The organism is Pseudidiomarina xizangensis, assembly GCF_052541995.1.
Genome location: NZ_JBOBQA010000005.1, coordinates 1 through 182,617, shown reverse-complemented (window position 1 = coordinate 182,617; position 182,617 = coordinate 1). Strand labels below are relative to the sequence as shown.

The 182,617-nt window shown below is 50.0% G+C and carries 172 protein-coding genes, 2 pseudogenes and 1 riboswitch; of the genes and pseudogenes, 82 read left to right on the top strand and 92 right to left on the bottom strand.

Translation table 11 applies throughout. The annotated features are described in order from the left end of the window. Both ACQ5ES_RS11240 and ppiC read left to right on the top strand, forming a co-directional pair. A pseudogene (locus ACQ5ES_RS11240) lies at positions 1-430 on the top strand (hypothetical protein); the annotation flags it as partial. Positions 431-520: 90 nt separating this feature from the next. Then, positions 521-799, top strand: a complete 279-nt coding sequence (ppiC, locus tag ACQ5ES_RS11235; protein WP_445016879.1) for a peptidylprolyl isomerase PpiC — start codon at positions 521-523, stop codon at positions 797-799. Positions 800-832: 33 nt separating this feature from the next. Here ppiC and ACQ5ES_RS11230 read toward each other — a convergent pair whose 3' ends face one another. The 7 genes from ACQ5ES_RS11230 to ACQ5ES_RS11200 form a co-directional block, all read right to left on the bottom strand. Next, on the bottom strand, positions 833-2,932 hold the full coding sequence (locus ACQ5ES_RS11230) for an AIPR family protein (RefSeq protein ID WP_445016877.1): 2,100 nt from the start codon (positions 2,930-2,932) through the stop codon (positions 833-835). Further along, positions 2,925-3,911 (bottom strand): PD-(D/E)XK motif protein, encoded by a 987-nt coding sequence (locus tag ACQ5ES_RS11225; RefSeq protein WP_445016875.1) that lies wholly within the window; start codon positions 3,909-3,911, stop codon positions 2,925-2,927. Before ACQ5ES_RS11225 ends, ACQ5ES_RS11230 begins: the two co-directional genes overlap by 8 nt. Further along, a complete protein-coding gene (locus ACQ5ES_RS11220; protein WP_445016873.1) occupies positions 3,895-6,738 on the bottom strand; it encodes a Z1 domain-containing protein in 2,844 nt (947 codons plus the stop codon). The genes ACQ5ES_RS11225 and ACQ5ES_RS11220 overlap by 17 nt, the downstream gene beginning before the upstream one ends. After that, positions 6,731-8,092: an ATP-binding protein gene (locus tag ACQ5ES_RS11215; protein WP_445016871.1), complete on the bottom strand. Its 1,362-nt coding sequence runs from the start codon at positions 8,090-8,092 to the stop codon at positions 6,731-6,733. Before ACQ5ES_RS11215 ends, ACQ5ES_RS11220 begins: the two co-directional genes overlap by 8 nt. Next, positions 8,082-8,435 carry a hypothetical protein gene (locus tag ACQ5ES_RS11210; RefSeq protein WP_445016869.1) on the bottom strand — a complete coding sequence of 118 codons (354 nt, stop codon included), beginning with the start codon at positions 8,433-8,435 and terminating at the stop codon, positions 8,082-8,084. Before ACQ5ES_RS11210 ends, ACQ5ES_RS11215 begins: the two co-directional genes overlap by 11 nt. 53 nt (positions 8,436-8,488) lie before the next feature. Beyond that, positions 8,489-10,087, bottom strand: a complete 1,599-nt coding sequence (locus ACQ5ES_RS11205; RefSeq protein WP_445016867.1) for a DNA cytosine methyltransferase — start codon at positions 10,085-10,087, stop codon at positions 8,489-8,491. A 145-nt stretch (positions 10,088-10,232) separates the two neighbouring features. After that, on the bottom strand, positions 10,233-10,604 hold the full coding sequence (locus tag ACQ5ES_RS11200) for a VOC family protein (protein ID WP_445016865.1): 372 nt from the start codon (positions 10,602-10,604) through the stop codon (positions 10,233-10,235). 152 nt (positions 10,605-10,756) lie between these two features. Between ACQ5ES_RS11200 and ACQ5ES_RS11195 the strand changes: the two genes are divergently transcribed. After that, positions 10,757-11,902 (top strand): ImmA/IrrE family metallo-endopeptidase, encoded by a 1,146-nt coding sequence (locus tag ACQ5ES_RS11195; protein ID WP_445016863.1) that lies wholly within the window; start codon positions 10,757-10,759, stop codon positions 11,900-11,902. After that, positions 11,899-12,396, top strand: a complete 498-nt coding sequence (locus ACQ5ES_RS11190) for a DUF4411 family protein (protein ID WP_445016889.1) — start codon at positions 11,899-11,901, stop codon at positions 12,394-12,396. Before ACQ5ES_RS11195 ends, ACQ5ES_RS11190 begins: the two co-directional genes overlap by 4 nt. An 8-nt stretch (positions 12,397-12,404) precedes the next feature. Here the strand turns inward: ACQ5ES_RS11190 and ACQ5ES_RS11185 are convergent, their stop codons facing one another. The 6 genes from ACQ5ES_RS11185 to ACQ5ES_RS11160 form a co-directional block, all read right to left on the bottom strand. Then, on the bottom strand, positions 12,405-13,532 hold the full coding sequence (locus ACQ5ES_RS11185) for a PepSY-associated TM helix domain-containing protein (RefSeq protein ID WP_445016861.1): 1,128 nt from the start codon (positions 13,530-13,532) through the stop codon (positions 12,405-12,407). A 17-nt stretch (positions 13,533-13,549) separates the two neighbouring features. After that, entirely contained in the window at positions 13,550-15,697 is a 2,148-nt protein-coding gene (locus ACQ5ES_RS11180; protein WP_445016859.1) for a TonB-dependent siderophore receptor, read from the bottom strand. 78 nt (positions 15,698-15,775) lie between these two features. Then, positions 15,776-16,993, bottom strand: coding sequence for a type II toxin-antitoxin system HipA family toxin (locus ACQ5ES_RS11175; protein ID WP_445016857.1), 1,218 nt, complete (start codon positions 16,991-16,993; stop codon positions 15,776-15,778). After that, positions 16,983-17,273, bottom strand: coding sequence for a helix-turn-helix domain-containing protein (locus ACQ5ES_RS11170; RefSeq protein WP_445016855.1), 291 nt, complete (start codon positions 17,271-17,273; stop codon positions 16,983-16,985). Before ACQ5ES_RS11170 ends, ACQ5ES_RS11175 begins: the two co-directional genes overlap by 11 nt. A 169-nt stretch (positions 17,274-17,442) precedes the next feature. Beyond that, positions 17,443-19,311 carry a DUF885 domain-containing protein gene (locus ACQ5ES_RS11165; RefSeq protein ID WP_445016853.1) on the bottom strand — a complete coding sequence of 623 codons (1,869 nt, stop codon included), beginning with the start codon at positions 19,309-19,311 and terminating at the stop codon, positions 17,443-17,445. 133 nt (positions 19,312-19,444) lie between these two features. Continuing rightward, on the bottom strand, positions 19,445-20,098 hold the full coding sequence (locus ACQ5ES_RS11160; protein WP_445016851.1) for a Fic family protein: 654 nt from the start codon (positions 20,096-20,098) through the stop codon (positions 19,445-19,447). Here ACQ5ES_RS11160 and ACQ5ES_RS11155 point away from each other — a divergent pair. Beyond that, positions 20,083-20,928 carry a putative RNA methyltransferase gene (locus ACQ5ES_RS11155; protein WP_445016849.1) on the top strand — a complete coding sequence of 282 codons (846 nt, stop codon included), beginning with the start codon at positions 20,083-20,085 and terminating at the stop codon, positions 20,926-20,928. The two genes, ACQ5ES_RS11160 and ACQ5ES_RS11155, sit on opposite strands and share 16 nt — an antisense overlap. A gap of 103 nt (positions 20,929-21,031) precedes the next feature. On the opposite strand, the gene ACQ5ES_RS11150 is transcribed toward ACQ5ES_RS11155, so the two are convergent. The 4 genes from ACQ5ES_RS11150 to ACQ5ES_RS11135 form a co-directional block, all read right to left on the bottom strand. Next, positions 21,032-21,937: a hypothetical protein gene (locus ACQ5ES_RS11150; protein ID WP_445016847.1), complete on the bottom strand. Its 906-nt coding sequence runs from the start codon at positions 21,935-21,937 to the stop codon at positions 21,032-21,034. A gap of 136 nt (positions 21,938-22,073) precedes the next feature. Beyond that, complete coding sequence (locus ACQ5ES_RS11145; protein WP_445016845.1) at positions 22,074-22,652, bottom strand: SOS response-associated peptidase; 579 nt, start codon at positions 22,650-22,652, stop codon at positions 22,074-22,076. 88 nt (positions 22,653-22,740) lie between these two features. Then, positions 22,741-23,844, bottom strand: a complete 1,104-nt coding sequence (gene fic / locus ACQ5ES_RS11140; protein WP_445016843.1) for a protein adenylyltransferase Fic — start codon at positions 23,842-23,844, stop codon at positions 22,741-22,743. A gap of 236 nt (positions 23,845-24,080) precedes the next feature. Continuing rightward, a complete protein-coding gene (locus ACQ5ES_RS11135; protein ID WP_445016841.1) occupies positions 24,081-25,223 on the bottom strand; it encodes a cytochrome P450 in 1,143 nt (380 codons plus the stop codon). Between the two features lie 449 nt (positions 25,224-25,672). Here ACQ5ES_RS11135 and ACQ5ES_RS11130 point away from each other — a divergent pair, with 449 nt between their 5' ends. From ACQ5ES_RS11130 to ACQ5ES_RS11120, 3 genes are read left to right on the top strand one after another with little or no spacing between them, the layout of a single operon-like run. Next, entirely contained in the window at positions 25,673-25,978 is a 306-nt protein-coding gene (locus ACQ5ES_RS11130; RefSeq protein WP_445016839.1) for a transcriptional regulator, read from the top strand. Beyond that, positions 25,975-27,225 (top strand): type II toxin-antitoxin system HipA family toxin, encoded by a 1,251-nt coding sequence (locus ACQ5ES_RS11125; RefSeq protein WP_445016837.1) that lies wholly within the window; start codon positions 25,975-25,977, stop codon positions 27,223-27,225. Before ACQ5ES_RS11130 ends, ACQ5ES_RS11125 begins: the two co-directional genes overlap by 4 nt. Next, entirely contained in the window at positions 27,218-27,346 is a 129-nt protein-coding gene (locus tag ACQ5ES_RS11120) for a hypothetical protein (RefSeq protein WP_445016835.1), read from the top strand. Before ACQ5ES_RS11125 ends, ACQ5ES_RS11120 begins: the two co-directional genes overlap by 8 nt. Positions 27,347-27,349: 3 nt before the next feature. Here ACQ5ES_RS11120 and ACQ5ES_RS11115 read toward each other — a convergent pair whose 3' ends face one another. After that, the gene (locus ACQ5ES_RS11115; RefSeq protein ID WP_445016833.1) at positions 27,350-27,646 is read right to left on the bottom strand and encodes a hypothetical protein; all 297 of its coding nucleotides are present in this window, start codon (positions 27,644-27,646) and stop codon (positions 27,350-27,352) included. A 140-nt stretch (positions 27,647-27,786) separates the two neighbouring features. Beyond that, entirely contained in the window at positions 27,787-28,650 is an 864-nt protein-coding gene (locus ACQ5ES_RS11110; RefSeq protein WP_445016831.1) for a YicC/YloC family endoribonuclease, read from the bottom strand. A gap of 171 nt (positions 28,651-28,821) precedes the next feature. Between ACQ5ES_RS11110 and ACQ5ES_RS11105 the strand changes: the two genes are divergently transcribed. The 4 genes from ACQ5ES_RS11105 (at position 28,822) to pyrE (ending at position 31,064) form a co-directional block, all read left to right on the top strand. Further along, a complete protein-coding gene (locus tag ACQ5ES_RS11105; RefSeq protein WP_445016829.1) occupies positions 28,822-29,172 on the top strand; it encodes a toxin-antitoxin system TumE family protein in 351 nt (116 codons plus the stop codon). Continuing rightward, a complete protein-coding gene (locus ACQ5ES_RS11100; RefSeq protein ID WP_445016827.1) occupies positions 29,172-29,519 on the top strand; it encodes an HVO_A0114 family putative DNA-binding protein in 348 nt (115 codons plus the stop codon). Before ACQ5ES_RS11105 ends, ACQ5ES_RS11100 begins: the two co-directional genes overlap by 1 nt. 54 nt (positions 29,520-29,573) lie before the next feature. Then, positions 29,574-30,287 carry a ribonuclease PH gene (gene rph, locus ACQ5ES_RS11095; protein WP_445016825.1) on the top strand — a complete coding sequence of 238 codons (714 nt, stop codon included), beginning with the start codon at positions 29,574-29,576 and terminating at the stop codon, positions 30,285-30,287. A 132-nt stretch (positions 30,288-30,419) separates the two neighbouring features. Continuing rightward, the gene (pyrE, locus tag ACQ5ES_RS11090; RefSeq protein ID WP_445016823.1) at positions 30,420-31,064 is read left to right on the top strand and encodes an orotate phosphoribosyltransferase; all 645 of its coding nucleotides are present in this window, start codon (positions 30,420-30,422) and stop codon (positions 31,062-31,064) included. A gap of 22 nt (positions 31,065-31,086) precedes the next feature. Here pyrE and ACQ5ES_RS11085 read toward each other — a convergent pair whose 3' ends face one another. Beyond that, positions 31,087-32,784 (bottom strand): type 1 glutamine amidotransferase family protein, encoded by a 1,698-nt coding sequence (locus ACQ5ES_RS11085; RefSeq protein ID WP_445016821.1) that lies wholly within the window; start codon positions 32,782-32,784, stop codon positions 31,087-31,089. A gap of 104 nt (positions 32,785-32,888) precedes the next feature. Between ACQ5ES_RS11085 and ACQ5ES_RS11080 the strand changes: the two genes are divergently transcribed. The 3 genes from ACQ5ES_RS11080 to fieF are packed head-to-tail and all read left to right on the top strand — an operon-like array spanning position 32,889 to position 35,782. Beyond that, the gene (locus tag ACQ5ES_RS11080) at positions 32,889-34,361 is read left to right on the top strand and encodes a transporter substrate-binding domain-containing protein (protein ID WP_445016819.1); all 1,473 of its coding nucleotides are present in this window, start codon (positions 32,889-32,891) and stop codon (positions 34,359-34,361) included. Between the two features lie 29 nt (positions 34,362-34,390). Next, the gene (locus ACQ5ES_RS11075) at positions 34,391-34,855 is read left to right on the top strand and encodes a tRNA (cytidine(34)-2'-O)-methyltransferase (protein ID WP_445016817.1); all 465 of its coding nucleotides are present in this window, start codon (positions 34,391-34,393) and stop codon (positions 34,853-34,855) included. Further along, positions 34,856-35,782, top strand: a complete 927-nt coding sequence (fieF, locus tag ACQ5ES_RS11070) for a cation efflux pump FieF (protein WP_445016815.1) — start codon at positions 34,856-34,858, stop codon at positions 35,780-35,782. Here the strand turns inward: fieF and ACQ5ES_RS11065 are convergent. The 9 genes from ACQ5ES_RS11065 to ACQ5ES_RS11025 form a co-directional block, all read right to left on the bottom strand. Next, entirely contained in the window at positions 35,718-36,737 is a 1,020-nt protein-coding gene (locus ACQ5ES_RS11065; protein ID WP_445016813.1) for an alpha/beta fold hydrolase, read from the bottom strand. The two genes, fieF and ACQ5ES_RS11065, sit on opposite strands and share 65 nt — an antisense overlap. Before the next feature lie 2 nt (positions 36,738-36,739). Next, on the bottom strand, positions 36,740-38,089 hold the full coding sequence (locus tag ACQ5ES_RS11060) for a sensor histidine kinase (RefSeq protein WP_445016811.1): 1,350 nt from the start codon (positions 38,087-38,089) through the stop codon (positions 36,740-36,742). A gap of 17 nt (positions 38,090-38,106) precedes the next feature. Further along, positions 38,107-38,784 (bottom strand): response regulator transcription factor, encoded by a 678-nt coding sequence (locus ACQ5ES_RS11055; protein WP_445016809.1) that lies wholly within the window; start codon positions 38,782-38,784, stop codon positions 38,107-38,109. A gap of 75 nt (positions 38,785-38,859) precedes the next feature. Next, entirely contained in the window at positions 38,860-40,275 is a 1,416-nt protein-coding gene (ntrC, locus tag ACQ5ES_RS11050; RefSeq protein WP_445016807.1) for a nitrogen regulation protein NR(I), read from the bottom strand. Continuing rightward, entirely contained in the window at positions 40,265-41,377 is a 1,113-nt protein-coding gene (gene glnL, locus ACQ5ES_RS11045; RefSeq protein WP_445016805.1) for a nitrogen regulation protein NR(II), read from the bottom strand. Before glnL ends, ntrC begins: the two co-directional genes overlap by 11 nt. Further along, the gene (locus ACQ5ES_RS11040) at positions 41,364-41,945 is read right to left on the bottom strand and encodes a hypothetical protein (protein WP_445016803.1); all 582 of its coding nucleotides are present in this window, start codon (positions 41,943-41,945) and stop codon (positions 41,364-41,366) included. Before ACQ5ES_RS11040 ends, glnL begins: the two co-directional genes overlap by 14 nt. 46 nt (positions 41,946-41,991) lie before the next feature. Then, positions 41,992-43,404 carry a glutamate--ammonia ligase gene (gene glnA / locus ACQ5ES_RS11035; protein WP_445016801.1) on the bottom strand — a complete coding sequence of 471 codons (1,413 nt, stop codon included), beginning with the start codon at positions 43,402-43,404 and terminating at the stop codon, positions 41,992-41,994. Positions 43,405-43,712: 308 nt separating this feature from the next. After that, on the bottom strand, positions 43,713-46,838 hold the full coding sequence (locus tag ACQ5ES_RS11030) for an efflux RND transporter permease subunit (RefSeq protein WP_445016799.1): 3,126 nt from the start codon (positions 46,836-46,838) through the stop codon (positions 43,713-43,715). After that, a complete protein-coding gene (locus ACQ5ES_RS11025) occupies positions 46,828-47,799 on the bottom strand; it encodes an efflux RND transporter periplasmic adaptor subunit (protein ID WP_445016797.1) in 972 nt (323 codons plus the stop codon). Before ACQ5ES_RS11025 ends, ACQ5ES_RS11030 begins: the two co-directional genes overlap by 11 nt. Before the next feature lie 152 nt (positions 47,800-47,951). On the opposite strand from ACQ5ES_RS11025, the gene ACQ5ES_RS11020 reads away from it, so the two are divergent. Both ACQ5ES_RS11020 and typA read left to right on the top strand, forming a co-directional pair. Continuing rightward, on the top strand, positions 47,952-50,657 hold the full coding sequence (locus ACQ5ES_RS11020; RefSeq protein WP_445016795.1) for a putative bifunctional diguanylate cyclase/phosphodiesterase: 2,706 nt from the start codon (positions 47,952-47,954) through the stop codon (positions 50,655-50,657). Positions 50,658-50,761: 104 nt separating this feature from the next. After that, positions 50,762-52,606, top strand: a complete 1,845-nt coding sequence (gene typA, locus ACQ5ES_RS11015; RefSeq protein WP_445016793.1) for a translational GTPase TypA — start codon at positions 50,762-50,764, stop codon at positions 52,604-52,606. Here the strand turns inward: typA and ACQ5ES_RS11010 are convergent. Genes ACQ5ES_RS11010 through ACQ5ES_RS11000 form a run of 3 tightly spaced genes read right to left on the bottom strand, consistent with a single transcriptional unit; the run spans position 52,603 to position 55,135 of the window. Beyond that, entirely contained in the window at positions 52,603-54,168 is a 1,566-nt protein-coding gene (locus tag ACQ5ES_RS11010) for a sensor domain-containing diguanylate cyclase (RefSeq protein WP_445016791.1), read from the bottom strand. The genes typA and ACQ5ES_RS11010 overlap by 4 nt on opposite strands. Positions 54,169-54,170: 2 nt before the next feature. Further along, positions 54,171-54,842 (bottom strand): PAQR family membrane homeostasis protein TrhA, encoded by a 672-nt coding sequence (trhA, locus tag ACQ5ES_RS11005; protein WP_445016789.1) that lies wholly within the window; start codon positions 54,840-54,842, stop codon positions 54,171-54,173. Beyond that, positions 54,839-55,135, bottom strand: a complete 297-nt coding sequence (locus ACQ5ES_RS11000) for a DUF3081 family protein (RefSeq protein ID WP_445016787.1) — start codon at positions 55,133-55,135, stop codon at positions 54,839-54,841. Before ACQ5ES_RS11000 ends, trhA begins: the two co-directional genes overlap by 4 nt. 199 nt (positions 55,136-55,334) lie before the next feature. Between ACQ5ES_RS11000 and ACQ5ES_RS10995 the strand changes: the two genes are divergently transcribed. After that, positions 55,335-55,958: a TetR family transcriptional regulator gene (locus ACQ5ES_RS10995; protein WP_445016785.1), complete on the top strand. Its 624-nt coding sequence runs from the start codon at positions 55,335-55,337 to the stop codon at positions 55,956-55,958. Here ACQ5ES_RS10995 and ACQ5ES_RS10990 read toward each other — a convergent pair. The 4 genes and pseudogenes from ACQ5ES_RS10990 to ACQ5ES_RS10975 all read right to left on the bottom strand — a co-directional run bounded on the left by ACQ5ES_RS10990 (position 55,955) and on the right by ACQ5ES_RS10975 (position 58,343). After that, positions 55,955-56,453: pseudogene (locus ACQ5ES_RS10990) on the bottom strand (MgtC/SapB family protein). The gene ACQ5ES_RS10995 and the pseudogene ACQ5ES_RS10990 overlap by 4 nt on opposite strands. A gap of 8 nt (positions 56,454-56,461) precedes the next feature. Continuing rightward, positions 56,462-56,974: an NADPH-dependent FMN reductase gene (locus ACQ5ES_RS10985; RefSeq protein WP_445016783.1), complete on the bottom strand. Its 513-nt coding sequence runs from the start codon at positions 56,972-56,974 to the stop codon at positions 56,462-56,464. Further along, positions 56,971-57,615 carry a DUF2959 domain-containing protein gene (locus tag ACQ5ES_RS10980; protein ID WP_445016887.1) on the bottom strand — a complete coding sequence of 215 codons (645 nt, stop codon included), beginning with the start codon at positions 57,613-57,615 and terminating at the stop codon, positions 56,971-56,973. The genes ACQ5ES_RS10985 and ACQ5ES_RS10980 overlap by 4 nt, the downstream gene beginning before the upstream one ends. Before the next feature lie 11 nt (positions 57,616-57,626). Then, positions 57,627-58,343 carry an SDR family NAD(P)-dependent oxidoreductase gene (locus ACQ5ES_RS10975; protein ID WP_445016781.1) on the bottom strand — a complete coding sequence of 239 codons (717 nt, stop codon included), beginning with the start codon at positions 58,341-58,343 and terminating at the stop codon, positions 57,627-57,629. Between the two features lie 110 nt (positions 58,344-58,453). Here ACQ5ES_RS10975 and ACQ5ES_RS10970 point away from each other — a divergent pair, with 110 nt between their 5' ends. From ACQ5ES_RS10970 to ACQ5ES_RS10955, 4 genes are read left to right on the top strand one after another with little or no spacing between them, the layout of a single operon-like run. Continuing rightward, positions 58,454-59,347, top strand: coding sequence for a virulence factor BrkB family protein (locus ACQ5ES_RS10970; RefSeq protein WP_445016779.1), 894 nt, complete (start codon positions 58,454-58,456; stop codon positions 59,345-59,347). Then, the gene (gene dtd / locus ACQ5ES_RS10965; RefSeq protein ID WP_445016777.1) at positions 59,307-59,753 is read left to right on the top strand and encodes a D-aminoacyl-tRNA deacylase; all 447 of its coding nucleotides are present in this window, start codon (positions 59,307-59,309) and stop codon (positions 59,751-59,753) included. Before ACQ5ES_RS10970 ends, dtd begins: the two co-directional genes overlap by 41 nt. 3 nt (positions 59,754-59,756) lie before the next feature. Then, positions 59,757-60,659, top strand: coding sequence for a bifunctional GNAT family N-acetyltransferase/hotdog fold thioesterase (locus tag ACQ5ES_RS10960; protein WP_445016775.1), 903 nt, complete (start codon positions 59,757-59,759; stop codon positions 60,657-60,659). Between the two features lie 12 nt (positions 60,660-60,671). Further along, on the top strand, positions 60,672-60,917 hold the full coding sequence (locus tag ACQ5ES_RS10955; RefSeq protein WP_445016773.1) for a TraR/DksA family transcriptional regulator: 246 nt from the start codon (positions 60,672-60,674) through the stop codon (positions 60,915-60,917). On the opposite strand, the gene hutH is transcribed toward ACQ5ES_RS10955, so the two are convergent. The 3 genes from hutH to hutC are packed head-to-tail and all read right to left on the bottom strand — an operon-like array spanning position 60,914 to position 64,873. Then, entirely contained in the window at positions 60,914-62,449 is a 1,536-nt protein-coding gene (hutH, locus tag ACQ5ES_RS10950; protein ID WP_445016771.1) for a histidine ammonia-lyase, read from the bottom strand. The two genes, ACQ5ES_RS10955 and hutH, sit on opposite strands and share 4 nt — an antisense overlap. Then, entirely contained in the window at positions 62,449-64,125 is a 1,677-nt protein-coding gene (hutU, locus tag ACQ5ES_RS10945; RefSeq protein WP_445016769.1) for a urocanate hydratase, read from the bottom strand. Before hutU ends, hutH begins: the two co-directional genes overlap by 1 nt. A gap of 31 nt (positions 64,126-64,156) precedes the next feature. After that, positions 64,157-64,873 carry a histidine utilization transcriptional repressor HutC gene (gene hutC, locus ACQ5ES_RS10940; protein ID WP_445016767.1) on the bottom strand — a complete coding sequence of 239 codons (717 nt, stop codon included), beginning with the start codon at positions 64,871-64,873 and terminating at the stop codon, positions 64,157-64,159. Positions 64,874-64,966: 93 nt separating this feature from the next. Here hutC and hutI point away from each other — a divergent pair, with 93 nt between their 5' ends. Beyond that, positions 64,967-66,175: an imidazolonepropionase gene (hutI, locus tag ACQ5ES_RS10935; protein ID WP_445016765.1), complete on the top strand. Its 1,209-nt coding sequence runs from the start codon at positions 64,967-64,969 to the stop codon at positions 66,173-66,175. Here hutI and ACQ5ES_RS10930 read toward each other — a convergent pair. The 7 genes from ACQ5ES_RS10930 to priA form a co-directional block, all read right to left on the bottom strand. Further along, on the bottom strand, positions 66,157-67,203 hold the full coding sequence (locus ACQ5ES_RS10930; protein ID WP_445016763.1) for a formimidoylglutamase: 1,047 nt from the start codon (positions 67,201-67,203) through the stop codon (positions 66,157-66,159). The genes hutI and ACQ5ES_RS10930 overlap by 19 nt on opposite strands. Before the next feature lie 4 nt (positions 67,204-67,207). After that, positions 67,208-67,693 (bottom strand): ribonuclease E activity regulator RraA, encoded by a 486-nt coding sequence (gene rraA, locus ACQ5ES_RS10925; RefSeq protein ID WP_445016761.1) that lies wholly within the window; start codon positions 67,691-67,693, stop codon positions 67,208-67,210. A 111-nt stretch (positions 67,694-67,804) separates the two neighbouring features. Beyond that, positions 67,805-69,136 (bottom strand): ATP-dependent protease ATPase subunit HslU, encoded by a 1,332-nt coding sequence (gene hslU, locus ACQ5ES_RS10920; protein ID WP_445016759.1) that lies wholly within the window; start codon positions 69,134-69,136, stop codon positions 67,805-67,807. After that, a complete protein-coding gene (gene hslV, locus ACQ5ES_RS10915) occupies positions 69,129-69,665 on the bottom strand; it encodes an ATP-dependent protease subunit HslV (RefSeq protein ID WP_445016757.1) in 537 nt (178 codons plus the stop codon). Before hslV ends, hslU begins: the two co-directional genes overlap by 8 nt. 82 nt (positions 69,666-69,747) lie before the next feature. Beyond that, complete coding sequence (locus tag ACQ5ES_RS10910; RefSeq protein ID WP_445016755.1) at positions 69,748-70,311, bottom strand: SPOR domain-containing protein; 564 nt, start codon at positions 70,309-70,311, stop codon at positions 69,748-69,750. Positions 70,312-70,313: 2 nt separating this feature from the next. Further along, entirely contained in the window at positions 70,314-72,056 is a 1,743-nt protein-coding gene (gene argS / locus ACQ5ES_RS10905) for an arginine--tRNA ligase (protein WP_445016753.1), read from the bottom strand. A gap of 71 nt (positions 72,057-72,127) precedes the next feature. Continuing rightward, on the bottom strand, positions 72,128-74,335 hold the full coding sequence (priA, locus tag ACQ5ES_RS10900) for a primosomal protein N' (protein WP_445016751.1): 2,208 nt from the start codon (positions 74,333-74,335) through the stop codon (positions 72,128-72,130). A gap of 192 nt (positions 74,336-74,527) precedes the next feature. On the opposite strand from priA, the gene rpmE reads away from it, so the two are divergent. Beyond that, positions 74,528-74,749: a 50S ribosomal protein L31 gene (rpmE, locus tag ACQ5ES_RS10895; protein WP_126763996.1), complete on the top strand. Its 222-nt coding sequence runs from the start codon at positions 74,528-74,530 to the stop codon at positions 74,747-74,749. A 258-nt stretch (positions 74,750-75,007) separates the two neighbouring features. Then, complete coding sequence (locus ACQ5ES_RS10890; RefSeq protein ID WP_445016749.1) at positions 75,008-76,252, top strand: malic enzyme-like NAD(P)-binding protein; 1,245 nt, start codon at positions 75,008-75,010, stop codon at positions 76,250-76,252. On the opposite strand, the gene ACQ5ES_RS10885 is transcribed toward ACQ5ES_RS10890, so the two are convergent. Next, positions 76,237-76,602 (bottom strand): hypothetical protein, encoded by a 366-nt coding sequence (locus ACQ5ES_RS10885; protein WP_445016747.1) that lies wholly within the window; start codon positions 76,600-76,602, stop codon positions 76,237-76,239. The genes ACQ5ES_RS10890 and ACQ5ES_RS10885 overlap by 16 nt on opposite strands. A 200-nt stretch (positions 76,603-76,802) precedes the next feature. Here ACQ5ES_RS10885 and ACQ5ES_RS10880 point away from each other — a divergent pair, with 200 nt between their 5' ends. The 6 genes from ACQ5ES_RS10880 (at position 76,803) to argH (ending at position 83,421) form a co-directional block, all read left to right on the top strand. After that, a complete protein-coding gene (locus tag ACQ5ES_RS10880; protein ID WP_445016745.1) occupies positions 76,803-77,525 on the top strand; it encodes a helix-turn-helix domain-containing protein in 723 nt (240 codons plus the stop codon). A 70-nt stretch (positions 77,526-77,595) separates the two neighbouring features. Then, positions 77,596-78,618 (top strand): N-acetyl-gamma-glutamyl-phosphate reductase, encoded by a 1,023-nt coding sequence (argC, locus tag ACQ5ES_RS10875; RefSeq protein WP_445016743.1) that lies wholly within the window; start codon positions 77,596-77,598, stop codon positions 78,616-78,618. Beyond that, positions 78,615-79,382, top strand: coding sequence for an acetylglutamate kinase (argB, locus tag ACQ5ES_RS10870; protein ID WP_445016741.1), 768 nt, complete (start codon positions 78,615-78,617; stop codon positions 79,380-79,382). The genes argC and argB overlap by 4 nt, the downstream gene beginning before the upstream one ends. Before the next feature lie 51 nt (positions 79,383-79,433). Further along, a complete protein-coding gene (gene argF, locus ACQ5ES_RS10865; protein ID WP_445016739.1) occupies positions 79,434-80,348 on the top strand; it encodes an ornithine carbamoyltransferase in 915 nt (304 codons plus the stop codon). Beyond that, positions 80,345-81,583, top strand: coding sequence for an argininosuccinate synthase (locus ACQ5ES_RS10860; protein WP_445016737.1), 1,239 nt, complete (start codon positions 80,345-80,347; stop codon positions 81,581-81,583). The genes argF and ACQ5ES_RS10860 overlap by 4 nt, the downstream gene beginning before the upstream one ends. Continuing rightward, positions 81,580-83,421, top strand: coding sequence for an argininosuccinate lyase (argH, locus tag ACQ5ES_RS10855; RefSeq protein WP_445016735.1), 1,842 nt, complete (start codon positions 81,580-81,582; stop codon positions 83,419-83,421). The genes ACQ5ES_RS10860 and argH overlap by 4 nt, the downstream gene beginning before the upstream one ends. 19 nt (positions 83,422-83,440) lie before the next feature. On the opposite strand, the gene metJ is transcribed toward argH, so the two are convergent. Beyond that, entirely contained in the window at positions 83,441-83,776 is a 336-nt protein-coding gene (gene metJ / locus ACQ5ES_RS10850; RefSeq protein WP_445016733.1) for a met regulon transcriptional regulator MetJ, read from the bottom strand. 190 nt (positions 83,777-83,966) lie between these two features. Between metJ and metL the strand changes: the two genes are divergently transcribed. Next, entirely contained in the window at positions 83,967-86,420 is a 2,454-nt protein-coding gene (gene metL, locus ACQ5ES_RS10845) for a bifunctional aspartate kinase/homoserine dehydrogenase II (RefSeq protein WP_445016731.1), read from the top strand. 6 nt (positions 86,421-86,426) lie between these two features. Here metL and ACQ5ES_RS10840 read toward each other — a convergent pair whose 3' ends face one another. Then, complete coding sequence (locus ACQ5ES_RS10840; protein WP_445016729.1) at positions 86,427-88,898, bottom strand: penicillin-binding protein 1A; 2,472 nt, start codon at positions 88,896-88,898, stop codon at positions 86,427-86,429. A 222-nt stretch (positions 88,899-89,120) separates the two neighbouring features. Between ACQ5ES_RS10840 and pilM the strand changes: the two genes are divergently transcribed. The 16 genes from pilM to ACQ5ES_RS10760 all read left to right on the top strand — a co-directional run bounded on the left by pilM (position 89,121) and on the right by ACQ5ES_RS10760 (position 103,382). Next, complete coding sequence (pilM, locus tag ACQ5ES_RS10835; protein WP_445016727.1) at positions 89,121-90,191, top strand: type IV pilus biogenesis protein PilM; 1,071 nt, start codon at positions 89,121-89,123, stop codon at positions 90,189-90,191. Then, the gene (locus tag ACQ5ES_RS10830; RefSeq protein WP_445016725.1) at positions 90,179-90,766 is read left to right on the top strand and encodes a PilN domain-containing protein; all 588 of its coding nucleotides are present in this window, start codon (positions 90,179-90,181) and stop codon (positions 90,764-90,766) included. The genes pilM and ACQ5ES_RS10830 overlap by 13 nt, the downstream gene beginning before the upstream one ends. Next, complete coding sequence (locus tag ACQ5ES_RS10825; protein ID WP_445016723.1) at positions 90,763-91,344, top strand: type IV pilus inner membrane component PilO; 582 nt, start codon at positions 90,763-90,765, stop codon at positions 91,342-91,344. Before ACQ5ES_RS10830 ends, ACQ5ES_RS10825 begins: the two co-directional genes overlap by 4 nt. Continuing rightward, the gene (locus ACQ5ES_RS10820) at positions 91,341-91,883 is read left to right on the top strand and encodes a pilus assembly protein PilP (protein WP_445016721.1); all 543 of its coding nucleotides are present in this window, start codon (positions 91,341-91,343) and stop codon (positions 91,881-91,883) included. Before ACQ5ES_RS10825 ends, ACQ5ES_RS10820 begins: the two co-directional genes overlap by 4 nt. Further along, positions 91,880-93,970: a type IV pilus secretin PilQ gene (locus ACQ5ES_RS10815; RefSeq protein ID WP_445016719.1), complete on the top strand. Its 2,091-nt coding sequence runs from the start codon at positions 91,880-91,882 to the stop codon at positions 93,968-93,970. Before ACQ5ES_RS10820 ends, ACQ5ES_RS10815 begins: the two co-directional genes overlap by 4 nt. A gap of 124 nt (positions 93,971-94,094) precedes the next feature. Next, complete coding sequence (aroK, locus tag ACQ5ES_RS10810) at positions 94,095-94,613, top strand: shikimate kinase AroK (protein ID WP_126763983.1); 519 nt, start codon at positions 94,095-94,097, stop codon at positions 94,611-94,613. Positions 94,614-94,633: 20 nt separating this feature from the next. Continuing rightward, the gene (gene aroB / locus ACQ5ES_RS10805) at positions 94,634-95,740 is read left to right on the top strand and encodes a 3-dehydroquinate synthase (protein WP_445016717.1); all 1,107 of its coding nucleotides are present in this window, start codon (positions 94,634-94,636) and stop codon (positions 95,738-95,740) included. Continuing rightward, a complete protein-coding gene (locus ACQ5ES_RS10800) occupies positions 95,715-96,632 on the top strand; it encodes a Dam family site-specific DNA-(adenine-N6)-methyltransferase (RefSeq protein WP_445016715.1) in 918 nt (305 codons plus the stop codon). The genes aroB and ACQ5ES_RS10800 overlap by 26 nt, the downstream gene beginning before the upstream one ends. Further along, positions 96,629-97,087 (top strand): GNAT family N-acetyltransferase, encoded by a 459-nt coding sequence (locus tag ACQ5ES_RS10795; protein WP_445016713.1) that lies wholly within the window; start codon positions 96,629-96,631, stop codon positions 97,085-97,087. The genes ACQ5ES_RS10800 and ACQ5ES_RS10795 overlap by 4 nt, the downstream gene beginning before the upstream one ends. After that, the gene (locus tag ACQ5ES_RS10790) at positions 97,084-97,764 is read left to right on the top strand and encodes a class I SAM-dependent methyltransferase (protein WP_445016711.1); all 681 of its coding nucleotides are present in this window, start codon (positions 97,084-97,086) and stop codon (positions 97,762-97,764) included. Before ACQ5ES_RS10795 ends, ACQ5ES_RS10790 begins: the two co-directional genes overlap by 4 nt. Next, on the top strand, positions 97,761-98,957 hold the full coding sequence (locus ACQ5ES_RS10785; RefSeq protein ID WP_445016709.1) for a BaiN/RdsA family NAD(P)/FAD-dependent oxidoreductase: 1,197 nt from the start codon (positions 97,761-97,763) through the stop codon (positions 98,955-98,957). The genes ACQ5ES_RS10790 and ACQ5ES_RS10785 overlap by 4 nt, the downstream gene beginning before the upstream one ends. A 36-nt stretch (positions 98,958-98,993) precedes the next feature. Then, entirely contained in the window at positions 98,994-99,887 is an 894-nt protein-coding gene (locus tag ACQ5ES_RS10780; protein ID WP_445016707.1) for a cation diffusion facilitator family transporter, read from the top strand. Between the two features lie 189 nt (positions 99,888-100,076). Continuing rightward, positions 100,077-101,276, top strand: coding sequence for an EAL domain-containing response regulator (locus tag ACQ5ES_RS10775; protein WP_445016705.1), 1,200 nt, complete (start codon positions 100,077-100,079; stop codon positions 101,274-101,276). 156 nt (positions 101,277-101,432) lie between these two features. Next, positions 101,433-101,684, top strand: a complete 252-nt coding sequence (locus tag ACQ5ES_RS10770; RefSeq protein WP_445016703.1) for a PAS domain-containing protein — start codon at positions 101,433-101,435, stop codon at positions 101,682-101,684. Between the two features lie 64 nt (positions 101,685-101,748). Next, positions 101,749-102,726, top strand: a complete 978-nt coding sequence (locus tag ACQ5ES_RS10765; protein ID WP_445016701.1) for an amidoligase family protein — start codon at positions 101,749-101,751, stop codon at positions 102,724-102,726. After that, positions 102,696-103,382: a gamma-glutamyl-gamma-aminobutyrate hydrolase family protein gene (locus ACQ5ES_RS10760; protein ID WP_445016699.1), complete on the top strand. Its 687-nt coding sequence runs from the start codon at positions 102,696-102,698 to the stop codon at positions 103,380-103,382. Before ACQ5ES_RS10765 ends, ACQ5ES_RS10760 begins: the two co-directional genes overlap by 31 nt. Here ACQ5ES_RS10760 and yjjG read toward each other — a convergent pair. Together yjjG and ACQ5ES_RS10750 are read right to left on the bottom strand one after the other, a co-directional pair. Further along, a complete protein-coding gene (gene yjjG, locus ACQ5ES_RS10755) occupies positions 103,365-104,060 on the bottom strand; it encodes a pyrimidine 5'-nucleotidase (protein WP_445016697.1) in 696 nt (231 codons plus the stop codon). The genes ACQ5ES_RS10760 and yjjG overlap by 18 nt on opposite strands. 57 nt (positions 104,061-104,117) lie before the next feature. Continuing rightward, a complete protein-coding gene (locus tag ACQ5ES_RS10750) occupies positions 104,118-104,678 on the bottom strand; it encodes a TMEM165/GDT1 family protein (protein ID WP_445016695.1) in 561 nt (186 codons plus the stop codon). A gap of 191 nt (positions 104,679-104,869) precedes the next feature. Between ACQ5ES_RS10750 and ACQ5ES_RS10745 the strand changes: the two genes are divergently transcribed. Both ACQ5ES_RS10745 and ACQ5ES_RS10740 read left to right on the top strand, forming a co-directional pair. Next, positions 104,870-105,457, top strand: a complete 588-nt coding sequence (locus ACQ5ES_RS10745; protein ID WP_445016693.1) for a hypothetical protein — start codon at positions 104,870-104,872, stop codon at positions 105,455-105,457. Between the two features lie 73 nt (positions 105,458-105,530). Next, complete coding sequence (locus ACQ5ES_RS10740; RefSeq protein WP_445016691.1) at positions 105,531-106,439, top strand: hypothetical protein; 909 nt, start codon at positions 105,531-105,533, stop codon at positions 106,437-106,439. Here ACQ5ES_RS10740 and ACQ5ES_RS10735 read toward each other — a convergent pair. Continuing rightward, complete coding sequence (locus ACQ5ES_RS10735; protein WP_445016689.1) at positions 106,436-107,791, bottom strand: S8 family serine peptidase; 1,356 nt, start codon at positions 107,789-107,791, stop codon at positions 106,436-106,438. The genes ACQ5ES_RS10740 and ACQ5ES_RS10735 overlap by 4 nt on opposite strands. Before the next feature lie 126 nt (positions 107,792-107,917). On the opposite strand from ACQ5ES_RS10735, the gene ACQ5ES_RS10730 reads away from it, so the two are divergent. The 5 genes from ACQ5ES_RS10730 (at position 107,918) to fnr (ending at position 110,997) form a co-directional block, all read left to right on the top strand. After that, a complete protein-coding gene (locus tag ACQ5ES_RS10730) occupies positions 107,918-108,409 on the top strand; it encodes an RNA polymerase sigma factor (protein ID WP_445016687.1) in 492 nt (163 codons plus the stop codon). Next, complete coding sequence (locus tag ACQ5ES_RS10725) at positions 108,406-109,122, top strand: anti-sigma factor family protein (protein WP_445016685.1); 717 nt, start codon at positions 108,406-108,408, stop codon at positions 109,120-109,122. Before ACQ5ES_RS10730 ends, ACQ5ES_RS10725 begins: the two co-directional genes overlap by 4 nt. After that, positions 109,119-109,538: a CC0125/CC1285 family lipoprotein gene (locus tag ACQ5ES_RS10720; RefSeq protein ID WP_445016683.1), complete on the top strand. Its 420-nt coding sequence runs from the start codon at positions 109,119-109,121 to the stop codon at positions 109,536-109,538. The genes ACQ5ES_RS10725 and ACQ5ES_RS10720 overlap by 4 nt, the downstream gene beginning before the upstream one ends. Before the next feature lie 72 nt (positions 109,539-109,610). Next, positions 109,611-110,138 (top strand): CC0125/CC1285 family lipoprotein, encoded by a 528-nt coding sequence (locus tag ACQ5ES_RS10715; protein ID WP_445016681.1) that lies wholly within the window; start codon positions 109,611-109,613, stop codon positions 110,136-110,138. A 130-nt stretch (positions 110,139-110,268) separates the two neighbouring features. After that, positions 110,269-110,997 carry a fumarate/nitrate reduction transcriptional regulator Fnr gene (gene fnr, locus ACQ5ES_RS10710; protein WP_445016885.1) on the top strand — a complete coding sequence of 243 codons (729 nt, stop codon included), beginning with the start codon at positions 110,269-110,271 and terminating at the stop codon, positions 110,995-110,997. Between the two features lie 7 nt (positions 110,998-111,004). On the opposite strand, the gene ACQ5ES_RS10705 is transcribed toward fnr, so the two are convergent. Continuing rightward, positions 111,005-111,523 carry a hemerythrin domain-containing protein gene (locus ACQ5ES_RS10705; protein WP_445016679.1) on the bottom strand — a complete coding sequence of 173 codons (519 nt, stop codon included), beginning with the start codon at positions 111,521-111,523 and terminating at the stop codon, positions 111,005-111,007. Positions 111,524-111,683: 160 nt separating this feature from the next. Between ACQ5ES_RS10705 and norR the strand changes: the two genes are divergently transcribed. The 3 genes from norR to ACQ5ES_RS10690 are packed head-to-tail and all read left to right on the top strand — an operon-like array spanning position 111,684 to position 114,398. Beyond that, the gene (norR, locus tag ACQ5ES_RS10700; RefSeq protein WP_445016677.1) at positions 111,684-113,219 is read left to right on the top strand and encodes a nitric oxide reductase transcriptional regulator NorR; all 1,536 of its coding nucleotides are present in this window, start codon (positions 111,684-111,686) and stop codon (positions 113,217-113,219) included. A 17-nt stretch (positions 113,220-113,236) separates the two neighbouring features. Further along, on the top strand, positions 113,237-113,656 hold the full coding sequence (locus ACQ5ES_RS10695; RefSeq protein ID WP_445016676.1) for a YbaN family protein: 420 nt from the start codon (positions 113,237-113,239) through the stop codon (positions 113,654-113,656). Beyond that, the gene (locus tag ACQ5ES_RS10690; RefSeq protein ID WP_445016674.1) at positions 113,643-114,398 is read left to right on the top strand and encodes a HesA/MoeB/ThiF family protein; all 756 of its coding nucleotides are present in this window, start codon (positions 113,643-113,645) and stop codon (positions 114,396-114,398) included. The genes ACQ5ES_RS10695 and ACQ5ES_RS10690 overlap by 14 nt, the downstream gene beginning before the upstream one ends. On the opposite strand, the gene ACQ5ES_RS10685 is transcribed toward ACQ5ES_RS10690, so the two are convergent. Beyond that, on the bottom strand, positions 114,395-115,600 hold the full coding sequence (locus tag ACQ5ES_RS10685; RefSeq protein WP_445016672.1) for an NnrS family protein: 1,206 nt from the start codon (positions 115,598-115,600) through the stop codon (positions 114,395-114,397). The two genes, ACQ5ES_RS10690 and ACQ5ES_RS10685, sit on opposite strands and share 4 nt — an antisense overlap. A 303-nt stretch (positions 115,601-115,903) precedes the next feature. Here ACQ5ES_RS10685 and ACQ5ES_RS10680 point away from each other — a divergent pair, with 303 nt between their 5' ends. Continuing rightward, complete coding sequence (locus ACQ5ES_RS10680; protein ID WP_445016670.1) at positions 115,904-118,570, top strand: nitrate/nitrite transporter; 2,667 nt, start codon at positions 115,904-115,906, stop codon at positions 118,568-118,570. A 115-nt stretch (positions 118,571-118,685) separates the two neighbouring features. On the opposite strand, the gene mog is transcribed toward ACQ5ES_RS10680, so the two are convergent. Genes mog through ubiU form a run of 3 tightly spaced genes read right to left on the bottom strand, consistent with a single transcriptional unit; the run spans position 118,686 to position 121,109 of the window. Beyond that, positions 118,686-119,225, bottom strand: a complete 540-nt coding sequence (gene mog, locus ACQ5ES_RS10675; RefSeq protein ID WP_445016668.1) for a molybdopterin adenylyltransferase — start codon at positions 119,223-119,225, stop codon at positions 118,686-118,688. Then, on the bottom strand, positions 119,215-120,111 hold the full coding sequence (locus tag ACQ5ES_RS10670) for a U32 family peptidase (RefSeq protein ID WP_445016666.1): 897 nt from the start codon (positions 120,109-120,111) through the stop codon (positions 119,215-119,217). Before ACQ5ES_RS10670 ends, mog begins: the two co-directional genes overlap by 11 nt. 2 nt (positions 120,112-120,113) lie before the next feature. Further along, positions 120,114-121,109, bottom strand: coding sequence for a ubiquinone anaerobic biosynthesis protein UbiU (gene ubiU / locus ACQ5ES_RS10665; protein ID WP_445016664.1), 996 nt, complete (start codon positions 121,107-121,109; stop codon positions 120,114-120,116). Positions 121,110-121,195: 86 nt separating this feature from the next. Between ubiU and ubiT the strand changes: the two genes are divergently transcribed. Beyond that, positions 121,196-121,726 carry a ubiquinone anaerobic biosynthesis accessory factor UbiT gene (gene ubiT / locus ACQ5ES_RS10660; protein ID WP_445016662.1) on the top strand — a complete coding sequence of 177 codons (531 nt, stop codon included), beginning with the start codon at positions 121,196-121,198 and terminating at the stop codon, positions 121,724-121,726. An 83-nt stretch (positions 121,727-121,809) separates the two neighbouring features. Beyond that, positions 121,810-123,177 (top strand): oxygen-independent coproporphyrinogen III oxidase, encoded by a 1,368-nt coding sequence (gene hemN / locus ACQ5ES_RS10655; protein WP_445016660.1) that lies wholly within the window; start codon positions 121,810-121,812, stop codon positions 123,175-123,177. Positions 123,178-123,182: 5 nt separating this feature from the next. Here hemN and ACQ5ES_RS10650 read toward each other — a convergent pair whose 3' ends face one another. The 3 genes from ACQ5ES_RS10650 to nrdG form a co-directional block, all read right to left on the bottom strand. After that, positions 123,183-123,590 carry a ribonucleotide reductase subunit alpha gene (locus tag ACQ5ES_RS10650; RefSeq protein ID WP_445016658.1) on the bottom strand — a complete coding sequence of 136 codons (408 nt, stop codon included), beginning with the start codon at positions 123,588-123,590 and terminating at the stop codon, positions 123,183-123,185. Between the two features lie 108 nt (positions 123,591-123,698). Then, positions 123,699-125,525, bottom strand: a complete 1,827-nt coding sequence (nrdD, locus tag ACQ5ES_RS10645) for an anaerobic ribonucleoside-triphosphate reductase (RefSeq protein WP_445016656.1) — start codon at positions 125,523-125,525, stop codon at positions 123,699-123,701. Between the two features lie 18 nt (positions 125,526-125,543). After that, positions 125,544-126,047: an anaerobic ribonucleoside-triphosphate reductase activating protein gene (gene nrdG / locus ACQ5ES_RS10640; protein ID WP_445016654.1), complete on the bottom strand. Its 504-nt coding sequence runs from the start codon at positions 126,045-126,047 to the stop codon at positions 125,544-125,546. Positions 126,048-126,280: 233 nt separating this feature from the next. Here nrdG and ACQ5ES_RS10635 point away from each other — a divergent pair, with 233 nt between their 5' ends. After that, positions 126,281-128,551 carry a nitric-oxide reductase large subunit gene (locus ACQ5ES_RS10635; RefSeq protein ID WP_445016652.1) on the top strand — a complete coding sequence of 757 codons (2,271 nt, stop codon included), beginning with the start codon at positions 126,281-126,283 and terminating at the stop codon, positions 128,549-128,551. Positions 128,552-128,610: 59 nt separating this feature from the next. Next, positions 128,611-128,910 carry a hypothetical protein gene (locus ACQ5ES_RS10630; protein ID WP_445016650.1) on the top strand — a complete coding sequence of 100 codons (300 nt, stop codon included), beginning with the start codon at positions 128,611-128,613 and terminating at the stop codon, positions 128,908-128,910. Here ACQ5ES_RS10630 and ACQ5ES_RS10625 read toward each other — a convergent pair. Next, positions 128,907-129,644: a thiopurine S-methyltransferase gene (locus ACQ5ES_RS10625; protein WP_445016648.1), complete on the bottom strand. Its 738-nt coding sequence runs from the start codon at positions 129,642-129,644 to the stop codon at positions 128,907-128,909. The two genes, ACQ5ES_RS10630 and ACQ5ES_RS10625, sit on opposite strands and share 4 nt — an antisense overlap. Positions 129,645-129,693: 49 nt before the next feature. On the opposite strand from ACQ5ES_RS10625, the gene fic (ACQ5ES_RS10620) reads away from it, so the two are divergent. After that, positions 129,694-130,776, top strand: coding sequence for a protein adenylyltransferase Fic (gene fic / locus ACQ5ES_RS10620; protein WP_445016646.1), 1,083 nt, complete (start codon positions 129,694-129,696; stop codon positions 130,774-130,776). Positions 130,777-130,865: 89 nt separating this feature from the next. Here the strand turns inward: fic (ACQ5ES_RS10620) and ACQ5ES_RS10615 are convergent, their stop codons facing one another. From ACQ5ES_RS10615 to ACQ5ES_RS10595, 5 genes are read right to left on the bottom strand one after another with little or no spacing between them, the layout of a single operon-like run. After that, positions 130,866-131,633, bottom strand: a complete 768-nt coding sequence (locus tag ACQ5ES_RS10615; RefSeq protein WP_445016644.1) for a peptidylprolyl isomerase — start codon at positions 131,631-131,633, stop codon at positions 130,866-130,868. A gap of 10 nt (positions 131,634-131,643) precedes the next feature. Next, the gene (gene narI, locus ACQ5ES_RS10610; RefSeq protein ID WP_445016642.1) at positions 131,644-132,333 is read right to left on the bottom strand and encodes a respiratory nitrate reductase subunit gamma; all 690 of its coding nucleotides are present in this window, start codon (positions 132,331-132,333) and stop codon (positions 131,644-131,646) included. Positions 132,334-132,344: 11 nt separating this feature from the next. Continuing rightward, entirely contained in the window at positions 132,345-133,073 is a 729-nt protein-coding gene (narJ, locus tag ACQ5ES_RS10605) for a nitrate reductase molybdenum cofactor assembly chaperone (protein WP_445016640.1), read from the bottom strand. A 4-nt stretch (positions 133,074-133,077) separates the two neighbouring features. Then, positions 133,078-134,613 carry a nitrate reductase subunit beta gene (narH, locus tag ACQ5ES_RS10600; RefSeq protein WP_445016638.1) on the bottom strand — a complete coding sequence of 512 codons (1,536 nt, stop codon included), beginning with the start codon at positions 134,611-134,613 and terminating at the stop codon, positions 133,078-133,080. A 21-nt stretch (positions 134,614-134,634) separates the two neighbouring features. Beyond that, the gene (locus ACQ5ES_RS10595) at positions 134,635-138,354 is read right to left on the bottom strand and encodes a nitrate reductase subunit alpha (RefSeq protein WP_445016636.1); all 3,720 of its coding nucleotides are present in this window, start codon (positions 138,352-138,354) and stop codon (positions 134,635-134,637) included. A gap of 263 nt (positions 138,355-138,617) precedes the next feature. Between ACQ5ES_RS10595 and ACQ5ES_RS10590 the strand changes: the two genes are divergently transcribed. Beyond that, positions 138,618-140,432 carry an ATP-binding protein gene (locus ACQ5ES_RS10590; RefSeq protein WP_445016634.1) on the top strand — a complete coding sequence of 605 codons (1,815 nt, stop codon included), beginning with the start codon at positions 138,618-138,620 and terminating at the stop codon, positions 140,430-140,432. Here the strand turns inward: ACQ5ES_RS10590 and ACQ5ES_RS10585 are convergent. Next, positions 140,429-141,784, bottom strand: a complete 1,356-nt coding sequence (locus tag ACQ5ES_RS10585; RefSeq protein WP_445016632.1) for an MFS transporter — start codon at positions 141,782-141,784, stop codon at positions 140,429-140,431. The genes ACQ5ES_RS10590 and ACQ5ES_RS10585 overlap by 4 nt on opposite strands. Positions 141,785-142,055: 271 nt before the next feature. Between ACQ5ES_RS10585 and narL the strand changes: the two genes are divergently transcribed. From narL to ACQ5ES_RS10570, 3 genes are all read left to right on the top strand, one after another. After that, entirely contained in the window at positions 142,056-142,712 is a 657-nt protein-coding gene (gene narL / locus ACQ5ES_RS10580) for a two-component system response regulator NarL (RefSeq protein WP_445016630.1), read from the top strand. Continuing rightward, a complete protein-coding gene (moeA, locus tag ACQ5ES_RS10575) occupies positions 142,705-143,925 on the top strand; it encodes a molybdopterin molybdotransferase MoeA (RefSeq protein WP_445016628.1) in 1,221 nt (406 codons plus the stop codon). The genes narL and moeA overlap by 8 nt, the downstream gene beginning before the upstream one ends. A 67-nt stretch (positions 143,926-143,992) precedes the next feature. Then, the gene (locus tag ACQ5ES_RS10570) at positions 143,993-145,669 is read left to right on the top strand and encodes a thiamine pyrophosphate-binding protein (protein WP_445016626.1); all 1,677 of its coding nucleotides are present in this window, start codon (positions 143,993-143,995) and stop codon (positions 145,667-145,669) included. On the opposite strand, the gene modC is transcribed toward ACQ5ES_RS10570, so the two are convergent. The 9 genes from modC to moaA all read right to left on the bottom strand — a co-directional run bounded on the left by modC (position 145,589) and on the right by moaA (position 151,280). Further along, entirely contained in the window at positions 145,589-146,674 is a 1,086-nt protein-coding gene (gene modC / locus ACQ5ES_RS10565) for a molybdenum ABC transporter ATP-binding protein (protein WP_445016624.1), read from the bottom strand. The genes ACQ5ES_RS10570 and modC overlap by 81 nt on opposite strands. Continuing rightward, complete coding sequence (modB, locus tag ACQ5ES_RS10560) at positions 146,671-147,318, bottom strand: molybdate ABC transporter permease subunit (RefSeq protein ID WP_445016622.1); 648 nt, start codon at positions 147,316-147,318, stop codon at positions 146,671-146,673. Before modB ends, modC begins: the two co-directional genes overlap by 4 nt. After that, positions 147,302-148,042, bottom strand: a complete 741-nt coding sequence (gene modA / locus ACQ5ES_RS10555) for a molybdate ABC transporter substrate-binding protein (protein ID WP_445016620.1) — start codon at positions 148,040-148,042, stop codon at positions 147,302-147,304. The genes modB and modA overlap by 17 nt, the downstream gene beginning before the upstream one ends. Next, the gene (moaE, locus tag ACQ5ES_RS10550; RefSeq protein WP_445016618.1) at positions 148,039-148,497 is read right to left on the bottom strand and encodes a molybdopterin synthase catalytic subunit MoaE; all 459 of its coding nucleotides are present in this window, start codon (positions 148,495-148,497) and stop codon (positions 148,039-148,041) included. The genes modA and moaE overlap by 4 nt, the downstream gene beginning before the upstream one ends. A 1-nt stretch (position 148,498) precedes the next feature. Continuing rightward, the gene (locus ACQ5ES_RS10545; protein WP_445016616.1) at positions 148,499-148,747 is read right to left on the bottom strand and encodes a MoaD/ThiS family protein; all 249 of its coding nucleotides are present in this window, start codon (positions 148,745-148,747) and stop codon (positions 148,499-148,501) included. Then, complete coding sequence (moaC, locus tag ACQ5ES_RS10540) at positions 148,740-149,237, bottom strand: cyclic pyranopterin monophosphate synthase MoaC (RefSeq protein WP_445016614.1); 498 nt, start codon at positions 149,235-149,237, stop codon at positions 148,740-148,742. The genes ACQ5ES_RS10545 and moaC overlap by 8 nt, the downstream gene beginning before the upstream one ends. Positions 149,238-149,246: 9 nt before the next feature. Further along, complete coding sequence (locus ACQ5ES_RS10535; RefSeq protein ID WP_445016612.1) at positions 149,247-149,768, bottom strand: molybdopterin-binding protein; 522 nt, start codon at positions 149,766-149,768, stop codon at positions 149,247-149,249. Continuing rightward, positions 149,765-150,304, bottom strand: coding sequence for a molybdenum cofactor guanylyltransferase (gene mobA / locus ACQ5ES_RS10530; protein WP_445016610.1), 540 nt, complete (start codon positions 150,302-150,304; stop codon positions 149,765-149,767). The genes ACQ5ES_RS10535 and mobA overlap by 4 nt, the downstream gene beginning before the upstream one ends. A gap of 4 nt (positions 150,305-150,308) precedes the next feature. Continuing rightward, positions 150,309-151,280 carry a GTP 3',8-cyclase MoaA gene (gene moaA, locus ACQ5ES_RS10525; protein ID WP_445016608.1) on the bottom strand — a complete coding sequence of 324 codons (972 nt, stop codon included), beginning with the start codon at positions 151,278-151,280 and terminating at the stop codon, positions 150,309-150,311. Continuing rightward, positions 151,270-151,408, bottom strand: a riboswitch (molybdenum cofactor riboswitch). Its footprint overlaps the gene before it by 11 nt. A gap of 182 nt (positions 151,409-151,590) precedes the next feature. Here moaA and trhP point away from each other — a divergent pair. Together trhP and ACQ5ES_RS10515 are read left to right on the top strand one after the other, a co-directional pair. Next, positions 151,591-152,931, top strand: a complete 1,341-nt coding sequence (gene trhP, locus ACQ5ES_RS10520) for a prephenate-dependent tRNA uridine(34) hydroxylase TrhP (RefSeq protein ID WP_445016606.1) — start codon at positions 151,591-151,593, stop codon at positions 152,929-152,931. Then, positions 152,915-153,118: a 4Fe-4S binding protein gene (locus ACQ5ES_RS10515; protein WP_445016604.1), complete on the top strand. Its 204-nt coding sequence runs from the start codon at positions 152,915-152,917 to the stop codon at positions 153,116-153,118. The genes trhP and ACQ5ES_RS10515 overlap by 17 nt, the downstream gene beginning before the upstream one ends. Here ACQ5ES_RS10515 and ACQ5ES_RS10510 read toward each other — a convergent pair. Beyond that, positions 153,115-153,966, bottom strand: a complete 852-nt coding sequence (locus tag ACQ5ES_RS10510) for a LysR family transcriptional regulator (protein ID WP_445016602.1) — start codon at positions 153,964-153,966, stop codon at positions 153,115-153,117. The two genes, ACQ5ES_RS10515 and ACQ5ES_RS10510, sit on opposite strands and share 4 nt — an antisense overlap. Positions 153,967-154,144: 178 nt before the next feature. Here ACQ5ES_RS10510 and ACQ5ES_RS10505 point away from each other — a divergent pair, with 178 nt between their 5' ends. From ACQ5ES_RS10505 to ACQ5ES_RS10495, 3 genes are read left to right on the top strand one after another with little or no spacing between them, the layout of a single operon-like run. Then, positions 154,145-155,323: an acyl-CoA dehydrogenase gene (locus ACQ5ES_RS10505; RefSeq protein WP_445016600.1), complete on the top strand. Its 1,179-nt coding sequence runs from the start codon at positions 154,145-154,147 to the stop codon at positions 155,321-155,323. 33 nt (positions 155,324-155,356) lie between these two features. Continuing rightward, positions 155,357-157,561, top strand: coding sequence for a thiamine pyrophosphate-dependent enzyme (locus ACQ5ES_RS10500; RefSeq protein ID WP_445016598.1), 2,205 nt, complete (start codon positions 155,357-155,359; stop codon positions 157,559-157,561). Continuing rightward, positions 157,558-158,616, top strand: a complete 1,059-nt coding sequence (locus ACQ5ES_RS10495; protein WP_445016596.1) for a malonyl CoA-ACP transacylase — start codon at positions 157,558-157,560, stop codon at positions 158,614-158,616. The genes ACQ5ES_RS10500 and ACQ5ES_RS10495 overlap by 4 nt, the downstream gene beginning before the upstream one ends. On the opposite strand, the gene ACQ5ES_RS10490 is transcribed toward ACQ5ES_RS10495, so the two are convergent. Both ACQ5ES_RS10490 and ACQ5ES_RS10485 read right to left on the bottom strand, forming a co-directional pair. Continuing rightward, a complete protein-coding gene (locus tag ACQ5ES_RS10490; protein ID WP_445016594.1) occupies positions 158,564-159,382 on the bottom strand; it encodes a mechanosensitive ion channel family protein in 819 nt (272 codons plus the stop codon). The two genes, ACQ5ES_RS10495 and ACQ5ES_RS10490, sit on opposite strands and share 53 nt — an antisense overlap. 12 nt (positions 159,383-159,394) lie before the next feature. Continuing rightward, complete coding sequence (locus ACQ5ES_RS10485; protein WP_445016592.1) at positions 159,395-160,375, bottom strand: hypothetical protein; 981 nt, start codon at positions 160,373-160,375, stop codon at positions 159,395-159,397. Between the two features lie 72 nt (positions 160,376-160,447). On the opposite strand from ACQ5ES_RS10485, the gene ACQ5ES_RS10480 reads away from it, so the two are divergent. Then, positions 160,448-160,807: a diacylglycerol kinase gene (locus tag ACQ5ES_RS10480; RefSeq protein WP_445016590.1), complete on the top strand. Its 360-nt coding sequence runs from the start codon at positions 160,448-160,450 to the stop codon at positions 160,805-160,807. A gap of 31 nt (positions 160,808-160,838) precedes the next feature. Here the strand turns inward: ACQ5ES_RS10480 and ACQ5ES_RS10475 are convergent, their stop codons facing one another. After that, complete coding sequence (locus ACQ5ES_RS10475) at positions 160,839-161,927, bottom strand: transporter substrate-binding domain-containing protein (protein WP_445016588.1); 1,089 nt, start codon at positions 161,925-161,927, stop codon at positions 160,839-160,841. A gap of 77 nt (positions 161,928-162,004) precedes the next feature. Here ACQ5ES_RS10475 and ACQ5ES_RS10470 point away from each other — a divergent pair, with 77 nt between their 5' ends. Next, entirely contained in the window at positions 162,005-162,628 is a 624-nt protein-coding gene (locus ACQ5ES_RS10470) for a LysE family translocator (protein ID WP_445016586.1), read from the top strand. On the opposite strand, the gene recQ is transcribed toward ACQ5ES_RS10470, so the two are convergent. Further along, positions 162,625-164,442 (bottom strand): DNA helicase RecQ, encoded by a 1,818-nt coding sequence (recQ, locus tag ACQ5ES_RS10465; RefSeq protein ID WP_445016584.1) that lies wholly within the window; start codon positions 164,440-164,442, stop codon positions 162,625-162,627. The genes ACQ5ES_RS10470 and recQ overlap by 4 nt on opposite strands. 173 nt (positions 164,443-164,615) lie before the next feature. Between recQ and rarD the strand changes: the two genes are divergently transcribed. Further along, a complete protein-coding gene (gene rarD / locus ACQ5ES_RS10460; protein ID WP_445016582.1) occupies positions 164,616-165,515 on the top strand; it encodes an EamA family transporter RarD in 900 nt (299 codons plus the stop codon). On the opposite strand, the gene uvrD is transcribed toward rarD, so the two are convergent. The 7 genes from uvrD to lptM form a co-directional block, all read right to left on the bottom strand. Beyond that, a complete protein-coding gene (gene uvrD / locus ACQ5ES_RS10455) occupies positions 165,491-167,692 on the bottom strand; it encodes a DNA helicase II (protein WP_445016580.1) in 2,202 nt (733 codons plus the stop codon). The genes rarD and uvrD overlap by 25 nt on opposite strands. A 111-nt stretch (positions 167,693-167,803) precedes the next feature. Continuing rightward, positions 167,804-168,520 (bottom strand): HAD-IA family hydrolase, encoded by a 717-nt coding sequence (locus tag ACQ5ES_RS10450; protein WP_445016578.1) that lies wholly within the window; start codon positions 168,518-168,520, stop codon positions 167,804-167,806. 17 nt (positions 168,521-168,537) lie between these two features. Then, positions 168,538-169,437 (bottom strand): tyrosine recombinase XerC, encoded by a 900-nt coding sequence (locus ACQ5ES_RS10445; protein ID WP_445016576.1) that lies wholly within the window; start codon positions 169,435-169,437, stop codon positions 168,538-168,540. Continuing rightward, entirely contained in the window at positions 169,424-170,122 is a 699-nt protein-coding gene (locus ACQ5ES_RS10440) for a DUF484 family protein (RefSeq protein WP_445016574.1), read from the bottom strand. Before ACQ5ES_RS10440 ends, ACQ5ES_RS10445 begins: the two co-directional genes overlap by 14 nt. Then, positions 170,119-170,925, bottom strand: coding sequence for a diaminopimelate epimerase (dapF, locus tag ACQ5ES_RS10435; protein ID WP_445016883.1), 807 nt, complete (start codon positions 170,923-170,925; stop codon positions 170,119-170,121). The genes ACQ5ES_RS10440 and dapF overlap by 4 nt, the downstream gene beginning before the upstream one ends. An 11-nt stretch (positions 170,926-170,936) precedes the next feature. Beyond that, complete coding sequence (lysA, locus tag ACQ5ES_RS10430; protein WP_445016572.1) at positions 170,937-172,190, bottom strand: diaminopimelate decarboxylase; 1,254 nt, start codon at positions 172,188-172,190, stop codon at positions 170,937-170,939. 5 nt (positions 172,191-172,195) lie between these two features. Continuing rightward, a complete protein-coding gene (gene lptM / locus ACQ5ES_RS10425) occupies positions 172,196-172,333 on the bottom strand; it encodes an LPS translocon maturation chaperone LptM (RefSeq protein WP_445016570.1) in 138 nt (45 codons plus the stop codon). A 104-nt stretch (positions 172,334-172,437) separates the two neighbouring features. Here lptM and cyaY point away from each other — a divergent pair, with 104 nt between their 5' ends. From cyaY to ACQ5ES_RS10400, 5 genes are read left to right on the top strand one after another with little or no spacing between them, the layout of a single operon-like run. Continuing rightward, the gene (gene cyaY / locus ACQ5ES_RS10420) at positions 172,438-172,758 is read left to right on the top strand and encodes an iron donor protein CyaY (RefSeq protein ID WP_445016568.1); all 321 of its coding nucleotides are present in this window, start codon (positions 172,438-172,440) and stop codon (positions 172,756-172,758) included. Between the two features lie 2 nt (positions 172,759-172,760). Then, the gene (gene hemC / locus ACQ5ES_RS10415) at positions 172,761-173,702 is read left to right on the top strand and encodes a hydroxymethylbilane synthase (protein WP_445016566.1); all 942 of its coding nucleotides are present in this window, start codon (positions 172,761-172,763) and stop codon (positions 173,700-173,702) included. After that, positions 173,699-174,478 carry a uroporphyrinogen-III synthase gene (locus ACQ5ES_RS10410; RefSeq protein WP_445016564.1) on the top strand — a complete coding sequence of 260 codons (780 nt, stop codon included), beginning with the start codon at positions 173,699-173,701 and terminating at the stop codon, positions 174,476-174,478. The genes hemC and ACQ5ES_RS10410 overlap by 4 nt, the downstream gene beginning before the upstream one ends. Before the next feature lie 3 nt (positions 174,479-174,481). Then, a complete protein-coding gene (locus ACQ5ES_RS10405) occupies positions 174,482-175,618 on the top strand; it encodes a uroporphyrinogen-III C-methyltransferase (RefSeq protein WP_445016562.1) in 1,137 nt (378 codons plus the stop codon). Continuing rightward, positions 175,615-176,769 (top strand): heme biosynthesis HemY N-terminal domain-containing protein, encoded by a 1,155-nt coding sequence (locus ACQ5ES_RS10400; RefSeq protein WP_445016560.1) that lies wholly within the window; start codon positions 175,615-175,617, stop codon positions 176,767-176,769. Before ACQ5ES_RS10405 ends, ACQ5ES_RS10400 begins: the two co-directional genes overlap by 4 nt. 28 nt (positions 176,770-176,797) lie before the next feature. On the opposite strand, the gene ACQ5ES_RS10395 is transcribed toward ACQ5ES_RS10400, so the two are convergent. Together ACQ5ES_RS10395 and ACQ5ES_RS10390 are read right to left on the bottom strand one after the other, a co-directional pair. Next, positions 176,798-177,376, bottom strand: a complete 579-nt coding sequence (locus ACQ5ES_RS10395) for a YceI family protein (RefSeq protein ID WP_445016558.1) — start codon at positions 177,374-177,376, stop codon at positions 176,798-176,800. A gap of 18 nt (positions 177,377-177,394) precedes the next feature. Next, positions 177,395-177,937: a cytochrome b gene (locus ACQ5ES_RS10390; RefSeq protein WP_445016556.1), complete on the bottom strand. Its 543-nt coding sequence runs from the start codon at positions 177,935-177,937 to the stop codon at positions 177,395-177,397. Positions 177,938-178,287: 350 nt separating this feature from the next. Between ACQ5ES_RS10390 and ACQ5ES_RS10385 the strand changes: the two genes are divergently transcribed. After that, positions 178,288-178,956 (top strand): Crp/Fnr family transcriptional regulator, encoded by a 669-nt coding sequence (locus tag ACQ5ES_RS10385; RefSeq protein ID WP_445016881.1) that lies wholly within the window; start codon positions 178,288-178,290, stop codon positions 178,954-178,956. A gap of 50 nt (positions 178,957-179,006) precedes the next feature. On the opposite strand, the gene ACQ5ES_RS10380 is transcribed toward ACQ5ES_RS10385, so the two are convergent. After that, a complete protein-coding gene (locus ACQ5ES_RS10380) occupies positions 179,007-180,446 on the bottom strand; it encodes an OmpA family protein (RefSeq protein WP_445016554.1) in 1,440 nt (479 codons plus the stop codon). Positions 180,447-180,481: 35 nt separating this feature from the next. Next, on the bottom strand, positions 180,482-182,455 hold the full coding sequence (locus ACQ5ES_RS10375) for an ice-binding family protein (protein WP_445016552.1): 1,974 nt from the start codon (positions 182,453-182,455) through the stop codon (positions 180,482-180,484). Positions 182,456-182,617: the final 162 nt, after the last annotated feature.

The following is a 182,617-nucleotide window of genomic DNA, read 5'->3' as shown; positions in this document are numbered from 1 at the left end:
GGTGACGTTAATGTCTGAGTTAAAAGTGTTGCAAAATAACCTAATGACCTTTGCCTGGAATATTAACGGCACCGCCAAAACCGAGCAGTATGCTGATAAGCCGGCAGAACTGAATCAAAGTCATACAGCACCCACAGAGTCAGAAGTTCTAGATTACTTTCGTTTTGAAAAGCCAAAAGACAAACGGAGTCTTCCGAGAACCTGGCGGACTCGCAAAGACCCGTTTGAACACGCCTGGGATGATATAAAATTTAAACTTCAATTAGAGCCTCACTGCACAGCCCCTGAAATTATTGAATGGCTCTCAGTTCGTTATCCTGACCGCCACGATATGGGGCAAGTTAGGACCCTGCAAAGACGTATTTCAGCGTTGCGTTTACGTGACCAGACTTATCAGGCTAAACTAACCGAATTAATGCAAACAGAATGATTTTAGACCGACATAACCGAACGATTGGCAAAGTGTTATTTTTTAATGAGGCAATACGAACCGGCCAAGGTAATTGACGCTAGATAATTCATGGCACGCGCCCACGCCCTGCACATTCTGGTAAAGACCGAAGCCGAAGCCACTGACTTAAAAAAGCAGCTCGCGGCCGGCAAAAAGTTCGGCGACTTCGCACGTAAGCACTCACTCTGCCCGTCAGGCAAGAAAGGCGGCGATCTCGGTGAATTCCGTCGCGGACAAATGGTACCCGCCTTCGATAAAGTCGTCTTCAGCAAACCCACCTTGGAAGTTCACGGCCCAGTGAAGACCAAGTTCGGCTGGCATTTGATTAAGGTGTTGTCGCGCGGGTGAGTAACTCCGCAATTTTAACATATTTCTATGATTTTAATCTGCATAATCAAACCCTTGATCATATGCTCTTTTTCTTATCTGCAAAGCAGCTTTCATTTCATTGTCAGTTGGAACAGTCTTACCACTCCTAATTCCCAAGCACTTCTCGGATAAAGTTACATTCTTATGAAAAGGAGGGTACCCCTGAGAAATATAAAATTCTATTATTTTGCGCCACTCCCCTTCGGTAATTTTAGAAATAGCTTCAAAATCATCGATTTGATGACCTGCTGCTTTCAGCTCTTTTGTTTCTTCGGCTGCTTCTTTTTGCTGAGATGAGCTTAAAACATCAGCTGATGAAAGGTACCTAAGAGCGTACTCGAGTCTCTTTATTCGCTCCCAACCTTTTGCCGATTTACAAAACTCCGATGGGTTCGCCACACCATTTCGGAATTCAGGATCTAAAATGCGCTCTCTTATAAAGAGTCCTAAATTAACAATTTCGGCCCTTAACTCTTCACTTATTGACTGAGTTCTAAAAATACGATCTAAATTTAGATCTTCACCTTTTTTTAAAAGAAGATGCCGTAAAAAAGATAACGTATAAGTGACCGTTTCAGCTTTAAAGCCGCTTTGTTCTCTATACCAGTTAGAAGTAAATATCGCTGAATCAGCCTCTTTAAACAATATTGCTTTCGCTATTAACTCACGGTAGAAAATGTGTTTAAAATTGTCTTCATCTTGTTCAAACTCCTCCGCAATCCTTGCCCCCAAAAGCTTCAGGTTTGCTTGCGCTCCTTTTTTCACTTCGAACGGACGCATTCGCCAAGTATTCTCATATTTCGCCATATCCGTCTTGCTAAACTTTTGTGAAGTTGGAAATTCCGCTTTGAATTGCCGTTGCTTCGCTGCTGTTAAGGGCCTAAGCCTTGTATTGTATTGACCCCTAGAACGTTCATAGAACCACTTGGTAGATACTCCGTTAACTGCTGGCATGGATGTGCTTAACGCTAGCTTTTCGATGTTGCGATGGAACGGATGATTTGAGACTAGATCAGACTTTTGAATTGAGTTTTGAGTATTCGCATACTCTGAAATATTTGATTTCATTTCATCTAATATATCTGCGTTTGAAATCACCGTGAGTTTCATCTGTACAAAAACCTTTGTGAGATCAATATCACGATAACTATAATTGCCAATACCACCTTTTTCTCGTGGTGCAAAGTATATTGATGCTGTCGTTTGGCCTCCATTCACTATCTGTAAATTTTCTAGTGATTGGATCATAAACTGCCCATCTTGCTCGCTTAGTTTTATGTCTGTTGCGGTACAAGTAAGTCCATTGTTGTAAGCGAAAAAATTTTCAGGTTCGGTAAGCAAAGCTTTTCTTATTCCTTTATTTACACCCGATCTAAAATCAAGGAACGTTCTTACATTTGCTTCTAAAAGACGCTGCCCATACTCATCATACAACGTGCTTAACACATTCCCAGGGACAACGCATAGGAATGTTTTAGTGCCATGTTCAGACGTATTAGCGGGTAAGACTTCCAATCCTCCACAAATTCCCACGAAATCAACAGTAAAAGGTTCTCCCTCTCCATCCGCCTGAGACAAAGACTCAATCCTATCAATTGCCCAAACCTCGACTGTTGTTGGCTTGTCTAGAATTGGTTCGTTTTTTATTTTCTTTACACGATTACTCAGGAGATAGTCAGAATATATTACCAATCTAATCTTATGAGTATCGGGAAGGAATTTAAGTAGCTGATCTGCAACCTCACGATCCGATGACACTTCTAAACTTTCTAAAAAGCTATCGCTTCCTAAGTTCTCAATAAACCTACCTACACGACCAGCTAACTTTTCGAGTTCTGTTTGCGTTAGAGTTGGAACCGACTCATCACCACTGTATTTAGATACAATCACATTAAGGGTTTTCTCCAGTTCGTTCCAAGCGTAACCATCAACCCTCATTCCGCGTGTCGAGTTTCGGTAGGGTGAATACTCTATGTTATCTAGAATTCCAGCACCTTCTAACAACTCAGACACTTCGCTGAAGAACTCTTCTTCCTCAAAGTTGTGTCCATCTAAAGAAGCTAATCTTATCTTGTTGATAAATTCATCTCGAAAGTCCATCGGCTTATCCACCTTTTATCAAACCCTTTAGTTGGTTAAGATCTCCCCAAGGTATTAGGTGTGTTAAATCTATTTGATATTTAACCTTAGAGACTTCTTGGAAAAGCAGCATTTCTGGAGTGATTTTGGGAAATTTTTCGTCGACGCAGTAAACGTTTAATTCTTTAATAGAGAACCTTGTTTCCAGTTCCTTTGCGGATGCTGAACCATAATTGGTCGATATTTTCACCCAAAAATCACTTGTGGCTTGCGCTGACTCGGAAATTTCACTTTCGATTAACTGAACCAGCTCTTTAATGCACGTGCTACCACCTACATCCGATGGCGATAATACTGTGTGGATTAGGTATCCCTCACCATCCTTATTATCCAGTTGATACTCTGAAGATATCTTCACATATCTCCTTTCTCCCAGTAGCGATGATTTAACCTCCACTGTTATGCCGTTGAATAAAAAGTCTTGGTTTTTGCCCTCCGGTCCGCCCCAAGAATCAATCGCGTTCTCGGAGTTGAGATTGGCCAAAAATAATTGTTTTAACACATACAATTCTGACAAAAAGCCTATTAGTTTCTTATAACCGATCCCAGACCTTGCGGGTTTTAAGAAGCTCCCCCATGCTGCCACCCTTTTATAGAAACTCTCAAACAGCTTCTGACCCTTTGACTGAGAGCACCTATACGCTATATCTTTTACAACCAAACCAAACATATCATTTAAGCTTTCTTCCTCTAGGATACAGCAGACTCTGGTTTTTCCATTCGACAGTTGAAAGTGATGAAGTTCAACAAAAGCTACTTTGTCACCATAAGTTGAAGAATACGTCCCCTGTTCTTCGACAAAAACGAGGCGACGCCCTTGCTCATCTCGAGAAACCCAAAACCTGTCATCCTGTTGATAAAGGCGCCGCGCAGATCTCGGGTAAGATGCAATTTCAATACCTTCCCACGGATCGTCTCTAAACAAATCGTCGAAGTTACTCGTCATCGTCATATGCATCCTCGAGATCAGATTCATTGAAAACCTCTCGCCATATAACGTTGGTCTGATAGAGGACCTTTGTTTCTAATCTTAACCGTCTCAACTCAATGTCTGAATAGCCTTTTAGGTTACCTATTAAAGGAAAGGACAGAGAAAAGCCTACAGTTGGTTGCTGATGAGGAACTTTTACCTCCTTTATTTTATCAGCATCTTTTGCTTGGATGACCGTTGAAGGCTCTACAACTCCCACTGAAAAACTATAGATAATTAAGCCTGGGAATTCTCTTTCAGGAGCTCTTATATATGCTGTCGCTGAGCGTTGATCCCTTTTATTACTACCCATTAGAAGGTTTTCATCTTTAGGATCACCAAGCTCCGATTTATGAGAACGCATCACTCTCGAATTATCGTTAAAGCTCAATCTTCTTCTAGCTGCTGTAATGGGCTCCATTTCGTCATGAAACTTTATAGTGCTAGGTAAACGGGAGGCCGTATCCTCAAAGTTACTCCACCAAGTGGGCTTCGTGTTATTTTGGTTTCGCACACAGACTCTAAAACTTGGAACACCTGAGTTTTTAAGCTTCTTGATATAGTCCAGAACCAAGTGAAGAGAGTTATCACTATCGTAAACCTCAAAAGCTTGCACAAAATCTATAACATCCTCATAACCGACATCGTAAAAAAGATAAGACCCATCGTTTTCTATTTTTGCAGGAGTTTGCTCTTTATAAAGTTTTTCAATTAAAGTTTTTACTAATTTTATATTGTTATTGTTCGCTTCATCACTAGTTAAAAAGTCAAAGCGTCTATATCGTTCACCAGCGTAATCTAGCGACCTAGTGCACGACTCCGCAGTCTGCATTTTAGTCCTAGCAGTTACCAATAAAGCCCCTGGATGTTCTCGAACTTTCAGCCCAAAGTCACTCGGTGTTTTATTAAGGTATGACATATATTCCAGATCGTTGTATAACTCATCAATGGCCTCAGAGATAAACGTATACCAGCTTAAAGACTCCTCAGTAATATATAAGCGGCACAACTCTTTGTATCCTGGCCTGTAACCAAACCAGCGACACATTTGCATTAAGGTGTCATACATTTTTGAATTTCGTGTAAAGTATGAAACCAAGAGGCCCTCTAGAGTGAGCCCTCGAGATAGTTTATGCCCACCGACCGCTATCGCTACTAACCCGTTTTCGGTATATTCAGCATAATCTAAGCGCTCGGATGACCTAGCATTAACCGCAAATGTTTTAAGTTTGGAAATTACCTTCCTCAGCGCCGGATAAAGTTCCTCGAAAGAAAAATCGTTTTCGAATTCACGATCATAAAGTGACGACAAACCTAAAAAATATTTACTCTCTCGAAGTACAGACTCAACACTTTTCGCGCCTACCAGATCTGAAGCCTTTTTAAACTTATCGACGTATTGCTCAATTAGATGGGCGACTTGTTCTTGAATCACCGTAAGATGACTCATATTCACTAACATCGTCGTATGTTCTTTAAAAGATGAACTCTTCAAGCATTTAACGGCTGAAGCCAGCATAAAGACTTGAACAGCCTCTTGTAACGATTCACATAGTTCACCAACTCTAGTTGTCTTTTTTGCTTTAGGTGGAAGGGTCTTTTCAAAGTCATCGATAACCTTGATCGCTGGAGAAGCATCTTGACCCCCATCAGCACTTTTATAGGGGAAAAAATAATTGTGACCAATATAGTTGTCAGGCGCGGGCATCTTTATCATAAAGTCCTTTGGAAAAAGGTCATCTACTATGATTTCATCGCCACTTTTATCTGGATCAATAAAGATATTTGCAAACGGTGTTGCCGTATAGCCGACATAGGTAGTTCTAGAGGATGTTGAAAGTAATTTCCTAATCCCTTCATTAATTGCTGTTACATCGTTCTTAGAGTGCTTTGTGTTTATTGAGGCGTAGTCCGCTTCATCATCGATAAGTAGCATAGGCTGAGAGATAGTTCTACCACGCGTAATATCAAGCTGGTGCTTGTCTACAATCCAGTCAAATAACGTTTTCAATATCCTCGCATTCTTTTTGACTACAAATACAACTGGGCTTGTTACACTGTTAAACGAAACTCCTATCTGATCAGCTGTCGACTTTCTAAAATCACCGTCTTTAGAGGTGAACCAAATCACTTCTTTCGATTTGTCTCTGTAGTTTCCCACCCCCACTAATTTAGACTTATCTCGCCCTTGATTTTGCGCAAGTTGAATTGACTCTCTACCAATAACGCCCTCGTCCACACGTACTTGGGTTTGATTTCGGAGCTCATTCAGATGACCGCCAAGCAAAATTATCACTTTGTAACCAGAGTCTATAGCTTTATTAATAAGCCCAATATAATTTTGTGTTTTCCCTGACTGGACATTCCCCATGACTAATCCACTTCTGCGCCATGCGCCTTCCAATTGTGGATCTCCTGTTGAATCTAAGATTGTATCTACAACTTTTTCTAAACTATCGATGACTGGTTTGGCCCGTCCTTCGCTTTGGAGATGCGTTATGTAGGCTTCCCAATAACTCCAGTCAATCTCATCTCGGCGATGATCAAGCCAACGATGGACATCTTCACTTCTCAAAGCTATTACATCATCAGTAATTGAAACATCAATCTGAGTTTCAATTTGGTATTTTAATTGTTCTATTTCATCTTGCTTCAAGCGGTCTAATCCTGGCACCAAAACATCATTCGAGAGTACACGTTCAATTGCGTTTGAGATGAACTCTCTATCGACTAAACCTCCTTGTTCGATGTGATGCTCGCAATAACTCACAATTACGTGTCGAATTCTTTGGATGGCTTGCTTATTCATTAAATAAAATCTCCCTTAGCGCCCGATCTAATTCCTCAGTATCCTGGTCGATTCCCTTTTTATCATCCGCCATAACGTAATAGATATTATGAGTAGGTATGTTTATCGCTAACTCTTTCAAGTATGACATGAGCTTACTCCTCTGAGCATATGTCAGCTCAGATACCAAATCGGTTAGTTCAGTATTGTTAGATGAGATTTGATAAGAAGTTTGACCCGTAGCTTTATTTTCTACGATAGCCCAATAATCATTGGCCTTTTCCGCTGTCCCTCTATAGCTATGAGCTTTCTTCGATTGCTTCACGGGCACTTGAGTAGCGGATCTCAGCCTTGCTTTAACTTGATGAGGTATTTCAATTGATGATTTTTTTACGTCGGTAATCCAGTCCTCATCTAATGAGGAGGGAATGTTCACTTCAACTCGCGCCAGCCTTCCTAGCTGAGACTTCCTAGCTAATCCTAGCCACCCACCAGGAATGATTAATCTCTTGTTCCGATAAACATAAAAACCCTGACCATTCGTAAGCACATTTAATGTTTCTAGACGCTCTTTTGCTTGTTCTCTAAGCCGAGTCGTGTGAGGAATATTATGGACTTTAATTTCAACCTTACCAGATCGGTTTCGCATTTTAAAAGATTGACTTGGCCCTTCCCAGTAACCTTTCTCACTCTCCATAAACGGGCTAAGAGACTCAAGTTTCTCACCATTTACATAAATATTTAACCTTGACCGACCAACTAAGAACTTATGGAAATGTAAGGATATATATTTCTTAAGCCAAAATATCTCATCGGCCAATATATCTTCGAGATCTGCAGATTGATGATCACCTACGCTTATGTATTTATGCAGATTCTTCCAAATAACAATAGTTCCAGAAACTAGGTTGCGGTGCTCTGAAGTACTACCAGCTACTTCTTGCGGACCTAAAACCTCTAGCATCCAGCTATTCGACCTTTTAACTTCCTCTATGTCCCAAGATGCGCCAGTGAATTCACCTCCTTTAACTTTCGAAAAAACGCTCAAAACCTCTGCTTGAGAAAAACTTGCGGTTTTCATCCCGGACCCAAATCGACCTAGATCAGTTTCTGCTCTCTTAGTCGAGGGATCCTTGCAGCCAATCCGCATATTTTGAATCAATTCATCACTGCTCATCCCGAAACCGTCATCCGCGATAACAATTTTTACTACTGCGTTTACGTGAGTGGCTGTAATCCAAATGTTTTTACAGTTAGCCGCAATAGAATTATCTATAATATCTGACACGGCTGAATTAAATGTATAACCGATTCGCTTTAACGTACTTATATGAGAGCTAGGATCAGGAGACGCATCAATGAATTTACTCTCCATGATTCACCTCGTCTAAATCCATATTCCACAGATTCAAAACTCTTTTTAGAGCAATATTTTCGCGCACATCCAGCCCATCACTCGCCGCAGCCTCAAGTGAAATGTGAACTGCTACAGTTTTGTCGCATTTCGTTTTTATACGTTCTGCATAAAACTCCAGTTGCTTATTACTTGTATAAAACTCTTCGATTTCACGATCTAATTCGTCATTAGTTACACTGGGAAACTCTTTAACAAAGAGCTTTATAATCGTTTCCTCTTCGGTATCTGAGATAAGCCCATCTGTGGCGCACACAAAAAGAGCCAACTTTATTATGTTTCGTTGTGATTCTAATAAAGACATCTTAAATGTTTACCTAACGTTAACCTTAACGTTATAGAAACAAAGTAAAGGTTTTATTTCAACCTATTTAATTCATCAGTTTTAATTTTCAAAATCTGGGCTACAACATCAGCTATCTGTTTTGCTAAAAGTGGAGGAACGGCATTTCCAACCTGTTGATACTGTTGGGTTCGGGGGCCTTGAAAGAAGTAGTTATCGGGAAATGTCTGGATCCTAGCCGCCTCCCTAACAGTCAGGCTTCTGGCTTGCGTCGGGTCATAATGGATAAAATAGTGGCCATCTTTAGAAATATGGCTCGTGATGGTCGACGCAGGTTTATTCTTTTGCTGAACCCTGAAACGGTCAACAAATTTTCCAGACTCCCAATTCTTGTGACTGGGAGATAATTGGACCAAGTCATACTCTGAGTGACCTCGCGGGGAGCGATCGTTAACCTCTGCGAAACACGCAGCGTAACAATAACGGACTATATCTTTCAGAATATGTCCTCGTGTCTCATGGTTAAGCGTTAGCTTTAGGTTACTATCTCTATACCAGCTCGCCAAACCAATCGGGTTAATATCGACATCCGTTGAACCTTGGAATGGGTACCTCAGGGCTCCTATAGACAACTCTTCTTGCGGGAGGGCTTTGGCAACAGCTTTTAACTTTTTTACCAGCGGTTTTCCAGTCTCAGGCCGCTTCATCGCTAACCCTTTAGCTACTTTTTTTGTGCTTTCAGATATGAGTGCCGACCAAGTTCGAGACGAATCTTCTATTTTTGAAAATCGACTTCTAAGCCTACCGAGATCTTCAAGCACTTCACCAACGGTCACTTGCGTCGACAGTTTTAGTGTCGGCACTTTTCCAGGAAAGCAATCTTCTCTTATTCCGAGTAATATCACTCGATGCCTGCATTGGGGTATACCGTATTCCTCAGATTTCACTATAAAAGATCTAGAGTCAATTTGGCTTGGGTCATCTCCTGAGTGAAACTGTACGTCTTTGACTAATGAACAAATCACGTACCTCTTTCCTGTTTCATGTCCAAATAATGCTTTGCTAGGATCTGCAAGGTCAGACAATATCTGGTGAAAAATAAGCTTATTATCAATTTTCGACGAGAGAATGCCTTTTACATTTTCCATCACAAAAACTGCAGGCTGGTGCGCCTCAAGAACTTTCAGATACTCCTTATATAAAAAGTTACGCTGATCTTTAGTTGCATCATATCTCGAGTCTTTCATATTCTTAACACGGCCCGCTATTGAGTAGGCTTGGCAAGGCGGCCCACCTATAAGCACTAATGGTGCTGAAGATTTAAATTTCCTTAGTCTCGTTACGATTACGGAATTTAATTCTGTATTTCCTTTTTCACTGCCCAACTCCACCAACAGTGCTTCCGTTTTTGCTTTCTCCCAAATATGCAGAGTACGCTCCGTCCAAGGTTCTTCATTTCGTCCAGCGCAAAAATCATAATAGTCTGAGAGGTACTCTGGATAATCTTCTTGAAGACATCTGAAGTACGCACGTAACGTAAGCGTTTTATGTGCAAACACATCCTTTTCCGCGGACGCTATAATTTTAAACTTCCCGCGACCATCGCAAAACGAGCTAAATCCTTCGCCAAGACCACCTGGGCCCGCAAATAAATCGATTACTGGGAATTCCATTTTCTGACTCTTAATTGGGTTGTTTTATAGCGGACATTTTCCGTATATTATTAAAATAGCGTGATCAAGCATAGTCCTATCTTAACTAAGAGTGCATCACGTTTATACAATTTAGAGCCCAGCACCAAACCAACCTACATCTTCTTCACCGATGCTGGTCCAACAAAATCGCATTACCATCAGGATCGCGGATCATCAAACTGCCGCGACTGTCGGGGCCATCTAAGTTCGCGTTAAAAACTTCAATACCTGCGGCTTTCAGTTGCCGTTCGAGTTCACGGATATCGGTGAACTCGGAGGCGTTCTGTCCCGACTGATCCCAGCCCGGATTAAAGGTGAGAATAGTCTCGTCGATCATGCCCTGGAACAGGCCGATCACATGGTCGCCGTTTTTCACTATGGCCCAGCCCTGCTCAGTCAAATCAACGAGAGGTTCGAAACCAAGTTTTTTGTAAAACTCGAGCGACGCTTTTATGTCTTTAACTGCCAGACTTACTGAAAATGCACCTAAGTTCATGGTTAAGCTCCACCCGCCCGAATGGCGGAAATAGCAATTAGCTGACAATAAGATTAGCACGCGACTTACAAAGTATGCCTGTTTTCTCGTCATTTACGAGTTCGGGAATTGCGTTATACTTCTTTGTAATAACCCGATACCGGTGGCACAACATGGCTGAAGCATTCGTCAATCCGCAACTTTTGAGTTGGGCTCGTCAACGAGCAGGCTTTGCTGTGGCTGATATTGCCAGCAAGCTCAAGGTACCAGAAGACAAAGTCGAAGCCTGGGAACTAGGCTTGCAAAAACCCTCCTTCAGTGCCGCGCAGAAATTTGCGGCCAAAACCTATATTCCGTTTGGCTTTTTGTTTCTTGATGAACCCCCAGAAGAACGGCTGCCGTTACCCGATCTTCGCACAGTGGGCGACAATCCCATTGGTAACTATAGCCTTGAACTACGTGACACTATTCTCATCGCGTCCGAGCGGCAGGATTGGTATCGCGATTACTGCCTAAGCGAAGATCGCGACAAGCTCGATTGGGTGGGCTGTTGCAGTATCGAAAACTTTGCAAGTGCATTAGCGACTACCAAAGAGTTGCTCGGTGGCCATTTAAGCGAACGCCCTAAGCAATTTGACCAGTACTTACGCCAGCTGATTAGTCGCATAGAAGACATAGGCGCCTTGGTCATGCGCAATAGCGTCGTTGGCAACAGTACTACACGCCATCTAAGCACCGACGAATTTCGTGGGTTTGCCATTACCGATGACTATGCGCCTGTTATTTTCATCAATGCAACCGATACGCCGCAAGCACAACTATTCACGCTCATCCATGAACTCGCTCACCTGCTTGTTGGCGAATCCGGCGTGTCTGATTTAAACCCCAAAAACGGCAACCGCATTGAAATATTTTGCAATCGCATAGCGGCCGAATTTTTGGTGCCAACTGGTGAATTCCAACGCGCTTGGCAACACGAGATTACGGACTGGCGCCGTAATTTGCCTGACCTCTCCTTGCATTTTCACGTAAGCCAATGGGTCATTGCACGGCGTGCACTTGAACATGCTTACATTGATGACAAGACTTACTGGACCTTCTATCGAGAAGTCCTAACTGCATTCAACAAGAAAAAGAAAGACCAAGCAGGAGGACCTTCTTATTACCAACTCATCAATACCCGATACAGCCGTAAATTGGCGAGTGCGGTAGCCAGTGAAGCGCTAAGCGGACGCATGCTGTTTCGTGATGCTCAGCATCTCATAGGCGTAAAACCAGATAACCTGAAAAGCTTTGCTGAAAAGGTGCTCAATTGGTGATTTATCTTTTGGATGCGAACTCTTTCATTGAGGCCAAACTGAGGCATTATCGGATGAGGGTTGTTCCGGCTTATTGGGAGTGGCTTCTGAAGCCTCATAAAAGGTTCCAGCTGCAAAGTATCGATCAGGTCTACAATGAACTCACGCACTCCAGCAAGAAAGTTGACGATTTACACTTATGGTCGAAATCTCAAAGGCACTTCTTTCGTGATTCCAAAAGCCAAACTGATCAGGCTAACTTCGCTAAGATTGCTAACTATGTTTCTACTCACTCTCGGTATAAAGCATCTCATAAAACAAAATTTTTAGGTGGTGCAGATCCGTGGTTGATCGCGAAAGCGATGACGTTGGGTGCCACCATTGTGACACATGAAAAACCCGTTGATGAATCGAGCACAAGGGTCAAAATACCTAACGTCGCCAGCGAGTTTAATGTGTCATCCACTGATATTTTCGATGTTTTAGAAGCTTCAGGCGATCAATTTATTCTTTAAGTTTCCCCTCAACGCCGCCTTGCCCGCTTATTGCGGCGCTGCAACCAGATGTAAGTACCGGTGATGGCTAACAGTAAGGGTAGTACGCCGACGAAACTGTACCAAATTTTCACCGCCAGACCGCCCCAGGTGCCGAAGTGCAAACGGCGGAACGAGTCCAGTGTTTTCATCCCCACGCCCTGCTCGTTCAAGTTGTAGGTGCTGAGATAGTCACCGCTGAAAGCATCATAGTTCGAGACGCTACCGTAATTGCTCAACAACGGATTGTCCGTTGGCGCACGGCCAAATACAGTAAACGGCAGTTCCGGTTCGAATGGAAACAGCAAAAAGGTTGGCTTGAAGCCATCAATCCGCTCGCGACTATCGGCTACAATTTCGTCAATATTGACCTGGTCGCTGTACAACCGCTCGGTCATGATGTGGTGCGCCTGACCGCCGCCATGCTCGGTCCACTCTTCGTAGAAAATCAGTCCGTTGTAATACACGCCCGTGATACCTAACACCAGCAACACTGGCGAAGCAAAAGTGCCGGCCATTTTATGCAGATCGCTGAATACCACCAACATGCGCTGATCCCAGCGCAGGGTGAAAAAGCGCGCCCAGAAACGGCGGTAAATAATCAGACCCGATATGCCCATAAACAGCAGAAACAGACCTAGCGTAAAGCCTATGAGCAAGCCCAAATGCTCGGTGGCGAAACTAAAATCGAGCCATCCCAGGTCGTTCAACAATAAGGTGTAGTGCAGCTCGACCAGCCAGTCGGTCAGATAATGACTGGGTTCAGTGGGTTGGCTTTGCAACTGACCGGTATAAGGGTTCAAATGAACCTTATGCCAGATATCAGTGCCTTCTTTAATCATGAACACACGGTCCGCTTCGTCGTGACCGGCGGGGAAGATTTCCCAGCTACCAATTTCGAAATTAGGCAGCTGTTCGTTGATGCGATCTTTCAAGGTATCAAGGGGCAAGCGCGGCGCCGTAGTAGCTTCCAGGGTCGCGACTTCCGGCAGCAGTACGCTGTCGATTTCTTTTTTGAAAACCAGAATACTTCCGGTCAGGCAAATAACCAGAAAGGGGATCATAAAAATGATCCCCATCCAGCCATGCCACTTGTGCAGTGATTTACGCATGCTCATAGCGGTAGGATTCGTCCTTAAAATGCGTAGGTCAGGTTCGCCGAGTAGTTACGCTCAGCACCGTAATACCCTTGTGCCCACAACAAGCTGTTCAGGTATTTCTCGTCCGTGGCATTGTTAACGTTCACGCTCACTAACACCGCGTCATTCACCTGATAGCTCGCCATCAGGTTCAGGCGGCCGTATGCGTCCTGAGTGGTAACAATGGTTTCACCGGCGTTGGCATAAGACGGCCCCACGGTACCTTGTACGCGCGAGATTTTGTCCTGCCAGATGTAGGTCGCGCCCAGTTTCAACTTGTCCATCGCCGCCGGACGGTAGGTCAATGAGCTGCGGAATAAGTTTTCCGGGGTGTAATCCTCGACCAGTTGGTCGCCGTCAATTTGAAACGAGGTGATGGCTACGTTGCCTTGTAAACCAGGGAGGATTTCACCAGCGAGCTCCACCTCGAAACCTTTACTTTCGATACCATCAACAGCACGGTAAATCGGCTCAGGTACTCCTGTTTCAGGGTTCACCGATTCACCTGCGCCGACGCCTAAGTTTTCCTGCTGTACATTGAAGTACGCAGCAGACAACAATGCGGCACCCTCGAATAAATCTGTTTTGAAACCGACTTCGCTGCTTTTGCCGGTCAATGCTGGCAAGCGTTCGAAGTTTTCGTCACGTAAATTCTGCGCCATGAAGGTTTCAGTGTAAGAACCATAGGCCGTTACCGCGTCCGTCAGGGCGTAAGTTAAACCAAAATAAGGCACGAACTTACTTTCGTCGCGCGAGTTATCCACGCCGTAGCCAAAGCCTTGGGTTTCGAAAGTGTTGTAACGACCGCCGGCCAGAACTTTTAAATCATCGGTCAGCGAGAAGCGCGCCTGAGCGTAAACTGCCCGTTGTGTGTTTTCGATATCGCTGCCAGCTAAACCATCGGTGAATTCCGGAAATGGTGTGTTACCGGTCCAATCTTCTAACGCTGGCAGGGCCGGGAAGCCATTGCCCGTATGGAAGTCATACAAGCTGGTATCGATGTAGTCCAGACGCGCGTAGCTAGCACCTACAACCACCTGGTGCTCTTTACCAAAGGCGCTGAAATTACCGTTTACGTAGGCATCAATGGTATCTTGTTTGTCGTCCAGGTCATACTCACTGGCATAGCCGATAAGGCCCAGACCTGTTTCCGGATCTAAGCCGGTAGCAGGATCAGGCAAGTAGGTGTAGAACAAATGACTGTCTTCGTCGGTACGTACGCGATTGTACGCTACACGCAGGCTCCAATGGTTGTTCAGGGCAGTCTCAAAGTCGATGAAGCTGCGGCTTTCTTTGACGTTCCACTCAGACCAATCGGCTGCAATATTGGTGCTGCGGTCGAAATTCGTTGGTGTGCCATCGCCATAATACAGGGTCAAGGCGCCCCACAGGTTGCCGTCGGTTTCGCTGTTGGTTTCGCTGTGACCGAAGGTGATCAGGGTGTTGTTGGTTGGTGCATAGTCAGCCACCGCATAAAATACCTGGCTCTTGTTCGCATAGCGATCTAGGTAAGACTCGCGGTCATCGGCAACCACCACTGCGCGTACGCGGAAGGCATCGTTGACTACTGCTGAGTAGTCGCCTTCTAGACGGAAGCTGCTCCATGAACCTGCAGTTGCGCTTACGTAACCCTGAGTTTCGCTCTTCGGACGCTTGCGTACCAGGTTGACCGTCGCTGAAGGACTACCGATACCGGTCATCACGCCATTCGCGCCATGAACAATTTCAATGCGCTCATATAAAGCTGCATCGACGCGACCATGGGTGTTGTCATTGATCAGGGGCAGCCCCAGGCCGTCGACCTGGAAGTTATTGACGGCAAAACCGCGCGAGGTGAAGTAGGTGCGGTCGCTTTCGACTTGCTCAACGTTGATCGTGGCTGAGTTTTCCAGCGCACTATTGAGATCGTTAAGGGCGAAATCCTTCATTTTCTCCGCAGTGATCACCGTCACGGATTGCGGGGTTTCTTTGATGCTAAGTTCCAGCCTTGAAGCAGACTGTTGTTCCTTCGACAAATAGCCACTTTGCTGCTCGCCACGAATTTCCAGACGCTCCATGGCTTCGATGGTTTGCATTTCGACTGCGAACGCTTGGGGGGTGAGGGCAAGACTTACGGCTACGGCAACACGAGACAGAATTTTCACAACAAGATCCTCTTCGGCATTGTTCTAAATAAATAATGCCGGCGATCTTAATGCAAATGCGAATAGTTCGCAATACCGTTAATGCGCTTTTGGAATGATTCTTTTCAATTTTTCGATATCGCCCTCGGCAACGCCCTCACGCGCCATGTAAGTCGGCCATTCCATCACAAGCTCTTGCACCTGCGCGAGCAGCCGGCGACCTTTGAAATCTTGCAATCCGAAGCGACTTACTTGCGAAAGCAGGTTTGAAACGGAACCCTCGCGTCCCTGCTCGCCAATACCGAGCGCATGTTGTCGCGTTGCACTAGTGGGCAAGACATCGTAAGCGGGCGCAAGGTGCCATAATCCTTCCTCACGTTTAGTTCGCAGCGGATAAAGCCAGGCATGGTTGCGCGCATGATCATCCGTATTACCAATCAGTACGTTAAACACCATGCGTTGAAACAGCTCCGTCGCGTCGCTCGCTACGGCACTGTGCTGGCGTAACAGTTCAGCCAGCTGCCCGTAGCTGTACCATGTGGTTAGGCTACGCTGGTTGACCGCGCCCTCAGATAACAAGCTATTTGCGCTTACAAAATGATGGCTTACTTGCTGCTGTTCACGGTCGAAGCGTTTCACCATGAGTACGTCCTCACCGTTCTCACTAGTGATAACTGTTGTGTCTGCTACGCGAACGCCATCGAGCTCTGCCAGCATGCGCATAGTTGCGTGCTCAACACGGGCAACATTGTAGAGATCGTCAGGTTTGTTGAATTTTACGAGGTATTCTTGACCATCATGGGTTAATAGTGTTTTCGGTCGTGCACCGCCCATTGATGAACCAAAAATAAAGGCTTGTTTGACCTCCTCGGAAATGTTTTCATCCGCGATAATCGCGTTTTTACCTTGCAACAATAAGCCTAGGTCCGCCATAGAATTGGGTGAGCGCTTTGCTTTAGTTTTTTCTCTTGAAAGGCTGAAGCTTAAAGCGCCAACACCCATGGCAGCGCCCACGATCAAAAACTCCAGCTCATTTCGCGGCTGGCTCTTGTGTAACTGCAGAATCAACTTCCGACCCCAGGTATCGGCACCCGCATCACTAAGTACGCCGAAGATGCCACGTTGCAACGTACAGACATGCTCGACCTCGGTAAGTGGTAAGTGCAACGGATCAAGCGCAAATGCATCCGCCCGCGCTAAGTACGAGCGACCATAAACAAAACGTCCTGTATCGGTAAAGGGATCGAGCTCGAAACGGCCGCAAATGACGGGTTCCTCGTCCAGCCCCTCAATGAACACGTAGGCGCTAGAAATCATTGTCTAACCCTTGTTTTCCCACACTGCTCTTGCGTTCGGGTAAATGGCCAGCGGCCCTGACTTTTTCGTCGGCAAGTTTGACAAAGTCGTGCAACTGACCCAGTACAGCTAATGCGGTAAATATGGTTTCTGAATTGACGGGCTGACCTTGCTCAATACGAGTCAAGGTACGTTGACTACAGCCAATGCGCATCGCAAGTTCACGCTGGTCCATGCGCTGGGCGCGATGGCGTTTAATTAACTCACCCAGTAATTGATGAAGTTCATCGACAGCTTTCATGTTGCGTTACTCTGGTGGTATTTCATTTTATTATAGTAATTTATGGCGTATTAGCAATTAATTCGCCATATTTTGCATATCTGATAGGTGTCAGTTTCATCAAGCTACAAAAAAGCCGCACAGGTTGTGAAACGCTGTGCGGCTTCTATTTTCCGTTCAGTTCAGGCGATTAGCTTTGCTTTTCAGCGATGTAATCGTTAACGAACTGCTCAAGAATATTCAGCGGTACCGGACCATTGCGGAGTACGACATCGTGGAACTCACGAATATCGAACTTATCGCCGAGCTCGGATTTGGCTTTCTCACGCAGCTCAATGATCTTGTTCATACCAATTTTGTAGGCTGTTGCCTGGCTTGGCATGACAATGTGACGCTCAACCATTTTCACAGCATCGGATTTCGCGTTTGGCGTGTTCGTCACGTAGAAATCGATACCTTCTTCACGGGTCCATTTCTTGTCATGGATACCGGTGTCGACCACCAGACGTACTGCACGCCATAGCTCCATCGCTAAGCGACCGAAGTCTGAGTACGGGTCTTCATAAAAACCGTATTCTTTTGGCAGAAACTCGGTGTACAGGCCCCAACCTTCAGAGTAGGCGGTATAACGGCCGAATTTACGGAACGATGGGATACCTTCCAGCTCTTGCTGAATGGCGATCTGCATGTGGTGACCTGGAATACCTTCGTGGTAAGCCAGCGCTTCCATCTGGTAGGTCGGCATGGCCGCCATGTCATACAGGTTCGCGTAGTAAATCCCTGGACGGGTGCCATCCATTGACGGCTGCTGATAGAAGGCTTTACCGGCAGATTTCTCGCGGAAAGGTTCGACCGCTTTGACGATCATGTCGGCTTCAGGCTTGGTCAGGAACAGTTCGTCGAGACGACCGCGCATGCTGTCGATGAAAGCGGTCGCTTCATCCATGTAGCGCTTACGACCTTCTGGCGTTGACGGGTAGATGAAGTCTTCGTTGTTACGCATGTACACGAAGAACTCTTGCAGGGTACCTTCGTAGCCCACTTTTTCCATGATCACGCGCATTTCGTCGTGGATCCGCGCGACTTCGCTCAGGCCTATCTCGTGGATCTCATCAGCAGTTAAGTCAGTGGTGGTGGTGCGCTTCAGTGCGTTATTGTAGAAGGCTTCACCATCAGGCAGTTTCCAGGCACCGTCTTTGGTGGTTGCTTGCTCTTCAAGGTCTTCAACCACGGAGATCAGATTTTCAAAAGCTGGCTTGACTGATTGCAGCATAGCCTGCTCGGCTGCGCTCATCAGCTCGTTGTACTGGCTCTCATCGATATCAAGCTCAGCCACTTTTTTGGTGAAATCTGCCCACAATGCACTGGCTTCGCCGTCATCGAAAGGCGCACCGGTAATGATGTTCTTGCTGTCGCTGATCACATACGGATAAACAAATTTCGGTGCAATAATGCCTTTTTCAGCGCGCACCCGCAGATTTTCTGCTAACTGATCAAACAAACCTGTTAAACCGTTCAGACGGGCGATGTAGTCTTCTGCATCGTCCACTTCCTCGATGCCGTGCTGGTTGATAAGCAACGACGCAACGCTTGAGTGCATGCCAAACATCTGATTCACAGGGTAGTTATGATGGCGCCATTTGAAATCTTCGATGTCATGTTCAAGCTGCTGCTTCATCAGCATCCAGCTGATGCGGGTCTGTTCATTGAGTTTAGCTTCGTCAATGGCCATGACCTTGGCGAGATTCTCTTTTTGCAGGGCTAAATCTTCCTGCGCGCGTTCTTCAGAGATATCGTCCCACTTGTCCTGGTCTTCTTTAATGCCAAGATACGACTGAAACATCGGGCTGCGCATAACACTTTGCATGAAAATGTCTTCAAACAGCTGATTGGCTTTTTCCGATTCTGTCTGCTGTGTTTCTTGCTGAGTGCTTGTTTCAGCAGCTGCAGTTTGCGTGGTTTCAGCGGCAGTAGTGGCGTCGCCTTTCGGGGCTTCTGAGCATGCGCTCGTCATGAGTACTAGCGAGACCGCTAGCGCAATGCGTTTATATTCAAACATAGTTCTCTTTCCTGTCGTTATCTAGAGTTATCTAGCCTTGATAACCCTTGTGACGCAAGATGTCAACGCGCGGGAGACCGAAGGGCCAATCGGAGGGGCAAGTGACCGCATCTTAAGGCCGGTTGCGTTTAAGTTAGGGCCGAGTAAGTCGATAGCGCGTGCTACGCCCGCCGCCCGGCAATTTTTCGAGCATTTGCTGCTCCAGCAACTCCGTCAAATGCCGGGTCGCCGTAGCCTTACTCACTGATGTCACACGTTGATAGTGAGTTGCTTCTAATCTCTTATAGTACTCCGCACGGTGCGCGAGAATCGCCTCAGACATAGCGAATAACCGAATACCCTGCTGGTCTGCCTGCGTCAGTGCACGGTCGGTGAGCGCTCGCGTGATGCGTCCATTCCCATCTTCAAATGGATGAATTGTCACAAACCACACATGCGTCAATGCAGCCCGGAGCAGCGGGTCGAGTGCCTGATCTTGCTGTGACCGATTGAACCATGCGATAAATGTTTTGAGTTCTTTATCGATGCGTTTGCGCGGTGGAGCTTCAAAATGAACTTTGGGGCGTGTCAGCGGACCCGACACAAGTGGCTCAATGAGCCGAATACTGACAATATTCGGCTCATAATATGATTTGAATATTAGATGCTTTTGGCTCACAGCGCAATTTTTGCGTAGTGAGACTAAGGTAACTCGTGCTTCCCCAACTCCGCGCCGCTTAACCGCACGAGTTAGCGCCTGACCTTTCAGGCAAACTGCCATACAATAGGCGCATGATAACGAATTCATTGATACGCCCTTTCATGCACCTGTGCTGCCCACTCGATGGGGAGCCATTGACGCTTGCGGATAAAACCTGGCGCTGCACCAGCGGGCACAGCTTTGATGTCGCGAAGCAAGGTTACGTGAACCTGCTGCCGGTGCAGAACAAACGTTCGAAAGATCCGGGTGACAGTAAAGCTATGGTGCAGGCACGGGCGGATTTTCTCGCTGGCGGATTTTATCAGCCGTTGGCCGAGGAACTTGCGGCCACGGTGTTACGGGGTAACCCAAGCGCCGTGTTGGATGCCGGTTGTGGCGAAGGCTATTACTTACGGCATCTGCTGGATGCAGCTGAGGGCTCAGATTGTGATCTTGAAGTTGCCGCGCTCGATATCTCCAAGTGGGCGGTGCTTGCCGCAGCGAAACAAGACAAGCGCGCCACTTGGATGGTGGCCTCGAATAGCCAGATCCCTATCGCAGCTAAGAGCATTGGTGCGCTTTTATGCGTGTTTGGCTTTCCGGTCAGCGGCGAGTTTCAGCGCGTACTGAAGCCAGGCGGGCGATTGGTGATGGTGGACCCCGCGGCGGATCATCTAAGCGAACTCAAGCAGGTTATTTATTCCGAGGTGAAAGCCAAACCGTACCAGCTACCTGTGTCGACGGACGCCTGGGAGCTGGTGTCGGAACAGCGAATTACATTCTCCGTTCATCTGCCGACAAACGAGGCCATCCGCCAACTACTGACCATGACCCCGCATTTGTACCGCGCCAGCAGCGACGGTCGTGCCCGCGCTGAGGCATTAACTGAACTGACCGTGACAGTCGATGTCTGGTTGCGGGAGTTTACTGCTCGCTGACAAATCAGTCGCAGATGCCATTTGCCGGTGCGCAAGAAAAAGGGAGCTCTGTTGCCATAGCTCCCTTTCTTAACCTTTTTAAAGTGCCGCGAAACGGCCCCATTTATTGATGCGATAGATACAGCGCATTACGAAGCATGCGTGCTTCAGAGTAATCAATCACACCATCACTCACTAAGTTGTAGGCGACTTGCTTCTCGCAGTGCGAAGGTCCGCTGTACACCGGCTGGAACCAGCCCCATGGCGAAGTCGGCGCGGCGGCTTCTTCAGCCTCGCACTTAGCATAGTGGTCCATAATGGAGCAGCCGTTGGCATCGACATAATTCTGCACACCCGAATCAATAGCACCAAACATCGTATTCGGGTCTAGCAGTGAAGCAGGACAGGTGTCGAGCGTATCTGCAACGCCATCGCCGTCCGCATCCTGAATAAAGTAGCGCAGCGTGTGAACACCAACATACACCCACGACTCATTAAATCCGGCGCCATTGTCAATGATCAGAAGACTTTCATAAGCATCTGGTTCGTTGAGAATTTCCTGAAACCGAGGGAACGCAGTCAATTGAGAAAAGATCGTGGTACGCACGTTATCCTGAATATTAAAGTACGCAAGATAACTCTCATTGTTCAACGAGTAGCCTAACGTGTTGTAAGAATAGGTTTGATTATCCGTTTCAAATGATCCAGACAAATTGCCCGGTTGCGCTAGTGGAGTCAGTTCGTAGGGCGAAGGCAGTCCAAAGTTGACTGGATTTCCCTGTGCGTCACGAAACTCATAGGTCACGCGAATCAGATTTCCATTATAGGTAAAACCAGTTGCTGATGAGCCACTCAAGGGTATCGAGGTATCATAAGTAAAATTCACCGTAACCGACGTTGCCGACGAAGCACCTATAGTTCCATCAGCAGTGTAAATATCACCAATGAATTCGCCTGATAGTTCCTGTGCATTAAGGGATAAGCTGAATAGTCCTCCAGCAATTAGCAGTAATGTTTTTTTAGTATTCATTTTGAGCAACCTTTTATCTGGGGGGTAGGAGTAACTTATAGTCACTGTCTAAAAATTAGACAATATGCCGATGCTCATACTCCTCACCTCTAACCCGGGCTCTCGCTAAAATACTATTCTGGTAGGATCTGAGACCTCACGACGCCTTGTGGACCCTCAGCGGGATATCCTCCGGCGCCTGCAAAAGCGGGTCGAGCTCCTCGGCTTTGCTGGTAAGCCAGAACTTCACCTCATTCGGACGCACTAACAACGGCATGCGATGGTGATACTCAAGGCACTGCGGCGTTGGCGCTGTGGTTAAGGTCACCAGGCGGTTCTCGCCATCAGTCATCGGGAAATAAAGACCGGTCATGTAAAAGGGTTGCTCATCGGGATGAGTAAAGAGGTACTTGGTTTTCTTCGACTGTCCCGCTTCGGCTTTCCATTCGTACCAGCCACTGCAGGGAACGACGCAGCGATGTAGCTTAAAGGCCGCTTTGAAGGTCGGCTTGGAGGCAACGGTTTCCGTCTTCGCATTAATTAAGGGCCGCTTCGCCCACTGCGGCTGAATGCCCCAGGTTGAGCTGAGCTGTTGCAGCTCTTGCTCATACGCCACAATCTCTACCTGCTGCGTCGGCCGCAGATCACGGTTGGTTCTGGTATGGAAATCAAGCCCCAGCTGCTCGCTGACAAAGCGCGTCAGCTGGTGGTCGTTTATGTCTAGCCTTCCGCACATGGTTTACTCGACAGTCAGATCTTCTTATTGATTAAACTTCGGCATTTGGTCGCGAGATTCTTATAGAAAACAGATGGGTTCCCAGCTACTAGAAATCACGAACCGTATTACTATCCTGGGTCATCAACGCCATTAAGCGTGGATGTACAAAGAGCTTTTCCTTCCCTACAACCTCTTCTTGTAAAACACCAATATCAACCAACTGCTTTAAATAGATTGAAGCGGTTTGTCGTTTGGCAATATCGCGTTCAACCAGATTGCTTATCCGACAATAGGGCTGCTCGAAAATAACTTGAACAAGTTCATAGCTGTATATTTTGGGGAGTTGTTCCCGAATATACTCTGTTGTGGTTGCCATCAGCGCTTTTATGGCTGCAATTTTCTCGCAAGTCCATTTTGCAGTTTGTTCGACGCCTTCCAACATGAATACTAGCCACTCTTCCCACTGTTGCTCGCGGGTAACCTTATTCAGTAGACGATAGTAATCCTGCTTGTTATGAACGATAAATCGGCTCAAGTACAGTATTGGCAATGTTAACAAGTTTTGCTCAATAAGATACAAAACGTTCAGGATACGGCCGGTTCGCCCATTACCATCATAAAACGGATGGATTGCTTCAAACTGGTAGTGACTCACCGCCATTTTAATGAGCGGATCAAGCCCATCTGCGTCATGTAGAAAGCGTTCCCAGTTAGATAGAAGATTACGAATGACGTCCTCACCTGCTGGTGGGGTGTAAATAACCTCACCCGTCGTCTGATTACCGATAATGGTACCAGCAACCTTGCGGATATCCATTTCGGTGTTCTTAAGCGTACTGCAAATTTCAATCGCTGTAGCAGTGCAAAGCGGCTTTTTGTCTAGTTGCATAAAGCCTTGATATAGAGCAGTTCGATAACGCAATGCTTCCTTCGTCGCATGATCTGCACCGTTATCTTCCTGAGCATACTGAAAAAGCTGATCTGTCGTGGTGACTATGTTTTCAATCTCAGAACTATCTTTTGCTTCAAGTAAGGGTAGCAAGTTGATCAGCATGTCTTGGTTAGGTATCAGCTCACCGGCTGTTTTTAGCTCAGCCACCGCGGCCCTAGCCGAAATACAAGCTTTTAGTACAGACCTTGTCTCCAGAACACCGTGATCAGGTGGCAACAACGGTAATTGATTGAAGGGCTGTTCAGCTTTCCAGTTCATGTTTATATTTCCGTGAAGTATCGACATAAAGTCTGTATAGATGCAGTTTATGTCGTTCAAATCGACATGACAAGGTCACGTGTCGATATTTTATACTTTTATCGACATATAAATAGGAGATAGCGGCTCATTGTGTAATTGCACCGGATCCCGTAGCTGGGATCGGCGTTGGATGTGGGCTGGACCCGCACTAGAAGTGCGGGCTACGTGTGCGCGTTCTCAGCGTTCGGGGATACTTAACTGAACCGCAAATGAAGTGAAGTAAGGCCATTGCTCGGGTAAACGGCTCGGCACGGAACTTCATCGGCCAACGCAAAACCTTTTGTCTTCAACAGCATTTGCTCTACCGCCACCCGGATCTCAAGCCTGGCCAAAGGAGCTCCCTGACAGACATGAATACCTTGTCCCCAAACTAGAGATTCAGCATTATTTCGCTTAATGTTTAACTCATCTGCCTGAGCAAATGCAGCGGGGTCACGATCACCGGCAATCCACATCAGCGTTAAATGCTCACCCTTGGGTATAGACAGCCCTTGGAGCTTAACGTCCTTCGTCGTAACACGGGGATTAGCGACGAGCGGGCCGTCCACCCTGAGAATTTCTTCTATTGCGCAAGGGATTAGTGTCGGATCGCGTCGTAACTGATGTTGCAGTTCGGTGTCCTCAGCAAGGTGCATAAAAACAATGCCCAAACTGCCAGCAACGGTCCCGTGCCCAGCCGTCCAGTTGCGCAGTACACTCACTATTTGATCGTCATCAAGTTGTACGCCGTCCACTGCAGTCTTCAACAGAATGCTTGTAGCATCGCCTTGCTCGCAGCGTGATCCACGTCGCGCTTTCAGATTGGTCTTAACGTGGTCGGAAAATTCATCTGCCAGATTCTTGCCCGCAACCGGGTCTTGCTCAAAGGCTGCTTTCAAGCTGTCTTGTACCCAGCTATCAAGATACACCCACTGCTTTTCGGGCCAACCAAGTAACGCACACAGCGCCTTCAAGCTAAAAGGGTTAACGAAAGCGGAGATCATTTCAACCTTATCTCCGGTGCGCACCGATTCAAGCAGATCGACAGCAATTTTGCGCGCCTGCGGCTCTAACCTGCTCATCTGTTCATTTTTGAAGTTGCCATCTAGGGCTTCCCGGTATTGGCCGTGAACTGGAGGGTCCATTCCGTTCGGAATAGCCAGGAACTCCGATACGTTGCTATAGGTCTGCGGGTCTGCGAGGACCGCAACTATGTCCTCATGACGAAACAACGACCAACCCATAAGTTTGCTGTGAGCTACCGGACAGCGCTCCCGCATCTCATCGTATAATTGTCGTTGATCTCGTTGATTCACTTGTTCAAGTGGATCCCAATCATTCAGCGGTTCGTCTTTCATTAGATGGTTCTCACTGTAGCGAAGCTTGATTGAAGCAAACGGAATAAACCAGAACTCATTGGGGGCAGCTACGAATTCTGAAATCTTACCAACGCAACTAGCATTGGTAAGATTCATTCTAGTAACTGAAATGGCCTTGGTCTGTGCGCTGAGACTCATACGCTTGGTGATGAGGTTTTGAAATACTCAGGCAAGCACTCTATTCGCGCTTTTACACTCTTATGCGTATAAAAGCGTGTTCTAGCGGTTTCTGGCATTTTATGCCTAGTGTAAGAAACCTACCCCATCGTGCTTAAAATATCTGCATGTAGGATATTAATCCTATTTCTCCCATAAAAATGGGAATACAGCCCCACTTTATTCTTCATGTTAGTTGATTAATTAGACAGGTTGGACTATATTCCTATTAATTATTCAATAGTGGGAACATAGTCCCTATAGTTGGTGTTATGTCTAAGCGTGATTTACACAATGTACTGTTTCCGAAGCAGCGAAAAATCCTTGCCCATTTCGGTGAGGACTTATTGTTAGCTATGAAGCGACGTGGTTTTACTAAGAAACTAGTGTGTGAGCGAACGGGCTTTGATCATAAAACCGTGAACAAAGTTTTCGCAGGAGATCCGGGGGTTGCCATAGGCACTTACTTGAAGATCATGGCTGTGCTTGGAATGGAGAGAAACTTTGCAGAAATGGCCGCTCACGACGAAGTAGGTATCAAGCTGCAAAACATGAAATTGCTGGAAGGTTCGAAATGAGCCGTGAAATCGTCGAAGTCTATGCCGACTGGCATCCAATTGAAGAACCACTGCTAGTGGGGCAACTTGCTTACAGTGACTCAAGCCGAGGCGGCGTGTTTAGTTTTGCGTACAATAAAGCATTTCTAACCTCAGCGTATCGCTTGCAAATAGACCCAATGTTGACACTTCACTCAGGTGAGCTTTACAACGACGAAGCTGATAAAAACTTCCGTGCATTTTTAGATTCATCCCCCGATAGGTGGGGCCGTATTTTGATGCAACGCCGTGCGGCTATTGAAGCGCGAAAGGGCATTCGAGCAACGAGTCGATTAAGCGAATTGGATTATTTGCTAGGCGTACATGATTCGTACCGAATGGGAGGGATCCGATTTAAGCGAGCTGGATCGGATGCTTTTTTGGATGACAATGCTGAGTTTTCTGCACCGCCAATGGCTTCGTTACGTGAGTTAGAGTACGCCGCCATGCAGATTGAAAAAGACGATAACATTGGCAGTGATGAGTACTATCGCTGGTTAAAAATGCTTATTGCGCCTGGTTCATCATTAGGCGGGGCGCGGCCTAAGGCTTGTGTGACTGATGAACAAAATCATTTATGGATAGCTAAGTTTCCCAATTTAAACGACACCCACGATGTGGGTGCGTGGGAGATGGTCTGTTATGAGTTGGCTTTGCTGGCGGGTGTTGACATGTTTCCAAGTGAGATCAGGCAGTTTTCATCACAGCACCATACCTTTTTAACAAAACGCTTTGACCGCCAAGGAGAGCAGCGGCTACATTTCTCATCGGCCATGACCCAGCTGCACTACTATGATGGTGAACAATCTCAAGGTGCCAGCTACTTAGAGATTGCGGAGTTTCTTTCCATACAGGGCGCGCAAACAGAAGTTGACTTAGCACAATTATGGCGTCGTATTGTCTTTAATATTGCGGTGTCTAATACGGATGACCACCTGCGTAACCATGGTTTTTTACTGACTAAGAATGGCTGGAAATTATCACCTGCTTATGATTTAAACCCCATCGTTGGTAAGCATGGCCTACACCTGAATATTACGGATAATGATAACGCCTTAGACTACGACTTAGCCTTTGAAGTAAAGGACTTCTTTCGGCTTTCTCAAACCCATGCCACTCAAATTTACGACGAAGTGCTGAATGCGGTTATGCAATGGCAAGCCGTTGCTAAGCGATTAGGGATCAGCCGAGCAGAGCAAGCCATGAAAGAGTCTGCGTTTAATGTTTAATGAGCTTGAAGAAGCTCTGGGGCCAACCGCTGGCGAAGTCGTTGAAGAGCAAGCCATCACTTATACCCGCAAAAATCTTCTCCGCCCGCGCATTGATGGATCACTGCCAACACCAGACTAATTATTAATTGATGCTGTGTTCGCGGCGGGCCTCGATTTGCGCCGCGGGTAACTCGCCGCCGACGATCGGCTCAAGCGCAAACTGCACTTTAGGAATCAGCGCTTTGAATTCAGCCAGCATGGTTTTTCCGTTCACCGTTTCATTAAACACCAACGTCACCCGCAAACTTTCAGGGAACTTCGCATAGTCGACGGTGTGAGTGAGCCATTCAAAACCGCTGCAGGTAGGTTTCGCCGCTTCGCAGACAGCGGTCAGCTCGCGGACGATATCACGCTCTAGCTTTTTGTCGGTTTTGCGCATCGGTGTGGCTCCTAGGGTTAGTAATTCCGATTTTCGGGCGATTACAATTTGAGAACTGAGGCGAGAACGGCGGGCTGGACCCGTAGTAGAACTACGGGCTACGTGTGTACGTATTTGCCAGTGTGCGCGGGCGCCAAGTATTATTCGATGTTCTGGATCTGCTCCCGCATCTGCTCAATCAGCACCTTCAGTTCGACGGCGGCGGTGGTGATGTCGGTGTTGATGGACTTGGAGCCGAGGGTGTTCGCTTCGCGGTTGAATTCTTGCATCATGAAGTCGAGGCGGCGGCCGCAGGCTCCGCCTTTGCGCAGGATTTTGCGGGTTTCGACGACGTGGGTATCGAGGCGATCGAGTTCTTCGGCAACGTCGGTTTTTTGCGCCAGCATCACCATTTCGCTTTCCAGGCGCTGTGGGTCCAGTTCAACCTTGGCATCCTCCAGCCGGGTGAGTAAACGTTCACGTTGCCATTCGAGTACTTCTGGCATGCGCTTGCGTACGAACGCAGCTTGCTCGGCTACGCCTTCTAAACGCTCTTCGATCAGCTGCTCCAGCGCCTTACCTTCGCTTGCACGGTTATCGATAAATTCAGCAACAGCGGTATCAAACGCGCTTTTCACGTCCGCCTGAATCGCATCCATATCGTCTTCGCTTTGGGCGACCACGCCTGGCCAGCGCAACACGTCGAGCGGGTTCAGGTAAGACGACGAGCTTTGGTTGGAGATCCAATTGGCACTGGAGATCACGCTTTTCGCTAACTCTTCGTTCAGTTGCAAGCCGCCTTCAACTTTCTGTTCGATGTTGAGGCGCAGGTTGCACTCCACTTTGCCGCGCTGCAGTTGCTTGCGCAGTTTCTCGCGCAGCATGTTCTCCATCGAACGAAACTGCTCAGGCAAACGGAAATAGGTTTCTAAAAAACGTTGATTCACTGAACGCAGTTCCCACGTCGCTGTACCCCATTCGGCTTTCAGTTCGTGGCGCGCGTATCCGGTCATGCTTTGGATCATAATGATGCTCTCTTAACTTGAATTGACGCTAGTTTAGCATTGTTTGGCGCAAGGCAAAATTTAGCTCGCAACAACATTAGCAAAAGACCTATAAAGTTTGACGTTCGTTGTTTCTCAGCAAAAGTGATTGAATGGATCACTTATAAATAATTATCATCAGGTGATATTCGCATGGATGTGGATTATACTCTTGAAACGTTGTTGGACTTAGACGGTGAAGTTATCTATCAGGAACTTGGTTACTGGATTCTTATTGAAGCACGGGCTGTCAGTTCAAATGATCGCGTTCCTCATGGAATTAAGTACTCGCTTACGCTCCACGACATGCAGGGGAAGCGCGTACTCGGAATGGATAACGCGCACCCAATAAAGAAAGCAACTGCGTTCGGGAAAGCACCCGAGTACAGCGATCACATACATACGGCGAATGGAAATATCATTCCCTATAATTTTATCAACGCCGGCAAGCTACTCGAGGACTTCTTCGATTTAGCTGATGCGTTCATGAAGGAGATGCATTAATGTCAATTCTACATATTGGTGTTAAACCACAGCTTGAAATTCGTGCACGTCTCATTGCTATTGCAAAGGGTGAAATTAAGCCAACAAAAGATGAACCACGAGTGTGGTTTCCCTCAATTCGGTCGCTTGCCGAGGTTTTGTCTGATCAAAATCGCGAATTGCTAAAAATGATCGCTGAAAAAGAACCTCAATCATTGAAAGAGCTAGCTACACTCTCAGGCCGCGCACCCAGCAATCTCTCGCGCTCGTTAAAAACGATGTCGCATTACGGCTTGGTGAAAATGGAAAAGCATGAGAAGTCTGTAAGGCCAATAGCAGTAGCAACAGAATTTCAAATCCACATCTGATATAATCGCCGCCCAAATTACTTAAAGCTTATTTCCAGTTAAAGGAGCCAGCCCATGCGTCCAAGTGGTCGTACTGCCCAGCAAATTCGTCCGGTGACCATTACCCGCAACTACACCTGCCACGCCGAAGGCTCGGTGCTGATTGAGTTCGGCGACACCAAGGTGTTGTGCACCGCCAGCGTGGTGAAAGGTGTGCCGCGGTTCCTTAAAGGTAAAGGCCAGGGCTGGGTGACGGCGGAATACGGTATGTTGCCGCGCTCGACCCATACCCGTATGGATCGCGAAGCTGCGCGTGGTAAGCAGGGCGGTCGTACTGTTGAGATTCAACGCTTAATTGGCCGTTCGCTGCGCTCGTGTGTTGACCTGGCTGCGCTGGGTGAGAACAGCATCACCATCGACTGCGATGTGTTGCAGGCTGATGGCGGTACGCGCACCGCATCGATCACTGGTGCTTGTGTGGCGCTGGTCGATGCACTGAACTGGATGCGCAAACAAGGCATGGTCAAAACCAATCCGCTGAAAGGTTTGGTCGCGGCAATTTCCGTCGGTATTTACAACGGTCACGCCGTTGCTGATTTGGACTATCCGGAAGATTCCAAAGCCGAGACCGACATGAACGTGGTCATGACCGAAGCTGGTAAGCTGATCGAAGTGCAAGGCACCGCCGAAGGCGAACCTTTCTCGTTCGATGAGATGAACGAAATGCTCGAGCTCGCGCGCCATGCCATCCGCGAACTCATGGAACTACAAAAACAAGCTTTAGCTTAATTTGTAGCCCGTAGTTCTACTACGGGGTTAGTCAGCAGATGACGCGAAAATACGCAATAAAATGACATCGCCTTTGCGGATAGTCTGACCCGTACTAGAAGTACGGGCTACGGGTACGGGTACGAGGTAACCATGAAAAAATACCAAAAAGATTTCATTGCCTTCGCCATTGAACGTGGCGTTTTAAAATTCGGTGAATTCACGCTGAAGTCCGGGCGTACCAGCCCTTACTTCTTTAATGCCGGTTTATTCAACAAGGGCGCAGACTTGGCGCGCCTGGGGCGTTTCTACGCGGCAGCGTTGCAAGACAGCGATGTTGACTACGACGTGCTCTTCGGCCCGGCTTACAAAGGCATTCCCATTGCCACGGCCGCAGCCATTGCGTTGTACGACACCTATCAAAAAGACGTGCCTTACTGCTTCAATCGCAAAGAAAAGAAAGATCACGGCGAAGGCGGCAACTTAGTGGGCTCACCGCTTAAAGGCAAGATCATGTTGGTCGACGATGTGATCACCGCAGGCACGGCCATTCGCGAATCTATGGAAATCGTCAAGGCCAACAATGCCGAGTTAGCGGGAGTCTTGATTGCGCTCGACCGCCAGGAAAAAGGTCAGAGCGAGCTCAGTGCCATTCAGGAAGTTGAGCAGGACTTTAATACCAAAGTGGTCAGCATCGTCAAACTTAACGATGTTATCAGCTACTTAGAAAAAAGCCCCGAGCTGGCTGAGCACCTCGAGGCTGTTACAACGTATCGAGCACAGTACGGCGTCAGCTGACGCCGTACTTCGCCAACTCAATTTAAAACGCTTCCGACGGCACGTATTGCAAGCCAACCCGCGCATTCACAACCTGACATTCAGCACCGGCTTTTTTCGTGGTCACCCCGTCACCGCCAACCAGCGTTAACGCAAACTGCTCTTGCTTCACTTCGATGCTGTTGCGATCGTTACACAACAAGCGCAAGGCATCGTACATGCCACGGCCATCAAGGAAGTTCGTGGTCGGATTTTCTTGTACCACCTTGGCCGTGTCCGCCAGACTCACATTGGTGATCTCGTCACCGGCAAAAGTACCGCTTGAACCTGCCATCATGTAATGGAAGCTTGCCGCTACCGCACGTTCGTTTTGCTGCGCGCCGAGGGCAAAGAACACCCCACGTTCGCCAACAACTTTAAAGTCGCCCGACTTCAAATTGACCATCAGCGCTGTTGCCGCATCAATGCCAACTGCCAAAGGCACGCGATTGGTCGCCGCAACACGTAACAAACGGCCGTGACGCCCTTGTTCGCCCACTTGGGTATCAAGGGTTGCCCAACGGAATAAACCAGCGCCACCGAGCGGATGGTAGGTTGCACTATTTTCATTCAAGGCGCGCGGGCAGGTGTCGTCTTTATGACAGCCGTAACCTGGGGCCCGTGCTGAGTGTGCACCATCTTTTAACGCTTCGCGGCTGGTACCGCCCGACAACATGGCTTTACTCGTCAGTACGTTTACTGCCATACCAGCAGCCGCTACCACCAACTGTTCTTCCGCAACACGCTCGGCGATAGCAACGGCAAACGCATTAGGTTCGTTCAATTGGGTTACGAATAACGGCCGTAATAAATCCGCTGAGCCGTCAGCGATAAAAATCGCATCGGCGGTACGCAGCGGTGCTAAAGCATCGCCAGCTTCACAAAATGCCAGTTGCCGCACATGTAAATCGGCATGCACCTTGCCGCGCCGGTAGGCATCCATTTCGCTTTCACGAAACTTATCCAGCTCGGCGCAGGCATCTGCTTCACGCGCCGCCATTACCGCTACATCTAGCGGCAACCATGAGGCATCAGCGCCAGCAGCGGCGAAACTTTGCAGGTAATAATTCACTTTATCCAGGCTGTCGCGCTGACCGGCAGTCAGCACCAACACATGCGGGGTCTCGTCGTCGGCAACTTTAGCTGCCTGCGTTACGACGTGACGCAATAGTTCAGGCTGTACTTTATTTTTGGTCAGCTCCAGGTTCACACCATAGCTCACGTCATCGGGTACCCGCATTTCCAGATAATCGATCATCATATTCCACTCGCCTTCCGACAATTGGTCGTACATATAACGAGTGGCACGACGGGTAAACTCTGCTAAAAAGACCCGCTCGGAAATAACGTCCTGCTTCATGCGGTCATGCAGCAGATCCAGAGCTTCACGCAGATCATCGCGCACATTACGGCGCATCGCTGACCAGTTTTTATCCTCCAGTAGCGGCTCCACGTAGCTGTCGCTGAGGTTTACGTAGCGATCTGAACGCATCGCGTCGCGGTCGATCCAGTCGGTATCGCCGCAGCGCTGCCACGCCATACTGGAACAAACCTCAAGGGGCTGCCCTATGGCGATAAACGGGAAAAAATCACTTTTAGTTGACGCGCCATCCGCAGCAGCGGCCGACGCGGTTACTGAATTTAAACTTGCACTCACCCCTGCAACAATTGCCAGGCATGTGATTAAAATAGACTTACGCATGTACTTACTCCTAACTGACTTGCGTTTATTGTAACAGCTTTTCTTAAGCGACCGAGGTGCTATACTTCCGCGTAATTCAATAGACCCTCATAGAGGCCTTTAAGTTGCATTATTTTCGCACCATCACCGCCGTAGTTCTGGTTGTTACCTGCATGCTGTTCAGTACCTCTGGCTGGGCGCAAGACGAGGAACAACAGCTGCCAGAAGAGCTGGTGTTCCGCGCAGCAGAACCCTCGCCTATTGCTAATTTTGTGGTGCAACTTTTTACCGAAGCTTACGGTAAGTTAGGCATAAACTTACGCTTTGAAGATATGCCACGCAATCGCAGTTTAACCGAGGCCAACAAAGGTCGCATCGCCGGAGAAATGGGTCGTGTCGAGCGTTTACACGACGAATACACCAATTTAGTGCGGGTTGATTTTCCGCTATTTGACTCCGAAGTGGTCATGGTTGCCGACCGGCGCGAGTGCGGTTTGTGTGGTTTTTCTACTATTGAGAGTTTCGCTTATATTGGTGGTACGCAGTCCGTTGAAGAGGTACTCGAGGAAGGCGCAATTGATATGCCGAGAATTAAAGCTGTTAACTTTACCCAACTTGAATTGCTTTATACCAATGACCGCGTCGATGCTATTTTGGTAAATGATTTTGAGGCGGAGCAGTTACAAGCAGTCGATGAGTACACCATTTTCGTGCCCTACAAGCGCAATACCGGCTATCACTTTTTACACCGGAAATACGCCTTTCTGGTACCCAAACTTGAGACGATTCTCACCGATATGCTTAGCAGTGGGCGGGTGCTCGAAATCATCAACGAAAATAGTGCACATATTCGCACTACCCTTGGTTTTGAAAATCCTCCTAACTTCGGCAGCATTCGCTTGTCAGCAGGTTTATGGCCGGAGTACACCAACGCTGACGGTTCCGGCGCCTATTGGGATGTCATGGGGCGGATTTTTGCCCCCGTCGCCACAGATATCGACTTGCACGCCAACACCTTTAGTCGTGCCTACCGTGGACTAGATGACAATCGCTTTGACGCTTTGGTTGGCGCATTAGGTCAACAAACCCCAGATAACACAATCGTGTCACGCAACCACATCGACTTTGACAGTCCACTTTATCTGTTCGCAGCTTCCGAACAAGATATACAAGCAGTGCAAGCCGGTACCATGCAACGTCCGATTTGTCATGTCGCGGGCTACGAATACGAACAACTGCTCTCTGCTGACCTCACCTACTATTCCGCCGATAGTCATCTGGACTGCTTCGCCATGCTCGATATGGGCCGTGTGGGTGCGGTGGTGAGCTATCCGGAGAATGTCCCTGACTGGACCAACTCACCTTATACCATGATAAAATTACGTGACGCGTTGCCGATTCATGTGGCGTTTCAAAAGACGCCACACGGCTATCGTTTGCGCGACTGGTTCGACATTAAGTTTCGCGAAATGGTGGAAACTGGCATCATAAAAGACATCTACACTGATGAAATGATTCAGCGGGCCTACTTGCATTTGAGCTTTGCGCGTAGTGCCAACACCACCATACCGGCCGGGATTCGGGGCACTGCCTGGTGATCAGCGTAAGATAACAAGGACAACCTTTCATGTTCCATATTGCTTTGCATACTCCGGTCATGCCGGCCAATACCGGTAATATTATTCGGCTTACGGCCAACAACGGTTGCCAGTTACATCTAATTGAGCCACTAGGCTTTGATTTTGAAGAGAAAAAACTACGCCGGGCTGGGCTGGACTATCATGATCTCAGCAATATAAAGCGTTACCCGAATTTCGCCGCGTTTAAAGCGGCCATGGGCGAGCGGCCACTATTTGCCTGCACTACCAAGGGTAGTCGCAACTACACTGCAGCCACCTACCCAAACGAGTCGGTACTACTTTTTGGTTCAGAAACCAGTGGTTTACCCGATGCAGTTATGGCCCAGTTCGATAGTGAACATCGGATTCGTATTCCGATGATGCCCAATAACCGCTCGCTTAATCTGGCCAATGCCGTTGCCATCATCAGCTATGAGGCCTGGCGGCAACACGACTTTACCGGAGGCAGTTAAGTGACCGAAGAAAAACCTAAGCCTGTTCGCGACTATGCCTTCTGGGTAAAACTCGCCACCCGCGCTTCGGTAAGTGTCGCGCTGACGTTGATCGTGGTTAAACTGTGGGCTTGGATCAGCACCGATGCGTCGAGCATGTTGGCCTCAGCCACCGACTCCATGCTCGATACGCTGGCCTCGCTATTTACCTTTTTCTCGGTACGTTATGCGCTGCAACCTGCAGACTATGAACATCGCTTTGGTCACGGAAAAGCAGAATCTTTAGCGGCGCTGGTACAATCTGCACTGATAACGGGTTCCGCCATGTTGCTGCTGGTGCACAGCGCGCAGCAATGGTATCAGGGCGGCACCGTGGCCAAACCGGCGCTAGGTATCTACGTATCGATTTTTGCTATCGCGCTGACGCTGGCCTTGGTGTTGTTGCAGCGCTTAGCGATAAAGCACACGCAGTCCAAAGCCATTGCCGCCGATCACCTACATTTTCAGTCGGACTTACTGCTTAACAGCGCGGTTATTGTCGCGCTCGGGTTAAGTGCTTATGGCTGGTACTGGGCAGATAGCGTATTTGCGATTTTGATTGCGATCTACCTGGCATACGGTGCCATCAAAATTGGCTGGGAAGCGTTCCAGGGATTAATGGACCGCGAGCTGCCAGAGCCCGATAAAGAGAAGATCGTCGCAGTGCTTAAAGCCACAAAAGGCATTCATGGTTGGCATGATCTGCGTACCCGCGCTTCAGGGCAGATGCGCTTCATTCAGTGTCATGTTGAACTTGACGACCATCTATCGCTGCGCGCGGCGCACGATATTGCCGACGGCGCCGAGCAAAAACTGCGGGAATTATTTCCGGAAACCGATGTGATTATTCATATGGATCCGCTGTCTGCAGTGCCTGCTCACCCTGGAACCAAGTCAACAACCGAGTAACCACGGGTTCGCGGTAGGTATCACTCTCAATAAAAATCTCATGTTTGGCGCCTGCTACAACCATTACCTGGCTATGTGGGTGCGATAAGGCACAGACAAATTCTTGCTGCGCTCGCCCATCCACCACCGTATCGCCGCCGGCTTGCACCACCAGCACTGGAATATGAATGTCGCCAGCTTCGGCAATCGCCTGTCGGGCAGCACTTAAGGCTTCAGCTATCCAGCGGAAGGTTGGCCCACCCAACTGCGCTTCAGGGTGCTCCTGATAATGCTCGCGAAAGGTCTGGTAACGCGCCAGGCTATGTGACAGTTCATTGTCCTTGAAAGGTGTTTCGACATAGTCACCAGTGCCCGGAAAGTACCAAGCTGTTTGCGGGCTAAGGAGCTGATTTAGTGCCGCCCCGGCGCGCGTTACCGCTACCGCCAACCAGTGCGGGATCCAACCCGTTTGAATACCAAACATTGGCGATGACAACACCGCCGATTTGACGTTATGCGGGTAACGAGCCAAATAAAGCGCTGCGATAGCTCCGCCCATGGAATGGGCAACCAGGTGTACGGGCAGCTCGACGCCGTAATGTTCATTCATATGCTTTTCAGCTTCACGCACGAAGCCCGCGAAATCATCAACAAAATCGTCAAACTCATGCACATGACCATTATGAGGATTGGGCGTTAAACGATCAGAAAATCCCTGCCCCCGGTGATCGATAATTGCCACTGCATAGCCCTGTTGACCCAGTTCCCACACCAGTTCCGGATATTTGATGGCACCTTCAATACGGCCAGGGCTGATCAACACTAAAGCTTTCGCGTTTGGCGGACGTATCAGGTAATAGCACAGATTTATTTCGTGCGGCCGCTGCATATAAAAGCGCTCGGCGTATTCATGCCAATACGGCATCACCGTGTCTTGGTAGAACGCTTGCCATGCAGGTTTGTTATCGTCGTGCACTGCTATGCTCCTATCAAAGGCAGATTGACGGATACCTCCAGGCCGCCATCGGGATGATTCCGTGCCGTTACCGTACCACCTAATACCGCGGCAGCACGCAAACTTAGCGCCATACCCAGACCAACCCCAGCCTTATGATTGCGCGATGGATCAGCACGGTAGAACGGTGTGAACAACTGGCTCAACTGGTCTTCTGGTACGCCCGAGCCATGATCACGAATCACCATAGTGTAATCACTCGCAGTGACCTGGCAACTGATTTCAATACTGTCGTCGGTATACTGCAACGCATTGCGCACCAGGTTCTCGATAACTAATCGCAGCAGTTCTGGGTCGCTTTCGGTAACCGGCCACTCGCCCCCCGCTTCGATTTGTACGCGCTTACCCTGAGTGGCATCAACGTAACGCAGGTCTTTAGCCAACAGATCGACCAGTGCGCGGGTATCCACTTGTTCCGTCTGCAACTTAACCAGGCCATTCTCCAGCCGTGATAACGACAAAATTCTTTCGATGATAGTACTGAGTCGTTCTAAATCCCGACCCAACTGCGCCATGTGGTTTTCCTGCGCTGCTCGGGTGTCGTTATCCTGACTGAGCATTAAGGCCACCTGCATACGCGCCAGCGGCGAACGCAGCTCATGAGATACGTCTGAGAGTAAGCGCCGCTGAGCATCGCGGGATACTGCCAGATCATGCGCCGTGGTCTCCAGTGCTCGGGCCAATTCCCCCAGCTCGTCGTTGCGTTTCGGTAGCCGTCTTAAATCCAGGAATTCGCTTCCCTTGGCGATTTCGCGCATAGCCTGCGTTAACCGTCGTAACGGCATTACCAGCCAGGCACCCAGTAATATTGCTATCCCTAAACTACCCACCATCAAGGCTAAGGTTTGTGCGCGTTGGGTTTGTTTTTCGGTCAGTACTTGTTCTTCGCGTTCATTCGGCGTTATCGGTCGCGTCAGAAGAATACGGTAGCCTTCAAGCTGGAAAGGTCCCAGCAGTACGCGATTGCCAAGTGGAAACTGCTCAGGAACTTCAGCCTCAAGTTGCCGTATCAAACTATCGCGATGGTTCAGCGCTAGTGTCCGATCCAGCTGCAGGCGTTCCTGTCCGCTCGGGGCCAGGCTCGCCGCGACGCGATAATCGCCGGCCAATAAACGACCAGGAGTAAGTGAGCGAAAGGTTGCGACGTCAGAAAGCAGTGGCGCCAGGGAAGCTTGTACCTCTTCCGGCACTGGCTCGGCTTCAATAGGCTTGCTAAACCATAGCGCCAGCACATAACCACTGCTCGCTACCGCGAATAGCAACACCCAAAACAGTAACAGCAGTCGCAGTGAGAGCGAGTGGTACCAGCGCATGCAGAGCCTGCCCTAAGTTAAGCGAGACCGAGGATGCGATAACCGCGGCCGCGTACGGTTTGAATACGCTCTGGATTTCCCGGTAATTTTTTGCGGATATTACTGATGTGAACATCGAGGCTACGATCAAATGGCGCCAACGAGCGCCCTAAAGCTGCGATCGACAGTTGGTCTTTGCTGATCACTTCGCCTGCGCCACGCAACAGTGTGCGCAAAATATCAAATTCTGTTGGCGTGACCTCGAGCTCGATGCCATCACAAGTAGCTTTATTATTCACTGGATCCACTAAGAAGCCCGCAAATTCAGTGGCCTCTTGGCGTACACTGGTCGCCGGCGTACGGCGCAGCAGCGCTTTAATGCGAGCAATGAGCTCTTTCGGATAAAACGGTTTTGGTAAATAGTCATCGGCGCCTAACTCAAGACCCGCGACCCGATCATCGTCATTACCACGTGCGGTTAACATCAATACCGGCGTGTTTCGTGCTTGCTGGCGCAAGCGCTGCAACAACTGAAAACCATCAATTCCGGGCAACATAACATCGAGCAATATGAGATCGTAAGATCCACTTAAGGCGCGCTCCAAACCGGTTTCCCCGTCTGCCGCTAACGTTAATTGAAAACCTTCCTTGGTGAGGATCTGCTCTAACATACTGCTTAGTTCGGCGTCGTCATCAACAAGTAATAATTTGCTCATAAGTTTTCCTGCATTGTTCTAGTTAGCTTTACAGACTCAATATTATGTAAAGACGTACTTAAATAGATAGTGTATTTACGCTTCTTTTACCAACTCTTTCAACTTTCGGGTAAGGGTATTGCGGCCCCAGCCTAGCTTTTCTGCAGCCTGCTGTTTATGCCCATTGGTGCTCTCCAGTGCCAGTTCGATCGCAAGGCGTTCAATAGCCGTCATTAGCTCCGGTAATATGTCACTTTGGTGCTCGCTCAGTTGCTGTTTTAAATAGCTGCGAATACCTGCTTGCCAGTCATCCTGACGCGGCGTTGTCGCTTCTGACCTGGTAGAGTTTACTGCTGGCGGACTACTAATTGATTCTGGTAAATCTGCGACATCCACCCAACGTCCGGGCGCCATTACGGTGAGCCAGCGACAGGTGTTTTCCAACTGCCGCACATTACCCGGCCAACTGGCATCTTGTAGCTGGGCTTCAGCGGCTGCAGTCAGTTGCTTTGGTTCCGCATTCAATTCTTTCGCGGCTTTCTGTAAAAAGTGTTGTGCCAGTTGCGGAATATCACTGCGCCGCTCCGCCAGGGTAGGTAACTGCAAGCGGATAACATTCAGGCGATGGTACAAGTCTTCACGAAAGGTTCGCTCTTCAACACGCTGTTCCAATTGTTGATGGGTTGCAGCGATGATGCGGACGTTTACCCGTACTGGCTCGTAACTGCCCACCGGATAGAATTGGCCCTCGGCTAACACTCGTAACAAACGGGTTTGCACGGCCAGCGGCATATCACCGATTTCATCCAGAAACAGGGTGCCATCGTCGGCCTGTTCAAACCGTCCGCGCCGGCGTTGAGTCGCACCGGTAAACGCACCCTTTTCGTGACCGAACAGCTCAGATTCAATTAAATCACCCGGAATCGCTGCCATATTCAACGCGATGAAGGGCTTACCTTTGCGCGGGCTGTGCTCATGCAGCGCCCGGGCTACTAGCTCTTTACCTGTACCCGAGGCCCCGGTGAGAAGCACGGTTGCACTGGACTGCGATAACCGCCCAATCGCCCGAAATACATCCTGCATAGCAGGGGCAGCCCCTACTAATCCAGCAGGGGCTGCCCCTTCTGTGGATAACTTCTGCTGCGGGGTTTGCATGGCACGCCGCAAGGTGCGTAGTACTTCGTCGAGATCGAAAGGTTTGGCGAGGTATTCAAAAGCGCCACCTTGGAATGCGCTTACTGCGGAGTCGAGATCCGAGTGCGCGGTCATCACCACCACGCGTAAGTTGGGGTAATGGTTCTGAACATACTCCAGCACCGCCAGTCCATCATCGCCGGGCATGCGGATATCGGTCAGTAACACCTGCGGCTGACTCTGTTCTAGAGCCTCATACAAACTGGCCGCATCGGCAAAGCTACGACTGGCAATTTCGGCGCGCTGTAGTGCTCGCTCGAGCACCCAGCGAATCGAACTATCATCATCAAGTAGCCATACTGGCTCGTTACTTTGCATGGTCCGTTCCGTTCGCGTGACGCGTTTCGATATAAGGTAAATAGATTAAAAATCGGGTGCAGCGCGGCTCCGACAAGACTTCAATTTTACCGGCGTGCTGGTGCACCACATTTTGCGTGATCGCCAGACCGAGTCCGGTTCCCCCTGCGCGACCACTGACCATTGGGTAAAACAGGGTATCTTTCAGTTGCTCCGGCACACCCGGTCCGTTGTCCTGTACTTCAATCACGGCGCAGCGGCGGTAACGTTGCCCATACAGCGTCTGCTGGTGCAACACCCGGGTTCGCACCATGACTTCCCCCGCATCAGCCATACCGGTATCGGCGATGGCTTCGCTGGCATTCATCACCACATTCAATAGTGCCTGTTCGATGCCATCAGCGGCCATGGTCAGTTCTGGTAAGCTCGGATCATAGTCGCGCTGGAACTTAATTTTCGGCGCCGCGCTAAGCTGTGCCACCGCAATCACTCGTTCAATCACTTCATGCACGTTGGTTGCCGCACGCTCGGGCAACTCATGTGATCCCAGCATACGATCGACCAGATTGCGTAACCGATCGGCCTGGCTGATAATTAGATCGGTGTAGTCGTGCAGCTGTTGATCAGCGAGTTCTCCCGCCAGTAGCTGCGCTGCACCTCGTAATCCACCAAGTGGATTTTTGATTTCATGCGCCAGCCCACGAACGATACTGTGTGCGGCTTGCAGCTGTTGTTGCTGCGAATTTTCCTGATTGATGCGGCGGATTTGGTCGACTTGTCGAAGTTCAAGCAGCACCTGTGCTGCACCGGTTTTTGCTGTTAATGGCTGCGCCACGAACTCAATGGTGACGCGCTGCCCATCGTGAAAGATCCAGGTAACATCGCTATCCGACACACTTTGTTGGTCGTGTAAGGCTTGTCTGAGTACTTCGGGTTCTAACGAGCTGTAACTGAACAAGCTAAATAGCGGTGCGCCCAGCAGGCGTTTGCGACTGCCATCAAGTAGGGTTTCAGCGGCGGCATTCATGTAGCAAATATGCAGATGCTCATCGAGCTGCACAATGCCGGTAAGCAGCTGATCCCAATCCGGTTGCACCAAATTGGTGCAATCAGTTTTGGCCACTCGTCCCACCGCTGGTGTTATTCAGTGCCGGATTAAGAATCGAGGCCTGATGCATAAAAATTACTGTGGTATCCGACCGTGCCAGCTCTGCGCCTTGCTCGCTAAACATACGCACCTGTAAACGGTGTTCACCACGGTTGAGGCCATCCAGAGAAACACCGGTAGCTGCGCCCTGATAGGCAACCTGACTATCCACATACAGTTCGTAGCTTAAGCGGCCGCGGACATTCTGCACCTGTGCAGTCCAGGCGACATTAAGCCGGCCCTGGTTGTCGCGAATGGTTTCTTCATGGCTGGGACGAACGATTTCAACACTTGCGGTCACTTCATTATCTTGTTCGGCAGTGTCTTGCGCCGCGAGCTCAGATTCCGTGCGCGTGACGGGCGCAAAGTCACTGGTCACGGTATTGATATTAATGCGTTCAGCACCTTCTTGCTTTTGATCGGTGTAGATCACAGTGCCATCTTCTAATACTTTTCGATAAACCTGTGCTTCGCTAGTTGCCCCAACAACAAGGAGGCTCACGATGCTCACTACGAAAAGTACATTGCGTAATAACGGTTGCATCGCACTGCCTCCTTTTATGATGTTGTAGCGCTAAACCCGCAGTCGTTTAGACACTGTAGTACAGATCGAATTCAATTGGGTGCGTGGTCATTTTCAGCGTCATGACTTCTTTCTGTTTGAGTGCGATGTACGCATCAATCATATTATCGGTCATTACGCCGCCCTGCTTCAGGAAGTCACGGTCTTTATCGAGTGCTTCCAACGCCATCTCGAGTGAATGACATACCGTTGGAATTTCTTTCGCTTCTTCTGCTGGTAAGTCATACAGATCTTTGTCCATCGCATCGCCTGGATGGATTTTGTTTTTAATACCGTCAAGACCAGCCATTAACAAAGCACTAAAGCACAAGTATGGGTTGGCAGCAGGGTCTGGGAAGCGCACTTCGATACGACGACCTTTGGCATTAGATACCAATGGTATCCGAATCGATGCTGAACGGTTACGTGCTGAGTAAGCCAACATAACCGGCGCTTCGAAGCCTGGCACCAAGCGCTTATATGAGTTGGTTGCCGGGTTTGCGAAAGCATTGATTGCGCGGGCGTGTTTAATGATACCGCCGATGTAGTACAACGCAGTTTCGCTAAGACCACCATATTTGTCGCCGGCAAACAGGTTTTTACCGTCTTTCGCTAATGACATGTGTACGTGCATACCTGAACCGTTGTCACCAACAATTGGCTTCGGCATAAAGGTAGCGGTCATGCCGTATGAGTGCGCAACGTTGTGCACCACGTACTTGTAAATCTGGATTTCGTCAGCTTTTTTGGTCAGCGTATTAAAGCGGGTTGCCACTTCGTTTTGACCCGCTGTTGCCACTTCGTGGTGATGCGCTTCAACTACTAAGCCCATGTCTTCCATCACCGTGCTCATAGTGTTACGGATGTCGTGCGCCGAATCTACCGGTGGTACCGGAAAGTAACCGCCTTTGACGCTTGGACGGTGGGCTAAGTTACCGTCAGCGTATTTTTTACCTGAGTTCCACTTGGCTTCTTCTGCTTCAATTTTGTAGAACGAGCCGCTCATGTCAGTGTGAAAACGCACATCGTTAAACAGGAAGAACTCTGGCTCCGGGCCAAACAGTGCTGTGTCAGCGATGCCTGCGCTTTGCAGGTAGGCTTCCGCGCGACGGGCGATTGAACGCGGGTCGCGATCATAGCCTTGCATGGTATCTGGCTCAAGAATGTCACATACCACATTCATGGTCATTTCATCTGTAAACGGGTCCAGCACGACTGAACCACAGTCTGGCATTAGTACCATGTCGGATTCATTAATACCTTTCCAACCGCCAATCGAAGAACCATCGAACATTTTACCGTCCTGGAAAAAATCTTCGTCGATTTGCGACACCGGGATGGTGACGTGTTGCTCTTTACCCTTAGTGTCGGTAAAGCGCAGATCTACGAATTTTACTTCGTTTTCTTTAATAAACTTCATTACGTCTTGTGGTGTCGACATGTGTTCCTCCGGAATCGCGAATGTCTGTTGGTATTTATAGCAAAGAGCGTTCAACGAAGAGCGTTATTTGCTGTTTGCTGTTCGTTTAAAGATTGCAAGCACCGTGCCAAAATTAACTTACCCTTATTTTTCAGGATGTTATAACTTTATGTAGCGCAGCACACTCGCTTTTCTTTAGCGGAATCGCTTGTTTGCCCAACTTTTGCACCATTATAGTGCATATTTGCGCACCATGATAGTGCAATCAGGAGGGGCTGCCCCCTGTGGATAAGTCGAAGACTTACCACAGGGCGCGGTGGAATGGGGGGTTAGCTGCGGCGTTTCAGTAATGATGCGTACAGCAGTGGAATCACCACTAAGGTAAGCACCGTCGACACCGCTATACCGAATATCAGGCTCACCGCAAGACCATTGAAAATCGGGTCGTCGAGAATAAAGAAAGCACCCATCATCGCCGCTATAGCAGTTAACACAATCGGCTGACTGCGCACCGCAGCTGCTTGGATCACCGCGTCATTAAGCGGTTTTCCCGCAGCCACGGCTTCACGTACAAAGTCGACCAACAAGATCGAATTACGCACAATGATCCCCGCCAACGCAATCATGCCGATCATCGAGGTTGCCGTGAACTGAGCACCGAGCAACGCGTGGCCAGGCAAAATGCCAATCAGTGTGAGCGGAATCGGCGCCATGATCACCAATGGCGTACCATAACTGCCAAAATGCCCGACCACCAGCAAGTAAATCAGCAACAGCCCGACAGCGTAGGCCAGACCCATATCGCGAAAGGTCTCGTAGGTGATCTGCCACTCACCGTCCCATTTCACTGCGGCCTGATCCCACTCCGTTGGTTGGGTGATGTAGCTTTGTGGTAGGTCAATGTTGCCCGCAGCAGCAAACAACCCATATAAGGGCGAATCGAGCTCGCCAGCCATATCTGCTGTCACATACACCAGTGGACGTAAATCTTTGTGAAACCGCGGCTGTTGTAGCGGCACTTCAACCCGCTCCATAAAGGCACTCAGCGGCACGTTGGCACCCTGCTGGCTGGTGACCGTCAAAGCACTTAATTGCGCTAGCTGGCTCTGCCAGGCCCCCGGTAAATACAACTGTACCGGCACCGGCTGGAGCTGATCAGACAGCGCCACATAGGTCACCGGCATACCATGCAAGGCAGTTTGCAAGGCTTGTACGGCTTGTTCTGGGTTAACTCCAAGTTGAGTGGCGCGGGCATAGTTCACTTGCCAGATTTCTTCGCTACCAGCAGCTACTAAGGTGGTATCTACATCGACGACCCCTGCAGTTGCCGCGAGTTCGTTCTGCACCAACACGGCCGCAGCTTCACGTTCCGCAGCTGAAGGTCCATAAACCTCGGCGACGATCGGCGCCAGCACCGGTGGTCCGGGCGGCACTTCAACCACCTTTAAATGCCCACCCGCAGCCGCAACAATAGGCGTTAACAATGGCCGAATCGCCAGTGCCACTTGATGGCTAGCGCGGTCACGATCGTCCTTGCCGGCCAGCGTGATCTGAATGTCGCCCTGATGCGCCGCGTTGCGTAAATAGTACTGCCGCACCAAACCATTAAAGCCAATCGGCGAGGCGGTACCGGCATAAATTTGCGTCGCGGTAACTTCGGGCACCTCATCCAGCTGCTGTGCCAGCTGCAACAATACCGCGTTGGTTTGCTCCAGACTGGTATTCTCCGGCATGTCGAGCACCAGTTTGATTTCACTCTTGTCGTCGAACGGCAGCATTTTCATCACCACCGCCTGCACCACTGTTAGCCCCATTACTGCAATAATCAACGCAATCAGTCCAAAGCCCAAAAAGTAGCGCTTTTTGCGACTTTCCAGTAGCGGCTGCATGATTTTGGTAAAGAAACCCAGTAAGCGACGATCTTTTTTACTCTCGCCGTGACCCTCCTGGTCGTTGCTACTATCGCGCATCACATGCCGTGCCAGCCACGGTGTCACCGTTAGCGCAATGATCAGCGACAACAACATGCCCATCGACGCGTTAATCGGAATAGGGCTCATGTACGGCCCCATCAAGCCACTGACAAAGGCCATCGGTAACAACGCAGCAATAACCGTGAAGGTCGCTAAAATTGTCGGTCCCCCGACTTCATCTACGGCCGGCGGAATGGCATCTTTCAACGATTTACCCATGCCCAGATGACGGTGAATGTTTTCCACCACGACAATGGCATCATCAACTAAAATACCAATTGAAAAAATCAGCGCAAATAACGACACCCGGTTCAAAGTAAAGCCCCAGGCCCACGAAGCGAATAGTGTGGTAGCCAAGGTCAGTACTACGGCACTGCCAACCACCACAGCCTCGCGTTTACCTAGTGCGAATAACACCAATGCCACCACCGAAATAGTCGCAAAAATAAGTTTCTGAATAAGTTTTGAGGCTTTATTGTCAGCGGTTTGACCATAGTTGCGCGTTACCTCAACATTAAGCGCCGGTGGTAACCATTGCTGCTGCAGAGTGGCTACCCGATCGAGTACGCGCGCGGCTACATCGACGGCATTTTCGCCGGCTTTCTTGGTCACCGTTAGCGTCACCGCTGGTCCCGCTTCCGCATTTTTTGCGCGCGACCAAACATAACGGGAAGGCCGATTGGCACCGTCACTGACCTCAGCTACTTGCGCCAAACGTACCGGTCGGCCGTCAACTACAGCAACAATCAGCTCGCGTAATTCCTGGGCACTGGCAATAAACCCTCCGGCTTGCACCGCAATCTGCTCACCTTGTACTAACCGATAACCGGCCTGGGCGCTGACGTTTTGCCGCATGAGCGCCTGCGCGACCCGGCTAATATCTAAACCCACCTTGGCCAGCGCCGTGCTATCGAGCGTGACATTCAACTGTTCGGGTTCTGCCCCAATCACTTCGACGTCTCGCACCCCGTTCACATTTTGCAGTGGCGCTCGCAGCGTATCGGCTACCGACTTTAAATCAAGCTCAGCGGACGTTAAGGTCAGCCCCAGAATAGGAACATCATCGATGCCTCGGGCTTTCACCAGCGGTTGGCTGGTTTGCGGATGCTGCTGCTGCCATGACGCTAAGGTATCAAATAGCTCCACCAAGGCTTTATCACGCGGTACGCCTACCTCGAACTGCACGGTCACCAGCGCTTGTCCCGCTTGTGATACCGAATAGATATGCTCGATGCCCTGCATTCGCGCGAAGTGTTGCTCCAGTGGTGTCGCTAATTGTTGCTCCACTTGATCCGCCCGAGCTCCGGGAAATGCCACCATGACATCGGCCATGGTCACATCAATTTGCGGCTCTTCTTCTCGCGGCGTGATCATCGCCGCCATTAAACCTAGCAGCAGACCAAATAATGCTAATAGTGGAGTAATCTGCGAACGCTCACCCCAAGCCGCCAACCGCCCGGCAATGCCCATCTTAGTTGCCATATTGCACCACCTCGTCGGCAGCTAAACCGGCGACGATTTCCACCAACTCGCCGTAATGACCGCCAATGCGGACGGCGCGCCAACTGCCATCGGCCAGCTTAACCAAGTTCATTTCGCCTTGCCGATACAACGCTGCAGCGGGTACGACAATACCTTGATGCTCAGCAACTTTGAGTTGTACGGTTTGCCACTGGCCCGGCAAAAACCCGGTGTCTTCTGGCAAACTCAAGCGGATTCGTTGCGTGCCTGACTGTTGATGGGCGGTAGGGAACACCATAAAACTGGTTGGCTGAACCCCAGCAACCCGAGCCCATGCAAATTGCCCTGCAGCGCTTGCATAGCCAGCTGGAATATCTACATGTATGCGTAATTGCGCCGGATCGAATCCACTCATTAGTGGGGTACCCGGCTGCACCAGCTCGCCTGGCTCGACCAGGCGTTCACTGACAACACCGCCATAGGGTGCTTTCACTTCGGTGTACGACAACTGTTCCTGCGCCCGCGTCACTGCAGCAGCAGCGTTTTTCTGCTGCGCTTGTGCGTTATCCAGATTGGCCTTCACCCGATCTTGTTCGGCATTCGGTAGCAGCCGCTGTTCCACTAGCTTCACCACTCGGTCGTACTCTTGCTGTGCCGCCAGCAAACTTGCTTCAGCTGCTGCCAACTGTGATTGCGCCTGACTTAGGGCTTGGTACTGATCAACTGAGGTGATAGTCACTATGGTCGCGCCTGCCGCGACCTGATCACCTACTTCCACCAACACCCGCTCGACCCGACCGGAAACCTGAGCGGAAACGGTCGCCGCGTTGGTCGCTTCCACCACACCTTGCAGTTGCAGGTAATCGGCCAGCTGTTGTTGCGTTGCGGTAGCGTTTTGTAACGCATGCAACGGCGCTATACCACCGAGCAGCGTAACCATAGCGAACGACGTTAGTACCCAAGTGCGCAGTAGAGTCTTCATAGTCATGCCCTTAATCTATTCCGTTCAATGAACGTATTTTAGGACATTCTAAAATACAAATCCAGTTTGTCTCCGAAATTGTTGAACAATAGTCATTCCCAACTAGTATTTCCTATGCTAATTTTGCTATTCAATACCTATTTTAAAAGCTTATGTTTACTCGTTTTAGTCCTTCAGCAGCCCGTAAATTCGTTATCGCCGTCGCGAGCTTTTTCATCATTAACGGCCTCGTCGGCATTATCGAATTTAGCTTTTATCAAGACCAACTTTTAATGGCCTTGATACCTGCTACGCTGTCTGCCGCGACCTTGCTGATTGGTTTCGGCTCTATAGCCCTATGCCTGCGTAAAAAAAAGCTTTTGCGCGCTATCACCGCGGTACTAGTTCTGCTGTTGGCGGCCATTCTCTGGCTAATTAACTACACCGATATCAGCCATCTGGTTGCCTTACCTCTCGAAATTGTAATTCCGATTCTGACCGGTACCGCGTTACTGTTCTTGTTTCCACCAACCACTGCGGTGGGTCGCGTGATTTGGCCTTTAGGCATCGCTTTTGACTTTATTATTTTTGCGTTCCTGCAAGCCAATCTCTGGGGGCTACCAATACTCCCCAACTTCGAGCCGACTCAGACTAATTTCCCCGCCTTAACCTTGGTGGCGATTCTCACTTTGTTCGGCACGCTTGCCTTTGCAATTTTATACCAACTGGCAAAACAACCACCGACCGTCAATACCGTGCCCAAGCGAACCGTATTTACTCTGATGACCATTGCAACTATTGGCTTTGGGGTCTGGTATTCAATGAACTTGAACAACCTTGCGACCGTGAGTAATGACGCGCGTACCAAAACCACCATGATTGGTAGCATGATCGACGACACCTTAATCGAACAACGTAAGCTTGCGCAGCGCATTCAGCAACGTTTAACCAACATCGACGATAGCCAAAGCTATCAACGCCTATTGCGATTTGATTTGGAAACCTATCAACGGGACTACGACATCGTTCGTGGCTTTGTGATTTATGACGAACAACTAAAACCAGTCGATACCACTGGCTTTGGTAAAGCATTTTTGGAACAGGGTTTTCTTTCGTCTTCCCGTTTTCATGAATGGCTAAAATCGACAAATGTTAGCATTGAGATGATTATTAGTGGCACATCACTGGCCAGCGAAAACCCTATTTTTATGCTTTCGATACCCACACGGGCACCTCAGGGACAGCTATTTCGTGTAGTGATGCTACTTGATGTTAATCAAGTCATAAGTACCAAATATTTAGGTCCTTTTGAAAGTATACAAACCTATTTGCAGCTCACCCCAGAGTTGCTATTACCCATGGGTCGCGGCGACAACGAAATACTTACCCAAAATCAGTTAAAACAACGCTTCCCACATTACGTCTCAGCCGAAATTAAACTTGATAGCGCCGGCCAAGCAACCTTTTTCAGCGTGCTGCGCGATTATTCGCAGTTGCGCGGTGACGCCTTAGTAAACCAGCTGATGCTATGGTTAACCTTTGCCTTCATTTTCATTTATGTACTGGCCGAGGATAACGCCCAGCGTCTAACTGAAAAGCAAGACGAACTGCGTTATCTCGCGCGGCACGATGACGTCACTAACCTGCTGCGCCGCGATGTATTCAATAAGTTTCTGCAAGACTGTGATAAGACCGCCGGCGAGCACTTTCGTGCTATGTTGTTTTTGAACCTTGATGGCTTTAAACCTATCAATGACAGTCTGGGTCAGCGTCTGGGTGACAACGTGCTGGCTGAGACTGCGGCGCGCATTCGCGCGGTGGCACCGAGCAATGCTCAACTGGCGCGGTTTAGTGGCGATGAGTTTGTGGTTTATTTTGAGAGCTCTGATCTGATTGACTTGTCACCCCTTACCAATGAGCTGTTGCAAGTCATTCGTAAACCCTATCTGATCAACAATTTAGAAGTCCATCTTACCGCCAGTGTAGGTTCGGTAAGTAGCAATGGCAGCGACCGTTTCGCGACTAACATGCTGCAGCACGCAGAAGTCGCCATGAATCAGGCCAAGCAGCTTGGTGGCAATTTGGCGCGCCATTTCGTTCAACAAATGGCGCACGATTATCAGCGCCAGGTTCATCTGCGAAATGCACTACAGATTGCGCTAGATAAAAAAGAATTAAAGGTCTTTTATCAGCCCATTTATGACACCCAAACTCACGAAATCGTTGCCTTAGAAAGCCTGGTCAGATGGCGCGATCACGGTGAGTTTATCTCGCCAGCAGAGTTTATTCCGATTGCCGAAAATACTGGGCAGATCATCCCCTTGGGCGAGCAAGTACTGGAACAGGTATTAAGTGATATCAAGCAATATCCGGTATTACAACAACTACAGGTTGCGGTGAATGTATCGGCGCAACAATTACAACGCTACGATTTTGCCAAGCTGCTTCAAGCGCGTTTGCAACATCACCACATCAACGCCAGCAATTTAACCCTCGAGCTCACTGAAGGTATTTTTGTCGGTGAAGGCAAAGCAACCATTGCTTCGTTGCAAGCGTTACGCGATTTAGGTTGTTGTGTCGCGATCGATGATTTTGGCACCGGCTTTTCCAGTTTATCGTACTTAAATCGCTTACCTGCTGATGTCATCAAAATTGACCGTGCATTCACTGCCGGACTCACCGAAGACAGCGAATTACAGGCAGTGGTGCGTGGTATTATCGAACTTTGTGCCTACCTTGGCAAAGAAGTTGTGGTCGAGGGTGTGGAGAGCGCAGCACAGTGCGAGATCTTCAGCCAGCTTGGCGTACAGCGCTTACAAGGCTTCTATTTTGCACGACCAATGCCTCTCGCAGACGTACTTAAACTGCTAAATAATTAGGGCGAACAATATTTCGCCTGCTATTTGTACAAAAAAGCTGTATAATCCACGCCATTTTTCACCCCCCAATCAACAGGCTTGGGCCTGTCATTGAGATCTACTTCATGAGTAAGTTTGTAAATAGCACAGAAATTAGTAAGTTACGCAACATCGCGATCATCGCGCACGTTGACCATGGTAAAACTACTTTGGTCGATAAGTTGTTGCATCAATCAGGCACTTTAGAGAGCCGTGGCGACGTTCAAGAGCGCATCATGGACAGCAACGATCTTGAAAAAGAACGTGGCATTACCATTTTGGCGAAAAACACCGCTATCGATTACAACGACTACCGCATCAATATTCTTGATACTCCAGGACACGCCGACTTTGGTGGTGAGGTTGAGCGTGTACTGTCGATGGCCGACTCGGTCTTATTGTTGGTGGACGCCGTTGACGGCCCGATGCCACAAACGCGTTTTGTGACCCAAAAAGCGTTCTCGCACGGCTTGAAACCCATTGTTGTTATCAACAAAATTGACCGCCCGGGCGCACGTCCAGACTGGGCCGTTGACCAGGTTTTTGACTTGTTTGACAACCTCGGCGCAAGTGACGAGCAGTTGGACTTCCCAATTGTCTTTGCCTCAGCTTTAAATGGTTTTGCAACGCTTGATCCAGCTGATCCGAGCGAAGACATGACCCCATTGTTTGAAACCATTATCAACCGCGTTGCAGCACCAGACGCTGACCGCGATGGTCCATTGCAAATGCAGGTGTCTCAGCTCGACTATTCGAGCTATCTGGGCATTATCGGTATCGGCCGGATTAAGCGCGGTACTTTGAAAGTGAATCAGCAAGTTACCATCGTTGGTGCTGATGGTTCGAAGCGTAACGGTAAAGTTGGTAAGGTATTTGGTTACCTTGGTTTGGATCGCATTGAAACTGAAGGCGCCCACGCCGGCGATATCGTTGCCTTCACTGGTTTAGGTGAACTGAAGATTTCTGACACCATTTGTGCTGCTGGCAGCGCAGAAGCACTGCCGCCGTTGACCGTCGACGAGCCAACCGTGACCATGACCTTCCAGGTCAATACCTCACCCTTTGCTGGTAAAGAAGGTAAATTCGTCACCTCGCGTCAAATCCTTGAGCGCTTGCAACAAGAGCTTATGCACAACGTTGCGTTGCGTGTTGAGGAAACCGATAACCCAGACCGCTTCCGTGTGTCGGGTCGGGGTGAATTGCACTTGGGCGTATTGATTGAAAATATGCGTCGTGAAGGTTTCGAACTGGCCGTTTCACGCCCAGAAGTTATCATCAAAGTTGAAGACGGTGTCACCCTCGAACCGTTCGAAAACCTGACCGTTGACATTGAAGAGCAAAGCCAAGGTCCAGTGATGGAAAAACTTGGTTTGCGTAAAGCTGAAATGACCAACATGACCCCAGACGGCAAAGGCCGTGTGCGCATTGACTTTATGGTGCCAAGTCGCGGTTTGATCGGTTTCCAAACCGAGTTCATGACACTAACATCTGGCTCAGGCTTGATGTACAAAACCTTTGACCATTATGGCCCGCATAAAGGCGGCAAGATCGGCCAGCGCATGAATGGCGTATTGATTTCAAATGCTACTGGTAAAGCGTTGACCTACGCCTTGTTTAACTTACAAGAGCGCGGCAAGCTGATGGCGTCACATGGTGATGAAGTCTACGAAGGTCAAATCATTGGTGTGCATAATCGTGGTAATGACTTAACGGTTAACTGTTTGAAAGGTAAACAGTTAACCAACGTACGCGCCTCAGGTACCGATGATGCATTAACCTTGTCGCCACCGATTCGCCTGAGCCTCGAGCAAGCATTAGAGTTTATTGACGATGACGAGCTGGTGGAAATCACGCCGAAATCGATTCGTATCCGTAAACGTTTACTGACTGAAAACGACCGTAAACGCGCCGGACGCAGCAAAGACGCTTAACTTTCTTTGTTGTTCGATCTAGTTTCAAAGGCCGCGACCACACAGTCGCGGCCTTTTTCTTTAGCTTGATAAAGTAACTTATCGGCTTCGTTTAACACTTTTTCGAACGACTCTGTTGCTCGCCAAAGGGTAACACCGGCGCTCAGAGTAACGTTAAACGTCGAACCCTCAGCGTTAAAACTGGTCTCGCGAAGTTGTTTGGCAAGACGCTCGATTACCACTTTGGCGTTCTTCTCATTACTACCATCTAACACTAGGGTGAACTCTTCACCCCCTGTTCGTGCGGCAATATCGACATCACGCACGGAGCGTTGCGCCAGCTTGCCTACCTTCTGCAGAACCTTATCGCCAACGCTATGTCCATAGCTGTCGTTAACTTTTTTAAAGTTATCCAGGTCAATCATCACTACCGCACTATCTTGCCCTTGCCGATCGGCTCGTTTGCGCAGCTGCTTTGCTTGGTTAATTAGCGCACGGCGGTTCAGTAAACCGGTTAAACTGTCGGTGGTGGCAAGGCGCTCAAGCTTCTGGTTAGTCAGCCGCAACTCTTCCGTGCGATTAGCAACTTCTTGTTCCAGCTTGGAGCTTAAATCAGCGAACGGCCGCGCGATACGACCAGCACTAATCCACCCGATACCGGCAAAACAAAGCGCTACTATCAAACCTATCCACACCGCTTGCCAACGCAGCTCCTGCACCAGCGCAAAAGCTTCGGATACCGGCTCGCGCACCCAAACCTGCCACTCGGGACCACGATAAGCTTCGCGTTCCCCAGTGCGAGCAAAGCCTACCACGTAATCTTCACCATCGGGCCAGCGTTGCACCCCGTAACCGCGTTGTTGTACCGCGTCACTGAGTTGCAATTGCACACTGTCCCTGCCGTCCAGCGCGGGGCCAAGCAAAACTTCATTCTCAGAACTGACAATGATTATTTCGGCATTCGGTAGATCGAGTAAACCGCGTTTCGCCAGGCGTTCAAGCTCCCGCACCCACTCCCAGTTAAGGTGACTACCGAACACACCCCAGATTGAACCATCGGGGCGTTTCAGCGGCACCGCAACATCAACGAAGCGCAGCGGCTCATCGCCTTCTGGGTTGAGAATACGTTCGAGCAACAGCGCACCATGCACATCACCGATAAAGTACGGCTGCTGCATGGCGCCTTGAAACCATGACCGTGCGCTTACATCAGCGCCTTCCAGCACATTATTTGAACTGATCAGGACTTCGCCGTCGGCTGAGGTGATACCCAGCCAAGCATAATTATCGTAACTTGAGTAAAGCGCCTGTACCAGTCGTTCCAGGCGTTGTTCTTGCAAGGCAGTTTGCGGAGCGTCAATGAGTTGTGCGGCAGTTTGCAGATCTCGCAAGCGCTCGAACATGCCTTGTTCGAGCTGATGCGTCATCTGTCCGGCTACGTGGGCCAGGCTGTTGCCAACTTGTTGTTCAATTTGCCGAGTTGCAGCCTGCGTTAAAATCGCGGTGATAATAACCGAAAGCAGTACGCCAAAACCGGCGTAAATCCAAAACCAACGTAGTTTCAGGTTAATCGGCACCAACATAATTACAAACTACCCGGCTGCGGCAACACGTAATAGAAGATCGCAAAGAAATGTAGAACACTGCCGGCCAATACAAACAGATGCCAAATGGCATGATGATACTTTAACGATGTCCAGACATAGAAAATAACCCCAAAGCTATAGGCTAAACCGCCGCCCAACAACAATAGTAAACCGCCCAAATCGACGGTATCGATCATCGGTTTGATTAATAAAACAGCCATCCAGCCTAAACCGAGGTAGAGACTTAACGACAGCCAATTTCTGCGTTTCTCCTGCGCAAGTTCGAGCACCACACCGACTATAGCGATGCTCCATGCGACCCCCAGCAGGGTCCAACCCCATGGTCCACGCAAATTAATCAAGGCAAACGGCGTGTAGGTTCCGGCAATCAGAAAATAAATGGCTGCATGATCAATATGTTGGAAAAACGACTTTACCCTCGGCCATGGAAAGGCGTGATACAGCGTCGAGGCGGTGTACAGTAAAATGAGGCTCGCACCATAGATACTTGCGCTCACGACATGCCAGACATTGCCATAGTGTGCTGACCAAACAACCATAACCACCAAGCCAATGATGCTCGCCACGGCGCCAATGCCGTGCGTTATTGCATGGGCGACTTCTTCCGCAATACTATAGGCTTTCTCTCTGCTTATAGGTTTAGTGCTCAATGGTGATCAGCCTCTGGGTCGTCTCGACCCGGTTTATGGTAATCACGACTGATTTGTTCCAACTTGCGCATGAACAGGTCGAATTCCCGTTCACTGTTGTAATCGAAATGGTATTTATTGTGGAACTCGAGGCGCATCTGCACGTTGTGTCCCTCAAGGAATACTGTATACCCATCATGATCTGTATAGGCAGTAATACCCTCGAGGGTATGTTTACCTTGCTCTGCTTTGCCATGCTCGTGAATTTTCTCATAAGCATCAAGTATGAGTCTTTGATCCACCTCATTTTTCATAAGTGCACTCCTAGTCGTTTGTCAGTATAACCTTAATGTGCGGCCTTTTCCCCCGAATTACAACCTCCTCAAGCAAACCTAAAACCGCAGTAGGGGCAGCCCTTACATTGTAAGGGCTGCCCCTACTTTTACATACATACATGAATGTTTGATTAAGTTCGGTTATAATGTCGGCAAGTTGTCTAGGTTGAGGTGGATTGTGGTTCGACGTACGAAGGCGGATGCGTTAACAACTCGGAACGAGTTGCTTGATGCGGCGGAACGTTTGTTTAGTAAGCGCGGGGTATCGAATACGTCGATGATGCAGGTCGCAGAGGCGGCTGGCGTGACGCGTGGCGCTATTTATCATCATTTTGAGAACAAGTTGGATCTCATTTACGCCTTGATGGAACGGGTAAGTTTACCCGTAGACGAGATGCGTGACGAGCTGCGCAAAGAGCATGAAAACGAACCTTTGCATCAATTACGCGAACGTTGTCTACATATCGTGCACCAGGTACAGAACGATCCGCACATGCAAGCTTTGGTGAATATTCTCTGTCATAAATGCGAATACATTGAAGATACACTACCTATTCACATGCGTCACTTAAGTGGCCGGAACGAGTGTATTGATGAGTGCGTGAAGTTGATTGAATTAGCGCAAAAGCAAGGCTCAGTGGCGAGAGATGTCGATCCGAGGATCACCATCATCAGTATGTTTGGTTTGATTGACGGGTTGTTTTACAACTGGTTGCTGGATACCGAATACTTCGACCTGATGACGGCGGCCCGCAGCGGCTTGGATAATTATTTGCGGGGCATTACCAAGCAGGGTGCTTAACCCTGCTTTTCGTTGCGCATACTTCGCTTCCAGCCTTTGTATTTACGATGCACACCGCGGGTCAGCGATTGAAAGTAATCTTCCACTATATCGACGCCAAAAAGTACCCCCACCACGACCACCGATAACTTCATCGCCACATCGAGATGACCCAGGCCTTATGGCAACACCGACCGAGGCCAGTACCCAAATGGTCGCCGCTGAGGTGACGCCAACGACAATGCCATCGCGTGCCAACATGACCCCGGCGCCTAAAAAACCAATGCCGGTGATGACCTGGCCGATGATGCGTGACGGATCCGTTGCTTCAGTGGTGATCGAGCTCGCCCCTACCAGAAACAAATAAGTGCCCAGCGTAATCAACGATGAGGTGCGAATGCCGACCGGTTTGCCGCGCATTTGCCGCTCAAGTCCAACCAAGGTGCCGCAAAACAGTGCTGTACCTATGGCTTCCCATTCGTATGGCGCAATGTCTAAAATCGCCGCCCAATCCAGTTGCACGGTTAGTCTCCCTGACTCATAAATTTACTCAGGAAACCGGCATCAAGTTCCGCGATTTTGTCGGCATTGGTTTTCGCAATACTGGCGATGGCCGGAGCAACCCAGGCATCCAGATTACACAACACCCCACGTAAATCAGTCATCGAGCGCACCGCACCGAATTGACCAGGCGAAGCTCCGGCAAGCAAAACTGTCTTACCTGCCCAAGGGTTAGTCTCAAGCCGCGAGCTCCAGTCGATGGCGTTTTTCAAAAGTGGTGGAATCGACGCGTTGTATTCAGGTGTAACCACAACAACTTTGCTGGATTCCTGAATTGCGGTTGCCAGTTTCTGAATATTACTGGGAATGCCATTTTCCTCTTCGTAATCACCATTATAAATCGGCGCATCAAGCTCAGCAGGTGGATAAACGTAATATTGCTCACCGTTGGCTGCGGCAACTTCTGCTAAACGTTGTTGTAGGCATCGATTAATGGACGCCTTGCGGCTGCTTCCAGCAATAATCAGTAAACTCATTTTCGTCCCTCCTGCATAGCTTCAATAAAGGCGTCGGATTCTGCGATCGCCGTTTCCATTTCTGCAATCAACTCGGCCACATCAGCTTGTAAGCTGCGGTATTCGCCGCGAATAGCATCGACGGCCGCGGCATTTAAATTGTGTTTTAAATACAACACATTATCCTGCAGTTTGTCCAATACTGGATCCATGGTCGCAGCGGCGCGTTCCATACTTTGCAACAAATTGGCGTAGCGCCGCTCAGTATCACGTAGTGAGCGTTCACTTTGTCGACGTAACCTATCGTTACTGTACTCGCTTAACTCATTTTCCCATTCAGCAAAGAGATCCTGAGCGACATCATCAATGGCTTCAATACGATCGTAAACCCGTTTTGCAGCGCTTTTGCTGGCTTCATAGTCGTCATTGAGTTTGTTGTATTGCGCTTCGAGTTCACCGCCGTCAAGCTGCAACATCGCGTCGAGGCGTTGCAGTGCTGACTTAAACTCTTGCTGTGCATCGGCTTGCGCGTCGCGGGCATCATCGACCCGGTCGACCAGTATATCGCGCTTATGTACGCCGACCTTTTCCATCGCACCGTAATAAGCACTTTGACACCCAGCCACGGCTAAAACCATAACCGCTGTTGCTAACCATCGCATCACGGATCCTCCTAATAGGGTAATTCGGTACCATCCCAGTGTAGCAGTTTGCCGCTATCGCCCGTAGCTAATTTTTCAACCACTGCAGCGATACGTGCCGCCGACTGGGCGGGGCTGTAGAGCTTATCGGCTGGCAACCGGTCTTGAAACGGTTTAGATAATCCGGTATCGGTAGTTCCCGGATGCATCGCGGCAATCACCAACTGTTTATGACTACGAGCCAGCTCGATCGCTGCAGTTTTCAGCAACATATTCAGTGCCGCCTTGCTGGCACGATAGCTGTACCATCCGCCTAAATAATTATCCGTAATGCTGCCAACTTTAGCGCTTAACTGCAGCCAAAATGCTGGAGCTTTGCGGGGTAATTTGGGTACCAGTTGCTGCAACAATAAAATCGGCAAGATAGTGTTCACTTGAAATGAAGCTTCCAGCTGTTCGGCGTTCACTGCGCCCAAGTGTTTCTCCGGCATGAATTCGGCGTTGTGTAAGACTCCCAGGGTGCTAATCACCCCACTTAAATCAGCCAATGACGCCACTGCATCCGCCACCTGTTCTGGATGATAACCTTGAACTTGCACGCAACTAAGCGCATCGTGTGTTATCGACAAGCGGCTGCGACTCCAGGCGGTTACGCGCCAGCCGACGGTTAAATAATACTCCACCAACGCTTGACCAACTCCCCCCGAAGCACCGATGATCAGCACATGTGACTGCTTTTCAGTGTTCATTCTTACCCCTTGTTTGAGTCGCAGAAAACATAAATACCTTGTCTAACTTTACGCAAGACCCGCGGTTTGGGATTATAGTGTTAGCAACTTAAAGTAAATTAAGGACTTTGATGAGTCAGGAACCAGCTTCAACACCTTCAGTTTGGCGTGCTCGCTGCGGCTGTGCGGTGGCGTTCATTAAGTATTTTGGTAAGCGTTGTATCGACGACAAAGTCACCATCATTGCTGGTCATCTGACCTTTGTCAGTATGCTTGCACTGGTACCATTGTTAGTGGTGATGTTCTCGATATTTTCAGCATTCCCGATGTTTGAAACCATGCGTGGCGAGCTGGAAGATATCCTGTTTGCCAATTTATTACCGACCTCAGGCGAAGAAATTACCGGCTATTTAAACGACTTTGTCGGGAACGTCTCCGAAATGACAGCTATAGGTGTGGTTTTCGTCATTGTGGTGGCGATCAATCTTATTTCCACCATCGATGCCACCATGAACCGTATTTGGCGCAATACCAGACGCCGCCGCTGGGCGGTTGCCTTGGCAGTGTATTGGATGATTCTAACGCTGGGCCCGCTGCTAATTGGTTCAGGTATCGCGGTCAGCTCGTACTTGGTGTCACTGGCGAGCTTCGCAGATAATTATGTCTCGGGCTTTCGCACCGCGCTGCTGAGTTTTGTGCCGGTGATTACCTCAACCATCGCCTTCATGCTGATGTACGTAATGTTGCCCAACCGTGTTGTCAAAGTACGCCACGCCTTCTGGGGCGCACTGCTGGCAGCGGTACTATTCGAAACAAGTAAAGCTGGATTCGCCGCCTATATCGCTGCCTTCCCATCCTATCAGGCTATCTACGGTGCTTTGGCTGCGATCCCGATTCTGTTACTGTGGATCTTCTTGTCTTGGACCATTGTTTTGATTGGCGCAGAACTGACCGCCAGTATCGAAGAATTTTTTGAGGATACCGATGAAAGCGCTACTGCAACGTGTGACGAAAGCACAAGTTGATATTGCCGGAAAAACTGTAGGTAGTATCGATCAAGGCGTACTGATTTTACTTGGCATCACGCCGGAAGACACTGCCGCAGTAGCTGAGAAGCTCGCTGCTCGTGTCGCCGGATATCGGTTATTCAGTGATGCCGACGATAAAATGAATTTAAGTCTAAGCGACATCGATGGCGGAGCTCTGGTGGTTTCCCAGTTTACTCTCGCCGCCGACACCAACAGCGGCCGACGGCCAAGCTTCTCCAGCGCGGCACAGCCGGCTCAAGCCGAGTCACTTTACCGTGTCTTTGTCGAACATCTTAATGCCCTGGGTATTCAGGTCGCGACCGGCGAATTTGGCGCCGATATGCAGGTTTCCTTAACCAATGATGGTCCAGTCACCTTGTTACTGGATACGGAGAAGAGCTAGCCTATGTACAAGGTGATCACACCTACCAGCGAGCATGACTGGCAAACCTATTTTGATTTGCGCTATCGGGTGTTACGCGAGCCATTCCAACGCCCGCGGGGCTCCGAGCAAGATGAATACGACCAGGTGGGTTCGCATCGCATGGTGGTGAATGACGCGGGCACCGCAGTCGCGGTCGGACGTTTGCACTTTAATAATCCTGACGAAGGCCAGATCCGCTTTATGGCATCGACGCCTGAGCATCGCGGTGAAGGCCACGGTGTTGCCATCGTCCATGCGTTAGAGCAGCTCGCTCGCCATGAGGGTGCGAAACATATTGTGATTAATTCGCGCGACAACACTTTAGGCTTTTATCAGAAATGTGGTTACCAGTTGGTGGAAGAAGCCGATACTGTTGCCAACCCAACCGCTGAACATCAGTTACGCAAACTGTTGACTGAGCACAACCGCATTATTTACCGTCCTGACTGGTGTCAGGAGTTGCAGGCCACCTGGCACGAGGAAATTCCGATCTCAGAAACCATGGGCATTCGTATTAGCCAATACACCGGTCGTGAATTAGAAACCAAAGCACGGCTATCACGCAACATTAACGTACACGGCACCATGTTCGCCGGCAGTATTTATTCTCTTGCCACCTTGACGTGCTGGGGGTTGCTGCATTTACAATTGCGCGAGCGGAAGCTACAAGGGGCCGTGGTGCTGGCTGACGGTAATATTCATTACCATAAGCCGATCACTCGTAAACCGCGGGCCATTGCCCGACTGTTCGAAATGAATGGCGACCTTTCGAGTTTACAACGTGGCCAAAATGCGCGAGTGAATCTAAAATCTCAAGTATTTGATGGCGATAAACCCGTGGCGGAATTTATCGGACAGTTTGTGGTACTGGCAAAGAACGATTAGAAGGACGTAAGCATGAGTGAATCATTATCCGCCCAGCAGTTGTTACGCATCCGCAGTAGACTTGAGTCCGTTGTGGCTGAGCAGCCTGACAGCCGCACTGCTGATTCGGCTAGCGCCGCCTTGGAACGCATCCGTAAGGGTGAATATGGCTATTGCATTGAGTGCGGCGACGAAATATCCGCAGCCCGACTTGCGGCAAAGCCTGACGTCGCACTTTGTGTCGACTGCCAGGCATTACAAGACGAAGAGGACGCTTAAACGTCCTCTAACACGGCTCCCGCAGTAATCAGCTCACCCAATTTACCGCTGTAAACCAAGCTAGCCGCAGCTTCAATGTCTGGAGCGAAGAAGCGATCCTGATCGTAATAAGCGACTTTCTCACGTATCAGTCCATGTGCTTGCTCAATCACCGCAGAACCATGCAACGGCCGACGGAAGTCAATGCCCTGGGCCGCTTCAAGTAACTCAATGGCGACGATGTCACGCACGTTTTGCGCAATATCTGTTAAGCGGCGCGCCGCAAACGTTGCCATGGATACGTGGTCTTCCTGATTAGCAGAAGTCGGCAAGCTATCTACTGAAGCCGGATGCGCCAGAGTTTTGTTCTCTGATGCTAAGGCTGCGGCAGTCACTTGCGCCAGCATGAAGCCAGAATTGACACCACCGTCGTTGACCAAAAATGGCGGTAGGTTACTCAAATGATGATCAATAAGCAGCGCACTGCGACGTTCCGACAAAGCGCCGATTTCACTTGCTGCAATGGCCAGAATATCGGCTGCGATCGCCACCGGTTCAGCATGGAAGTTACCACCTGAAATAATGTCACCGTTGTCAGGGAACACCAGCGGATTATCGGTTACACCATTTGCTTCACGCCTCAAAATCGCACTAACGTGCTGCAATTGATCGTAGATGGCGCCCATCACCTGAGGTTGGCAACGCAGTGAATAAGGGTCTTGCACCTTTTCACAATTCTCGTGGTCATGAGCGATTTCCGAGCTTTCGGTTAGCAATTGTCGGAACGTTGCAGCAACCGCGATTTGTCCTGGCTGACCGCGTACTTCATGCACCCGGGCATCGAAAGGAGCGCGCGAACCCATGGCGGCTTCCACAGACATCGCACCCGCGACAATAGCGCTGTGGAACACTCGCTCAATTTGAAACAGTCCGTGCAACGCCAGCGCGGTAGAGGCTTGCGTACCGTTCAGCAAAGCCAGACCTTCTTTTGGTGCCAGTGCCAGCGGTTGCATGCCAATTTTCGCGAGGGCTTCACTGGCTGGATAAACATTGCCTTTATAGCGCACGTGACCTTCGCCTATCAGCGGCAATACCATGTGCGCCAATGGCGCCAAATCGCCAGACGCACCGACCGAACCTTTGCTCGGTACACATGGGTACATCTGCGCGTTCAGCAACGTCATTAAGGCATCAATCACCACTTGGCGGATACCAGAAAAACCGCGGCTAAGCGAGTTAATCTTTAATAACAGCATCAGGCGTACTACGGTATCGTTCATCAGTTCACCGGTACCGGCAGCATGAGATAATACGATCCGACGTTGCAGGTCTTCCAGTTTTTCAGGTGGAATACGCGTGCTGGCAAGCAAACCGAAACCGGTATTGATGCCATACACAACCTTACCTTTCGCCAGGACTGATGAAACCGTTTCTGAAGAACGTTGAATGGCGACTTTGGCGTCATTATGCAGCGCCAGCTGCTGTGGTGCCTGCCACCATTGGCGTAATTGACTGCGGGTAAGTGTGCCAGGTTGTAAGGTAAATACTGCCATTAGTTGTTCTCCACCATCGGTAAATCAAGACCTTGTTCTTTTGCGCACTGAATCGCAATGTCGTAACCGGCATCGGCGTGACGCATCACTCCCGTACCCGGGTCATTCCAAAGTACACGACCAATGCGCGTTGCTGCCGCGTCGGTACCATCGGCGACGATCACCAACCCAGCGTGCTGCGAATAGCCCATGCCTACGCCACCGCCGTGGTGCAGGCTGACCCAAGTGGCACCACCTGCAGTATTTAACAGCGCGTTCAGCAATGGCCAGTCAGACACCGCATCGGATCCGTCGAGCATGCTCTCAGTTTCACGGTTCGGGCTGGCAACTGAACCGGAGTCCAAATGATCGCGACCAATCACCACTGGCGCTTTTAACTCGCCGGTTTTAACCATTTCATTGAAAGCTTGAGCGATGCGGGCGCGATCTTTCAAACCGATCCAGCAAATTCGTGCCGGTAGCCCCTGAAAGCTGATGCGCTCGCGCGCCATGTCCAACCAGTTATGCAAATGTGGGTCGTCAGGAATAAGTTCTTTAACCTTAGCGTCAGTTTTGTAAATATCTTCCGGATCGCCAGAGAGTGCGACCCAACGGAAAGGGCCAATACCTTCACAGAATAACGGGCGAATATAAGCAGGCACGAAGCCGGGGAAATCAAACGCGTCCTCAACGCCAACGTCCTTCGCCATCTGTCGGATGTTGTTGCCGTAATCAAGCGTTGCTGCACCGCGTTCTTGCAGTGTCAGCATAGCTTTCACCTGCACAGCCATGGATTGTTTTGCCGCCTGTACCGTGACTTCTGGCGCGCTTTCCTGCTTCGCCTGATAGTCTTCCAGGGTCCAGCCTTGTGGTAAATAGCCGTGCAGCGGATCGTGCGCAGAGGTTTGGTCAGTTACAACATCAGGGGTGATATTACGCTCAACCAGTTCAGCATAAACATCAGCGGCATTGCCGAGCAGTCCTACGGAAATTGCCTTGCCGTCTCGCTTTGCCTGTTCCAGCAGTTGCAAGGCGGCGTCGAGAGATGTCGCCTTGTGGTCGAGGTAGCGCGTGCGTAAACGAAAATCGATACGCGACTCGTCAACTTCAACGGCGAGCATGCTGTAACCCGCCATGGTCGCTGCCAGTGGCTGTGCGCCACCCATACCACCGAGACCACCGGTGATAATCCAGCGGCCCGTGGTATCGCCGTTAAAGTGTTGTTTCGCTACTGACACAAAGGTCTCGTAAGTACCCTGGACAATGCCTTGCGAACCAATGTAGATCCACGAACCTGCGGTCATCTGGCCATACATCATCAGACCTTGCTTATCGAGTTCGTTGAAGTGTTCCCACGTCGCCCATTCCGGCACTAAATTGGAGTTCGCGATCAACACCCGCGGCGCATCTTCGTGAGTAGGAAACACACCTACCGGCTTGCCTGACTGCACCAATAGGGTTTCGGTTGGTTTTAACCGATCTAAAACTTCAACAATCTTGTCGTAACTTTCCCAGCTGCGTGCTGCGCGGCCAATTCCGCCGTACACGACTAACGCGTGCGGATGTTCGGCAACTTCAGCATCAAGGTTATTCATTAACATACGTTTTGCGGCTTCAACCTGCCAGTTACAGGTCGTCAGTTCACTACCACGCGGAGCGCGAATCGTACGGCTTTGATCGAGTCGGGTAAAGCTCATGATGAGTTCCTTTTTTATATAATCCAAGTTCTTACAATACTGCCGGTGTAGCACCAAACTGCAAATGTCCGCCGAGGCTGAAACGCGAGCCAGGATGGGTCAAAATAGCGTAGGTCACCACACCTTCCGCACTCCAGGTGCGGCGGTGAATACGTAAACACGGTTCTGGGCGAGTCAATTTCAGCCACTGACAAATTTGTGGACTGGGTGAGACCGCTTCGATCTCGTGACTTGCTTCCGTTAACGGCGACACTTCACACAAATACTCGTGCGGTGTCAGTTGCTGGTAGTCTTGCTGTAAATAAGCACTAGCCATGGCTGGGTTCACATAGCGCTCTTCCACTTGTACCGGCAATTCATTTTCAAAATGGCTAATCACCGAGTGATACACCGTTGCACCAGGGGGAAGTTTAAGCATTTCTGCCACTAAATCTGAAGCTGCCTCTTTGCGCAGCACATGCACTTGCGAATGGTAGTCATGTTGTCTTGCGCGAATTTCATCGGCGATATTACGAATCGCCATAAACGACGTTTGTGACTTGATCGGCGCAACAAAAGTACCGGAGCCTTTGGTTCGAATCACCAGGCCTTCATCAGACAATTCCTGCAACGCGCGACGCGCAGTCATGCGGCTCACTTTGAACTGCAGAGCTAGCGCATTCTCAGAACTGACCGGATGATGTTCCGGCCATTCGCCCGAAGCAATTTTGCTGTAGATATGCTGTTTAATTGCAGAAAATTTAGCCATCAGAATGCTCACCTTTATGTGGTTATCGCAAGGATGTGCTAGAGTGTAGGCAACTGCATTTGTATATACAAGCAAATTTAGGGAGAAAGTTGTATGACTCTGCCACAACAACAGATAAAAAATGTAACGGTTGCCACGCTGCAAGGCGATGGCTATGGCCTGCTACATGATGCTGTAGTGTGTATTGACGGTGAGCAGATAAGCTTTGTCGGTCATGCCGATGACGCTCCGGCGGCACCAGCCGATGGTGAGGTTATTGACGGCCAGGGTCAGTTGCTGACCCCCGGCTTAATCGATTGCCACACTCACTTGGTTTGGGCTGGTTCGCGTGCCGATGAATTCGCCCGCCGCTTACATGGCGCAAGTTACGCTGATATCGCTGCGCAAGGCGGTGGTATTGCCGCCACCGTACGTGCCACTCGTGAAGCCAGTCAGGAACAATTGGTCGCACTCACGGGGCCGCGCTTGCGTGCGCTCATGGCAGAAGGCGTAACCACAGTTGAGATAAAATCAGGTTATGGATTGTCGCTGGCCGATGAACGTAAACAGTTGCGTGCGGCAAGACAGTTGGGGCAGACGCATCCGGTCAGTGTGCAAACGACCTTGTTAGCGGCGCATGCCTTACCTCCTGAATTTAAAGACCGCAGCGATGCTTACATAGACTCAGTGGTTGAAGAAATCTTACCTACTCTGGCGGCGGAGGGGCTTGCCGATGCGGTCGACGCATTTTGTGAATCCGTCGGCTTCAGCCCGGCGCAAACGGAGCGCGTGTTCGCTAAAGCCACAGCACTCGGTCTCCCGGTTAAGTTGCACGCCGAGCAGTTAAGTAACCAGCATGGTAGTGCGCTGGCGGCAAGCTATCAGGCGTTGTCGTGCGATCATTTAGAGTATTTAGATGAAGCTGGGGTTAAAGCAATGGCGGCCAGTGGCACAGTCGCTGTGGTGTTGCCGGGTGCGTTTTACTTTCTCCGCGAATCCAAGCTACCGCCGATTGCACTGCTGCGCGAACACGGTGTTCCCATCGCTTTGGCTACGGATGCCAATCCAGGTACCTCACCGATCCTTAGTTTGCAGCTGATGCTGCAAATGGGCGCGACCTTTTTCCGTATGACACCGGAAGAGTGTTTGCGTGGTGTGACTTGCAACGCCGCAAAGGCCCTCGGCCTCAGCGACCGTGGTCAAGTTAAAGCAGGTTTACGAGCAGATTTGTGTTTATGGAACTGTAGCGACCCAGCCGAGCTTACCTATCAGTTTGGTACCGAGCGGCTGACGGCCTGTTGGCATCAAGGTCTACGTCGTTGATAGCCATGCAAGTAAGCAAGCACTAACTCACTTAATAACTGGGCGATGGCTGCATCGCCCGCTTCACGACCCGCCGGGTGCAAACTCGGCGCCGCTTCTGCCAGATGCAAATAGCGCGTATGCGAAACCGCCGCCAGTTCGGCTACATAGGTGTAAGCCTGCGCGATAGTTAAACCATTAAAATTGATAGCACTGGCTGGTACGCCTTGCAACGCATCCACGTCCACTTCAATTCCCAGCGGCCGACTCCACGCCTCGGCTTGCGCGCGCAACGCCGCCAACTGCTCGCTCCAATTGCCCTGATAAAGTTGATGGACACTGGTGTAGGTAAAGCCGGTATCACTGAGTTGGCGTAAACTTTCCGCGTTGTTTTTACCTTCGTGCAAGCCCACCACATGATAGTTTGCTAAAAAACCGTCGGTGCAGGCGTAGCTAAAACCATTACCACTATGCCGACCCTCGCGCGCACGAAAATCCGCATGCGGATCAAGATTCATGGCTGCGACCTGGGTGTTTACAGCTTCACTGAGACTGCGTAATAACGGATAAGCATTATTGTGCCCACCACCGATGAGAATCACTTCAAAGCCAGCGCTGAATAAGGGTACCAGCGCTTGCATTACACGTTGATCAAGTTGACTACAGAGTTCACGCAATGCGTTCAATTGGCTAGGTTCGTTGGTACGCAAAGCAGCAGCTTGTTGCTGTAAATCTTCACACTCTACCTGACCTACCAACAGTAGCTCCTGACTAGCGATAAACGGCGTTGCCTGTAAATTACACAAGCCTTTTAACGCCGCGGGCCAAGCGGTTTCCGCGCCGCTGCGGCCAAGATTGCCACGTGGTCCGATGCTTTCTGGCACACCAAGAATCGCGATGCGCCCGCCTTGCTGGTAAGCAGCATCAAGCGCGTCACGGTAGGATTTCGCGTTGGTAATTTCAGGCAATGCGTGTATCGTCTGCCCGAGCCGAGCTTCGCCCTGGCGTGGCGTACACCACGCGCTAGGGTCACAACTGGATAGGTACATAAGCTTATTCGATATCGAGCGGCTCAGGTGACAAAATTACGCCCGTGTTGTCGGCGTAAATATGATCTTCAGGTAGGAAGGTAACGCCACCAAAATTAACTGGCACATCGACTTCACCTACGCCTTCGGCAGGTGCTCCCACAGGAATAGAGGCTAGTGCCATGATGCCGATGTCTAGCTCGTCAATGGAATCGACATCGCGCACCGCGCCATAACAGATAATCCCTTCCCAATCATTGTCCAGCGCTAACTCGGCAACGGCAACGTCAATCAAGGCACGACGGCTGGAACCGCCACCATCAATTAACAATACTTTGCCAGTTCCTGGTTGCTGCACAACTTCTTCGATGACGCCCTTGTCTTCAAAGCACTTCACGGTCACGAGTTGGCCACCAAACGACACTCGGCCGCCATAATGGATAAACATCGGCTCGACCACATCGACCAGGTCGGGGTAAAGATCGCAAAGCTCCGAAGTATTGTATTCCATTGCTATTCCCCTGCTGATTACGTCATTGATATGAGAAGGATTGTTTCAGCCCCAGTATAGCCCCTTATTGCTCTGTGCAAAAGGAGCAAAAGGAAAGACCGGTGTCAGCCGCTATAAAATAAAGCGGCTGAGGTCTTCGTCTTGCGCAAGTTGGCCAATATGTTCATCAACATAAGTACCATCAATGCTAATTTTTTGCCCTTGCAAGTCACTGGCACCGAAAGAAACTTCTTCCATCAAGCGTTCCAATACGGTGTGCAAGCGACGTGCACCGATGTTTTCGGTGGTCTCGTTCACATGGAATGCAGTTTCGGCGATACGCCGAATACCATCTTCAGTAAATTCAATCTCAACACCTTCGGTTGCCATCAACGCGATGTACTGCGTGGTGAGTGACGCGCTTGGTTCGGTCAGAATGCGCACAAAATCACCGCTGGTTAAGGCATCAAGCTCGACTCGGATCGGCAGACGACCCTGTAGCTCCGGAATTAAGTCGGAAGGTTTGGTCATTTGGAACGCACCTGAGGCGATGAACAAAATATGGTCAGTTTTCACCATCCCATGCTTGGTCGACACCGTGGTACCTTCAACCAATGGCAACAGGTCGCGTTGCACGCCTTCGCGCGAAACATCTGGCCCCCCACTATCGGCGCGCTTACAAATTTTGTCGATTTCATCCAGGAATACGATGCCATTTTGCTCGACCGAGTGCAGCGCCTGCTCTTTCACTTCTTCCGGATTAAGCATTTTTGCGGCTTCTTCTTCAACCAATTGCTTGAAGGCATCTTTGATTTTCAGTTTGCGCGGTTTACTCTTGTCTTTGCCAAGACTTTGGAACATGTTCTGCAACTGTGAGGTCATTTCTTCCATGCCCGGCGGCGCCATGATCTCGACGCCCATTTGCGGCATTGCCAAATCAATTTCTATTTCTTTGTCATCGAGCTTACCTTCGCGCAATTTCTTGCGAAACACTTGCCGGGTATTGCTCTGTTCGCGATCGCTTTTATCTTCTTCCGCCCAACCTTTGGCCGGTGGCAACAAGGCATCCAGCACCCGATCTTCGGCAGCTTCCTCAGCACGGAAGCGAACCTTTTTCATCATTTGCTCACGGGTTTGCTTGACCGCTGTGTCCGTCAGATCGCGGACGATCGACTCAATTTCCTTACCAACATAACCAACTTCGGTGAACTTGGTCGCTTCCACTTTGATAAATGGTGCATTAGCAAGTCTCGCCAAACGGCGGGCGATTTCTGTTTTACCGACACCGGTCGGCCCAATCATCAGAATATTTTTCGGAGTCACTTCCTGCCGCAGCTCGTCGTCCAGCTGCATCCGGCGCCAGCGATTACGCAGTGCTACGGCGACGGCTTTTTTCGCATTATCTTGACCAATGATGTGACGATTCAGTTCATCGACTATTTCACGTGGGGTCATATCAGACATTGGCCACAGACTCCTGTTCTTCGATGGTATGGAAAGTATTGGTGAACACGCAAATATCGCCGGCGATGGTAAGCGCTCGCTCAACGATCTCACGGGCGTTTAACTCAGTCGTTTCCAACATCGCAGTCGCCGCCGCTTGCGCGTAAGGGCCGCCAGAGCCAATGGCAATCAGGTCATTTTCCGGCTGCACCACGTCACCGTTGCCGGTAATAATCAACGAGGTGTGTTTATCGGCTACCGCCAATAAAGCTTCGAGGCGACGCAAGGCCCGATCTGTGCGCCAATCTTTCGCTAACTCCACCGCAGCACGCATCAAGTTGCCCTGATGTTGCTCGAGTTTCGCTTCAAAGCGTTCAAATAAGGTGAAGGCATCGGCAGTACCACCAGCAAAACCTGCCAGTACTTGATCATTGTAAAGCCGACGCACCTTGCGGGCGTTGCCTTTCATTACGGTGTTGCCAAGGGAAACCTGGCCATCGCCACCGATGACAACTTTATCACCGCGGCGGACAGAAACTATTGTGGTCACAAATACGTCCTCTTTGTTGCGCTATGCCTGCAGTTATGAGGGCAAAATACGTGAATTCAATGGTTGCCACTGAAACTAGCGCTTAAAGATTCCAGTTCCAGATCTGACAGCCATGAATGCGCGCACGCTGCAATATATGCCGCTCCGCTTCTGCATCACGCTTCGTTTCGTAGGGACCTAACACGACCCGGTACCAGGTGTTGTTGTTTGACGGATAGACTTGGCTTTCCAAACCCTGTAACGCAATGGCAGCGCGCAGCTGCTCAGCGTCGGATCGCTTACGGAAAGAACCACATTGCATCAGCTTAGGTGGACCCAACTCGCGTTCGGGAACATCCACTTCCACTTCAAGGTTTTCCAGTTCTTCAATGTACTGCCAACGTTCTTCTGGCTTCTCTGGCATGGGTTCAATGACAGGGCCTACACTCTCGGTCGGCGTCTCGGTAACCACTTGCTGCGGCAGCTGCACGTCGGCGTCGTCTTTGCCGCCAGCGATAAAGCGCAAGCCACCCACCAAGGCCGCTACCAACCCCACCGCAAGTATCACAATACCCCAAGGCACTTGCCGTTGTGACTGTGCCTTGGCGCCGCGTTTGCCTGGTGTTGGTTTGCGCTTTTGAGGTCGTTTACGGTTGGCGTAATCCATGCTTACATTCTATCCAAGGTTTCGATACCAAGCAGGTGAAGACCCTGCTCTAATGTTTTTGCCGTGAGTGCGGCAAGTTTCAGACGGCTTTGTTTCAGTGCTGGGTTTTCAGCCTGCAAAATCGGGCAGGCTTCGTAAAAACTTGAGAAAGCACCGGCCAAATCAAACAGGTAACCACACAAGAAGTGCGGCATGGCTTTGTTGGCAACCGAGTGCACCACTTCGTTGAAGCGCACCAAAGTATTAGCTAAAGCTTGCTCACGTTCATCTTGTAACACCAGCTCGCCGGTTAAACTGTCCGCTGCCACACCTGCTTTGGCAAACACACTCATCACCCGGGTGTAGGCATACAACAAGTAGGGCGCGGTGTTACCTTCAAAGCTCAGCATGGTGTCCCAGTCAAAAATGTAATCGCTGGTACGGTTTTTCGATAAGTCGGCATACTTCACTGAGCTAATACCGACAACTTTTGCCACTTGCGCTTGTTCAGTCGCGCTCAATTCAGAATTTTTCTCTTGCAACAATGCCAGTGCGCGCGCTTCGGCCTGGTCGAGTAAATCAGCTAATTTGGTGACGCCGCCATCGCGACTCTTGTAAGGACGGCCGTCTTTACCCATCACCGTGCCAAAACCGTAATGGTCCATTTGTAAATCTTGACGTGCAAAACCAGCTTTCTTGGCTAAGGTAAAAATCTGCTGGAAGTGCAAGCCCTGCCGTTGATCAACGAAATACATCAGGTGATCACCGCGCAGTACATCCTGACGATAGCGCACCGCTGCTAAGTCTGTGGTGGCATATAAATAGCCTCCACCTGATTTCTGTACGATAACCGGTAACGGTTCGCCTTCTTTATTCTTAAATTCATCCAGGAACACGCACTGCGCACCTTGGTCTTCGACCAGCAAGCCTTGCGCTCGTAGTTCGGCAATCACTTTTGGCAAATCGTCGTTGTAGCCGCTTTCGGCCATGACATCGTCACGGGTCAGCTTCACGCCTAACCGATCGTAAACGTCCTGACAATGACTCAAAGAAACGTCGATAAATTGTTGCCACAGCGCAGCGCATTTCGCATCACCGGACTGCAAAGCAACCACTAGCTCGCGCGCCCGGTCGGCAAATTCAGGGCTCTCGTCAAAGCGGCGTTTGGCGGCTTTGTAGAAGGTTTCCAGATTGCTGAGCTCCATCGCCAGCTCTTCACCTTCGAGCTCTTCCATGTGCGCCAATAGCATGCCAAATTGCGTGCCCCAGTCACCGACATGGTTTTGCCGGACCACGGTATGGCCGAGTAACTCTTCCACGCGGGCCACCGCATCACCAATGATGGCCGAACGCAGGTGACCGACGTGCATTTCTTTCGCCAGGTTAGGCGATGAATAATCGATGACGATACGTTTGCTTTGTTCCGCTGGTTGTACGCCGACTTTGGCGTCTTGATAAGCGTGTTCGAGCTGCTGGATTAACTGCTTCTGGCTGACCATAAAATTAATGAAGCCAGGTCCGGCAAGGTTAGCGTCTGCGATTAAATCGTTTTCTGGCAGGGCGGCTAGCAGTGCTTCTGCCAGGGCGCGTGGATTCATGCCCGCCGGCTTCGCCAACATCAGCGCCAAATTAGTGGCAAAGTCGCCATGGCTCTTTTCACGTGGGCGGTCAAGCTGGATGCGCGGGCTCAAGTCAGCCGGTAGGGTGCCTTGCTCTTTCAGGGTGGCCACCGCGGCCGCTAATAACTGCTCCAACTGCTCTTTCATTGCATCCAACCTTATGAATTACGGGAAGCGGCATTTTACTTGCTTCGCCGCAGAAAAAAAACCTTTCCTACCTAGCTAAAATCTTGCGGATCGACATCGAGCGACCAACGCACCCGCCGCAGCTCTGGCAGTTGCTGTAGTTTCGGTAAACTGTGCTGCAATAGTTGCTGGCGCAGGCCGCGTTGTTGGCATTGTAGCAGCAACTGGTAACGATAGCGCCCGGCACGTCGTTCCATGACTGCTGGCATGGGGCCTAGCACCATAAGTTCAGGGTGTCGCGGCAGCTGATCAGCAATGGCTTGCAAGGCCTGTTGCGCATGTTGCGCTTCGTGCGCTTCGGCGCGAAACAAAGCGAGCTGGCCAAAGGGCGGGAGCTGGGTTAATTGTCGCTCCTGCAACAATGAGCGGGCGAACGCTGCGTAGCCATTTTGAATCAGGTCCTGCAGCAGATCATGGTCCGGGTGGTGGGTTTGTAACACTACAGTGCCCGGCGCACTGGCGCGTCCTGCGCGGCCGGCAACCTGAGTTATCAATTGGCCTAGCCGTTCTGCCGCACGAAAGTCAGAACTGTACAACGCCCCGTCAATATCGAGCATCGCTACCAAGGTCACATGCGGGAAGTGATGCCCTTTGGCAATCATCTGGGTGCCGACCAACAGCGGAAACTTGTTCTCAGTGGCGTCAGCCAGATGCTGTTGTAGACTGCCTTTGCGCCGGGTGCTGTCGCGATCAATTCGTAGTACGGGATAGTCCGGAAACAACTCAGTCAGTGACTGCTCCAGCTGCTCGGTGCCCACCCCACGGCCCACCAGCTGAGTTGACCCACAGTCATGACACTGGGCCGGCAAGCGTTGCTGATCACCGCAATGGTGGCACTGCAATTGCTGTTGGCGCTGGTGCACGGTGTAATAGGCATCGCACCGACGGCACTGTGCCAGCCAGCCACACTCGTGACACAGCAGCGCGGGCGCAAAACCACGGCGGTTGATAAACACCAACACTTGCTGACCGCGCGCGAGCTCCTCGCGCATGCGCTCAATCAAAGGTATCGATAACCCGGTCTTCAGCGGCATCTGTTTGATGTCCACCACCGTGTGCCGGGTCGGTCGCGCTGCGCCGGCCCGCTGCGTCAACTGCAAGTGTGCATAGCGTTTTTGCGTTACGTTATTGATGCTTTCCAGCGATGGCGTTGCCGAGCCTAAAATCACCGGTACCTGCTCTTTCTGGCCGCGCACAATGGCCAGATCACGTGCGTGATAACGAAAACCCTCTTGTTGCTTGAGGGAGCTATCGTGCTCCTCATCAATGATAATCATACCGAGCTGCGAAAATGGCGTGAAAATCGCCGATCGTGTGCCGATCACTATCGCTGCTGCACCATGCTTGGCATCTAGCCAGGCATCCAGCCGTTCCCGATCACTCAACGCTGAATGCAACATCACAATAGGCACGGCAAAACGTTTTTGGAACCGTCTCAGGGTTTGTGGAGTAAGACCAATTTCCGGCACGATCACCAGTACCTGCTTGCCTTTGCGCAACACCTCGGCCATCGCTTGCAGATAAACCTCGGTTTTGCCACTGCCGGTGACCCCTTCCAGCAGGTAGGGTTGCGGTCGCTGCGCTGCGCCGATTGCCGCCACCGCCAGTGCTTGCTCAGGATTGAGCTGCAACGGCTCACTGCCGATGGCGAAGGTCCAGTCACGCTCCGTGCTGGGATGATGTTGGAAGGCTTCAATCAACTCTTTGTCCTGCAATGCCTTCAGTGCCGATAGCGAGAATTCCTGCGCGACGATATCGCGCCGCAATAAAGACCCTGAACGCAAAGCAGCGAGTAAGCGTTGCTGTTGTCGGGCATTGCGTAAGTCATTGAGCTCGATGACCTGGCCCCCCGCTGTTGCCCGATAAGCCTGCGTGGTTTGATAACTCGCCGGTTCGCCCTGGCGGAGCAGTACCGGCAGGCCATGAGCGAGTACTTCGCCCAGCGGGTGGTGATAGTACTCTGCCGCCCATTGCAGTAATTGCCACACCGGCTCACTCAGCACCGCTTGCTGGTCGATAATTTTGCTAACAGCTTTACGTTTGTACTCGCTGGCCTGGGGCGTAATGGTCCCCATACAGAAACCCACCAGCTGCCGCGAGCCAAAAGGCACCTGCACCCGGGCACCCACGGCAGGCACCGTGCTGCAGTCGTAATCAAACAACCGGCCAAGGGGCACGGGCACCGCCACTTGGACGACGTTGCTGGTAGGCGAATCTGGATTTGCGGATGCGGCGTTCATAACGGCTATTGTGCGGTGCTGTGAGCATTGGCGCAAGCGTGATCCTGTGCTTGATCATTGTTTGAGCTTCAGGTAGAATTCGCGCCCTAATATCCTTGGTACAAGTAATCCTTGGTATAAACCATAACATTAACCACGTATGGTGTCCGGCAACAGATCGGATGGCGATGCGGCCCAATTGAGGTAACCCCTATGAAAGCAGGTATTCATCCTAAGTACGAAGACTTGAAAGTCAGCTGCTCGTGCGGCAATACTTTCGTAACTCACTCTACGCGTGGTGGTGATTTGCACCTTGACGTATGTTCAGAGTGCCACCCGTTCTACACTGGTAAGCAGCGTATTATGGATACCGGTGGTCGTATCGACAAATTCAACAAGCGTTTCAGCGTCTTGGGTGGTAAGAAGTCGTCGTAAAAGACAAGCTTCTGCACAGAATTCAGGAAAAGGCGCCAAAAGGCGCCTTTTTTTATCCTCTTCTCAGCGCCAGCTGTTGAAAACACTAAAGATCCTTCTGGTTTCTTTTTAAACAACTTACAAATCTAACGGTCACAACCGGGCTCGTTCGCATCAGGTAAGATTTGTTATTCCATCGCAAGCCTCTACAATGACCTTAATTCAGTTAACTCATGACGGTGCCAGGCATCGTTGTTGCTTAAAAAGGTACACTACGCAATGTCCGACTTTCGCAAACAAGCGCTCGATTACCATGCATTACCTACGCCAGGCAAAATTAGTATTGAACTGACTAAGCCGGCGGAAACCAGTAAAGATCTGGCTCTTGCTTACAGTCCGGGGGTTGCGGAACCGGTACGTGCCATCGCGAAAAATCCCGATGATGTTTACCGTTACACAGCGAAAGGCAACATGGTGGCGGTGATCTCCAACGGCACAGCGATTCTCGGTTTAGGCAACTTAGGTCCGATGGCATCCAAACCCGTTATGGAAGGTAAAGCCTTACTATTTAAGCGTTTCGCCGGGCTTGATTCGATCGACATTGAAGTCACCCACCGCACCACCCAGGACTTTATCAATACCGTCGCTAATATCGCCGACAGTTTTGGTGGGGTTAACCTGGAAGACATTAAAGCGCCGGAATGTTTTGAAATTGAAGAAGCACTGATTGAGCGCTGTGATGTACCAATTTTTCATGACGACCAACACGGTACTGCCATTGTTACCGCCGCAGGTTTGTTAAATGCACTGGAAATTCAAGGTAAAGAACTGCGCAAAGTGCAAATTGTCTGTTTAGGTGCTGGCGCGGCCGCCATTGCCTGTATGGAACTGCTGATCAAATGTGGCGCCCAGCGTGAGCACATCTACATGCTGGACTCCAAAGGGGTCATTCATACCCGTCGTGAAGATCTGAACCAGTACAAAGCACTGTTCGCCAACAATACGGATAAACGTACGTTAGAAGAAGTGATTAGCGAAGCTGATGTGTTTGTCGGTGTTTCCGGCCCTGATTTGTTGAGCCCCGATGCGCTTAAATTGATGGCTGCGAAACCCATTATTTTTGCCTGCTCGAATCCTGATCCTGAAATTAAGCCAGAACTGGCACACAAAGTGCGCGATGATTTAATCATGGCGACCGGTCGTTCCGACTATCCCAATCAGGTCAATAACGTACTTTGCTTTCCGTTTATGTTCCGCGGCGCCCTCGATGTACGCGCCCGCGCCATCAACGATGAAATGAAGCTCGCCGCCGTTGAGGCCATCCGCAGTCTGGCCAAAGAGCCCGTGCCGGAAAGCGTTTTAAAAGCCGCGGGTGTTGATAAACTTGAGTTCGGCGTGGATTACATCATTCCCAAACCCATCGATCCGCGTTTGAAAACCCGGGTATCACGCGCCGTCGCCGAAGCCGCCGTCGCCTCTGGCGCCGCCCGCATCGACCTACCGAAAAATTATATGTCGGAGTAGCCTCGCTGCTTCAGCATCTCCGTTAAGATCACTTTGCTCCAAAACATGACCTGCTCCGGGTCATGTTTTGCGGTTGGCGGTTCATAGATCACCACTAACGGTGCACCTGCGTCACAATAAGGCGCCGAATCAAATCCATTCCACGCCAAGCCAAGCCCAACAATAGCTGCATCTGTTGGCATGCCCAGCCGGTTCGCGACCTGCTGATTGAAACCTGCATAATAAATTTCTTGCCCAATCGTACTCGCCTGTTCAGTTGAAGCAAAACAATGAACATGTTGGTAGCTTGGCTTGCTTACACAAGCGGTGAGGAAAATTCCCATTCCAGCAAACATTAAAAATCGTAACATAAGGGTTCAAATCCTATCATTGGGTTTGGATTTCAAAGGAAACGTTGTCAGTAAATCACTTTATCATTAGTGTTTTCTTATTATTAATTTGTCGATCCTAAAAATCGCATAATTCCTAGTTATTCGCTTATATTCATGTTTTTATGCTTGCAGGAATGGCTAAGAATCAGCCTTGATGTCAATCAATTAGGACGACAACTATGACCTTAGGTGATTACTTAAAACAACAACGAACCGAACAAGATTTTAGCCAGGCTGAGCTCGCTGAGAAGATGGGTGTGGAGCAGTCGTATCTATCAAAACTTGAAGCCGAGCGCTCCATACCCTCAGCAGAGATTCTAGCCGCATGGCTAAGCGCCTTACAACTCGAATTGGACGATGTACTGGACCAACTCGACCGCGCCTATCTTCACGCAAAGTTAAGTCGTATTCCAAGTATCGATGCGTGGTTGCGCCAGCAAAAAGTCCAGAGCCTCGTGCGCGAGCGCATTCGTCTCTATGCAGCCGTTCTCTGTATAGCGCTTGCTGTACCTATGTTCTACCTCGGTTATACCAAGCTTTTGTTCAATGAATCGATTTATGAGTATCAATCGCCTGGCGTGGTATTACCGGGAGAGTCTCAAGATATCTACCATCTGGCGCCGCAACTTAGCGATGGCACGCTGGAGGAACGCCACCAATCGCACCTTGATATTCTGAAGCGCCGTAACCCCAAAATTCTGTTACTGAGTGAGTACCGTGGCGAGCAGTTCAACCGGCCAATCCCTGAGGCTGCGAGTGATTTATTTACCCGCACCTACTACCTCGAAGAAACACACCAAAGACCACGCTGGCAGAATACGTTGTTACAAGCGCTGGGACTCTTTTTAGGTACTTTTGGATTAGTGCTGCTGCTCATTTTGCTGAGAACACAAAAAAGATAATAGTTATGCTTGTTTTGTGAATTTATATTCACTATACTTGGGCCATCTTTGAGTCATAAGTTTACTGTGAATGTCTAAGCAAGAGACCATACAATGCGCTGTTTTTGGAGCAAGTGGCTATAGCGGCGCTGAGCTCGTCTGGTTGCTGCATAATCATCCAGAGTTTACTTTGACTCATGCATTTTCCTCTGGCGCACGTGAGAAAGCAGAGCCCATCTCCGCGTTGTATCCGCAGTTGAGTGGTCGGTGCGAGCTGATTCTGCAACCTTGGCACTCGGATTTGTTGCCACAACTGGCGCAACAGGTTCGGGTGGTTTTTTTAGCGCTTCCTCATGAAACGAGTGCTGAACTCGCGCCACAGCTGATCTCCGCTGGGCTGGTGGTATTTGATCTGTCCGGTGCTTTCCGGCTAAGCGATGCGCATCAACATCTGCAGGCGTATGGCTTTAAGCAGCCCAAGCTTGAGGCTGCTGTACCTTATGGCTTGGCCGAATTTACCCAGTTGCGGGGCGACGAGCCTTTAATTGCCGTGCCCGGTTGTTACCCGACCGCAGCGGCACTGGCGTTGCGTCCGGTAAGTCATTTGCTGGCCCGGGACTCTGTTCCTATTGTCAACGCCGTAAGCGGTGTCACCGGTGCTGGTCGCAAAGCCCAGTTGCACACCAGCTTCGCTGAAGTCAGCTTACAGGCCTACGCGGTCGCTGAGCATCGTCATCAGCCGGAAATGGCGCAAAGCATCGGTCGCGATATCCTGTTTGTGCCGCATTTAGGTAATTTCAAACGCGGCATTCTCGCTACCATTTATGCCCAGGTGCAGCCAGGTATTTCAACTGCCACCATTGAAGACACCCTGCAAACCTGCTACGCCGATAAACCGCTGGTGCGCGTCGTCAGTACACCACCGAAACTGCAACAAGTGGTGGGTACGCCCTATTGCGATATTTACTGCAAACTACAGGGCCAACAGCTGATTCTCAGTGTTGCCATCGATAACTTGTTAAAAGGTGCCGCGGCACAAGCGGTGCAGCTTGCCAACCAGTATTTCCGGTTACCGGCAACCACGGGCTTAATGAACCTCGGAGCCGTGGTATGACAACGCCACTGGTGATCAAATTAGGCGGTCGGGTGCTTACCGATGCCGCTGCATTGACGCAGCTTTTCACCACGGTGCATAAATTGGCTGCGCTACGGCCACTGGTGTTGGTGCACGGCGGTGGCGACCAGGTACAGGACCTGTTGCAGCGGTTGGGCGAAGTCTCGACCAAAACTGCCGGGCAACGGGTTACCCCCGCTGAACACATGCCGATTGTAACAGGCGTGCTGGCGGGCGATATTAATTCACAACTCTGTGCATTGGCGCAGCAGCATGGTTTGAATAGTGTTGGACTTACTTTGCAGGCGGGCGAAACTCTGGTCTGCGATGTCGATACCCGTCGCGGTGCGGTGGGTATTCCTAAACCAAATAACAGTCAGCTGCTGCAACTGTTGATGGAAAGCCAGTATTTGCCGATTCTCAGTTCCATCGGTGCCAGTGCAGACGGTCAACGCTTAAACGTTAACGCCGATCTTGCAGCGGCGGCAGTCGCGCAAGTGCTTGATGCCGATCTTATTTTACTTACCGACGTGGCTGGCATTCTCGACCGCGACGGCCTCCTCATCGACTCCATCAATGCCACGCAGGCACCGCAACTTATCAGTGACGGTGTGGTGCGCGACGGCATGGTGGTGAAACTAAACGCGGCACTTCAAGCCGCACAGCATTCGCGACGAAGTATCGCGGTGGCCGGCTGGCAAGACGCCAACGCACTGACCCGACTGGCAAAGGGTGAGGCGGCCGGAACCCGCATTCGTTACTAGGTTGCCGTTTAGTTTCCGTGTTCCCAGAATCAATTATTAGTTGGAATTAACATGCAAGATTTATTAGCACTGCGCGACTTATCAAGCGCTGAGGTGACGCAATTACTAGACCTCGCTCAAACCATCAAACAACGGCCGAGTGCGTGGCAAAATCATTTACAGGGCAAGAGCATTGCGTTGTTGTTCGAAAAACCATCGTTACGCACCCGTGCCAGTTTTGCTGCGGGTATTCACCGGCTGGGTGGTCATAGTATTTACCTGGATGCAGCAAATCTGATGGGCAGTCGTGAACCGGCTGCGGATGTCGGTGCCAACCTGGCTCTTTGGCACGATGCCATCGTCGCCCGGGTGTTTTCCCAGGCGACTCTGGACGAGCTGGCGCAGGCTTCAGATAAGCCCGTGATCAATGCGTTGAGCGACATTTGTCACCCCTGTCAGGCAATGGCTGATTTACTTACCTTAACCGAGCAACTGGGCGATCTGAGCAATGTCACGCTGACTTACTTTGGCGATGGCAACAACGTCTGTCAGGGCCTGATGTCCGGCGCCGCGCTCGTGGGCATGACCTTGCAGATCGTTACACCTAAAGGCTATGAACCCGATACTGAAGCGCTGGCACACGCACAGAGCGTTGCCGCCACTAACGGAGGTAGTGTCACCCTGCATCATGATTTCACCGATCTGCAACAAACCCATGCTATTTATACCGACACCTGGTTCTCAATGGGGCAAGAGCGTGACAGCAACACGGTAATGCATGACTTTGCCCCCTTTCAGGTCAACATGGACCTGATGCAGCAACTGGGTGCCAGCTATTTTATGCACTGCCTGCCCGCCTACCGTGGCCGTGAAGTTACCGCCGAAGTGATTGATGGCCCGCAGTCGCTGGTGCTGCACCAGGCGGAGAACCGGTTACACGCACAGAATGCAATTTTAGTTGAATTACTCGCAGGAGCTAAGGCATGAAAAAATCAGTGGATAAGGTCGTTTTGGCCTACTCAGGTGGTTTAGATACGTCTGCGATAGTGCCCTGGCTGAAAGAAAATTATGACTGTGAGGTGGTCGCCTTTGTCGCTGACGTAGGTCAAGGCGATGAAGAGCTCGCTGGGGTGGAAGAAAAAGCCATCGCCTCCGGTGCCAGCAGTTGTCATGTAGTTGATCTAAAACAACAGCTGGTCAATGAAGTTATTTTCCCAACCTTGAAAACCGGTGCGATTTACGAGGGTCAGTACCTGCTCGGTACCGCACTAGCGCGGCCGATTATCGCTGCTGCACAAGTGAAACTTGCACGCGAGGTTGGCGCCGATGCCCTGGCCCATGGCTGCACCGGTAAAGGTAACGACCAAGTACGCTTCGAATCTGCATTTGCCGCGCTAGCGCCTGATTTACAGGTGATTGCCCCCTGGCGTGAGTGGGCCATGCGTAGTCGTCCGCAATTGCTGGCTTATCTCGCCGAGCGCAACATTCCATGCAGTGCATCAGCAACTAAAATTTACAGTCGTGACGCCAACCTCTGGCATATTTCGACCGAGGGCGGTGAGCTCGAAGATCCATGGAATGCACCTACCGCACAAGTCTGGAGCTGGACCACTGAGCCACTGCAGGCACCTGACGTGCCGGAATACCTGACCTTGTCATTTCTGCACGGCGAGTGGGTTGCCTTTAACGGTGAAGCCATTGATCCAGTCAGTGCTATCACCCAACTCAACCAAGTTGCTGGTGCCCATGGCGTGGGTCGCCTCGATATGGTGGAAAACCGCCTGGTCGGCATGAAATCCCGTGGCTGCTACGAAACCCCTGCTGGTGCTGTGCTTTACGCTGCGCTGCAAGGCCTTGAAAGTCTGGTGCTGGATCGCACCACGCAAGACTATCGTATTCGCATGGGCAACGAATTTGCCCAGTTGCTTTACGATGGACGTTGGTTTACGCCATTGCGTGACGTCATGCTGGCGGCGGCAAATATGTTGGCTGAACCCTTAACCGGCGATATCGTAGTGAAACTCTACAAAGGCCAGGTCAACGTCACCCAGAAGCGTTCACCGAACAGCTTGTACTCCAATGCCTTCGCAACCTTCGACGAAGATGACGTCTATAATCAACAGCATGCCGAAGGCTTTATTCGCCTTTACAGTCTGGCGTCACGGATCCGTGCCTTGCACCAGACCTCTGCAGCAACCGATGGAGATGAGACAACGTCATGAGTTTATGGGGAGGACGGTTCAGCGAGCCCAGCGCTGCTGAATTCAAACAATTTAACGACTCGTTGCGGTTTGACTACCAGTTGGCTGGCTACGATTTGCAGGCGTCTAAAGCCTGGGCGGATGCCCTAGCACAGGCGAAGCTGCTAACGGTAGATGAGAATGCCCAGTTACAACAGGCGTTGCATGAACTGCAACTGGCGGTCGCTAAAAATCCACGCTTGCCATTGCAAAGCGACGAAGAAGACATTCACAGTTGGGTGGAAGCGCAGCTGATCGCAAAAATTGGTGCCACCGCTAAGAAGCTGCATACCGGTCGCAGCCGGAACGACCTGGTCGCCACCGATCTGCGACTGTTTTGCAAAGCCGTCTGTGCCGAGCTGATCACGGCAAATCTCGCTGCCATTCAGGCGCTGCTCAAGTTTGCCGAGCGTTATCAGGCTGCTGCTTTGCCGGGCTACACCCATTTACAGCGGGCGCAGCCGATCATGGCGGGGCATTGGGCATTAGCCTACGTACAAATGCTGCAGCGCGACGTCAGCCGGTTGAAAGAAACCCAAAAGCGGCTGGACGTATGTCCATTGGGCAGCGGCGCGCTGGCGGGTACTACAGCTCCACTTGACCGTGAAGCTCTGGCGCACAGTCTGGGCTTTCGCTACGCCTGTGAAAACAGCCTGGATGGCGTGTCCGATCGCGATTTTGCTTTGGATTTACTGCATAGCGCCAGCACCGGTATGCTGCATTTATCGCGCTTAGCGGAAGATGTGATCTTCTATTGCTCCGGTGAGTCCGGCTGCTTTGCCATGAGTGATCGTATCAGCAGCGGTTCCTCGTTAATGCCACAGAAGAAAAACCCGGATCTGTTTGAGCTGCTGCGGGGCAAAACGGGACGGGTGTTTGGCCATCAACATGCGCTGCAAACCACGCTGAAAGGTTTGCCACTGGCCTATAACAAAGACATGCAGGAAGACAAAGAAGGCTTATTCGATGCCCTGCATACTTACCTGCAGTGCTTGCAGATGCTAACCTTTGCCGTGCCCGAATTAAGCGTGAATGAAGCTCATGCCGCGCAGCAAGCTGCACTGGGTTACAGTAATGCCACCGAACTTGCCGATTATCTGGTGAGTAAGGGCATACCTTTTCGCGACGCCCACCATATCACCGGCGCCGTAGTGCTTTACGCCCAGCAGCAGGGGCAGCCCCTGGAAACACTATCGCTAGCTGAATTTCATGAGTTTTCCGACACAATTGAAGAAGATGTCTACCAGGTTCTCGAGCTTGATTACGGCGTACAGCAGCGCAGTGCCTTAGGTGGTACCGCGCCAAGTGCGGTGCGGATGGCGATCAAGCACGCGAATGATTGGCTGCATGCAGCTGAAGCAGCCAGCAAGCACGTCCGTCAGGCGCGGCTCAGCGATGCCAATAAAATTTGCGAGTTAATTGGTTATTGGGCCGAGCAAGGCGAGAACTTACCTCGTGACAAAGCTGACGTACTGCAGGCGATTCAGAGTTTTGCGGTGGCTGAAATTGATGACGAAGTGGTCGGCTGCGCTGCACTCTATGTCTACAGCACAGGTCTGGCGGAAATCCGCAGTCTCGGCCTGTTTCCCCAGGCACAAGGCAAAGGGCTGGGCGCCGAGTTAGTCGCATTTTTATTATGGAAAGCGCGGGAGCTTGGCATTAGCCGCACCATCGTACTCACGCGGGTGCCGGAATTCTTTGGTCGGCTTAACTTCCGCCTGACGGTGAAAGATAAGCTGCCCGAGAAAGTCATGAAAGATTGTGAGCTCTGCCCCCGCAAGCATGACTGCGACGAAACGGCACTGGAGTATTTACTTTAGGCCGCACTCGAGTACCCGTTTACTCAAGTTCGTCGTCGCTCAGCTCTTCATCGGCTGGAATCGGTAAGCCGCGGCGCTCGAGTTCCGCGCGCACTTCAGCTGGGATCTTATGCGGATTGTCTTTACGTAAGTCTTCATCGGTCGGCAGGGGCTGACCGGTGAAGGCATGCAAAAACGCCTCACACAACAATTCGCTGTTGGTCGCATGGCGAAGATTTTTAATTTGTCGACGGGTGCGCTCGTCGGTCAACACTTTCAACACCCGAGTAGGAATCGACACGGTGATTTTCTTCACCTGCTCACTTTTCTTGCCATGTTCCACATACGGGTAAATGTACTCGCCATCCCACTCCATACTGCACCTTCCACTGAATAACCCTACACAATGGGGTGAATTGTACAATGGTCTGCGGTACAGTCAACTTTATACGCTTAGCGGTCTATACGGCTCATTTGCATTCGCTTTATACTGGCATGACTTTATTGCAAAGCGGTGCCACCGTATAATCGCTTTTTTGACACTTCCCGGAGAACGCAGACGCATCATGAAGGTTGAGGTTTCGGACGCACAAATTCATACCGTTGCAGAACAGGTTCAGGTTCACAAGTTTGGTGGTAGCAGCCTCGCAGATGCCTACTGTTATCGGCGGGTTGCCCGCATTGTCACCGAATATGCCGGTGCCAGTGACCTGGTGGTAGTTTCTGCCGCAGGCGACACCACCAACCGTATTCTCGCCGTCATTGACGCTAAGCAAGAAGGCGATGCGGACGGCGACTACGGCATGGCGGAAGTACTGCTAAAACAGTTGGAAAACTACCAACAAAGCCTGATTAGTGAATTATTGAGCGGCGAGCACCAACAACGCCTGCAAGATGCCTCGCAAAAAGACTTCAGCCGCTGGTGGAACTGGCTAAGTGGCGACCAAACCATTGCAAACCGTGCAGAACTTTTATCCTACGGTGAGCTCTGGTCAGCGCGACTGTTAGCAGCGTTACTTAAACAACAAGGCACACAAGCCGATTACATCGACGCCCGCACGTTCCTCGTCGCCGACGATGCCCCAGAGCCGTTGATTCGAGTCGATGTGTCCCGCGCCGGATTGTTAAACCGTATTGCTTCACATGCTGGCACTCGCTTCATTGTTACCGGTTTTATTTGTGCCGACCCGGAAGGTCGTTCGTTAATACTTGGCCGTAACGGTAGTGACTATTCCGCGACCTTGGTCGGTAGTTTGATCGATGCCAAGCAAGTCACTATCTGGAAAGACGTTGCTGGAGTTTATTCGGCGGATCCGCGTAAAGTAGAGCGGGTAGTAAGCTTACCTATTCTTGACTGGCGTGAAGCAGAAGAACTGGCGCGTCTTGGCAGTCCAGTTTTGCACCCCCGCACCTTTCAGCCGGTCAACCGCGAACGCATGGTGATTGCCGTGCGCTCCAGCTTAAAAGTCGAAAATCAACAAACCCGCATCGGTCAGTACGAAGACACTGAACCCGCGGGTAAAGTCCTGACCGCACTGTCGGAAGTGGTGCTGTTCCGCGTTGACCTGCGCGATGCCAGGTTAATTCAGGCTATCGAAGATCTTGAGCTGACACCTTTGATCAGCTGGAACGAAGTCAACCAACATCAGGCCTATTACGCCTATCACCAAAACCATCTCGATTATATGGCGCAATGGTTAGAAACCATTGATAGCAAACAAAGCGCCAGCAAGCTTACCGGCTATGCCATGCTGGCGTTGGTCGGTAATCGCATTCAGGAAACCGAACAGTTCGCGGTATTCAAACAAGAAACCGGCGAGCAAGCCCTGCGCCGTCTGGCACTGACACCCGATAACAATGCGGTGGTGGCGATTCTCGAGCAGAAGCTCGACAACCGTTTGCTGAACCGAATTCACAGTCAGCTGTTTAATCACCGCCGCAGCCTCGGCGTACTGGTGGTCGGCCGCGGAAATATCGGTAGCGCCTGGTTGAGCCTTTACCGCCGTTTGCGCGAGCGTATTAACGAGCAAATGGATGTGCGCATTATCGGCGTACTTAATTCGACCCGCATGTGGCTGGACTACAACGGCCTCGATTTGACCGACTGGCAGCAGAACTTTGAACGATTGGCACGCCCGTATGAGATGAGTCAATTGATTCCGGAGCTACCGAATGCACCTTACGATGAATTGGTGATGATGGATTTAACCGACGCCACGCCGGTGGCACAGTTGTACCCAAGCTTTTTTGCCAACGGCATGCACATTATTAGTGCTAATAAGCGCGCTGGCGCCTCAACCGAAAGCCAGTACAGTGAAATTCGCACCATCCAGCAAGAATACCAACGTGAGTGGTACTACAACACGACGGTCGGAGCTGGCCTGCCACTGAATTATGCGTTGAATGATTTACGTAATTCCGGCGACACCATTCAGAGTATTTCCGGGATTTTTTCCGGCACCATGTCGTGGCTATTCGAGAACTTTAATGCCGATGTAAAATTCAGTGACTTGGTGCGCGAAGCTAAAGAACGCGGGCTTAGTGAGCCCGATCCGCGGGAGGATTTATCCTGCCAGGACATTATTCGTAAACTGCTGATTTTAGCGCGTGAGATTGGCTTACGACTGGACTGGAAAGATATCGATGTCGATAGTTTATTGCCGGAACATTTGGCGGATATTCCATTAGACGAATTCATGCAACGCCTGCCAGAACTTGATGATGGCATGCAGGATCTTTATCAGGATGCGCAAAAGACCGGCAAAGTGCCACGTTTATTGGCGAGCTTTGCGGTGCAAGACAATGACCGCGTGCGTGCCCGCGTCGGCATTGAATACATCCCCGAGGGCGATATGCTAGCCAACCTTATTCCCGGTGAGAACATTTTTGTGATTTACACCGACTGGTACCATGAAATGCCGTTAGTCATCAGTGGTCCAGGTGCCGGTAAAGAAGTCACCGCGGGCGGCGTGCAGTCTGATCTGAATCAGCTACTTGGCCGCCTCTCGAAGAAGTCTTAAACTCGATTAGAAGATTGAATCGTCGTCACCAAACACCGTTGGTGACGACGAGTTATCGACATATTCCGTCGGTGCGGTACCGGGTATGAAGTACTCAAACCGCGTGGTGTAATCGTTTGCCCGGCTTAATTTACCTGTAGCTAAGTCAATCCTTGCTGACACTAAACCCGGTGGCACATCGAAAGGCTCTGCCGCGACATCTTCCACCGCGGTTTCCATAAAATCGATCCACATGGGTAACGCTGTTTTTGCACCCGCTTCCGTGCCGGAAATCGCCTGCTCGTCACTGTCTAAATTGCTGTTCATTGTCGTGCTACCGAGGGCGTTTTCGAGGTTGTCGAAACCCACCCAACCCGTAGTCACCAGGCCACTCACAAAACCAGAGAACCAAGTATCGTTGACGTCGTTAGTGGTACCAGTTTTACCCGCCACATTACGACCAGCGTGCTTGCTAATCGCGTCGGATCGTTGAATTCGCCATGCGGTACCATTCCAACCGGTTTTGTGGGCCCAACTACCGCCGCCCCACACCGCTGAATTCATCGCTTGGGTTACTAAAAATGCATTCTGCTCAGTAATCACTTGTGGCGCTGGTAAAACTTCGCGTTCGCCGGATTGGCACTCGACGCAGGCAACTTTTGGCCGCGCGGTGAAAATTAGTTGCTCCTGATTATCAACAATGCGCTCGATAAAGTAAGGCTCAATGAGATAACCACCGTTGGCAAATACAGCGTAACCACGCGCCACTTCAAGTGGTGTCATCGAGGCTGAGCCCAGCGATAAAGACTCGTTACGCGGTAGCTCGTCGTAGTTAAAGCCAAAGTTAGTTAAATAATCCACCACAGTAGCCACACCCATCGCCCGCAATAAGCGCACTGAAACCACGTTTTTCGACTTAGCTAAAGCTTGTCGAACACGAATCGGCCCTTCGTAGACATCAGGTGAGTTACGTGGCCGCCAGGCAATACCGCTACCCGGATTCCATTGGTTAATAGGCGCATCGTTGACCAAGGTAGCTAAAGTAAAACCGTTCTCTAACGCCGCCGAGTAAATAAAAGGCTTAATATTCGAACCGACCTGACGCTCGGCCTGCACTGCGCGGTTGTATTGGCTCGCGGCAAAACTGTAACCACCAACGGCGGCAGCAATGCCACCATCACTAGGGCGTAACGCAACAATTGCGGCACTTGGCTCGGGGACTTGCGCTAGCCGCCAACCGCTTGCGGTAGCTCTTACCCGAATCACTGCCCCGGGACTAATGACATCGCTGATGGTCGCGGGCGCTTGTCCCTGACGCTCACGATTAATGAAGGGCCGTGCCCACGCCACATTTGCCCAGGCCAGCTGCGCCTGCTCGCCATCAGCAAAAACAAGAGTCGCACGCTGTTCAGCTTCGGTAATCTCAAGTACTGCTGCCGGACGCGTTAGACCTATTGAGCGAAACTCTTCCAGTTGCGCGACCACCGCCGCTACTGGAAGCTTCTCCTCGCCTTCTTCCGCAGACCAAAGTTGGGCTTCCACACCGCGGTAACCATGCCGTTCATCATAGTTATGTAAATTCTGTTGTACCGCCCTTTGCGCCGCGCGTTGTTGCTTAGCATTCGCGGTAGTGAACACTTTAAGCCCACTGTTATAAGCAGTATCTTCACCGTAGCGCGCAACCATTTCCGCACGCACCATTTCAGCGAGATACGGCGCGTTCATGGTTACTTCAGCGCTATGAACCCGAGTTCTGATTGGCGCAGCTAATGCAGCCTGGTATTGCGCATCGGTAATTTTATCTTCTGCCAGCATGCGACCCAGCACTACCGCACGGCGATCGCGAGCGCGCTCAGGATTAGAAATCGGGTTCATCGTCGAGGGTGCTTTTGGCAAGCCAGCAATCATGGCCATTTCGGCTAACGTCAGTTGATTCAGCTCTTTGCCGTAATAAACTTGTGCGGCCGCGCCGACACCGTGCGCGCGATGGCCGAAAGTGATTTTGTTTAAATAAAGTTCAAGAATCTCATTTTTTTCCAACTGACTCTCAATGTGTAGTGCGATAAAAGCTTCTTTAATCTTTCGCGTCCACGTTTGCTCAAAAGTTAAGTAGAAATTTCGCGCGAGTTGCTGGGTAATTGTACTACCACCACTTTGGATCTCACCGGTAACCAGCAATTGAAAGAAAGCTCGGGCAACCCCTATAGGATCGATACCAACATGATCAAAAAAACGCTGGTCTTCGGTTGCTAAAAACGCATCAACCATAGGCTGTGGGACATTATCCAAGCTCACAGGAATGCGCCGGATCTCGCCAAACTGCGCAATCATCTCACCATCGGACGAATAAACTTGCATTGGAGTCTGTAAGCGAACTTCACGGAGCTCTGCAACACTTGGTAGCTCGTCTTTGTAGTATAAGTACATACCACCAACGGTTAGACTGCCCAAAGCAAAAGCAATCAATACGCCATACAGAATCCATTTTAAAACTTTCACAAAATTTATCCTTTTTTGGATCTAGTGCTATCTTGTAAAGAAACAGTTTAATAGTTGCTATCTATAACTGCTTATTATAGAAAGATAAACAAAGATTCCTACGCTACACTTAAAAACTGCTATGCTCTTTGCGAGGATCTTACATTTCTGTCGTGCGCAGCAAATGGCAACTTACATAACAATGAATTATAAGCCATTTACACATCCCATCGGGAGAACATTATGGGGCTGTTTGGTCTAGGTAAAAAACCTGGTCTAGGCATCGATATCGGAACAGATGCGATTAAATCAGTTGAAATTGTATCACAAGGCGACACTTATGAAATCGTGCGTGTTGCTGAGACGCAATTGGCTAAAAATCTCATTACCGACGATGAAATTACGGATATAGAAAAGCTTTCTAAAACACTTAAGCAAAATAGAAAAAGCTTGGGCACGCGCGCTATTGATGTTGTCGGGGCTGTATCCGGCAGCCAGGCGATTTCAAAACAGCTCGCCATGTCACTCGATCTTGATGACGAAGCTATTGCTGAAAAGATTGAAACCGAAGCCGAAGCTCTCATTCCTTTTCCGCTTGCTGAAGTGCGCTATGACTTTGAAAGTCTTGGTGAACATCCGACCATGCCCGGCCAACAACGGGTCATTGTAACTGCTACCCGCACAGTAAGTGTCGACACCCGGGTGCAAGCGCTGGAAGAAGCTGGCTATAAAGTCCGCATCATGGATGTCGACAATCAAGCCATACTTCGTGCCTGTGACCATGTGATGCCTCATTTGCACCCAGACCTTTACGACAACAAATTGCCGTTGATGATTCTCGATATTAGTAGCGCTGCGGTACAAACCATCGTTATTGGTCATGGCGAGGTGATGTTTACCCGCTATCAAAGTGGCGGTCTTGCGCAACTTTTCAAAACCTTGGATAACGATGGCGAAGTTAGCCATGCTGAATTGTTTACCAAATTACGTGCCGACGAAACTGATGACATTTCACCGACCGTAATACAAGATTTCTTGGGCAACCTCTGGGCGCAAATCAGCCGCAGCATGCAAATTTACCGTAGCAACGCGACCAAAAAAGATTTCGCTGGTATTTTACTAATAAACAGTGGCGCTATGTTACCGATGATCGTCGATAACATCCGTCAACAAGTGGAGTATCCGGTCATCAGCCTGAATCCATTCGAACATTTCCCGCTACCGAGTAAATACCAACACTTACAATCTCACGGCCCACGGTTCGTAGAGGCATTGGGATTAGCGTTACGGAGCTTTACCCCATGGCACACGTAAACCTACTCCCTTGGCGTGAGATTGCACGCCAACGCGCAAAACAAAAGTTTGGTATTCAGGCCTTTATTGCCCTTTTGATCGCAGCTGGTCTGGTTTTCGTTGCTTATACTGTTATCCAGGATTATCAGCAATCGCAGCGTGCGCGGAATCAATTTTTGACCGCGCAAATTACCATATTGGATGCGCAAATTGCGGAAATCGAAGAAATAAACAAAAAGAAAGATTTTATCGTCAACCGCATGAAATTGATTCAGTCATTACACCGCGACCGAAATACCGCGATACAGATGTTGAACGAGTTGTCTGAACGTATGCCTGATGGTGTACACATTGTGAGTGTCGAAAAGCGCGGAGATCGTTTGAGCCTTCAAGGACGAAGCGTATCTAACAATCGTGTCTCTGAGTTTTTGCGCGCAATTAGCGACTCTGAAATATTCAACAACCCAGCTTTGAGACAAATTTCCGCTGAGGCTGAAGGCATCGAGGGACCAACGCGTTATAGTTCGTTTTCATTGAGCGTTACCATCGCCAGACCAACAAATGATGCTCCTGCCAAGCCGGAGGGTAAATCATGAACGTACGTGAACTCGATATTAATGAAATACCATTCTGGCCCGCGCCGTTTCGTCTTGGTGCGCTATTATTGCTCATTATCGTCTGTCTGGGTGCTGCTTATCACTTCTTACTTTCAGATGAATGGGCCGCCTACAACAAAGAGCAAGCGCGTGAGACGCAGCTGAAACAAGACTATCAGATGAAATACCAAACAGCGGTTAACCTTCCGGTCTATCGCGAGCAGCTGGTGCAACTCAACAAAGATTTAGAAGTGCTGTTAGACATGCTACCCAATGATGATGAAACAGCGCGCTTACTCGACGACATCACCTTGGTTGGCACACGTAGCGGTCTCGATTTTGACCGAATCGAGTGGCTTGATCCACAACCTCGCGAGTTTTATACCGCGCTGCCAATGCGCATCGACTTGCAAGGTGAGTATCATCAAATCGGTGAATTCATTGGCCGAATTGCTGGTCTACACCGAATTATCAGCGTGAAAGACTTTACTTTGCAACGCTCAGATTTTAACAGTAATCTGCAGCTTAACGTAACCGCCGAAACCTATCGGCAGCAAACGTTGAGGACAGAACCATGATAAAGCGCTTACTCCTGGTATCTGCAGGCACATTACTGCTTGGCGCATGCAGTCAAGGTGGCCATCAGGATTTGGTCGCCTATACTGAACAGGTTCGCTCAAGTTCGGTGCCCAGTGCAGAACAGTTGACTGAGATGCCAGAGCTAAAAAAGGTTGATTACAACGGTCGCACCTTTCGCAATCCGTTTGAACCGGCGCCGCTTAATGCGCCATCGATGGGTGAGAACACCCAAGGCTGTCCGCAACCCAATCTTGAGCGTGATCGCGCAGAGTTAGAATCATTGGGTCTCGACCAATTTACGTTAGTTGGCACTATGCGTACCAACAATGAAGGCCAAGTAGCATTACTTAGTACCAACCAAGGTCGCCTTTATCGTGTCGCGATAGGGGATTATATGGGGCTTAATTTGGGTGAAATTACCGAAATTACTCCAGATTACATAATGATAGCTGAATGGGTTCCAGCCGGTGATGGCTGTTGGCAACAACGCAACACCGCACTGCGCTTACCGGGTTCACAAGGGAGTTCTGATCTATGACGTACGTTATCCGTTTCCTGATGCTCATATTGTTGCTGCCAGCCGTGGTTGGCGCCAACGAGCTAGTACGTATCGAACAAATTCCATTAGCGAATGACCGCTTCAATCTTGAGGTGCATTTCACTAATGCGGTGCAAGCACCTGTTGTTCGACGTAGTGAGAACCCATTGGTGCACGAATTCTTATTGCTCGGCACTAACAATGAACTTGCCGCCGGTTTACAGCAGCTCGCTGATCACCCTTTGTTGCAAAATGTCAGTCTGGAGCAGCAACGTGAAGATACGCTGTTGCGGGTTACCACCAAACAACCCTTAGATCATCTACTGAGCCGCTATGAAGATGTCATGGTATTGGTCTTCGTGGAATCCGACGAGCCAGCTGATGCCGGCAGAACAGCCGCAACTACCACTCCAGAGCCCGAAAGCATTGCAGCTCAGCCAACACCCGTAGCGGCCACTGAAATTGCTCCTGAGCGCCGTCAGGCGCCGCAACAACCAGCAGTGGTTACGGCAGCATCCGCACCCAACCCAGAATTACCTAGTGTCACCGATATTGACTTCACTCGGTTACCGGAAGATGTCGCTTTACTGCGTCTGAAACTCAGCGAGGAAGGCATCGAGCACGAAGCTCGGGTACGAGGCAACCGTCTTGAACTTACCCTTTACGATACAGAAATCAGCGATGACTTACTTTACGTGTTAGATGTCAGCCAGTTCGCAACGCCGATCGCGCACATCGAAACCTTCCGCGAAGGTGACGATGCAGTTGTGACCATCACCGGTAAGGGAGATTTCCGTCATCAACTTGAACAAATTGACGGTTCACTAAACTTGAAGTTCAGCAACCCTATCGAAGTAGCTGAAAACGATGGTTCACAACGTCCAATTTCACTTAACTTCCAAAATGTGCCCGTGCGGCAACTGCTGCAAATTCTTGCCAATGAAAATGACCTGAACCTGGTAGCCAGTGAATCAGTGACCGGCAACATCACGCTTCGTTTAGAAAATGTGCCGTGGCAGCGTGCTCTAGATACGATCCTGCGCGTGAAGGGCCTCTCAAGTCGCATGGACAGTAACATTCTTATTGTTGCTCCTGCTGATGAGCTTGCTGAACGCGAAGCGCAAGAGCTCGAAGCTAAGCAGCGGTTATCGCAGCTAGCACCACTGGAAAGCACTTACATTCAAATTAACTATGCCAAGGCTGCAGACATAGCCGCCATTTTGCGCACCGAAAGTTCGGATCTACTATCAGAACGCGGTGCTGTGACCGTCGATGAGCGCACCAATACTTTGCTAGTCCGCGATACACCACGTCAGATCGAAGAAGTTGAAGATATGGTAAAAGTGCTTGATGTCGCGGTTAAGCAAGTGGTTATTGAAGCGCGTATGGTTACCGTTCGTGACAATATCAGCGATGAATTGGGTATTAATTGGGGCATCACTAACCCTGATATGGGTGGACCCAACTTCTTCGGTTCAGGCACCGAGAATGGGGGCGACCTGAATGTGAATTTGCCCGTATCCAACCCAGCTGCAACCATTGGTTTTCAAGTGGCGAAGCTAGCAGATGGTCGTCTACTTGACCTTGAACTGTCAGCGTTAGAGCGCGAGAATAAGGGTGAAGTTATTGCCAGCCCGCGCATTACCACAGCCAATCAGAAGAAAGCCTACATCGAACAGGGTACGGAGATTCCTTACGTCGAGAGCGCTTCCTCCGGTGCGACCTCGGTGCAGTTCAAGAAAGCCGTGCTAGGGCTTGAGGTAACCCCCCAGATCACTCCTGACAACCGGGTGATTATGGATCTGGTGATTACCCAGAATACTCGTGGTGAGACAGTTTCGACGCCAACAGGACCTGCAGTATCTATTGATACTCAGGAAATCGGTACGCAAGTACTCGTTGAGAACGGCGAAACTATCGTCCTCGGCGGTATTTATCAGCAACAAATCTTGAATGATATAACCAAGGTACCGTTACTTGGCGACATCCCGTACGTTGGTGTGCTGTTCCGCAACGATAGTCAAATTCATGAAAAACGTGAACTGCTTATCTTTGTGACGCCACGAATTGTAATGACAACGCCGTAAGCCTTGCTTAAATGGCTGTGACTTGCGATAATCCCGCCTCTTTTGGATTGGGTAAAGGAAGGTCAAACAGACACTCCGGATTCCGTGAGTCACAGCTATTAAACGAGTGATGTAAAGCAGAGATATGGCTGAAAAACGTAACATTTTCTTGGTAGGCCCCATGGGGGCTGGTAAAAGCACGATTGGCCGACAACTAGCTCGGCAACTTCACCTTGAATTCTTCGACTCTGATTCTGAAATCGAGCGCCGCACTGGTGCCGATATCGCGTGGGTCTTCGAACTGGAAGGCGAGGAAGGTTTCCGCGCGCGCGAAGAAAAGGTTATTGAAGAACTAACTGAAGCAACCGGTATTGTTTTGGCAACGGGCGGCGGTTCGATTCTAAGTAAAGAAAGTCGCAACCGACTTTCCGCACGTGGCATCGTGGTTTACCTGCAAACGCCCATTGAAAAACAACTTGCCCGCACTCAGCGCGACAAACGTCGCCCGCTGATTGCTGAAGCTGAAGACCCGCGTGCAGTACTCGAAGACCTCGCTTCGCAACGCAATCCGTTGTATGAAGAAATTGCTGACGTTGTGGTGCGTACCGACGAGCAAAGTGCTAAGTTCGTGGTCGACAAAATAATCGAACAAGTGGGGTTATAGCCCCAGCAACGGAGCAACTCATGCAAGCCGATACTCAGACTTTGATACATCGCATCGACGTCGGACTTGCTGAACGTAGTTACCCCATTCACATCGGTCGGCAACTGTTCTCAGCGTTGCCGACATTGCTCACCGAGTTACCCAAGCAGCTTTGCATTATCACCAACGCCACTATCGCTGCACACTACTTAAAATCTTTGCAAGCCGCATTACCTAACTCTGCCACTATTATCGTGCATGAAATTGCCGATGGTGAACATGCGAAAAGCATCACCTCCTATGCAGAAGTAATGGATGCACTCATCGCTGCAAATTTTAACCGCGATTGCGCGATTCTGGCGTTAGGTGGCGGTGTGGTGGGAGATTTGGCTGGCTTTGTCGCAGCGACTTTTCAACGCGGGGTCGACTTTTACCAGCTGCCTACCACGTTGTTAGCGCAGGTCGACTCGTCTGTGGGTGGTAAAACCGCAATTAATCATCCCGGTGGTAAAAACCTTATTGGCGCTTTTTATCAGCCGCGAGCGGTGGTGATCAGCACGGATTGCTTAGCCACCCTGACGGCCCGTGATTATGCCTGTGGCCTCGCTGAAGTGGTAAAATACGGCATTATCTATGACGCCGAATTTTTTGCCTGGTTGGAACAAAACACTGATACGCTAAATGCTCGTGAGCCCGAAGCCCTGACCTACGCCATAGGTCGCTCTTGCGAAATAAAGGCCGAAATCGTTGCCGCCGATGAACGTGAGCAAGGCCTACGGGCACTGCTCAACCTTGGCCATACCTTTGGCCACGCTATCGAAGCTGAATATTACACCAGTTGGCATCACGGCGAAGCCGTGGCCGCGGGCACCATGGTGGCTGCCCAGTACATGTTGCAACAGGGTGAGTTAGCCAACACCGACTACCAACGCATATTGTCTCTGCTGCAGACCTTTGGGCTACCAGTTCGTGCACCTCAACTGACCGAAGCGCAGTGGCAACAACGCATGCAACGTGATAAAAAAGTACAAGCAGGGCGATTGCGATTTATCTTGCCCACGCGTATTGGCCACGCAGAACTGCGCACCGTCACAGACTGGTCGAGCGTTTGGCAAGCCATTAATGCCGTCACCGAAACAACTCGTTAAGCTTGGACCAACAGTCGTGAATAAGAAAAATCGTGCCTTTCTCAAGTGGGCGGGCGGTAAATACAATCTCATTGAGCCGATCAGCGCCTTACTGCCAGACGGCAATAAGTTGGTCGAGCCCTTTGTTGGTGCCGGATCGGTGTTCCTCAACACCGATTACCCAAACTATGTTCTCAACGACGTAAATCCTGATTTAATCGCGCTATTTAAAACCATCAAGCGCCGCCCGCAGACCTTTATCCATGACGCTCGCAAATTGTTTAATGCCCAGAATAACAGTGATGCAGCGTACTACGCTCTGCGCCGCGCATTTAACGCAACAACCGATAGTTACCAACGTTCGCTCCTGTTTCTGTACCTGAACCGCCATGGCTACAACGGACTTTGTCGTTACAATAGGTCCGGGCAGTTTAATGTGCCGTTTGGCAGCTACCGCAAGCCTTATTTCCCGCAGCGGGAAATCGAATTCTTTGCGAGCAAGGCCCAGCGTGCGGTGTTTACCTGTCTGAGTTTTGAGAAAGTCTTCCGGCGCGCGCGCAAAGGTGATGTGGTCTATTGCGACCCGCCCTACGCCCCCTTAACTGCGACCGCAAATTTTACCAGCTACGCCACCGCCGGCTTTAGTCTGGATCAACAACATGAACTGGCCCGCCGCGCGGCGCACGCCGCACACAAACGTGGTATCCCGGTGTTGATTAGTAATCACGACACCGAGTTAACCCGCCTGCTTTATGCCGATGCCGACTTACAAAGCCTGCAGGTGGCGCGCTTTATTAGTCCCAAAGCCGATGGCCGCACCAAAGTCGCGGAACTATTGGCCTTGTACACATCAAAGCCGCGGGCGGCCAATGTCATTTCTTTAGCACAAGCCAAACGCAAGGTTGCACGATGACCAATCAACTGACCTGGGTAGTTAAATCCTTTGCCGAATTAACCACCACCGAACTCTACCAGCTACTACAATTGCGCCAAGACGTTTTTGTGGTCGAACAGACCTGTCCATACCCTGACGCTGATGGTCTCGATGACCAAGCCTTTCACCTGTACGCGCTCGATACGGCCGGCACCATGGTCGCTTACGCGCGCTTGTTTGGCGCTAGTGCCGAAACCCCTTATACCCGCATTGGTCGGGTTATCAGCGCGGGAAAGGTTCGCCGCCAGGGGCTTGGCCGGGAACTCATGCGGCGCGCCATCGATTGGTGTCATAAGCATTACCCCGACGCGCCAATCCGCCTTGGTGCGCAGGTGTACCTGCGGGCGTTTTATCACAGCCTCGAGTTTCGTGAGATCGGCGCTGATTATGTCGAAGACGGCATTCCCCATGTCGATATGGAACGCGCACCATGACCTCGGTCGAGCCATTTTCACTGCTTAAAACAGCTTCAGGTTTAGGCTTGGTGTGGCACGAGCACGAGGAAATGAAACCCTTGGTCGTCGACTTTCTCGCTGGCAAGCAAGCGCGGCGCGCACTAGTAGCCACCACCAAGGATGAAGCTATTGCTCGCGCGTGTGGTCTCGGCAAACATCCTGACAGCAGCATTCTGGACGCAACAGCAGGGCTCGGCCGTGATGCCTGGGTGCTGGTGAGTCTTGGCGCACGCGTTGCCATGCTCGAGCGCCAACCCAAAGTTTATGCACTATTAGCAGATGCGCTCCAGCGGCTTTACACTGAGCAACCAAATTACCAGCAACGGTTTTTTTTAGCGCCATTTGCGACCTTGGATGACGCACAAACCGCGAGTTTCGACGTGGTTTACCTCGACCCTATGTATCCGAAAAGTGACCGCAAACAAAAAGCAGCGGTGAAAAAAGACATGCAGATGTTCCAACACTTGGTGGGCGCCGATACCGATGCCGATCAATTACTGGCACCGGCGCGCAAAGTGGCGCGGCGCAGAGTGGTCGTTAAACGGCCCCAGCATGCCGGGTATTTAGCTGACACAAAGCCCGATATGCAAGTCGTCAGCAAGAAACATCGATTCGATATTTATCTAAGTAAGATTGCGGATCTAAGTTCAGCATGAGTAACAACTACGATGTGATTATTATTGGTGCCGGCGCGGCCGGTTTGCAGTGTGCATGGCAAGCCGCAGCTCGGGGGCTACGGGTGCTGCTGCTCGACCATGCCAAACAAGCCGGTAAGAAGATCCTCATTTCTGGCGGTGGGCGCTGTAACTTCACCAACTTATATGCGAGTCCTGAAAATTACCTGTCGGAAAATCCGCACTTTTGTAAGTCGGCGTTAAGTCGCTACACCCAGTGGGACTTTATCGCATTGATCGAAAAACACGGTATTGCCTATCACGAGAAGACGCTCGGACAGCTGTTTTGCGATGACTCAGCAAAACTCGTTGTGCGCATGCTGCTCGACGAGTGTGCCCAGCACGGAGCCAAGGTACAACTGCGCACCGAAATAACCAACGTCGAATGGCACGACGCTAGTTATACGCTGAGCACTTCCCAGGGTGAGTACCATGCACCGCAACTTGTGATTGCTTGTGGCGGGCTATCGATGCCGAAACTTGGCGCAACTCCATTGGGCTATCAACTTGCCGAACAATTCGGTCATACCGTTCTGCCGGTTCGTGCCGGGCTGGTACCTTTTACTCTGCACGACCGTGACAAAGCGGCTTATAGTGAACTTTCCGGTCTGGCACTAGATGTGACCGCAGAGAATGACCGGGCCAGCTTCAAAGAGGCCATGCTGTTCACCCATCGCGGGCTTAGCGGTCCGGCAATGCTACAAATTTCATCCTATTGGTTACCCGGTGAAACCTTCACTGTCGACTTGCTCCCGCAGCTCGATAGCCTCGCCGAGTTACGACGTTTACGCAGCGAACGTCCGAAGCTAGGCCTGCGCAGCGTGCTACAACAGTGGTTTCCAAAACGCTTTGCGCACACCTTGGCTGAGCAACAACAGTGGCCAGACAACAACCTGGCCGACTGCAGTAACGCGCTACTTGAAACCGTCGCGACCACACTCCACGCCTGGCCAGTTAAACCCAATGGCACCGAAGGTTACCGCACTGCCGAAGTCACACTCGGCGGGGTCGACACGAACCAGCTGAGCTCCAAAACCATGGCCAGCAAGCAGCAACCCGGCCTATACTTTATCGGCGAAGTGGTTGATGTCACTGGCTGGCTGGGCGGCTATAATTTCCAGTGGGCCTGGGCCAGTGCTAACGCCTGCGCCGAGGCGCTAACGCCGACAACCTAACGCGCTAACATCCTTAGCCCAACAGCAGGAGCATTCATGGGACACCACCACGGCCATGATCATTCGAAAGACATGCCTTCATCGCGTCTAGGCTGGGCATTCTTGCTCAACTTTGTTTTTACCATTATCGAATTTATTGGTGGCATACTCACCAACAGTACCGCGATTCTGGCAGATGCCGTGCATGACCTGGGTGACAGTATGTCACTGGGGCTTGCCTGGGTGCTGAATAAATTAGGTAACAAAGAAGCTAATCACAGCTTCACCTATGGTTACAAGCGACTCAACCTGGTCGGCGCATTTATCAATGCGGTGGTACTCATCGCTGGCTCCGCCTGGATATTGGCTACCGCGATTCCACGCTTGTGGGATCCGCAAATGCCTGTTGCCGATGGGATGATCGCACTTGCCGTGCTTGGTATTGCGGTAAATGGCTTTGCTGCCTACAAATTGTCTAAAGGCAAAACTTTAAATGAACGGGTCATTAACTGGCATTTATTGGAAGATGTTTTAGGTTGGGTAGCAGTACTTATTGTCGGTGTCGTGCTGTTGTTCGTCGACTGGCCGATTCTTGACCCGATACTTTCTATTGCCTTTACGCTATTCATTTTACTAAATGTATTTCGCAATTTATGGGCAACCCTGAAATTATTTGTGCAAGCCTCCCCTGACAAAAAAACTTATCAGGCGGTGGCTGATTCACTTCAGGAGCTTCCAAATATTACCAGTGTACACCACCTGCACTTCTGGTCGCTGGATGGTGAATCACACGTCCTTACTGCGCACTTAGTCTTATCGCACAATCTTGATAACCACGAGCGTTGCGAATTAAAAGAGCGTATCGATAGCGCGCTCGCCAAGTATCAACTCAGCCATACCACCATTGAGTTGGAACATCCCGATGAAATTTGCCGGGACAGAACCACATAAGCTTACTGGGTTATAAATCTTCATTCGTTCGTTTCAATCTCATTGATGTCACAATTGTACGAACGGCGATAGGCGTAATTATGTTTGGCCGGAAATAGCGACTTTCGCGTCCTTTTAAAATGCATTATGTTAGAACCAGCAAAGCAATTAATGTGGCCTGAAACCACTGATACTCGGAGAACCAGTCAGATGACATTGAATGCCGGTCGCTTACTAGTCCTGGACGATGATAGCCAAGTCAGCATAACTATTCGCGAAATGGCGCAGGCGGCGGGCTACACTGCCAAATCATGTACCTGTACTGATGACTTTTTTTCGCTCAACAGCGACTTTAAACCGACCCACATTGTTCTGGATCTGGCGATGCCGGGGTTAGATGGTGTTGAAGTGATGCGTAGGCTCGCGCAAGAAAATTGTGCCGCCACTATCATTATTGTCAGTGGTCTTGGCGAAAAAGTTCTGAATGCAGCAAAAACAGCAGCTGACGAAAGCGGCTTACGGGTTGCCGGTATACTCTCTAAACCCTTCCGCATTAGTGCCTTACGAGCCTTAATCAGCACCTATTCTAATGATCTTTCAAATTCGACTTCGCAACCCACAAAACTTGCCGAAATCAGTATTGAACAGCTAAAAAACGCGCTTACTGAACAACGGCTGGAAGTGCACTACCAACCACAAATAGGGTGTCGCAAACGTAACATCGTCGGCTTTGAGGCGTTAGCACGTATTCGCGGCAAACAAAACGAATTAATTATGCCCGACCGTTTTATCTCACTCGCTGAGCGTGAAGGTTTGATTCATCAACTAACCTTGCAGGTTTTTGAGCAAGCTATCAGCTGGTTTGCTGACGTTATGGGTGGTACCGATTACACCTTGTCACTAAACACCTCGCCAAGTATCTTTGTCGATGCCGATTTCCCCTCGAAGCTGACCGAACTTTGTATCAGTAAGGGGTTGGCGCCGCACCGCATTAAGTTAGAAGTTACCGAGACCAGCACCGCAAAAAATGCCTCTTTAGCCTTGGAGTTGTTAACCCAATTAAGGGTTAAGGGCTTTCTTGTTGCCATCGATGATTTTGGTGTTGGCTACTCATCAACTGAACAACTTGTGCGGCAACCTTTTTCCGAGCTGAAAATAGATAAGAACTTCATTATTCCCATCGCACACTCGGAAGAAGCGCAAAAAATTGCAGCTTCGTTAATCGCTCTTGCGCGCGCTCTAAAGCTTACGACAACAGCCGAAGGTGTAGAAGATGAACGGTCCCTGACCCTGCTCGCTGATGCCGGATGTGATTTAGCACAAGGGTTCTTCATTAGCCGCCCGATTGCACCAGAGTCTATCCTGGAATGGATAAAACAATTTACCGCAACCTCTGCAGCGAGCACTTGAGATGACGTCACCGCACAAACACGTGCCGAACTTGACGCCGAACTAACCTCCGCCAAAGGACGTGACCTCTGGATACGAAGTATCGGTGAACCTGAACGTAACGCCTCCGGAGAGATTATCGCTGTTCGAGGCGCTTTTCAGGATATTTCTGATGTTGTGCATACACGTAACGAGGTCGCTGCTATTGACAACCAATTACGTCAAACTTTGGAGAATATTAGCGATGGTTTTTTTATGCTTGACCACGACTGGCGTTTTGTTTTTGTAAATTCACAAGCTGAACAGCTGTTGCAGATGTCATCCGAACAATTGCAAGGTTTTGGCTACGCTGTCTCCGCGGCAAACGCCGGTGCTGAAGCGACGTCGAGATACCCCAACTTGAAAGTTCTTTTTCGAGAAAGTTTGTAATAATTTTTCAGCTTGCTACTCTCGATCATATTCGCACTTTTGCTTGCAGGTAGAAAAACGCATCATGGTTAAGTTTGTACAGCCTCGACAGCTGAAAACCTCAGCGGGTGATATCCGCCGCGTGGGCTTTGAACTGGAGTTTTCCGGACTCGACGTCGCCACCAGTGCCGAAGCTGTTGCTCGATCACTGGGTGGCTCTCCTTATGCAAAAAGCGCAGCACAATGGCGTGTTGAAGGTCCTCTTGGCGACTTTAAGATCGAAATTGACTGGAACTTTTTACATAAACTAGCGGCTGAAAAAGGCGAACATGCGAATACCGACGCCTTGCTCGACTCATTAAGTCAGGCCGCGGGGCTAGTGGTTCCCGTTGAAGTCGTGTGTCCTCCTATCCCGTGTGATGAACTCGATGCCCTTAACGATCTGGTCGAAGCCTTGCGCGAAGCAGGCGCAAAAGGCACGGATGAGTCGATGATTGCAGCCTACGGAACGCACATTAATCCCGAACTGCCAGCAACAGATAGTGAAACAATTTGCTATTACATGCAGGCTTACGCGTTATTGCAGTGGTGGCTGGTTGACCAGCATCATGTGAATACCACGCGAAAATTAAGCCCCTATATCGATCTCTATCCCGAAAGTTATGTGCGTGATTTACTTAAATACGACGCGGTCACCGTCAACCAATTGATTGATGACTATATCGATGCCAACCCTAGTCGTAATCGTGCTTTAGATATGTTGCCATTGTTCTGCCACCTGGATAATGAACGCGTTAAAGCTCAACTAAAAGACGACAAGATCAAAGCAAGGCCGACGCTGCACTATCGCCTGCCCAATTGCCGTATCAATGATACCGATTGGTCACTCGCCCGTGAATGGAACCTTTGGTGCAACGTTGAGCGCTTGGCTAATCGTCCCAAGGCGCTTGCAGAACTTGCCTCTGACTTCCTTGACGCCGATCGTCCAATGCTCGGCGTCGCTCGACAACCATGGATTCAACACGTAGACCAATGGCTCAAAGAAAACCTCGCATCGGCGTAACCGGCGCCGGCAAAAAATGGTCACCGTCTTGGTGGACCACACGTATCGCGCTTTGGCTATGCGGTGCCGAAGTCGAGCGCATTAGTGTGCGTCACCGTCCTTCCGGCTTGCCATTGCATGGCATTGTGATTGGCGGTGGCAGCGATATTTCGCCTGAGCACTATGGCGGTACGCTAAGCGGTAAAGTTAAGCACGACCCGGATCGTGACGAGTTAGAGATTAATTGGATCAAAAAAGCGTTGCGCGATGACATCCCAATGCTTGGTATTTGCCGTGGCGCACAGTTGATCAATATCGTCCATGACGGAAATTTATACGACGATATCCGCGAATTACGCAAGCAAACATACAATCGGCCCGGGCTATTACCGACTAAGCAAGTTTTTGTGCGCGGCGATAGCGACCTTGCGACCATTGTCAAAAAACGAAAGCTTCGGGTGAATAGCTTGCACCATCAGGCGGTGCAGGATGTCGGTGAGAATTTGCGCATTGTCGCGCATGACCTCGATGATCTACCGCAAGCCATTGAAAGTTCGGGACACCACCCCATTATTGGGGTGCAATGGCATCCGGAATATTTATTTTATATTCCCAGTGAACTGCGTTTGTTTCATTGGTTAGTTAAAGAGGCCAAACAGTTACGCGGGCGCAGCTAACAGCTCATCCAACTCGGGTAACGAACGTACCGTATAATGCGGCGGTGTCGGCAACGGACACGCTGCGTTTTCCGCGTTTAGCCAACAAGAATGCAGTCCACTACGTTGCGCGCCAAGTACGTCTGAATGGGGGTTATCGCCGGTCATTAGCACGCGTTCACGATCCTTTTGCTGCATCAAATCTAACGCGTGTGTGAAAATCGCTGGGTCGGGTTTCGCCACCCCAACCTGCTCAGAAATCACAACTAAATCGACCAGTTCAGCCATACCCGTTTGGGCTAGACGGGCTTCCTGAAGTTCTTTAAAGCCATTGGTGATAATGCCAATCTTAGCCGTTTGACGAGCACGTTCCAAAAGCTCCCGTGCGCCAGCCAAGGGCTGACAGATAGCCGCCATCGCCTCTAAAAAAGCCGAGTTCAGCTCGTCAGCGCTGACCTCTAACTCACTTGCCCAACCGCAAAACCGCCGACGTTGCAAGGTTTTCGCATCTATTTTCCCCGCCTGATAGTCCTGCCACAACGGCTTGTTTACTGCCTGATACTCGAGGTAGTCGGAATCTGTGAAGCTCACGCCATAACCACGAAACAGTTGCTGCAAGCCGGTTAAGGCATTAAACGAAAACAACGTTTCATCGGCGTCAAACAATAACCAATCGTAACTATGCAATTTAGTTGGCATTCGGCCCTCTCTGCAATCCATTGAAAACAATAAAACAGTTGTGTCTTACAAGTTGAGTCATAGACTCCAGCCTAACGTTGCCAAACCCAGCACTACAAACACCGCTGCTGCGACGTAACGAACCACGTTCAGCGGCACACGCCGCATAAGTTTTTCACCCAGCAACACCACGGGAACATTGGCAATCAGCATACCTAAAGTCGTGCCTAGGGTCACCCAGAGAACGCTTGCATATTGGGCGCCTAATACGACCGTGGCGATTTGCGTTTTGTCACCAATTTCCGCTAGGAAAAATAGCACGAAGGTAGCGCAGAGCGCACCATAGCAGGAGCAACTGGTCGCTTCGTCATCAAGCTTATCAGGCACCAACACCCATAAACCAATTGCGACAAAGCTAAGTCCAATAACAATCCCTGCATAATCAGCAGGGATCCACGAGGCGGACCATTGGCCAAACCATGCGGAAATAAAGTGATTAATAAGTGTCGCGGCAATAATACCGATGATGATAGGCCATTTTTGCCGGTATCGAGCGACCAGCAGTAAGCTCAGCAACTGCGTCTTATCACCCATCTCGGCCAGGGTGACAGTTAAGGTAGAGGTAAGAAAAGCTTCCATGGTGTACTCCGGCGGGTCAACTACTCCCCTAAGACGGCCGGCATTGTATCGAACTATAGCTTTACTACGCAAATAGAAAGCCCACGTAAAACCTGGTGGATGCTCTTTACAAAGACTTAACCCCATTGCAGGGACTATTTCACCGACTTAGCTCGTTATCCATGTGAGATTTCAACAAAAGGAGAACTCACATGAAAAAACTCACAGCAATTTCCTTAGCAACATTATTTAGCTTAACCACCATGGCCAGCCAAGCGGCTTTGGCGCAATCCATCGAAGCCTCTGCACAAACGGAGGCTAACGCTAGCTCTAACGTTAATATTAGTAACGATTCTGCTACAGCGAACGTTGATGCTGACGCTGACGCAGACGCTGAAGCCAACGCTGATACTGGAGATGCCCAGGACGACATCACCAATGATGGCGGTGACAACAACGTTCAGGACAGCGAAGAGTCGGCAGCAGAAGGTGCTCAAGCAACCACCTCGGCCACAAGCGAGACCGCCGCGAGCGCAACTGCAGTCTTGAATAATTCGTTGACAAGTGCGACAGATGCAGCAGCTAACGCAACAGCTCAAGTCGACACCGTGATTTCTGACGCCAGCAATACTGCTGAGCAGACGCTCTCACAAACGGTTAATGCTGGTATTGACACTGCGGTAAACCAACAGGTCACTGGCCAGGTTAACAATGCCGTTCAACAGCAAGTGTCTGGCGCCGTAAGTGGTGCGGTGGACGCCACAGTGCGTAACACTATAACCCAGAGCATTGGTCTATAACCCAACCAAAGGCGCAGTAGCTTTAACAGCTAGTGCGCCTTTTTTCGTCATCCAACCACCAAGGAGTAAAACGATGCGCTACAAAACGTTAGTCCCTATGCTACTTATGCTTTCCCTAAATGTTAGCGCTGAAGAACAAGCTGACGCCTGGGAATTCGGCAGCGAAATTGAAGCCGGTTACCGCTATGATAGCAATGTGGGCTTGACTCAAATTGATGAAAACACCTCGCAAAGCGATCAGCTAGTGACCCTACGCGGCAAACTTCAAGCAAACTGGCAAGCGACAGACAAACTTGCGTTCACAGCAAGCTACCAAGCCGAACAAGAACGCTACCGGGAATTTTCTCAGTATGATTTGCAAATTCATACACTAACCGGAGAAGTGAGTTACCAGCTACCATGGTTTAAAGTAGGAATCAGTCAACATAACGCCGACGCGAAAGTTGCAGAAAATGACTTCCTCGACTTTAAGCAAACCAGTTATTATCTGGGCGATTTGATCGGTGACAGCGTTTACTGGCGTTTGGCACATCAACAAATAACCAAGACTTTAACCGATTACCCGCAACGCAACGCTAAAGCGAACTACTACAGCGTCGACACCTTCTGGTTTTTCGCGCAAGGCTCACGGTTTCTTACCTTTGCTTACACCAAGCAAGATGAAGTCGCCGCGGAACCTAAGTTTAGCTTTGCAGGGCACCAATTTCGTTCCAGCGTTAATCAAACTCTGCAGGGCTGGGACCACGCCCAAAAACTGTCTCTGAGTATCACCTACCAAGATCACGACTACCGTGCAGCTTGGTCGCCCGCATCCACTGCCCGGCAAGATCAACTCACTACTTTGGAGGGCAAGTGGGAAGTGCCACTAAGTAACTATTTCGAGCTCGCCCTGACGGCCAAACATAGCAACAGCGAATCTAACGCGGAAGTTGCCGACTATCGTGATACCACAGCCGGAATCAGCTTTAAGCTGAGCTTTTAATTCAGCGACCTGAAGGGCCTGATCAAACCCCGACCGAAGATAGGATCCGGCCCGATTTCACCTAAGTCTTCCAAATAAGGGGCGAGGTAATCCTGTACTGATTTGTGTATTGGCTGATCAGCCAATACGCAACTGAGTAATGCTGACACGACAGGTGCGGCCATCGAGGTGCCTGATTCATAGGTTAGCTCACCACTCGGACGAATAGTTTTCACAGCAACACCAAGCGCCGCATAGTCAATGTGTAAACCACGGTTTGCCCAGCGGTAAATTTGTTGCTTGGCATCCACCGCTGTAACTGCAACAACATCACTATAGGCCGCAGGATATAGGGGCGGAGCAGCTGGTCCGGCATTACCTGCAGCGGCAACAATAATTGTACCCTGCTGCTGTACTCGCTCCACAACAAGCTTTAGAATTGGGTTGTCTGGACCAGTCATCGACATATTGATCACACCAATACCTTCCCCTACCAGCCAGTTCAAAGCTTCGATCAATGCGCTTACGGGTGCCCCTTGGCTGAGCTCATTATGTTGATAAAAGACTTCCGCAGCAAACAACTCTGCCTTAGGTAGTAAAGGTTGTAAGCCAGCTGCTTGCGCGAGCCATAGACCTGCGACAGCAGTGCCATGAGCAAAGGGTTGTTCAAGAGTACGGTCAAGGAACGAACGCTGCCGAATTTGCGCGTCTTTAAAATACCAAAGTGAGCTTTTAATACGGGTGTCAATAACGCCTAGTTTAACTGGAGTATCACAGGCAAACTTGCTGTCATCATCCATTCCAGATGGTGTTTGCCTATCTGTTGGTTTACTTTGCGCAAAGTACACATGCTGCCTGGCTATGGACTCCTGCATTGTGTCTGGTAACAAATCTCGCAAAGCCTCTCGGGAATCGTATTGTGCTGGCACTCGAAAACGGATCACGGTAAGTTGTAATGCAGTTAGCTCCTGACGCGCTATAATGCTCACTGGTAGGCGTTGCAATTGCGCGATGTTATTATTCTGGATAACCACCAGCCATTCACGCTCCAACGCTCGCCAGCCGTTTTCTACTGTGACTTCACGCAACACCACATCACCTGCGGAATTTGTCAGCTCAACCACTTCAGGAATAACATCCGTCAGCTGTGCGGTGAATTGTTCTACGGTGGAAACAGAAACGGCACGAAGCGGCATCAATGTTTCACGTGTCGCGTCGTCAGAGAGATTTTCCACGCGTTCAACCGTAACCGGCAACTGCGGCAACTCTTGCGGTAACTGGGGCAGTTCATTGAGCACTTGCGCGAGCGCGATTGCGGGTGAGATTACGCTCACTGCAACGAATAACAGCACAAACCGTGGTAATCCGTTCATTGGGGGACCTCCCTAAGTTTTTATTCTATCTCTGTAATAACGGCTGATATCTGAGAAAATTCCGTTAGTGATGGAATAAACTTAAACGCCCATACGTTATCCTAACAGAAAGCAATCGGAGCAGTTATGAAAGAACAAATCAGAGAGTTGTTACCTGCTTTGCGTCGGTTCGCGTTGTCGTTGACGGGTAACCTTGCGGATGCGGATGACTTGTTACAATCCACCGTCGAGCGGTTACTCAGTAAACCAATACCGGATAACACCGAACTTGCCGCGTGGGCATTCAAAATTTGTCGCAACCTTTGGATTGATCAACACCGTGCCGCGAAGGTTCGCCAGGATGCCACGGCAAAACCCGAGCTGCAGGCCGGTGCAACCTTTGACAACGAAGCACAAGTAACAACTTTATTAAACTTGCGTGAGGTTGAGCGAGCCATACAACGCCTGCCTGAAGAGCAACGCGTGGTGTTGTCGTTAATCGCAATACAAGGTCTTTCTTACAAAGAAGCTGCCGCTATTCTGGGACTGCCTTCAGGTACAATTATGAGCCGTTTGGCGCGTGCCAGAGCAAAGCTCACGAATGAATTTAATTTGGACTCATCAGGAGCTATTACATGAACATTACTGATGTACAGCTATCTGCCTTTTTGGATAACGAACTTTCCGCTACTGAAATGGAACAAGTGCGTTCTGCCATTGCGACAGATGAACAATTAGCTGAGCGTTTAGCTCAACTCGCTCAGGTTGACGAAATCGCCAGTAAGCGGGCTGAGCTATTAATGCAGACTCCGCTACCCGAAACGGTTCTGGCTATGTTAGATGAGCCGAAAAAATCACCGGTAAAGTGGTTTTTTAATTTGCTCAACTTTAGTTGGCCTACGGCCGCTATAGCTGCAAGTTTAGCTGTCGTGGTGACCCTGCAACTGAGCTCGTTTGGGCAGATATCGTCAACTTCACGTTGGCAAACCCTTACAGCTATACTGGAAACTCAACCAAGCGGCGCAACCTATTCGAAAACAGATTTCGAAGTAAGTCCGCGTTTTAGTTTTCTCAATAAGGAAGGCCAATTCTGCCGACAGTACCGAATCATTGAGGCGTCCGCTGCGGCGGAAGCCATCGCCTGCCGAACCGCTAACGGGCAGTGGCAAGAAATAGCCAAACATACAGCTGTTGCCGCTGAATCGACGGGCGACTATCAGACTGCTACTGGTCAGCATACTCTTGACCTTGTGCTCGACCAGATCATGTATTCGGAGCCCTTAGTAGGAACAGCGGAGCAGCGCTTACTCGATTCTGATTGGCGGGCTTCAGTAAAGGAACCGAGCCAATGAGCATCGTTAAACAGTTTGCACTGTTATGTGTCAGTTTTTTGCTGGTCGCATGTGCAAGCAGCGATTCATACCGGTTGACAGCAGTACCAGGGATTGACTATCAGCAGCAGCAATTGAGTGCCAGGCGGTTCTCATTGCAATTAGCCGGTCCAAGCATGGCACAAAATCAGCAAGCGTTGCTATTACGTGCCGCTGAAATAGCACGACAACTCGACTACGATTGGTTTGTTTTACTGCCGCAAACGATAACCCATGACGCGACAAAACACACAACTCGAAAGCTTGCTGTGGATGTTGTGCTTGGTGTCGGTATTCGTCCAACAAGTACGTGCAGCTACCGCCCTGACAGCATTTTTACTGCCGTTGAGAAGCGGTGGCGTGACTCTGAATTACTGAAAGGTAATTGTTTTACCTAAAATTTTCATTCTAAACGACAGCAATACCTGAGGTTTTTACTAAACTTAATAGCATCTTCTAAAAAGGAGAAAATGATGAACTACATGCGAATGACGATTGTAAGCTTGACCCTAGTACTCGCAGCATGCGCCAGCGAGCCCGATTATCGTGCCGCTGAAGATGGTGGTTATGGTTATACTGAAAATCAGATCACCGATAGCCAGTATCAGGTGAAATTCAAAGCCCGTGGAACCGACAAAGGCGCGGCAACCAACTATGCCTTGCTGCGAGCGGCCGAGGTAACACTACAGAATGACTATGACTGGTTTGTTATTACCCACCGTGAAACACAAGTGGATAAAGAAACCGTTCGTAACACAGACTTCGCTTACCCGACGTCTGGCGATATGATGACCTACTGCAATGCTATTCGTTGCGAAACTCGGTATTATCCGCGCACCGCATTTAGTGCCGGTATCCACGTTGGCGGTCGTACCGATAGTGATATTGTGGTCACCCTGGATATCAAAATGGGTAACGGTGAGCAGCCAGAATCAAACTACAGTTATGACGCTTCTGAAGTGCGTGACAACTTACAACCGAAGAAAACTGAAGAATAATAAGTCTGAAAAAAGCGTACAGAGCCCAGCTTTGTGCGCTTTCTACCTCTAAAGAGTAAATGCTTTTCTACTCCATCGTGATGCGTTCAATTTTTCCGCAACTGGCGTATACTTCGATACATCAAGCGTTATTGACGCAAATCAAGCATCGGTGGTGAAAACAATGACCTCACACATTCATTGTCAAAATTGTAGTATGGCGACGTTGTGTTTGCCCTATCAGCTAAGTCCCGAACAAACGGAAAAGTTGGATACCGTTATTCAGCGTCATCGTCCACTGCAGAAACGCGATGTGCTAATTAATAGCGGCGAACCATTCAATTATTTATATGCCGTTCGCTCAGGCTCGTTGAAGTCTTACTCGTTAGACAGTCAAGGCTGTGAGCAAATTGTCGACTTCCATTTACCCGGCGACTTAATTGGCTTCGACGGCCTCATCGACGGCAAACATCGGAGCTACACTCAAGCTCTGGAAACCACCATGCTGTGTGAGATTCCAATTCAATCGCTGGATCAATTATCGGCTGATCTGCCTGGTCTGCGCAAACAACTGCTCCGGATAATGAGTGGCGAATTGTTTGCCAGCAAGACCTTGCTCGGTACCTTAAACCATCATACGGCGCAGCAGAAATTGGCGAATTTTCTCGTGACATTGTCTTCTCGCTTCCAGCAGCGTGGCCTTTCAAGCCGCGAATTCCGCTTGAGCATGACTCGCGCTGATATTGGTAATTACCTGGGTTTGTCGGTGGAAACCATTAGCCGTATTTTGACGCAACTTCAGAATGAAGGTGTGGTTGCGATACAAAATAAACTTATAGCGATCACCGAGCCAGAACGCTTACGCGCCCTGGCCGCATAATCTACAATTACTGACACGATCCGCAGCAAAAATCGCTACCATGCTGCGGTACTGCTTGTGGCTCGCGAAATAAAACTTCGTTTTCTAACGCGATATGCTGTTGCAGGTCGTGAATCAAATCTTGGGTCCCTTCGTAGAGCATAATCCAGCTTCCACATGCACCTCGGGGCGCCTTGCCATCACGAGTCAGCTTCGCTAATTTCGCGATCATGATGTCATGTTCGCCGTGCTCTTCTTCCATCACGGCGATCGGCCCGCTTGGGTAAATACCGCCCGCAAGCATGGGGAACAAAATCTGCTCCTCTTTCATCATGTGGCTTTCCAATTCGTTACTCATTTCGGTAAGTAAATCAGCCAAACCTTCGGGGCACTCCTCATGGTCGTTATGCACGCTTTCAATCTTTCTGGCGAGCTGAATGAGCTCAGGAAATTGCTGACGGTGCTTTTCATGGAAATTCGTTAACACAAATTGGATCAGGTCCTGGGTTGGCGCATCACGCCATTGGTCGGTCAGTTGTTGGTGCATATCGGCATCCTTAATCACAAAAATGAATAGACTTCTTGCTTATAACTGCAATTTAAGTGCCAAAACTACCTACTTTGATTTATATAGAATTTTGTTCGCCGATGGTAAATTACACCCATTATTATACGGGTCCATCCCGCCTAAATGGGTTGATTTAACCATGCAAGAAACATCACTACTTGAAACCCTGGTCGCTGACCTGGTCACTGAACTACCGGCCGTTGTCCGCTTACAAAAACTCGTCACCACTTTGCGCCGCCATTTCAGCTGCGGTGCTGTGGTGCTATTGCAGCAAGATCAGCAGGTACTGCGACCAATTGCCGGCATCGGCTTAGTACGTGAAGCGCTAGGTCGGCGATTTATCACTGAGCAACATCCTCGACTTGCTGCGATATTAACTGCACGTGAAACCGTACGGTTTGAGCCGGACAGTCAACTCCCCGACCCATACGATGGGTTAATTGAAGACTGCCCAGACGAGCGTCTGGCCGTGCACGACTGTATGGGGATCGCCTTGTATGTCGAGGGTAAGTGCTGGGGCGCGCTTACTTTAGATGCCCTGCAACCAGGAACTTTTGATGCGCAGACCATGCGCGAATTACAACGCGCTAGCTTGTTAGTTGAGGCGGCCATTCGGATGGGGCAGCTTGAACAAAATATTCGGGCACTGCGCAATAATCGCCGTGACGGTGAGACTGCCCTGCAGAATGAGACCTCTACTGGGTCAGAAATCATCGGTCATAGCGCCGCATTGCAGCAGGTGTTGCAGGAGTTGGAAGTAGTTGCTAGCGCTGACTTGCCAGTATTGTTACTCGGCGAAACTGGGGTCGGTAAAGAATTGTTCGCCCGCCAACTGCATCGTTGGTCGTCACGCAGCAAGCAACCTTTAGTTTATGTCAATTGTGCGGCGCTACCCGAGTCGTTGGCGGAAAGTGAACTCTTTGGTCATACCCGAGGCGCGTTTTCCGGTGCCGCGACCGAGCGTGCCGGGAAATTTGATAGTGCTGACGGCGGTACCTTGTTTCTCGACGAAGTCGGTGAACTCCCCGCATCAATTCAGGCAAAGTTATTACGCACCTTACAAAATGGTGAGATTCAACGTCTCGGCAGCGATAAATGCCACAAAGTAGACGTGCGTATTGTCGCTGCCACTAACCGTGATCTGAAACAACAAGTTAAAACCGGTGACTTCCGCGCTGACTTGTATCACCGACTGAGTGTTTACCCGTTACCGATACCGCCGTTACGTGAACGACGGGAAGATATTCCCTTACTGGTTGGTCATTTTCTTGAATTGAACCGAGCGCGCCTTGGACTCCGGGCATTACGTCTGAGCTCGGCCGCCGAGCACGCCTTGGTCCAATACGATTGGCCCGGCAATGTTCGGGAGCTGGAACATACTGTTAGCCGCGCCGCGATCAAAGCATTAAGCCAAGGCGCTGAGCGCAACGACATTGTCAGTATTGCCCCAGAGTTACTCGACTTACCGAACGCCCCGGCGGCCAGCTTGACGGTCGACAGCGAAGCCATAACCACCACTAGCATGAACTTGCGCGATGCCGTGCAGCAACTGCAAACTCAATTGATCGAGCGCGCATTAACGCAAGCAGACTATAAATGGACCCAGGCGGCACGTATACTGGAGGTCGACCCAAGTAACCTGCATAAGCTCGCGCAGCGGCTTGGCTTAAAGTAGCGCGCGAGGGGAGATAGATGACTGTCATACTGCGAATTCTGCTGTGGCGCACAATTGCCATTGTTGCTCTGCTGCTAGGTCTAATCGGGCTATTGCTGCCGATAATGCCCACCGTACCTTTCCTGCTGATCGCGGCATGGGCAGGCGGTAAAGGCTGGCCAGTACTCGAAGCCAAGCTACTTGCACATCCAAAATATGGCCCTCAGATTATTGCCTGGCGCCACTATGGTGTGGTGAAACGACAGCCCAAAGTCATCGCGATTGTTATGATGACCGGTAGCGCCATAATGCTCAGCTTTAGTCCGGCTCACCTTGCTATCAAACTGACCGTGATCGGAATTATGCTTGTTGTCGCAATATGGCTGATACTGCGGCCAGAACACCCGCCTTTAGCCGACTCGCACCAACAGGAGACACCATCCGATGACGCTTCCTGAACTTACTCGCGAACAACTGTTGCGCTATAGCCGCCACGTAATGCTGCCAAGTTTTGATCTGAACGGACAAGAACGTATTTTGGCGAGTAAAGTGCTGGTTATTGGTATGGGTGGTTTGGGATGTGCAGTCACACCCTACCTTGTTGGTAGCGGCGTCGGTAAGTTGACATTGGTGGATGATGATGTGGTTGATACGCACAACCTGCCGCGGCAAACGCTGTATCAACACGACGACATTGGCGTTGCCAAGGTCGTTGCCGCCCAACAGCGGCTGCGCACCATAAACGCGGATGCTGACATCAACATTCTGACGCAGCGCGCCGATGCAAAATTACTCTTGTCTTTAGTTCAGCAGCACGATGTTGTGGTCGATTGTTGCGATAACCTGGCAACTCGTAACGCCATCAACGCCGCCTGTGTTGCAGCAGAAAAGCCCTTGGTTTCAGGCGCTGCAATCCGCTATGAGGGGCAGCTCAGTGTCTTTTTGAACCAACAGCACGGGCCTTGTTATCAGTGTTTTAGCTTGCTCTTTGGTGAACAACAATTAAGTTGTATGGAGTCAGGTATTCTCGCGCCCGTAGTTGGCGTAATTGGCTCGATGCAGGCGGTCGAAACGCTGAAGCTGTTAGCGCAAATTGGCGAGCCCATTGCCGGGCATGTACTGCTGTACGACGGCTTACATGGCGACTGGCAAAAATTTCAACTCAGCCGCCATCCGCAGTGCCCGCTTTGCAATTCTTAGCCGGGGCGCCCATCCGCTCGCGGTAACGTGAGAATTGGTAGATACACCACCACATAAATCAGATACGCCACTATCCAGGCAGAGCCTGCGAAAAGATACCATTGGTAGGTCGCTTCCGGCCAAAACCATGCGACAAACACGCGCAGCACTGCGGCGAGAATCACCAACAAAAATGCCAACGACATTATTTTTTTAGGTTGCAGAGGTCGGCCACTGTGACCAAGCGAAACTCGCGCCAGCATGCTTAAAATCATATTCCCCATAGCACCTACCGTTAAAGCATGTATCGCGGTGCTGACGCTAACCTCACCGGTGGCATGATGCCAGGCAAACAAGGCCAAGCCAATCGGGAGAAACCAGTAGGCCACATGAAATGACCAAAGTAAGGGTACGCGCAGGGTCGTCCATATTTTCCAGCGGGCACAGCGTACCGCCAACAATAATGCTGCAACACCATATAGAATGGCCAGTGCGGTTCCATTCAACCAACTGCTCAACTGGGTGATTTGTAATGCAAAGATCAACCACAAACTGCCTAAGCTTAAACGGTCAAGCCAGACAATAGGTTGCACTTTCTCGGTCATGGTGCCATTTGCAGTAAACATAGGTAGCACGCGGCCGCCAACAATAGCCATCAGTAGCGTGATTAATATCACCGCATTCTGGCTGCCCACTTGTTGCAAATCAAAGCGACCCGTCATGCGTCCGTAATACATCAACGCATTACATAGGGTAAGTAGCAGCAGTACCGGCACAAAGAATAAATTCCGCTGCTGTTTGACCGCAATTAACGGCATCGCCAAGAGTATGGTGGCGAGAGGAAGAAACAGGAGATCAAGGGTGATCGGTACAATAGGCGGCAAGTAAGCACCAAATAGCAAGCTAATACGACCAAGTAACCAGACCGCGGTGAGCATGCCAAGCGAGCGACCGTGGGTTGCCCGTAAGCCCGTCCAATTTTGTACCGCAGTAAGCAAAAAGCCTACGATAATGGCAGCGACAAAACCAAAGATCATTTCGTGGCTATGCCAGAACATCACATCAGCAAACACTGGCAATTGCACAGTGCCGCTTAATACCCAGAGCCACAACATCATCGCTACCGCACTGAAAGTGGCGCCTAGCAAGAACATTGGACGAAAAGCTTGCCGCAGCAGCGGCCACATTTTTTCTTCTACTTTGAGATCGGTAATTTGCAGCATGTGCGCACCCTTTAAAACATACATTTTGTATCTATGTTTATACCACAGCTCAGTCCAAATTCCAGCTAGATTTCCTGGAGATACCTCTTAAAAACAGCGGCTAATCCAGAGACAAAACCGAACTACCGCATTGGAGGTAGTGTGCCGCAAATACCCTGGCTTCACGGCAATATAAGGTTCTATCCCAAAAGCAATAGAACGCGTTTAAACCGCTGTTTTCGCGGTGATTAGACAATTATCAGCAGTGCAATATTTCAGTAGACTTGTGGCAGAACCTGAATCTCGTGCCCAAGGAGCATGATTATGGCTACACCCCAACCGCAAGTGAGTAAGTTCGATCGCTACCGAGCACTCGGCCTCTCAACTTTTGCGTTCACACTGTGTTTTGCAGTGTGGACCATTTTTTCGATTATTGGTATTCAAATAAAAGACGACTTTTCGTTGACGGATACTCAGCTTGGTTTGCTCATGGCAACACCCATTCTGACCGGTTCGATTAGTCGCTTGTTCCTCGGTATCTGGACCGACCGCCTTGGCGGCCGCTGGGTATTTGGCGTACTGATGTTAACCACAGCGCTCTGTGTTTACCTGTTAACCTTTGCCAATAGTTACGCCATGCTTTTAGTTGGCGCCTTAGGCGTGGGCTTAGCCGGCGGTGCTTTCATCGTTGGTGTCACCTACACCTCATCATGGTTCGACAGCAAACAGCAGGGCACGGCACTCGGTATCTTTGGTGCTGGTAACGTGGGTTCGGCGGTCACGAATTTTGGTGCACCTTTCCTATTAGTTGCCTTAGGCTGGCAAGGCGCAGCGCAGGTTTATGCGACCGTGATAGGCATCATGGGTATTGCCTTTATTGTGCTGGCCAAAGAAGATCCGATGACGCAGCAACGCCGTCAGCAACCTAAGCAAACCTTTATGCAGCAGATGGCTCCGCTTGCAGAGCTGCGCGTCTGGCGGTTTAGCTTGTACTACTTCTTTGTGTTTGGAGCTTTTGTTGCCTTGGCATTATGGCTGCCGCACTACCTTATGGAAGTGTACGACCTAAGCATCACCGAAGCAGGCATTATTGCTGCTCTGTATACGATTCCTGCATCGTTATTCCGCATTCTCGGCGGCTGGATGTCTGATAAGTATGGTGCGCGCCGTGTCATGTACTGGACCTTTATAGCGTCAGCAATTTGTACCTTTATGCTCAGCTATCCCTCAACAGAGTACGTTATACAAGGCGTTCATGGTGAGATTCGGTTCCAGTTTGAGGTAACACTTGCCGCTTTTGTAGTTCTGACTTTTGTTTTAGGCTTTTTCATGTCGCTTGGTAAAGCCGCAGTGTTCAAACATATTCCGGTTTACTACCCGAAGAGTGTTGGCGCTGTTGGTGGTGCTGTAGGGATGATTGGCGGTCTGGGTGGTTTCCTGTTACCGCTAACTTTCGGTATGTTGAATGACATTATTGGTGTTTGGCAAAGCGTGTTTATGTTGCTGTTCGCCATTACCATCATTTCATTACTCTGGATGCACTTTTCAATTCGCCGGGCGGAACGCATCGAATTACGTGGTGATGTTGAGCAAACCGATTTACCTGAATTCTCAACTCCCGACTACTACACCCTTGATGACTGGCGCCCGGAAGACAAAGAGTTTTGGGAAAATAAAGGCAAAAAGATCGCAAGCCGCAATTTGTGGATATCAATTCCTAACCTGTTCCTGGCCTTCGCAGTTTGGACTATTTGGAGTATTTTGGTGGTCAAAATGCCGCAACTTGGCTTCACTTACTCCTCAAACGAACTCTTTTGGCTTGCCGCTTTACCAGCATTGTCTGGCGCGACCTTACGAATATTTTATAGCTTTATGGTGCCAATATTTGGCGGCAGACGCTGGACCGCAATTTCTACAGCCTCACTCTTGATCCCCTGTATCTGGATCGGGTTTGCGGTGCAGAACCCAGACACGCCTTACATCATCATGCTGATACTGGCCCTGTTATGCGGTTTTGGCGGGGGCAACTTCTCTAGCTCGATGGCCAATATCAGCTTCTTCTATCCACAGAAGGAAAAAGGTGCGGCACTCGGCATGAATGCCGGTTTGGGTAATCTGGGTGTTTCGGGCATGCAGCTACTTGCGCCTTTGGTCATTGCTGCAAGTGTGTTCGGTTCATTTGGCGGTGATCCGCTTGTGGTGCAACAAGGCGCACAAGCGGGTAGCGAAATTTGGCTACAAAATGCTGCGTTCTTATGGGTACCATTCATTGTCATTGCCGCCATTGCCGCATGGTTTGGTATGAACGATATCTCCTCGGCTAAAGCTTCGTTTAGCGATCAAGCAGTAATTTTTAAACGTTCGCACAACTGGATCATGAGTGTTCTGTACTTAGGTACTTTTGGTAGCTTCATCGGTTTTGCCGCTGGCTTTCCATTGTTATCCGGTATGTTGTTCCCTGAGGTCGACCCAACTAAGTACGCTTTCCTGGGGCCTTTAGTCGGTGCTTTATCGCGACCATTCGGGGGTGTACTCGCCGATAAACTTGGTGGTGCGCGGGTGACATTCTGGAACTTCTTGTTAATGATTGCTGGGGTGGTCGGCGTTATCTACTTCCTACCACTAGGTGACAATGCAGGCAGTTTCGTAGGCTTCTTTGTAGCGTTCTTAGTGTTGTTCATTGCGACAGGCATAGGTAATGGGTCGACTTTCCGCATGGTACCTGTGATTTTCTTAAATCAGCGCAAACGTGTGCATGGTGATACGGATTTAGCTGTCAAAGAAGGTAATAAAGAATCAGCGGCGGTGATTGGTTTTATCTCAGCTTTCGCAGCTTACGGTGGCTTCTTTATTCCTAAAGCCTACGGTACCTCGATCGCATTCACTGGCGGCGTTGCCGGTGCACTTTATGCGTTTATCATCTTCTACGCACTGTGTACCGCCATGACCTGGTGGTTCTACTCACGCCGCAATGCTCCAAACCCTTGCTAGCAGCTGTAAACCCGGTAGCCCGCACTTCTAGTGCGGGTTCAACCTGCCGATAGAACTATATTTATTGGTCGATATCGTCGGAATTTTCTGATTTGGCCCGTACTAGAAGTACGGGCTACTTTGTTGGTCGGAAGGGTTGGATAACGGTTTCGTCGCACTCAAGGAAGGGGCCTTCCATGAGGTCGATACAATAAGGTACCGCAGGAAAGACAGCATCGAGACACTGCCGAATAGCTTTAGGCTTTCCAGGCAAGTTTATAATCAAACTACTTCCCCGCAAACCCGCAGTTTGTCGCGACAAAATTGCCGTCGGTACATATTTCAACGACTCCATTCGCATCAATTCACCGAAGCCCGGCATCATTCGATCGCATACGGCTTCGGTAGCTTCAGGCGTAACATCACGTTTTGCTGGCCCCGTGCCGCCTGTAGTAACGACCAAGCAGCAGTGCTCGTCATCGACCAATTCAATCAGCGTTGCTTCGATTTGTTCCGGCTCGTCAGGAATCAAACGGTACACTGCTTGCCACGGTGAATTAAGGTATTCGCCTAAAGTACTTTCGATGGCTTTGCCAGATATATCTTCGTAAACGCCAGCGCTCGCCCGATCACTTACGGTCACAATACCAATGCGTGCGGTACTCTTAGCAGTCATCTTCTATCCTTTCTGTTACTTGGGTCATACCAGCAAGTTGAAGCCAGTAACCATTACTTTCGTTGTTCGCCAATCGGTAGGGCCGCCGACCATCTTGATTCATGCGGAACCGTTGTAACCAAGTGAAACTATCATGAGGTGCGGGGCTTAAGCGTACCATATCCACTAAACCATGCATGCCCTTCAATTGATTGATTAAATTGTAACGGGTACCTGACTGGGTTTGAATGCCGTTAAGCACAAATACGTCTGTGCCATCTTGACTCGTGACTGTGCGCCCTTGTGGATACTTAATGCAGCATAATTCGCACTGATCTTTCGGGCGATTTTCAGAGCGCGCGGTAAAGCAACGTCCCGACCATGCAAGAGGTAAGTGACCGAAAGCTAACAGTTCGGTTTCGAAGCAATCGCGAACACTTTCAATCATAGGTTCGGCGAGAAGTTCTGCCAACCAATCCCGCGATAACTCCACCGGTACGACCCAGCGTTTCATACCCATGCCAATGAATCGCCGTAAACTATGTTGATTGTAAATTTGTAGTGCGGCGCCGCCCACAAAAGGCAGTTTGTTTTCATTTAACATACTAATGGCGCCAACGTCATTGGCCTCCACCATAAACTCACCGTTATCACAATACTTGCGTAACTCACGTAGTTCAGACGGTGCTTCCAGTAAGGTCATGGTCGATAGACAAACCTGTTTCCCGGCTTCACGCAATTGTTGTGCGATACGAAAGTAATCTTCGAACTTGAGTTCGCGTCGTTTGCTACACACGGTCTCGCCCAAATACACGCATTCGACATCTGAGTCCGCCACATCACGATAAAATGCCTCGACCTGCGCTCGTGGCCAAAAATAAACAATAGGTCCAAAAGAAAACTGCATAATTATTTCCATTTCCGGTGGTATGCGCCAAGAGTTGTCTGACTACCTTCAGAAAGGTTAGCCAACACCGCATTCCATTCGCTTTGCACAGCAAAATGTTCAGGGTCTCTCATAACGTGGTCAATCGCCTGTCGCCAAACACGAGTAATTTGTGCGACATAAGCTGGGCTGCGCTGCCGACCTTCGATCTTCAAGCTAGCGATACCTTCGCGATAAAGTTCCGGTAACAAGTCCAGCGTGTTTAAACTGGTGGGTTCCTCCAGCGCATGATAAGTGTCATCGCCGACTTTGAAGCGGCCCTTACACAGCGTGGGATAGCCGGCCGTTTCGTTAGCGGCAAAGCGATCGATCATAATGCCATTTAACCGTGATTCGAGGCCACCATCTGCCGTCTCATCCCAGCGCACAAACTGTGCCGGTGAACAAGCACCTGCGGTGTTCGGTGATTGTCCGGTCATGTACGAGCTCAAATAACAGCGGCCTTCCGCCATAATACAGAGACTACCAAAGGCAAAGACTTCTAGGTCAACATCGGTGGTCCGTGCTAGAGCCCGCACCTGCTGCATCGACAGCACGCGCGGCAACACCACTCGTTTTACGCCAAATTGCTTGTAGAAATCGATCGCCGCAGCGTTCGTTGCGGACGCTTGTACGCTTAAATGCAACTCGAGCTTAGGATAACGTTCAGCGGCATAAGCGAGAACTGCAACATCAGCCACAATGAGCACGTCGACGCCGGCGGCGGCGGCATCATCTACTGCCTGACGCCAATGGTCCCAAGTCCGCACATGGGCAAAGGTATTAATTGCGACATGAATCTTTTTACCGTAGCTGTGTACCAACCGCACCGCTTCTCGTAAGCTTTGCGCATCGAGATTCAGACCTGCGAAATGCCGCGCATTGGTTTCACCTTTAAAACCGACATAGACTGCGTCAGCACCATTTTCCAGCGCGGCTTTTAATGCTGGCATACTACCAGCAGGGCAGAGAAGTTCCATTTTGTTGATCCTTGCCGTAAACATACATCAATAATGAGTATTATAATGCTTGGTATCTTTGACGGGGCGCAAATACGAGGCAATGAATGGTTATCACCAAAGTAGTAGAGTTCGCACCAAAGTTTTTAAAATCTGCGGTAGCACTTACACCAAAGTCGCTAACATGTGGTGTTATCGAACACTTGTTCGGTCAGGTTTTTAAAACTAATTTGCTCGCTGGTTCATTTGATTTCCTGGCTGAGCGTTGGGTCCGCATTGAAGTGACTGATCTCGGTTTAAAGTTTTGTATCTCTGTGCAATCCAGCTCAGGCCGCATGCGTTTTAAAGTAAAATCTGAGTGCGATCAAGCAGATGTTTTCATGCGCGTCGATTGGTCTGCGTTATTGCAACTCAGTACCCAACAAGTTGACCCCGATACGTTATTTTTTCGCCGTAAGCTATTGCTAACCGGTGATACTGAGCTTGGCCTACAAGTGAAAAACCTACTCGATACGATCGAGCTTGAACAGCGTTTATCTCCTTATCTCTATCAACAGTTAGTAAAATTTGCAGCAGCCACGGCACATGCCAACGAAAAGCAAATTGCGGCATCAAAATCATTGACCGAGATCAAATAAGTAACCCTTCAGGAGTATCAATTTTCTGATCTAAATCACGTAAAATTCAGACCATCATAAAGCGGTAAGGTTTGGAGCAGAACATGACAGCGGTGACTTGGGATCAAGAACTGATCGACAAATACAATATCAATGGCCCGCGTTACACGTCGTACCCAACTGCGCTCGCGTTGCAGCCCAACTTCGCGCATGACACAGTGCGCGAGACGCTTGCCAATGCACCGCGTGAACTGAGCTTGTATTTACACCTGCCGTTTTGTCACAAGCTTTGTTATTACTGCGGTTGTAACAAAGTCATTACCCGCCATCAGCACAAAGCGGATCGTTACCTTGATCTACTTGCCGAAGAAATGGCCATGTACTCCGAGCTGATGGGTGATCGCGTTATCACCCAAATTCATCTTGGCGGTGGCACACCAACGTTTCTTACTGAAACTCAGCTAACGCGGTTACATACACTATTAAATCGCTTCTTCCTGATCAGCGCTGCTGCCGAGCTAAGCATCGAGATTGACCCACGCAGCTGTAGTGATGAAAAACTTCGCCATCTGCGCACCTTAGGTTTTAATCGTGTCAGTTATGGCGTACAAGATTTCGACGAGAAAGTGCAAATCGCAATTAATCGGGTACAAGACACCGAACTAATTAAGCACCAAGTACAACTCAGTCGCGAACTTGGCTTCAGTTCTATCAATCTGGACTTGATTTACGGCCTGCCTTATCAACAGCCAACAAGTTTTGCAGCATCAATTGATCAGGTTATTGAACTCGCACCCGACCGTGTATCGTTGTTTAGCTATGCACACTTACCGCAACGTTTCGCCGGGCAACGTAAAATACCGGATAGTTCGTTGCCATCGGCGCCGATAAAACTGGAGTTGCTACAACTCGGTATTACTCGATTCAGTGCAGCAGGTTATCAATTTATCGGTATGGATCACTTTGCCAAAGTTGACGACGAGCTGGCTATTGCGCAGCAACAAGGGCGATTGCAACGAAACTTTCAGGGCTACACAACCGCTGGCCAGGATTGTATGTTAGGTCTCGGCGCCTCATCTATCAGCCAAATCAACGGTGTGCTTTGGCAAAATAGTAAAGACTTACCTGATTACTACCGCGCGCTGGAAGCTAATCAGTTACCGGTGGTTAAAGGCTTTGTTTTGAGTGAAGATGATCGTTTACGCGCCGCATTGATTGCGCAGCTTATTTGTCATTTTGAACTGGACATCATAGGTTTTAGTGAAACTTGGGGAATCGACCATTTTTGGAACTACTTCGCGGCCGCGCAAGCTAAATTGCAACCTTTCATTGAGGATGGCTTAGTTGAGGTAGGTGGCGGTGTTATCCAAGTGACTGAACGCGGTCGTCTTTGGGTGCGCAGTATTTGTGCCTGTTTTGATGCGTACCTTGATAGCGAGGCTACTGCTCCTCGCTATTCCAAAGTCGTATAAATCACTTAGGCGAACAACTGGATAAGTTCGCCTTGTTTGTTAACTGTCACAAAGTCGGCAATGCTGCCGGCTTTTACTTTATTGACCATCAACGTTAACGGCTGATCAGCTTCGTCACTAGAGGGAGCTTGACCTGCTCGTCCCGACATACTGGCGATAAATGCGATATCCCAATCCACTCCGGTTTTTTCCGACTCAGCCAACAGGGTCGAAAAGTCGGCGACTTCTTGCGGTAATTTGTCGACACACAATACGGGGTCTAATGCTCCGCCTTGCTGCTCGGCAAACCGTGACGTTTGACTTGCGGTTGCGTCCTCGGGTAATTCTGCTTTTGCCAATACAAACAGTAACCGTTGCGGCTCTTCTTGCTGTTGTGCCGCTTGAATAAGATCGGAATAACTTTCAATAACCATAGCGTCAATCTCGTTGGGTTTATTCAACCTAAGATGATAACGCGTTTGGTCAGTATTACCCATACAACAAAAAAGGGAGCTGAGCTCCCTCTTTTGGAGTAGTTTTGCTTAACTGGCCTGACGCCATGCGCGCTGCGCTGACGCTTCAACATGCTCAGACTCAGCACGTTCATAATAACGGCGATTGTGCTCTTGTTGACGGCCTGAACTAAAGGCTGAAACACGCTTCAGGTAACCAATAACTCGAGTGCCGTAATCAATATCTGCGGAGCCACAATGAGAACAAGCGCTTAGCGTGCGTTTATCGATATGTTCGCAGGCATTGCAAATAGTTATTTTGACGTTGATACAAAAATAGTTACAACCTGTCTGCGCGGCAGTATTGAGCAATGCCAAATAACCCGACTTGTTCAGCTTTTCATCGAGGTTTAAATGCAAGGCCGAACCGCCATCAAGGTATTGAATTAACTCATCGCCATGCAACACGAACTTATCTAATGCATTCGATTGTTGGTCTTCGACCACATAGAAGTACGAGTTATAGCAATCACGAGGTACAAAGTAGCCGTCTGCTCTGTCCCACTTGGCATTTTTTACCCCGAGATTTTCCGCCGGTACAAACTCAGTATTGAACATATAGCCGTATTCAGCTTTTGCTGCCTTGTTGGCATCATAAATCACTTTCAGGCGGTCACGCACAAAAGCAATGTACTCAGGATTGTTACTCGCTTCGATGCCTTGTGATTCCGCCGCTTCAACCATGCCATTGATACCGATGGTCAAGAATTGTTTATCCAACGAGATAAATCCGGCGTCATATACAGTCAATAGGCCTGCCGCTTTGTACTCTTCCATCAATCGCCGATAGGCGACCTGGTATTGCTGGATTTTTTCAATTTCTGTGGCGAGATCACGGCCATCTTGCACCAAGCGATTCATGTTGATGGTAATGACATTGATTGAGCCCGTAGCGACGCCACCAGCACCTAAGGTATAGGAAAAGGTATTGTCGCTAATTTCGCTACGTAGTCGACAACATGAAGCTAACGAGTCGGCATTGTCTGACAAGTAGACAAAAAATGAGTTGCCATCGGCAAGTTCACCGGCCATGGATTCTGCAAAGTTCTGGTCTTTACACTTACCGTCTTCGGTCAGCATTGCCACAGTGACGACTGGGAACGTGAGAATCGTTTTTTTACGTTCGTCATTGAACCACTGCATGAAGAAATCTTGCAAACCACTGACAGATTCCCATTCAGGTTTGCTGAAATCAGGGAAAACAAACTCACCAAACATGCTATCAAAGTAAAATTTATCGTAGACCGAGATGTTCCAGAACACACTCTGGTAACCACGGGCAGCAGCCGGTTGATTCAGCGCATACACGACGTGTTGCAAATGGTTTTGAATTTGATGGCGATGGGTATTTAGATAATCATCGCCGTAGTCTTTCCGCGCAAAGTAGTCGAAGTAGGTTAAAAACTCTACGGTCGCAACGGCCCCTGCAAACTGCGAGCTGACGGCAAAAACAAAGTTCACGAAACAGCCACAGAAACTTTCAAGATGTTTAGGCGCTTGTGATTCACCGCCGAGCTTAGTCAATCCATCACGTAAAAATGGATACATGGTTACCGAGACACAGTAAGGCTTTAAGCTGGTTTCATCGTGCACATAGATTTCATGATCTTCTATTTGCCGAACATACTCTTGGGCCAGTTGATCGCCAAATAAATCGGCAATTTTGCTACTCACTTGCTTGCGATTCACTTGCACAAAGAAGTCTTTCATTAACTCAGCTTCTAAGGTTGCAATGTTCTTCTGCGTAACATTGGCGTTGGCATCCATTTTCGAGCCATCCGCAGCATTTTGTGCTTGCAGATACTCCTGGATGAAGTTCATTTTGTGGTCAATTTGTTCAGGTTGTAAGCGCAGCATTGTTGTTGTCCTTCTGTTTTAGTTCACTAATTCACATTCAAGAAAGTCGGGGCAGAACAAAGCATTCAGAACTTTCCCGGTGCGCAGGTCGTAAAACCGCTGATTTGTGGTAGCGCTGGTTAAGCCGCCACGTTCTGCCCGCCATGGGCCAGTTTTTAGATAAGTAAGACGACGCTGAATAAGCGCAGGCACTGTTTCTAGTCCGGTATAGAGGCAGGTATTTAGGTCTCGCCTCGTTGCCACATCTAATAATTCGATTAAGCTGTCTTGATGCCATTCACCACCTAAAAACAACACTGCGGTGATAAGTCCAGCGTAGCGATCAAGCTCGTCAGTAAAGTTTTTCACGGTTAACAATTCACCGCGATTAGCGGGCCAGCTATCAACACTATGGCAGCCCTTACAACCAACGGTACAACCGGTGATGGTGTAAGCCAGCGCGACCTCGCCGGGAACTTCCTGAAATACAATATCTTTTGCACTGAATCGCATCACATCGCCTATATGGTGTTTGGTTCTCATAAAAAACACTAGATGTTGTGTTTTAGCCTAGAGCAAGGAGCTAGGTTTGCGTTGATCTGGATCAACAAAATAGCGCGCTAGGTATATTTAACCCAAAAGGGCGATTTTACTGTCTTAAGCGCTAGGTAATTTACACCCAAACATCATAATAAATTATTAAAAAACAATAGGTTAAAAGTTGGCAAGCTAATTGCAACACAGCCGATGAAGACTCAATAACAAATAGGTGATGTATGGCTGGTTACAAAAAACTATGGTGGACGCTGATTGCGGTTCTTGCCATTACGTTTGGTATTTTGGGGTACTTCGGCAACGAGGTATATCGTGAGGCTCCGCCCATTCCTGCGAAATTCGTTTCAGTAGACGGAGAGACGCTGATGACGGAGGAATCTATTCTTGATGGACAAACTGCCTGGCAATCTGTGGGCGGCATGCAGCTCGGATCGATTTGGGGTCATGGTGCTTATCAAGCACCTGATTGGACCGCAGACTGGCTGCACCGTGAGCTCGTCGCCTGGCTAAACATTGCAGCAGCTGAAGTCTTCGCCGCAGAATATGAAGATTTAACTCCTGCACAGCAAAATCAATTGCAATTCGAGCTCAAGCAAGCGTATCGCACCAATACCTACAATGCGGTGACTGATCAGGTCGTGGTAGATGCCCGTCGCGTCCGGGCCATTGCGCAAACAGCCGATTATTATGTGCGGCTATTTAGTGACGATGCCGAGCTGCAGAGCACGCGCGAAAGCTACGCGATGAAAGAAAACACCCTGCCAAAACTTGAACGTCGCGAACGGATGGCGGAGTTTTTCTTCTGGACCGCGTGGGCAGCAGCAACAGAGCGACCAGACGCAGACATCACCTATACCAATAACTGGCCTCATGAGCCATTGATCGACAATACTCCTAGCCCGGAAAACATCATCTGGTCAATTGTCAGTGTTATTTTGCTCATCGCCGGTGTTGGCTTTTTAATTTGGGCTTGGGCTTTTTTGCGCCAGCACGACGAGGAGCGAGTAGAAGTTCCCAAACAGGATCCAATTAGCTTGGTAAAATTAACGCCTTCACAAAAAGCGTTAGGCAAATACCTGTTTATTGTGGTTGCTCTCTTTACCTTTCAGGTGTTACTTGGCGGTATTACCGCTCACTACACTGTAGAAGGTCAAGAGTTCTACGGCATAGAGATCTCACAGTGGTTCCCTTATAGCTTGGTTCGCACCTGGCATATACAAGCAGCGTTATTCTGGATAGCAACGGGCTTCTTAGCGGCAGGGTTATTTTTGGCCCCCATCATCAATGGTGGAAAAGACCCTAAGTATCAGAAGCTTGGTGTCGACATCTTATTCTGGGCGCTGGTTGTCGTGGTCGCTGGTACCTTTATCGGCAGCTTCCTCGCTATCGCGCAAATCATGCCTGCACATCTAAGCTTCTGGCTGGGCCATCAAGGCTATGAATACGTCGATCTTGGCCGTTTTTGGCAGATCGGTAAATTCATTGGCATCGTGTTCTGGCTGGTCCTTATGATGCGCGGAGTCATTGGTGCTTTCAAACAGAAAGGCGATAAGAATTTGCTTGCACTGTTTACTGCTTCAGTGGTTGCCATTGGTTTGTTTTACGGTGCTGGTTTCTTCTACGGCGAGCGTACCCACATCTCAATCATGGAGTACTGGCGCTGGTGGATTGTCCACTTGTGGGTTGAAGGCTTCTTTGAGGTATTTGCCACCGCAGCCCTGGCGTTTATTTTCCATAGCATGGGCTTAGTCTCGCGGCGCATGGCTACGGTTGCGGCGCTCGCTTCAGCATCACTCTTTATGCTCGGTGGTGTGCCAGGCACCTTCCACCACTTGTACTTCTCAGGCACCACCACGCCAGTTATGGCCGTAGGTGCGACCTTTAGTGCATTGGAAGTGGTTCCGCTTATCGTACTGGGCTATGAAGCTTGGGAAAACTGGAGCCTTCAGAGAAAAGCCGTATGGATGCAACGCATCAAGTGGCCGCTCATGTGTTTTGTCGCTGTAGCGTTCTGGAACATGCTCGGTGCCGGCGTACTTGGATTTATGATCAACCCACCTATCTCGCTGTACTACGTGCAAGGTCTAAACACCACGCCTACTCACGCACACGCAGCATTGTTCGGGGTTTATGGTTTCCTGGCACTGGGTTTTGTACTGCTCATCTTGCGCTACATTCGCCCGCATCTGGCGTTCAACGACAAACTGATGACCACCGCATTCTGGTGGATGAACATCGGTCTTGGCTTAATGCTATTCACCAGCTTGTTGCCGATTGGTTTCATTCAATTCTACGCAGCAGCTTCAGAAGGTCTTTGGTATGCCCGCAGCGAAGCCTTCATGCAACAACCGTTGCTCGAAGGTTTACGTTGGGTTCGTACCGTCGGTGATGTCATCTTTATTATCGGCGCGCTTGCTATTAGCTGGCAGGTCGTTTCTGGCCTGTGGGGTAAACAAGGACAAACCGCGGGGATTACCGCAGAGCAAAACTAAGGTTTCTCGTTTAGGAGGTGCATCTTCCCCAGGTGCCCTCCTTTTTTGTGGAGGTGAGCATGTCAGAAGTAACTACCGTTCAACGCAAGCCCAACACTATAGTCGCCATGCAGCAGTTGCTGGATACCATCCGTAGCAACATCCCCTTTGGTCTTAAAGAGGCCGACATGTGTCAGGGCATCTGCCGTGGCTGCTCCAAAAAAATGATGGAAATGCTCGACACTGAAGTCAGCCAATGGCAAGTCGACCTCGATAACGAAACCGCAGCTCCAACCCTTTCCGATTTAGCCTTTCTGGAAAAGCTCGCGCGCCGCACTCTCAAAGTTTTAAAACGCAACGACCTGATTACAGATGATTAATCATAGAGGAGGTAGGCTTGCTCCGTAACCGGGTTGTCAGCTGGCACTTCATTATTTACCATGCCCGGTATCCGCGCCAAAGGTTTGATCCTGAAACGGCTTTCAAAGCCAGCAACTACCTCATCTTCAGAGATCGAAAAAGGCGGCCCCTGGCGAAACCCCTGCGGGTACTCCACTGTTATCAGCAGCCCTCTACTGCCCCGCGGCAGCTTGTGTTTTAGTAACTCCACATAATCCTGTCGTAAACTCTCAGGCAATGCCACAAGCGCAGCCCGATCGTACCAACCGTCGACATCAGCAAGATCTTCAACAGCGAGGTCGAATACATCGCCCACCCAAATCAGCAGCTCATCTATAGCGTACTCTTTAAACTTGCCGCGCTGCTGAACCACTGGCTTCAGCTGGTTCTCCTGGAAGAAAGCCTGCACAGCAAGCTCGCTCAGCTCAATACCAAAAACTTTGTAGCCCTGATCGAGCAACCAGAGCATATCTCTCGACTTGCCGCATAAGGGTACTAAAACGCGTCCGTTAGGTAATGCTTTGGGAAAGTAAGCAGTTAACAAATCATGAAAAGCGTCGCGATGAAAACCAATCTGCTGGTTCTGCCAACGTTGATGCCAAAATGCGTGGTCCATAAAAAAACCTCCGTAACTAGGTACGACTGCAGCACCCATCATGTCGATAAAATACGAAATAATCGACAATAAAACTTGTCGTGTCGATGGAATCGACATACACTACAACTAATATCACAATTTGTCGAAATTTTGGGAGTATTTATACATGACGTGGCAAGCTGACCAACCCTATAACAATTTGCCTGCGTTACCACCAAAATTGGAGCTCATCGAAACGCACGATGTATTGAAAGCGTGCATCTCCGCTCGCGCTGCGCTTGCCGAATTGAAACAAGCTGGAGCGCTACTCCCTAATCAAAGCATGCTCATCAATTTGCTTCCTCTTCTCGAAGCAAAAGACAGTTCAAAAATTGAAAATATTGTCACCACTACGGATCAGCTATTTCGATATGCACAACAAGACAGTGGCGCTGATCAAGCAACCAAAGAAGCACTCCGTTATCGAACGGCGCTCTATCAAGGTTTCATGCAGCTAGAGAGCAAACCTCTATGTACGACAACCGCCATTGAAGTGTGTAGTACATTGAAGAATACTGCGATGGAATTACGGAAGCTACCTGGCACCATTATTGGTAATCAAACAACGAATGAGGTGATTTATACACCACCGGTAGGCGAACAGGCTATTCGCGATTTACTCAGTAACTGGGAACAGTTTCTACATGATAACGATACTATCGATCCGCTGATAAAAATGGCGGTGAGCCACTACCAGTTTGAAGCAATTCATCCCTTCTATGATGGTAATGGACGTACTGGCAGAATCCTAAATGTCCTCTATTTGATTGAGCAAAAGCTTTTAACACTGCCGATATTGTACCTTAGCCGTTACATTGTGGCGCACAAGCAAGATTACTACCGATTACTGAACCAAGTGACTCAGAAGCAAAACTGGGAAGACTGGCTGGTATTCATGTTGCGCGGTGTTGAGCAAACGTCGCTATGGACTTGTGAGAAGATCGCCGCTGTTCGATCGTTAATGGAGCAGACTGCTAACACTATTCGCGAACAATTACCGAAAATATACAGTTATGAGCTTGTCCAAATCGTTTTTGAGCAACCGTACTGTCGAATTAGTAACCTGGTTGAACGCGATATTGCCAAGCGTCAAACCGCTTCTGTTTACCTTAAACAGCTCGTTGAAATTGGCATATTAGAAGAAGTAACTTCAGGCAAGGAAAAGCTATTTGTAAATCCTCGCCTGATGAGACTCATGACATCAGCTTAAACGATTTACCACCAAACCACCGACCAGTTAGTCCACTGATCGGTGTTCTTCATGAGCGGAGCGTACAACCAAGAGTCAGTAATCCACCGTTACTGTAGCAACGGAGAATCCGACACGGCGAAGTCGAAGCCTTTGATCTCGGCATCCTGAATCAAGGTATGGATGTACTGTGCGACAGCTTTGCGTTCTACTTTTTCGTTCAGGTAGGCAGCAATTTTGTCTTTCACAGCATCAAATGGCAATTGTTTGCCTTCGATTTTGCGATCGATCCAAACCACATGCAAACCATAACGCGTCTCTACCGGATGCGGCATTAAGCCAACCTCGGCGGTAAAGACCTGACGTTCAAATTCTGCCACAGTTTGACCACGGCTAATCTGGCCAAGACTACCTGCCGTTGCACTTGAAGGACATGCTGAATGCTTTTGTGCCAGACGGCCAAAGTCATCGCCTTCATGCAACTGCTTGATGATTTGCTCGGCCATCATTTTGCCGTTCACCCGATCCAATTCGTCCTCGGGTGCGGCGGCAAGTAAAATGTGCCGTACTTCCAACAATGGAGAGGTAGTAAAACGCTCCGGGTTCTGTTGGTAGTAAGTCGCACAAGCGGTTTCATCTGCTTCAGGGATAGCCACTTCTCGTTCAATCAGGGCCGCTAGAAAATCATCATCACTGGCGTCATTCATTTCGTCCTTAACGTGCAGCCCAAGCTCGGCTGCACGCTGGCGGAATAACTCGCCGATCACCAACGACTCGGCGGCTTTTAGCATCGCTGCTTGCTGACTATCCGCGGGGTGGTACTGCATTTCCGCGAGAATCGCTTTTTCGTCGATGGCAACTTCATTCACGTGAATCATAGATTCCTCCTTAGCGCGACGCTTTCTGGCGCACAACCTGATGCTGACGGCGCAGATACTGCATCGGCACACTGAGCATGTGCACCAGGCGGGTGAATGGGAACAGCAGGAAGATCGTCAAGCCAAGTGTAATGTGGAGCTTAAAGATCCAGTGTACATCGATCATTGCTGCCGTTGCTGTAGTTGGGTCGAACGTCAAGGTGTTCTGCGCCCAACTCATCAATAACACCATCGTTGAGCCATCCAGATGGTCCAACGAAATAAGAATAGACAGTAAACCCAAAATTAATTGTGCATAAAGTAACAGCAAGATCACGATATCCATGCTACTGCTGTTGGCGCGGATCCGAGGATTCTTCAACCGACGCACGATTAAGATCGTCAGACCGTAAAAACAAATCACGCCCGCCACACCACCGGCTACGATAGCGATGATTTGCTTGGCAGAGGTGCTAATGCCCAATACATGCCAGACTTCTGACGGCGTCAACAAACCGACAAAGTGGCCGGCGAAAATCGCTAAAATACCGATATGGAAAGCGATGCTACCGCGGCGTAATTGCTTTTTCTCAAGCAACTGACTGGAGCTGGTTTTCCAGGTGAATTGCTCGCGGTCATAGCGGATCCAAGTACCGATCCCCATTACCGCTAACGCTATGTAAGGGTAGATACCAAAGAAAAACGTATTTAAATAATTCATGGTCATGCTCCTTAGGCATCCGCAGCGTTTTTCACGTTACTTAATTGGTCAAGATTCAGCGGAATATACTGATCGCGTCGCTGACCTTCGCCCGGGCGGTTTTGTGCAGTCGGGCAAGTGCTGGTCGCATCATTTCCGGTGAAGGTCACCATTTCTTCTTCCCAAACCTTATCCAGTTCCTTGGGGGTGTCATCGCGTTTTTCATTTTCAACCTGGGCACGTACATCACTCAGGTCGACCTGTACTTGCGACAATTCCAGCAAGCTTCTGAACAGCTCGGCGTAATCACTCTCACGTTGTTCCAGGCGCACTGCCAGAACCGCAAGGATATGACCCACTTCAGCCAAACCTTCACGGGCATTGTCGTCGCCCTGGGTAGCAAGAAACTCCAGATACAATGGGATGTAGTCAGGCAGTTCTTTCACGCCAATATCTAAGCCTGCCTGTTGATATTGCTGCATTAAATCGACCATTGCCTGGCCACGATCACGGGATTCACCATGAACGTGTTCAAACAACAGTAGTGACAGCGCCCGACCACGCTCGAACAAGCTATCGTATTCTGATTGCCAGTCCATGACGTCGCCGCTGGTACGGCGCACAATAAAGTCTTCCAACGCTTGTTGTTGGCTGCTGCTCAGTGCCGAGCTACGTACCGTGGCACGTAACTCGGGAACTACTTCGAGCAGCTCTACTTTCGGGTAGTCCAGTAGTAACGAAATTACTTGTAAAACTTGCATCAGATTACTCCTTCACCGTGACCGGAATGACCTGGCGCACGCTTTGCTTCTTCGCCCCAAACAGGTTCACGTCGTTGTTGCCGTCACTACAACCATTACCGAAAGTGAAGCCGCAGCTACCTTTCAGGTCGTAAGCATTTTCAGCATAGGCACGATGACTGGTTGGAATCACAAACCGATCTTCGTAATTGGCCAACGCCATATAACGGTACATTTCTTCAACTTGATGTTGGGTCAAACCGACCTGCTTGAGTACGTCAAGATCTTCGACACCATCAACGTGCTGGCTGCGTTTGTAAGCACGCATCGCAATCATGCGTTCCAGCGCCCGGACAATCGGGAATTCGTCGCCGGCGGTGAGCATGTTTGCCAGATAACGTAATGGAATACGCAGCGATTTCAGGTCTGGAATCTCACCGTTCATACCGACATGACCTGCCTCAACCGCGCTTTGAATTGGTGACAGTGGTGGCACATACCAAACCATCGGCAGGGTGCGGTATTCGGGATGCAGTGGTAACGCAACTTTCCATTGCATTGCCATCATATAAACTGGTGAGCGTTGTGCCGCCTGAATCCAGTTATCAGCGATGCCTTCTTTGCGCGCTGCCGCCTGCACTTCCGGATCATGCGGGTCCAGGAAGATATCAAGCTGTGCCTGGTAAAGATCTTGCTCGTTCGGGGTATTAGCTGCTTCTTCGATGCGGTCAGCATCATAAAGCAGTACGCCCAGATAACGGATACGTCCTACACAGGTCTCGGAACAGGTGGTCGGTTGCCCAGCTTCAATACGCGGGTAACAGAACGTACATTTTTCTGATTTACCGGTTTTCCAGTTGTAGTAAATCTTCTTGTACGGACAGCCAGAAACACACATGCGCCAGCCGCGACATTTGTCCTGATCGATGAGCACGATGCCGTCTTCTTCGCGCTTATAAATTGCACCTGACGGGCAAGCAGCAACACAAGCCGGGTTCAGACAGTGCTCGCACAACCGCGGCAAATACATCATGAAGGTCTTTTCAAACTGACCGTAGATATCTTTTTGCACGACTTCGTCGAAGTTTTTGTCTTTCTTCCGTTTGGCGAATTCCGTACCAAGAATTTCTTCCCAGTTCGGCCCCCACTCGATTTTCTCCATGCGCTGACCGCTGATCAGTGAACGTGGCCGGGCAATCGGCTGATGCTTGGTGTCTTTCGCCGTGTGCAGGTGTTGGTAATCAAAATCAAACGGCTCGTAGTAGTCGTCGATTTCAGGCAAATCCGGGTTGGCGAAAATATTCGCCAACACGCGGCGCTTGGCACCAATTTTTAGTTCCAGTTTGCCTTTCTTATTGCGCACCCAGCCGCCATTCCACTTGTCCTGGTTTTCCCACTCTTTCGGGAAGCCGATACCGGGTTTGGTTTCAACGTTGTTGAACCATGCGTACTCCACGCCTTCGCGTGAGGTCCAGACATTTTTACAAGTGATGGAGCAGGTATGACAGCCAATACACTTGTCCAAATTCAGCACCATGCCAATTTGAGCTCTTACTTTCATCGTATTGTCCTCACTCCAACGTTATTCAGTATCCAGCCAGTCGACTTTATCCATCTTGCGGATAACCACGAATTCATCGCGGTTGCAGCCAACTGTGCCGTAATAGTTAAAGCCATAGGCTTGTTGAGCGTAACCACCAATCATGTGGGTCGGCTTCATCACCGCCCGTGTGACTGAGTTGTGGATACCACCGCGTGTACCGGTCAGTTCAGAGCCTGGGATATTTACCAGACGCTCCTGCGCGTGATACATCATGCTCATGCCTTCCGGAACCCGCTGAGATACCACGGCCCGCGCACTGATCGAACCGTTGACGTTGAAGATTTCAATCCAGTCGTTATCTTCAATTCCGGCCGCCTTAGCGTCGATTTCACTCATCCAGACAATTGGACCGCCGCGTGACAAGGTCAGCATCAGCAGGTTTTCTGAGTAGGTGCTGTGAATACCCCACTTCTGGTGCGGAGTAATCCAGTTCAGCACGATCTCTTTGTTGCCGTTCTGGTTTTTGTTCAGCACCGGCTGCACGGTCTTCAGGTTAATCGGTGGCTTATAGGCACATAAGGTTTCACCGAAATCACGCATCCATTCGTGGTCCATATAAAACTGTTGTCGCCCGGTAATCGTCCGCCATGGAATCAGCTCATGTACGTTGGTGTAACCCGCGTTGTAGGAGACGTGCTCATCTTCCAGACCAGACCAGGTCGGTGACGAGATAATCTTCCGTGGTTGTGCGACGATATCGCGAAAGCGAATCTTTTCGTCTTCTTTCGGCTTCGCCAGATGGGTGTGATCACGCCCGGTCTGCTCGCCCAATGCCGCCCATGCCTTCACCGCCACATGACCGTTGGTTTCTGGTGCCAGCGACAGGATGACTTCACAGGCATCGATGGCACTGTCAATAATCGGCCGACCTTTGTTAGCGCCTTCCTCATGATGAACGCGGTTCAGTTTGCCGAGGAAATCGACTTCCTCTTTAGTATCCCAATTGATCCCCTTGCCGCCGTTGCCTAACTTCTCCAGTGCTGGCCCAAGCGAGGTGAAGCGGTGGTAGGTATTCGGATAATCGCGTTCAACCACGGTAATATTTGGCATAGTGACACCAGGAATGGCTTCACACTCACCTTTCCACCAGGCTTTGACGCCGTAAGGTTGCGCCATTTCGCCAGCGGAGTCGTGCATGATCGGCGTGGTGACCACATCTTGCTCAACCCCCAGATGCCCCTGACAGACCTTGGAGAACTCTTTTGCAATACCTTTAAAGATTTCCCAGTCACTGCGTGCTTCCCAGACGGGATCTACAGCTGCAGTCAGTGGGTGAATAAACGGGTGCATGTCAGACGTATTCATATCGTCTTTTTCATACCAGGTTGCAGTTGGTAACACAATGTCTGAGTACAGGCAGGTGGTCGACATACGGAAATCGAGCGTTACCCACAGATCAACCTTGCCTTCAGCGCCATCATCAACCCACTCGACGTCTTCAGGTTTTTTACCACCCATTTCACCGAGGTTTTCACCAAAGGTTTTGTGGGTTGTACCCAGGAAGTGCTTGAGCATGTACTCATGACCTTTACCTGATGAGCCCAATAGATTCGAACGCCAAATAAACATGTTCCGCGGGAAGTTCTTTGGGTCATCCGGCTGGGTACAGGCGAAGGGGATATCTCCGCTTTTCAGTTGTTCAACCAAATAGTCTTTTACTTCTTTACCAGCTGCTTTTGCTTTCTCGGCGACGCTCAGCGGGTTAATGCCCAACTGCGGCGCAGACGGCAACCAACCCATGCGCTCAGCGCGGGTGTTGTAGTCGATAATCGAACTTTGCCATTTGTTTTTATCTGCCAGTGGCGATACCACTTCGCTCATATCCAGTTTTTCATAACGCCATTGACTGGAATGGTTATAGAAGAACGAAGTACCATTCATCTGACGTGGTGGACGCTGCCAATCCAAACCGAATGCCAGCGGTTGCCAGCCCGTTTGTGGACGTAGTTTTTCTTGTCCAACATAGTGCGCCCAACCGCCGCCGCTTTGCCCGATACAGCCACACATCATTAGCATGTTGATCAAGCCGCGGTAACTCATGTCCATGTGGTACCAGTGATTGATAGCCGCACCGACGATAATCATCGAACGACCTTTGGTTTTGTCCGCATTGCGGCCAAACTCAGTCGCGATACGAATAACGTCAGCGGGTTTAACACCGGTGATTTGCTCTTGCCATGCAGGTGTATAAGGGACGTCGTCATCGTAACTTTGTGCGCGGTTTTCGTCATTCATGCCATTGTCGACACCATACTGTGCCAGCATCAAATCAAACACGGTCGCAACCAGTGCGGTTTCACCATTGGCAAGCTCGATGCGCTTGGCCGGGATTTTACGAATTTGTACTTCATCATGGTGAGTGTGCTGGAAGTATTCGTACTCGTGTGGTGCAGAGCCAAAGTATGGGAAGCCAACTTCGACGATTTCGTCATGGCTCTCTTTCAGCGTTAATGCCAGCTTCAGATCGCCTTTTGCATCTTTCTGCTCAAGGTTCCATTTACCTTTCTGGCCCCAGCGATAACCAATAGCACCATTCGGGCTGGTTAAGCGCTGATCTTCTTCATTGAAAGCGATGGTTTTCCAGTCTGGGTTATTGTCTTCGCCCAGATTGTCTACCAAATCCGCAGCACGCAGGAAGCGGCCCTGATTGAGGACTTTCTCGCCAGGTTCGAGCATGACTAACATAGGCATGTCGGTGTAGCGACGCACGTAGTCGTTGAAGTAGCTACTTGGTTTGTTGATATAAAACTCAGTCAGAATGACGTGGCCGAACGCCATCGCTAACGCCGAATCAGTACCCTGACGCGGTGACAGCCACGTGTCGCCAAACTTAGAGGCTTCTGAATAATCCGAGGTAATAACACAGGTTTTGGTACCTTTGTACCGGACTTCAGTCAGGAAGTGTGCATCTGGTGTACGGGTTTGCGGAACGTTAGAACCCCAAACGATAATGTAATTGGAGTTATACCAGTCGGCCGATTCTGGCACGTCAGTTTGCTCACCCCAAACCTGTGGTGAAGCTGGAGGTAAATCACAGTACCAATCGTAGAAACTTAAACAGTTACCACCGATCAGCGATAAATAACGCGACCCTGCAGCATAAGAAACCATAGACATCGCCGGGATTGGCGAGAAGCCGTTAATACGGTCAGGGCCATAGGTTTTCGCTGTGTAGACGTTACTTGCAGCGATTAACTCGTTGACTTCATCCCAGCTGGCGCGGACAAAGCCGCCTAAACCACGGCGCTCTTTATAGCTTTTCGCTTTAACTGGGTCGCTAACGATAGATTCCCAGGCTTCAACTGGATCGCTATGCTGTTCTTTAGCTTCACGCCAAAGTTTCATCAGTTGCTGGCGCATCTTTGGATATTTTAAGCGGTTCGCACTGTAGATATACCAAGAATAGCTTGCTCCGCGTGGACAACCGCGTGGTTCGTGATTCGGCAAATCTGGGCGGGTACGCGGATAGTCTGTTTGCTGGGTTTCCCAGGTTACCAGTCCGTCTTTAACATAAATTTTCCAGCTACATGAGCCAGTACAGTTCACCCCATGGGTTGAACGAACAACTTTGTCGTGCTGCCAACGCTGGCGATAGCCGCTTTCCCATGAACGATCTTGATCTGTGGTAACCCCATGCCCATCTGCAAAGGGTTCCTTACGCGTTTTAAAGAAACGCAATTTTTCGAGTAGGTGACTCATCCTCAAACTCCTGGTCGATGTCGAACGCGCTAAGTGTGGCGAAGTACTGAAGCGTTTGCCATAGGTCGACCGCGGGTGAGAGCAAGGAGGAAGAGGCTTTTTTACTACCAAATAGGTAGAATAAAATATCGTTAACTTTATGATTTTATTGTACTTAGCGTTTGTTTGGTTTTTTATTGCGATGGGTTGAACACAAAGGAGGTAGCCCATTAAACCCAATTGCAGTTAAACTATGCCGTGAACACTTTTTCAATTGAGTTGCTATGCGCCAGTTTTCCATCGTAACCCGTATCGGGATCGCCCTAAGTTTGATGGTTGCTCTGACCGTCGCCACCCTACTTGCGTCCTATTGGTTATCCGAACGTGCTGACCAAGATGCGTTAGCGATCAACAAAGCCGGTTCTTTGCGTATGCAAAGCTATCGTTATGCTGCGCACCACCTTATCGACCCGCAAAATGAGGTTCCCGAAGATTTCGCAACGACCCTGGATACCACCTGGCAACATCCAGTCTTTAATCGCTTGAACCACGGTAATTCAGCACTGAGTAAGCAGTTTCGTGCCGCTCGCCAAAGCTCGCGAGAACTGCTTGAAAGACTTGATGCCGGCAACATTTCGGCATCACAACTCGAGCAAGAATTGATCCCTTTCATGGCGGAACTTAATGATTTGGTCGAAGCGCTACAATATGAGGCGGAATCACGTATCCGCGCCATTCGGCTAATTCAGGTGTTGTCATTATTTAGCACAATAGCGCTTGCTAGTTTTATCGCCTATTGGCTCCGCACTCGCGTGCGACAACCGTTACAGCTCTTGACGCAAACAGCGCGGCGCATTGGTCAAGGTGACTTTACCGCACGAGTTAAGCACCCCTTAGCAGACGAGCTAGGCGTACTCGCCACTACCTTAAATAAGATGAATGATGCCATCGGCTATATGTATGGCAATCTTGAAAAACGTGTCGATGAACAGACTCAAGCTGTCCAGCGTAGCAATACAAAGCTGGAATTTTTATACAACATGGCGCGAAACATTATTGAGCGCTCCCCAGGCTATCAAGACTTCAGTAACATCATCGACGGCCTTAAACATGCCTCACAAATCGATGATCTTGAGCTGTGTTTGATTACGCCTGTAGGTGATAAGCCTTACCTACAAGTACAACCTGAGAATTCTGAAGACGATGCCTGTGCCGGCATTGATTGCGCTGAATGCGTGACCGCTGGAGGTGGTGTCAGTGTGATGGACAACATGCGCGTTTATCGCTACCCACTAGAGCGCGACAACCATTACTATGGCGTGCTTGTGGCACGATGTTCGAGTAGTGAACAACTTGATGAGTGGCAGCAACAATTGCTGCAATCTGTCACAGACCAACTTGCTCTTGCTTTAAGCCTCAAGCAAGAAGAAGATCAAGTGCGCCGGCTGGCGTTAATTCAAGAGCGTACCGTTATTGCGCGTGAGCTACATGACTCGTTGGCACAAGCATTATCGTATTTAAAAATTCAAGTTACCCGGCTTGATAAAGCGATTGCTAAAGACGATAAAGAGGTGATTGAAGATGTCTCGCAAGAATTACGTGAAGGCTTAACCTCTGCTTACCGTCAACTAAGAGAGCTACTAACAACCTTCCGGCTGAAAGTCGATGGCGCAGGGTTGATTAATGCCTTGCAAACAACTCTGAAGCAATTCAGTGAACAATCAGACCTGCAATTCCGGCTCGATTACCAACTGGCAAACGCGCCTTTGGCTCCCCACGAAGAGATTCATTTGTTACAGATAATTCGTGAAGCCTGCCAGAATGCGATTCATCATAGTCAGGGTTCTGAGGTCATCATACGTTTACAAGAAACTGGCCATTACCGCATAAGTTTGTCGATTGAAGACAATGGCGTCGGTATTCCTCAAGAGGCCGAGAAGTGGAACCATTACGGTTTGGCTATTATGCAGGAACGGAGTAAGCACTTAGGCGGTGACATTGAAATTGTCCGGCGACCTGAAGGTGGCACTGGCGTCTATTTTGATTTCCAGCCTGATCATTTGAAAGAACGTCAGGCGCTCGCTGCAAGTAACACTTAAGGATTGAAGTATACGCTGTGGCGCCGCAAGTAAACGGTCGCCACAATTGCAGCACATAGCGCATAGAATATCGCAAACGCAACCAAGGCTAACGATGGTGTTGCAGTATAGCTCTGTACCCCCCACATCAACGGAATATAACCCGCGCCAGCCGTTGCACAAGCTGCCAGCCAACGCAGCGCGATACCGAGCTGATTCGTCGGGAAAAGTACACTAGCCGACCGGTATATGGCGCTGCTGGCTAATGCGGAAACCGCAAACAACACAAAAAATGTAAGTAGAAACAAGAGAAAATAGTGTTCTGGTGCACCGCTGTGATATGCCTTATCGGTTAATACTGATGCGGTTAAACTAGCCACCGCCAGCACCAGAGCGCACACCATAGTGACGCGAGAGCCGCCGTACTGATCGGCAAGCCAACCTCCTAAAGGCCTGGCTACTACACCAATTAACGGCCCTAACCAGGCGTAGGTGAGAGCCTGAGGCGCATAATCGTTGCTCATTACACGAATAAGTTCACCCCCCTGCCATTCACGGCTAAAACCAAACAAAAACTGCAAAATGAGCGGAAACGCCAACGCAAAACCAATAAATGAGCCAAACGCCATAATATAAAGCAAGGTCATCACCCAGGTATGGGGGTTACGCAAAAAATAGCGCCGTGTTGGCTGCTCAGAACGCCACCCATAAGCTCTTGCACGTGGTCGTCGCAGGACATTCACAAGCATTAAGCCTGCCACCACGAATGCGGTAAACCAACCTAAATTACTCAACCATAGATTTTGCTCGGGCCGCACGCTCCCCAATAATGTTCCAATACTGATGGTTGTTTCTGCTGCGCCTTGCGGTGTGGCGAACGGCCCTTGCCAAAGCGCTACAAACGGCGTACCAATTTGCGCAAGAACAATACCAATACCGCCAATACTTGCGGTAACCGCTAAGTCCCACCCCATGCTTTGGTTTGCGGTGACATGTCTGCGCCGTCTTACATAAAGTTGGGCTCCGCCAATTCCGCAGGCAATTGCCAGCAATCGCAACAACACAAGGGAATAATTCCCCGTTGTAAAACAATAGATAAAGCCCAGCGCTGGCAACAGCAAGAGAATCGTTGTTCTGCGAATAAACTGTGGCTGAAGAGCGCGTTCACCAAGCCCGAACCACAGCAATTGGAAACCCGCTGCGGAAAAACCTGTCAACGCCAGCAAACCGAACAGTTCAGCAATCGTGAAGCCAAGATCAAGGGCATACAACAACACCACCAACACGCTCCAGCACATCCAAATGGCAGTGCTGGCAATCACGTGTAGTGCTGTGATTTTATCAACTGTTTCAGTGGCTAGAGCATGAGGCACAATAAACCCTGTTCGCAACTACAATAACTATAGGATCGTCGATGGCACTACCTCACGGCAAGTTTACGAAAGAGTTAAAAAGCAGTTATTAAGAGATATCGCAACTATCACTAGTTAGGTATGTTTTTGTTTTAACATATTGATTTTATTGTATTATTGGTGATTTATTAAATTTCCATCACTGCCCAGTTGACGCGCTGTCAGGTATCGAAGTCATGCGATAGCGCAAGAAGTGTGTAAAAATAGCTAACTATCGAATGAGGAGATTTTTATGTCTGAACTGCGCTCTAGCATTATGCTGGTCGACGACCATCCGTTACTCCGAAAAGGTCTCAAGCAATTAATCTCGCTTGAAGACGATCTCGAGGTCGTTGCTGAATTTAACAATGGCAAAGATGCCATCCCCAAAGCTGTGGAACTTGACCCTGACCTCATTATTTTGGATTTGAATATGCAGGGAATGGACGGTCTTGAAACGCTGAAGCATATGCGCGATGGGGGCGTTACCTCACGAATCGTTATGCTCACAGTTTCCGATGCCGACGAAGATGTTGTCGCTGCGATTACTAATGGTGCTGATGGTTACCTGTTAAAAGACATGGAACCTGAACAACTCATTGAACAAATCAAACGTTCAATTCAGGGGAAAATGGTACTAAGTGAGGTCATTACCGAGGTATTAGCGACAGCCTTGCGGCGTCCAGCTCCGCAGGGAACAGGTAAGCTCGATAGTTTAACCAACCGCGAGCTGGAAATCCTAAAACATATCGCTAAAGGCATGAGCAATAAAGTTATTGCACGTGAACTCGATATTTCCGACGGCACCGTAAAAGTACATGTTAAACACCTGCTTAAAAAATTAGGCCTGCGCTCACGCGTTGAAGCAGCAGTATGGATGGTTAATCAACAAGGTGGTAAGCATGAGTGATCACTGGCTGCCTGTTGCCGATGCTTTAGCTACCATACAGCACCAGATTGAACCTCTACACGAAACCGAAACTGTGCCGCTGCAGGATGCGCTTGATCGTATTATTGCGCGCCCAATACACGCCGAAATCGACGTTCCAGGATATGATAATTCAGCAATGGACGGTTATGCCGTGCGCGCGGCTGAAGCCACTATTGATGCCCCGCTAAAGATCGTCGGTTCAGCCCTTGCTGGGCATCCCTATGCCGGTGAACTAGCACCACAAAGCTGCGTGCGTATTACCACAGGTGCACAAATGCCCGCTGACTGCGATGCCGTTATTATGCAGGAACAGGTTGAGCGCATCGACAGTGCCATCCGCTGCCAAACCAATGTGCACGCCGGTGATAACGTTCGCCCACAGGGCAGCGACATCCATAAAGGTGCTGTTATCCTGACTCAAGGGCAACGTTTAACACCTACTCACATCGGCATACTGGCCTCGCTTGGCTGTGCCAAAATAGAAGTGTTTCGTCGTCTTCGGGTGGCTTTATTTTCAAACGGCGACGAACTAGTGTTGCCGGGAGAAAAACTACAGGCTGACAGTCAGATTTATGACAGCAACCGTTTTACGCTTCATGCCATGCTGCAACGTCTCGGCGCGGAAGTTCTCGACCTTGGCCTGATTGCCGATAACTGTGATGCGCTCGAGCATGCCTTCAGGCAAGCCATGCGTAGCGCCGATGTGATCATAAGTAGTGCAGGAGTATCGGTGGGCGATGCCGATTACACCAAAGAGGTCATGACCAAACTTGGGCAAATCGGTTTTTGGAAAATTGCTATGAAGCCCGGCAAGCCTTTCGCATTCGGACGCCTCGATCAGTCTTGGTTTTGCGGTCTGCCTGGCAACCCAGTCGCCGCGGTGGTAACTATGGTTCAAATCGTGCAACCCATGCTACGGCGTTTAGCAGGCGAACATTTTTCGCCACCCTTGCAATTACAAGCGCGAGCCAGCACCAGTATTAAGAAAAAACCAGGTCGCATGGATTTCCAGCGCGGTCACTTTAATCAACGGGATGGTCAGCTGTGGGCCGAACCCGCAGGCAGTCAAAGTTCTGCCGTGTTAACTTCGGTCGCCCAGGCAAATTGCTTTCTCGTGCTTGAACAAGATCGAGGTACAATTGATGCCGAAGAGATTATCACGATTCAACCATTCGACAGCCTGCTGACGTAGATCAAAGTACCTTCCTTCGGACTACTTCACACTAGCCTTTTCGCAACTTTGGTGTGGAGTCATTCCGATGCGATTTGTTGATCTATTGACGGCAGAACTGAAACAATTTGGCTGCAACGCCATGTTTGGCATTCCGGGCGACTTTATTCTGCCGTTATTGCAGGAATTGCAAAACGGTGGGCAGCTACCGTTTTACAGCCTGAACCATGAACCCAGTGCTGTCTATGCCGCTGATGCAGCAGCGCGCTTTTCGCGCACACCCAGTGCAGCTGTGCTGACTTACGGCGCAGGAGCTCTTAACGCTGTCAACGCAGTCGCACAAGCTTACGTTGAACGCGTTCCACTGATTATTATCGCTGGCTTTCCCGGTCAACGTGAACTGGCGCGCAACATTGCTATTCACCATCAAGCCAAAGACATTGACTCGCAGCGACGCGTTTTTGCCGAAGTCACTGAGTTGCAAGTTCGCCTTGATGATCCTGTTCGCGCCCCGGAACTATTACGTGCGGCGTTACAGTGTTGTCGTGAGCAATCGCGTCCAGTGCTTATTGAAGTACCGCGCGATGCGGTCGATTTTCAATGTCAGCAATTACCGCCTTACACGCCTCTGGCTATGCCATTAATTGAACAACAACAATTACAGGAAACCATTGCAGTCCGTCTGCGCAACGCTAAACGTCCGGTGTTTTTAGTCGGCATCGAAGTCCAACGCTTCGGTGCCGCAGAAGCACTCGAACAGCTTGCGTTGCAATTGAATATACCTATCCTCACTACCTTTCTGGCGCGCGCGGCAATTGCCCCCGATCATCCCTGCTTTCACGGTGCCTTTGTTGATGACGGTAGTTCCTGCGATGAAGCTCAGGCACATCCCTACCAACTGCTGAGCCAAAGCGATTTGATCGTCCACTTTGGCGTGATTGTCAACGACACCAACTTTGCCAGTTATCCAGGTTTTGCCTATGGTGAGAACGTCATGCAGCTGCACCAGGGCACTACGTACCTCTCAGAACAAAGCTTCCAAACTGTGCAGCTCGGGCCACTTTGTGAAACTTTGCTCTGCGCAGATTTACCTCGTCACGAAACCTGGTACTCCAGACAACCTGCGTTGCACTACTCGATTGCAGACTCATGGCGTACCGGGAAGTGGGATGCCACGACCTTGGTTGAACTGATCGACGCAGAGCTTGCCGACCAAGCAGAAATTGTGCCTATTATCAGTGATGTCGGTGATTGCTTATTTGCCTCGCTCCACGCTCATGCTAATCACGTGCTGGCGCCCGCTTACTATGCTTCAATGGGATTTAGCATTCCGGCCGCTTTAGGGGTTCACGTTAGCTCTGGACTACGGTCTGTCGTGCTGGTCGGCGACGGCGCTTTTCTTATGACAGGTTTAGAGCTGTGCCAGCTTAAACAACACGGCGCTAAGCCAATCGTCGTGGTGTTGAATAATCGCCGTTGGGATATGATAGATGCCTTTTCACCCGGCTTAAACTGCGTCGCCTTACCGCCTTGTGATTTGCTTGCAATCGCAAGTGCACAAGGGGCCCTCACACAGGTCGCAACATCGGCAGAAAACTTTCTGGAAGCATTTCAGCAGGCTTGGCAGGACCCTTCTGATATGCATGTTATCGAAGTGCAGTTAGGGCGGCAACGAAGTCCTCGACTACAAGGTTTCGCGCAACGTTTCGTGCAGGGCAGCAGCCTTCAGGTGAGCGACGACGCGAGTTCCACGCTGCAGACCTAAGCGCTGCCAGGACGCTCTTGTGATAAGGGCCAGCAAATACTGCTCGCCGACCGCCAGTTGCACCACTAACTCGGCGGGATGTCGTGCTGGAAAGCTATCCATCACCTCAGCTGAAAGCTGGTTCTGCACACTTGATTCACCAACGAATTCACGCGTCAAACTGACATCCCGGGCAAACACGCGCAATCTAACAGAAGTGCTTGACTGTTGATTTTGCCATTGTGGTTTTGGTAATACCAAGGCTTGTCCAGCAAGCTCCAGTCGCCAGCAGTCCTCTGTGGTCTGCTGCGTCGCGTCATAGTGGGTATCAAGCACGGAAAGTGCCAGTTTTGAGCGTAAGGGTTCGCGTTGTAATTCACTTACGGTAGGGCCGTGACTTGATACTTTACCCTGGCTGAACTGCACCAGCGTGTCACTTACCTGAGCCACATCGCTAAGCTGGTGGCTCACCCAAATAATCGGCAGCTGATGGTGTTCACTTAACTGGCGTAGGTAACTAACAAAATACTCGCGCGCGTCATCATCAAGAGCTGAGAAAGGCTCATCGAGAATCAGCAACTGTGGCTGGGCCAACAGTGCCCGGGCAAATGCAACGCGTTGCTGTTGACCACCTGACAACTGCGCCGGCAACTGTTGCAGTAACGCAGCAAGATCACAAGCAGCGATCACCTCATCCCATTGCAATGATTTACTACCACGCGCTCGCTCCCAGCCGTAGCGCAAGTTATCAGCAACATTTAAGTGCGGAAATAAACTCGGATGTTGCAGCACCAAGCCCACCCGACGTTGGTTTAACGGTAAAAACTCCCGCCGCTGCCAAACAGTCTGGTTAAAGCTAACCTCTGCATCAGCAACCCGTCGCACCCCGGCAAGAACTTCCAAAAAGGTAGTTTTACCACTACCTGAAGGCCCCACTATCGCGGTAATTCCCTGGCTCGGAATACACACATTGACCTCCAGCGAAAAGTGCTGCAATGGCAAGCTGCATTGCACCTTTAAACTCATCGTTCTGACCTCAGTTGCAGCGGAGACTTCGACCAGCGCCCATAAACAATAATCAAGACCAGCATAGCAACAGCAATCATGCCTAACGACAAGGTGTGCGCGGCGCGGTAGTTGAGCGCTTCGGTGTGGTCGTAAATCAATACCGATAACACTTGGGTTTCACCTGGAATGCTGCCGCCAATCATCAAAATGACGCCAAACTCACCAAGGGTATGCGCGAAAACCAAAGTTGCCGCGACCACAAACCCACCTCGGCACAAGGGAAGAACGATGGTACGAAACTGATCCCAACTGCCAGCACCAAGACTTGCCGCAATTTGTAACGGTCGCCGTCCCATCGCGCGAAAAGATTCATGCAACGGCTGCACGGCAAATGGCAGGGAGTAGATAACACTGCCAATAACAATGCCTGTAAAGGTAAAGGCAAAACTATTACTAAGTAACAGCAAGAGATAAAAACCAAGTACTGTGGGTGGCAACACCAGCGGCATGGCCACGATAGCTTGCACCACCGCGCGCCAGCGTGACGAACTAAATGCCAACCACCAAGCAATGGGAGTGCCCAGTAGTAATAGTACCAAGGTTGTGACGCTTGCCAGCTGCAGTGTTAGACCAATGGCTTGCCAATCACTCGCTTGTAACATGGTTTATGTACCCATAGTTAGCAAGTACCTGTTGTGCCGCGTCTTCGAGCAACATCGTATAAAGCAACTGAGCGCCTGATTGCGATCGTGCTGCTAAGGTGAGTACCATTGCCTGTGGCAGAGGCGGAACATCTTGCAGTACGGTATAGTCCGCGCGTGGAACCTGCAGTTGCAGCATCTGACTAAGTGCAACAAAACCAATGGGCACCGCACCAACATAAACGCGGTGCGCAGCCTGTGCGACATTTTCTCCGTACACCATTCGACCGGTGAAGTCAGTCGCGGGAAACTGCTGTTGCAGATAGCTTAACGCTATTTTTCCGTAAGGAGCATGCCGTGGTTGCGCTAAAACCATTCGCTCAGCTTTAGCAATCAGTTCAGTTGCCGGCCCCTGCAGTTGAGGGTGCCATAATACCAGCTGGCCATAACTGAAGCGTGCGGGAGCCGCCAACGTCAATTGCCGTGTGTGCAGTTCATCCAGGTAATCAGGCTCCGCCGCAAGAATCAAAGCGTAGGGAGCCCCATGCTGTACCTGCGCGACGAGTTTCCCCGTTGCGGCGTAGCTAATGTAAACTTGATAATCGGGATGCTGAGTTTCAAACTCAGCAACGATGGTTTCGATAGGTCCCCGCAACGAGGATGCTGCAGCAATATGCACCCTCTCTTTTGCTACCACTAAGGTCGAGAATAGGGCCAGCGTTAGGGCGAAAACACGGTAACTCATACATCACCTTGCCAAGCTTGCACGGCTTCTTTGTCGGAATCTTTGGCGGCGACCCAATAGCTGCGCTCGATGGTATGCTCTTGCTTCCAAAAGGGCGCCTGAGTTTTCAAATAATCCATAATAAACATAGCTGCGGCAAAGGCTGCTTGGCGATGTGGCGCCGCCACTCCAACAAAAACAATTTGCTCATTCAGGGTTAACCGTCCGACGCGGTGGATAAGCGTTACGCGGCCTAACTGCCAGCGGTGTTGGGCTTGTTCAACCAGATCTTCTAAGACTTGCTCGGTCATGCCCGGATAATGCTCAAGCGTCATCGCCTCAAGTTCGGCGTCTTCCAACTCACGTACCAAACCAGCAAAGGTAACCACAGCACCGCAGTTACTGGCTTGTGCCAAACGTTGATATTCCACTGCAACATCAAAGTCAGCCTGTTGTACGCGTATCTCTGGGTTCATGTCAGCCTCCGGTCACCGGTGGGAAGAAAGCTAACTCGTCGCCGCGATTGACCGGTTCTTGTAAGTTGACGAAGGCAAAATTTTTGGCACAAAGAACATCATTTTCGAGTAACTCCCGGCGCCAGGATGGGTGCTTTTCGATTAACCTTGCACGTACTTCAGCAACGGTCTCGCCAGATCGTGCAGCGATTGATATTTCAGCGCATTGTAAGCGTTCGCGTAACGCTGCAAAAAATTTCACTTTAACCATGTTGCGCATGCTCCCGCTGCCAATGACCTTGCTTACCGCCAGTTTTTTCTTGTAACTGAATGCCATTTATTTGCAAATGTGGATCAATCGCCTTGCACATATCATGAATCGTCAGCGCGGCAACGCTTACCGCCGTGAGCGCTTCCATTTCAACACCGGTTACACCCTGAACTGCACAGGTTGCGCTAAGTTCAATCTGCCCCTGCTCTGGCAGTAAGTTAAAATTAACGCTCACTTTGGTCAAAGCTAACGGGTGACATAATGGTAGTAACTCGCTGGTGCGCTTCGCAGCCATGATGCCAGCTATTCTGGACACCGCCAGCACATCGCCTTTTCTAACTGATTGTTCAGCAATTTTTGTCACCACATCAGGTGTAGTTTGCACTGTTGCAACGGCAATTGCCTGACGCGTTGAGGGGGATTTACTTCCGACATCAACCATGTGCGCTGCGCCGGTTTCATCTAAATGGGTAAAACTTTGATTGGCCATGCTGACTCCTTAATTTTTACCGCTTCGCAGTAACCGTCCGACAAAATTGCAGGGGCCCTGCTGACTATCCAGTTGCGGTTGAATTAACTGCTCCCAAGCCAACTGCGCAGCCGACTCAGACCCTGGCACCGCTAAAACTAAAGTGTTGTTTGCCAATCCCGCAAAGGCGCGTGACTGCATCGCAGAGCTGCCTATTTGCTGCCAACTCAATTGACGGAATAACTCACCGAAACCGTCAACCGTTTGATCAAGTAGCGGCGTAATCGCTTCGGGAACTGCATTATGCTCAGCAAAACCAGTGCTACCGTTTAACAGCACGACACTCAATTGCGGCTCTGCAATCCACCGCGAGACGACCGCTCGTACCAAATACTTATCGGTACCTAAGATTTGGCGCTGATACATATGGTGACCCGCTTGAACAATTGCACCTGCAAGCCAGTCGCCGGTAGCGTCACTGGTGGGGGTATGACGGTCAGAAATAGTCGCCAGGGCAATATGCAATGCCTGATGGTTGCTCGCGTTCATCATTGCTCTCCTAAAAACGATAACGCACGCTGCCATTGCTGCGGTGTGTTGGTATTTTGTAGTTGGTAACTGTAAGGCCACTCACGGGCCTGCGCATTCAACCAATTCAGCATGCCCAGCACGGAGCGGTCACCGGTATCATCGCAAAGCTGTAGGGTCAGGTAATCACGTAACGAAGGGGTATTGGGCAGTACGCAAGGCATGCGACTTTTAACGAAGTAACTTGGCGGGCCCTGTTCAAGTAAAAATTGTAATGCCTCACTAGTTAGCATTGGCATATCGATAGGAACCAGCACCAAAGTTTGATGTTTGCAATGCGGTAGGACGCTTAACAGACCGCCTAAAGGCCCCCGATCGGCAATCTTATCAGCGATAAAACCTTCTCCGTTGCGGCTTACAATAATTTGCTCACAGCCTGCCGCGCGCAGAATCGATTGTGTGCGCTCCAGCTGAGTTTGCCCTGCAACTTGTAACAATGCTTTATCCTGCCCCATACGCCGCGAAGCACCACCAGCAACAATAACCCCAGTACTACTCATGCCGTTACCCTCCAATCATTGCCAGATGGCGCGTCGAACCGCTCACGTTATCGAGTAACGCGTGGCTGGCTTTTTTCTCCAGCACAAAGCTTTGCAGCGCACGCTTAAGAGGTTCGGCATCATCGGTTTGCAAGTAGGAACGCATGTCCTGATGATGTTCAGTAAATAAGCACAGGTAAAGTTGACCTAGACTCGACACGCGTAGACGATTGCAGTCGTCACAGAAGTCACGGCTGTATGGCATAATCAAACCAAGCTTGCCTTGATAGTCGGGATGTTTGAACTCTTGCGCCGGGCCCGAGGTAGTGCCTTTTTCGCATAGCGACCACGCGTCGCTTAATAGCTGTTCTTTTATACTTTGCCCACTTATGTGATGCCGTTGGTAATACACCACGTTATCGTTGGTCCGCATTAACTCGATAAAACGCAAGCTCACCGCCCGCTGCCGGATAAACTCCTGGAATTCGGGCAGCGCACCGCCATTGTATCCGCGCAGCAACACGGTATTCACTTTCACTTTCGGTATACCAAGCTCAATGGCTTGATCAATTCCTTCAAGAATGGCGGGCAAACGATTTTGACCTGTCACCAAATGGAATGTGCTGGGGTCGAGGCTATCGACACTAACATTGATCGCATCGACACCTGCTTCACGCCACGCCGGCAAGTCACGTTGCAAACGGTAGCCATTGGTCGTGATGGCAACTTCTTCGATGCCAGGCACAGCCTTGACGGTTTTGATGATTTCGAGCAGGTCTTTACGCAAGCACGGCTCGCCGCCGGTGATACGTACTTTACGCGTGCCCAGTTCGGCAAACGCGGTCACCAACCGGCGAATTTCGGGTACCGTCAACTCGGCTTGTCGCGACGTACAATCCGGGCCATTCGGGAGGCAATAGTCACAACGGAAATTACAATTTTCCGTTACCGACAGCCGCAAATAAGTGAAGCGGCGAGCAAATCGATCCATTAGCATGGTCAACACCTTTCCAAGTACGGGAGGTTGTCTCGTTTCCAAAACAACCCGGTGGTCAATAACCACGGCACACTGGTCATGGCATGCAAGCATGCTTTAGAGCCAGTCGCTCGGCGTGAATGTGCGAATAATACTAGTGGTCTGAAGGCATTATTGTAATTGCCATGAAGAGGGGGGAGTTCTACCCCTAAAGGGTTAGTTTTGCAGCCTGTCGATCTTTCATTTATTGATCCGGGGCAGTGTTTTTTCCCGCCATACGGGTAGAATTTTCGGCCTTTATTGCGCTGCATCAAGTTTAGTAAGTGGCCCTATGTCAAAAACCACCTTTGCTCCCGAATTACTCTCGCCCGCAGGCAGTTTAGACGCCATGCGAATGGCGTTCGCCTATGGCGCGGATGCTGTCTACGCTGGTCAACCCCGGTACAGCCTGCGCGTGCGCAACAACAGTTTCGATTTAGCTAACTTAGCAATTGGCATCGACGAAGCTCACGCGCAACACAAAAAGTTTTATGTGGTGGTGAATATTGCTCCGCATAACGCCAAGCTCAAAACCTTTATTGCCGACATGACGCCGGTCATAGCACTCAAACCTGATGCCTTGATTGTTTCTGATCCCGGCATTGTGATGTTGTTACGCGAACACTATCCCGAGCAATCGTTACACCTGTCCGTGCAAGCCAACACCATCAATTGGGCGGCAGTGAAGTTTTGGCAAACACAAGGAATTAGCCGGGTCATCTTATCGCGCGAACTAGAAGTAAAAGAGATTGCGGAAATTCGCCAACACTGTCCGGATATGGAGCTTGAGGTGTTTGTTCATGGCGCACTTTGCATGGCCTACTCCGGCCGCTGCTTGCTGTCTGGCTACATCAACAAACGCGATCCAAACCAAGGAGCATGCACCAACGCCTGCCGCTGGCCCTATCAGGTTCATGATGCCGAGGAGGACGCGGTCGGCCAATTCCAACCTATTGACCGTCCAGTGTTACTTGAGGAACCGCAACGACCTGGCGAACTGATGTTAATGGATGAAGATATTCATGGCACCTACATCATGAACTCGAAAGATTTGCGTGGCGTGGAGCATGTCGCAGCTTTAGCTCAAATGGGTATCCATTCGTTAAAAATTGAGGGGCGTACCAAGTCTCCCTATTACGTCGCCCGTACCGCCCAGGTTTATCGTCAGGCTATTGACGATGCGGTTGCCGGCCGTCCGTTTAATCCGCAATTGCTGGCCGACCTCGATGGCATGGCCAATCGCGGCTTTACTGAAGGATTTTTACGGCGCCATGTGCCAAGTGACTTGCAGAATTACCAGACCAGTCACAGTCAGGGTGAGCAGCTCTTGGTCGGCGCAGTCATCGGCAGTGCGGGAAGCAGCGCTTTAGTCGATGTAAAAAATGCATTTTCCAGCGGTGATACTTTGGTGCTGATGAAGCCATCGGGCAATGTTCGCTTTGCCGCCGGCCAACTCTACAACCAAGCTGGCAACGCCGTCGACCGTGCCCCCGGTTCAGGCCATCAAGTCGCACTGCGACTACCCTGCGCTCTGGCATCAGGTGACCAAGCCCACACCATGCTGATTAAAGAATTACCACCCGCTCCGGCAACCATTGCCATCAAGGAGGTTAGTCATGCCAGTTGTAATTGATAGTGATTGCATCAACTGTGATATGTGTGTGCCAGAATGCCCAAACGAGGCCATCATCATGGGTGCAGCACATTATGTGGTCGACATCGAAAAGTGTACCGAATGTGAAGGATTCTACGCTGACCCCGCCTGTATTCCCGTATGCCCCGTCGATTGCATGACCTTAGTCGCAGACACCAGTACTTAACTGGCAATTTGTGCCGCTGTCTGCCGGCACACCTGTTGCAACCAACGCAGCGGTACATTGTCACCATGGCTGCGTGGATAAGCCATGCCAATGGTTCGCTCCAACGTAAGTTCGGCAATTGGCCGCAACACCACATCGTGACGTTCATGCAAGGACTCCAGATCAGGCACCAGTGCACAGCCCACACCGGCAGAAACCAGTCCTAATGCGTACTCGATGGTATGGATATCAGCACGAATATCCGGCTGGATACCTTGACGAATCAGTTCCGGATAAAAACTCGACCAAGCTTCACATGGGGTACGCTTAATCAGAGCTTCACCCTGCATCTGCGGTAAAGAAAGCTCACTTTGCAACGCCAATGGGTGACCAGCAGGTAACGCGAGGACAAAACGATCGTGCCAGATCGGCAGGAACTGTTCACCAGCTTTCAGCATCCGCGGTGAAATAATGCGTGCATCGGCTTCTTCATCAGGTTCCACCAGATGCAACTCCAGCCCCTCCACACCAGCAGTGAAGTCACGCAGCAACTGACTCATGCGCTCAACCCCCAGAGCGCGAATTAAGCCAAGCCGGAATTGCACCCGCGTCACACTATGCCGAAATGAAGCTTTCAGCGACTGCATCTGACTCAGCATTCGTCCGGCATGACCGTACAAGCGCTCACCATCCTCCGTTGGGGTAACCCCTCTGGACTGTCGGATGAAAAGCTTCACCCGTAACTCGTCTTCAAGTTGCTGTAAGGCTTTCGATAAGCTCGGCTGCGCCACTGCACAGGCGCGGGCCGCAGCACTAATACTACCTTGCTCGTAAACTGCGACGAAATATTGAAGCTGACGTAAATCCATAGTTTTAAACTATACCTGTTCTAATTTTAATATAATTTAACTTTATGTCATTTCAGCGTAAAGTGGCAAAACAGAAAAACACAAATGCGTTGGTCGCCGTTCGCTGTTGGCTGTTCGTTTTAAACAAACAGCCAACAGCGAATAGCGAACATCGAACAACGAACAACGAGGTTATGTAATGGCACGTTTTCCTTTTGACTGGCAAGACCCTTTTCAACTCAACGACATGCTCACTGAAGAAGAGCGCATGATTCGTGATACCGCCCACCAGTACTGCCAAGAAAAGCTGATGCCGCGGGTGCTGACAGCAAACCGCGAGGAGCGCTTTGACCGCGAGATCATGACTGAACTTGGTGAACTGGGCTTGCTCGGTGCCACTTTACCGGAAAAATACGGCTGTGCCGAAGTCAATCACGTTTGCTACGGTCTGATTGCACGCGAAGTTGAGCGTGTCGATAGTGGTTACCGCAGCGCCATGAGCGTGCAATCTTCACTGGTTATGCATCCCATTCATGCCTACGGCAACGAGGAGCAGCGACAAAAATACCTGCCCAAACTCGCCAGTGGTGAATGGGTCGGCTGTTTCGGGTTGACCGAACCTGACGCCGGGTCGGACCCCGGAGCGATGCGTACCACAGCCAAGAAAGTCGAGGGCGGTTATGTTATCAAAGGCACTAAAATGTGGATCACCAACTCGCCGATCGCTGACGTATTTGTGGTGTGGGGAAAACTCGACGGTGACATCCGTGGCTTCATTTTGGAAAAAGGTATGAAGGGTCTTTCGGCACCTAAAATTGACGGTAAGTTCTCGCTGCGAGCGTCAATTACTGGCGAAATTGTCATGGATAACGTTGAAGTGCCCGAGTCTGCCCTATTACCTAATGTAAGCGGTCTTAAAGGTCCGTTCGGGTGCTTGAATAAAGCGCGCTACGGTATCGGTTGGGGCGCCCTTGGCGCTGCTGAGTTTTGTTGGCATGCGGCGCGTCAGTACACCCTAGATCGTAAGCAATTTGATCGGCCATTAGCGGCCACGCAACTGGTACAAAAAAAGCTGGCAGATATGCAAACTGAAATCAGCATCGGGTTACTTGCTTGTCTGCAGGCAGGTCGTCTCATGGATGCCGACCAGCTACCGCCAGAAACCATTTCACTGATTAAACGTAACTCATGTGGTAAAGCTCTCGATATCGCCCGGGCCGCACGCGACATGCACGGGGGTAACGGTATTGCTGACGAGTATCACGTGATTCGTCACGTGATGAATCTTGAAGCGGTAAATACCTATGAAGGTACACACGATGTGCACGCACTGATTTTGGGGCGTGCGCAAACGGGTATACAAGCTTTTAGCTGTTAATTTTTCCAGCAACGCAAATCTACGGAGGCGTTTATGGCTGCAGCAATGCACCCATGGCTGGGCGAATTTATCCAGCGTATTGAACGACAACAATTACCGCACGCGCAAGCCGCTGGCGGTGTACTTAGCGATGCAGATTTAGTCGAACTTTTTGATTCGCAGCTCGCCAGTCGCTTACTCGATTTACAGTCACGGTTAATGCAGGCGGCGGGACAAAGCTTTTACACCATCGGCAGCTCAGGTCATGAAGCCAATGCCGCAGTAGCAAAAGCACTGAGAGTCACGGATCCGGCATTTTTGCATTATCGTAGTGGGGCATTTTTCTTACAGCGGGCGAAACAAAAACCTGGCACCACGCCCTTGTATGAAATGCTCCTGAGCTTTGCCGCCTCCAGCGATGACCCCATATCTGGTGGCCGTCACAAAGTTCTTGGCAGCCTCGAGCTGAACGTACCACCGCAAACCAGCACCATAGCTTCGCATGTGCCTAAGGCCATGGGCACCGCATTTGCCATCGGTCTTTCTAAGCGCTTGCAACATCAAGGAACCTGGCCCCATGACGCCATTGCCATGTGTAGCTTCGGCGATGCTTCGGCCAACCATTCTACCGCGCTAGGTGCCATCAACTCCGCCAGTTGGGCAGCGTATCAACAGATCCCAATGCCACTCCTATTGGTTTGTGAAGACAATGGTCTGGGTATCTCAACCCATACCCCGCAAGGTTGGATTCAACAGCAGTTGAGCCAACGCCCGGCGCTCAAGTACTTTTTCGCCGATGGTAGCAACCTGGCAGAAACCTATTTGGTTGCGCAGCAAGCGGCTGACTACGTGCGCCAGAAACGCAAACCTGCAGTGCTGCATTTGCGTACTATCCGTTTATTTGGGCACGCCGGTGCAGATGCCGAGGTGGCTTATCGCAATAAGCAAGAAATCAGCCGTGATGCCGAACGCGATCCACTGCTTCACTGTTGCGCTGCGCTCATTGCGCGTGGCCTGTTTGATCACGACACGCTGGTTGCCCATATTCACCAGCAACAGCAACGCATGGCGCGTATCGCTCAACATGCAGCTCAACAACCGAAGCTCACCAACGCCGAAGATGTCATGCGCTCCATCGTGCCGCCGCAAAATGACCCAACTACATTGCCTGTGCGACCTGATGATTCCCAGCGCCAGCAATTGTTTAAGTGGGACAAGCACAATGTCGGCAAACCTCAGCATTTGGCAAAACTTTTAAACTGGTCGCTACATGATTTAATGGCGCAATATGGCAACATCGTCATGTGTGGCGAAGATATCGCCAAAAAAGGTGGCGTCTATCACGTCACTCAGCACCTAATGGAAGCCTTTGGCCCGAATCGCGTGCTCAACACTGTGCTCGACGAGCAAAGTATACTTGGCCTGGCGATTGGTATGGCCCAGCAAGGCTTCATTGCCATGCCAGAAATTCAGTTTTTGGCTTATGTACATAACGCCGAAGACCAAATTCGAGGCGAAGCTGCGACACTGTCATTTTTCTCTAACGGGCAGTACACCAACCCGATGGTTATCCGCATTGCCGGGCTGGCTTATCAGCGCGGCTTCGGTGGGCATTTCCACAATGACAACTCCTTCGCAGTGTTCCGTGACATTCCGGGCGTGATTGTCCTCTGTCCGTCAAATGGTGCCGACGGCGCACTGCTGATGCGCCAAGCGGTTCGCCTTGCTGCAGTCGAGCAACGCATAGTGATTATGCTCGAACCTATTGCACTGTATATGGCGCGCGATCTGCATCAAGAAGGTGATGCCGGTTGGTTGTGTCAGTATCCTGACGTCGACGCACCAATTCCAGAACTTGGCGAACCGGCGGTGCATGGTGATGGCGAAGAATTGGCGATCATTTCGTACGGCAATGGCTATTATTTAAGCCGACAAGCCGAAAAGCAGCTTGCTGCTGCTGGCCATAAGGTGCGGGTGATCGATATTCGCTGCTTAGTGCCACTGCATGTCGATAAAATAGTAGCGGCTCTTGGTCAATGTAAAAATCTACTTGTGGTTGATGAATGTCGTCGGCGTGGCTCGCTAAGCGAGGAACTTATAACGTGCTTGCATGAAGATTACAGTGGCCGCTTCACTACCCAACGGCTGACTGCTGAAGATAGCTTCATTCCCCTAGGTAAAGCCGCTTACACCGTCTTACCATCGTTTAATGGGATCACCGAAAAAGCTCTGAAGATGCTCAGTGGAGGTCAATCATGAAGAAAACCGCATTAGTGATCTGCCCCGGCCGCGGCACTTACAACAAACCTGAGTTAGGCTCTATTTCGGCGAATATAGCTGCATCTTCACCGAAGTTGCGTGCTAGTTTGCAAGCGATACTGAACGCCATCGATGCTGAACGCGAGACCCTAGGGCTTGCTACGGTAAGCGAACTCGATCAAGCCAAGCTATTTAAAACATCATTACATCAACGCCCGGAGAACGCCGCCGCGCTCATCTACGCTGCTGGCTATCTGGATTTCTTGAGTATTGATCGCGAGCAGTATGATGTGGTTGCCATTACTGGTAACTCAATGGGCTGGTACACCGCTATGGCCTGCGCGCAGGCCTGGTCACTCGACACCAGTATACGTTTAGTCACCAGCATGGCGCAGTTAACTGCGGGCGGCGCCGGAGCGCAATTTATCTATCCTATCGTCGATAGCGAATGGCGTCCTGATGCCCAACGCATCGCCCTGGTAGAAGAGCAAATCGCCGCCCATCCTGGCGCGCTTATGCGCTCGATAAACTATGGTGGTTACGCCGTCTTAGCCGGTACTGAAGCAGCCTGTAATGCCGCGGTCAAAGCCCTGCCGACCGCAGATGAGCGCTTCCCTATGGTGCTGCCAGGACATGCTGCTTTTCATACCAACATCATGACTGAGGCCGCTGACGAAGCACAAGAAAGCTGGCCTGCCGCAGCATTTCAAGCGCCGCAAACACCTTTGGTTGATGGCCGTGGCTATCAATGGTTAACGCCCACCACCGATATACGCGCGCTACAGCGCTACACCCTTGGCCATCAGGTTACGCAAACCTATGACTTCAGCAAAGCTGTGCAAGTGGCAGTTAAGGAACACGCGCCCGACCATATTATTTTGTTAGGTCCGGGCAGTGGTCTGGGTGGCGCTGTTGCACAAGCTCTGATCGCCATCGGCTGGCAGGGTTTGACAGATAAAACCAGCTTTACTGAGCAGCAGAAAACAGCGCAACCTTACGTGCTTAGTATGGGCCTGTCTGAACAGCGTGCTCTGGTGACAGCTGTGCAAACCTAATGGATGCCGCGCGTAGGCAAGTTTTGCCGCGCGCGGTTAAATCCGTCATAAACTGAAACTGCTGCCGTGGGTCAATGGGATATGCCTTAAGTCGGTAATGTGTACCCCAAGGCTCTTCTTTAGCGATCACCAGTATCGGCTTGGCGAGCTGCACATAAGGACTGGTCAAGGCAACATCTTCCAACAAGTGTTTTACACGATTAGCGTCGTGTTCCGGATGCAGATAAAAATCAACCACACACATTAAACTGGGACCGCCATTATTGGCGTTAAAAATCAAACTGGTCCACAGCTTGAGGTGAGGAATGAAGACGATCGTATCATCGGGAGTTACGATCTCGACTGCGCGCATGCCAATATGCTTGACCTCGCCGTAGGTACCTTCCACTTCAATCCAGTCACCAGGGCGGTAAGGTAACTCGTAAACTGCCACGATACCGGCAATTAAACTGCTCACATAGTCCTTCAGCGCGAAACCTATGGCTAAGCCTGCCACGCCCAGAATCGCAATCATATTTTGCATGCTGGGGTTAATAACCATCGGCACAACCCACAAAAACGCAATGATAAACACAATCACACGAATCGTCGGCACCATCGCCAGAACAAACAGACGCTGCTTGCCATGCAAATGCGCTGCAAGCCATGGCAGCACGCGCTGGCTGGCGAGTACAATCGCTGTTGCTACGACAAAGACTAAGCCGATTTCAATCAATACGGCACTGGTGATTTCTTTAAACAGACCGAGAATTTTTTCTGTATTCACGCTTAGACCTCGCTAAAACTCGTCAAGCCAATAGCCGCGCGCAGCCAGAAACTCGCGAGCCTCAATATAGGCATACACTGTTAGTCGCCAAATTTTGTCGTCATCGGGCTCGATCACACCATTCTGTTGTAACCGCAGTAACTGCACATCAAGCTGTTCAGGCGCCAGCATAGGTAGCACCCGTTGCAAATTTTCACCGCGTAATCCGTGATGCAATAACAAGCTGTACAAAATAAAGGCCGTTGCATCGTCAGCTTCACCAGGCAGTCGCGGGAAGCTGCGCTCTTCGTCCTGTTCTACCGCCCATAAAGCCAATGCAACGCCAAGGTTACCGCGCGCTCGGGCAGCAAGTTTGCGAAGTCGTTTTTCACTGCAATGAATACCGGTTTGATTAAATAACTCTGGCGTAGCTGCAGCGAAACAGTAGCAGTGAGGCAGACTCAATGGCCAGGCCCGCTTGAGAAACGCAAAGGTCCAACTATCAACGACTACCACTCCGGAACCTAATTCACCGCGCAATAATCGCGGTAATAAAGCTCGCATAAACTGCATGTGATCAGTGGTACGCAGCCAAAAAGAAGAAAACTCATCCAACAGCCAGCGCTCACAACTTTGGTGTTCCCACCAAACATTGGTATCGGCATTTTTCATCTGTTCAGTGGTCGGGGGTTCAAGTTGCTGATACCCATGTTGCTTCGCCCATTCGCGTAAAATGGCGCCGCTACCGCTAAATGGTGGACTTACTACAAATCGAACCGCTGGCGGCTCATCGTTGTCTTGCCAAGCAGCGTTCACCGCCGCGACCGCAGGTTCTAACGCAAACTCACGATAATGCGGGAAGTCTTGTTCGTCGGGATTAACATTGTCATCTACTTCGGCAATAAACAGTTTGCGTACATGGGACCATGCTCGCTGAATCACCGTACTTGCCGGGGCGGCAGGGCGTTCAAACTCATTTAGCGGAATCAGTTGCCAATGGTTATTATCGGCCATAAAGTTAAGCCATCCTTAAGTCTGATCTTGTATTACACTGTACACCATCTGGCTGAAACGAAAAGAGAATCCATGAAACCGCCACAAAAGGGATTAATGCGCATTGTCCGCGCGACCGGCAACTCGTTACGCGGGTTACGTTTCGCACTGCAGTCCGAAGCGGCCGTTCGACAAGACTGCCTGCTTGCCGTGGTGCTGATTCCCTTAGCACTTTGGTTCGGCGACACCGGTGTTGAACGCGCAGTACTCATACTGCCAGTACTACTCTTGCTAATTGTAGAGTTGTTGAACTCCGCCATTGAGGCCACCGTGGATAGAATCAGTCCCGAGCTCCATGAGCTCAGCGGCAAGGCGAAAGATATCGCTTCCACCGCTGTCATGTTTTCGCTGATTAGCATCGCCGCGACCTGGTTACTGGTGTTGCTTACTTAGTGCCTTGCGTGACAAAGATATAACTCTTCGGTTATAGCTCATCGCCCAAATAGCGGTTCACTGACTGGCGCCATTCAGCACTGCGAATGTAGCGCAGTAAGGCGCGGTTAATTGCCTCTCGTTCAGCAGCTTGTGGTGGTAAGACTAAAGCGTAATCCTGCGGCGCAAATACATCTTTAAGCACAGTTAATCCGGCGAAATCTTTACGTAGTTGATATTTCAGCAGTGGCGCATCGTAAACCACGGCATCGGCCTTACCCGTTTGTATACTCCGTAAAGCGGTCGCTAAATCAGGGTACTGTTGATAGCCTAAGTTTTCGCGCTCCAACCAAGAAGCGCTATAGGAAGCAGGTACGCTGGCCACACGCACATTGGCTAAATCATCTTTACCCTGTACTAGCGCCGACAACCGATTCACGGTTAGCGCTGAAGTGATTGAAGCGGTAAAACTAGAAATAATGACCACACTGGTAAACATCCAAATCAACGCAACCAAACGTCCGGCGTTGGTGCGCGGTGACTTATCACCGTAACCGACGGTCGTCATAGTGACCGCAGCCCACCAAAACCCAGCACCAATCCCCTGTAATTTACTGCTCTTAAATTCGTCAGGATTATGACGCCGCTCCGCTAACCAAACCAAGCCACCGGCGACCAGCAGAATAACGATTAACACCAACACCACCGTCAAAAAGTCTAAACTGAAAAACCGCTTGGTAAGGGTCCACCAGCCGGGCTCAGCAGCCGCAGGGACAGCAATAGCAAGACCTGCATTATAGAACGGCAACGTGAAGTCAATCCGTCGCTCACGATCCGCGGTGACCGAAATAGCGCCTAACCCGACAGCATAATCGCCCGCGACCACACCCTCGAACAACTGCTCCAAACCCGCTTCCTGATAATTAAATTCATAATTATTGACGTCAGCAATGTGTTCCCACAACTCTATAGTCAAACCATGGTAGTAGCCATTTGCATCTTTCATCACGAATGGCGGGCTCACCCGAACCCCGACTTGCATTACTTCTGACGTTGCTGCGGACACAGGTGTTTGTGCCAAGGTCAGCACTGGCCATAGTAAAACCACTATGGCGAGCAACATCTTCAACTGAGTTTTCATTGGAATTCCTTGTTTTTATCTACTTGCTCAAGGCACACTAGACTAAGTATACAGACCTGACACCAAAATGGATGGCTATGGAAATTTTCATTGCAGTACTGTTTTTCGCATTTTCCACCACAATTACGCCGGGCCCCAACAACGTGATGATTATGTCCTCGGGCGTCAATTATGGAATACGCGCCAGCATTCCTCACTTTCTTGGAATATGCCTGGGCTTTCCATTGATGGTTTTGCTGGTGGGATTTGGTTTTAGCGTGATTTTCGAACGTTTTCCTAACTTGCACCAGCTGATCAAGGTCATTGGGGTGATTTATTTGCTGTGGTTGGCCTGGCATATTGCCAGCGCCGAACCAAAAGCAATCAAAAAAGGTGAAAAGAAGCCCTTCAACTTTTGGCAAGCGGCGCTCTTCCAATGGGTGAATGCGAAAGCCTGGATGATGGCATCAGGTGCGGTTGCGGCCTACACCACGGTAAATGGTAACCCGGTCACTGAGGTGCTTGCTATCACCTTGGCATTTTTGCTGATGGCGTTTCCATGTGTCGGTACCTGGTTGCTGTTCGGATCGTTGCTGCGCAAGTTCCTGGCCAATTCGATCTTCCAACGGATATTTAATGTCACCATGGGCCTTATTCTGGTGGCATCAATCATTCCAGTCTTGCAAGCACTATGGACATTCTACTTTATGCCGAATGGCTAGCTCTGTAGTAAAGTCTCGTCTTCAGCATCAAGGTAAGCGGTAATGGCGTCGATAAACACGGCGCCATAGCGTTCTAGCTTGGTTTGCCCAACCCCGGAAATCGTTAGCATGCTGGCTTCGTCCGTCGGGTAATGCACCGCCATTTCCACCAAAGTACTATCGTTAAACACTACAAACGGTGGTTTTTCTTCTGCATCGGCAATACGTTTGCGCAACGCGCGTAAACGACGAAACAGCAGCTTATCGTAATCACCACGGTCGGTGACTTTAGGCTTGCTTACCGCAAGATTCATTCGCGGCTCCGCTAGGGATAACGCGACGTCGCCACGTAACACTGGGCGTGCGGCAGCTGTCAGTTGCAAGGTACCGTAGTGCTGAATATTCTGGAGCACCAAGCCACGGTGGATCAGTTGGCGAATTACCCCCAGCCAGTGAGCCTGACTCTTATCGGCGCCGAGCCCAAACGTCGATAATTGCTCGTGACCAAGCGCTGTTAAACGCTGCGATTGACTGCCACGCAACACATCAATGACATGACTGGCACCGAAGCGCTGACCCACCCGATAAACGCAACTGAGTACTTTCTGCGCATCGACCGTGCCATCGTATTGCTGCGGGGGATCAAGACAGATATCACAGTTACCACAAGCTTTTTCGCGGAACTCGTTAAAGTAATTAAGCAACACCAGGCGGCGGCAGGTTTGCGCCTCGCCCAATGCCTGCATCGCAGTAAATTTGTGCAGTTCTACCTGCCGACGTTGCTCGTCTGGATGGTCATTGATCATACTGCGAATCCAGCCGGCGTCACTTGGGTCGTAAAGCAGCACCGCCTCAGCGGGCAGTCCATCACGGCCGGCGCGGCCAGTTTCCTGGTAATACGCTTCGATACTACGCGGCACATCAAAGTGGACGACAAAACGTACGTTGGGCTTGTTGATGCCCATACCAAAGGCCACCGTCGCCACCACGACGTCGATATCATCGCGCACAAAACCTCGCAACACATAGTTGCGCTCATCGTGCGCCATGCCTGCGTGGTAGCCGGCCGCGCGAATGCCATCTTGGCGTAGGCGTTCGGCCAGCTCATCTACCCGCTTGCGACTACCACAATAGACAATCCCTGACGCGCCTTTTTGCTTTGCGACATAGTCGCGCAATTGCTTTTGTGGTTTAAATTTGTCTTCCACGATGTAGCGTATGTTGGGTCGATCGAACGAGCTTTTGTAGATAACCGGTTGTTGCAGGTGTAACCGCTGCACAATATCAGCTTCGGTGGCCGCATCAGCGGTTGCGGTGAGTGCCATAAACGGCAATTGTGGCAAAGCTTCTCGCAATTGCCCAAGTTGCCCGTACTCGGGTCGGAAATCATGCCCCCATTGCGAGATACAATGCGCTTCATCGATGGCGATCAGCGTCACCTGCCACTGCTGGAGCTGGCGAATAAAATACCCCTGCATGGCACGTTCAGGACTAACATACAGCAAGCGCAAATCACCACTTGCTGCACGCAGCAACAACGCCTGCTGCGCTTCCTGATCCAGCCCATTATGCAACGCCCCAGCTGCAACGCCCATGGCTTGCAAGCTCTCAACCTGATCCTGCATCAGGGAAATTAATGGTGAGATCACCAGTGTGACCCCTGCTCCCATAATTGCTGGTAGCTGATAACACAATGATTTGCCCCCGCCGGTCGGCATAAGCACCAAAGCGTCACGATTCTGTTGTACCGCCTCGATCACTTGCTCTTGGCCCTGCCGGAAAGCAGCATAACCAAAAACTTCGGCAAGGACTTTTGACAGCGATTGCGCAGTCATTTTGACAGCTCCGATTGACGCTCATAGGGATTAGGCTCTATTGTATGCATCCCAAGCGCGCATCACCACCGGCAAACGAGCATTTGCGACGAATCCGCGTGGTAATTGCATAGTTTTCGTACAATACCCGTACTGAAACCAGAACTTAGACCAAAGCACCGAGAGCTAAACCTATGACCGATGATGCAACCCGCAGTCGCCACGGCGTCATTTATGCCATTGCTGCCTACACCATGTGGGGCGTTGCACCGATCTACTTTAAGTGGCTGCAACAGGTTCCAGCACTAGAAATTCTTGGCCACCGTATTGTCTGGTCGTTTGTCTTGGTTTTAGTGCTGATTGTTGGTTTACGGCGCCTGCACCGCATTAAACCGGTGGTGAAAAACCGTAAACAGATGCTGCGTTTAACCGTGGCGACGTTTTTGCTGGGCGGAAATTGGTTTTTATTTATCTGGGCCATCAACAATAATCATATTCTTGATGCCAGTCTCGGTTATTACATCAACCCACTGCTGAATGTCGCCATAGGTATGTTGTTTTTTGCCGAACGCATGCGCCGTTTCCAGCTTATCGCGATTGCGCTGGCAGTCACCGGGGTGTTGATTCAGGTGATTTCCTTTGGCTCAGTGCCATGGGTAGCGCTGGCTCTAGCGTGCAGCTTTGCGACTTATGGTGCCATTCGTAAGCGTTTGCCGGTCGATTCGATGACAGGGTTGTGGCTCGAAACCACTATTTTGTTGCCGTTCATGCTGATTTATCTGTTCTTTTTTGCTGATTCGGCCGCCAGTGACATGACCCAGAACACCTGGCAGCTGAACTTGCTATTAATGGCAGCGGGTATCGTCACTACAGCGCCATTATTGTGTTTTACTGCCGCCGCGCAGCGTATTCGCTACGCTACGTTAGGTTTTTTCCAATACATTGGGCCAAGCTTAATGTTTATTTTGGCAGTGTGGGTGTACGGCGAGCCTCTCGCCACAGATAAACTAGTGACTTTTGCCATTATTTGGCTGGCATTGACGCTCTACAGTATCGATACCTTAGTGCATCAACAACGTTCTAAGCGCGCATAGGCAACCACTAACCATTTGCTCCCAAGGTCGTCGAAATTAACCTGAATACGGCTTTGTGGACCAGAACCTTCATAGTTCAGTACAGTACCGTCACCAAATTTCACATGGCGTACGCGCTGACCAAGTTGGAAACCTGTTTCTGCAAAGGCTTCGTGACTGGCGCCAGTGTGGAAACGACCGTAACTGGGGGAATCTGTAGTAAAGCTACGGCGACTTTGCATACGTACATGATGCAAATTCTCAGCTGGGATTTCAGCGATAAAGCGGCTGGCGCTATGGAGTTTCTCCTGACCATACACGCGCCGGTTCTCAGCGTAGCTAATCACTAATTTCTGCATTGCCCGAGTCATGCCGACGTAGCATAAGCGGCGCTCTTCAGCGAGGCGTCCGGCTTCATCCAGCGATTGCTGGGAGGGGAATAAGCCTTCCTCAACGCCGCACATAAACACCAGAGGAAATTCCAGGCCTTTGGCGCTGTGTAGCGTCATTAATTGCACTGCGTCCTGATGTTCATCAGCTTGCTCTTCACCCGACTCAAGCGCGGCGTGCGCGAGAAAGCCGTTCAACGGTGATAGATCTTCTTCGCCGCCCATATCGAACTGATCAAAATTATCGCAAGCGTTTACCAGTTCTTTTAAGTTTTCAACGCGAGTTTCGGCTTTTTCGCCTTTTTCCGCCTGGTACATGGCCATCAGGCCACTGCTTTTTATCACGCTGTCCACTTGCCGGCCAAGACTGTAATCGCCGGTTTCATCTTCCAGTTCTTGAATCAGATCGACGAAGGCTAATACCGCGTTGGCGGCACGCCCAGTCAGCACCTTTTCGGTTGCCAACTGCTTGGCCGCCAGCCATAGCGACGTGCCACGTTGCCGCGCACCTTCGCGAACAATATCAAGGGTGCGGGCTCCGATGCCGCGGGTCGGAGTATTAATGACTCGCTCTAGTGCTGCGTCGTCATCACGATTCGCCAGCAATCGCAGATAGGCCAATGCATCTTTAACTTCCTGGCGATCAAAGAAGCGCAAACCACCATAAATCCGATAGGGGATACGCGCATGTAATAACGCTTCTTCAAGCACCCGCGACTGGGCGTTACTACGGTAGAGTAATGCTACATCTTGCAACGCATTGCCTTGCTCATGCCAGGCTTCAACTTGACTGGAAATATAGCGTGCTTCGTCAATTTCGTTATAAGCAGCGTACAAATCTATCGGCTCACCATTGCCACCGTCGGTCCACAGCTCTTTGCCAAGCCGGTCGCTGTTATTCGCAATAACGCTATTGGCAGCACTCAAGATGGTATTGGTCGAGCGGTAGTTCTGCTCCAAACGTATGGTTTCGACGTTTGGAAAATCGCGAGTAAACTGATGAATATTTTCAATTTTCGCCCCGCGCCAACCGTAAATGGACTGATCATCATCACCAACAATGGTGACAAAGTTTTGCTGGTCTTTTTCGTTGCCGACCCCGGAAAGTAATTTGATCCAGGCGTATTGGATGGAATTGGTGTCTTGAAACTCATCCACCAGCAGGTGACGGAAGCGACGCTGATAATGCTCACGCACGATGCGATTGTCGCGCAGCAACTCGTGGGCACGCAATAATAGTTCAGCAAAATCGACTAAGCCGGCACGGTCACACGCCACCTGATACGCGTCATAAATTTCTTTATAGGTACGTTCATTAAAGTCGTAGCCATCGAGATGATGGGGTCGCAACCCCTCATCTTTTTTCGCGTTAATAAACCACTGCGCTTGTTTCGGTGACCAGCGTTTCTCATCAAGGTTGAGACTGCGCATAATGCGTTTCAGCATCCGTTGCTGATCATCACTATCTAAAATCTGAAAATTCTGTGGTAGACCGACATCCATATAGTGGGCGCGCAGTAAACGATGCGCCAGTCCGTGGAAGGTACCAATCCACATCGCCCGGGTCGAGCTGCCAACGAGATCTTCAACTCGCCCACGCATTTCTGCCGCCGCCTTGTTCGTAAAGGTCACCGCCATGATGCTATAGGGTGATAAGTGCAGCTCTTGCATTAGCCAGGCGATGCGATGCACCAGCACCCGCGTTTTGCCACTACCGGCGCCGGCGAGCACCAACATGTGCTTTTCTGGTGCGCCAACGGCAGCACGTTGCTTGTCATTCAGTTGCTCGAGCAAGGGATGCGAGGTCATAGCAAAATCCATTCGTTGAAAGCTGTGGTCAGTTTAAAGGTGGACCACTGTATATGCAACCAGTTACTTGGTGTACGCTTAGTGTGTGCTTCCTGTGCGAAAAACTAGTGGTTACCTGCCCAACAACTGCTGTAGCTGGGGCAAATAATCGAAGGCAAGCGTAGGCAATACCTGCAGCTCGTCAGCCGCATAAAGTCCACTACGAAACCAGGCACTCTGCCAGCCCATACGGTGGGCGCCAAGAATATCTGCGTACGGGCTGTCACCAACGTGTAGCCATGCGGGTGCCGGGAACTTGGGGAATTGTTGATTGGCATGCGCAAACATATCCGGATGGGGTTTGCCTCGTACGCCTGTACTGGGTTGCACTACGACGGCAAAGTACTCACGTATACCTATCGCCGCAGTATCAACATTACCGTTACTCAGTGCGACTAGCGGATAGCGCTCGCCCAGTACCCGCAGCAATTCGTGCGTATCCACCGGAACCTGAACTTGATTTCGATAGTGAAGAAAGGTCTCAAACACATCTTCAGCGCCTTGTTTCGCAGCTCTCGCTGCCACGCCTAATTCGCCCAAACCGCGCGCCAAAGTTGCCAAACGCAATGCTGTCATGTCACTAGCAAGTTGTGGCTCGGTTTGCATCAGCTGCCAACGCCGTGTGGCCCATTGTTGCCGCGTCCACTGTGCGGCCTCAGGAAATAACTCACAGAGAGTTTGGTAACTTTGAGCTTCAGCCCGCTGCATCACCGGTACGTTATCGTACAAGGTGTCATCCAGGTCAAAACTGATGGCTTGAATCGGTTGGAGACGACGAAAAAACTGCATAGCGTCCTTGTTCTAAGTTACTTCTTGCGAGCGCGCGGATGCGCAGCGTCATAAACTTTGGAAAGGTGCTGGAAATCAAGGTGTGTATACACCTGAGTGGTACTTAAATTAGCGTGACCAAGTAATTCCTGCACCGCACGTAAATCACCGCTTGATTCTAACATATGAGAGGCAAAAGAATGTCTTAGCTTATGCGGGTGCAAGCTACCGTTCAGACCCTGTTGCCGACCCCAATGATTCAGTCGCTGTTGCACCGTACGGGGACTTATGCGGCGTTGGCGTTGACTGATAAACAGGGCGACTTCGTTTAGATTACCGTGTAGCCATTTATTCCGTACCGGTAGCCATTTTTTTAATGCTTCAGCGGCACAGCGGCCATAGGGCACGATGCGTGTTTTGCCGCCTTTACCAAGCACGCGCAATTCTTGATGGCGCGGGTTGATGCCGTCGATATCAAGGGCCACCAACTCAGCTAACCGTAAACCACTACCGTACAGCAACTCCATAATCGCCGCATCGCGGATCGCTAACTCGTCGTCTTCGGGTAATTTAAGTAGTTGACTGATACTGTCGACATCGAGGTTTTTAGGCAGGCGTTTCGCAGTTTTTGGTGCTTTCGTTTGCTTCGCTGGATTATCGTGGCGCCAGCCTTGGCGCATGCAATAATCGAAACAGGTGCGCCACGCCGCCAAGCGCAAAGCTAAAGAGGCATCACCTAAACCTTGGCGGCGCCAATTCATGAACAAACGTTCAAATTGTGCGACGCCTATTGCCGTAATCTCATCAAGCCCTTGCTCATCAAAAAACACCATATCGTGCTTCAGTACCCGCCCGTAATTGGCAAGTGTATGCTCGGCGAGGCCGCGCTCGCCCGCCAGGTGATTGAGAAACTTCTGTCTAACCTCAACGAGCTTCATGGTGCTGTAACAGCGGTGGCAGGATCTGACTGAGCAATACCTGTAACTGCTTAACCAGTAAGGTGTCCATAGCCGGCTCGAAGTGTCCGGCATCATGGTTGCCAATAGCTAGCATGCCTAGCTCACCCTTTTCGCCTAGCAATAGCAGTACAACCGACGCTATTGATTCGCCGGGGAACAGGAGTTTTTGTTCGTCAGTGGTGAGACGCCCCAAATAAATTGAATCCTCGCGGAAGCGTTTACTCAGTAATTGCTTATGGGTATCTGCAGCAAAAGTAAATTGTGTTTCAAGCTCCAGCGGGCTGTCGAAGAACTTCAAGGTGAGCGCGGGCATCTGCAACTGCTCCGAGAAGGTTTGCTGCAAGCTGTCCATCACCTCGGCAAGGCTATCGCTCTGAAGCAGCTTCACATACAGCTCGCTAAAATAGCGAAATAGCTCTTCGTTGCGGCGGGCGGTAACCATTAACTCGGTAATTTCTTCTTCCAGATGCTGCACCCGTTGCCGCAAAACCTGTTGCTGCCGCTCGACTAAAGACACCGCGCCTTGCGCTTGATGGCGCACACTAAGCTGTTGCAATAACTGCGGATGGCGATCAAAAAAATCTGGATTTTCTTCGAGGTAAGCGGCAATCAATGTGTCATCAACAACCGTCTGTTGAGCTTGTTTTTTTGCTTCGTTGCTCATAGTTTCATGTGTCCATCGTAAACATGTTCAGCGGGCCCGGTCATGCGAACGGTCTGCCCTGGTTGCCAGCGAATGGTTAACTGTCCGCCCGGGAGGTCAACCAACACGGTGTCATTCAATTTACCTAAACGCATACCAATAACTGCGGCGGCGCATGCTCCACTACCGCATGCCTGGGTTTCAGCTGCACCACGCTCGTAAACACGTAGCTTAATATGATTACGATCGATGATCTGCATAAAACCTGCGTTAACCCCTTCAGGAAAGCGTTCATGGGTCGCCAATACTTGTCCTAAGCTTGCCACCGGAGCATGCTCGACATCATCCACTTCAGCCACACAGTGCGGATTGCCCAGCCCCATAACGCCGCACAGTACTGTTTCTTCCTGCACCCTTAAAACATAGGTCAATTCTTCTTTATTTGCTTTAAAAGGTACTGCACTGGGTGCGAATCGAGGCTCACCCATTTCTACTGTGATACGCCCATCACGCTCATGATGCAAGACCATATTGCCAGCTTTGGTGCTAACCCGTAGATGGTTTTTATTACTAAGCCCGCGCTGTTTTACAAATAAGGCAAAACAGCGTGCGCCATTACCACATTGCGCGACTTCGGTGCCGTCAGCATTAAAAATACGGTAATGAAAGTCGAGATCTGGATCATAGGGCGGCTCAACCAGCAAAAGCTGATCGAAGCCAATACCACGATGCCGATCCGCCCATTGACGGATTTGTTCTGGATTCACAAAAATGGTTTGGGTAACGTTATCGATCACCATAAAGTCGTTACCTAAGCCGTGCATCTTACTGAAGTTCACGCATCGTCTCCGAGCAAGTGTTCACCCTGCCATAAACTAGCTAAAGGTTCGCGCTCGCGCACCAGGGTCGCGGTATCGCCATGAACCATCACTTCTGCGGCACGTGGCCGAGTATTGTAATTCGAGGCCATAGTAAAACCATAGGCGCCGGCGTTCATTACCGCCAACATATCGCCTTCTTGGGCCGCCAAATGACGGGCATGACCGAAGAAATCGCCGGTTTCACAAACTGGTCCAACGACATCGACCAATTGCTCGTCGACGCCTGCATGGCGCTCGACCGGTACAATCGCGTGGTAAGCGTTGTATAACGAAGGCCGCAGCAAGTCATTCATCCCCGCATCGACTAACAAGAAGTTCTTTTCGCTGCCAGGTTTATAGTATTCGACTTTGGTCACCATGATGCCGGCATTGCCAACAATGGCGCGACCTGGCTCTAGCATTAGCTTTAGGTTACCCAGCTTTTCCGCTTTCTCTTGCAACGTTTGCAAGTAACCACTCACTTCCAATTTATCTTCTTGCTGGTATGGAATACCAAAGCCACCGCCCATATCTAAATGAGTAATTTCAATGCCTTCCTGACGCAGGTTTTTGATCAAGTCGAACATCCGCTCCGCGGCATCAAGAAAAGGTTTTGGCGAGAGAATTTGCGAGCCAATATGACAATCTACGCCTCGCATGTCGAGATTTGCCAAGCTCGCTCCGCGGCGAAATACGTCCAGTGCTTCGGTCATCGCAATACCGAATTTATTGGCTTTTAAGCCAGTGGCAATGTACGGATGAGTTTGCGCGTCGACATCTGGATTTACCCGTATTGAAATCGGTGCCACAACGCCTTTCGCACTGGCAATCTGTTGTATACGCTCAAGCTCTGCAGCTGACTCAACATTAAAGCAGCCGATACTTTGATCGAGTGCGTAGGCGATTTCATCGTGGCTTTTAGCAACCCCGGAAAAAACCACATCTTGTGCTTTTCCGCCAGCTGCCAGTACCCGTGCTAACTCTCCCCCAGACACAATGTCAAAACCTGCGCCAAGCCGGGCGAGTAGGTTGAGTACTGCCAGATTGGAATTGGCCTTTACGGCATAACAAAGTTTGTGCGGTGCTGGCCAGTGCTCGGCAAACTGCTGCCAGTTCGCCTCGACGGCCGCCTTGGAATAGACAAATAATGGCGTTCCATGGGACTTGGCGAGGTCCGCAACGGCACATTCTTCAGCGAAAAGTTGGTTTCCTTTATAGGTGAAGCTCATAATGCTTATTTAGTTTCCTGTACTGGCTCAGGGGCCACATTTATCGATGGTTGGTTCTTCTCAGCAGGTGGTGGCATTTCCAATGGTCCTTTCTGACCACAGGCGACCAAGGCCAAGGTTGCTGCTACAATGATTGGACGCATTACTTTCAGCTTAAACATCGGTAAACTGTACCCTTGTGAATTGCAAATTAACCGTGCGCTTATCATCGCATTGCAGCGCGCAAATGTCATTATCAGGAGTTGACATGCAAGAACACGACTATCATGAGTTAGCCGAAGCAACGATTTTGGCAATTGAAGAAGCTTTCGAAAAGACTGGCATCGACATTGATTGCGAATCTGGTGGCGACATTCTGGAAATGACCTTCCCAAACGACACCAAGATGGTCATTAATAAGCAACCGCCATTACAGCAACTTTGGGTGGCTACCAAGTTTAATGGTCATCACTTTGAGTACCATGACGGTAAATGGATCGACAACCGCACCGGTGCTGAGCTATGGAGCTTATTGTCTGAAGCTGGAAGTAAGCAAGCTGAACAACCTATCACGCTAAAAGCGGAGTAAGCATGGCGACGACATTACGCATCGCAACACGCAAAAGTCTTTTGGCTTTATGGCAGGCTGAGCATATTAAAGCGCGACTTGAAGCCTTGCACAACCAGGTCACGGTAGAACTGGTGCCAATGAGTACCAGAGGCGACATTATTTTAGATACACCATTAGCAAAAATTGGCGGTAAAGGCTTGTTCGTGAAAGAACTTGAAGTCGCTATGCTGGAGGAGCGAGCTGACCTCGCCGTTCATTCGATGAAAGATTTACCGGTGGAGTTTCCACCTGGACTCGAACTATTCGGTATTTGTGAGCGTGAAGACCCACGTGACGCCTTTGTCTCCAATAATTATCATACCCTCGACGAGTTACCGGAAGGTGCGATCGTCGGCACCTGTAGCTTACGTCGCAAGTGTCAAATTTTGGCGCATTACCCACATCTGCAGATCCGCGACCTGCGCGGCAACGTGCAAACTCGTTTGGGGAAACTCGACGATGGCCAGTTTGATGCCATTATTTTAGCCGCATCAGGTTTAATCCGGTTGAATTTGGGCGAGCGAATTCGCCAACGACTGCCCGCAGAAACTTGTCTGCCCGCCAATGGCCAAGGTGTTTTGGGAATTGAATGTCGCACTGATGATACGGCGACCAAAGCGTTGCTAGCACCGCTAACCTGCCCCAACACTCGTAGTTGCGTACTCGCTGAGCGCGCCATGAATCGCCGTTTACAAGGGGGCTGTCAGGTGCCCATCGGCGCCTATGCCGAGCTCAACGGTGACCAATTGCATCTCCGTGGTTTGGTCGGTCGCCCCGATGGTAGTGAAATTATAGAGGGCGATATAAAAGGGCATCGCGATCATGCCGAAGCGCTTGGTACCGAGTTAGCCGAATACCTGCTTAGCCGCGGTGCTGGAGAAATTCTCAAAGATGTTTATGCGGAAAATGAACTGCACTCATGAGCACTATTCTGATCCTTCGACCAGCCGAGCAAGCAGCAGAACTTAAGCATTTGCTCAACCAGCGTGCGGCACAAATTAAGGTGCCTGCCACGGTGGAAAGTGCCAGTATGTTGAAGATCAGTGCTTATGACGACCCTAGCCATAGTTTGGCGGAGATCCTTGATAAAGCATGGGATGGTGCCATGATGGTCAGTGTCAACGCTGCGCATTACTTTGCTCAGCAGGCGCGCGACTGGGCCCCTCAAGCAGCGATGCCCCGGTGTCGCTGGTACGCCGTAGGCCCCGTGAGCGCGCGCGCAATTTCTGATGTGGTGAAGCGCCCAGTCACTTGCCCATGGCGCGAACATAACAGCGATGCCTTACTCGCCTTGCCAGAACTGCAACAGGTCGATGGTCAACAATGGCTGTTAGTGCGCGGTCACAATGGTCGTGAACTGTTCGCTGATACCTTGCGCGCCCGCGGTGCAGAGGTTACCTACCTCGAGGTGTATCAGCGCCAACCGCAACCACAAAACGCAGCAATTTTGGCCGACTGGCGTGATAAAGTCGATACCATTATGGTCAGTAGTGCCGAACAGCTGGGCGCATTTCTGGCCGCGGTGCCGCACGAAGCGAAAGCGTGGTTGACCCATTGTACCTGGGTAGTGGCCAGCGCACGACTCCAGCAATTATTACCCGTCGCGATAAGTAAACGCGTCGCAGTTGCCGATAGTGCCGCAAGTTTTGCTATGGTAGAAGCCTGGCAGCGGGCGATACAACTAACGAAGGAAGTTTAAACCATGTCGAACGAAGTGAAGCAGAAAACGGAGACCGAACAACCGGAAGCGGCAGAGGTTGAAGCTAGCGCAGACGAGACGACCGAAAGTAAGTCCAGCAAGAGCCCGCTGGCTTGGTTGCTGGTACTTATTCTGCTAGCGCTTATTGGAGTCGCCGGCTGGGTAGGCTATCGCTATGTTTATCAGGAGCTTTTGGCCACTAATCAGCAGTTGCAACAGCAAGCCACTGAACAACAACAGCAAATAGAACGCGTTCGCGCCGAGCTACAACAAATTCAGCAACAGCAACAACGCCTGCCGCAACAGGTCGCAAAACAGGTTGACGACGTCGCCCAAAATCTTCGCCGCAATGTCAGCGATCAAGCGCAGGCACTGAGCGATTTGCAACGAAGTGTACAGTCGGTACAGGCCGAATTTGCGGCATTAGACGTATCCCAGGCGACCGCTTGGCGTTTGCTTGAAGCTCGTCACCTCGCCGAACAAGCGAGCAATAAACTTTACCTTGATCAGCAGCCGGAGTTAGCGCTGCAACTGCTTGATTTGGCCGACTCCCATTTAGCAGCGCTAAATAATTCTGCTTATCAGGTGGCGCGCCAAGCCATCAATGATGACAAAGTCGCACTGCGTTCCGTGACCACTGATACTCATATTGAGGTGGCCATGGCACTTAGCAGTTTACGCACCCAGCTTACCGAGCAGCAGTGGTTACTTGCAGCACCAAGCCGCACCTTAACCAACGCGGAAGTGCCAGCCGACGCACCTTGGTATAGTCGCTTGCAAGCCAGTGCCCAAACCTTGTTTAATCAACTTGTTCGGGTGCAACATCGCGAGCAACCCCTTGAACCGCAACTTTCTATGGCCTTTGTCGAACTGACCAAACAACGGGTGCTGTTGCAGCTGCAATTGGCGCAACAGGCCGCGCTGAGTCAATCCGATGAGCTTTATCAGGCGAGCTTGACCGAAGCGCGGCGTTTAGTGACCGAAATCCAAACGCAGAGCGATCTTGAACTCACGGCGCTCGACGCTGCCCTTAACGAGTTAGCTGGACAACGCTTGCAACCAAGCTTACCTGCACAACTTCGTAGTCTACCTGTGTTAAATCGATTAGCGCGTTCAATTACGGCGGGAGCGAACCGATGAAATACGCCTGGATAATCGTCTTACTGCTGATTGCTGGTCTCTTTATCGGTCCGTTATGGGACGGTAATACGGGTTACATGTTAATTGCCGTCGGCAACTATACCGTGGAAACCAGCTTAGTCGCTGCGATCATTATCCTGGTGCTGGCGGTGATTGTGTTACGCGTGGTGTTAGGATTCATAATGCGGATCATCCGTGGCACCTCGTGGGGTCTAAAGTGGTTCGGTGAACGACGGACAACCAAAGCAAGAAATGCACTAACTGACGGTGCTAGAGCGCTGGTTAATGGTGACTCCCATGCGGCCTCCAGTGCATTTAACCGCAGTTGGCAGTTACGCCACGACGGTACTGTCGCCCTGTTTGCCAGCTACGCCGCGGCCCGTAACGAAGATTACAGCCAGGCCCGCGAGTGGTTACAACACGCGCCACAACCCAGCGAGCTTGCATTGGCGGAAACCTTGTTCACTTTGCAGCAAGAGCCGGAGCAAGCCGCAAACCGTATCGCTGAAATTCAACAACTACGCCGTGACTATCCGCGCCACCCGCAGTTGTTACGGTTAGCATTGACGGCGTACCAAAGTTTACATCGCTGGGACGACGTCATCGCCTGCTTAGCCGACGCTGCACGTTTGCAGCTACTCAACGAAACAGAAATCAGTGAGCTCACTGAAAAAGCCTATCGCGAACACTTCCTGGCGGCTGGCCGTGAAGGGCAAGCGAGTCTGGCGACCAAATGGCGCAACCTGTCTCGTGATTCACGTCGCAAGGCGGCCATACGCCGGGCCTACTTGGCCGTCCTTAAAATTTATCAACAGCAAGATGTGGCTGATAAAATTGCGGCTCGAGGTTTGAAGCGTGGTGATTTGAAGCTTGCGCATTTATTAGAGAAGCAACTCTTAGTCGCTGGACCAGAATTACGGAATTACTTGCAGGATCAGTTGAAAAAGCAGTCTGAAAACGGCTTGTTACTGCAAGCCATGGGGCAAATCGCATTAATGACCAAAGAGTGGTCGTTAGCAGAGCGAGCGTTGCGACGCTCAGCTGAGTTAGTACCGTCACGCCGGGTATGGCTTGATCTAGCCCATGTTTATGCGGCGCAAGGGAACTCACAAGCCGCCTTGGAAGCATACGAAAAAGCGCTGCGGGATTAACCGCAGCGTCAACTGTTGCGCAAGAGTTTTACTGGCGAACACCTTCAATCGATAAGTACATATCAACGGTTTTTGCGGCAGGACCGAGGTCGTAATCAATCCCAAAGTCAGCCAGCGTCAGGGTAACTTTGCCTTCAAAACCGCGGCGGAAACCACCCCATGGATCGGGACCTGCGCCAACTTCATTTACCGCAATTTCAATCGGCTTGGTGACACCATGTAAGGTGAGTTCACCTGCGAGTACGCCTTTACCATCACCGCTTTCAGTGTAGCTAGTGGAAATAAATTGTGCTTCCGGATAGTCATCTACCCCTAAAAAATCATCGCCACGCAAGTGTTTGTCGCGCTCCGCATGATTACTATCAATACTCGCGGTATCAATCGTCACATTGACCGTCGCGGCGCTTGGATTTTCTTCGTCGTAGCTAAACGTACCTTCGAAATCGGTGAATTCACCTAACAACCAGCTGTAACCCAAATGGCTGATCTTGAATTGTACAAAGGCATGTTGTCCCTCGATATCAATCACATAGTCAGCGGCTTGTGCTTGGCTTATACCACCAGTTAGCGCTGCACTTACAGCAGCTGCGAGTAATAATTTTTTCATCTTAATCTCCTTAAGGTTTTACTTTTGTGGTTTAAGCATACGTTTTAAAGTCGCATCTTTATCCCAAAAATGATGTCGTAATGCCGCCAACGCATGAACGCTGGCTAAAATAACTAAGCTCAATGCCGTATACCAATGTACGTCGCCGGCAATCTCTTCTTGCTCCGGAATCGTGGTGATCAGCGCAGGCACTTCAAACCAATCAAACACCGATATACCGCTACCATCCGCTGTCGAAATCAAATAGCCACTGATCATGGTCACCACTAATAAAGCGTACAGCAGCGCGTGTCCCATCTGTGCCGAATAGTTCTCGTAACGACTTCCTATCAATTCAGGCCGCACGCTAACCCAACGCCACACCAACCGCACGAGCGTAATCAGTAGCAAGATCAAGCCTATCGACTTGTGCCACCAAGGCCCTAAACGATACCAAGGGTCATAATAGCTCAGGGTTAACATCCAATAGCCCAATGCAAACAATCCAATAATCGCGATGGCAGACAGCCAATGAATAGCAACCGCGAGCCAACCGTAACTGTGCTTTGAATTCTTCAGCATAAGCCCTTCCTGATACGTAGATGGGCTTAGTTTAGATGAATCAAATGAAATGAATAGTGCGATATTTAGGTGTTTTCGTTCTAATAAATAGAACATATAAAGCAAAAGCGTCACTGTATGGTAGTTATGGGTTACGGGATGCTCGACAGTAGAAAACGGTTATTCAGCAGGATAAAACCGCCTGCTTCCAATACATATTTTTACAGATCAGCTATGCTGTTTAATTGCTTCCAGACAAAATAAGGACAGACTCTGATTTGGATACGATCAAACAGTTACCTAGTGGTCTACATCCCGCGCCGTCGCTGAAACAAAACTACTTATTGCATGCGCTCCCCGACGACGTAAGAATGCGGCTAAAGCCGCACCTTCAACTTGTTACTTTACCCCTCGGCAAGTCTTTGTATGAGTCTGGCGATGAGTTGCAACATGTCTACTTTCCCACAAACTCGATTATTTCTTTGGTTTACGTCATGGTCAACGGTGACTCCGCAGAAATCTCTGTCGTTGGCAACGAAGGATTACTGGGTATCCCTCTATTTATGGGCGGCGGTAGCACACCGAATCGCGCCATTGTGCAAAGTTCAGGTTCTGCCTACCGACTTTCGGCGCGCCTGGTGCGAGAGGAATTCAAACGGCATGAGCAACTTCATGACCTGCTGCTGCGTTATACTCAATCCCTGATGACGCAGATGGCCCAGACCGCTGTGTGCAACCGCCATCACACCATCGAGCAACAATTATGCCGCTGGATACTACTTTCTTTAGATCGCATCCCCTCCAATGTTTTAACCATGACCCAGGAGCTTATCGCCGACATGCTTGGGGTTCGACGCGAAGGGGTTTCTGTAGCTGCAGGGAAATTGCAAAAACTGGGAGTTATTGAGTATCACCGAGGTGTTGTAACTGTACTAAATAGATCCAAACTTGAGGCATTAAGTTGCGAATGCTATCAAGTGGTGAAAAAAGAATGTGAGCGGTTACTACATTACCTTCCAGAAAATTACGACGCTAAATAAAAAAGTGTGCCTAGCACGTTAAGCTAGACACACAATAGGGGAGCGAATCCTTACTTCGGATAACCAATAATAATATTTACCCGACGGTTATCCTGACGTTCTGCCGCTGTGGTGTTGTAGGTATCACGGCGGGTCGAACCATAACCTTGAACATTCAGTCGTGAACGGTCGATATTAAAGTTTTGCACCAGGTAATCCGCCACACTTTGTGCACGAGCCCGCGAGATCTGTTGTGCGATATCTGGGCTGGAATTATCCGTGTGTCCTTCCAGGGTTGCGGTAAGCTCAGGGTTCATCTGCAAATATTTACCTATCGAATCGAGCTCTTGATGGTACTTAGTAGCAATCGTTGCATCATTGGTATCGAACTCTAGCTCCATCGCCAGACTTATCCGTGCAGGAAGAGGTTCAAGACCCTCGATATCAGTTGCACAACCAATTATCGCATGAATACGACGGTTGGCTTGCTTACCAGCAGTAGTACTGTTGTCTGCCACAGGTTGCGTTTCACCATAACCAACAACTGTCAGACGATCACGATCAACGTCATGTTCACGCACCAGATAATCAACTGCGGCCTGCGCCCGTTGTTGCGATAACTGCAGATTATCGGCTTCGCTACCAACGTTATCCGTATGTCCTTCGATCACCGCGTTGGTTTCTGGGTACTTGTCTAAGAACGTAGCAAGAACTCGCATGTGTTCGCTATTCACGCGCTGGATATCGTCATTAGCGATTTCAAATTCAATTTCTAAGCTACTGCAGTATTGTTCCGCCGTCGCGACCGCTGGTGCCGGAGCAACGGGTCGACGCTCTTGCACGACAGGTCCCGGCGAATGGCTTGAGCCACCAAAGCGGTAGACCAAATTAAGTGAATAAAAATCAAGATCGCCGTTATTTCCTACGGCATCATCCATACGATAACGTTCTGCTGCTAACCGAAAGCTAAAGCGTTGCGACATCTGATACTGGTAACCCACGCCGAACTTATAATCTGTCGCCGTTTTACTGTAGTGTGGGGTCAGTACATTTACCGCTCCCGTACCGGAAAAATCAACTGTCGCTTTGCTGCGGTGCACGCCGATAAGAGCAAATAACGATGAACGCTGAGTAAAAGGCATGAACCCCATCGCATCAATATTCCAGCCGCTAAAGTCCAGTTGGCCTGATTTCATTCCGGCAGGGTTGGTGGTCGCTTGGTAAGAAAAGTCACCCAAATCGAAGTAACCTCCTTCCAGGGCGAAGTTTTCATTAAACTGGTAGCCACCAAACAGCTTATAACCGAAATCGCCGTCATCCTCGCGGAACTCGGTCACCTGATAACCAGAATTCATCAGATCGGTTCTAATTTCTTGCTCGTCGATAGTGGCAAGAGCAGCGCCGCCTCCAGCGCCCACATACCAACCATCCTGATCATTTGCCACTGCTGGTAGTGCCACACCCGCCAGAAACAGTACCGTCATTGCTTGTGTAATTTTGTTCGTTTTCATTTTGTTCTCCACTGAAACCTTGTAGGTGTTGTCGGTTACTCTGCCGGTACATTGATGACCGTATTAACTACCGTAACTGATGCCCCCAGAGACAGCGCTCGACCGTCTAAGGTGACGATATCTACGTTTCCTGCAGTAGAGATACTGACACCCTCCTGCGCGATGATGGTGCCTTTCATGGTGCCACCGCCGGCAGCATTAATGGTCGCTGCGCTACCTACTTGCCAGAAAATATTCTTCGCTTGCGCACCGTTGCTCAGAATCACGCTTTGCGGGAAGTCTGCGCCTGGCCCACCAACGGTCAAGGTGGTGGCCATTTGGAATACCCAAACAGCATTCTGATTGCCTTGGCCGTCCAACGTTAAGTCGCCGCCCTGGATAAGGAACGCACCGCTTTGCGCAGTATAAATACCTGGAGCTAGTGTCAGGCCACCGAGATTTTCATTGCCTGGATTCTGGCCGCCCGGCATATTTGCAGGGGTAAGCTCGATATATGCCTCTTCCGCATCAAGTCGTGCTTGAATTGCAATAGCTTCGGTCACTGCCGTGCCATCCTGCGGACAAGCAACTGTTGGCGGTGGTGGTGCGGTGAATATTTTACCGTTCACCTGGCCTATATTTAGTGGGGTTATGGTGTACTCACAACCTGGTTCAGAAACAAAACCTGTTACTAAGGTCGAAGCCCCTGTGGTACCAATATCACCATTAATGACGGTAAGTAGACCTTCGTTGGTGACACCTGCAGTGCCGCCAAAAGAACCAAAAGGTGACGCGGACTGAAGGTTAACAGGCTCTAAGCAGCTACCCGCGGCTGGAACGGTGGTGAAGGTCCAAACGTAATCTTCGAGCAATTCATTGCCAGGTACAGTCAAGTCTTTGACGCCGTCCGAGCCACTGACAATGGTTGCACGGTAAGTTACGTCTTCAGCAAGCTGATTTTCCGGCATAAAGGTTATTATGCTGCCGGTATCGGCATCGAGCGTAACTGAATCTGCTGCTACTGTATTCGTCGGCTCAGCGTCTTCAACGACGAGAAATGTCATGTCATTTACGGTCGTCGGATTAAGGCGTGTACCTGATGGGATATCGAAACTTGCGTTGATACTGGAGTTCGGACAGACCTCGAGCATTCCCATATTCATTGGGTCGGTAGACGACACAGAAATATTACCGGCAGGCGCTGCTGCCACGGTTGTAAAGCTCCAGACATAGTCACTCGCTTCAGTCACGGGTGCTTGATTACCGGCCAGTTGATTGCCAGTCAAGTCAGTGACGGTAAGGTCGACCGTCGCCGTGTAGGTTACGTCGACTTCCAGATTTTGTTCCGGTGTAAATACCGCACTGCGTGCGCCAGATGAATAAGAAACCTGGCCGACAGGGGGTGTACATGGAATTTCACAGGTAAGTGTGAAAGTGGTTTCGCTGATAGTTGATGCCCGCATATCTTCGCTAAACACTGCAACAATCGACGTATTTAGCGGCACATTGTCGGTAGGACCTGGACTTGTCGTTAACGGCTCAGTACGAATGACGCGTGGGCGCGTTCTGTCAGCCGTCACCCCAGTCGTGAATTCCCAAACATATGGGCTGTCAATTGCAAGGCCGGTAGCCACACTGGTCGCAGTGTGAATGGTTGCGGTATAGAGTGTTAAGTCGTCAAGAGTTTCTGGAGGAGTTAATGTGAATGTTGCTACGGTATTAGCTTCATTCATGCTAACCGTACCTATTGGGTTAACACATGGATCGGCGCAGGTAAGAGTAAAATCCGTCGCAGTTAATGGTGTAACGGCTTCGTTAAACTCCGCAGTGATCACAGGATCAGATACGCTAACGTTAATTGACTCATGAGTCGGAGACACCTCAATCACTTTGGGTGATAAAGCCGTATTTCCTTCTGTACCGAGTATTGGATCACGACCACTATCGCCGCACGCAACTAAGAACGTACCGACAAAGGCGAGCAGCAGCCATTTGTTGGCACCGTATAAGTTTGAAAATTTAGAACACATTAGTAAATTCCTCTCGGTATGGGTATACGGACACATCCGACCATAATTGCTGTAAAAATCGGTCAGTCAGTCAGTATTTGCTTTTTTTCGAGAGGTGTCTGTGCGCTAACGCGCTTAATGTCGGAAGAAGAAAGAGCAAAGGCGATGTTGGCTGTTGGCTTA

What these genes read in the sequence shown, in the direction of transcription:
- ACQ5ES_RS10510 (WP_445016602.1), bottom strand. Translation starts at nt 153,966, where the DNA reads ATGGATTTACGTCAGCTTCAATATTTCGTCGCAGTTTACGAGCAAGGT.
- moaA (WP_445016608.1), bottom strand. Translation starts at nt 151,280, where the DNA reads ATGCTAATGGATCGATTTGCTCGCCGCTTCACTTATTTGCGGCTGTCG.
- dapF (WP_445016883.1), bottom strand. Translation starts at nt 170,925, where the DNA reads ATGCACGGCTTAGGTAACGACTTTATGGTGATCGATAACGTTACCCAA.
- ACQ5ES_RS10685 (WP_445016672.1), bottom strand. Translation starts at nt 115,600, where the DNA reads ATGCTGCAAATTACCGATCTCAAAGTAGAAGAAAAAATGTGGCCGCTG.
- ACQ5ES_RS11025 (WP_445016797.1), bottom strand. Translation starts at nt 47,799, where the DNA reads ATGAAGACTCTACTGCGCACTTGGGTACTAACGTCGTTCGCTATGGTT.
- ACQ5ES_RS10705 (WP_445016679.1), bottom strand. Translation starts at nt 111,523, where the DNA reads ATGCACCAACAACTGACCGACCAATGGCGTGATGCGCCAACCCAGGAC.
- mobA (WP_445016610.1), bottom strand. Translation starts at nt 150,304, where the DNA reads ATGAGTAGTACTGGGGTTATTGTTGCTGGTGGTGCTTCGCGGCGTATG.
- ACQ5ES_RS10765 (WP_445016701.1), top strand. Translation starts at nt 101,749, where the DNA reads ATGGTTAAGTTTGTACAGCCTCGACAGCTGAAAACCTCAGCGGGTGAT.
- ACQ5ES_RS10740 (WP_445016691.1), top strand. Translation starts at nt 105,531, where the DNA reads ATGCGCTACAAAACGTTAGTCCCTATGCTACTTATGCTTTCCCTAAAT.
- ACQ5ES_RS10815 (WP_445016719.1), top strand. Translation starts at nt 91,880, where the DNA reads ATGACGTACGTTATCCGTTTCCTGATGCTCATATTGTTGCTGCCAGCC.
- ACQ5ES_RS10830 (WP_445016725.1), top strand. Translation starts at nt 90,179, where the DNA reads ATGGCACACGTAAACCTACTCCCTTGGCGTGAGATTGCACGCCAACGC.
- rpmE (WP_126763996.1), top strand. Translation starts at nt 74,528, where the DNA reads ATGAAAGCAGGTATTCATCCTAAGTACGAAGACTTGAAAGTCAGCTGC.
- nrdG (WP_445016654.1), bottom strand. Translation starts at nt 126,047, where the DNA reads ATGAGAACCAAACACCATATAGGCGATGTGATGCGATTCAGTGCAAAA.
- ACQ5ES_RS11115 (WP_445016833.1), bottom strand. Translation starts at nt 27,646, where the DNA reads ATGCGCAAAACCGACAAAAAGCTAGAGCGTGATATCGTCCGCGAGCTG.
- ACQ5ES_RS10785 (WP_445016709.1), top strand. Translation starts at nt 97,761, where the DNA reads ATGAGTAACAACTACGATGTGATTATTATTGGTGCCGGCGCGGCCGGT.
- argB (WP_445016741.1), top strand. Translation starts at nt 78,615, where the DNA reads ATGACAACGCCACTGGTGATCAAATTAGGCGGTCGGGTGCTTACCGAT.
- uvrD (WP_445016580.1), bottom strand. Translation starts at nt 167,692, where the DNA reads ATGACCTCGCATCCCTTGCTCGAGCAACTGAATGACAAGCAACGTGCT.
- typA (WP_445016793.1), top strand. Translation starts at nt 50,762, where the DNA reads ATGAGTAAGTTTGTAAATAGCACAGAAATTAGTAAGTTACGCAACATC.
- ACQ5ES_RS10395 (WP_445016558.1), bottom strand. Translation starts at nt 177,376, where the DNA reads ATGAAAAAATTATTACTCGCAGCTGCTGTAAGTGCAGCGCTAACTGGT.
- ACQ5ES_RS11085 (WP_445016821.1), bottom strand. Translation starts at nt 32,784, where the DNA reads ATGCGTAAGTCTATTTTAATCACATGCCTGGCAATTGTTGCAGGGGTG.
- ACQ5ES_RS11145 (WP_445016845.1), bottom strand. Translation starts at nt 22,652, where the DNA reads ATGTGCGGAAGGCTAGACATAAACGACCACCAGCTGACGCGCTTTGTC.
- argH (WP_445016735.1), top strand. Translation starts at nt 81,580, where the DNA reads ATGAGTTTATGGGGAGGACGGTTCAGCGAGCCCAGCGCTGCTGAATTC.
- ACQ5ES_RS10730 (WP_445016687.1), top strand. Translation starts at nt 107,918, where the DNA reads ATGAAAGAACAAATCAGAGAGTTGTTACCTGCTTTGCGTCGGTTCGCG.
- ACQ5ES_RS10625 (WP_445016648.1), bottom strand. Translation starts at nt 129,644, where the DNA reads ATGTCGATTCCATCGACACGACAAGTTTTATTGTCGATTATTTCGTAT.
- ACQ5ES_RS10615 (WP_445016644.1), bottom strand. Translation starts at nt 131,633, where the DNA reads ATGATTCACGTGAATGAAGTTGCCATCGACGAAAAAGCGATTCTCGCG.
- rph (WP_445016825.1), top strand. Translation starts at nt 29,574, where the DNA reads ATGCGTCCAAGTGGTCGTACTGCCCAGCAAATTCGTCCGGTGACCATT.
- ACQ5ES_RS10885 (WP_445016747.1), bottom strand. Translation starts at nt 76,602, where the DNA reads ATGTTACGATTTTTAATGTTTGCTGGAATGGGAATTTTCCTCACCGCT.
- ACQ5ES_RS11130 (WP_445016839.1), top strand. Translation starts at nt 25,673, where the DNA reads ATGTCTAAGCGTGATTTACACAATGTACTGTTTCCGAAGCAGCGAAAA.
- hslU (WP_445016759.1), bottom strand. Translation starts at nt 69,136, where the DNA reads ATGTCTGATATGACCCCACGTGAAATAGTCGATGAACTGAATCGTCAC.
- ACQ5ES_RS11055 (WP_445016809.1), bottom strand. Translation starts at nt 38,784, where the DNA reads ATGAGCAAATTATTACTTGTTGATGACGACGCCGAACTAAGCAGTATG.
- ACQ5ES_RS10930 (WP_445016763.1), bottom strand. Translation starts at nt 67,203, where the DNA reads ATGTACCTATCCAGTTGTGACCCTAGCGCGTGGTGTACGCCACGCCAG.
- lptM (WP_445016570.1), bottom strand. Translation starts at nt 172,333, where the DNA reads ATGCGTCCAATCATTGTAGCAGCAACCTTGGCCTTGGTCGCCTGTGGT.
- ACQ5ES_RS10405 (WP_445016562.1), top strand. Translation starts at nt 174,482, where the DNA reads ATGTCGAACGAAGTGAAGCAGAAAACGGAGACCGAACAACCGGAAGCG.
- ACQ5ES_RS11225 (WP_445016875.1), bottom strand. Translation starts at nt 3,911, where the DNA reads ATGACGATGACGAGTAACTTCGACGATTTGTTTAGAGACGATCCGTGG.
- ACQ5ES_RS11160 (WP_445016851.1), bottom strand. Translation starts at nt 20,098, where the DNA reads ATGAATTCGTTATCATGCGCCTATTGTATGGCAGTTTGCCTGAAAGGT.
- argC (WP_445016743.1), top strand. Translation starts at nt 77,596, where the DNA reads ATGTCTAAGCAAGAGACCATACAATGCGCTGTTTTTGGAGCAAGTGGC.
- narH (WP_445016638.1), bottom strand. Translation starts at nt 134,613, where the DNA reads ATGAAAGTAAGAGCTCAAATTGGCATGGTGCTGAATTTGGACAAGTGT.
- ACQ5ES_RS10535 (WP_445016612.1), bottom strand. Translation starts at nt 149,768, where the DNA reads ATGATGAACGCGAGCAACCATCAGGCATTGCATATTGCCCTGGCGACT.
- ACQ5ES_RS10390 (WP_445016556.1), bottom strand. Translation starts at nt 177,937, where the DNA reads ATGCTGAAGAATTCAAAGCACAGTTACGGTTGGCTCGCGGTTGCTATT.
- narL (WP_445016630.1), top strand. Translation starts at nt 142,056, where the DNA reads ATGTCTGAACTGCGCTCTAGCATTATGCTGGTCGACGACCATCCGTTA.
- ACQ5ES_RS10985 (WP_445016783.1), bottom strand. Translation starts at nt 56,974, where the DNA reads ATGAGTTTACTGATTATTGCTGGAAGCAGCCGCAAGGCGTCCATTAAT.
- ACQ5ES_RS10890 (WP_445016749.1), top strand. Translation starts at nt 75,008, where the DNA reads ATGTCCGACTTTCGCAAACAAGCGCTCGATTACCATGCATTACCTACG.
- ACQ5ES_RS10695 (WP_445016676.1), top strand. Translation starts at nt 113,237, where the DNA reads ATGACTGTCATACTGCGAATTCTGCTGTGGCGCACAATTGCCATTGTT.
- priA (WP_445016751.1), bottom strand. Translation starts at nt 74,335, where the DNA reads ATGAACGCCGCATCCGCAAATCCAGATTCGCCTACCAGCAACGTCGTC.
- ACQ5ES_RS10375 (WP_445016552.1), bottom strand. Translation starts at nt 182,455, where the DNA reads ATGTGTTCTAAATTTTCAAACTTATACGGTGCCAACAAATGGCTGCTG.
- ACQ5ES_RS10545 (WP_445016616.1), bottom strand. Translation starts at nt 148,747, where the DNA reads ATGGTTAAAGTGAAATTTTTTGCAGCGTTACGCGAACGCTTACAATGC.
- ACQ5ES_RS11170 (WP_445016855.1), bottom strand. Translation starts at nt 17,273, where the DNA reads ATGAAAGCTGTCGATGAACTTCATCAATTACTGGGTGAGTTAATTAAA.
- ACQ5ES_RS10670 (WP_445016666.1), bottom strand. Translation starts at nt 120,111, where the DNA reads ATGCAGTTTTCTTTTGGACCTATTGTTTATTTTTGGCCACGAGCGCAG.
- ACQ5ES_RS10570 (WP_445016626.1), top strand. Translation starts at nt 143,993, where the DNA reads ATGCGATTTGTTGATCTATTGACGGCAGAACTGAAACAATTTGGCTGC.
- ACQ5ES_RS10735 (WP_445016689.1), bottom strand. Translation starts at nt 107,791, where the DNA reads ATGAACGGATTACCACGGTTTGTGCTGTTATTCGTTGCAGTGAGCGTA.
- ACQ5ES_RS11215 (WP_445016871.1), bottom strand. Translation starts at nt 8,092, where the DNA reads ATGGAGAGTAAATTCATTGATGCGTCTCCTGATCCTAGCTCTCATATA.
- metJ (WP_445016733.1), bottom strand. Translation starts at nt 83,776, where the DNA reads ATGGAGTGGGATGGCGAGTACATTTACCCGTATGTGGAACATGGCAAG.
- ACQ5ES_RS11205 (WP_445016867.1), bottom strand. Translation starts at nt 10,087, where the DNA reads ATGGAATTCCCAGTAATCGATTTATTTGCGGGCCCAGGTGGTCTTGGC.
- recQ (WP_445016584.1), bottom strand. Translation starts at nt 164,442, where the DNA reads ATGACTGCGCAATCGCTGTCAAAAGTCCTTGCCGAAGTTTTTGGTTAT.
- ACQ5ES_RS11030 (WP_445016799.1), bottom strand. Translation starts at nt 46,838, where the DNA reads ATGGCAACTAAGATGGGCATTGCCGGGCGGTTGGCGGCTTGGGGTGAG.
- ACQ5ES_RS11010 (WP_445016791.1), bottom strand. Translation starts at nt 54,168, where the DNA reads ATGTTGGTGCCGATTAACCTGAAACTACGTTGGTTTTGGATTTACGCC.
- modB (WP_445016622.1), bottom strand. Translation starts at nt 147,318, where the DNA reads ATGTTACAAGCGAGTGATTGGCAAGCCATTGGTCTAACACTGCAGCTG.
- modA (WP_445016620.1), bottom strand. Translation starts at nt 148,042, where the DNA reads ATGAGTTACCGTGTTTTCGCCCTAACGCTGGCCCTATTCTCGACCTTA.
- ACQ5ES_RS10480 (WP_445016590.1), top strand. Translation starts at nt 160,448, where the DNA reads ATGAAACCGCCACAAAAGGGATTAATGCGCATTGTCCGCGCGACCGGC.
- ACQ5ES_RS10590 (WP_445016634.1), top strand. Translation starts at nt 138,618, where the DNA reads ATGCGCCAGTTTTCCATCGTAACCCGTATCGGGATCGCCCTAAGTTTG.
- ACQ5ES_RS10955 (WP_445016773.1), top strand. Translation starts at nt 60,672, where the DNA reads ATGAGTGAATCATTATCCGCCCAGCAGTTGTTACGCATCCGCAGTAGA.
- mog (WP_445016668.1), bottom strand. Translation starts at nt 119,225, where the DNA reads ATGACTGCTAAGAGTACCGCACGCATTGGTATTGTGACCGTAAGTGAT.
- ACQ5ES_RS11135 (WP_445016841.1), bottom strand. Translation starts at nt 25,223, where the DNA reads ATGAAAGACGAACCGCTGAATGATTGGGATCCACTTGAACAAGTGAAT.
- nrdD (WP_445016656.1), bottom strand. Translation starts at nt 125,525, where the DNA reads ATGCTGCGCTTACAACCTGAACAAATTGACCACAAAATGAACTTCATC.
- ACQ5ES_RS11200 (WP_445016865.1), bottom strand. Translation starts at nt 10,604, where the DNA reads ATGAACTTAGGTGCATTTTCAGTAAGTCTGGCAGTTAAAGACATAAAA.
- argS (WP_445016753.1), bottom strand. Translation starts at nt 72,056, where the DNA reads ATGAAAGAGCAGTTGGAGCAGTTATTAGCGGCCGCGGTGGCCACCCTG.
- ACQ5ES_RS10860 (WP_445016737.1), top strand. Translation starts at nt 80,345, where the DNA reads ATGAAAAAATCAGTGGATAAGGTCGTTTTGGCCTACTCAGGTGGTTTA.
- ACQ5ES_RS10470 (WP_445016586.1), top strand. Translation starts at nt 162,005, where the DNA reads ATGGAAATTTTCATTGCAGTACTGTTTTTCGCATTTTCCACCACAATT.
- ubiU (WP_445016664.1), bottom strand. Translation starts at nt 121,109, where the DNA reads ATGGAACTTCTCTGCCCTGCTGGTAGTATGCCAGCATTAAAAGCCGCG.
- norR (WP_445016677.1), top strand. Translation starts at nt 111,684, where the DNA reads ATGCAAGAAACATCACTACTTGAAACCCTGGTCGCTGACCTGGTCACT.
- ACQ5ES_RS10715 (WP_445016681.1), top strand. Translation starts at nt 109,611, where the DNA reads ATGATGAACTACATGCGAATGACGATTGTAAGCTTGACCCTAGTACTC.
- ubiT (WP_445016662.1), top strand. Translation starts at nt 121,196, where the DNA reads ATGGTTATCACCAAAGTAGTAGAGTTCGCACCAAAGTTTTTAAAATCT.
- aroB (WP_445016717.1), top strand. Translation starts at nt 94,634, where the DNA reads ATGCAAGCCGATACTCAGACTTTGATACATCGCATCGACGTCGGACTT.
- ACQ5ES_RS10630 (WP_445016650.1), top strand. Translation starts at nt 128,611, where the DNA reads ATGTCAGAAGTAACTACCGTTCAACGCAAGCCCAACACTATAGTCGCC.
- ACQ5ES_RS10690 (WP_445016674.1), top strand. Translation starts at nt 113,643, where the DNA reads ATGACGCTTCCTGAACTTACTCGCGAACAACTGTTGCGCTATAGCCGC.
- ACQ5ES_RS10880 (WP_445016745.1), top strand. Translation starts at nt 76,803, where the DNA reads ATGACCTTAGGTGATTACTTAAAACAACAACGAACCGAACAAGATTTT.
- ACQ5ES_RS10910 (WP_445016755.1), bottom strand. Translation starts at nt 70,311, where the DNA reads ATGGATTACGCCAACCGTAAACGACCTCAAAAGCGCAAACCAACACCA.
- ACQ5ES_RS10800 (WP_445016715.1), top strand. Translation starts at nt 95,715, where the DNA reads ATGCCGTCACCGAAACAACTCGTTAAGCTTGGACCAACAGTCGTGAAT.
- ACQ5ES_RS10500 (WP_445016598.1), top strand. Translation starts at nt 155,357, where the DNA reads ATGGCTGCAGCAATGCACCCATGGCTGGGCGAATTTATCCAGCGTATT.
- ACQ5ES_RS11000 (WP_445016787.1), bottom strand. Translation starts at nt 55,135, where the DNA reads ATGAAAAATGAGGTGGATCAAAGACTCATACTTGATGCTTATGAGAAA.
- ACQ5ES_RS10650 (WP_445016658.1), bottom strand. Translation starts at nt 123,590, where the DNA reads ATGGTTATTGAAAGTTATTCCGATCTTATTCAAGCGGCACAACAGCAA.
- ACQ5ES_RS10760 (WP_445016699.1), top strand. Translation starts at nt 102,696, where the DNA reads ATGGCTCAAAGAAAACCTCGCATCGGCGTAACCGGCGCCGGCAAAAAA.
- ACQ5ES_RS10495 (WP_445016596.1), top strand. Translation starts at nt 157,558, where the DNA reads ATGAAGAAAACCGCATTAGTGATCTGCCCCGGCCGCGGCACTTACAAC.
- argF (WP_445016739.1), top strand. Translation starts at nt 79,434, where the DNA reads ATGCAAGATTTATTAGCACTGCGCGACTTATCAAGCGCTGAGGTGACG.
- ACQ5ES_RS10595 (WP_445016636.1), bottom strand. Translation starts at nt 138,354, where the DNA reads ATGAGTCACCTACTCGAAAAATTGCGTTTCTTTAAAACGCGTAAGGAA.
- moaE (WP_445016618.1), bottom strand. Translation starts at nt 148,497, where the DNA reads ATGAACCCAGAGATACGCGTACAACAGGCTGACTTTGATGTTGCAGTG.
- ACQ5ES_RS10970 (WP_445016779.1), top strand. Translation starts at nt 58,454, where the DNA reads ATGAGTCAGGAACCAGCTTCAACACCTTCAGTTTGGCGTGCTCGCTGC.
- ACQ5ES_RS11125 (WP_445016837.1), top strand. Translation starts at nt 25,975, where the DNA reads ATGAGCCGTGAAATCGTCGAAGTCTATGCCGACTGGCATCCAATTGAA.
- ACQ5ES_RS10680 (WP_445016670.1), top strand. Translation starts at nt 115,904, where the DNA reads ATGGCTACACCCCAACCGCAAGTGAGTAAGTTCGATCGCTACCGAGCA.
- rarD (WP_445016582.1), top strand. Translation starts at nt 164,616, where the DNA reads ATGACCGATGATGCAACCCGCAGTCGCCACGGCGTCATTTATGCCATT.
- hutU (WP_445016769.1), bottom strand. Translation starts at nt 64,125, where the DNA reads ATGAGCTTTACCCGACTCGATCAAAGCCGTACGATTCGCGCTCCGCGT.
- ACQ5ES_RS11175 (WP_445016857.1), bottom strand. Translation starts at nt 16,993, where the DNA reads ATGATTTCTAGCGCCTACGTGTTCATTGAGGGGCTGGACGAGGAACCC.
- hutH (WP_445016771.1), bottom strand. Translation starts at nt 62,449, where the DNA reads ATGGCAGTATTTACCTTACAACCTGGCACACTTACCCGCAGTCAATTA.
- narJ (WP_445016640.1), bottom strand. Translation starts at nt 133,073, where the DNA reads ATGCAAGTTTTACAAGTAATTTCGTTACTACTGGACTACCCGAAAGTA.
- ACQ5ES_RS10440 (WP_445016574.1), bottom strand. Translation starts at nt 170,122, where the DNA reads ATGAGCAACGAAGCAAAAAAACAAGCTCAACAGACGGTTGTTGATGAC.
- ACQ5ES_RS10725 (WP_445016685.1), top strand. Translation starts at nt 108,406, where the DNA reads ATGAACATTACTGATGTACAGCTATCTGCCTTTTTGGATAACGAACTT.
- ACQ5ES_RS11155 (WP_445016849.1), top strand. Translation starts at nt 20,083, where the DNA reads ATGATAACGAATTCATTGATACGCCCTTTCATGCACCTGTGCTGCCCA.
- ACQ5ES_RS11100 (WP_445016827.1), top strand. Translation starts at nt 29,172, where the DNA reads ATGTCAATTCTACATATTGGTGTTAAACCACAGCTTGAAATTCGTGCA.
- fic (WP_445016843.1), bottom strand. Translation starts at nt 23,844, where the DNA reads ATGAACTGGAAAGCTGAACAGCCCTTCAATCAATTACCGTTGTTGCCA.
- yjjG (WP_445016697.1), bottom strand. Translation starts at nt 104,060, where the DNA reads ATGCCAACTAAATTGCATAGTTACGATTGGTTATTGTTTGACGCCGAT.
- rraA (WP_445016761.1), bottom strand. Translation starts at nt 67,693, where the DNA reads ATGGAATACAATACTTCGGAGCTTTGCGATCTTTACCCCGACCTGGTC.
- ACQ5ES_RS11060 (WP_445016811.1), bottom strand. Translation starts at nt 38,089, where the DNA reads ATGCGCTGGTACCACTCGCTCTCACTGCGACTGCTGTTACTGTTTTGG.
- hutC (WP_445016767.1), bottom strand. Translation starts at nt 64,873, where the DNA reads ATGGCTAAATTTTCTGCAATTAAACAGCATATCTACAGCAAAATTGCT.
- metL (WP_445016731.1), top strand. Translation starts at nt 83,967, where the DNA reads ATGAAGGTTGAGGTTTCGGACGCACAAATTCATACCGTTGCAGAACAG.
- ACQ5ES_RS11210 (WP_445016869.1), bottom strand. Translation starts at nt 8,435, where the DNA reads ATGTCTTTATTAGAATCACAACGAAACATAATAAAGTTGGCTCTTTTT.
- ACQ5ES_RS10450 (WP_445016578.1), bottom strand. Translation starts at nt 168,520, where the DNA reads ATGCAGTTTTTTCGTCGTCTCCAACCGATTCAAGCCATCAGTTTTGAC.
- hemC (WP_445016566.1), top strand. Translation starts at nt 172,761, where the DNA reads ATGGCGACGACATTACGCATCGCAACACGCAAAAGTCTTTTGGCTTTA.
- ACQ5ES_RS11120 (WP_445016835.1), top strand. Translation starts at nt 27,218, where the DNA reads ATGTTTAATGAGCTTGAAGAAGCTCTGGGGCCAACCGCTGGCGAAGTC.
- ACQ5ES_RS11185 (WP_445016861.1), bottom strand. Translation starts at nt 13,532, where the DNA reads ATGAGCATGCGTAAATCACTGCACAAGTGGCATGGCTGGATGGGGATC.
- fic (WP_445016646.1), top strand. Translation starts at nt 129,694, where the DNA reads ATGACGTGGCAAGCTGACCAACCCTATAACAATTTGCCTGCGTTACCA.
- ACQ5ES_RS10380 (WP_445016554.1), bottom strand. Translation starts at nt 180,446, where the DNA reads ATGAAAACGAACAAAATTACACAAGCAATGACGGTACTGTTTCTGGCG.
- ACQ5ES_RS10750 (WP_445016695.1), bottom strand. Translation starts at nt 104,678, where the DNA reads ATGGAAGCTTTTCTTACCTCTACCTTAACTGTCACCCTGGCCGAGATG.
- ACQ5ES_RS11075 (WP_445016817.1), top strand. Translation starts at nt 34,391, where the DNA reads ATGTTCCATATTGCTTTGCATACTCCGGTCATGCCGGCCAATACCGGT.
- ACQ5ES_RS10775 (WP_445016705.1), top strand. Translation starts at nt 100,077, where the DNA reads ATGACATTGAATGCCGGTCGCTTACTAGTCCTGGACGATGATAGCCAA.
- ACQ5ES_RS10980 (WP_445016887.1), bottom strand. Translation starts at nt 57,615, where the DNA reads ATGCGATGGTTAGCAACAGCGGTTATGGTTTTAGCCGTGGCTGGGTGT.
- ACQ5ES_RS11195 (WP_445016863.1), top strand. Translation starts at nt 10,757, where the DNA reads ATGGCTGAAGCATTCGTCAATCCGCAACTTTTGAGTTGGGCTCGTCAA.
- modC (WP_445016624.1), bottom strand. Translation starts at nt 146,674, where the DNA reads ATGAGTTTAAAGGTGCAATGCAGCTTGCCATTGCAGCACTTTTCGCTG.
- ACQ5ES_RS10825 (WP_445016723.1), top strand. Translation starts at nt 90,763, where the DNA reads ATGAACGTACGTGAACTCGATATTAATGAAATACCATTCTGGCCCGCG.
- ACQ5ES_RS10515 (WP_445016604.1), top strand. Translation starts at nt 152,915, where the DNA reads ATGCCAGTTGTAATTGATAGTGATTGCATCAACTGTGATATGTGTGTG.
- moaC (WP_445016614.1), bottom strand. Translation starts at nt 149,237, where the DNA reads ATGGCCAATCAAAGTTTTACCCATTTAGATGAAACCGGCGCAGCGCAC.
- ACQ5ES_RS10790 (WP_445016711.1), top strand. Translation starts at nt 97,084, where the DNA reads ATGACCTCGGTCGAGCCATTTTCACTGCTTAAAACAGCTTCAGGTTTA.
- ntrC (WP_445016807.1), bottom strand. Translation starts at nt 40,275, where the DNA reads ATGCAAAGTAACGAGCCAGTATGGCTACTTGATGATGATAGTTCGATT.
- pyrE (WP_445016823.1), top strand. Translation starts at nt 30,420, where the DNA reads ATGAAAAAATACCAAAAAGATTTCATTGCCTTCGCCATTGAACGTGGC.
- ACQ5ES_RS10505 (WP_445016600.1), top strand. Translation starts at nt 154,145, where the DNA reads ATGGCACGTTTTCCTTTTGACTGGCAAGACCCTTTTCAACTCAACGAC.
- glnA (WP_445016801.1), bottom strand. Translation starts at nt 43,404, where the DNA reads ATGTCGACACCACAAGACGTAATGAAGTTTATTAAAGAAAACGAAGTA.
- ppiC (WP_445016879.1), top strand. Translation starts at nt 521, where the DNA reads ATGGCACGCGCCCACGCCCTGCACATTCTGGTAAAGACCGAAGCCGAA.
- ACQ5ES_RS10635 (WP_445016652.1), top strand. Translation starts at nt 126,281, where the DNA reads ATGGCTGGTTACAAAAAACTATGGTGGACGCTGATTGCGGTTCTTGCC.
- ACQ5ES_RS10795 (WP_445016713.1), top strand. Translation starts at nt 96,629, where the DNA reads ATGACCAATCAACTGACCTGGGTAGTTAAATCCTTTGCCGAATTAACC.
- moeA (WP_445016628.1), top strand. Translation starts at nt 142,705, where the DNA reads ATGAGTGATCACTGGCTGCCTGTTGCCGATGCTTTAGCTACCATACAG.
- ACQ5ES_RS11110 (WP_445016831.1), bottom strand. Translation starts at nt 28,650, where the DNA reads ATGATCCAAAGCATGACCGGATACGCGCGCCACGAACTGAAAGCCGAA.
- ACQ5ES_RS10745 (WP_445016693.1), top strand. Translation starts at nt 104,870, where the DNA reads ATGAAAAAACTCACAGCAATTTCCTTAGCAACATTATTTAGCTTAACC.
- hemN (WP_445016660.1), top strand. Translation starts at nt 121,810, where the DNA reads ATGACAGCGGTGACTTGGGATCAAGAACTGATCGACAAATACAATATC.
- ACQ5ES_RS10410 (WP_445016564.1), top strand. Translation starts at nt 173,699, where the DNA reads ATGAGCACTATTCTGATCCTTCGACCAGCCGAGCAAGCAGCAGAACTT.
- ACQ5ES_RS10720 (WP_445016683.1), top strand. Translation starts at nt 109,119, where the DNA reads ATGAGCATCGTTAAACAGTTTGCACTGTTATGTGTCAGTTTTTTGCTG.
- ACQ5ES_RS10445 (WP_445016576.1), bottom strand. Translation starts at nt 169,437, where the DNA reads ATGAAGCTCGTTGAGGTTAGACAGAAGTTTCTCAATCACCTGGCGGGC.
- ACQ5ES_RS10820 (WP_445016721.1), top strand. Translation starts at nt 91,341, where the DNA reads ATGATAAAGCGCTTACTCCTGGTATCTGCAGGCACATTACTGCTTGGC.
- ACQ5ES_RS10475 (WP_445016588.1), bottom strand. Translation starts at nt 161,927, where the DNA reads ATGAAAACTCAGTTGAAGATGTTGCTCGCCATAGTGGTTTTACTATGG.
- ACQ5ES_RS11165 (WP_445016853.1), bottom strand. Translation starts at nt 19,311, where the DNA reads ATGTTTGAATATAAACGCATTGCGCTAGCGGTCTCGCTAGTACTCATG.
- ACQ5ES_RS10960 (WP_445016775.1), top strand. Translation starts at nt 59,757, where the DNA reads ATGTACAAGGTGATCACACCTACCAGCGAGCATGACTGGCAAACCTAT.
- dtd (WP_445016777.1), top strand. Translation starts at nt 59,307, where the DNA reads ATGAAAGCGCTACTGCAACGTGTGACGAAAGCACAAGTTGATATTGCC.
- ACQ5ES_RS11150 (WP_445016847.1), bottom strand. Translation starts at nt 21,937, where the DNA reads ATGAATACTAAAAAAACATTACTGCTAATTGCTGGAGGACTATTCAGC.
- pilM (WP_445016727.1), top strand. Translation starts at nt 89,121, where the DNA reads ATGGGGCTGTTTGGTCTAGGTAAAAAACCTGGTCTAGGCATCGATATC.
- ACQ5ES_RS10400 (WP_445016560.1), top strand. Translation starts at nt 175,615, where the DNA reads ATGAAATACGCCTGGATAATCGTCTTACTGCTGATTGCTGGTCTCTTT.
- ACQ5ES_RS10780 (WP_445016707.1), top strand. Translation starts at nt 98,994, where the DNA reads ATGGGACACCACCACGGCCATGATCATTCGAAAGACATGCCTTCATCG.
- ACQ5ES_RS10485 (WP_445016592.1), bottom strand. Translation starts at nt 160,375, where the DNA reads ATGGCCGATAATAACCATTGGCAACTGATTCCGCTAAATGAGTTTGAA.
- hutI (WP_445016765.1), top strand. Translation starts at nt 64,967, where the DNA reads ATGACTCTGCCACAACAACAGATAAAAAATGTAACGGTTGCCACGCTG.
- ACQ5ES_RS10975 (WP_445016781.1), bottom strand. Translation starts at nt 58,343, where the DNA reads ATGAACACTGAAAAGCAGTCACATGTGCTGATCATCGGTGCTTCGGGG.
- ACQ5ES_RS11020 (WP_445016795.1), top strand. Translation starts at nt 47,952, where the DNA reads ATGTTTACTCGTTTTAGTCCTTCAGCAGCCCGTAAATTCGTTATCGCC.
- ACQ5ES_RS11220 (WP_445016873.1), bottom strand. Translation starts at nt 6,738, where the DNA reads ATGAATAAGCAAGCCATCCAAAGAATTCGACACGTAATTGTGAGTTAT.
- ACQ5ES_RS11105 (WP_445016829.1), top strand. Translation starts at nt 28,822, where the DNA reads ATGGATGTGGATTATACTCTTGAAACGTTGTTGGACTTAGACGGTGAA.
- narI (WP_445016642.1), bottom strand. Translation starts at nt 132,333, where the DNA reads ATGAATTATTTAAATACGTTTTTCTTTGGTATCTACCCTTACATAGCG.
- trhP (WP_445016606.1), top strand. Translation starts at nt 151,591, where the DNA reads ATGTCAAAAACCACCTTTGCTCCCGAATTACTCTCGCCCGCAGGCAGT.
- cyaY (WP_445016568.1), top strand. Translation starts at nt 172,438, where the DNA reads ATGCAAGAACACGACTATCATGAGTTAGCCGAAGCAACGATTTTGGCA.
- lysA (WP_445016572.1), bottom strand. Translation starts at nt 172,190, where the DNA reads ATGAGCTTCACCTATAAAGGAAACCAACTTTTCGCTGAAGAATGTGCC.
- ACQ5ES_RS11040 (WP_445016803.1), bottom strand. Translation starts at nt 41,945, where the DNA reads ATGCAACCGTTATTACGCAATGTACTTTTCGTAGTGAGCATCGTGAGC.
- aroK (WP_126763983.1), top strand. Translation starts at nt 94,095, where the DNA reads ATGGCTGAAAAACGTAACATTTTCTTGGTAGGCCCCATGGGGGCTGGT.
- ACQ5ES_RS10385 (WP_445016881.1), top strand. Translation starts at nt 178,288, where the DNA reads ATGCGGCTAAAGCCGCACCTTCAACTTGTTACTTTACCCCTCGGCAAG.